Consider the following 192,983-nt stretch of genomic DNA (forward strand, 5'->3'; position numbering starts at 1 on the left):
ACGAGATCGTCGCGGCGTCGGGGCGAAGCCGGCACACGGTGAAAGCCCAGGTGGATTCGGCAAAACGGAAAATCGGCGCCGACCGTCAGCATGCACTGGCGCACCTGCTGACCAAGGCGGCGGCGATTGTCGGCGGGCTTCGGTCCGCAAAACACTGAGGAGTTGAGAATGACGAACCTTGCTTTCATTGAAGCCTATGACTTTTCCCACATTGTTTCCCGTCTCCAGGCCGCGGGAACCGAGGCCGGCCCCGCGTCGGCGGCCTGCGAACAACTGCGCCAGTTCCTGTCCCTGCGCGCCATGTACCCGGCCACGCCGCTGACCGCGTGGGAATCGATGGACAGCGCCTGGCATGCCTTCCTGGAGGACGATGGCGAATACGCGGCCTTCTGCGACGCGGCGTTCGGCGCGCCGGCCGTGCATGACGCCGACGTGTTCGGGACGGCCGATTTCTGGGTGGGCTGGACCAACAGCTGCGCCCTGATGATGAAGCATTTCGGCGTCGAGCTGGAGACGGACCGTTCGGCGGCGCGCCAGTCCTGGAACGCTGCGGCCGGCTGCATGCTTCAGCCGATCGCGGCCTGATCCGCGCACGCCCCGGCCGCGTCTCGCGGCTGGGGCGGCCTTCCGACACGACAGACGCCCGGCTGCGCTAACAGCCGGGCGTCCCGTCGGCGGTACGGAAGACCGGGCCGCGAACATGATCCCCACGGAGCCTTGGAAGAAGCCATGAAGACCGTTGATGAAAATACGCCCTATCCCTTGGAGCGCAAGCCATTGCGCGAGGCGTTCGCGCCATTTCGCGGCCTTCCGCCGGGACGTGCCCGCCGCGCCGGGGACGGAGGCCGGATGGCATGAGCCCAGTCTGTCTTCCCATCCGTGACCGGAGGGCTCAGAGCCCGACCTTTCCGGTGATCGAGATCACGCATCTGACGCTGGCCGACGCGGCGGACTGGCAGGTCGCCGTCGTGACCGAATGCCGCCGGCGGAAGGCGCTGACGCCGGCCCTGGCCAACTGGCTGGAACGCGTCGGCCTGTTGTCCCGTTGCAGTTTCCTGTCCAGCTCCGGGCCGGGCGAGCCGCTGTCCCTGTTCCGCCCCGGCCGGTCGGCCTCGCCGGTTTCCGGCAGGCCGTGGGGGGAGGGGGGCCTGGAGCCGGACGGAGCGGAGACGGCCGCCGTCACGCCGGATCCGCTCGTCGCGTTCGCCCGGGATGTCGGCGCGGAATACGCCGAGAGCGTCGGCCCTGGTGAAACCGCTTTCAGCCGGGTGATCGTGTCCGGCGTCGGCCGCCCTTTCGTCTACACGCACGCCCTCTACGGCTGGGAGGATCGCGGCCGCCGCATGGTCCTGTCCGCCGTCGACATCCAGACCCTGCATTGAAGGAGGTCGCGGTGACGACACCCGTCGACACGCCTCCGATGGGAGATGCCTTCGTGGTTTCCGATGCCGGCCGGGAGGAGGCCGCCCATCTGCCCCAGATCGATCATCTGTCCATTGCCCAGCTTCGCCAGCGCGCGGCGGGCAACCGCGACGATGCCCGGCGGATGAAGGGACGGGGCTTTGCCGGCTGCGTCGCGATGCTGCTCGCCGATGCCGAGCGGTGCGAAGCCCGGATTCGGGAGTTGGAGGCGATGTGCGGGCGCATAGGCTCCGGCAGCGCCCGCCGCGCCATCGCCGCCGCGGCCCGCTCGATATCCTGAGCCTGCCCGCGGCGTCGGTCGGGACGGGGACTCGCTTCCAGCCTCGGAGCGGCGCCCGGTCCGGGGCCGCTCCGAGGCCGGGGCGACGGAAAAGCCGTTACTGCGGGGCCATGCGGATGGCGCCGTCCAGGCGGATGACGTCGCCGTTGAGCATCTCGTTTTCCACGATGTGCTGGACGAGACGGGCGTACTCCTCCGGCTTGCCGAAGCGCTTGGGGAAGGGGACCGTCGCGGCGAGGCTGTCCTGGACCTCCTGCGGCATGTTCAGCAGCATCGGCGTGCCGATCAGGCCGGGCGCCACCGTCATCACGCGGATGGCGTTGCGGGCGAGGTCGCGGGCGGCGCAGATGGTCAGCGCGACGATGCCGCCCTTCGAGGCGGCGTAGGCGGCCTGCCCGACCTGCCCCTCGTAGGCGGCGACCGAGGCGGTGTTGACGATCACGCCGCGCTCGCCGGAGTCGAGAGGCTCCAGCTTCGCCATGTCGGCCGCGGCCAGACGCAGGACGTTGAAGCTGCCGATCAGGTTGACCTCGATCACCGCGCGGAAGGATTCCAGCGGCATCGGGCCGTCGCGGCCGACGATGCGCTGGGCCGGGGCGATGCCGGCGCAGTTCACCGCGATGCGGGCCGGGCCGTGCGCCGAGCGGGCCTGGTCGAAGGCGCGCTCGGCCGAGCCGCTGTCGGTCACGTCGCAGACCAGACCCAGACCGCCGATCTCGTGCGCGGTCTTCAGGACCGCGTCCTCGTTGACGTCGAGCACCGTCACCTTGGCGCCCAGGCTGGCGAGATGACGGGCGGTCGCCGCCCCCATGCCCGAGCCGCCGCCGGTCACGATGGCGGACAAACCTGCGATGTTCATGGCGTCTCCTCCTTAATTGCGGCTGGCGGACCGTTGCGCCGGCCTTGCGGGTGTCGCTGCGCGATCGCACCTGTATAACGGATGTGCGCGATCACCACACCCTACCGTATGGTCAAGCCCACCGGGAGAGTCCATGCCGACCGGCACCGATCTGGTTCTCTACGACCCCGTCCGCGTGGAACGCGAGGAGCGCTTCGTCCGTCGCAACTTCTGGCGGAAGCTGCGCGCCAACCTGCATCGGATTCCGTTCCTGGAGGAGTTGCTGGCGGCCTATTTCTGCGCGACCGATTCGGGGACCCCGTTCAAAGTGAAGGCGATCCTGCTGGGCGCGCTGGCCTATTTCGTTCTGCCGGTGGACGCCTTGCCGGACTGGCTGCTGGTCGCCGGCTTCACCGACGACGCGGCGGTGCTGGCGGCCGCCATCCAGGCGGTGCGCACCAACCTGATGCCGGACCATTGGCTGCGGGCACAAGAGGCGCTGCGCGTGGAAACGGCCGGCCTGGACAAGGCTGGGATGGGGGACGGACCCCAGCCGGCCGGCTGATTGGCCGGCGGCCAGTCACTCACCTGCTCCGCCGGCCCTGGGTGGCGTCGCGGTGCATGGTGTAGACCGCCGAGCCGGCGATGATCGCGGCGCCGGTCCACCCCCACACATCCATCGTCTCGCTGAAGGCGAGCCACGCGATCACCGCGCTGAAGGGGAGCCGCGCGTAATCGTAAGGCATCATCGTCGAGGCTTCGGCGAGCGCCATCGCGCGGGTCATGGCAAGCTGGCCCAGCGTCAGAAGCGCGCCCAGCGCCGCCAGCCAGCCGAGCATCGTCCAACTCGGCCAGACCCAGACGAACAGGGCCGGAACCAGCGCCATCGGCGTGACGAACAGGCTGAGATAGGTGACCACCACGGCGGTGCCGTCCGTCCTGGCCTGCGTCCGCATTTGCAGAATAGTGGCGGCGGCGGTCATGCAGTGCAGCAGCAGCATGGAGAGGGCGAGAAGCGCCCCTTCCCCGGCGGCGTCCCCGCCATTGGGCCGCAGCACGATCAGCACCCCGGCGAAGCCGACGCCGATGGCGCCCCAGCGGCGCATCCGGACCGATTCCCCCAGGAACAGGGCGGCGCCGATGGCGACGAACAGCGGGGTGGCGAAGCTGACCGCCGTCGCGGTGGCGAGCGGAATGTGGGCGACGCCGTAGAACCACGCCATCATCGCGACGAGGCTGGTCAGCGACCGCGACACGTACAGCCCCATCCGCCCGCCCGACGCCACCGCGCGGAAGGTGGCGGCGCCGCTGGTCAGCGCCCAGGGCAGCATGATCATCAGGCTGAACAGATTGCGGAAGAACACCACCTGGAAGGGATGAAGCTCCAGGGTGACGTGCCGGATCGCCGCGTTGCCGGCGGCGAAGACCAGGGCTGAGCCGAGCATCCAGAACACCGCCTCGACCATGCGGCTGGAGGTCGAGGGGAGGATGGCCAGGCTTGGGGCTGGTGCTGACACGATCGCGTGGTCCGGCATCGGTGCGGGGAGATGCGAAGGGCGGTGTGTTTCCCATCCGGGAAAACAACCCCGCTGACGTCCATCTTCCACCTTGCCCGCGGGTTCCGCAAGGGATACCGCATCCTTATGATTGTCTCTTTCGGCGATCATATCCCGGTATGAGTGTGTCTCCGACCGCCACCACCGCTCCTTGCGGGCGTGCGGCGCGTCGGTGCGGAGACGCGAACATGGGGGGCCCGCCCTTCAGGCCGGGCGCGCGGCGGGCATGCGGACGGTGAAGCGGGTGCCGGGGGCGATCGGTTCGACCGCCAGCGTCGCGCCGAGCTGGCCCGACAGCGTGTGGATCAGGCGCATGCCCAGGCTGCGGCTGCGGCGCCAGTCGAACCCGGCCGGCAGCCCGACGCCATGGTCGGACACCGTCAGGCGGATCGCGCCCGACGGCTCGCGCGCCAGCCCGACGGCGATCGGGTGCGGCGGCCCGTTGGCGCGGCGGTCCGGGTAGGCGTGCTTGATCGCGTTCATCACCAGCTCGTTGGCGATCAGCCCGAGGGGGACGGCCTGGTCGGTCGGCACCTCGACCGGCTCCACCGCCAGTTCCAGCCGCCAGCCGCCGCCCTCCGACAGGGCCGAGCGTTCGAGGTCGCGGCACAGCGCGGTCAGGTAATCGTGGAAGGGGATGAAGCGAACGTCGTCGATCCGGTAGAGGAGGCGGTGGATGTCGCTGATCGCCTGCACCCGCCGCCCGGCCTCGTCGAGCTGGGCGCGCAGCCGCAGGTCGCCGGCCGACTGCGCCTGAAGGCTCAGCAGGCTGGAGACGACCTGCAGGCTGTTCTTGATGCGGTGGTTGACCTCGCGCATCAGCAGGTCCTTTTCCGCCAGCGCGCTGTCGCGCTCGCCGACCGCCTGCTCCAGCGAGGCGGTGCGGTCGCGCACCCGCGCCTCCAGCTCGCTCTGCACCAGCCGGGCGGCCCGCGCCTGCCGGAAACCGAAGAGCGACAGGGCGAGCAGCGCCAGGGCGGCGGCGGCGGCCAGCCCGACATAGGGCGCGATGGCGCGGCTCCAGGCGTCGAGCACCGGGGCGACGTCGTGCTGGACGACGACGTGGACCGGCCAGTTCTCCACCTGGCGGTGGGCGAAGATGATCGACTCGTCGCTGACGATGCCGCCGGCGGGGGTGGCGCGGATGGCGCGGCGCCCGGTTTCGGACAGGGGGGTGGGAGCACCGGCCGAACGGTCCGGTTCGCGGACCAGCACGCTCAGGTCCTGGTCGCGGACCATCGCCGTCACCGGCTCGTAGGACAACTCCAGCTCCTTGTAGAAGCCGGACAGATAGGCGGGATCGATGGTGACGGAGGCCATGCCGCGGAAGGCGCCGTCCGGGGCGGACAGGCGGCGGCTCAGCAGGAAGGACGCCTTGTTGGTGATCCGCCCGACAATGCGCTCGCTGATGTAGGGGCGGTCCGGGTTGCTCCGGTGGAAATGGAACATCTCGCGGTCGGAGGCGTCCGACGGCGGCGACGGGAAGGCGACGGTGGTCAGGCGCAGCTGCCCCGTCCGGTCGTTCAGCCAGACGGCGTCGAGAAAGGGCAGGCGGGTGCGCTGGCTGTTCAGCCGTTCCCACAGGGTCCGGGAGCCGGCGATGCCGTCCCAGTCCAGCCCGGTCGTCTCCTGCGCCGCGTATTCGACCAGCAGGTCGGCGGCGTCGAACAGGCGGGCGGCGTGTTCCGCCAGCACGCGGACGGCGGCCTGGGCGCGGTCCTGGGCGTTGGCCAGGGCGCGCTCGCGCGACTGCACGCCGACGATGAGGGTGACGCTGGCGAGGAAGACCAGACCGCAGGCCGCGAGCCAGCCGATGGCCGCCTCCAGGCGCGGCTTCCGGAACGAGGCGGGGGCTCCCGTCGAAGGCGCGGCGGCCGGTGGCTGGGGCAGGTCCATGCGGTCGGTCGTCTGACGATCCCTTCGGTCCGGGTCAGGATGGTGGCACGGCAACGCAACATCGTAACCCTGCCTTTCGGCGGTGTCACGCGGCTGTCGATCGACCGAAGGCCGGAGCGTCAGACGAGCCGGACGGCGATCACGGCGAGCAGCGCGGCGATGACCCACAGGGCGGCGCGCTCGCCGCGCCGGCGGCGGTTCCAGCCCTGGAGCATCTGGCGCACCGTCGCCGGATGCAGGCGTAGTCCGCCGTCGGCCATGTCGGCGACCACCCGCTCGGCCTCGCGGACCAGGGCGGGGACGCGGCGGATCGTGGAGAGCGCGGCCCCGGCGTCCTCCAGGAACTGGGCCTCCGGTCCGCGGTTCTCGCGCATCCACTCCTCGATCAGCGGCCGCGCCAGCTCCCACATGTTGATGTTCGGGTTCAGCAGGCGCCCGACCCCCTCGGCCGTCAGCATGCTCTTCTGGAGCAGCAGGAGCTGCGGCTGGGTCTCCATCTCGAACTGCTCGGTGACGGCGAAGAGCTGGGCGAGCAGCCGGCCGACCGAAATCTCGTTCAGCGGCTTGTTCTGCAACGGCTCGCCGATGGCGCGGCAGGCCTGGGTGAAGACCTCGATCGACTGGTGGCGGGGGACGTAGCCGGCCTCGAAATGCACGACGGCGACGCGGCGGTAGTCGCCGGTCAGGAAGCCGATCAGCATGTCGGCGAGGTAGGTGCGCGTCGCCCGGTCGAGCCGGCCCATGATGCCGAAATCGACCGCGGTGATGGTGCCCTGCTCGTTGATGAACAGGTTGCCGGGGTGCAGGTCGGCGTGGAAGAAGCCGTCGCGGAACACCTGGTTGAAGAAGCTGGCGGACGCCATCGCCAGGATCTCGTCGCGGTCGAAGCCGGCGTCCTCGATGCGCGCCGCCTCGTCCACCTTGAAGCCGCGGATGCGCTCCAGCGTCAGCACGCGGCCGCCGGTGCGCTCCCAGTCGATGCGGGGGACGTTGAAGGTCGGGTCGTTGGTGAAGTTGCCGCCCAGCTCCGACGCGGCGGCCGCCTCCATCCGCAGATCCATCTCCAGCCGCGAGGTGCGGGCGAAGGTGTCGACCACCTCGCGCAGGCGCAGGCGGCGCAGCTTGGGCAGGACGAACTCGGCGAGCGCGGCCAGCCAGTAGAACAGGTCGATGTCGCGCTCGAAGGCGGCTTCGATGCCGGGGCGCAGCACCTTGACCGCGACCTCCTCGCCGTCGGCCGTCACCGCGAAATGCACCTGCGCGATGGAGGCGGCGGCGACCGGCCGGTCCTCGAAGCTCCGGAACAGCGCCTGGACCGGCTGGCCGAACTCGGCCTCGACGATGGCGCGGGCCTGGGCGCCGGGGAAAGGCGGCAGCTTGTCCTGCAACTCGGCCAGATCGACCGCCATCCGCTCGCCGACGAGGTCGGAGCGGGTGGAGAGAAGCTGCCCGAGCTTGATGTAGGTCGGCCCCAGCTCGGCCAGCGCGCGGGCCAGCCGCTCGCCGTCGCGGCCGGGCACGTTGCGGCGGGCGACGCGGCGCCACAGCCACAGCAGGCCGGGCGCCGTGCCGAGCAGGGTCGCGGGCAGCGCGTCGTGGCGGGCGGCCGTGCGGCCGATGACCGCGAGGCGGACGAGGTTGCGCAGGATGCGGATCACGGGAAAGGGTCGCCTCTAGATGCGCCAGCCGGAATGGATGGCGGCGATCCCGCCCGTCAGGTTGCGCACCCGCACCGACGCGAAGCCGGCGGCCTCGATCCGCCTGGCGAGATCCGCCTGGGGCGGGAAGCGGCGGATGCTCTCGGCGAGGTAGCGGTAGCTGTCCTCGTCCTTGGCGACGATCCGGCCGATCTTCGGCAGCACCTGGAAGGAGTAGAGGTCGTACAGCTCGCGCAGCACCGGCAGCACGACGTGGCTGAACTCCAGGCAGTAGAATTTGCCGCCGGGCTTCAGGACGCGGTGCGCCTCCTTGATGGCCTCGTCGATGCGGGTGACGTTGCGCAGGCCGAAGGCGATGGTGTAGGCGTCGACCGAGCGCGGGGCGACCGGCAGCCTCTCGGCGTCGCCGACGGTCCAGTGCACGCCGGACAGGATGTTGCGGTCGATGGCGCGGTCGCGGCCGACGCGGACCATCGCCTCGGTGATGTCGCAGACCACCGCCGCCCCGCCGCCGCCGTTCAGGAAGCGGAAGGCGATGTCGCCGGTGCCGCCGGCGACGTCGAGCAGCGTCATGTCCGGCTTCGGCGCCACCATCGCCATCAGCGTGTCCTTCCACAGCCGATGGATGCCGCCCGACATCAGGTCGTTCATCAGGTCGTAGTTGGTCGCCACGCTGCCGAAGACGGCGCGGACGAGCCCCGACTTGGCGTCGGGATCGACGGGCGTGAAGCCGAACCAGTTGCCTTCGGAACCGGAGACGGGGCCGGAGGCCGGCTTGCTCTGACGGGGGGGCGTGTCGCTCATGGCCGGGAACATAGCGCGGCGCGGGGGGCGACGCCAGCGGGGGCTTGGGCGGGGGATGCGGCGATTTGCGTGTCCGCCCCCCTCCCACGCCCGCTTCTGTCAGGAATGGACGGGCAGCATCGTCCGGAGGGTGACCATGATCTCCTCGACGCGGACGGGCTTGCTCATGACCTGGATCGGCGCCTGGAAGCTGGCCTTCAGCCGCTCGGCCAGATCGGGGGTGGCGTAGCCGCTGACGACGACGACGGGCAGGTCGGGGGCCTCGCCGCGCAGGTTCCGGATCAGCTCGTCCCCCGCCATCACCGGCATGCGCAGGTCGGTGACCACGGCGTCGAAGCGGCCGCCGCGCCAGCGCTCCAGCGCCATCTTGCCGTTGAAGGCGGTCGTGACGCGGAAGCCCTCCTCGACGAGCCCCTGCTCCAGCGCCATGATGGCGAGCACCTCGTCGTCGACCAGCAGGATGTGGGGGCTTTCGGACATGGCTGCTCTTCCATGACGGTGGGACACGCGTCGGGGCGCACGCGCCGCGCGGAACCGATTTTTGCATCGAACCGGTCCGGCATCCTAGCCCGACGGGAAGGGGTAGGGCGATAGGGAAAAGCCCTGAACAACCTTTGGTGCGGCGCGCCCGGACTTTGTGGTGGCGCACCCGGCCCTCGCCGTCCCCCGCGCTTTCAGGCTATGATGCCCGGAGCTGGGCGTCCGGCCTGTGACCGGAGCCCGTGCACGGACGAGGGGCGTGCGATCGTGAGGGCAGGGCTGAGGACGGTGCTCGCGGCGTGCCTGGGAGGGGTCGGGCTGGCCTTCACCATCGGCACGGCGGCCTTGCTCCAGGCGGAGGCCGGCGGCCGGATCCGGCAGATGATCGGCGTCCAGCTCCACGGTTACGCTGGGCAGGTCGCCGACAAGCTGGACCGCGGCATGTTCGAGCGCTACCGCGACCTGCTGGTGGTGACGAGCCTGGAGGCGATCCGCTCGGCCGAGGCGACCCGCGAGTCCCGGCGCGCGGTGCTCCAGAAGCTTCAGGACACCTATCCGGACTACGCCTGGATCGGCTTCATCGAACCGCGCGGCATCCTCCAGGCCGCGACCGGCCGCGTCAACGAGGGGCGCGACGTCAACGGGCGGGACTGGTGGCGGCAGGCGCTGGAGCGTCCCTACGTCGGCGACGTCCACGACGCGGCCGTCCTCGCCAAGCTGCTCTACGCCGACCGCCCGGAGGTTCCCCGCTTCGTCGATCTCGCCGCCCCGGTCCGCGACGAGGGCGGCGCCGGCCTTGGCGTGGTGGCGGCGCATCTGAGCTGGGACTGGGCGTCGGAGGTCGAGCGCTCTGTGCTGGGCGAGGTCGTGGAGGGGCGCCGGCTGGAGGCCATGATCCTCGCCGCCGACGACACCGTCCTTCTCGGGCCGAGGCCGCTGGTCGGGCAGCGCCTCGCCGACCTGCCGGCGCCGTCGGCGGAGGCGGGCCTGCGTGTCTGGCCGGACGGCACCGCCTACATGACCGGGCTGGCCGTGACGAAGGGATACCGCGACTATCCGGGCCTCGGCTGGAAGGTGGTGCTGCGCGAGCCGGCCGCGCTGGCCATGGCCCCCGTGACGGCGCTGCGCGACCGCGTGATCGCCTGGGGCGTGGCGGGCAGCCTGCTCGCGGTGGTCGTCGGGTATCTTCTGGCGACCTGGATCGCCGCCCCGCTCCGCGCCATGGCCGGGGCCGTGGGGGCGGCTCCGGAGGGGGCGTTGCCGACCCTGCCGGCGGCGAGCCGCTATGCCGAGGTCGCCACCCTGTCCGCCGCCATCCGGAGCTATGTCGGGAAGCTGTGGCGCGCGGAACAGAGTCTCAAGGAGTCGCTGGAGGAGAAGACCACCCTGCTCCACGAGGTCCACCACCGCGTGAAGAACAACCTCCAGGTCGTCTACGGCCTGATGATGATGGAGATGCGCAAGCTCCCCAAGGGCGATCCCGGCCGCGACCGGCTGGAGGCGCTGTCGCGGCGGATCACCGCGATGGGGCGCCTGCACGAGCAGCTCTGCCTGTCCGACGACCTCGCCCGGCTCGATTTCGCCGACCATCTGCGGCGGCTCTGCGACGCGCTGTCGGGCTTGCGGCCGCATGAGGCGGTCGCGATCCACGTCGAGGCGGAACCGACCATCTGCTCGCTGGAGGCGGCGACCCCGCTCGGCCTGATCGCCAACGAACTGGTCAGCAACGCGCTCAAGCACGGGTTCCCGGCCGGCCGGCCGGGCTGCGTCTCGGTCACGCTCGCCCATGACGCCGCCGGGCTGCGGCTGGTGGTGGCCGACGACGGGGCCGGCTGCGCCGGCGGGCTGCCGTCGGGCGGCGTCGGAACCGCGCTGGTCAACGCGCTGGTCGTCCAGATCGGGGGAAGGCTGACCTTCGACATGCGGGACGGCTGCCGGGCCACCCTGACGGTGCCGGCCGCCGCGCGGAACGGCGTGCGGGAGGCGCCGCAGCCGGCCGTGGCCGTGTGACGGCCGCAGCCGGCTGCGTGGCTGCGTGACGGCTGCCGCCGTCACCGTGGTCGTGTGACGGCTGCCGCCGTCGGCGCGGCCGTCCCCTCTTGCGTTCCGGTCCCGTTCACCCCACCCTCTGCCCCATGCCCGAGCTTCCCGAAGTCGAAACCGTGTGCCGGGGCCTCGCCCCGCACCTCGAAGGCCGCGTCCTGGTCCGAGTCGATCAGCGCCGCCCCAACCTGCGCATGCCCTTCCCCCCCGGCTTCGTCGAGCGGCTGACCGGCCGCCGCGTCGAGTCGGTGCGGCGGCGCGCCAAATACATCCTGGTGCATCTCGACGACGGGGCGGTGCTGATCGCCCATCTCGGCATGTCCGGCCGGATGGTCATCACGCCCGAGCGGCCCGACAGCCCCGGCAAGCACGATCATGTGGTGTTCGAGACCGACGCCGGCACCATCGTCACCTTCAACGACGCCCGCCGCTTCGGCTTCATGGATCTGGCGAGCGCCGACGCGCTGGGCGACCACCCGATGCTGCGCACGCTGGGGCCGGAGCCGCTCGGCAACGCCTTCTCCGGCCCGGTGCTGGCCGAGCGGCTGGCGGGAAAGATGACGCCGATCAAGGCGGCGCTGCTCGACCAGACGGTCGTCGCCGGGCTCGGCAACATCTATGTGTCGGAGGCGCTGTTCCAGTCGCGCCTCAGCCCGACCCGCATCGCCTCCACCGTCAGCGGCGCCAAGGCCGACCGGCTGGCCGCCGCGATCCGCGAGGTGCTGGGCCGCGCCATCGAGGCCGGCGGCTCGTCGCTGCGCGACTATCGGCAGGCGTCGGGGGAGCTGGGTTATTTCCAGCACCAGTTCGCCGTCTACGATCGCGCGGGCGAGCCGTGCCCCGGCTGCTCCTGCGACGTGGCCGCGACCGGCGGCGTGCGGCGCATTGTACAGTCCGGGCGCTCGACTTTCTATTGTGCGGCGCGCCAACGCTGATATACCTGGATCCATGACGGCTTTTCCGGCCACGCCTCGGGCGGCGCTCGTCGCCGCACTCCTCCTTGCCGGCCCCGCGGTCGCGGGCCTGGGGAGCCTCGCTTTTTCCTCCATTCCGGCCGAGGCGGCGGACCCTGCGCCTTCCGCTTCCGGGTCCTTCGTTCCCGGCCCCTTCGTTCCAGGACTGCCCGACATTCCGGCCATGCCCGGATTGAGTGCGGCGGAGGCCGAGCCGCTGGTCTTCGACAAGCCGGGCGGGCGCATCGTCCAGGCGGTGCTGTCGGGGGCGGTGCCGCGCAACGCGGTGCTGGCCTTCTACGACCAGACCCTGCCGCAGCTCGGCTGGCGGCGAACCGCCGAGCGGGTCTTCGTCCGCGAGGGCGAGGAATTGAGGCTGGAATTCACCGGAACGGTGAAGTCCGCCGCGGCGAGGGCCGAACCGACGACCATCCGCTTCACGCTGAACCCGCGCTGAGGCGGCCGTCGCCAGACAACCATAACACGCGAAACGCGAAACCAACCGGGGTGCCGCAACGCCGGCCTCCGCCAGATCGGGAGAGTGCTGCAACCATGTCGTACGAAACCATCCTCGTCGAGACCCGCGGCCCCGTCGGGCTGATCACGCTGAACCGTCCGAAGGCGCTGAACGCGCTGTGCGACCAGCTGGTGACCGAGCTGGGCCAGGCGCTCGACGCCTTCGAGGCCGATTCCGCCATCGGCGCCATCGTCATCACCGGGTCGGAGCGCGCCTTCGCCGCCGGCGCCGACATCAAGGAGATGGCCGGCTTCTCCTACATGGACGTCTATAACTCCAACTTCATCACCGCGAAGTGGGAGCGTCTGGCCAAGACCCGCAAGCCGACCATCGCCGCGGTGGCGGGCTTCGCGCTCGGCGGCGGCTGCGAGCTGGCGATGATGGCCGACTTCATCCTGGCGGCCGACACCGCCAAGTTCGGCCAGCCGGAGATCACCATCGGCACCATCCCCGGCGCCGGCGGCACCCAGCGCCTGACCCGCTTCGTCGGCAAGTCCAAGGCGATGGAGATGGTGCTGACCGGCCGCATGATCGACGCCGCCGAGGCCGAGCGCTGCGGCCTCGTCAGCCGCGTCGTCCCGGCCGCCGAGCTGGTCGAGGAGGCGGTGAAGGTCGCCACCAAGATCGCCTCGCTGTCGCAGCCGGTCGTCGCCATGGCCAAGGAGGCGGTCAACGCCGCCTACGAGACCACGCTGGCCGAGGGCGTGCGCTTCGAGCGCCGCCTGTTCCACTCGACTTTCGCCACCGAGGACCAGAAGGAAGGCATGGCCGCCTTCGCCGAGAAGCGCCAGCCGACCTGGAAGAATCGCTGATTCCACAGCGGATCCCTCCCCCGCATCTGGTGGGGGAGGGACAGATCCGGTCAAGATGTCGTCGCGCCGCCGAAAGAACAGACGGACGGCGGCGGGCGCCTTGACTCGGATGTCCTCGGCGCGTATAAGGCGCGCTCGCATCACGACAGCCGTGTCGTTCGGAGTAGGGTTTCCATGGCCAATCATAAGTCCGCTGAAAAGCGCATTCGTCAGACCGAGCGTCGCACGGAAGTCAACCGTGCCCGCGTCAGCCGCATCCGTTCCTTCGTGAAGAAGGTCGAGAGCGCCATCGAGGCCGGCGACAAGGCCGTCGCCGCCGAGGCCTTCAAGTCCGCCCAGCCGGAAATGATGCGCGGCGTCTCGAAGGGCGTGCTGCACCAGAACACGGTGTCGCGCAAGCTGTCGCGCCTTTCGGCCCGCATCAAGGCTCTGTGATCTAGAGTCTTCACGCTGGTTTCAAAAAGCCGCGCCCGTGACTCGGGGCGCGGCTTTTTGCGTTTAAAGTGAAGATCTGCAAGTTCGCTCGCTGTCCTGGATTTTCGATAATTTGGCCTATGGATTCTGTTATCGGTCTTTTGCCTGGCACGAACGATTTCGTCTTTTTGGCCCGTTCGCCATCTGTCCCATTGCCAGACATCTTGGCTGGGATTAAAGTTTTCTTCCGTTCGGGAGTGCGAAACGATGTGTTCGCCACGTTACGCCCCGCTCGGGAACATGACAAGAAAGCGGAGGTCTTGGACCAGCCGGTGATGAGGGAGTCACGGCGGGGAGCGGGATCTTCTTTTCCTTAAAACACGTTGCGTTCGTGGCGGGATTTACAATTTCGCCTTTTGTGTCGTTGGGCCGATCCGATCGTGGGCATCCATCCTGGGAGTCTTCCGGGGGGGGACAAGCCGGCGGTCGAACAGCCATGTGTATGGAACGGCCGTGGAATCGAACGGCCACGGGAACAAGCGCCGGCCGGTTCCGGTGGCGGGATGATCCCGGCCTCCCGTGGCGTGTGCGTCCGGGGCGGGGAGCAGGGGCAGGGGGAGCATGTCGGTCGGCGTGTCGTTGGATCAGCAGTGGGCGCGCATTCGCGGGCGCCTGAAGGATGAGGTGGGCGAGATCGCCTACCGCAGCTGGCTTCAGCCGCTGTCCGTCGCCAGCATGACCGGCGGCGAGGTGTGCATCGTCGTGCCGACGCGCTTCATGCGCGACTGGGTGCTGACCCATTACGCCGACCGCATCCGCGCCCTGTGGAACGGGGAGAATCCCGAGGTCCATTCCATCGACGTCATCGTCGCCTCGACCAGCGCGCCCGCCGCCCTCGTCGCCGACAACGACGACCGCGACGACCCGGCGCCCGGTCGTCCGGCCGAGCGGTTCGAGTCCCGCGCCTCCTTCGCTTCCCCGCCGGCCGAACGCCGTCCGGCACCGGGCGGCGATACGGCTCCGGCCGCCTCCTACACCTCCGCCTCCTACGGCGGGGGGGCGTCGGACGAGTCGCCGAACGCCGTGCCGGCGATCCTGGAGGACCGTTCCGACCTGTCCGCCGCGCTCGACCCGCGCTTCACCTTCGAGAATTTCGTCGTCGGCAAGCCGAACGAGCTGGCCCACGCCGCCGCCCGCCGGGTCGCCGACGCCACCGCCGTCACCTTCAATCCGCTGTTCCTCTATGGCGGCGTCGGGCTGGGCAAGACCCACCTGATGCACGCGCTGGCCTGGCAGATCCGCAAGAACGACCCGAACCGCAAGGTGCTCTACCTGTCGGCCGAGAAGTTCATGTACCAGTTCATCCGCGCGCTGCGCTTCAAGGACACGATGGCCTTCAAGCAGCAGTTCCGCTCGGTGGACGTGCTGATGATCGACGACGTGCAGTTCATCAGCGGCAAGGACTCCACCCAGGAGGAGTTCTTCCACACCTTCAACGCGCTGGTCGACCAGAACCGGCAGGTCATCATCTCCGCCGACAAGAGCCCGTCCGACCTGGAGGGCATGGAGGAGCGGCTGCGCTCCCGTCTCGGTTGGGGGCTGGTCGCCGACATCCACCCGACCACCTACGAGCTGCGGCTCGGCATCCTCCAGGCCAAGGCGGACGCGCTTCAGGCGACCATCCCGCTGAAAGTGTTGGAGTTCCTCGCCCACAAGATCACGTCGAACGTGCGCGAGCTGGAAGGGGCGCTGAATCGCATCGTCGCCCACGCCGAGCTGGTCGGCCGCTCCATCTCGCTGGAGACGACGCAGGAGGTGCTGCACGACCTGCTGCGCGCCAACGACCGCCGCGTCACCATCGACGAGATCCAGAAGCGCGTCGCCGAGCACTACAACATCCGCGTCGCCGACATGCATTCGGCCCGCCGCGCCCGCGCCGTGGCGCGCCCGCGCCAGATCGCCATGTACCTCGCCAAGCAGCTCACCGCCCGTTCGCTGCCGGAGATCGGCCGCAAGTTCGGCGGGCGCGACCACACCACCGTGATGCACGCGGTCAAGAAGGTGGACGAGCTGCGCGCCACCGACCCATCCTTCGCCGAGGACGTCGAGCTGCTGCGCCGCATGCTGGAAAGCTGAGCGGTTCCAGTCCCGTTCGCGTATGACGAACGCATGAAGTTTGGCGGGGCCCCCGTGTGGAACATGGACGGCCCCCGGTTCTCTCGGGCACACTCGCGGACTTGAGCGGGACGGCACCCAGACCGTCGCCGCGTGGAACGCGACAACGCCCAAGAACAGGGAGAACGGCGCCATGCCGAAGATCGACACGAAGATCGGCCCGACCAGCCTCGCCACCATGACCGAGGCCCAGCGGTCGAGCGCGGAGACCCAGCGCGCCGCCAAGAGCTTCTCCCGCCGCCTGCTGCTCAAGAGTGCGGCCGCCGTCGCCGGCGTCGCCTCGGTCGGGCCGTTCGTGCTGCGGGAGGGCCGCGCCGCCTCCGGTTCGGTGAAGATCTTCTCCTGGGCCGGCTACATCAGCCCGGACATGCTCGCCGACTTCGAGAAGAAGACCGGCGTCAAGGCGACCCTGACCGAATACGGCACCAACGACGAGTTGCTGAACCAGCTCAAGGCGACCGGCGGCGCCGGTTTCGACATCATCCACCCGACGGTGGACCGCGTGCCGAACTACGTCGAGTTCGACCTCGTCCAGCCGCTCGACGAATCGAAGGTCAAGTGGGACGGCTGCCTGAAGTCGTCGGTCGAGGGCTCCGCCGGCATGGGCGGCGTGGTCGGCGGCAAGCGCTTCCTCGCTCCGGCCGATTGGGGCACCGAGGGGCTGGCCTACGACCCGAAGGCCGCCCCTCTGGCCTACGGCAGCGCCAGCTACGGCGACCTGTGGGCGCCGGCCAACGCCGGCAAGGTGACGGTGCGCGGCCATTCCTCGCTGATCGGCATCGGGCTGTGGCTGGAGAGCCAGGGCAAGCTGCCGCACCCGATCCGCGACCAGTTCAAGGACGAGGCCAAGGCCCGCGCCAACTTCGACGCGATCCTCAAGGTCGCCGCCGCCAACAAGAAGTCGGTCGCCCAGTTCTGGACCAACGAGAACGAGGCCCAGGGCGCCTTCCGCACCAACGGCTGCGTCATCGGCCAGACCTGGGACTCGACCGCCGTCGCGCTGCGCAAGGAGGGGCTGCCGGTCCGCTTCGTCGCCCCCAAGGAGGGCGCGCTCGCCTGGATGGAAGGCTTCGCCATTCCGAAGAAGGCCGAGAACCTGGAGAACGCCTACGCCTGGATCAACTGGTTCTACACGCCGGAGGCGGGCGCGCTCTACACCAACTTCTCGGGCATCTCCAGCACCGCGGTCGGCGCCGAGGCGCATCTGACCGACCTGAACAAGCAGTTCTTCGCCGACGCCTATCCGGGCGACGCGTTGCAGAAGCTGTGGTGGTGGCCGATCCAGGAAGCCTGGTACGTTTCGATCCGCAACGAGTACCAGGACCGCTTCCTGGCGGCGTGAGGTCCGTGTTTCCAGGACACGGATGAACGGGCTCAAGCATCCCTGTTCATCCGTGTCCATCCGTGTTCATCTGTGTCTCAATTCACAGGCCGGTCAGTTTGGTCTTTGACACTGATGAACACGGATAAACACGGATGACTTTGAACAATCCCTGCCGGATCACCGTTCATCCATGAGCCAGGACGTCCAACTCGATTCCGTCACCATGCGGTTCGGCGAGACCGTCGCCGTCCGCGACGTCTCGCTGACCATCCGGGCCGGGGAGTTCTTCAGCTTCCTCGGGCCGTCGGGCTGCGGGAAGACCACCATCCTGCGGATGATTTCCGGCTTCATGGAGCCGACGGGCGGCGCCATCCGCATCGGCGGCAAGGACATGCGCGGCATCGGTCCGAACAAGCGGCCGACCGCGCTGATCTTCCAGAATCTGGCGCTCTTTCCGCTGATGACGGTGGCCGACAACATCGGCTTCGGGCTGGAGGTGCGCGGCGTGCCGTCGGCCGACCGCAAGCGGCGGGTGCGCGAGCTGCTGGAGCTGGTGGCGCTGCCCGACACAGCCGAGAAGCGGGTGACCGACCTGTCCGGCGGCCAGCGCCAGCGCATCGCCATCGCCCGCGCCCTGGCGGTGGAGCCGGCGGTGCTGCTGCTCGACGAGCCGCTGTCGGCGCTCGACCTCAAGCTGCGCCAGCACATGCGGGGGGAACTGCGCGAGCTGCAACGCCGCACCGGCGTGACCTTCATCTACATCACCCACGACCAGGGCGAGGCGCTGACCATGTCCGACCGCATCGGCGTGATGTCGCGCGGCGTGCTGGAACAGGTTGGCGACGGGCCGAGCGTCTATGACCGGCCGGAGACCGCCTTCGTCGCCTCCTTCGTCGGCGAGACCAACCGCTTCGCCGGCACGGTCGCCGAGACCGGTGAGGGCTGGGCGGTGCTCGACACCGGCTTTGGGCGCTTGCGCGGGCGCAACCCGCGCCACCTCGCGGCGGGCGACCGCGCCACCCTGTTCGTCCGGCCGGAGCGGCTGGCGCTGGGGCGCGACGAGAACGCGCTGGAGGCCCGCGTCACCCACAGCGATTTCGAGGGCGCCTTCGTCAACGCCTTCCTGGAGGGCGGGCTGACCGTGCAGGTGCCGCATCTCGGGCAGGAACCGGCCTTCGTCCCCGGCCAGCCGGCCCGTCTCGGCTTCCGGGCGGAGGACGCGGTGGCGCTGCCGGCCGCGTCCTGACCGGCTCTACTTGTCCACCGGGAGCGTGGAGCGGAAGATCGCCTTCTCGAAATCGTCGATCAGGGCGTCGATCCGCAACTCCCAGCGCCCATCCACCGGCAGCGCCAGCCCGTCCAGCCGGTAGGCTCCGGGACCGTCGCGGACCGGCTTGCGGGCGAGCGGCTCAATTCCGGCAGCGGGTTGCGTCAACTCCATCGTCAGCTCCTTCGGGTCGAAGGGCGTGCCGTCGGCCTGCGCGAGGTGCAGGGTCAGGCGGTTCGCTCCCGTCCGCGCCGGATCCAGCTCGATGACGGCCTGACGCCCCTTCGCCGTCGCCACGCTGCTGTAGCCGGCCGCCTCGGCGACGGGCTGGGCCAGGGCGCGCGGCGGCGGGGTGGTGCCGAGTCCGGCGGTCAGCAGCAGCACGACCGCCATCAGCGCCATCTCCGACGCGACGCTGAGCATCAGCAGCCGCTGCGCCCGGTCGCGCTCGGAACGGCTGCCGTCCCGCAGCGCCGGGGTCAGCCGCAGCCGGTTGACCGAGGCCAGCCCCAGCAGCAGCGCCACCCCGACCATCTTCGCCAGCCAGAGCTGGCCGTACACGGTGGTTCCGATGGCGGCCGGGCTTGTGATCTGGAGCAGGCTCAGGCCCGCCCCGGCGACGAGGAGCACGGCGACGGCGGCGAGGGCGCCAAGGGAAAAGCGCCGGACCAGCCGCGCCGATTCCGCGCTTGGCGCGTGGCGCAGCACCGCCCGCAGCGGCATCAGCGAGCCCAGCCAATAGGCGGCGGCCAGCCCATGCAGCGCCACCAGCGGGGCGGCCAGCCCGCGCGGCGGCGCGGTCGCGGCGTGCCCGGTGGCGGCCAGGGCGCCGACCGCGACCAGCGCGCCGGCCAGCGTCACGGCGCGCCAACCGCCCCGCAGCCCGGCCGCCAGCAGGGTCAGGCCGGCGAGCGCGATGCCGGCGCTGGGGCCGCCGGTGCTGGCCAGGGCGGCGCGCCAGCTCTCCGCATCGAACAGGGCCGTCGGCGGCCCGCCGGTCAGCACCACCCCGGCCAGACCGAGGTTGAGCAGCACGGCGGCCGCCGCGATTCCGACCTGGGCGGGCAGCCGGATCCGGCGAACCAGCGGCACCCGCGACCGCCCGGCGGGCAGAATCAGGCCGGGCGCCACCAGGGTGACGAACAGGGCGCCCCCGGCGGCGGCGAGCAGGCTGCCGTAATGCAGCGCGCGGGCCAGCGCGGCGACGAGCAGCGCGGCGTCGCGTTTGCGCTCCCCCGCCTGTTCGGGACGCTCGGGGGTCACGCCCACGCCGAACAGCAGCGATCCGGCCACCGGGTGCCCGTCGCCGGAGGTCACCCGGTAACTGACCGTGTAGGTTCCCCGCGCGGGGGAAACCGCCGGCATGGGAATGCGCAGCTCGTCGTTCTCCACCGTGGTCGGGCCGGGCAGGGCCAGTTCGCCCGCCGGTCCAAAGGCGCGGACGGTGACCGGCGACACCGCCTCGTTGAAGCGCAGCCGGATTTCGGCCGGCGGGCGCTCCATCCGCACCCCGTCGGCCGGGCTGGAGTCCAGCAGCACGGCGTGGGCCCAGGCCATGGAGGGAAGGAAGAGGGCCGGAAGAATGACCGCCAGCCGCAGAAGCCCCTTCCTCCCGGCGCCGTTCCCCCCCACCCCGACCCTCTCCCCAGGGGGGAGAGGGAAATTGGCAGGTGCCTCAGCCTTCACGGCTTGGCCGTCAGCGTGACGGTCGGCGCCGGCTCCTTGTAGTCGTCGGCGCTTCTGCCCGGTTCGGGGATCTCGATCCAGCGGTGCACGCCCTTCTCGCACTCCTGGACGATGGGGAAATGCAGGACGGTGCCGGCGGCCTTCTCCGGCAGCTTGGCCCGGAAGACGAACTCGTCGTACCAGGCGTCGGGCAGGCTGCCGCCGGTCCACGCCACCTCGGTGACGCCCTTGGTGATGGTCTGGCCATGGCTCTCATAGGGGGTGGCGTAGGTCCCCTCGACGGTGGACAGGGTCCAGCCGGTCTTGGGCATCGGCTTCACCGCGACGACGCCCTCGGGAACGCGGACGCGGACGGTCGTGGTCGGGCTGCCGTCGCAGCCGTGGCCGATGCGGATCACCGCCTTGTAATAGCTGCCGCTCGGCGCCTGCGCGGTTTCCAGCGTGGCATGGGCGAGGGCGGCGGCGGGCAGGGCGAGCAGGAAGGCGGCCGCAAGGGCGGCGCGGGTCGTGCCGGTCATGGCGGGAGACTCCGGAAAAACGGTCTGACGATGGGGGTGGAAAAGGGTCAGACCGCGGCCGGAGGCGCGCGGGCGGAGAAGCCGGCGGCGGTGCCCGCAAGATGGGACGGCGCCGCGGCCGGCCATGCGGCGGCCACGCCGGTCCGGTCCGGCGGCGGGACCGCCGGTCCGGTGACCGGGCCGAGCAGCTTGCCCCCATCCACCGACAGGCAGGTCGGGCAATGGGCGAGATGGTCGGAGGGCGAGGACGGCGTGTCCGGCGCGTCGTGTCCCGCCGGGTCGGCGTGGCAGATGCCGGAGGCGAAGGCGCCCTGGAGGCCGCCGTCGAGCGCGGCGAGCACCCGCAGCGACGGCGGCACATGCCAGCCCATGACCAGCGCGTGGGCGAGCAGAACCGCCACGGCGACCAGCGCCGCGACCGGATTCGGCCCCTTCGTCCACCCGTGCGTTCCCATGCCGGTGACTATGGCGGGCAACCCTGCGCCTGCAAAGGAGGAAATGCGCGGCCCGCGCCGCGCCGTGCCGCGCGACCGTCACACGGCCGCGCTTGCGCCGCGCGAAAGCCCCATGATAGGCGTCGGACGAGCGCTCTCCAAGGCCATCCCGCCCACCAAGCCCGCTCCAGGAGGCACGCGTCGCCGATGACGGAGGTTCTTCGCCGCTACGGCCCGGTCCTGACCGGGGTGATCCTGCTGGCGGTGGCGCTGTGGCTGGCGCTGCTGGTCGTGCTGCCGCAGTTCATGATGGTCGATTTCTCCTTCCGGCCGTCGCTGCCGCCGGCCAGGCTCGGCGGACCGGAGGACGTCTACACGCTCCGCAACTACACGACGCTGTGGACCAACCAGATCCATCTGGCGATCTTCCTCAAGACGATCTGGGCCAGCGCGCTGGTCACCGCCGTGACGCTGGCGGTCTGCTACCCGGTGGCCTTCTATCTCGCCCAGGTGGCGCCGAGGCGCCGGCTGCCGCTGCTGCTCCTGATGCTGGTGGTGCCCTTCTGGATCAACGAGCTGCTGCGCACCTTCGCCTGGTACATCATCCTCGCCTTCAACGGGCCGCTGAACGCCCTGCTGCTGGGGCTGGGGATCATCGACCAGCCGCAGCGCTTCCTCGGCGGCGACGCCGGGGTGATCCTCGGCATGGTCTACGTCTACATCCTGTTCATGGTGTTTCCGCTCTACAACGCCATCGAATCGCTCGACCGCAACCAGATCGAGGCGGCGCGCGACCTCGGCGCCGGCTGGCTGCGCATCCACTGGCGGGTGGTGCTGCCCCACGCCAAGCCGGGCATCGCGGTCGGCTGCATCATGACCTTCATGCTGGCGGCCGGCAGCTACGCCGTGCCGGCGCTGCTCGGCGGGCCGCAGAGCCGCTGGTTCACCGAGGTCATCTACAACTGGTTCTTCGAGGGCGGGAACTGGAACCAGGGGGCGGCCTACGCCTTCATCCTGCTGGTCCTGTGCATCGGCTTCATCCTGGCGGCGCTGCGGCTGTTCCGCGTCGGCCTCGCCGACATCGCAAAATAGACCGGCCTCGCCGACATCGCAAAATAGGTCGGCCTTGCCGACATCGCCAAGTGACGCAAGGATGGACCGATGAGCGCCGACCGTTTCCGCCGCATCCTGACCGGCTTCTACCTTGTGGTCTTCTTCGGCTACCTGTTCCTGCCTCTGGCGGTGATGGCGGCGGCGACCTTCAACACCAGCCGCTTCCCGACCGTGACCCCCTGGCTGGGCTTCACGCTCTCCTGGTTCTCGGCCCTGTGGGCGGACCAGCGGATGTGGTCGGCGCTGGGCACCAGCCTGATCGTCGGGGCGGGGGTCATCGCGCTGGCGGTGCCGCTGGGGCTGGCGGCGGCGCTGCTGCTCGACCGGCTGCACAGCCGGTCCAGGACCTTCCTCTACGCCGTGATGGTGTCGCCGCTGCTGACGCCGGGGGTGATCGTCGGCATCTCGACGCTGGTGTTCTGGCGGGAATGGTTCGGCGTGACGGGGGGGATTTTCCTGACCGTGGTCGCGCAGTCCAGCTACATCGCGGCCTACGCGATGCTGCTGTTCTCGGCGCGGCTGCAACGGTTCGACACGGCGCTGGAGGAGGCGGCGCTCGACCTCGGCGCCACGCACGGGCAGGTGTTCCGGCGCATCACGCTGCCCTACCTGACCCCGGCGATCCTGTCGGCGGCCCTGCTGGCCTTCCTCCAGAGCTTCGAGAACTACAACACGACCTTGTTCGTGCGCGGGCTGGACACCACGCTGACGGTCTACATCGCGTCCAAGGTGCGCACCGGCCTGACGCCCGCGGTCAACGCGCTGTCGCTGATCCTGATCGGGCTGACCATTCTGGGGGCGGTCGCCTACGAAATCCTGCGCCGGCGCGAGGCGCGCCGGCAGGCAGGGTCCGCAAGCCTGGCCGCCTGAGCGATGGCCGCTTGAGCGACGCGGAGGTTAGTCCTCGTCGGCCTCGTCGGCGTCCGACTCGATCTGCGAGGCGAGGTCGCGCAGCATGTCGATGACGTCCTGGTGGCTCGTCTCGTCGACGGCGGCGTTGACGGCGGCCTCGATCATGGCGACGGCGATGTAGGGGCCGAGCGGGCCGCCTTCCTTGATCGCCTCGTCCAGATGCTTCTCGGCGATCGACAGCGCCTTCTCGAACAGCGCTTCGGCCGTCTGGTTGGTGTCCTTGCTCATCTTGCGGTCCGTTGCGAAGGGTTGGTCGGACTCCAATAACACGCCCCCGCGCGGCTTGGCGCGGGAATTCGCGGGCGTGGACGCAAATACAGGCGAGCCTTGCGCATCCCCTTGCGCGGCCCGGTCCGCTCGGTCACAGTTCCCCCGATTGACCTTAACGGCATGTGACGGACATGAGCGAGCTTCCCGACCTGACCCGCCCCGACCCCTACCGCTTCTGGTGGGAGGAGCGCGTGCGCTTCAGCGATCTGGACGCGCTCGGCCATGTCAACAACAACGCGATCGGGGTCTATTTCGAGCAGGCCCGCATCGCGATGGTGATCGAGGGCGGCGGCTTCCGCGAGGGGAACGACTGGACGGTCGTGCTGGCCCGCAGCGTGATCGAGTACAAGGCGGAGCTGCTCTTCCCCAACAGCATCCGGGTCGGCGTCCGGCCCTTGCGGGTGGGCAACAGCTCGCTGACCATCGGGGCCGGCATCTTCCTCGGCGACCGCTGCATCGCGACCCAGGAGGCGGTCTGCGTCACCGTCGACAAGGCGGCCCACCGGCCGACCCCGATTCCGGAATCGTTGCGCGCGGCGCTGGCGAGGGCGTAAAGGGGGCCGGTCGGTCCCTCTTCTTCTGATTCCAGGTCCTGTCCCATGAAGCGTCCCGCCCCCAAACGGCGCCCGGCCCCCGCGACGCGCGCCGAGCCGCGCGTCCTCGATGTCACCATCGCGGAGGTCGGCGCGCGGGGCGACGGCATCGCCGCAGCGGAGGGGCTCCGGCTGTTCGTGCCGCTGACCGTGCCCGGCGACCGGGCGCGCGTGCGCGTCGCCGATCCCGCCGGACAGGGGACCGGAAAAGGGGAGGGCGTGCGCGCCGAGCTGCTGGAACTGCTGGAGGCCGGACCCGGCCGCGGCGATCCGGCCTGCCGCCATTTCGGGCGCTGCGGCGGCTGCACGCTCCAGCATATGGACGACAACGCGTACGCCGCCTGGAACGTCGCGTTGGTGCAGGGCGCGCTGGCGCGGGTCGGGCTGGGCGACACGCCGTTGGAACCGCTGTCGCGGACGCCGCCCGCCGCCCGCCGCCGTGCCCGCTTCGCGGCGCTGAAGCGCGGCAAGCGTGTGTGGTTCGGTTTCAACGAGCGGCAGAGCCACCGGCTGGCCGATCTGGAGGAATGCCCGGTGCTGGCGCCGCGCCTGCTCGCGCTCGTCGGGCCGTTGCGCGCCCTGCTGGCCGACATCCTGCCCGAGGGTGGGGAGTGCGACGTCGTGACGACCGACCTGGAGGGCGGCGTCGACCTGCTGCTGGTCGGCCCGCGCAGCCTCGGCCGCGACGCGCGGGAGAGGCTGGTGGCCTTCGAACCCGAGGCGGTCGCCCGCATCGCCTGGCAGGCCGACGAGCGCGGCGCGTCGGAGCCGGTGGCGAACCGGCGCCCGGCGGCCGTGCGTTTCGCCGGCGTTCCCATCGTGCCGCCGCCCGGCGCCTTCCTCCAGGCGAGCGCCGAGGGCGAGGCGGCGCTGGTCGAAGCGGTCGCCGGGGCGGTGGGGGACGCGGCGCGGATCGCGGATCTGTTCGCCGGACTCGGCACCTTCTCCTTCCCGCTGGCGCGGAAGGCGGCGGTCCATGCGGTGGAGGGCGACGCGGCGGCGGTGGCGGCGGTCGGCCGGGCGGTGCAGGGGCTGCGCCTGACGGCGGAGCGGCGCGACCTGTTCGAGCAGCCGCTGACCGCGAAGGAGCTGAACCGCTTCGACGCCGTGGTGTTCGATCCGCCGCGCGCGGGGGCCTCGGCCCAGGCCGGGGCGCTGGCGGCGAGCAAGGTGCCGCTGGTGGTCGGCGTGTCCTGCAACCCGGCCACCTTCGCGCGGGACGCGCGGATCCTGGTGGACGGCGGCTACCGGCTGGCACGGGTGCATCCGGTGGACCAGTTCCTCTGGTCCGCCCATGTGGAGCTGGTCGGCGTGTTCGAGCGGGGGTAGGCGCGAGCCCCGTGCCCCCACCCCGGCCCTCCCCCGCCGGGCGGGGGAGGGGGCTGGCTCAGTCCAGTTGCAGGACGATGGCCTTGAGGTAGGCCGACTCCGGCAGGTTCGGGTGCACCGGGTGGTCCGGCCCGGCCCCGGCGCTGCGCAGGATGCGGCCGGTCCGCCCGGCGTCGGTCAGTCCGCGCGCCACCTGTTCCGCGAAGGTCGGCGGATCGACGTTGTGGCTGCACGACCCGCACAGCAGATAGCCGCCCGGCGCCGTGATGCGCGCGGCCAGCTTGGCCATCTTGCGGTAGGCGCGGCAGCCGACCGCCAGATCCTTCTTGGCCTTCACGAAGGCCGGCGGGTCGGCGACCACCACCTGGAAGGTCTCGCCCGCCGCGCCCAGCCGCTCCATCTCGTGGAAGGCGTCGGCGCGGCGCGCCTCGAAGCGGTCGGCGACCCCGTTGGCCTCGGCGGCGCGAGCCGCGTTCTCCAGCGCCAGCGCCGAGCGGTCGACCGACACCACCGACGTCGCCCCGGCCACCGCGCACTGGATGCCGAAGCCGCCGTTGTAGCTGAAGAAGTCGATGGCCTTCCCGCCCTTCGCCAGCGTGGCGATGAAGGCGCGGTTGTCGCGCTGGTCGTAGAACCAGCCGGTCTTCTGGCCGTCGAGCGGGTTGGCGAAGAAGACCGCGCCGTTCTCCTCCAGCCGGATCGGGCCGTCGATCTCGCCCTTGACCAGCCGGGTCTCCTCCGGCAGCCCCTCCAGCGCGCGCTGGGTGCTGTCGTTGCGCAGGATCACCGCGCGCGGGGCCAGAACCTCGTCGATGGCGGCGAGGATGGCGTCGATCCGCCGGTCCATGAAGACCGAGTTGGCCTGCACCGTCACCACGTCGCCGAAACGGTCGACGATCAGACCCGGCAGCCCGTCGGCCTCGGCGTGGACGACCCGGTAGTAGGGCCGGTCGAACAGCCGGTCGCGCAGTTCGACCGCGCGCCTCAGGCGGCCTGTGACAAAGTTGTGGTCGACCACCGTCGCCGGGTCGTTCGACAGCATGCGCGCGGCGATCAGCGTGTGCGGATTGAAGGTGGCGATGCCCAGCGGCGTGCCGCCGGCGTCCACCAGCCGCACCGGGCTGCCCGGAGGCACCGCCTTGGCGGCGGTGTCCATCTGGACCTCGTTGGAATAGACCCAGGGGTGGCCTTGCAGGACGCGCCGCTGGCGGCTGGCCTGAAGATGGATCGTCGGGTATTTGACGGGCTTGGAGACGGTGTCGGTCATGGCGCCGCATCCTAGCGGCAAATCGGCGCCGCGCAACGGTTCTGCGCGTGACCGGCCGGGCGCCGGCGCCCGCTCATTCGGCGTCGCGCAGCCCGGTCGCCGGGACGCGGTTGTCGTTCACGCCGTCGACCGCCTTGCACAGCCGGATGGTCTCGTGCCGGTGTCCCTGGACGAGGAAGCTCTCCGTGATCGGGTTGTTCGTTGTGCCAGCGGATGAATAGCGCTCGGGCAGGGTGGTGTGGATGGCGGTGCAGCCCAGCCCGCGCGCCAGGCCGTCCATCGCCCGCAGCAGGGTGGCCGCCACCCCGGCGACGTCGAACAGATCGAGCACGACAAAGTTCTCGACCGACATAACGCGACCGTGGCGGAGGTCGTCGTCGATGGCGTATGAGAACAGCCCGTGGAGGTAGCCGTGCGCGTTCTGGACCGTCATGATGCCGGTCCGCGACACGGGGCTGCCGCCCGCGGCGTCGTTGGTCCCGCCATTGGCTCCCCCATTGGTCAGGCCATTGGCGTCCAGGACCGCTGCGGCAAATGCGCGCCATTGCTCCACGGCGAGACCGGGGGCGATCACGCAGACCAGCGGGTAAGCCTGGTCAATCTGACGTCGACCAAGGGGTTTCGCGATGAAACTGTCGTCCATTTCCGTCCGGCCGATTGCAAGGACACTGAACGATGGCAGCCGCCGGGCGGAAGGGTCGTTGACATGGATCAATGTTGCTGCGGCCACCCCTACACATAGTGGGAATATTGGAGGCAGGCGCGCTCGGCGTCGGTCTACGCGCACGCCTGCGTAACCTGCCCCCCTCCTTAACAGTACGTACCCAGCGGTGGTGCAACCCAGAAGGCGCGGTTTCCGGCCGCCCGGGGCAAACGGGAGAGATTGTATGACATCAGCGACTCTGACTTCAGGGGCCACCCTGGGCAGCCAGCGGGTGTCGGAAGACGTGCGTTACCACGAGGACGCCATCCGACTCTTCGTGATCGCTGCGACGTTCTGGGGCGTGGTCGGCTTCCTGGCCGGCACCTTCATCGCGCTTCAGCTCGCGTTTCCGGCACTTAATCTCGGGCTGGAGTGGACCAGCTTCGGCCGCCTGCGGCCGGTCCACACCTCGGCCGTGATCTTCGCGTTCGGCGGCAACGTTCTGTTCGCCACCTCGCTCTATTCGGTGCAGCGCACCTGCCGCCAGTTCCTCTTCGGGGGCGAAGGGCTGGCCAAGTTCATCTTCTGGAACTACAACGTCTTCATCGTGCTCGCGGCGCTGAGCTACGTCCTGGGCTACACCCAGGGCAAGGAATACGCCGAGCCGGAGTGGATCCTCGACCTCTACCTGACGGTCATCTGGGTGCTCTACGCCATCCAGTTCGTCGGCACCGTGATGACGCGGCGCGAGTCGCACATCTATGTGGCGAACTGGTTCTTCCTGGCCTTCATCCTGACCGTCGCGGTCCTGCACATCGGCAACAACGTCAACGTGCCGGTGTCGCTGACGGGCATGAAGTCCTACCCGTTCGTCTCGGGCGTCCAGAGCGCCATGGTCCAGTGGTGGTACGGCCACAACGCCGTCGGCTTCTTCCTGACCGCCGGCTTCCTCGGGATCATGTACTACTTCGTCCCGAAGCGCGCCGAGCGTCCGGTCTACTCGTACCGCCTGTCGATCGTGCACTTCTGGACCCTGATCTTCCTCTACATCTGGGCCGGTCCGCACCACCTGCACTACACCTCGCTGCCGGACTGGGCGCAGACGCTGGGCATGACCTTCTCGGTCATGCTGTGGATGCCGTCCTGGGGCGGCATGATCAACGGCATCATGACCCTGTCGGGCGCCTGGGATAAGCTGCGCACCGACCCGGTCCTGCGTTTCCTCGTGACGTCGGTGGCCTTCTACGGCATGTCGACCTTCGAGGGCCCGCTGATGTCGGTGAAGCCGGTCAACGCCCTGTCGCACTACACCGACTGGACGGTCGGCCACGTGCACTCCGGCGCGCTCGGCTGGGTCGCCTTCATCTCCTTCGGCGCCATCTACTTCCTGGTTCCGGTCCTGTGGAAGCGCTCGCAGCTCTACAGCCTGCGTCTGGTCAGCTACCATTTCTGGACCGCCACCATCGGCATCGTGCTGTACATCACCGCCATGTGGGTGTCGGGCATCATGCAGGGCCTGATGTGGCGCGCCTACGACAACCTGGGCTTCCTCCAGTACTCCTTCGTCGAGACCGTCGCGGCCATGCATCCGTTCTACGTGATCCGCGCGATGGGCGGTGTCCTGTTCGTCGCCGGCGCCCTGATCATGGTCTACAACCTGTGGCGCACGGCGAAGGGTGATGTCCGCATCGAGAAGCCCTACGCCTCCACCCCGCACAAGGCGGCGGTCGGCGCGGCCTAAAGCCCAGGAAGGATGCGAGAGAAATGGCTCAGGAAAAAAAGGGCTTCAGCCACGACCTGATCGAGCGGAACACGCTTCTGCTCATCGTGTTGACGCTGATCACCATCTCGATCGGCGGTCTGGTGCAGATCGTCCCGCTGTTCACGATCGAATCGACCATCGAGAAGGTGGATGGGGTGCGTCCCTATTCGCCGCTCGAGGTGGCCGGTCAGTCGATCTACATCCGTGAAGGCTGCTACAACTGCCACAGCCAGCAGATCCGTCCGTTCCGCGACGAGGTCGAGCGCTATGGCCACTACTCGCTGGCGGCGGAGTCGATGTACGACCACCCGTTCCAGTGGGGCTCCAAGCGCACCGGCCCGGATCTGGCCCGCGTCGGCGGCAAGTACTCCAACGACTGGCAGGTCGCCCATCTGGTCGATCCGCGCGCCGTCGTGCCGGAATCCATCATGCCGGGCTACGCCTGGATGAAGGAGCGTCCGCTGCAGTACACCGACATCGGCGACGTCCTGAAGACGCTGCGGATCGTCGGCGTCCCCTACACGGACGAGCAGATCGCCAACGCCAAGGCCGACCTCGAGGCGCAGAAGAACCCGGACGCCGACACGGCGGGCCTGGCCAAGCGCTACCCGAAGGCCGTCGTGGCGAACTTCACCGGCAACAAGACCGTCACCGAAATGGACGCTCTCGTGGCCTACCTGCAGGTGCTGGGCACCCTGGTGGACTTCACCAAGTACCAGTCTCCGAAGCAGCTCCAGCAGTAATCGGGGGAGGAATCCATGGACTTGGATTCAATCACGGTGATGCTTCGGTCGTTCTGGACGGTGTGGTTGATGCTGCTGCTGACGGGCATCCTGGTTTACGCCATGTGGCCCGGCAACCGCCGCTCCTTCGACGACGCCTCCCGGATCCCGCTCAAGGATGATGGTCAGGAGTTTTAGGCCATGGCACAGAAAATCAAGGACGAACTGTCCGGCGTCGAGACCACCGGCCACGAGTGGGACGGGCTTCGCGAGCTGAACAACCCGCTGCCCAAGTGGTGGCTGTACATCTTCTACGTCTGCATCGCCTGGTCGCTGGTGTATTACGTCCTCTACCCGGCGTGGCCGCTGGGCAAGACCTACACCAAGGGTCTGCTGGGCTATTCGCAGCGCGAGGAGCTCGTCACCAAGCTGGCCGACGCCAAGGCCGGTCAGGCCAAGTACCTGACCGCCATCGCGGCCAAGTCGGTCGACGAGATCCAGAAGGACAAGGATCTGCTGAGCTTCGCCATGGCGGGCGGCCGGTCCTACTTCAACGAGAACTGCGCGGCCTGCCACGGCGCCGGCGGCCAGGGGGCCAAGGGCTTCCCGACGCTGGCGGACGACGTCTGGCTGTGGGGCGGCACCACCGCCGACATCTACCAGACCATCCAGCACGGCATCCGCTCGGACGACGGCGCCACCCGTGGCGTGCCGGGCACCGGCATGACCGCCTTCGGCAAGGACGGCATCCTGAACCGCGAGCAGATCGATCAGGTGACGGACTACATCCTGTCGGTGAACGGGAAGCAGGCCGACGCCGGCAAGGCCGACAAGGGCAAGACCGTCTATGACGAGAATTGCGCGGCGTGCCACGGCGATCAGGCCCAGGGCTCGGTCGCGGCCGGTCTCGACGGTGTCGGCGCTCCGCCGCTGAAGCAGGCCAACTGGCTGTTCGGCGGCGACAAGGCCACGCTGGTGGAGACGGTCACCAACGGCCGCGCCGGTGTGATGCCGGCCTGGTCGAAGCGTCTGGACGACGCGACAATCAAGTCGCTGGCCGTCTACGTCCACAACCTGGGCGGCGGCAAGTAAGCCGATCCAGGATTTTGGATGATCGTGAAAGCGCCGGGGAGGAAACTCCCCGGCGTTTTTCTTTGGCCGGCAAAAGCACTCCTTCCGGCCATCGAATCGCGGGCCGGGGGGGCGGGTTGATCCAGCGCAATGCTCCTGCGGCATTCCGCCGCCATAGTGGCCCCACGCGCCCCTCCCATGTTGCTGCGGGCGTCTGCGCCCAACCGGCCCCCAACCGGCCGCCGCAGGTACCCGACGGGAAGGCGAGGGAATGAGCACGGTCACGGAAACGCCGAAGGTCAAGAAGCGCACCGCGCAGTCGCTGTTTCTCAAGCAGTCCAAGGTCTACCCGAAATCCGTCCACGGCCGCTTCCGCCGGATCAAGTGGGCGGCGCTGGCCGCCATGCTGGCGCTCTACTACATCCTGCCCTGGATCCGTTGGGACCGCGGGCCGGGCGCGCCCGACCAGGCGGTGCTGCTCGACATCGAGCACCGGCGCTTCTACCTGTTCTTCATCGAGCTGTGGCCGCAGCAGATCTACTACCTGACCGGCGCCCTGATCCTGGCGGCGCTGGCCCTGTTCCTGGCGACCTCGCTGGCCGGGCGGGTGTGGTGCGGCTACGCCTGCCCGCAGACCGTCTGGACCGATCTGTTCGTCTGGGTCGAGCATCTGGTGGAGGGGGAGCGCGGCGAGCGCATCCGGCTCGACCAGGGCAAATGGACGGCGCGGAAGCTGGGCCGCAAGCTGGCGAAGAACGCCATCTGGCTCGGCATCGCGCTGGCCACCGGCGGCGCCTGGATCTTCTACTTCACCGACGCGCCGACGCTGCTCGGCCAGCTGGCCCGTTTCGAGGCGTCCTCGACCGCCGTCGGCTTCATCGCGCTGTTCACCGGCACCACCTGGCTGCTGGCCGGCTTCGCGCGCGAGCAGGTCTGCACCTACATGTGCCCGTGGCCGCGCTTCCAGTCGGCGATGATCGACGAGGACAGCCTGATCGTCACCTACCAGGAATGGCGCGGCGAGGGCCGCGCGCCGCTGCGCAAGTCGCAGGGCTGGGAGGAACGCGAGGCCGCCGGCCTGGGCGACTGCATCGACTGCTTCAACTGCGTCCAGGTCTGCCCGGCGGGGATCGACATCCGCGACGGGTTGCAGATGCAGTGCATCGGCTGCGGGCTGTGCGTCGACGCCTGCGACGAGATCATGACGAAGATCGGCCGCCCGACCGGGCTGGTCACCTTCGACACCCAGACCCGGCAGAGCGCGCTGACCGCCGGCGACACGCCGCCGGCCCACCGGCTGCTGCGCCCGCGGGTGATCGTCTACGCGCTCGGCATGCTGGTGGTGGGCGGCGCCATCGTCGTCGGGCTGGCCCTGAAGCCGGGGCTGGACATCAGCGTCCTGCGCGACCGCGCGCCGCTTTATGTCGCGCTGGCCGACGGGTCGGTGCGCAACGCCTACACCTTCAAGATCGCCAACATGACCCGCGACCCGCGCGACTACGCGCTGACCGTGGAGGGGCTGGCCGGCGCCACCCTCGCCGTCGCCGGAGAGGGGCAGGAGGAGCGGGCCGTCAGCCGGCGGCTGAGCGCCGCCCCCGACCTGGTCGCCACCTATCGCATTTTCGTGACAGCGCCGCGCACCGCCTTGCAGGCGCCGTCGCAGCCGCTCACCCTCACCCTCACCTCGGCCAACGGGGAGACCGCGTCCTACCGGACGGTCTTCATGGGGCCGACCAACTGACCGATTCGTGATACGGTCCCGCGCACCGAAGGCCCAAGCGAGCATGACCATGACCTCGACCACCGGAAACCGCCCCACCCGCATGCCCCGCCAGCCGGGCTGGTACATCCCCTGGCTCTTCGTCGCCTTCTTCGGGGTGGTGATCGCGGTGAACGGCGTGATGCTGCATTTCGCCTTCTCCTCCTGGACCGGGGTGGAGACCGAGGGCCACTTCATGAAGGGCCTGAACTACAACGACGATCTGGCCGGCGCCCGCGCCCAGGCGGAGCGCGGCTGGAAGGTCGACACCGAGTTCACCAGCACCGAGCCGCGCAAGGCGCTGGTCGCCCTGACCCTGCACGACAAGTTCGGCAACCTGCTGAAGGACGCCACGGTCACCATCTCGCTGATCCGCCCGACCAGCCAGGGGCACGACCTATCCATGGAACTGCCCTATCTGGGCGAGGGCCGCTACGCGGCGCCGGTCGAGGTCGCGCTGGAGGGGCAGTGGGATCTGCGGGTGGTGATCCAGCACGCGACCGGCGACTACCAGAGCCAGAAGCGCGTCTGGGTGCAGTGACCCGGCCGCCGATCTCCGCGCTCTGCGATTCTATTGGCGCTGCTTTTCCGGGCGCTGTTTTTTCCGGGTGATGTGACATGACCGTCTGCCTCCATTGCGGGCAGGAGCACGCCGAGGCCGCGGGCACCACCGCGTCCGACGGCGCCGGCCCTTTCTGCTGCACCGGCTGCGCCGCCGCCTACGACCTCGTGCGCGGGCTCGGGCTGGAGCGCTACTACGACCGCCGCAGCGTCGATCCCGCCGCGCGGCCGCTGCGCCCCGACGACGACGCCCCGTCCATCGACTACACCCAGCACGCGCGCGAGGCGGAGAACGGCAGCCGCAGCCTGCATCTGATGATCGATGGGCTGCAATGCGCGGCCTGCGTCTGGCTGATCGAGACGGCGCTCGGCCGCCAGCCCGGCGTGGCGCAGGCGCGGCTGAACATGACGACGCGGCGCCTGACCGTCCGCTGGAACCCGGACGAGACCGACGCCAACGCCGTGGTCGGCACGGTGAGCCGGCTCGGCTATCGCGCGGTGCCCTTCGACCCCGAACGGCTCGGCACCGCCCAGCAGAAGACCGAGAAGGAGCTGCTGCGTTCGATGGCGGTGGCCGGCTTCGCCATGGGCAACGTCATGCTGCTGTCGGTGTCGGTGTGGGCCGGGCACAGCCAGGGCATGGGCACCGCCACCCGCGACCTGATGCACTGGATCTCGGCGCTGATCTGCATGCCGGCCATCGCCTACGCCCTGCGGCCCTTCGCGCGCTCGGCCTTCGCGGCGCTGCGGCGCGGACGCACCAACATGGACGTGCCGATCACCATCGGCGTCATCATGACGACGGGCATGAGCCTGTTCGAGACGATCAACAGCGGGCCGCACGCCTATTTCGACGGCTCGGTGATGCTGCTGTTCTTCCTGCTGATCGGACGCTACCTCGACCAGCGCGCGCGCGGCCGGGCACGCTCGGCGGGGGAACAGCTGCTGGGGCTGCGCGCCAACGCGGTCACCGTGCTGCGCGCCGACGGCACCAGCGCCGTGGTGACGCCCGAGCAGGTGGCGCCCGGCAGCGTCATCCTGGTCGCGGTCGGCGAGCGCATCCCGGTGGACGGCCGGGTGGTGGAGGGCGTGTCCGACCTCGACACCGGCCTGATCACCGGCGAGACGGTGCCCGGCACCGCGCGGCCCGGCGACCAGGTCTTCGCCGGCATGCTGAACCTGACCGCACCGCTGCGGCTGACCGTCTCGGCGGTCGGCGAGGGCACGCTGCTGGCCGAGATCGTCCGCCTGATGGAGGTGGCCGAGCAGGGCCGCGCCAAATACGTCGCCATCGCCGACCGGGTGTCGCGCCACTACGCCCCGGTGGTGCATGTGACGGCGCTCGGCACCTTCATCGGCTGGACCCTGCTGATGGACGCGCCCTGGCAGGTCGCGATGATGAACGCGGTCGCCGTGCTGATCATCACCTGCCCCTGCGCGCTGGCGCTGGCGGTGCCGGTGGTGCAGGTGATCGCCAGCGGCCGGCTGATGCGGCAGGGCACCCTGCTGAAAAGCGCCACCGCGCTTGAGCGGCTGGCCACGATCGACACCGTGGTGTTCGACAAGACCGGCACCCTGACCGAGGGGCGGCCGGTGCCGCAGCTCGACGGCATCCCCGAGCCGGAGCTGCGTCTGGCCGCCGCGCTGGCCGGGGCCAGCCGCCACCCGCTGGCGCGCGCGCTGGCCGCGGCGGTGCCGGGCGTGCCGGTCGCGGCGGGGGTGCGCGAGATTCCCGGCGCCGGTCTGGCCTGCGACACCACCGATGGCGAGGTGCGGCTGGGCAGCCGCCGCTTCACCGGCGCTCCGCTCGACGCCGAGGACGGGGCCGGGCCGGAGATGTGGCTGGCGCGCCCCGGCGCCGAGCCGCGGCGCTTCGTCTTCCTCGACGCTCCGCGTCCGGACGCGGCGGCGGTGGTCGCGGCGCTGAAGGCGCGCGGGCTGGAGATCCGGCTGCTGTCGGGCGACCGGCGCGGCGCGGTGGCCTCGGTCGCCGAGCGGCTCGGCATCGCCGACTGGCGGGCGGAGCAGACCCCGGCCGACAAGACCGCCGTCCTGGCCGAGCTGGCCGGGCAGGGGCGCACCGTGCTGATGGTCGGCGACGGGCTGAACGACGCCCCGGCGCTGGCGGCGGCGGCGGTGTCGATGTCGCCTTCGACCGCGGTGGACGTCAGCCAGACCGCCGCCGACGTGGTGTTCCAGGGCCGGCGACTGCGGCCGATCGTGGAATCGGTCGAGGTGGCACGGCGCTCTGGCCGGCTGGTGCGGCAGAATTTCGCCATCGCCCTGGTCTACAACCTGTTCGCGGTGCCGCTGGCGGTGGCCGGCCTGCTGACTCCCCTCCTGGCGGCCTTGGCGATGTCGTCGTCGTCGCTTATCGTCATTCTCAACGCGCTGCGGCTGGCCCGCGGCGCCGTGGTCAAGGATTTGGGTGATGGACGAGCTTCTCTATCTGATCGGGATCGCGGTCAGTCTGGGCGGTCTGGGTCTGGCGGCGTTTCTGTGGGCGCTGAAGTCCGGCCAGTTTGAGGATCTCGACGGGGCGGCCCACCGCGCCCTGTTCGACGACGACGCGGCGGCCCCGACGTCCAAGAGCACGCCCGAGCGTCAATAAGCCTTTCGTCCGTATGGGCAAAGGAAGGGCCGGATCGAACGAAGGTTGCGATTCCGTACGATTGCACCCAATATGACCTCCATGCACGATGAGAGGCTGGGTGCATCCATGCCACCGTTCGATATGGGCCGCGCCCGGGACAAGGGCGCCGCGACGGAAATGAACCCCTGCGGGGCCTGTCCCGTGCGCAGCCTGACCGTCTGCGCCGCGCTGGACCCCGAGGAACTGCGCCGTCTGGCCGACATTCTCCAGACGGTGCGTCACGACGCCGGCCACACGCTGTTCAGCGAGGGCGACGGCGCCGACGCGCTCTACAACGTCACGTCGGGCACGGTGAAGCTCTACAAGCTGCTGCCCGACGGGCGCCGCCAGATCACCGGCTTCCTCGTCACCGGGGATTTCCTCGGGCTGGCGGTCAACGACAGCTACGCCTACACCGCCGAAACCGTCACCAGCTCGTCGCTCTGCCGCTTTCCGCGCAAGAAGATCGACGCGCTGATGGACGAGTTCCCCAAGATGCAGCGCCGCCTGTTCTCCATGGCGTCGAACGAGCTGGCGGCGGCGCAGGACCAGATGCTGCTGCTCGGCCGCAAGACGGCGAAGGAGAAGATCTGCTCCTTCCTGCTGATGCTGTCGCAGCGCGCGGCGCGGCGCGGCCACAAGGAGAACCCGGTGTTCGTGCCGATGAGCCGGGCCGACATCGCCGATTACCTGGGGCTGACGACCGAGACGGTCAGCCGCACCTTCACCCAGCTGAAGACCGCTGGCGTCATCTCGCTCCAGGAAGGCAACAAGGTGCTGATCGCCGACCTCGACGCCATGTACGATCTGGCCGAGGGAAGCTGAGGTCATCCGGAAGAGGCGTCCGGCTGGGTGCCTGCTTTTTGAGATATTCGTCATGACCGGCCTTGGCCCGGTCATCCACGAGCAACCACTTCTGCACGATTTGCGGCCGTGGATGCCCGGCGCAAGGCCGGGCATGACGCGTGAGCGGCTGTGTGTGGTTGTCTTTGCGCGCGCCCCTACCGCCGCACGGGGCGCAGTTCGTGCAGCAGCCACACCAGCGTCGAGACGACCAGGATCGCGCCGGCCTGATGGGCGGCGGCGACCGGAATCCACACCACCGTCAGCAGGGTCGCGATGCCGAGCCCGATCTGCACGAGAACCATCGCGCCGGCCGCCAGAGCCGCCGCACCGGCGCGGCCGGGCAGGCGGGCGAGCAGCACGCGGGCCGCCAGCAGCAGCACGGCCAGCCCGCCCAGCAGCGCCAGCGTCCGGTGGATGAGCTGGATCGCCGCGGTGTTCTCGAACGGGTTGTGCCACCAGGGCGTCAGCGTGCCGATCTCCGGCGGGATGAGGTGCCCCTCCATCAGCGGAAAGCTGTTGTAGGCGTAGCCGGCGCGCGAGCCGGCGACGAAGGCGCCCCAGACGATGGTGACGGCGACCAGCCCCAGCGCCCAGCGGGCATGGCGGCGCAAGCCGGCCGCCTCGGGGCGCCAGCCGGCCAGCGGCAGCGGGTCGAACAGCCCGAGCGCCGTGCGCAGCAGCAGCCCATAGATCAGGATCGCCATGCCGAGATGCAGCGCCAGCCGGTAATGGCTGACGTTGGGCTGGTCGACCAGCCCGCTCTTGACCATGAACCAGCCGATCACCCCCTGGAGACCGCCCAGCAGGAACAGTCCGGCCAGCTTCGGCCACAGGTCGGGGGCGATGCGGCCCTGGATCCAGAAGCGCAGGAAGGGGATCAGGAAGACGAAGCCGATCAGCTGCCCCCACAGCCGGTGGAACCACTCCCACCAGAAGATCTCCTGGAAGCCGGCCAGATCCATGCGGTTGTTGAAGATGCGGAATTCCGGCGTGCCCTTGTACAGGTCGAACACGCGGTTCCATTCCGCTTCCGACAGCGGCGGCAGAATGCCGATCAGCGGCTTCCATTCGACCATCGACAGGCCGGATTCGGTCAGCCGGGTGATGGCGCCGATCACCGCCATCGCCAGCACCATGGCGGCGCAGACGACGAGCCACCAGGCGATGGGGCGGTCGGAGGGCGGGGAATGGGCCGGGGTGCGGGCGAGGTCGGAGGCGAACGCGGTCAAGGCGGCAATCCGGAGCGCAGCGGTGGGGCGTTCGCCACTGTGGGGCCAAGCGGCGCCCGCGTCAAATCCCCGCATCGCATCCGGATCGCCCTGCCCTCCGGTCTACAGTGACGGACCGGGGCCTCGTTCAGGCGGAGCCGTCCTCGGTGGTGACGCCGCCGCGGGCCTGCGGATCGACCTGCCCTTGGAACAGCGCCGATTCGGCGGCGCGACGGGCGACGAGGCCGGGCAGCTTGGTGTGCACGCCGTTGACGGTGGCGTAGACCCAGCGGCCGAACTGGCCGGCGGCTCCGTCATAGTCGCCTGTGTTCAGCAGCTTGAGCAGGGTGGAGGAGGCCAGACTGCCGCTGCCGAGGTTGAACACGAAGGAGGCGAGCGCGCCGCGCTGGTCGGGAGTCAGGGCCACCCTGACCAGCCCGTCCACCTGACCGGCGGCGGCGGTGAGGTCGGCGGACAGGAAGGCCTCCGCCTGGGCGGGGGTGATGGTCTCGCCCATGACGACGCCGGCGGTGTGGCCGTAACCGATGGTCGCCACCCCGGCCGGGCAGCGGTAGGCGGACAAGTAGAGCCCTTCGAAATGCTTCACCAGATCGACGGCGGCTTGGCACGCGGGCGTGATGGTCATGTTCCGGCCTCCCAATGGTTCTTGCGGGAGGGGCATTGCCGCACACCCGCTTTAGGAGTCGATCATACGATGGTGCGTCGGGATTCGAGAGAATTTCTGCCGAAAACCATTCAATGAAGCGAGTGCCGTCCGTCGATGGAGCGCGGTCCTACCGGGGTGGGTCCTGGATTATCCCGAACAGGAGGAACAGGGCGAAGAGCAGCGCGACCAACCCGGCGATGGTGGTGAATTCCAGCAACGCCTCGGTCAGCCACAGCGCGCGCTCCTGGGGATCGGTTTGGTCGTTGCTCATCGATGGCGCCTCCACGCCGTAACGTCGTTTGAATGATAAAATTTTAGGAAATTGCGGATCATTTGGCTGTGATGGCGGTCACAGGGGGTGGTCACAGGGGGGGCGCGCAGGGGCGGCTGCCCGTCGAAGGCCGGCCCATCCGCCGGCCCGAGGGGCGGGAGACTGTGATTCTTTTCAGAAGCCCGGTCATCGGCAGCCACCGCAGCCGGCTGGAAATGCCAAGGGGCGCAAGGGCTTGGCCGGGAGATGAGGAGATGTTTTCCGGCATTCGCGTCAAAATTCGAAACGAGCCTCTTGAATCCAAAACGGGGTTCTATTAGCTGTCTGGCACTCGCCGAGGGGGAGTGCTAACACAATCCCGCCGGCCAACCGTTCCCAAGACCAAGCCTTGATTCAAGGAGCCATCCCATGAAGTTCCGCCCGCTGCACGACCGTGTCGTCGTCAAGCGTCTGGAGTCCGACACCAAGACCAAGGGTGGGATCATCATCCCCGACACGGCCAAGGAAAAGCCGCAGGAAGGCGAGATCATCGCCGTCGGTCCGGGTGCCCGTGACGAGGCCGGCAAGGTCGTGGCGCTGGACGTCAAGGCCGGCGACCGCATCCTGTTCGGCAAGTGGTCCGGCACCGAAGTGAAGATCGAAGGCGTCGATTACCTGATCATGAAGGAATCCGACATCATGGGCGTCATCGAGGCCTGAAGACCTCCGCCCATCCTTCTCTTCGACATTCGACATTCAGAGGAATCGAGACATGGCTGCCAAAGACGTTAAGTTCGGCCCCTCCGCGCGCGAAAAGCTGCTGCGTGGCGTCGACATCCTGGCCGACGCGGTGAAGGTCACGCTCGGCCCGAAGGGCCGCAACGTCGTGATCGAGAAGTCCTTCGGCGCCCCGCGCATCACCAAGGACGGCGTGTCGGTCGCCAAGGAAATCGAGCTGGCCGACAAGTTCGAGAACATGGGCGCCCAGATGGTCCGCGAGGTCGCCTCGAAGACCAACGATCTGGCCGGTGACGGCACCACCACCGCCACCGTGCTGGCTCAGGCCATCGTCCGCGAAGGCGTGACCAAGGTCGCCGCCGGCCTGAACCCGATGGACCTGAAGCGCGGCATCGACATCGCCGTCGCCACCGTCGTCGCCGACATCCAGGCCCGCGCCAAGAAGGTCACGACCAACGACGAGATCGCCCAGGTCGGCACCATTTCCGCCAACGGCGAGGCCGAGATCGGCAAGATGATCGCCCAGGCGATGGAGCGCGTCGGCAACGAGGGCGTCATCACGGTGGAAGAGGCCAAGAGCCTGGACACCGAGCTGGACGTCGTCGAGGGCATGCAGTTCGACCGCGGCTACCTGTCGCCGTACTTCATCACCAACGCCGACAAGATGATCGCGGATCTCGAGAATCCGTACATCCTGCTGCACGAGAAGAAGCTGTCGGGCCTGCAGCCGCTGCTGCCGGTTCTGGAGGCCGTCGTCCAGTCCTCGCGTCCGCTGCTGATCATCGCCGAGGACATCGAGGGCGAGGCGCTGGCCACGCTGGTGGTCAACAAGCTGCGCGGCGGCCTGAAGATCGCCGCCGTCAAGGCTCCGGGCTTCGGTGATCGCCGCAAGGCGATGCTGGAGGACATGGCCATCCTCACCGGCGGCCAGGTCATCTCGGAAGACCTCGGCATCAAGCTCGAGAACGTCACGCTCGACATGCTGGGCACCGCCAAGAAGGTCGTGATCTCCAAGGAGAACACCACCATCGTCGACGGCGCCGGCCAGAAGGCCGACATCGAGGCCCGTTGCGGCCAGATCCGCGCCCAGGTCGAGGAGACCACCTCGGACTACGACCGCGAGAAGCTCCAGGAGCGTCTGGCCAAGCTGGCCGGCGGCGTCGCGGTCATCCGCGTCGGCGGCGCGACCGAGGTCGAGGTGAAGGAGCGCAAGGACCGCGTTGACGACGCCATGCACGCCACCCGCGCCGCGGTGGAAGAGGGCGTGGTCGCCGGTGGCGGTTCGGCCCTGCTGTACGCCGGCAAGGCGCTGGACAAGCTGGTCCCGGTCAACGACGAGCAGCGCGTCGGCATCGACATCATCCGCCGCGCCCTCCAGGCGCCGGTCCGTCAGATCGCCTACAACGCCGGCACCGACGGTTCGATCGTCGTCGGCAAGCTGCTCGAGCAGGCCGACACCAACTACGGCTACGACGCCCAGAAGGGTGAGTTCACCGATCTGGTCGCCGCCGGCATCATCGATCCGGTGAAGGTGGTCCGCACCGCCCTTCAGGACGCGGCCTCGATCGCCGGCCTGCTGATCACCACCGAGGCGATGATCGCCGAGAAGCCGGAGAAGAAGGCTGCTCCGGCCGGCATGCCGGGCGGCATGGGCGGCATGGACGACATGGGCTTCTAATAGGAAGTCCACGGCGTTCCGACGCTTTGGTTCGGAAGGGGGCGCCCTCGCGAGGGGGCGCCCCTTTTCCATGCCGGACCGCGGTTTCACGGCTGGCTTTCCCAGCCGCCTTTCCCGAAAGTCAAGCCGAACTCCGGCTTGCTTTGACGGGGGCGCCTCCCAATAATCCCGCCTCCACGCCGGGTCCCAGATCGGGGCCGCGGTCGCTAGACTGTTTTTTACGAGGGCCTTTTCATGCGCTCCTTCGAGGGCCAGCATTCCGACAACGTCGCCATCAAGCGCACCCGCGAGGAGAAGCAGCGCCAGCTGGCGCAGCTCAAGGAGCAGCTTGCGACGCTGAAGTCCCACGCGGCCCCCGCCATCCGCGAAGCGCTGGTGAAGCGCGTCGCCGAACTCGACGCCGAACTGCGCCAGCCCCCCAAGCCGCCGCGCGAAAGCCGCGAGGACAGCCCGCGCCCCCGCCGCGAGACGCGCGCCAGCGTGTACCGCAGCGACGACACCGGGCCGGGAGCGCAGTCGAGTGGCCCCACCGCCGCCTCCGTCTTCGCCTCGCCGCGCCGCCGCAGCTGACCCTGCCATGAGCACCGACCGCGCCGTCCCGCCGACCGCCGCACGCCGCCTGATCGACCAGGCCTGGCTGCTGATGATGCTGCCGCCCCTGTTCTGGGCGAGCAACGCGGTCATGGGGCGGGCGGTCGCCGGCGCCGTTCCTCCGATCGGTCTGGCCTTCTGGCGCTGGGTGCTCGGCACGCTGATCGTGCTGCCCTTCGCCTGGCCGCATCTGCGCCGGGACGCGGCGGCGCTGCGGGCGCGCTGGCCGGCCGTGCTGCTGCTGGGCACGCTCGGCATCGGCATGTTCAACACCTTCCAGTACATCGCGCTGAACTCGACGACGGCGCTCAACGCCGTGATGCTCCAGTCCTCGATGCCGGTGATGATCGTGCTGATGAGCTTCCTCCTGTTCCGCGACCGCGTGCGGCCGGCGCAGGGGGTTGGCATCGTCGTCTCGCTGGCCGGCGCCCTGACGCTGATCTCCCACGGCGACCCGGCCGCTCTGCTGGGCTTGAGCCTGAACGCCGGCGACCTGTGGATGCTGACCGCCATCGCCGTCTACGCCGCCTACACCACGCTGCTGCGCCGCAAGCCGGTGGTGCACGGCTTCAGCTTCATTCTGGTCACCTTCGCCATCGGCGCGGTGGAACTGCTGCCCTTCTACATCTGGGAAAGCCTGACCCAGCGCCCGGTGGAGGCGACGGCGACCACCTTCCTGGCGGTCGGCTACGTCGCGCTGTTCCCGTCCATCGTCGCCTATCTCTGCTTCAACCGCGTGGTCGAGCTGGTCGGCGCCAACAGCGCCGGCCTGACCATTCATCTGGTGCCGGTCTTCGGCAGTCTGCTGGCGGTGCTGTTCCTCGGCGAACAGCCGCATCTTTATCACGGGATCGGCATCGCGCTGATCGCCACCGGCATCGCGCTCGCCACCCGGCGCCGTGCTTGAGACTTTCCTTTCCTTCCAGATATTTGTGCTTGCCGGACGACATTTTGTAATCGCGATGCGGTCCGACCCTTGCGCCGGATCGGCAAGTTCAGACATGGATTTGCCAACCTTCTCCCTTGATAACCACCATTTATCTTCTGGTCTTTTCTTCGTATTTCGTTAAGGATGCAGGAACAGTTTGGTTGGCCGTCGGGTGGTGACTTGGCCGTTTCGTGACGCGCGTACTATCGAACGAGGATCTTGGATCACCACCCTCACGGATATTATCCCCGATATCCCATTTGCCACCCGCGCTATCCCTCCTTCAGGAAGCCAAGACACGGGCAACGCCACTAGACTGTGGGCATGACGGTGGTTCGATGAACCGGAGAACCACCAAGACCTCAACCCGGCCCCGCGCCGGATGCCCCTTGTGTGGTGGAGGGCCGTTCTGATGCTCACGCAAACCGCTTGCCTCGTTCACATCGTCGACGGCGATCTCCCGACCCGCAGCACCCTGGCGCGGGCGCTGGGTGCCGCCGGCATCGCCTGCCGGGTCCACAGCACGGGCGCCGACGCGCTGACGGTGCTGGGCACCGCCTCCGCCTGCCTGGTCATCCGCAGCAGCCTGCCCGACATGACCGCGCGGGAACTGATGGCCGAAGCCGCCTTGCAGGGCCACGACCTGCCGGTGCTGGTCGTCACCGACCAGGGCGACGTCGAGGCGGCGGTCGGCGCGATGAAGGCCGGCGCCCTCGACTGCCTCGCCCACCCCTTCACCACGGGCACCTTCCTGGAGCGGGTGCGCGCCTGCCTCGCCAGCGAGAACCCGCAGGCCCAGCAGCGCGACCGCGGCCGCGACGCCTCGCGCCGGCTGGGCCTGCTGAGCCGCCGGGAGTCCGAGGTGCTGCGCCTGATCGTCGAGGGCAAGCAGAGCAAGACCATCGCCTGGGAGCTCGGCATCAGCATCAAGACCGTCGAGGTCCACCGCGCCCGCATCATGGAGAAGACCGGCTGCCGGTCGATCGTCGGGCTGGGGCGGCTCTGGGAGGCGGCGGAGATGCTGCGCGCCCGCAACCTTCCCTGGCCGGTTCCGTCCAGCCTGCCGTCGATGGCCGCCATGGTCGAGATGGGTGCCCCCTGAGTTGCGGCCCTTCCCGCGCCCGGCGTTTCCGGCCGGGCGGGCGGGAAGGACATCAGGCCGCCTGCGGCTTTGCCGCATCCGGGAGCCGGCTATCGCTTGGGTTCGGACGGCGGGTGGACGTACACTCCCTTCCCGTTGACCCACGCCGCGTCTCCAGGAGCGTTCTTTCGATGCTGCCCGACCATTGCCATCATCGAATCGACGTCGCCTCGGCCGCTGATGCCGTGGCGGCGCGGGATCTCGCCGCGGCGCTGGCCGAGAACGTGCTGTCGGCGGCGGAGGCGGAACGTCTCGACGCCGTGGTCGGCGCGCTGGCCGGCCATGTCCTGGCGCGGTCCGGCGGGATGCTGCTGCTGCGCCGTTGGGGCCGGCGGGAGGGGGTGGAATGCCTCGCCTGCGACCGCGACACCGGGGCGGACGCCTCCCCCGACAGCGACGGCGTGACGCTGGCCCGCGCGCGCGCCGACCGTTTCGCCGCCCACGCCACGCCCGGCGTCGGCCTGACCATTCTGGCGCGGGTGCTGCGGCCGGGCTGCTCCGACGAGCCGGCCGTCGGCGCTCCGGCCATCGCCGGGGTCGCGATGCTGCCGAAGCCGGGTGCCGCGGCCTGCGCCGATGGCTGGGTCCTGCGCAGCACGGCTGGCGCGGATGGAACTGGCAGCGGGGTCGCCCTGCTGGTGGACGGCGCGGAAGGGGCCGGCGCCCTGGCCCGCCGCGCCGAGGCGGTGGTCGCCGCGACGGCGCCCGGCCTGTCGCCGCAGATGGTGATCGGCGCCATCCGGCGGGACGCCGGCGAGGGCGCGGACGTGACGGCGGCGGTCCTGCGGTTCGACGCCGATTCGGTGGATTACACCGCGCTCGGCACGGTGGCCGGCGCGGTGGTGCGGCGGCACCATGTCACCTCGCTGGCGGCGCGCTGGGCGATGGTGGGCTACAACCCCCAAATGCCGGCCAGCGTGCATCTGCTGTGGCAACCGGGCGACCATGTCGTCCTGCACAGCGACGGCTGCGCCCGCCTGCCGGTCCTGTTCATCGAGCGCGGCCTGCACGACGTCGATCCAACCCTGGCGGCGGCCGTCCTGCTGCGCGACGGCGCGACGCAGGACGACGACCGCACCGTCATTGTCCTGCGCAACATCGCCGGAGCCGTCCAGCGGGATTGAGCGGCGGGCCGGGCGGCGGGCTGGACGGGCGGGGTTGGGCGCTTCCGGGCCTCAGTCGGACCGGGCGTTCAGACCCGGCGCAACGTTGGTCCAGCCCCCCGGCGCCGCCGGCGTGACCGTGGCCATCGGCCCGGCGAGCGCGCCGCCGCCCAGACCCAGCAGCCGTTCGGCCGCCTGGGCGCATTGGCTGCGCAGTTCCGGCACCGCCGTCATTTCCCAGAAGGGCGCCTTGCTGACCGGCCCGAGCGCGAAGAGCCGCGGGACGGCCTGCCCGTCGGCGCCGATCACCGCCCCGTCCATCGTCACGTCGAGCCCCAGACGCAGCGGATCCGGCCGCGCCAGCCCATGGTCGAGCAGCGCCCGCACCAGCGGGTGGCGGATTCGGCCGTAATCGCAGTTGGTGCCGGTGGCGTTGATCAGCGCCGCCGCCGGCAGATGGTGCGGCGTCTCGCCGCCGCGCGCCGCCACCTGGATGTTCAGACCCTGTTGGTCGTCGGTCAGCGCGACGTCGCGCAGGCGGCCGGCCAGGATGCGCAGGCGGCCGTCGGCCCGCGCGGCGTCGATGCGGTCGGCCACCTCCGGCGCCATGCGGTGGCGGTGGACCTCCCAGAAGGGGCGGGCGTGCCGCAGGAAGCGGCGGCGCTCCTCCATCGGCAGATGCGCCCAGATGCGGTGATGGTGCGGGCGCAGCGCGTCGAAGGCCGCGCGCCAGTCGAAACCGGCCGCCTCGGCGCGCCGGGCGTCGCCCTTCAGCGCGATCAGCACGTCGAGCACGGTGCTCGGCAGCACGTCGGGGTGGAGGAAGGACTTGTAGGGCCGCGCCTCCTGGTGGCGGTGCGGCAGCAGGCCGCGGCGCGACACCGCGGTGATCGGTCCGCGATGCTCCTGGTCGAGCAGGGTCGACACCGTGTCGACCATGGTCAGGCCGGTGCCCAGGATGACCACCGGGGCGTCGCGGTCGATGCGGGCGATGGCGCCGAGATCCCAGGGGTCGCCGATGAAGCGCTCCGACGCGAAGGCGGCGCCGGCGGTCTCCGATTCGAGGAACGGTGGCGAGGGCGGGAAATTGCCGATGCACAGCACCGCGTCGTCGACCGTCAGCCGGCGGCCGTCGCCGAGCTGGACATGGACGCGCCCGCCGTCGGGCCGCAGATCCACCGCCTCGCCGCGGATCAGGCGCAGCCGGGCCTGGGGGGAGGCGTTCGCCTCGGCCTCGGCCAGCACGTCCTTGATGTAGGCGCCGTACAGCGCGCGCGAGACGAAGGCGTGCCCGCTCGGCGGGACATGGCCGTCGCCCTCGCGGCTCCACAGCCAGCGCAGGAAATGGCGCGGGTCGTCGGGGTAGGCGCTCATGTTGTAGGCGCGCACGTTCAACAGGTGCGTGCTGTTGGAGGTCGAATAGGCGAGGCCGGTGCCGTGGCAGCCGCCGCACTCGATCAGATGGACGGCGGTCGGCGCTTCGGCGTTGCGCAGCAGATGGGCGGCCAGAACGCTGCCGGTGAAGCCGGCGCCGATGATCGCGATGCTGCGTTCGGCTGGCGCTGCGAGGGGATGGGCACGGTGGGGCTGTGCAGGCATCACGGTCATCCGTCCTTCCACGAGGGTTTGGCCAAAGGCTTGGCCAAGAGGGTTCGGGAAAAAGACCGGCCGTTGGCGTCCCGCTGGCGTCGAGAGGGGCGCGTCGGCCGCGTGTCTGCTCGTTCCGCTTGTTAAGCGGATCTTTACCACAGGCGTGGAGCGCGCGCCAACTGTGGAGCGTCCGGACGGAAAACGCAAGATGCTGTGCGGAATTGTTTCCGCACAGTCTTGTAGGTTTGTAGATTTATGGCGCCCCGAGCGTCGGGCGGAGCGTCAGCGCCAGCGTCCGCCGTGGCCTCCGTGCGGTCCGCCCCAGCCATGCCGGTGTCCATAGCCGTAGCCGCGGCCGTATCCGGGGCCGCCATAGCCGTAATGGCCGCGGAAGACCACGGTCGGCGGCGGCGCGTACAGCGGCGGAGCGACCACGACCGGCGCGCTGTAGGTCGGGTAGGCGGGATAGGCCGCGTAGGGATCGTAGGCGACGCAGCCGGTCAGGGACAGCAGCAGGGAGGACAGGAGGGCGACGCGGACGGTGCTCATGGTCGTGGACCTTGAAAGGGCGGAAGCGCCATGCAGGAGACAACACGTCCGCCGCCCCGCTTATTCCACGCCTCTTCCCGAACGGATCGATCGCTGAATCGGATCGATGAAACAAGAACTATGAATTTCCGATATCCGGCGGAGCGGTCCATCCTGCGGATCGGCACGTCCCGTTCAACAGAAGGAAGGTTCCGTTCCATGAAGGCCATCGGATACCACCGGCCCCTGCCCATCGCCGAGGCCGATTCCCTGATCGACACCGTTATCGACACGCCGACCCCGACCGGCCGCGACTTGCTGGTGCGGGTGGAGGCGGTGTCGGTCAATCCGGTGGACGTCAAGCTGCGCGGCGGCGTCGCCCCCGCCGACGGTGCCCTGCGGGTGCTCGGCTTCGACGCCGCCGGCACGATCGAGGCGGTCGGGCCGGAGGTCACCGGCTTCCGGCCGGGCGACACGGTGTTCTACGCCGGCGCCATCGACCGGCCCGGCACCAACAGCGAGTTCCATCTGGTCGACGAGCGCATCGTCGGCCCGAAGCCGAAGAGCCTGGGCTTCGCCGAGGCCGCCGCCCTGCCGCTGACCGCCATCACCGCCTGGGAAATGCTGTTCGACCGGCTGGGTCTGGTGCGCGGCGGCGAGGCGGGGCGGTCGCTGCTGATCGTCGGCGGGGCCGGCGGCGTCGGCTCGATGGCGATCCAGCTCGCGCGAAAACTGACCGGCATCCGCGTCATCGCCACCGCGTCGCGTCCGGAGACGGCGGCCTGGGTGCGCGGGCTGGGCGCGCACGACGTGATCGACCACAACGGCTCGATGCCCGAGCAGATCCGCGCCCTGGGCTTGAGCGGCGTCGAGGCGGTCTTCTCGACCAACGCGACCGACCGGCATTTCCCCGCCCTGGTCGAGATCGTGGCGCCGCAGGGCCGCATCGGCCTGATCGACGACCCGGCCCCCATCGACGTCCGGCTGCTGAAGCGCAAGAGTGTTTCGCTGCATTGGGAGCTGATGTTCACCCGCTCGCTGTTCCAGACCGCCGACATCGCCGAGCAGCGCGCGCTGCTGGCCGAGGTGTCGCGGCTGGTCGATGACGGGACGCTGCGCACGACGCTGACCGAGACGCTCGGCCGGATCGACGCGGCGACCCTGCGCCGGGCGCACGCGCTGATCGAGAGCGGCACGGCGCGCGGCAAGATCGTCCTCGCCGGCTTCTGAGCCCGGAGATCCGCGCTCAGGCTGCTTCCTGGGACGACACGACCAGCGTCGGGCCCTGGGAAGGGCCCTGGGAGGAGCGGGGCAGTTTCATCGCCGACAGGCTGTCGGTGATGAAGCCGACCAGCGGTTCGGCCAGCCGGCGGTTGCGGGGGGTCTCGCCGAAGATGGCCATCTCGACCTCGCCCAGTTCGGGCAGGCCATCCTCGGGGCCGAGCCGGCGTGCGTCCTCGGGCACCGAGGATTCGCTCAGCACCGCCACCCCCAGCCCGGCGCGGACGGCGGCCTGCACCCCCATGACGCTGGCGCTGGTGTAGACCACCCGCCAGGGCCGCCCGGCCTCGCCGAGCGCCGCCAGCCCACGGTTGCGGAAGACGCAGGGCGCCGGCAGGGCGCAGAAGGGCAGCGGCGCGTCGGGGGACAGCTCCAGCGTCGGGGCGGCGACCCACCGCAGCGGTTCCCGCCAGATCGCCCGGCCGCGCGTCTCGCCGGCGTCGCGGCGCGAGATCACGAGGTCGAGGTCGCCGGACTCCAGCCCCTCGACCAGATCGCCGCACAGCCCGACGCGCACGTCGATGTGCAGGCGCGGGTGGATTTTGGTGAACTGGCGCAGCACGCGCGGCAGATGGTCCGACAGGAAATATTCGGCGACGCCCAGCCGGAGTTCGCCCTCCGCCGCCGGTTCGGTGAAGCGGCGCACCGTTTCGTCGTTCAGCTCCAGCATCCGGCGGGCGTAGCCCAGCAGCAGCTCCCCGTCATGGGTGATGGCGAGCGAGCGGCTGGTGCGGTCGAAGACCCGGCGGCCCAGCATGTCCTCAAGCTTCTTGATCTTGACGCTGACCGCCGACTGGGTGCGGCCCAGCCGGTCGGCCGCCGCCGTGAAGCCGCCGGCCTCGGCCACCGTCACGAAGGCCCGCAGCGCGTCGATGTCGAGATCGGGAAGCGGCATCGTCAACCATTCCATGCCTGAATTGATAATGGGCAGTCTATCCGGAGTTCGCATGGATGGCGAGCGGTCCGACCGGTGTTGGTGGACGTTACGGTATCGACAGGGAGCGTCACGCTCCCCAAGACAAGCACCGGCACATCGGTTCGGGAGGTTCCACCATGACCCACAGCGTGACCCACAGACTGTTCCTCGCCTCCGCTCTGGCCGCCGCCGCCCTGCTGGCCGGCTGTCAGTTTCCCGGCGTCGAGAGCCCGCGCCAGACCGCCGCGCTGACTCCGCCCCCGGCCCCGCGCCCGCCGCCGGAGGAGCGCGGCATCTGGATCGTCGGCAGCCCGGCCCTGCGCGGCCCGGTCCAGGACGCGGCGGCGAAGTTCGGCGGCGGGCCGGACACGCGGCCCCGGTTGGTGGCGGGCGGCACGGCAGCGGGTTTCCGCGCCTTCTGCGCCGGGGTCGGGCTGGAGCATCCCGACATGGTGGCGGCGGACCGTCCGGCGACGGCGGCGGAGATCAAGCGCTGCCGCGCCAAGGGCATCACCTTCAGCGAGTACGACCTGGGGCCGAAGCGGTTCCTCTATGTGAAGGACGCCCATCTCGGCGCCGTGCCGGGCGTGCGGGACTTCGTCGGAAGCTGGGGCGTGCCGGGCAAGCCGGTGAGCGACCCGACCACGGGAAGCTGAGCGCCCGTCACGGGTCGCGCCGGACGATGGCGACGACGTAGCGGCAGGGGCCGGGGCCGGGGTTGGCGAAGACGCAGTCCTCGGGCGGCCCCAGCCGCAGGCAGTCCCCGGCGGCCATCGCGTAGAGCGCCGTTCCCTGATGGAAGTGCAGCGTCCCTTCGACGACCAGGATCTGCTGGTCGCCGATCATGCGGTAGGCCGCCGCCGGATAGGCGACCTCGGCCCCCGCCGGCAGGTCGCCCCAGACCAGTTCCAGCGGTCCGCCGCCGGGAGCCGGCGGGGTCAGGGCGCGCCGCTGGAAGCCGGTCGCCGGGTCGATCCAACGCTCCTGCTCCGCCAGCCGCGCGAGTTGCCCCCCGCCCCCTTCGGCGCTGGCCAGCAGTTGCGACAGGGTGACGCCGAACGCGGCGGAGAGGCGGCCGAGCAGGGCGGCCGTCGGGCTGCTCTCCTCCCGCTCGATCTTGCTGATCATGGCGCGCGAGACCCCCGACCGTGTGGACAGGTCGGCGAGCGACCAGCCGCGCCTTTCCCGCTCGATCCGGATCCGCTCCGCCAGACGCCGTTCGAGTTCGTCAAATTCAGTGGACATTCATCCACTATAGTGGATTCATGGGGCGAACGCCATCCCTTCCCCGTTTCCGGAAGTCCGCATCATGAGCATCCGCATCCGTCCCGCCGAAGAGGCCGATCTCCCGACCATCCTCGCCATCACCAACGACGCCATCCTCAACACCACCGCCGTGTGGAGCCTGACGCCCGCCACCCTGGAGACGCGCCGGGCCTGGCTGGAGGAACGGCGCTCGAAGAACTTTCCCGTCCTCGTCGCCGAAGGAGGTGGCGCGGTTCTCGGTTTCGCCTCCTTCGGTGATTTCCGGCCCTGGGAGGGCTATCGGCACAGCGTCGAGAACTCGATCTACATCGCCGCCGGGCAGCGCGGGCGCGGCCTTGGCCGGACGCTGCTGGGCGCCCTGCTGGACGAGGCGGCGCGCCAGGGCAAGCATGTGATGGTCGCCGGAATCGAGGCGGGGAACGAGGCGTCGATCTGCCTGCACGCCGCCTTCGGCTTCGTCGAGACCGGGCGGCTGCGGCAGGTCGGGCGGAAGTTCGACCGCTGGCTCGACCTCGTGTTCATGCAGCGGACGCTGGGGGCGTGACAAGGTCGGCCGGAATTCAGCCGGCGGCGAACAGGTCGCCTTCGGACGGGCCGCCGGTCGCGTCGCCTCCATTGGAGTTGGCGTGGGGATCGGCGTTGGGATCGCCCAGCGCGGTTTCCCAGCCCAGCGCCGGCAGGCCGATGGCGCGGGTGTTGCCCAGCCCGCTGCGCGTCGCGATGAAACCGCGCTGCTCCATGTAGGTCAGCAGCCGGCGCCCGCGCCCCTTCGATCGGCTGCCGCAGGCCCGCGCCACCTCGGCGTCGGACGGGCAGGGCGTGTGGTCGAGCGCGGCGCGGGCCAGCAGCAGGAAGACCGGCTGGATGTCCTCGGTCAGGGTGGCGGCGACGGCCAGCGCCCGGCCCCAGGCGGGATCGTCGCCCGCGCCGTCCGCCGCCCCGGCGCGCGCGGCGGTCAGCTTGCGGCGGAAGGCAGGCAGGGCCAGACGGTCGCCGTCCACCCCGCGTCCCCGGCAGCGCACCAGGAAATCCTGGTACAGCACGGCGATCGGGCGGTAGGGCGCTTCCGGATCGGCCAGCACCTCGCGCAGCACCTCCTCGTACCGGGCCTCGCGCTCGGCCGCCTGCTCGGCCGTCTCCTCCGGTTCGGGCAGCGGCAGCGGGGTTTCCTCCTCCACGGCGGCGGGCGGCGGAGCGGCGGCCCGGCCGCGCGCGAGCTGCGCCATCAGGTCGGCGCTGGCCGAGGTCGAGGGGCGGCGCACCGGGTAGCGGGCCGGCTCGTCGTCGGTGGCGGTGAAGATCAGGTCGCGCGCGTTCTCGGTCGGGGTGGCGGGCGGCGGGATCAGGGTCGGGCTGCCGGTGCGGCCCTGGGTCTCGACGGTGCCGATGCGCAGCGGCAGCGGACGCCGCGACAGGGCGGGGCCGAGCGCGATGAAATGGCCGCGCTCCAGGTCGCGGAACATCTCGGCCTGCCGGCGTTCCATGCCCAGCAGGTCGGCGGCGCGCGCCATGTCGATGTCGAGGAAGGTGCGGCCCATCAGGAAGTTGGAGGCCTCCGCCGCGACGTTCTTCGCCAGCTTGGCGAGGCGCTGGGTGGCGATCACCCCGGCCAGCCCGCGCTTGCGGCCCCGGCACATCAGGTTGGTCATGGCGCCGAGCGAGACCTTGCGCGCCTCGTCCGACACCTCGCCGGCCGCCGAGGGGGCGAAGAGCTGCGCCTCGTCCACCACCACCAGCATCGGGTACCAGCAGTCGCGGTCGGCGTCGAACAGCCCGCCCAGGAAGGCGGCGGCGGCCCGCATCTGCATCTCGGAATCCAGCCCCTCCAGGTTCAGGACGACGGAGACGCGGTGCTGGCGCACGCGGGCGGCGACGGCCTGCAAGGCGGCCTCGCTGTGCTCGTCGGCCTCGACCACGACATGGCCGAAGCGCTCGGCCAGCGTGACGAAGTCGCCCTCGGGGTCGATGATCGCCTGCTGGACCCACTGGGCGCTCTGCTCGATCAGGCGGCGCAGCAGGTGCGACTTGCCGGAGCCGGAATTGCCCTGCACCAGCAGGCGGGTCGCCAGCAGCTCCTCCAGGTCGAGCGTCGCGGCCCCGCCCGCGTTCGTCCGCCCCATGTCGATGCCGACCTTCATACCGCTCGCCTCCCGCAGACCCGAACCACCCGGTGAAGCGCCCTCCTATAGCGCAGCCGGCCCCGCCGATACGAGGATGCGATTCGCGGGTCTGCCTTTTGCCCGCCTCTGTTGCCACCGGAGAGCGAGGAAGGGGGCGGGCGGCGCTTGCGCGGCGTGGGATCTGTCCCATATCCTGTGGGGACCAAGGGGGCGCAGCTTGCGACCGCGCCCCCAGGTCCGGTCCTTACGGCATCAGATCGAGGATTTCCTTGATCAGCTGCACGATGAGGACCAGGAGTTTGAGGATCTTGCTCATCCTCGCTCTCCCTTGTCAGTGGAACGCGGGCGGTGGCCAGTCCGCCGCCCGGTTTCCACACTCCAGACGCATAGAGGCGAGTGGGCGGTTGGGCAACGGAACTTCCACTTTTCGGCGTGCTTTCCCATCCTTCGTCAATCCTTGCTGGCTCCTTCGGATGGACGCTCGCCTGCAATGATGCTGGTGAAAAACCCAGCGCGGGAGTCACGAAATTGCAAAGATCATTTGATACGAATGTTCGCTGAACCTGTGGTTCCGGCGCGTGACGCGCACGCACGACACGAGCGGGTGGCGGTCTTGCGATGACCTTGCTTTCCATGGATGCGGCGAAGAACGGGCGTCCGGCGGGGCCGGGCGGTTCGGCCGACTCGTCATCCAAGCCCCGCTTCGACTGGCCGGCGGCGGTCGCCGCCCTGGGCTACGCCTTCCAGCCCATCGTCCAGCTGCGCAGCGGGCGCTGCCACGGCTATGAGGCGCTGCTGCGCGGCTTCGACCGCACGCCCTTCGCCGACGCGGCGGAGCTGCTCGACGCCGCCGACGCGGCGGGCGCGCTGGCCGAGGTGGAGACCGCGCTGCACGCCAAGGCGGTCGCCGCTTACCGCGGGCTGGCCGGCTGGGCCGAGGCCAAGCTGTTCCTCAACCTCGACGCCCGTCTGGTCGGCCGGCCCGGCTCGCCCTGGCTGGCCCATGAGCCGGGCGGGCGGCGGCACAGCGGCATCACGCTGGAGATTTCCGAACGGCGCCCGATCCCGGCCGAGGTCGCGGTGGAAACCGCCGTCGACCTCTACCGGCGCGGCGGGCTCGCCATCGCCATCGACGATTTCGGCGTCGGCCACGCCGGCCTGCGCCTGCTGTTCGAGGCGCGGCCGGACTATGTGAAGCTCGACCACTACTTCATCCACGGCATCGACCGCGACGCGCGCAAGCGGGCGCTGGTCGGGGCGGTGGTCGGCCACGCCCACGCGCTCGGCATCCAGATCGTCGCCGAGGGGATCGAGACGGCCGGCGAGTTCTACGTCTGCCGCGACCTCGGCTGCGACTTCGCGCAGGGCTTCCTGATCGCCCGCCCGAGCGCCGACATCGCGGGCGTCTCCACCCGCTACGGCATCGTCGAGGAGCTGAACCGGCGCGACCGCCGCCAGCCCAGCGAGGCACACCGCCGGCTGTCCGAGGTCATCGAACGGCTGCCGCCGCTGCGCGTCGAGTCGCGCAAGACCGAGCTGCTCGACTATTTCAAGGGTGACGGCAGCGCCTCCATCGCGCCCATCGTCGACGAGCACGACCGCCCGCTCGGCCTGATCCGCGAGCGCGACCTGAAGCGCTTCGTCTATTCCCGTTTCGGCGGCGAGCTGCTGCGCAACCGCGGCCTGGGCGATCGGCTGGATGATCTGGTGATCAAGACGCCGGTCTGCGACATCTCGACCCCGCTCGACCAGGTGATCGAAGCCTTCTCGGCCGAGTCGGCCAGCGACGGCATCATCATCGTCGAGGGCGGCGCCTACGCCGGGGTGCTGTCCAGCGGTGCCCTGCTGCGGCTGGTGCACGAGCGCAACCTCGCCATGGCGACCGACCAGAACCCTCTGACCCGGCTGCCCGGCAACGCCGCCATCGTCCGCCACATCGAGGGCGCCCTGGCCGACCCGTCGCGCGGCCATGTGCTGGCCTATCTGGATTTCGACAACTTCAAGCCGTTCAACGACAATTTCGGCTTCCGCCAGGGCGACCGCGCCATCCTGATGTTCAGCGAGCGGATGAAGGCCTGGGCCGCCGCCGCCTCCCCGGCCGATGCGGGCGACTGCTTTGCCGGGCACATCGGCGGCGACGACTTCTTCCTGGGCGTCAGCGGCGGCGACGAGGCCGAGGTGCTGGCCCGGCTCGCCGATCTGGTGGCGCGGTTCCGCTCCGACGCGGAAAGCCTCTACGACGCGCAGACCCGCGAGGCCGGCGGCTTCCTGGCCAAGGACCGCTACGGCGCCCTGCGCAGCTTTCCGCTGCTGTCGGCCAGCGGCGTGGTGGTGGTCCTGCGTCCCGGCCCGCATGGGTTGACGCCGGACGCCGTCAACGCGGCCATCGCCGACAACAAGGCCCACGCCAAGGGTGCCGCCGACAAGCTGTGCGTCGTCAGGCTGCCGGCGGACCCGGCTCCGCGCTGAGGCGGCGGGCGACGGCGAGGACCGTCTCGCGCAGGAAACGGTGAGCCGGGTCGCCGTCCTGGCGCGGGTGCCACGCCTGCGCCACGGCGACCAACGGCGTCTCCACCGGCAGGGCGAAGAAAGTCACCGGCATCCCCAGTGCCATCGCGTGCCGCGCCGCGCCCTGCGGCACGGTGGCGACGAGGTCGGACTGCACGGCGGCGGACAGCGCGGCCGGCACGTCCGGCGTCACCAGATCGACACGGCGTTCCAGCCCGAGCGCCGCCAGCGCCTCGTCGACCGGCCCGCGCTCCTTGCCGCGGCGCGAGGCGCCGGCATGGCCGCAGGCGGCGAAGCGTTCCGCCGTGACCGGCCCGGCCAGCAGCGGGTGGCCGGCACGGACCACCCCGACGAAGCGCTCGCGGTAGAGGGTCTGCACCCGCACCTCCGGCCCCATCGGACCGATGACACCGATGTCGAGGTCGATGTGGTTGTCGCGCAGCGCGTCCACCGTCTCGCTCCCCTCGCCGACGAAGCGCAACGCGACGCGCGGCGCCCGCGCCCGCAACTCGGCGAGCAGCGGCGCCGCGAGAAAGCCGGCGGAACCGGAGCGCACGGTGAAGCGCCGCTCCAGCGCCGGCAGGTCGACATGGTCGGGGCGCAGCAGGGTCTGCGCCTCCGCCACCAGGGAACGGACGCGCTCGCGCATCGCCTCGGCGCGCGGGGTCGGGACCATGCCGCGCCCGGCGCGCACCAGGATCGGGTCGCCGACCGCCTCGCGGATGCGGGCCAGGGTGCGGCTCATCGCCGGCGGGCTGAGATTCATCCGCTCGGCCGCCTTGGTGACGCTGCCCTCGGTCAGCAGGGCGTCAAGCGCGAGCAGCAGGCCGAGGTCCATTGGCGGTCCCTCCATGGATTGCGTTTCTTGCACTTATAAGTTCGGATCGTTGCACTGTAAATCATGGCTGGACGGGGCAAAGGATGGGGCGTGATCCATTCCTGGAGTGAGAGTTCGATGAGCGACACGCTCGCGCCGCCCAGTCCCACCGTCCCGCCCGCCGCCCTGCCCGCCGGGGCGCCCGTCCTGCCCCGGCTTCTCCCCTTCGTCCTGACCGTCTTCCTCGGCTTCCTCGCCATCGGCCTGCCGCTGTCGGTGCTGCCGCTGCACGTCCACGGCGCGCTTGGCTATGGCGCCGTGCTGGTCGGCGCGGTGGTCGGTCTGCAATCGGTGGCGACCGTTCTGACCCGCCGCCACGCCGGCATCCTGTCCGACACGCGCGGGCCGAAGCGCGCGGTGCTCACCGGGCTGGCGGCCTCGGCGCTGGCCGGGGTCTGCTATGGCCTGTCGCTGCTGGCGCCGGACAGCGGCGGGGCGCTGGCCGCGATCCTCTGCGGCCGGGTCGTGCTCGGCTTCGGCGAGAGCCTGTTCATGACCGGGGCGCTGTCCTGGGCGATCGCCGTCGCCGGCCCGCACAACGCCGGCAAGGTGATGTCGTGGAACGGCATCGCCATGTACAGCGCCATCGCCGTCGGGGCGCCGGCCGGGCTGGCGATCCTGGAGGCCGGCGGCTTCGCGGCGCTGGCGCTGGCGGCGGCCCTCGCCCCGCTGGCCGGGCTGGCGGTGGCCGCCGGCGTGCCGGCGGTGCCGGTGCCGGGCGGCGTGCGCATGCCCTTCACCGCGGTGATCGGCCGGGTGCTGCGGCCGGGGCTGGGGCTCGCTCTCGGGACGGTCGGCTTCGCGGTGCTGGCCTCCTTCGCGCCGCTGCTGTTCGCCGCGCGCGGCTGGGACGGCGCCGGCTTCGCGTTGACGGCCTTTGGCGGTTGCTACATCGCGCTGCGGCTGGTGGCCGGCGGCCTGCCTGACCGGCTGGGCGGGCGCCGGGTCGCGGCGGTGTCGCTGCTGGTCGAGGCGGTCGGGCAGGCGATGGTCTGGGGTGCCGGCTCGCCGTGGGGCGCGGTGGCGGGGGCGGCGGTGACCGGGCTCGGCTTCTCGCTGGTGCTGCCGTCGCTGGGGGTGGAGGCGGTCAAGCGCGTGCCGCCGCACAACCGTGGCGTGGCGCTGGCCGCCTTCGTCGCCTTCTTCGACCTGTCCATCGCCTTCGCCGCCCCGGTCGCCGGGGCGCTGGTCGGGAGCTGGGGCTACCCGGCGGTCTTCCTGGCCGGGGCGGCGGCGGCCCTGCTGTCGGCGCTGGTGACGGTCACGGAGCGACGCGCGTGACCCGCAGCCCGTCAGGCGAAGTCGCGGAAGCTCTCCGCCGCCGCGCGGTCGTAGCCCTGGCTGGCGCGCAGGAGCTGGCGGGTGTAGGGCTGCGCCGCCTCGCCCCGGCGCAGATCCTCCACGGTCATCTCCTCGACGATCCGGCCACGGTTCATCACCGCCAGCCGGTCGCACAGGTTGGCGACGACGGCGAGGTTGTGGCTGACCAGCACCAGGGTCAGCCCGCGCTCGGCGCGCAGGCGGCGCAGCAGGTTCAGGATCTCCGCCTGCACCGAGACGTCGAGCGCCGAGGTCGGCTCGTCGAGCAGCAGCAGGCGCGGCTCCAGCACCAGGGCGCGGGCGATGGCGACGCGCTGGCGCTGGCCGCCGGAGAGCTGGTGCGGGTAGCGGAAGCGGAAGGACGGCCCCAGCCCGACCTCGCGCAGCACCCGGTCGATCCGCCCGTCGGCGTCGCCCAGCCCGTGGATGGCGATCGGCTCGGCGAGGATGCGGTCCACCGGATGGCGCGGGTGCAGCGACCCGTAGGGGTCCTGGAACACCATCTGGCAGGTCTTGAAGAAGCCCTTGGCGCGCTTGCGCGACTGTTCCATCCCGGCGACCGCCACCCGGCCGCTCCAGTCGTGGTTCAGCCCGCTGACCGCGCGCAGCACGGTGGATTTGCCGGAGCCCGACTCGCCGACGAGGCCGAAGCTCTCGCCGTCCCGCACCGACAGCGAGACGCCGTCCACCGCGACGACCGAATCCGCGCCCTGCCCGAAGGCGACCCGGAGGTTCTCGATCCCGATCATCCCTTGTTCCGTCATTGGCCGTCCTCCGTCAGCCAGGCCGGGTCGCGGGTCAGCACCGGCAGCTCGGCGCGCGGGTCGTCGAGCCGTGGCAGGCTGTCGAGGAGGCCGCGCGTGTAGGGATGCGTCGCGTTGTGCAGCTCCGACGCCCGGCAGCTCTCGACCACCCGGCCGGCGTACATGATGAGAATGCGGTCGCAGAAGGAGGCCACGAGGTTCAAATCGTGGCTGATGAAGATCATGCCCATGCCGCGCCGCCCGCACAGATCGTCGAGGATCGCCAGCACCTGCATCTGCACGGTGACGTCGAGCGCCGAGGTCGGCTCGTCGGCGATCAGCAGCTCGGGCTCGGGGATCAGCATCGTGGCGATCATGATGCGCTGGCCCATGCCGCCCGACACCTCGTGCGGGTAGCGGCCGTAGACCCGCTCCGGGTCGCGGATGCGCACGGCCTCCAGCATCTCCAGGGCGCGGCGCCTCGCCTCGGCCGGGCCGGCGTCGCTGTGGACGCGGTAGGCCTCGGCGATCTGCCGGCCGACCGTCATCACCGGGTTCAGCGAGAATTTCGGGTCCTGCATCACCATGGCGATGCGCCGGCCGCGGATGGCGCGCAGCCGCTTGTCCGACGCGCCCAGCAGATCCTCGCCCCGGAAGGCCAGCCGGTCGGCGCCGACCACGCCGGGCGCCGGCACGAGCCGCAGGACCGAGCGGCCGGTCATCGACTTGCCCGACCCCGATTCGCCGACGATGCCGAGCTTTTCCCGCCCGACGGTGAAGGAGACGCCCCGCACCGCCTCGGTCACGCCCTGGCGGGTGGGGAAGGAGACGCGGAGGTTCGACACCTCCAGCAGGGGAGAGTCGCTCATCGCCTCAGTCGCCTTTCGGGTCGAGCACGTCGCGCAGGCCGTCGCCCAACAGGTTGAAGCCCAGGCTGACGACGAAGATGGCGAGGCCGGGCATGGCGGCGACCCACCATTGCTCCAGCACGTTCTGCCGGCCGGCGGCGATCATGGCGCCCCATTCCGGCAGCGGCGGCTGCGCGCCGAGCCCGAGGAAGCCCAGCCCGGCGGCGGTCAGGATGACGCCGGCCATGTCCAGCGTCACCCGCACGATCAGCGAGGCGACGCAGAGCGGCACAATGTGGCCGAGGATGATGCGCGCGCTCGACGCCCCCTGCAACCGGGCGGCGCTGATGAAGTCGGCGCGGCGGATGGTCAGCGTCTCGGCCCGCGCGATGCGGGCGTAGGGCGGCCAGGAGGTGATGGCGATGGCGATCACCGCGTTCTCGATGCCGGGGCCGAGCGCCGCGACGAAGGCCAGCGCCAGGATCAGCTTGGGGAAGGCCAGGAAGATGTCGGTGACCCGCATCAGCACCGCGTCGACCCAGCCGCCGAGATAACCGGCGACCGTGCCGATCAGCAGCCCGACCGCCGGCGCCGTCGCGGCCACCAGCGCCACGATCATCAGCGTCAGCCGCGCGCCATGGATCAGCCGGGACAGGATGTCGCGCCCGAAGCTGTCGGTGCCCAGCCAATGCGGGGCGCCCGGCGGTTGCAGCCGGTTGGCGAGATCCTGCTCGTAGGGATGATAGGGCGCCAGCAGCGGGGCGAGTGCCGCGACGACGACCAGCCCCAGCACGATCAGCAGCCCGGCCATCGCCAGCCGGTTGCGCCGGAAGGTCAGCCAGCCGGACCACGCCCGCCCCAGCCGGGCCTGCATGCGCGACTGCGGCGTGTCGGTGGACAGCCACGCGCGCCATGTCGATCCGCCGCTCATCGCGCGCCCGTTCATCGTGCCCTCGGATCGAGCAGACGGTAGAGCAGGTCGGACAGCAGGTTCAGCCCGATGAAGACGGTGCCGACGACCAGCGTCCCGCCCAGCACCGCGTTCATGTCGGCGCTGAGCAGCGAGTTGGTGATGTAGAGTCCCAGCCCCGGCCAGGCGAACACCGTCTCGGTCAGCACCGACCCCTCCAGCAGACCGGCGTAGGACAGGGCGATGACGGTGATCAGCGGCACCGCGATGTTGCCCAGCGCGTGGCGCCAGACGACGCGGGCCTCCGACAGGCCCTTCACGCGGGCGGTGACGATGTATTCCTGGCGGAGCTGGTCGAGCATGAAGCTGCGCGTCATCCGCGCGATGTAGGCGACGCTGTAGAGCCCGAGGATGGCGGCGGGCAGCACCAGATGGTGCAGCGCGTTCCAGAAGATGTCGGGCTCGCCGGCCAGCAGCGCGTCGATGGTGACGATGCCGGTCCGCGCCTCGACCATGCCCTCGTAGAAGATGTCGACCCGGCCCGGCCCCGGCACCCAGTCGAGCCGGGCGTAGAACAGCAGCAGCCCCATCAGCCCGAGCCAGAAGATCGGCAGCGAATGGCCGACCAGCCCGAGCAGCCGGATGGCGTGGTCGGGCCAGCGCCCGCGGTGGGTGGCGGCCAGCACCCCGGCCGGCACGCCCAGCGCGGCGCCGATGAGGACGGCGACGGTCGCCAGTTCCAGCGTCGCCGGGAAGACGCGCAGCACGTCCTCCAGCACCGGGCGGGAGGTCAGCACCGAGTCGCCGAGATCGCCCTGGAGCACCGCGCCGAGGTAGCGCAGGAATTGCTGCCACAGCGGCAGATCCAGCCCCAGCTCGGCCCGCATCCGGGCGTAGGCGTCGGCGCCGGCGCGGTCGCCGATGGCGGCCAGCACCGGGTCGATGGGCACGACGCGGCCGATCAGGAAGGTGACCAGCAGCAGGCCGAACAGGGTGAAGGCGACCGAGGCGATCAGGCCGAGACAGCGTTTCAGCGTGCGCAAGGAGGCTCCGGGGCGGACCGTTCCGGACGGAACAGGGGGGAGGTCAGAGGGAATCACACTCCATGCGCCGTGCAAAGCCTGCTGTTCGCCGTTTCCGTTCCCCTGACGCCGCCTGCTCCTACGCTGCCTGCCCCTACGCTGCCTGCTTGGTCCGCCGCGCCGGCTGGGTCGGGATGGTCAGGGTGAAGATGGTGCCGCCCTGCCGCTCGATGGCGAGCGTGGCGCCGGCCTGGTGGGACAGCGCCTGGACCAGCCCGAGCCCCAGCCCGCTGCGGGCGCCGCCGCTGCTGGCCGCCGTCCGCCGGCTCGGCGCCGGCATGTCGGCGGGCAGGCCGCAGCCGTCGTCGCGGACGATCAGGCGCATGTGGCCGTCCACCGGCTCCAGGATGACGCGGACGGTGCCGGGATGGCCGTCGGGGAAGGCGTGGAGCAGGGCGTTGGACACCAGCTCGCTGGTGGCGATGGCCAGCGGGGTGGCGCGGTCGGCGTCGAGAATCCAGTCCTGCGCCTCCACCTCCAGCCGGGCGGCGGTCGGGTTGTCGGAGCGCACCAGCCCGTCGCACATCTGCCGCAGCGCGTCGGCGAAGTTCAGGTGCGCCGGTTCGGCCGAGCGGTGCAGCAGCTCGTGCAGCAGGCTCATGGTCTGGATGCGGCGCAGGCTCTCGTCGAAGCCGCGGCGCGCCCGGTCGTCGATGCGGGCGGCCTGGAGCCGCAGCAGGCTGCAAATGACCTGGAGGTTGTTCTTCACCCGGTGCTGGACCTCCTTCAGCAGCACCTCCTTGTCGGTGAGCGCGCCTTCCAGCCGGGCGTTGGCGGTTTCCAGCTGGGCGGTGCGCTGGTGGACATGCTCCTCCAGCGTGTCGTAGGCGTGCTGGAGCGCGTCCTCGGCCTCGCGCTCGCGCCGCGCCCGCTCGATGGCGAGCGCGCCGATCCCGCCGACCGTCGCGCAGGCGGCAAGCGCGAAGGCGGCGTAGGTCCAGAGCTGGTCGCGCCAGCGCTTCAGCACGCTGCCGGTGGCGATGGTGACCTCGGCGCTGAGGCCGGTGTCGCCGACCGGGCGGGTCGCGGCGATGTCGTCGGCGCTGGCCGGGTTGCCGCCGGTGCCTTTGCCCTCCGGCTCGCGCAGCAGGGTGGCGCCGTCGGCGGCCTTCAGCGCGATGCTGTGCCCATAGCCGACGTCGAGCGCGCCGTAGACCGCGTGCAGCGACCGGGCGTCGATGCCGGCGACGGCGTAGCCGCGCGGCTGCCCGCCGGGGCCGGCGATCGGACGCGTTAACCGCAGCACCGGCCGCCCGCTCATGGAGCCGTCGGCGATGACGCGCCCGGCCGGGTCGAGCCGGCCCGCATTTTCCTCAGGGGCGCCCCCGGCGAGACTCGACAGCAGCGGCGCGCCGGCCGGGTCGCGGATCTCCAGCGCCACCACATGCGGCGCGCTCTCGACCAGCATCGACAGCCGCTCGCGGGCGGCCTCGCCGGCCGGCAGCGGCTGGTCGGGCGGGCCGGCCAGCGCCGCGATCTGGGTCAGCAGCAGGTCGCCCGACTCGATCACCCGCGCCGTGTGCTCCGCCACCAGCAGCCCGACATTGCCGGCGACCCCGGCCGCCTGCCGCACCGCCTCGTTGCGGTCGCGCCACGCGAACACGCCGGACAGGCCGACCGTCAGCAGGACCGCCGCCACGCAGGCGATCAGGACCAGCGCCGTGCCGGGCAGCCGGTACAGGGGGGAGGGGTGGGAGCGCAGGGCACGCAGCGGCATCGTCTGGACAACCATGGAGGGGTACGGCCATTCGGGCTTAGGCCGGAAACGGTAACACCGGCCGGGGGTGGCTGTTCCAGGCGACGCTACCCGCGTTGAAGCGGCTCCGGCCACCGCCTATTGTGGGGTGCCGATTCCGGCATCGGGTGTTTGGGGGGAGGGTTCTATGCGCATCGACGGCAGGGCTTACCGGACCATCTGGCAGACGGAAGATGGGGCGGAAGACGGCGCGGTCGCGATCATCGACCAGACCCGCCTGCCGCACGACTTCGCGGTTGCCCGGCTGACGACCCTGGAGGACGCGGCGCACGCCATCCGTGCCATGCTGGTGCGCGGCGCCCCGCTGATCGGCGCCACCGCCGCCTGGGGCGTCGCCCTGGCGATGCGCGCCGACCCGAGCGATTCCGGTCTGGAGCGCGCCTGCGCCACCCTGCTGGCGACCCGGCCGACGGCGGTCAACCTGCGCTGGGCGCTGGACCGGCTGCGGGCCCGGCTGGCCGGGCTGCCCGAATCGGAGCGCGCCGCCGCGGCGGCCGGCGAGGCGGCCGCCGTCGCCGACGAGGACGTCGCCATCAACCGCGCCATCGGCGGCCATGGCGCCGCCCTGATCCGCGCGGCCTTCGAAAGGAAGGGCGGCGGCGGGCCGGTCAACATCCTGACCCACTGCAACGCCGGCTGGCTCGCCACCGTCGATTGGGGCACCGCGCTGGCCCCGGTCTATGTGGCCGTCGAGGAGGGCATTCCCCTGCATGTCTGGGTGGACGAGACCCGGCCGCGTAACCAGGGCGCCAGCCTGACCGCCTGGGAACTGAACCGCCACGGCGTGCCGCACACGATCATCGCCGACAATGTCGGCGGCCATCTGATGCAGCACGGCAAGGTCGATCTCTGCATCGTCGGCACCGACCGGACGACGGCGACCGGCGACGTCTGCAACAAGATCGGCACCTACCTGAAGGCGCTGGCCGCCCACGACAACGGCGTGCCCTTCTATGTCGGGCTGCCCTCGCCGACCATCGACTGGGGGATGAGCGACGGCGTGCGCGAAATCCCGATCGAGGAGCGCGACGGCCGCGAGGTCACCGACCTGACCGGGCGGACCGCCGACGGCCGGATCGAGACGGTCCGCCTGACGCCCGACGGCAGCCCGGTCGCCAATTTCGGCTTCGACGTGACGCCGGCCCGCCTCGTCACCGGCCTGATCACCGAACGCGGCGTCTGCCCGGCGAGCCGCGCCGGTCTGCTCGGCCTGTTCCCGGAACGGGGGTGAAGGGAAGCGGGGTGAAGGGAAGCGTCAGGGGGAGGTGCGGCGCCGGCCCAGGCGGCGCCACAGCGGCGTGGAGGCGTCCTCGGCCTCCTGGGCGGCCAGCCATTGGTCGGCCAGTTCCCGCACCTGCCAGCCGCCCAGAAAACGCTCGCAGTCGATGGCGGCGTAGAGACGCACGCGCTTCTTTCCCAGCCGTTCGAAATACGCCAGCGTTCTTTGGCGGTCGATGTCTTCCATGGCCCGCGCGGTGTCGGTGGGACGCCGTGCTCCGGCCCCTCATGGGGCGGGCAACCGCGACTCGCACCGGAGGTTGATCCAGCACCGATGATAGTGAGTGAGCGGGGTGTGCCGCGCAACAACTCCTTCGTCGGGGGCCTACGCCGTACCGCGGAAGGTCACGCCTTTCAGAACAGCGCCCCGGTGTGGATCGGCAGGTCGGACATGGGAATGCCGGCCTTGTCGGCGGCCGCGACCAGCGCCTCCCGGCTGCACCAGTGGTCGCGTCCGCCGATGCCGATCAGCGCGCCGCCCCGCTTTACCACCCACAGTCCGGTCGCCGCCAGCTCGATGGGCTGGGCCAGGGGAAGGACGGCGACGGGAGCCGGCCGGTGGCTGGCCGCCGGATGCGGGGCCGCCGGATCCCGTTCGAAGAACGGAACATGGCCGAGGGTCGCGCTTGGGGATTGCGGGCTGCGGTCGCGCCGTTCGCTCGGCCCGCAAGGGGCAGGCGAGAGCAGAGGAGGCGGGCGTAGCGAGAAGGACATGGCTGGCTTCCTGCGTCTCGACTTTCCGCACGCCTGGGCAGGGCCAAAACGTTCGAAAACGTTCGATTCTTACAAAATTGTCACAAGACTTGTACCGGAGCCGCGCAGGATAATTCCATTCCGTTCGTCAATCATATTATGCATGCCAGTCATTCCATGCAACCCGGCGGGGAGACGCTGTTTGTCTGCGTGCCCTTTAGTAAACATTAAACATTGTGTGGGTTAAGGCGGCGGCTGTGATGGAAACTTTGGCGCCGCGGCGCGGTTGACGGAATGCCGGGCGCGGGCCCGGCGGCAATCGCTGTCACAGAACCGGAGGACGCCATGATCGCCGACACCCCGAAACCGGCTTCCCAGAACGAAGGCGAGGGCAACCGCACCGCCGACGCCCAATACCGGCGCGGCGTCGAGGAGCATGTCCGCCACCACGATGTCCAGGGTGACGCCGACCGCGCCCGCAGGGCGGTGGACGGCCCGGAGGGCGACGAACTGCGTCGCGCCGAGGCGGAGGGCAAGCGCCACGCCAAGGGGGAGGACCCCGGCCTGAAGAAGGGCTGAGGCGCCGGGGTCCTCCCCATCCGAAGGGGTGCTTTACCCCGAAATCGTCACAGCAGCCGCAGCCGACTCTTCCCAATCATAAGCGTGGCCGTTCGACAAACCCGGACGGCCACGCCTACGACGTGAGGGAAGACGACCATGATCAAGACGATGCGGAAGACGGCGGGCCGGAAGAAGGTGGCGCTTGTCGCCCTGGTGATCGGGGCGGGTGCGCTGGCCGGCTGCTCCAACCTGAACCATCGCGAGAACCGCGCCCTGACCGGCGGCGCCATCGGCGCCGCGGGCGGCGCCGCGATCGGCGCCGTCACCGGCGGCAGCGCCGTCTATGGCGGCCTGCTGGGCGGTGCGGCGGGTGCCGCGGTGGGGGCGCTCACCGCCGACGACCATGGCGGCAAGCGCCGGCGCTAATCCTCCCCATCCTCCTCGAACTGGTCGAGGCTGAGCGACCGGACCTCCGGCGGCGGCCTCGGCGGTTCGACCGGAAGGGCCTGCGGGCGGCCGGTCCGCCGCCCCGGCGGTAGCCCCGCCCCCGGTCCCTTCAGCGGGCTGTTCACCGTGCCCTTCGGCCCGATGCTGGGCTCCTCGCCGAAATCGGGCAGCGGCGGGATGCGGTCCATCACCGAGCGGATCCGCGCCACGACGCGGTCGGCCTCGGCGCGCAGGGCCAGCCCGCGCTCCCCCTCGTAGAGCGGGTCGTCGAGGAACTTGCGGATCTCCAGCACGCCGCGCAGTTCCACCCCGCACATCTCGTGGGTGCCGATGGGCAGCGCCTTGACCCGCGCGAAGCTGGCGAAGAAGGCGGCGCTGCCCTCGACGAACAGCACCACCATGCGGGTGTGCAGGCGCTCCAGCGCGGTGGTCAGCGGACCAATCAGGTCCTCCAGCTCCTCGGGCGCGGCGTCGAGCCGCTCCTGGGCCAGCGCCGCCAGCGCGAAGAAGTCGCGCACCCGCCGGCTGAAGCGCCGGTAGCGGGTCAGCCCGCCGACCGACACCCGCTCGCGCGCCGCCACCGCCAGCTCGCCCGTCTGCTTCAGCATGGCGTCGAGGCGCATCAGCAGCGTGGCGATCTCGCGCTGGCGCTGGGCCGGGCTTTTCGCGGGCGCCGGGGCTGGGCGGCGGGGAGTGCCGGGACGGGCCATGGAGACGGCTCGGGCCCCTTACTTGGCGGTGCGGACGGTCAGCGACCTCTGCCCGCCGTTGCGCACGACGGTCACCTGCACCGGCGTGCCGACGCGCAGCAGGCCGATGCGGTTGCGGAAGTCGGTGGCGCTGCGCACCGGCCGGCCGTCCACCGCGACCACCACGTCGCCGCTGCGCAGGCCGGCGCCGTCGGCCGGCGAGCCGGATTCGATCTTGGCGATCAGCGCGCCCTCGTCGCCGCTCAGGTTCAGGCTCTCGGCGAGGTCGGGCGTCAGATCCTGGATGGCGACGCCGAGCCGGCCGCGCCGCACCTCGCCGAACTCGCCCAATTGCTCGATCACCGAGCGGACGATGCCGACCGGCACCGCGAAGCCGATGCCGACCGAGCCGCCGGCCGGGCCGATGATGGCGGTGTTGATGCCGATCAGCTCGCCGTTGAAGTTGACCAGCGCGCCGCCGGAGTTGCCGGGGTTGATCGAGGCGTCGGTCTGGATGAAGTCCTCGTAGCCCTCGATCTTCAGCCCGCTGCGCCCGAGCGCCGAGATGATGCCCGACGTCACCGTCTGCCCCAGCCCGAACGGGTTGCCGATGGCGACGACGAAGTCGCCGACCTTCAGCCGGTCCGAATCGCCCATCGGCAGGGCGGTCAGCCCCTTCGCCTCGATCTTCAGCAGGGCGATGTCGGTGGCGGCGTCGCGCCCGACCAGCTTGGCGCGCAGGCGGCGGCGGTCCTTCAGGGTGACGGCGATCTCCTGCGCGTTCTCCACCACATGGTTGTTGGTGATGACGTAGCCGCGCGCGGCGTCGACGATCACCCCCGACCCGGCGCTGACCTGGGGCCTGGCCTGCGGCTGCTGGTCGGGGATGTTGAAGAAGCGGCGGAAGAAGGGGTCGCGCAGCAGGGGGTTCTCCGCCTGCGGCGCCCGCGACAGCACGGCGATGTTGACCACCGCCGGGGTCACCTGCTCCAGCATCGGGGCGATGGTGGTGACGCCGGTCGCTCCCGCCGGCAGGGCGGCCACCGCCGGAGTCGCGGCGGGACCGAAGGCCGGGCCGAACAGGGCGCCCGCCGCCAGCGCCGCCACCACACCAACCGCCGCCACGCGCGCAACCGCCTTCATGAATGTGTCCTCTCCGTTGTGGGCCGGGCTGATCTGGGAGAAAAACAGAAGCCGTTCAAGCCCGTTGGCCGCGATCATAACCGACCGCCGCCACCGCTGCGAAGGGCGGAAACGCGATGCGTGGAAAGGTCCGGTCAACCATTTCGCGGCATGATGGCGGCTCGCGATGGTCGGTGCTATGACCTTCGGCCGGGATTGAGCTGGGCGGGTTGACGGTGATGAGCGGCGGGTCACTGCTCGAATTGACCGAGCACGAGTATCTGCAAATGGAGGAGGCGCTGTCGCAGTCGGCGCGCGGCCGCGCCTTCCTGCGCATGCGCGACAGGCGCTGCCGGGTCGTCGCGTCGGACGATTTCCAGCGCCTGGTCGAGCAGCTCGAACGGCAGGTCGACCGGCTGGGCGGGGCGGCACCCATGGCGCCGTCCGCCTTCGGCGGCGACTCGCGCTTCCAGCAGGAGCTGACCGCCATCACCCAGGTGGTGCAGGAGGCGCGCAGCGACATCGCCGCCTTGAAGGCGACCGACACCGGGTCGAACCGCATCGAGGCCGCCACCGGTGAACTGGACGAGATCGTCGCGGCGACCGAGCGGGCCACCACCGACATCCTGAACGCGACGGAGAAGATTCAGGAAATCACCATGTCGATGCCGCGCACCGATCCCGATCTGGCCGAGCAGATCGACGCGATCGAGGCGTGGTGCATCGAGGTGATGACCGCCTGCTCCTTCCAGGACATCACCGGTCAGCGGACCACCAAGGTCGTGAACACGCTGCGCTACATCGAGGAGCGCGTGAACACGATGATCGAGATCTGGGGCGTCGAGCGGCTCGCCGCCAGCGGGGCGGGGGACGGCGTCACCTCGCACCGCAAGAGCGGCGACACCCGTCCCGACGCGCATCTGTTGAACGGGCCGCAGCTCGGCGGGCCGGAGGTCAGCCAGGACGCCATCGACGCGCTGTTCGACAGCGTTCCCGACGTGCTGGAGCGGGCGGAGCCGGCCTTCGCCGCCCCGGCGCCTGCGCCGCCTCCACCCCCGCCGCCGCCCGCGAAGACGCCTGTGAAGGCGCCGCCTCCGCCACCCCCTCCGCCGGAGCCGTCGGACGGCGGCGGACAGATCTCGCAATCCGACATCGACGCCCTGTTCGCGTGACGGCCGATGGCGCAAGACGGCAAATCCCGTGTCCGCTTGAATCAGGAACAGCTCGACCGCGTGTGCGAGCGGCACGTCCGCTTCACCGAGGGGCGGCCGAACGGCGCCCGCGCCAACCTGCCCTTCTTCGACCTGTCCGGCCTCAGCCTGGCGGGGCGTGACCTGACCGGCGCGCACCTGTCGGGCGCCATCCTGCGCGACGCCAACCTGATGGGCACCATCCTCGACCATGCCGACCTCTACGGCGCCGACCTGCGCGGGGCCGACCTGTCGGGGGCGCGGCTGTTCCGCACCGACCTGCGCGGCGCCAACGTGCGCGGCGCCACGCTGGACGGCGCCGCCATGGTCGAGGTCGACCTGCGCGACGGCAGCATGGTCAATCGCAGCAGCGACGGCGAGCTGAAGGTCGTCGGCTTCGAGCCCGGCCCGGCCGACATGGCGTCGGCCCGGCTGACCAACGCCGACATGGCGCGGGCCAAGCTGTCGGGCAGCTTCGCGAAATCGGCCGACTTCACCAACACCAGGCTGTCGGGCGCCCGGCTCGACCGCACCGACCTGCGCGGCGCCAACTTCTCCGGCGCCGACCTGCGCGGGGCCGACCTGAACGGGTCGGACCTGCGCGGCGCCAAGCTGGAGGGCGCGCAGGTCGAGGCGGAGGCCCTGGAGCAGGCCATCCGCACCGACGCGGACGCCGCCCGCGCCGCCGTCCAGCCGCCGCCCCCGCCGCCACCGCCGGCACCGGAGGAGGAGGAACCGGCCGCCGTCGAGATGCCGGCGCTGCCCGCCGAACAGCTCGCCATCATGCTGAAGCAGCACATGCTCTGGCTCGGCACCGGCGGCAAGCAAGGCAGCCAGCTCGACCTGACCGGGCTGAACCTGGAGGGGGCCGATCTGTCGGGGAAGGTCCTGACGCTGGCCAAGGGCTCCAACGCCCGGCTGCGCAACGCCCGCCTCGGCGGCGCCCAGCTCCAGGCGGCGCAGTTCGACGGGGCCGACCTGCGCAGCGCCGACCTGCGCAGCGCCGACCTGCGCGGCGTCAAGCTCGACCGGGCGATCCTGATCGACTGCCAGCTCGACGGCGCCAACCTGGGGATGCTGCTGATCAGCGCCGGAGCCAAGATGATGCGCGCCTCGCTGGTGCGGGCGCGGCTGGCCGGGGCGTCGCTGCTGCGCACGAACATGGCGGGCAGCGACCTGACCATGGCCGACCTGACCGGCTGCGACCGCTCCACCGCGGTGCTGGACGACGCCATTCTGGAGGGGACCCGGCTGGGCGCCGCGTAGAGCCGCGCCCGACGGTCCTTTTCGGTTTTCCTTTGCGGCAATCCAGCGATTGCTTTCAAGAATCCGTTGATATTCATGGCGGAAATTGCGGACACTGGCCCGCGTCGCGGGCGTGACGCGGCGGGGGCCTTCCGTCCCGACCCTTGCCGCGTCGTGGAATAAATGTTTTACCATAACGGCTTAGCTTGACGGTTCGGGGGCGTGGTGGCACGCTTGACCGCAAGCGGCGCATCGGCAATCAACGCGTCCGCAAGCAAGGGGAAACGTCGACGGCCATGACCAAGTCGGAATTGATCCAACGGCTGGCGGAACGGAATCCGCACCTCTACCAGCGCGACATCGAGAAGATCGTCGGCACCATCTTCGACGAGATCACCGAGGCGCTTGCCCGCGGCGACCGGGTGGAGCTGCGGGGATTCGGCGCCTTCTCGATCAAGCGGCGCGACGCGCGCACCGGCCGCAACCCCCGCACCGGGGAATCGGTTGACGTGGGCGAGAAATGCATCCCTTTCTTCAAGACCGGCAAGCAACTCCGGGAACGGTTGAACACGGACTGAGCGCCAGCCTCCCCATGGCCGCCGCTCCGCCCGCCCTTGTTGAGGAATCGTCGCTTTGCGTTACCTGTCCTGGATCGTCACCCTGCCCATCGCCCTGGTCGCGGTTCTCTTCGCGGTGTCCAACCGCGACGTCGTGACCTGGGCGCTGTGGCCGTTGCCCTTCACGCTGGAGGCCCCCCTCTATCTGGCGGCCCTGCTGGCGCTGCTGGCCGGCTTCCTGGCCGGCGGCTTCGTCGTGTGGAACGCCCAGCGCCGCCACCGTCGCCGCGCGCGGCGCGAGGGCAACCGCGTCCTGTTCCTGGAGCGCGAGGTGAAGGAGGCGCAGGCCCGCGCCGCCGCCGCCGAGAAGCGTCTGGCCGAGCTGTCGCGTCCGGTTTCCGGCCCCGCCGTTGGCGGCGGTGCCGGACTGCCGGTTCCGGCCGCCGCCACGGGGAGCGCGCCCACCGTTCATTGACCGCCGTGCATTGACCGGTCTCCCACCGCCGCCCAGACGCGGGCGGCGGTGCCCACCGTCGGGAGGCGCCCATGCGCACCATCACCGGTGCCGAGTTGAGGTCCGTTCTCCACCACCGCATGCTGATCGAGCGCATGCGGCAGACCTTCCGGGCCGGGGTGGAGGTGCCGATGCGCCACCATCACACGGTCGAGACCTACGGTCAGCACGACGCCACCTTGCTGCTGATGCCGGCGTGGCAGGTCAACCAGTCGATCGGCGTCAAGATCGTCACCGTCTTCCCCGACAACGGCGCGCAGGACCTGCCGGCGGTGCAGGGCGTCTATCTGCTGATGGACGGCAAGACCGGCATCCCGCAGGCGCTGCTCGACGGCTCGGCCCTGACCAAGCGGCGCACGGCGGCGGCCTCGGCGCTGGCGGCCTCCTACCTCGCCCAGCCCGACGCCTCGCGCCTGCTGGTCGTCGGCACCGGGGCGCTCGCCCCGGAGCTGATCGAGGCCTATGTCGCGGTGCGGCCGATCAAGCAGGTGCTGGTCTGGGGGCGCAGCCTGGAGAAGGCGAAGAAAATCGTCTCCCGCTTCCACCGGCCGAAGTTCAAGATCGAGGCGACCGACGATCTGCAGGGCGCGGTCGGCGGCGCCCACATCATCACCTGCGCGACGCTGGCCAAGGACCCGATCATCAAGGGCGAATGGCTGCAACCCGGCCAGCATCTCGACCTGATCGGCGGCTTCACGCCGGAGATGCGCGAGGCCGACGACGAGTGCATCCGCCGCTCCCGCGTCTTCGTCGACACCCGCGAGGGCGCCTGCAAGGAGGCCGGCGACATCGTGCAGCCGATGCGGGCGGGCATCCTCAGCGAGGACGACATCGCCGGCGACCTCTACGACCTGACGCGCGGCGAACGGGCGGGGCGGCGCTATTACGACCAGATCACGCTGTTCAAGTCGGTCGGCACCGCGCTGGAAGATCTCTGCGCCGCGCAGCTGGCGGTGGAAATGGTGCTGCACAACGACTCGATCCGGTAGTCGCGATGATTTTAATTTTTGACACAGATGAACACAGATAGACACAGATGAACTAAGATGGGTTGTTCTTGCCGATCAAGTGCAAGCAACGGGAAGGCGCTGTTGTAATCTTTGGATTCATCATTTTCATCTGTGTCTATCTGTGTTCATCTGTGTCAAAAAAATCTTGGTCACCAGCCGCCGCTGATGGGAAAGCGAAAACCGGGTCAGCGCTCTGGTGAAACGATCCTCCCCTTGCTAGGGTGCCGGACCGTGATATTTCAGGGTTTGGAGACCGCAGCCCCATGACGTCGCCCGCCTCGCGCATCTTCTGCGCCGTGGACACCACCGAGATCGACAGCGCCCGCCGGATCGCCGCGCAGGTGAACGGCTCTGTCGGCGGCATCAAGCTGGGGCTCGAATTCTTCATCGCCCAGGGGCCCGCCGGGGTCCGCGCCGTGATCGGGGAGGACGGGCCGCCCCTGTTCCTCGACCTCAAGCTGCACGACATCCCCAACACGGTGGCGTCGGGCATCCGCTCGGCGCTGCCGCTGAAGCCGGCCTTCATGACCATCCACACGTCGGGCGGCGGCGCCATGATGCGCGCGGCGGCCGAGGCGGCGGCGACCGGCGGGGCGCAGCGCCCGAAAATCCTCGCCGTCACCGTGCTGACCAGCCTCGACGAGGGCGACCTGGAGACGGTGGGGCAGGCGACCCCGGTCACCGATCAGGTGAAGCGGCTGGCCCTGCTGGCCAAGGAGTCGGGCATCGACGGCGTCGTCTGCTCGCCCGCCGAGGTGGCGTTGCTGCGCGCGGCCTGCGGGCCGGACTTCATCCTGATGGTGCCGGGCATCCGCCCGGTCTGGGCCGCCAGCAACGACCAGAAGCGCTTCATGACCCCGGCCGAGGCGGTCGCCGCCGGCGCCGACCATCTGGTCATCGGCCGCCCGATCACCGGCGACGCCGACCCTGCCGCCGCCGCCCGCCGCATCGTGTCCGAAATTGAAGGGGCTGGGATCGAGGGAGCCGCATGACCGTCCTCACCAAGATTTGCGGGCTCAGCGAGCCGGAAAGCCTGCGCGCCGCCGTCACCGGCGGGGCGCGCTACGTCGGTTTCGTCTTCTACCCGCCGAGCCCGCGCGCGGTGGCGCCGTCGCTGGCGGCGGAACTGGCGCGGCTGGTGCCGACCGGCGTGCGCTCGGTCGGGTTGTTCGTCGATCCCGACGACGAGTTCCTGGAGCATGTCGTCTCCCAGGTGCCGCTCGACCTGATCCAGCTTCACGGCAAGGAGACTCCCCGCCGCATCGCCGAGGTGAAGGCCCGTTACCAAATCCCGGTGATGAAGGCGGTCAAGGTCGGCGGGCCGGAGGATCTGACGGCCGCGCTGGACATCGCCGAGGTCGCCGACCGCCTGCTGTTCGACGCCAAGCCGCCGGCCAAGGTGTCGGCGCTGCCCGGCGGCAACGGCATCGCCTTCGACTGGACGCTGCTGGCCGGGCGGTCGTGGCCCAAGCCCTGGATGCTGTCGGGCGGGCTGACGCCGGAGAATGTGGCGGAGGCGGTGCGCGTCACCGGCGCCACCGAACTCGACGTCTCCTCCGGGGTCGAGGACCGGCCGGGCCACAAGGATCCGGCGCTGGTCCGCGCCTTCCTGAGCGCGGCCGCCGCGCTGTGACGCCGCTGCGGCTGGCCCGCCTGTCGCTGGTCGCCGCGGTGGCGCTGTTCTTCACGCTGGTGGCGTGGGGCAACATCGCCGATTACGGAGCGAACTTCGCCTTCGTCCAGCATGTCCTGACCATGGACACGACCTTCAGGAGCCCGGCCCTGATGGGCCGCGCCATCGAGTCGCCGGACCTGCACCACGCCGCCTACGCGCTGATCATCGGCTGGCAGATGCTGACGGCGGCGCTGTGCTGGGGCGGGGTGTGGCGGCTGGGACGGGCGCTGCGCGACACCGGCCTCGCCCAGGATCGCGCCAAGGGGCTCGCCATCCTCGGTCTGACGGCGGGCTTCCTGCTCTACACGGTCGGTTTCGTGACGATCGGCGGCGAATGGTTCGCCATGTGGCAGTCCGCCACCTGGAACGGACAGCGCAGCGCCCACATCTTCTTTACCTTCATCGGCATCGTCCTGCTGGTCCTGATCCAGCCGGAACGCGAGACGATGTAGGATTTGAGGCGAATTGTTTGGCTTATCTTGGTTGCATGGTCTTGACCCGCCGCGTCGGCTAGGATGGCGTCCATGAGCGAAACGACCTCTTCCCCGCCCGCGACCGAGATGCTGGGCGTCATCCTCGACGAGCATCTGCGCTGGATCGGCCAGTGGCACCGCGCCGCCTTCTACCGCGACGGCCAGGGCGGCGACCGGGCGTCGGCCCCGGCCTCCTTCGCCGCCTGGTGCGCGGCGGCCAGCCGCGACGATCTGGTCCACCAGCCGGCGGTGCAGAAGCTGGCCACCCTGCACGAGCAGATGCACCGGCAGGCCCGGCTGGTGCTGCTGAAGGCCGGCAACGGCGACACCCCGACCGAGGCGGAGTACGAGGCGGTGGTCGGCCGCTTCGAGGAGTTCGTCCTGCATCTGCGCCGGATGGAGCGCGCCTTCGGGGCCGCCGCCTCCGGGCTCGACCCGCTGACCGGCCTGCGCACCCGGCGCGGCATGCTGGAGGCGCTGGAGCGCGAGCATGGCCGCTACCGCCGCACCGGGCAGAGCTTCTGCCTCGCGCTGGCCGACATCGACAAGTTCAAGGGCGTCAACGACACCTACGGCCACGACATCGGCGACCGCGTGCTGGCCGCCACCGCCGCCGTCATCAGCCGGGGCGTGCGCAGCTTCGACGAGGCCTTCCGCATGGGCGGCGAGGAGTTCCTGGTCTGCCTGAAGGAAACCGAGATGGCGGAGGGCTTCGCCGTCATCGAGCGGCTGCGGATCGACCTGATGGAATCGCCGGTTCTGCTGCCGGACGGACGGGTGATCCCGGTCACCGCCTCCTTCGGGCTGGTCGAGGCGCAGCCGGACCTGTCGGTGGACGAGCTGATCGTCTGCGCCGACCGCGCGCTCTACCAGGCGAAGAACGCCGGGCGCAACCGGGTGATCCGCCACGGCGTCGACCGCCCGCCTGCCGCCGCGAATCCCGCTCCGCCGAAGCCGGCGCGGCCGCGGGCGTAAGCGCGCCTCGGATTCCTCATCTTGGATTCCAGGGCGGTGGGCGGTTAGGATCGGGTCCAACCTCCCGCCAGCCGGAAGCCGGATTTCATGCGCACCCAGCCCGAATACCCCAACCTGTTCATCCTCGATCACCCGCTGATCCAGCACAAGCTGACCCACATGCGGGACAAGAAGCGCTCGACCGGCGGCTTCCGCACCCTGCTGCGCGAGATTTCGCTGCTGATGGGCTATGAGCTGACCCGCGACATCCCGCTGACCACCGAGCGGATCGACACGCCGTTGCAGCCGATGGACGCGCCGGTGATCCTGGGCAAGAAGCTGGCGGTGGTGCCGGTGCTGCGCGCCGGGCTCGGCATGTCGGCCGGGTTGCTGGAGCTGGTGCCGTCGGCCCGCGAGGGGCACATCGGTCTCTACCGCGACCACGACACCAAGCAGCCGCACGAGTATCTGGTGAAGCTGCCGCCGGCCGATGGCCGCCTGTTCATCGTGGTCGACCCGATGCTGGCGACCGGCAACTCGGCCGCCCACGCCTGCGACGTTCTGAACCGGCACGGGGTGGAGGACGAGAACATCCGCTTCATGGCGCTGGTCGCGGCACCGGAGGGCGTCCGCCGCTTCCACGAGGCGCATCCGGACGTGAAGGTCTTCACCGCCGCCCTCGACAGCCATCTGGACGAGAACGCCTACATCGTGCCGGGCCTGGGCGACGCCGGCGACCGGATGTTCGGCACCAAGTAAGCAAAAAGGCGGCGCGCCGGGCATCCCCGGCGCGCCGCCCGTTCCTTCGTCCGCCTTTTTGAGCGCTTACACCGCGCGGCTGTGGCGCCCGGCGCCGCTGGCGAGGTGGGTGTCGAAGCGGGCGGCGACGATCCGCATCAGCGGGCGGGCAGCCTCGGGAACCGACACCCGCCGTCCCTCGATCGCGGCGACCCCGTCGGCCACCAGATCGTCCATCGCCGCGAGGTCGGCGTCGAAGACCTCCGCATCCAGCCCGTGCGCCTCGGCGACCGCGCCGGCGTCGACCGACAGGTCGCACATCAGCCGCATGATCAGGTCGCGACGCAGCCGGTCGTCGTCGGTCAGGGCGATGCCCTTGGCGGTCGGCAGGCGGCCCTCGTCGATGGCGGTGGCGTACTGGTCGAAGGGCACGGCGTTCTGGATGTAGCCCTGCGGCAGCGCCCCGATGGACGAGGCGCCGAAGCCGATCAGCGCGTCGGCGTCGTCGGTGGTGTAGCCCTGGAAGTTGCGGCCGAGCCGCCCCTCCTCCTGCTGGACCGCCAGCTCGTCGCCGGGGCGGGCGAAATGGTCGAGCCCGATGGCGCGGTAGCCGGCCTCGGCCAGCGTGTCGGCGATGGCGGCGAACTGCTCCCAGCGGCCGAGCGTGCCGGCCAGGACGGACTCGTCGATCTTCTTCTGGTGGGTCTTCATCCACGGCACATGGGCGTAGCCGAAGACCGACAGCCGGTCGGGCGCCATCTCCAGCGCGATTTTGGCGGAGCGGGCGACGCTCTCCACCGACTGGTGGGGCAGGCCGTACATCAGGTCGAGGTTGACGTTGGCGATGCCGGCCTCGCGCAGCCAGGCCAGCGTGCGCTCCGTGGTCTCGCGCGGCTGGATGCGGTTGATCGCGGCCTGGACGGTCGGGTCGAAATCCTGCACGCCGAGCGAGGCGCGGTTGACGCCGGAGCGGCCGAGCGCCGCCGCCATCTCCGCCGTCAGGGTGCGCGGGTCGATCTCGATGGCGAGCTCGGCGTCGGCGGCGACGTCGAAGCGCTCGCGCAGCAGGGCGATCAGCGCCTCGAAATCGTCGGGCGCCATCATGGTCGGGGTGCCGCCGCCGAAATGGATGTGGCGCACCGTCAGCCGGCCGGGGATGCGGTCGGCGACCATGGCGATCTCGCGGCGCAGATGGCCGAGATACTCGGAGATCGGCGCGTAGCGCGCGACGATCTTGGTGTGGCAGCCGCAGTACCAGCACATCTGGTGGCAGAAGGGGACGTGAAGGTAGAGCGAGCCGGAGCGGGTGAGGTCCATCGCCTCCAGCCAGCCGCCATAGACCGACGCGTTCACCGCGGGGGTGAAGTGCGGCGCCGTCGGGTAGCTGGTGTAGCGGGGGACCCGCAGCCCGTCATACTTGGCGAGCAGCGCGGGATCGACGGTCCCCGTGTAAGACGACGGGGCGGTGGAGGCGGGGGAGAGGGTCGGTGCGTCCATGGGCGACAGAGTGCCGCAGGGGCCTCCGCCGTGCCTTGATCCACGTCAAGCTCCGGGAGGGCCGCTTCTTGTCACCACCCAGCCGCCTGTCTGCCCGCCGCCTGTCTGGCCAGCCGCTGCTCCAGATGCTCGTGCAGCAGGTCGACGTTCATCCGGTTGGCCTTGAAGGCGACGTCGAAGATCGTCCCCACCACCGGCACGGAGCCGAACAGCCAGTCGACCCCGACGTTCAGCGCCATCCGCGCCAGCAGTGACTTCGGCAGGTCGAAGCGCGCCGCCTCCAGGATGATGTAGGCCGAGACGATGGCGGTCGCCGTGTCGCCGGCGACGGGCAGCAGGCTGGCGATGCCGTCCAGCCCGATGGGGATGCGGGTTCCGGGAATGCGCCAGCGCGTGTCCATCAGGCGCGACAGCCGGCGCAGCCGCTCCAGCCGCTGGAAGTCGATGGAGAGGGGAGTGTCCGCGCTGGCGGGCTGCGGGTCGGCGGCGAAGGCGCGGCGGCGGGTGCGGGTGTCGTCCATTGTCGGTGTCCCCCCATGGATGCGGCGCGTGTCCCGCCGGTTCTTGCCGTCGGGGGAACGGTCCCGCGACAGGAACAACCCGCGGGGCGGCCGGGGGTTCCCCGCCGCCGCGTCCGGTTTTCACGAAAAGGCCGCGCGAGGCGGCGCGCCGCTGCTGTCCGTCCGGGGCTGGACCATCCGGGTCTGCCTGTCCGGACCTGTCCTTGCGGGGCTGTTTCTCCGGCCGATGGGCAGGCACCGAAGGATGTAGGGGCGTCCGGCCCTCGTTCAAAGGCCGAGGCGCCGCGCGCAGCGGCGAATTGACGCGTCGCTTGCGGCAAGCGGTTGCTTTCGTGACACTTTCGTCCGGATCGACGGCAGGCTGGGCAAGGGCCGGGCAAGGGGTATGTCTTTTGTTGTCTGGCAAGATCAAGGGAGTCCGGCAAGAATGCCCGTCAAACCCAAGAAGAACGCGGCGGCGATTGTTGGACGGACGCGTTCTGAGCAACTGCGGCAAACAGTTGCCTTGCCGGGGAGGACCCTAATGCCAAAGCTTTACTGCGCCTGCTGTGGGCGCCCCTTCGCACGTGCGTCATCGCGGGGGCCGGTTCCGCTCTATTGTTCGCGGGATTGCCGCGTGCAGATGGCGACGCGCCGCCGGGCCTGGACCCTGGTGGAGCGGGACGGCGCCCTGTGGGACCGGATGCGCAGCGAATGGACCCGGACCGACGCGGGAGCGTCCCGGTCGGCCGGCCTGTCCGGTCTTCGCTGAGCCGGTTGGCGTGACGGATTGCGGGCGGTTCCGTGTTTTTTCAAAAAACTGGTTGGGCCCCCTCTACAACCGGGCAGCCCGTACCCCCATGTGGTGAGGCTCCCTAGGATCTGACGGCTGATGGCGATCATGAACGAGAACACCCGACCTACCACCGTGCCGGCGAAAAGCACCACCCGCACCGTGACCGCCGTGGCGGTCGCCCTGATGATGGCCCTCTCCGCTGGCACCGCCGACGCCCGTGCCGGCAAGAGCGGTTCGTCGGGCAGCCGTGGTGCCCGCACCACCGAGGCCCCCGCCGCGACCTCCACCGCGCCGAACACGGCCGCGCCGATGGAACGGTCGGCGGCTCCGTCCCCCGGCATGCAGCGCCCGGCCGCCGCGGCCCCGGCGCAGTCCGGCGGCTTCTTCCGTGGCGGCGGCTTCATGTCCGGCCTGATGGGCGGCCTGATCGGCGCCGGCATCGGCGCCATGCTGTTCGGCGGCGGCTTCTTCGAGGGGCTGGGCAGCTTCGCGGGCATCCTGGGCTTCATCCTCCAGATCCTGCTGGTCGTCTTCCTGGTCCGTCTGGCGATGCGCTTCTTCCGCAACCGCTCGCAGCAGCAGCCGGCCACGGCCCGCATGAGCTCGCCGCTCGGCGGCGGGGCGAACCCGGCTTACGCCGGCGGTCCGCTGAACCGCGAGGCGGCCGACGCCGGCCACAACCCGATGGGTGGTCCCGGCGGCGGTCTGGGCGGCGGTTCGGGTCTGGGCGGCCTGATGGGCGGCGCCAAGCGCCGGCAGCAGCCCGATGAGATCGGCGTCCAGCCGGCCGACTACCAGTCGTTCGAGCGCTTGCTCGTCACCGTCCAGACCGCTTACGGTCGTGAGGACATCGACACGCTGCGCGGCGTGACGACGCCCGAGATGCTGTCCTACTTCACCAGCGACCTGTCGGAGAACAGCAGCCGCGGCGTGGTGAACAAGGTGAGCGACGTCACCCTGCTGCAAGGCGACCTGTCGGAGGCGTGGCGCGAGGGCAACGCCGAATACGCGACCGTCGCGATGCGCTTCTCGCTGATCGACACGACGGTGGAGCGTGCCAGCGGCCGTGTCGTGGACGGCAACCCCGGCACCCCGGTCGAGGCGACCGAGCTGTGGACCTTCGTCCGCCAGCGCGGCGGCCAGTGGCAGTTGTCGGCGATCCAGCAGGCCCGCTGACCGTTCCGCCGATCCTGATCGGCTTGATCCCCGACCGGCCTGATCCCCGACGGGTTTGAGCAGCGAGCGCCCCGGCCCTGTGCCGGGGCGTTTTCGTTTGGACCGCTCTGCCTCGACTCTCCCCTTGGCGATGCGCCATGATGGAACATATAAGGAACAAATGCCTGTTGAGCGGAGTGAAGTCATGCCTCGGTCTGCGCTGCCCTCATCCTCCGCCTGCTTGAGCGGTGAGCGTCCAGGCGGTGAGCGGGCGGCAACGCTGGCGGCGTTGCGCCTGCGCATCCGCCGCATCGAGGGGATCGGCGGGGATGGTACGCGGGTGATGCCTTTCGGGGTGGCGGCCATCGACGCGGCGCTGCCGGAGGGCGGCCTGCCCCTGGGGTGCCTGCACGCGCTGGCAGGGGAGGGAAGCGGGACGGGGACCGCCTTCGCGGCGGCCCTGCTGGCGCGTCTGTCGACGGCGCGGACGCCGGCCCTGTGGATCGTGCGTGGGCGCGACCTGCACGCGGCCGGGCTGGCGGCCTACGGCCTGACGCCGGACCGGCTGATCGCCGTGCGCGCGGTGGAGCGCAAGGACGCCCTGTGGGCGATGGAGGAGGCGCTGCGCTGCTCCGCCCTGTCGGCGGTGCTGGGGGAGGTCGGTGGGCTGGATCTTACCGAAAGCCGGCGGCTTCAACTCGCCGCCGAATCCTCGGGGGTCACCGCCGTCCTGCTGGACGGGTCGAGCCGGAAAGCGCGGCGGGGGGAGGCGGCGAGCGCGGCGGTCACGCGCTGGCGTTTGGAGCCGGCCTTGAGCCGTCCCGGCGATGAGCCGGGTGTCGGCGCGCCGCGTTGGCGTGTCGAACTGGAACGCTGCCGGGGCGGGCGTCCCGGGGCCTGGATCCTGGAATGGACCGATGGAGGATGGGTGGAGAGTGCGGGGGAGGAAACCAGATCCGCAACCCCGCCGGCGCTGGAGCGTGCCATGGAGTGCGCGGTGAATCCGCTGGTGGCGTGAAACCCGCCCTTGCCCGTCGATGACGGAGGGTGGCGGTCACGAGCGGTGCCGGTTGCCCCCGGCCTGCCGGCCGCTGTCGGGAACAGGACAACGGGCGTGCCGACAACGGCTGTGTCACAAAGTCGGTGCCGGCGGCGGTTCTGCCGGTGTCCGTGTCGGCTTTCGTTCAGCCGGCGGCGATCAGTAGTTGGACATCCAGTCGGGTTCCCGGCTGCCTTCCGGCGCCTCGTCCGGATCCGTCATCCAGCGGGGATCGTCCACATGCAGCGGCAGTTGGCGGGCGAATTCCGCGCTTTCCGCGTCGCGGCGCTGCTTGAGCAAGCGGTCGGCCAAATGTGCGGGCAGCATGGCAGGTCTCCTTCTGAGCACCGGAGGAAGTCGGGAACGGCCCTTTGGCCATCCTTGGCTTTCTCCGTCCTGATTGCCTGGACCCTATCACGCAAGTTCCAGGCCAGCCGTGAGATGCGTCACATTCCGGTCCATCTCACACGATGAACCTCTACAAAAGGTTTATGCGGACGAGGGGGCACCCCCGCGGCCATCAGGGCCGGATCCTTCCCCGACCCGGCTCTGACGAGATATGTTCCCTTCCGCGCCGTTCCAACCCATATTCGCGGTTATCTCCGTTCAAGGATTGCGTACCTCCCATGCACAGCGCCACCGCCCCCGAGACCTGCCCCACCTGCCTGAAACCCAGTCACCTGTGCATTTGCGAGGCAGTGGAGCCGGTCGAGAACGGCGTCTTCCTGCTCATCCTCCAGCATCCGCAGGAGAAGCGCGAAAATCTGGGAACCGCGCAGATCGCCCATCTTCAGTTCGCCAACTCGGCGCTGAAGGTCGGGCTGAGCTGGCCGAACCTGAAGCGCATCCTGGGCCGCGAGGTCGATTACAAGCGTTGGGGCGTTCTGTATCTCGGCCCGGTCAAGCCCGACAACCCCGCCGCCAGGAGCGAGATTGCGGTGGTCGACCGGAACGGCGTCCCCCAGAAGGACAGCGAGCTGGTGCTGGGCGACCTGGAGGGCATCATCGTGCTGGACGGCACCTGGAGCCAGGCCAAGACCCTGTGGTGGCGCAACGCGTGGCTGCTGAAATGCCGGCGCATCGTGCTGCACCCGAATTTCCGCTCGCTCTATGGGCAGGCGCGCAAGGAGCCCCGGCGCGAGAGCGTCTCGACCCTGGAGGCCGGCGCCTTCGTGCTGTCGCGGCTGGAGGGCGAGCCGGCCATCCTGGACCGCGCGCTGAAGCCCTTCTCGCTGCTGCTGAAGAAGATCCGCGCGCCGCGCCCGCGCCCGGTCCTGCCGCCCCGGACGGCCGAGGACGGGAACGGGATGGACGAGGAACGCGACGAGGGCTGAGGCGCATCCTGCGCGCTACCCCTTCCGATCTCCCCCGGATCGGGAAACGCCGTGCAACCAACCGGCACCGGCGCCGTTGTTTTGGGTGAGAGTGGCCGGCGCAACCCGCCGGCCGGTCGCCAACGCAACGGAGGACCATGTCATGAAGGGCATTCTGCTGTGGCTCGTCGGCCTGCCGATTCCGATCATCATCCTGCTGTATCTGTTCAACGTGCTCTGACCGCCGTGAGCCGGTCATTGTGAGCCGGGCTGACATTTCGCTCACGAATGGTTGACGGGGACGGGGCGCGGCGTGCCAAATGCGCCGGCCGGAGCGCGTCCGCGCTCCGAACCGGCCTTTGGGCCGATCCTTGGAAAGAGGGCATCATGGCCAGCGATTTCGTCCCCTTCGGCCTGACCGTCTGCGGCATCGAGGAGCTGTGCGAGTTCGGCGGCGGGCGCGTCAGCCACGTCCTCTCGATCCTCGACCCCGACCATCCCGAGCCGACCGCCTTCGGCGACTACGGCGAGCATGAGCGGCTCGAGCTGCGCTTCCACGACGTCATTGAGCCGACGCGCGGCCAGATCGCCCCGCAGAAGGCCGACGTCGAGCGCATCCTCGCCTTCGGCCGCGACCTGCTGGCCGAGCCGGTGGAGTGCCGGCATCTGCTGGTGCATTGCCACGCCGGGATTTCGCGCTCCACCGCCGCCCTGACCATGATCCTGGCCCAGGCCCGGCCCCGGCGCCCGGCCGCCGAGGCGATGGCCGCCGTCGCGGCCATCCGGGCCAAGGCGTGGCCCAACCTGCGCATGATCGAATTCGCCGACGAGCTTCTCGGCCGCAACGGCGATCTGGTCGCGGCGGCGCGCCAGCGTCACCACACGCTGGGCAAGCAGCGGCCGGAACTGGTCCAGTTCATGATCGACAACGGCCGCATCCGCGAGGTCGAGGACCTCATCGATTGAGGGCGAGGCCGGGCCTTCAGCGCTCGGTGAGCGCCAGACGAAGCCCGAGTCCGACCAGCAGCGCGCCCAGCGTACGGTCCAGCCACAGGCCCAACCGGCGGCTGGAGCGCAGGCGGCGGGTCAGCCGGTCGCCGAGAAGAACCAGCGGAGGCTCGACCACCGCCGCCACGGCGATGATCAACACCCCGTGGACCAGCAGCTGGAGCCACACCGGCCCGGCGCCTTCGGCCACGAACTGCGGCAGGAAGGCGAGAAAGAAAACCGCGACCTTCGGGTTGAGCAGGTCGATCAGCACGCCTTGCCGGTACACCGCCCAAGCCCCGCCGCTGGATGGCGCGCCGTCTTCCGGCAGGAAGGCGCCGCCCCGCGAGCGCAGCGCCTGGGCGCCGATCCACAGCAGATAGGCGACCCCTGCCCATTTGACCGCGGAGAAGGCGAGGGCGGAGGAGGCGACGACGGCCGACAGCCCGAGCGCCGCCAGCAGGACATGGCCGAAAGCGCCGGTCCAGATGCCGAGCATCGCCGCCGTTCCCGCCCGCACCCCGCCCTTGACGGTGTGCCCGAGGATGAATGCCATGTCCGGCCCCGGAGACAGGTTGAGCAGCACCGCCGCCGCCAGGAAGGCGGACCAGTGGGCGGCGTCGTAGGCGAGCATGGCCGGCGGCTTCCCGGAAGGGCGGTCAGCGAATCGGGGCGGTGACGACGTCGGCGGTGGTCTCGACCGCCGTGCCTGCCAGGCTCACCGCCGTGCCGGCGACGCTGGCGGCGCCGCTGACCACGCCGCAGCCGGCCAGCAGGGCGGAGACGCACACAAGCAGGACCCAACGCGTCATCATGGCGACTCCCCAAGCAGGATGAAGGCTCAAACGAAAACGGTGGCGATTGGACCACGCCAATCGCCACCGTTTCGTTAATGGCCGCTTCCGGGGAGGGCGGCGCTCAGAATTCCTTCCAATCGTCGTCGTCGTTGACGCTGTGCTTCAGCACGCTGGCCGGCGCGGCGGTCTGGACCGGCGGACGGGAGGCCGTCACCGGGCGCAGGGCCGGCTTCGCGGCGGGCTTGGCCGCCGCCTTGGCCGGAGCCGGGCGGGTCGGGGCGACGGCGCGGCGGAACTGGCTGGCCGACGCGGCCGACGCGTGGGCGGCCTGGGCCGCGACCGGGCGGTACTCGCCGCCCTGCTCCAGCTTGAAGAAGCCGATCAGCCCCTTCAGGTCGCCGGCCTGACCGCTCATCGCCTGGGCGGCGGCGGTGGTCTCCTCGACCAGGGCGGCGTTCTTCTGGGTCATCTCGTCCATGCTGGCGACGGTCGAGTTGATCTCGTCCAGCGCGGTCGCCTGCTCGGCCGAGGCGGAAGCCATCTCGGCGATCAGCGAGGCGACCTGATGGACGCCCGACACGATGCCCTCCAGGGCGCTGCCGGCCTTGCGGACCAGATCGACGCCGTCCTTCACCTGGGCGTCGCTGTCGAGGATCAGGCCCTTGATCTCCTTGGACGCCTGGGCGGAGCGCTGGGCGAGCTGGCGGACCTCCTGGGCGACCACCGCGAAGCCGCGACCGGCGTCGCCGGCCCGCGCCGCCTCGACCGCCGCGTTCAGCGCCAGCAGGTTGGTCTGGAAGGCGATCTCGTCGATCACCCCGATGATGTCGGTGATCTTGCGGCTGGACTCCTCGATCCGCCGCATCGCGTCGATCGCCGAGCCGGTGACGCCGTTGCCCGATTCGGCGGCGGTGCGGGCCTCGGCCGCCATGACGTTGGCGCGCTGGGCGTTGTCGGCGTTGGAGCGGACGGTGGCGCCCAGCTCCTCCATGCTGGCGGCGGTCTCCTCCAGCGAGGAGGCCTGCTGCTCGGTGCGGTCGGCGAGGTCGCTCGACCCCAGCGAGACCTCGGCCGCGGCCGAGGCGATGGTGTCGGCGGCCTGGGTGATCTGGCCGACGATCTCCGCCAGCTTGACCGAGGTGGCGTTGACGTCGGTCTTCACCTGCTGGAAGGCGCCCTGGTAGTCGCGGGTGACGCGGCGGTTCAGGTCGCCCTGGGCCAGCGCGCTCAGCACCTCGCCGAGGTCGGCGATGACGCTCTCCACCGTGTCGGTCAGGCGGTTGATGCCCTCCGACATGGTCTTGTAGAAGCCGTCCTTGCCGGCCAGGTCGATGCGGCGCTCCAGGTCGCCCTTCGACACGGCGTCGATCAGGTTGGCGATCTCCTCGCCGATGGCGTGCTCGCGGGCGCGCTGGGCCTCGGCGGCGCGGCGCTCGGTCTCCAGCCGCTCGCGCTCCGCCTCGTCCATCCGCTTCTTCTCGACGGCGTTGTCCTTGAAGACCTGGACCGCCTTGGCCATCTCGCCGATCTCGTCCTGGTTGGCCAGGGCGGGGACGATCACGGTCAGGTTGCCGGCGGCGAGGTCGGTCATGGTGTGGGTCATGCCGACCACCGGCTTCACGATCGAGCGGGCGGTGAAGTAGGCGATCAGAAGGCCGATCACGAAGGCGCCGACCGCCAGCCCGGTGAGCAGCGTCACCGTGTCGGCGGTGTCCGCCTTCATGGTGTTCTGGACCTGGAGCCGCGCCTCGTTCTGCGAGGCGACGGTGCGGTTGACCAGCTCGGCGAACTGCTCCGCCTCGTTGACCATGGTGGTGAAGGCGAGGAACTGCGACTCGGTGACCACGGCCGCCAGGCCGTTGACGGTGTCGAGGTAGCGCACGCCGAGCTGCGCCGTTTCCTCCGCCAGCCGCTTGCGGGCCGGGTTGGTCTGGCGGTCGGCGAAGGCGGCGATCGCGCTGCGGAAGTCGGCGTTGCGGGTCTTGACGTCGTCCAGCGCCTTGTCCGACGGGTTGGAGACGAAATGCAGGGCGCTGATGCGCGAGACCATCAGCTTTTCCATCACGACGCCGGCGGTCGCGGCCGACTCGAGGTCGCCGTCGGCGATGCCGGCGGCGATGATCTGGCTGATGTTCTCGCGCGCCTTGTTGCCGATGGGCAGGAGATCCTGGTCGTACAGCCGGTCGCGGCGTTCGCGCATCTCGGTCAGCTTGAGGAAGTTGGCCATGTAGCTGTCGAAGAGCTGGAGCATCCGGTCGAGGTTGGCGCGGCGGCCCGGATCCTGGATCATGTCGCGGACGGCGCGCAGGGTCTGCGCCAGCTTGGCCTGCTGGGTGCGGACCGTCTCGATCAGCGCGTTGTTGCCGGAGAAGGAGTAGTTCACGACGTTGCGGCGCATGTCCGACACGTCGCCGTCCAGCTCGCTGATGCTCAGGGAGCTGTCGGAAATCGAGGCGTAGCGGTTGAAGCCGGTCTCGACCCCGGTCAGCGCGCGGACCCCGAAGACCGCGACCAGCCCGAGGAGGGCGAGGATCAGCAGGAAGCCGAAATGGATGCGGGTGCCCACTTTGAAGCGGCCGGCGAAACTGGCGTTCTGCATGGTCGAAAAGCCTTGATCTGCGGTTCGGGTCGCGCTGCGACGCGCGGGCAGAATAGGCCGATATGGTTTCCATTCCGTTGCCAAATCGCGCGGAAAAATCGGGATCCCGGCGGTGCGGCGCGACGCCGCGATGATTTTTTCAGGGCAAGAATGAAGACGATTTGATGGCCCGCCCTTTGACGGACGCCCTGCGGCGCCTAGGTTACGCCTTCTCGTGCCTGCGTTTCCCCTTCCGCATCCAAGCCGCGATTGTCCCCAGCCATGCGCCGATCCCTTCCCCCCTCCGCCGGCGACGGCCCGTTCCAGCCCCGGCCCGGCGGCGATCTCGCGGCGATCCGCTCGCTGCTTCCCTATGTCTGGCCGCGCGACTCGCTGGAAACGCGGGTGCGCGTGGTCGTCGCCATGCTGCTGCTGGTCGGGGCCAAGGTCGCCAACGTCTATGTGCCGATCTTCTACAAGCACGCCATCGACGCGCTGACGCCGATCGCCTCGGGGGGCGCCTTGGGGGGCGGTGCGTCCGGAGCCGCGGCGACGATCCCGCTCGGGCTGATCATCGCCTACGGCCTCGCCCGCGTCACCTCGCTGGTCTTCGCCGAACTGCGCGACGCGGTCTTCGCCACGGTGGCGCAGCGCACCATCCGCCGGGTCGCCCTGTCGGTGTTCCGCCATCTCCACGCGCTGTCGCTGCGCTTCCATCTGGAGCGCCAGACCGGCGGGCTGACCCGCTCGCTGGAGCGCGGCACCCGCGCCATCGAGGCGCTGCTGCGCTACGCCCTGTTCTCCATCGTGCCGACGCTGGTCGAGATCGCGCTGGTCTGTGGCGTGCTGTGGGCGCTGTTCGACGGCTGGTTCGCGCTGGCCACCTTCGTCACGGTGGCGGGCTACATCCTCTACACCTTCTTCGTGTCGGAATGGCGCATCCAGTTCCGCCGGGTGATGAACGACACCGACAGCGTCGCCAACACCAAGGCGATCGACAGCCTGCTGAACTACGAGACCGTCAAGTATTTCGGCAACGAGGAGCATGAGGCCCGGCGTTACGACGGCGCGCTGCAATCCTATGAAAAGGCGGCCGTGCGCAGCCAGCAGAGCCTGTCGCTGCTCAACGTCGGCCAGTCGGCGATCATCTCGCTCGGGCTGGCGGTCGTGATGGGCATGGCCGCCAACGGCATCGTGCGGGGAACCATGTCACTCGGCGATTTCGTGCTGGTGAACACCTATCTGTTGCAGCTCTACCAGCCGCTGAACTTCTTCGGGGTGGTCTACCGCGAGATCAAGCAGTCGCTGACCGATCTGGAATCGATGGTCAAGCTGCTGGCGGTCGACCGCGAGGTCGCCGACCGGCCGGGCGCCGCGCCGCTGGCCGTCGCCGGGGCGGAGCTGCGCTTCGAGGGGGTGGAGTTCGGCTACGACCCGCGCCGGCCGATCCTGAAGGGGGTCGACTTCACCGTGCCGGCCGGCAGGACGGTCGCCATCGTCGGGCCGTCGGGGGCGGGGAAATCCACCATCAGCCGGCTGCTGTTCCGCTTCTACGACATCAGCGCCGGGCGGGTGCTGATCGATGGGCAGGACATCCGCGACGTGACGCAGGCGTCGCTGCGCGCCTCCATCGGCATCGTCCCGCAGGACACGGTGCTGTTCAACGACACCGTCTTCTACAACATCGCCTACGGGCGCGCCGGCGCCAGCCCGGCGGAGGTCGAGCGGGCGGCGCGGCTCGCCCACATCCACGACTTCATCATGGCGCTGCCCGACGGCTACCAGACCATGGTGGGGGAGCGCGGGCTGAAGCTGTCGGGCGGCGAGAAGCAGCGGGTCGCCATCGCCCGCACCATCCTGAAGGATCCGGCGATCCTGCTGTTCGACGAGGCGACCAGCGCGCTCGACACCCACACCGAGCGGGAAATCCAGGCCAACCTGCGCGAGGTCAGCCGCGGCCGCACCACGCTGGTGATCGCCCACCGGCTGTCCACCGTGATCGACGCCGACGAGATCCTGGTGCTGGAGGCCGGGCGGGTGATCGAGCGCGGGCGGCATCTGGAGTTGCTGGCGGCCGGCGGCGCCTACGCGGCGCTGTGGTCGCGCCAGCAGGAATCCGGCCAGGGGCTCGGCCAGGGGCCCGATCCGGGGCCGGCGCCGATCCCCGGCGTCCTCGCCCCCACCTGACGATATCCGAGGAGTTTTCCGCATGGGGCCGGCACGGCAGGCGTTGCGCGAATCGACGAAGGACATCCATGATCGGCTCGACCGGGCGGCGATCCTCCAGCCGCTGCTGCGGCCGGACATCACGGCGGCGCAGTACCGCGCGGCGCTGGGCGCCCTCTACGGTTTCCACGCCCCGGTGGAGCGCGCGCTCGGCGACGGCGATGGCAACGGTGGCGACGGCGCGGCGCGGCTGGAACGGCTGCGCGACGATCTGGCGGTGCTGGGCGCCGACCCGGACGCGCTGCCGCTGATGACGGGCCTGCCGCCGCTCGACGGCGCCCCGGCGCGGCTGGCCGCGCGCTATGTGCTGGACGGCTCGGTCCATGGCGGGCGGGCGATGCTGCCGGGGATCACCCGCGCGCTGGGGTACGATGCCGGGCGTGGCGCGCGCTTCCTCGCCTCCGACGGGCTGGACATGGCGGGCGCCTGGAAGGCGCTGCTGGTCCGGCTGGAGGAGGAGCTGGCGGACCCGGCGGCGCTCCGTGTCGCCTGCGGCACGGCGGCGGCCCTGTTCGCCGCGCTGGAGCGCTGGACGGCGGCTGCCGCGCACGGGCTTTCCCCGGACGCCTCTCCGGGGCTTTCTCCAAAGCCGGCGCGCGGGTAGGGTGACGGTCCCGACGATGACGACGATGACCGCCGCGACCATGCCAAACCTCACCCAACCCACGGCGGCCCAGCTCGCCGCCGCGGTGCGCGCCGGGGACCGCCGCGCGCTGGCCCGCGCCATCACGCTGATCGAATCGACCCGCCCCGACCACCGGGACACCGCCGACGCCCTGCTGGCGGAGCTGCTGCCGCACACCGGCCATTCGGTGCGGCTCGGCATTTCCGGCGTGCCGGGGGTGGGGAAGTCCACCTTCATCGAGGCGTTCGGGCTGCACGTCATCGGGCTGGGCCACAAGGTCGCGGTGCTGGCGGTCGATCCGTCGTCGCAGCGCACCGGCGGCTCGATCCTCGGCGACAAGACGCGGATGGTCGATCTGTCGCGCGATCCCGATGCCTTCATCCGCCCCTCGCCGGCCGGTTCCACCCTGGGCGGGGTGGCGCGCCGCACCCGCGAGGCGATGCTGATCTGCGAGGCCGCCGGCTTCGACGTCATCATCGTCGAGACGGTGGGGGTCGGGCAGTCGGAGACCGCCGTCGCCGACATGGTCGACCTGTTCATGCTGCTGCTGCTGCCGGCGGGCGGCGACGAGTTGCAGGGCATCAAGAAGGGCATCGTCGAGCTGGCCGACCTCGTCGTCGTCAACAAGGCCGACGGCGACCTTGCCGCCACGGCGCGGCATACGGTCGCGGACTACCGCCACGCCCTGACCCTGCTGCGCCACGGCGACTGGCGGGTGCCGGTGCTGAGCTGCTCGGCGGTCAACAAGGTCGGCATCGATTCGATCTGGAACACCATCGGCGAGCACAAGGCGGTCACCGAGACCAACGGCCAGCGCGCCGGCCGCCGCGCCGAACAGGCCCGCGCCTGGCTGTGGAGCGAGATCCGCGAGACGCTGATCGACCGCTTCCGCGCCCACCCGGCGGTGCGCGCCGACCTCGCCCGCATCGAGGCCGGCGTGACCGGCGGCGACGCCATCCCGACCACGGCGGCGCGTGCCCTGCTGGCGCGCTTTCTCGGCGAATCGGCGAACGGGACTCTAACCGACTAGACCGTAACGCTTATGCTGCACCGCAACAATTCGGTTGCCTTGCAGCACTCGCATGGGTAGTCTGTCATGGGCGGGAAAGGAGCGTCTGCGAAGACGCTTGGGCGACGGTTGCCCGCGGTCTCCTGGGGTTCGCCGGAGCGGCCTTTCCGTTTCCGCCAAGCCTGTGTCCGTCTACGGGAGACAAAACGCCATGACCGTCAATTTCCTCGACCTCTTCGCGCAAGCCGGCAGCCTCGCCAAGTCCAACGCCGAGACCGGCGCCGCCAAGTCCGCCCGCGTCGCCGGGCTGGTGCAGGACGGCTACCGCCGCTGGTTCGACGGCGTCACCGCCTCGGTGAGCGACGCCGGCCGTCTGGCCGCCGAGTTCGGCAAGGTCCGTTCGCCGGCCGACCTCGCCGCCCTGCAGCGCGAGTGGCTGAGCGCCACCCAGGCCCGCGTCACCGAGGGCGTCCAGGGCTTCCTGGATGTCTCCACCAAGATCGCCGCCGAGGTGTCGGCGGTTCCGCTGCCGGCCAAGCCCGCCGCCGCGCCGGTCCCGGCCCCCGTGGCCGCTCCCGTGGCGGCCCCCGCGCCGGTCGAGGCGAAGGTCGAGGCTCCGGCTCCGGCTCCCGCCCCGGTCGAGGCCCCGGCTCCCGTCGTGGCGCCGACTCCGGAAGCCGTTCCGGCTCCGGTGGCCGAAGCCGCCCCGGTCGTCGAGGCGAAGCCGGCGGCCGAAGCCGCCGCTCCGGAGGCCGCCGTCATCGCGGCCGTCGTCGAGGAGCTGGCGCCGGCCCCCGTCGCCGAGGCGGCACCGGCCGTGGTGAAGCCGCCCGAGGCGGTGGTGGCGCCGGCGGCCAAGGCCCCGCTGCGTCGCGGTCCCAAGACGGCGGCGTCCAAGTCCGCGATCAAGGCCGCCTCGACCGTCGAGTGAGACTCGAGCCGGCGCGCCGTCTCCTTTCGCAGGAGAGAGACGGCGCCCGGCTCGACTCCGCGGGGACTCCGGTTCTCGTGGATTGTTCTCGCGGATCCGTCCTTGACGGCTCCTCTTTTGTTCGACTATATAGCGGCCTCCTTCGGGCGGCTCTCCGTCCGTTACCGGGTTTCATTTGCTCTAAAGTAAAGGATTAGTCCGATGGCACGTCGGTGCTCCGTGACTGGCAAAGGCACGCAGTTTGGCAACAACGTCAGCCATGCCAACAACAAGAATCGTCGCCGCTTCCAGCCGAACCTCCAGGACACCTCGCTGCTGAGCGACGCGCTGGGTTCGCTGGTGCGTCTGCGCCTCTCGGTGCACGCGATCCGCTCGATCGAGCACAAGGGCGGCCTCGACGCCTTCCTGCTCGACGCCAAGGACGCGGTGCTGAGCGATGACGCCCGCCGCGTGAAGCGCCGCATCGCCAAGGCCACGGAGAAGGCCCAGGCCGCCGCGGCCTGATCTCTCCACGTTCGGTGTGCTGAAAAAGGCGGAACGCATCGCCGTTCCGCCGGTAAGATTTCGCAAGATCTCAGGACGCCTGCACGACGAATCCGACTCCCGGTAGAGAGCGGCGCGCGATATCCGAAAGGGCATCGCGCGTTTCGTCGTGTCCGGGGGAAGGATTTTAAACCCTTCTCCCCCTGCGGGAAAAGGGGAGAGGGGCTTTTCGAAGCTTCGTCACTTCACTCCTCCAGCACATCCTCCGGCGATTCGGCGTCCACCACCCGGCGGGCGATCTCATAGCCGAATCCGGCGCGGCCCAGCGCCGCCATGTCCTTCTCCCGGTGCGCGGCCCGCGCCTCCGGCAGCCGGTAGACCCCGAGTCGCCGCCGCCTGGCCAGCGCCAGCGCCGCCGTCAGGTCCAAGTCCGGCCCGACATCCTCGCGCAGAGTCTCCAATGCCTTGTCCGCCTCGTCGCGGCCGATCCCCTTGACCGCCAGCTTCTGGGCGATGGCGCGGGTCGAGGCGCCGCGCCGGTGCAGGCTCTCCGTGCGCATCCGCGCGTAGGTCTCGTCGTTCAGCAGGCCGCTGCGGACGTAGCGGGCCAGCAGATCCTCGACCCAGCCGGCGCCCTCCTCGGGGTCGGTGCCGTGGGCCTGGGCGGAGCGCCGGACCTTGCGCATCAGAACGGCGCGCAGGTTGGCGGTGGAGCTGGCGAAGCGCTCCAGGTAATGCAGCGCCGCGTTCTCCAGATACTGCGGGGTCACGCGCTTGACCGGCTTGGCTGCCGGCTTGGCGTCCCGCGGCGAGGCCGGGCGGCCGGGCGGGGTGTCGCGTGTCATGGCTGTCCTCGTGGCGGCGGTGGTTGCCGGGTCGGTCGGTGGGCCGTACAGTCCGTCGCCTTTCCCTTGTGTGAAATCGTGACGCGATGACCCATCCCCTTCCTCCCATGCCGCGCGCCATCGGGTCCGTCAACTGGATCGGCCTGTGGACGCTCTACGCCCGCGAGGTGCGTCGCTTCGTCAAGGTCCACCAGCAGACCGTCTGGGCGCCGGTGGTGACGACGATGCTGTATTACGCGGTCTTCGCGCTGTCGCTGGGCTCGGCCGTGCGGATGATCGGACCGACGCCCTACCTGGAGTTCCTGGCCCCCGGCCTGATGATGATGGCGATGGTGCAGAACGCCTTCGCCAACACATCCTCCTCCGTGGTGATCGCCAAGGTCCAGGGCAACATCGTCGACATCCTGATGCCGCCGCTGTCGCCGATGGAGCTGGTCAGCGGTTTCGTGCTGGGCGGCGTCACGCGCGGTGTCGTGGTCGGGCTGGTCACCGGGTTGGCGATCTGGGCCTTCGTGCCGCTGCACATGCCGCACCCCGGCTTCGTGCTGTTCCACGCGGTGATGGCCTCGATGCTGCTGTCGCTGGTCGGGCTGATCGGCGGCGTGTGGTCGGAGAAGTTCGACAACATCGCCGCCGTCACCAACTTCGTGGTGACGCCGCTGTCCTTCCTGTCGGGTACCTTCTATTCGCTGGACACGCTGCCGACGGTCTTCTGGTGGATCGCCCATTTCGACCCCTTCTTCTACATGATCGACGGCTTCCGCTACGGCTTCATCGGCCACTCGGACGGGTCGCTGTGGCTGGGTGTCGCGGTGATGCTGGGGGTGAACGCCGCGCTGTGGTGGCTGGCGTGGCGCATGTTCAAGACCGGTTACAAGCTGAAGGCGTGAAACCACTGGAATCCGCGAGGATTCCGGCCGCAATCCGTTGACAGAACCTATCGATCTCCGGATATTTGCCGCTTCCCGGCGGGCAGGGATGTCCGCCGGGCTTTTCCGTTTTGGGAGGCCCAAGCCGTGATCCCCGTCGTTATGCCCACATACGCCCGCGCCGATGTCGTTTTCGAGCGGGGCGAAGGTCCGTACCTCTACGCGACCGACGGGCGACGATTCCTCGACTTCGCCGCCGGCGTCGCGGTGAACGCCCTGGGTCACGCGCATCCTTATCTCATCAAGGCGCTGACCGAGCAGGCGAACAAGGTCTGGCACACCTCCAACCTGTTCCGCGTCGCCGGGCAGGAGAGCCTCGCCAAGCGCCTGACCGAGGTGACCTTCGCCGACACCGTGTTCTTCACGAACTCGGGCGCCGAGGCGTGGGAGTGCGGCGCCAAGACGATCCGCAAGTATCATTACGAGAACGGCAACCCGCAGAAGACCCGCATCATCACCTTCGAGCAGGCCTTCCATGGCCGCACCATTGCGTCGATCTCCGCCGCCAAGCAGGAGAAGCTGGTTAAGGGCTTCGGCCCGCTGCTCGACGGCTTCGACCAGGTCGCCTTCGGGAACCTGAACGAGCTGCGCAACGCCATCACCCCGGAGACCGGCGGCATCTGCGTCGAGCCGATCCAGGGCGAGGGCGGCATCCGCACCGGCTCGGTCGAGTTCCTGCGCGGCCTGCGCGAGGTCTGCGACGAGTTCGGCCTGCTGCTGTTCTTCGACGAGATCCAGACCGGCGTCGGCCGCACCGGCAAGCTGTTCGCCCATGAGTGGGCCGGCATCACGCCGGACGTCATGGCCATCGCCAAGGGCATCGGCGGCGGCTTCCCGCTCGGCGCCTGCCTCGCCACCGAGCGCGCGGCGTCCGGCATGACCGCCGGCACCCACGGCTCGACCTATGGCGGCAACCCGCTGGCGACCGCCGTCGGCAACGCCGTGCTCGACGTCGTGCTGGAGCCGGGCTTCCTCGACGGCGTGCAACGCATCGCGGAGGTTCTCCAGGGCCGCCTGACGGATCTGATCGCCAAGCACCCGGCCTTCTTCCTGGAGCTGCGCGGCCAGGGCCTGCTGCTCGGGCTGAAGCTCGGCCAGCCGGTCGGCGACGTGGTGGCGAAGCTGCGCGCCAACGGCCTGCTGTCGGTCCCGGCCGGCGACAACGTCGTCCGTCTGCTGCCGCCGCTGATCATCACCGAACAGCAGGTGGAGGAGGCCGTCGCCATCCTCGACCAGACCGCGCGGGAGTGGACGGCATGAGCAATGTCCGGCATTTCCTCGACGTCGACCGGCTCGATTCGCAGACGCTCCGCCGCATCCTCGACCGCGCCGTCGCCATCAAGGCCGCGTTCAAGAAGGACCGCAACGCCCACGCCGACCTGCTGGCCGGGCAGACGCTGGCGCTGATCTTCGAGAAGCCCTCGACCCGCACCCGCGTGTCGTTCGAGGTCGGCATGCGCCAGCTCGGCGGCAACGTCGTCGTGCTGAAGCCCGACGACATGCAGCTCGGACGTGGCGAGACCATCGGCGACACCGCGCGCGTGCTGTCGCGCTTCGTCGACGCGGTGATGGTGCGGACGACCGGCGAGGAGCGGGTGCACGAGCTGGCCGCCCACGCCAGCATCCCGATCATCAACGGCCTCACCGACCAGACCCACCCCTGCCAGATCATGGCCGACGTGATGACCTTCGAGGAGCATCGCGGCCCGATCAACGGGCGGGTGGTGGCCTGGACCGGCGACTGCAACAACGTGGCGGTGAGCTGGGCGCACGCCGCCGTGCGCTTCGACTTCGAGTTCCGTCTGGCCTGCCCAGCGCGGTACGGCGTGCCGCAGGCGCTGCTGGACTGGGCGAAGGCGGAGGGCACCGGCCGTCTCGTCGTCACCGACAGGCCGGAGGAGGCGGTGCGCGGCGCCGAGTGCGTCATCACCGACGCCTGGGCCTCGATGCACAACACCGACGTGGACGAGCGCGCGGCGATCCTCACCCCCTATCAGGTGAACGAGGCGCTGATGGATCGCGCCCACCCCGACGCGCTGTTCATGCACTGCCTGCCCGCCCATCGCGGGGAGGAGGTGACGGACGGCGTGATCGACGGCCGCCATTCGGTGGTCTGGGACGAGGCGGAGAACCGCCTGCACGCCCAGAAGGCGATCCTGGCCTGGTGCATGGGCGCCAAGGCGTAACGACCGCTGCCTCGTCCGGCTTCATGACCCCTCTTCCCCTGTGGAAGAGGGGTTTTGCATGGGTGCCCTGCCCAACCCGACTCCACCCCACCTTGATTCGGCCCATGGCCGCGCCGATCTTGGTCCTTTCGCCCTTCGTTCCGGTCTTTTGCCAAGGAATCCGTTCATGGACGATCCTTCCGTCCGTCCTCTCGCCGACGATCTGGTGCTGCCCTTTCAGATCGAGGCGTCCCGGCTGCGCGGCCGCATGGTCAAGCTCGGCCCGGCCATCGACGAGATTCTGACGCGCCACGACTACCCGCCGACCATCGCCCGCTTCCTGGCGGAGACGGCCGCACTCGCCGTGCTGCTCGCCAGCATGCTGAAGTATGAGGGGATCTTCACGCTCCAGACCAAGGGCGAGGGCGCCGTCAAGATGATGGTGGCCGACGTGACCTCGGTCGGCGACGTGCGCGCCTACGCCCAGTTCGACGCGGCGGAACTCGCCAAGGCCGAGCGGGACGTCGACATCGCCCCGGCGGCGGCGCTGCTCGGCAAGGGCTACATCGCCTTCACGGTCGACCAGGGTCCGGACACCGACCGCTACCAGGGCATCGTCGAGCTGTACGGCAAGACTCTGACCGACTGCGTCCAGCATTATTTCCGCCAGTCGGAGCAGATCGACACCGGCCTGACGGTGGCGGTGGACCGCGCGACCAACCCGGACGGCACGCCGGGCGGCTGGCGGGCCGGCGGCATCATGGTGCAGCGCCTGCCGCAGGAGCAGGGCGTCCTCGCGTCGGACGACGAGGACGACTGGCGCCGCGCCATGGCGCTGATGGCGAGCGTGACCGGCGAGGAGTTGCTGGACCGCGACCTGCCGGCGGCCGACCTGCTGTACCGCCTGTTCCACGAGGACGGCGTGCGCACCTACGCCGAGCACGGCCTGCGTTTCGGCTGCCGCTGCTCGCGCGAGCGGGTGGAGACGATGTTGCAGAGCCTGCCGCGCGAGGAAGTGCAGGAGCTGAAGATCGACGACGGCCGGGTCGAGGTGACCTGCCAGTTCTGCTCGACCGACTACCACTTCACCGACGCGGATCTCGACCGCGTGTACGGCGCCGGGGCTTAAAGCCCCAGGCGTCCGGCCGAAAAGGCCGCCTTCCCGATCTCCCTTCGGACGGCCTTTTCGGCGTTCCACTTTTGCGCACTGCCCCTCCGCTGGCCGTTCGTGCGTCCTGGTTGTTGGACGTTCGACCGAATTAAGCTCCGCCGGGGGGATGCCGCCGCCATGAACACGCTGGATCGCCATGACGGTGCGCTGCGCTTCTCCTACGTGGCCGAAGACGGCCGCCGCGTTCACGGCCAGCACGACCCGGCCGAGGGGGTGCTGGCGCTGCGCGTCACCGGCCCCGGCGGGCGGCTGCTTCATGAGGACAACCTGCCCTGCGACGACGCCGACCGGCTGGTGAGCGCGCTCGCCGCCTGGGGCGGGATGCCGGACGCCGTGCGCGACGCCCTGCCGAGCCTCGGCGGCAACGCCATCCTGCTCGACACCCTGCTGGGCAACGGGGCACCGGGCGGCGCGGTGCGGGCGTCGGTGCGGCGGCACGGGCTGAAGGTTGCCGTCGTGTTTCTCGACCGCGCCGGCGGACGGGTCGCCGAATTGCGGGCGGGCAGCCTGGAGGCGCTGGAGCGCAAGGCTGGGCGGGTCCTGTGCCTGTCGCGGGCGACGCGGCGGGTGCTGGGCGGCTGGCTGTCGGGCGAGCCGCTGTGGTTGGGGGCGGTGCTGGTCGGCGGACCGTTCCTCGGCTCGCTGCTGGCCAGCGTCCAGGCCGGGTTGCCGCCGGAGCGGCTGCTGCTGACGGCCTATGCCGGAGCGGTCGGGCTGGTCGCGGCGTTCGAGCTGCTGCGCGCCCAGTACGCCGCCTGGGTGCAGGCGCCGTCGGAGAGGGTTCCGCCGGGGTAGGGGCGTTCAGACGCCGAGGTAGCGCTCCTTCAGGCCGGGATCGGCCAGCAGGGCCGCCGAGTCGCCGCTCCAGGCCAGACGGCCCTTCTCGATGACGTGGTGCCGGTCGGCGAGGCGGGCCAGCGCCGCCACCGTCTTGTCGACCACCAGGATCGCCTGACCCTCCGCCTTCAACTGGGCGAGGCAGGTCCAGATCTCGGCGCGGACCAGCGGCGCCAGCCCCTCGGTCGCCTCGTCGAGGATCAGCAGCTTCGGGTTGGTCATCAGGGCGCGGCCGATGGCGAGCATCTGCTGTTCGCCGCCCGACAGGTTGCGGGCGAGGTTGCCGGCGCGTTCGGCCAGACGCGGGAACAGGGCGTGGACGCGCTCGACCGTCCAGGGATTGGGACGGTTATGCCGGTTGGCGGCGGTGGCGATCAGATTCTCGCGCACGGTCAGGGTGGGGAAGACCTGCCGGCCTTCCGGCACCAGCGCGATGCCGGCCCGCGCGATGCGGTGCGGCGGCTGGCCGGACAGCTCCGCGCCCTCGAAGCGCAGGCTGCCGCCGGTCGGGCGCATCAGGCCGAGGATCGAGCGGATCGTCGTCGTCTTGCCCATGCCGTTGCGGCCCATCAGGGTGGCGACCTCGCCGGCCCCGACCGACAGAGACATGCCGAACAGGACCTGGCTTTGGCCGTAGGCGGCGGTCAGCCCGTCGATGTGCAGCAGGGGGGACTCCATCACACCGCCTCCCGCTCGTCGCCGAGATAGGCCTCGCGCACCGCGGCGTCGGCGCGGATCGCGGCCGGTGCGCCGGTCGCCAGAGCCGCCCCGCGCACCAGCACGGTGATGCGGTCGGCCAGCGCGAACACCGCGTCCATGTCGTGCTCGACCAGCAGGATGGTGACGCCGCCCTTCAGCTCGGCGAGCAGCCGCACCATGCGGGCGGATTCCTCCGGCCCCATGCCGGCCATCGGCTCGTCGAGCAGCAGCAGCTTCGGGCCGGTGGCAAGCGCCATCGCCAGTTCCAGTTGCCGCTTTTCGCCATGGGCCAGCGCCGAGGCCGGGGTGTTCCCGCGCGGGCCGAGCCCGACCCGTTCCAGCACCGCGCGGGCGGGGTCGCTCAGGCGGCGGTCGCGGGCGGCGTCGCGCCAGAAGCGGAAGCTGTGGCCGGCGTGGGCCTGCACCGCCAGCGCCACGTTGTCGAGCGCCGTGAAGCTGGGGAAGACCGAGGTGATCTGGAAGCTGCGGGCGAGGCCGCGCTGGGCGCGCTTGTGGACGGGCAGGGCGGTGACGTCGCGGCCGTCGAACAGGATGCGGCCCTCGTCGGGTTTCAGCTCGCCGGAAAGCTGGCCGATCAGGGTGGTCTTGCCGGCGCCGTTGGGACCGATCAGGGCGTGGAGTTCGCCCTTTGCCACGCTCAGCGACAGGCGGTCGGTGGCGTTCAGGCCGCCGAAGCGCTTCACCAGCGCGCGGGCTTCCAGAAGCGGGACGGTCATGGCGTGCGGCTCCCGGCGATGACGCCCCACAGGCCCTTGCGGGCGAACAGCACCAGCCCGAGCAGGATGGGGCCGAGCACGATCTTCCAATGTTCGCCGAGCCCGGCGTGGGCGAGGTTCATCAGCTCGGGGACGTATTCCTCCAGCAGCAGCAGGGCGGCCGCACCCAGCACCGGGCCGATCAGCGTGCCGATGCCGCCCAGCACGACCATCACGATCAGGTCGCCGGATCGGCTCCAATGCAGATATTGCGGGCCGACGAACATCGTGGCGTTGGCGAGCAGGGCGCCGGCCAGCCCGGCGAGGGCCCCCGCGATGACGAAGGCGGCCAGCTTGTAGCGGGTGACCGGGTAGCCGAGCGCCCGCATCCGCCGCTCGTTGTCCTTGGCGCCGCGGAGGACGCGGCCGAAGCGCGAGTTCACCAGACGCCAGCCGAGCAGCAGCGCTGCCAGCAGCAGGCCGAGCGCCACATAGTAGAAGGTGGCGTGATCGGCGATGTTGGGGCCGTCGGGAAAGGTCGAGCGGCTCCACAGCGCGACGCCGTCGTCGCCGCCATAGGCCTTCAGCCCGGTCATCAGGTAGAACAGCATCTGCGCGAAGGCGAGCGTGATCATGATGAAGGGCACGCCGGTCGTGCGCAGCGAGATCGCCCCGATCGGCAGCGCCGCCAGCGCCCCGGCCAGCATGGCGAGCGGCCAGACGATGAAGCCGTTGGTCGTGCCGGGCCAGCCGAACAGGGTGGAGCCCTCGGCCTGGTGGGCGAAGAGGATGCCGACGGCGTAGCCGCCGATCCCGACGAAGGCGGCGTGCCCGAAACTGACCATCCCGCCGAAGCCGAGGATCAGGTCGAGGCTGACGGCGGCCAGCGCGAAGACGAGGATGCGGGCGCCGAGCCGCAGATAGAAGGGCTCGTCCATCCAGGCCGCGACGCTCGGCAGGGCGAGGGCGGCGATCAGCAGAACGGCCAGGGCGATGCGGGAGCGGGTCAGGGCGGGCATGTCGGCTGTTTTCTGACACAGATGAACACAGATAAACACAGATGAACGGTGATGCGTGGGCGGTTTTCCGTTACAGCACCACTCGTTTGAAGCCCAATCGGGAAGAGCCGAAGTTCAGGATGAGCCCCTTCTGCAAGCCGCTGGCGCGCAGATAATTCAACGTCTGGCCGACATGGGCGGGGATGATGGCATCCGCCGCCTTGATTTCGATGATGATGCTCTCGGCGACGATCATGTCGGCGACATAGCGTCCGACATGGACACCCTTGTAATCGATCTTGAATTCGATCTCTTCGCGCACCGGAAGCCCACGGGATCGGAGTTCGTGCGCCAACGCCTTGCGATAGACCGCCTCCAGAAAGCCGCGCCCCAGGATGTTCGCGACCTCGAACGCGGCGCCAATCACCGCTTGTGTCAGCGGATCCTTGTCGGCGGGGATTTCCGCATCCGTGTTCATCTGTGTCTATCTGTGTTCATCTGTGTCAAAACCCCTGCCTTCCTCAGATGGAATGTTCGGGACAGCAAGAGCAAGTATGCCGGCTCTCCGGATTTGGCGAAAGGACAAGCGTGATGACAACCAGGGATGCGGTGGTTCTGGTCAGTGGCGGGCTCGATTCGACGACGGTGCTCGCCATCGCCAGGCATGAGGGCTACCGGGTCAACGCGCTGAGCTTCCGCTACGGACAGCGCCATTCGGTGGAACTCGACGCCGCCCGCCGGGTGGTCGCCGCCATGGGCGTCGAGCGGCACGTCGTCGCCGACATCGATCTGCGCGCCTTCGGCGGTTCGGCCCTGACCGACTCCATCGACGTACCCAAGCACGAGACCGCCGCCGACCTCGGCGCCGACATCCCCGTCACCTATGTGCCGGCGCGCAACACGGTGTTCCTGTCCTTCGCGCTGGCCTGGGCCGAGACGCTCGGCGCGCAGGACCTCTTCATCGGCGTCAACGCGTTGGACTATTCGGGCTATCCCGACTGCCGGCCCGAATACATCGCCGCCTTCGAGACTCTCGCCAACCTCGCCACCAAGGCCGGGGTGGAGGGCACCAGCCGCTTCAAGATCCACGCGCCGCTGATGACGCTGGACAAGGCGGCGATCGTCCGGCGCGGGCTGGAACTGGGCGTCGACTACAGCCTGACCCACTCCTGCTACGACCCGGCGCCGGACGGGACCTCCTGCGGCACCTGCGACAGCTGCCTGTTGCGGTTGAAGGGCTTTTCCGAGGCCGGAATGACCGACCCGATCCGTTACGCCGCCGGAAATAGCCCCTTGGGGCGGACGGCCAGCACCAGCGCCATCAGCACGTAGATCGCCATCGACGCCGCCGCCGCACCCGCTGCGTTGGCGCTGGCGGCGTCCATCACCAGCCGGAAGCTGGCGGGCAGCAGGGCGCGGCCCAGCGTGTCGACCACGCCCACCAGCAGCGCCCCGGCGAAGGCGCCGCGGATCGAGCCGATGCCGCCGATCACGATCACGACGAAGGTCAGGATCAGGATCTGCTCGCCCATGCCGACCTGCACCGCCAGCACCGGCCCGGCCATCGCTCCGGCCAGCCCGGCCAGCCCGCAGCCGAGCGCGAAGACCAGACCGAACAGCAGCCGCACGTCGACGCCCAGCGCCATCACCATCTCGCGGTTGGTGGCGCCGGCGCGGATCAGCATGCCGACCCGCGTCTTGGCGATCAGCAGCCACAGACCCAGCGCCACCGCCAGCCCGGTCCCGAGGATCGCCAACCGGAAGGCCGGGTATGTCAGCCCCCACAGATCGACCGTGCCGGCCAGCGCCGCCGGCGGGTTGAGGAAGATCGGCACCGGGCCGAACAGGATGCGGATCAGCTCGTTGAAGAACAGGATCAGCCCGAAGGTCGCCAGCACCTGATCCAGATGGTCGCGGCGGTAGAGCGTGCGCAGCGCCACCGCCTCCACCGCCAGCCCGAGCAGCGCCGTCAGCAGGACAGCGACCGCCAGCGCCGGCAGGAAGCCGCCGAGCACCGGCACCAGCGCCGCCGTCAGATAGGCGCCGACCATGTAGAAGGAGCCGTGGGCGAGGTTGATCAGATCCATGATGCCGAACACGAGCGTCAGCCCGGCCGCCATCAGGAACAGCATCACCCCCAGTTGTAGCCCGTTCAGCCCCTGTTCGGCGAGAAGCAGGAGGTCCATGACGGCGCCGTCCTCACTTCATCGCGCAGTCCTTGGCGTAGGAATCGGCGTGGTCGGTGAAGACGGTGCCGGCCAGCTTGTTGGTGATGGCGCCGTCGGCCCCCTTCACCACCTCGCGCAGATAGACGTTCTGGATCGGGAACTGGTTGTTGTTCAGCCGGAACGATCCGCGCAGGCCGTCGAACTTGGCGGCCTTCATCGCGGCGCGCAGCTTGTCCTTGTCCTTCAGGTCGCCGCCGACGCCCTTGACCGCCGCGTCGATCAGCAGCGCCGCGTCGTAGCCCTGGGCCGCGTACATCGAGGGGATGCGGTTGAACTTGGCCTTGAAGTCCTTGACGAACGTCGCGTTGGCCGGGGTGTCGAGGTCGGGGCTCCACTGCGCCGAGTTCTTGGCGCCGAGCGCCGCCTCGCCGACCGCCGCCAGGATGTCCTGGTCGAAGGAGAAGCCGGGGCCGAACAGCGGCGTGGCGCCCTTCAGCCCGGCCTGCTCGAACTGCTTGATGAAGTTGATGCCCATGCCGCCGGGGTAGAAGGCGAAGACCGCGTCGGGCGCCGCCGCCTTCAACTGCGCCAGCTCGGCGGCGTAGTCGAGCTGGCCGACCTGGGTGTAGACCTCGCCGGCCACGGTGCCCTTGTAGTAGCGCTTGAAGCCGGCCAGCGAATCCTTGCCCGCCGGGTAGTTCGGCGCCAGCAGATAGACCTTCTTGAAGCCGGCGTCCTGGACATGCTTGCCCATCGCCTCGTGGATGGTGTCGTTCTGATAGGCGACGTTGAAGAAATACGGGTTGCACTGGCTGCCGGCGAGCTGCGACGGGCCGGCGTTGGGGCTGACGAACAGGGTCTTTCCAGCGGCCAGCGTCGGCATCATGGCGAGCGCCAGGTTGGACCAGACGATGCCGGTGACGACGTTGACCCGGTCGCGCTCGACCATGCGGTTGGCCAGGCCAACGGCGACGTCCGGCTTCTGCTGGTCGTCGGCCTCGACGATCTGCGTGTCCTGCCCGCCCAGCTTGCCCCCGAGATGCTCGGTCGCCAGCGCGAAGCCGTCGCGGATGTCGATGCCCAGCCCGGCGCCCGGCCCCGACAGGGTGGTGATCATGCCGACCTTCAGCGGGTCGGCGAGCACGGGCGAGGCGGCCAGCAGGGCGACAGAGGTCAGGGCGAGAAGCGAGCGGGTCATCGGCGGTCCAGCCTCCACGGGGGTCGTCAGGGGGAGGAGCGGCGGGACCCGCCGCCCCGGCGGTTGGAAAGGGCGGTCAGGAAAGGCGGGTCATGCGGCGCGGCGTCCGGTCTCGCGCCCGGTCTCCAGGCGGCGGGCCTCCGGCGAGCCGGACCGCCGCGCGTCGGCCCAGGGGCGCGCGGTGGTCGGGCGGCCGTCGGCGTCGATCAGGCCGCGCGCGAACAGCTCCTCGGCGTGGCGGATGAAGAAGGCGGCGGTGCTCGGCCGCTCCCAATGCTCCATCCAGTTCTGCTCCAGGAAGGCCAGGATGCCGGGCTGGCCCAGCTCGACCTCCCACAGCACGCCGAGCAGCGAGGTCTGCTGCTCCTCGTGCATGCAGTCCTCGAAGCACAGGCGCTTGTCGGCGCGCGCCTCCTTGCGGGCGGTGGTCTCCGGACCGGGGCCGAGGCCGTAGTCGATCAGCGTGCGCCGCTCCGGCGCCGCGCACAGCCAGTGGGTCACCTCGTGCACGATGACGGTCGCCTCGACGTCGGTGCGGATCACCTTGCCATCCCACATGAAGGAGCGGCTCGGCTGTTCGTCCAGCGTGTCGATGCCGTGGGCGTGGGCCAGCCGCACCGCCTCGGCTCGGTGCTCCGGCGTGTCGACGCCGCCGCCCGGCTCTCCGGCCGGACGGACCGGCCAGGTTCCGGCGATCCGCCGGAAGGCGGCCAGCGCTTGCGCGTGGCCGTCCAGATGGGCTTCGAAGGCGGCGATGGCCTTCGGCATGTCGTCGATGGCGATGGGGGTGAGGATCATGACGACTATGTGCGCGAAGGGCGGAACCGCGCGCAAGCGGAATATGGGCGGTCCGGGCGTCGCTGCGGTTGCGAAAGGGCCCCCGGGGGGCCGCATCCTGGTTCCCCCCGGCTTTCGCGGAGCGGAATAAAGGGCGATGCTGGATGTTGATCGGTGCGGAGCCGGATCGGGGCGGCGCCGGTGCCGGCCCCAAGGGGGGCGCCGGGCCGTTTTTTGTGCCGTTTCCGGTCACAAGAGAGGCGTTTTGAACATTCCCATGGATCATGATATACGCCGAAGGGCGAAGCGGCCGGCCGGGGCCGTCGCCGACGTCCCGCATTCCCGGCTTCCGACGCACGGACCCTGACGGCTGGCCATGTCCCTTTCCGACGCGCCCACCCCGGCCGCACCGGCCGTTCGCGGCGACGCCGCCCAACGGGTGAACCGGCCGCACCGCACCCGCCTCTCGGTGGTGATCCCCTTCTTCAACGAAGGCGCCAACATCGCCGCCCTGTTCGACCGCCTGACCCCGGCGCTGGACGGGTTGAACGTCGATTGGGAGGTCGTCTGCGTCAATGACGGCAGCCGCGACGACACGCTCGACCGGCTGCTCGACGCGCACGACCGCGACAACCGGATCAAGGTGGTCGACCTGTCGCGCAACTTCGGCAAGGAGCTGGCGCTGTCGGCCGGTCTGGCGCGGACCACCGGCGACGCCGTGGTGCCGATGGATGCCGACCTCCAGCACCCGCCCGAACTGCTGCCCGCCTTCCTGGAGAAGTGGCGCGAGGGCTACGACGTGGTCGTCGCCGTGCGCCACGCGCGGGTCGGGCAGAGCCTGAAGCACCGCCTGTTCGCCCGGATGTTCTACTGGATCTTCGACCATCTGTCGGAGATCAAGCTGCCGCGCGAGGTCGGCGACTTCCGCCTGATGGACCGCAAGGTGGTGGAGGTCATCAACCGGATGCCGGAGCGCACGCGCTTCATGAAGGGCATCTTCGCCTGGGTCGGCTTCCGCCAGGCCGCCATCCCCTACGAGCAGGGGGAGCGCGCCGGCGGCGACACCAAATGGGGCTTCCTGAAGCTGCTGCGCCTGTCGTTCGACGGTCTGACCGCCTTTTCCACCTTCCCCTTGCGGGTGTGGAGTCTCGTCGGGATGGCGCTGTCGGGCGTCGCCTTCGTCTACATCCTGATCCGTCTGGTGCGCACGCTGTTCCACGGCATCGACGTGCCCGGCTACGAATCGCTCCTGGTCGCGGTGCTGTTCCTGGGCGGCATCCAGCTCATCACGCTGGGGATCATCGGCGACTATCTGGGCCGCGTCTTCGCCGAGGTGAAGGGACGGCCGCTGTTCATCGTCCGCTCCGCCCACGGTTTCGAGGACGAGGATGATCGGGACGATCATCCGGGCGGCTTCAACAGGGATTTCGGCGGGAACCGGCGGCGATGAACCACCAGTCGAAGCGCTCTCCGACCGCGGGCGTTGCCATGGCGAGCCCGGCGGAGCCGCGGCCGCGCCGCGAGGGCGCGCTGTGGGACGACCTGACCCGCGCGCTGCTGCTGGGTCTGCTGATCCTCGCCGCGCTGACCTTCCTCAGCTACGGCATCAGCACCGACGAGGAGGTCCAGCACATCTACGGCAAGAAGCTGCTCTCCTACTACATGAGCGGCTTCCAGGACCGGTCGGCCTTCCATTTCAAGGATCTCTACCTTTATGGCGGGCTGTTCGACCTGGTGACGGCGGTGCTCGTCCCGATCTCCCCCTTCGAGGAGTACGAGACGCGGCATCTGCTCTGCGCGCTGGTCGGCGTGCTGGGCATCGCCGGGACGTGGCGCTACACCCGGCTGCTGGCCGGTCCGCGCGCGGGCTTCGTCGCGGCGGCGCTGCTGGCGCTGAGCGGCGTCTATTACGGCGCGATGTTCAACAACACCAAGGACGTGCCGTTCGCCGCCGGCATGGTGTGGACGCTCTATTTCGCCACCCGCATCCTCAATCAGCTTCCCAAGCCGAGCCCGAGCGCGGTGCTGAAGTTCGGGCTGGTGCTCGGGCTGACCCTGTCGATCCGCATCGGCGGGGTGCTGGCCGGCTTCTACCTCGCGGTCGCCATGCTGCTGCATTTCGCGCTGGTCGCCCGGCATGAGGGGCTGCGCTGGGTGCTGCACGACGCCAGGCTCGCCTTCGTCAAGCTGTTGCCGGCGATCCCGGTCGCCTATGCCATCATGGCCTTCTTCTGGCCCTGGGCGGTGCAGAAGCCGCTCAACCCGCTGGAGGCGCTGCGCGTCGTCTCGCATTTCCCGATCGACATCCAGACCCTGTTCATGGGCCAGATGGTCCATTCGAACGACCCGCCCGCCCTGTATCTGCCGGTCTATCTGGCGGTGAAGGTGCCGGAGGCGGTGCTGGTCGGCGTCGCCGCCGCGATCGTCATGGCGGCGGTCTGGCTGGCGCGCGGCGGCCTGCGGCGGATGGGCGCCTTCACGGCGGTGCGCTACACGCCGCTGGTGCTGGCCGGCTTCCTGCCGATCCTGCTGTTCATCCTGATGCGGCCGTCGGTCTACAACGGCATCCGCCATTTCCTGTTCCTGGTGCCGCCGATGGTGGTGATGGCGGCCATCGCCGCCGACCGGCTGTGGACGTTGGCGGAGCGCGGCGGCCGGGCGCTGGGGCAGGGCTTCGCGTCGGCCTTGACGGTGGTGGCTGTGGTGTACGCGTGGCAGCTCGGCACGATGCACCCCAACCAGTACGTCTACTACAACCAGCTCGTCGGCGGCGTACGCGGCGCCGACGGGCAGTACGAGCTGGACTACTGGGGCAACTCCCTGCACGAGGCGCTCCAGGAACTCATCGAGTATGTCGAGCGCGAGAACGACGGCCACCCGCCGCCGCGCCAATACACGCTGACCGTCTGCGGCAACACGCTGGCGGTGCGCTTCGAGCTGCCGCCCTGGCTGCGGCTGGTCAACGGCATCGAGCCGGACTGGCGCAAGGCCGACTTCTTCCTGGCCTTCACCCAGGCCAAGCGCTGCCCGTCTCTGCTCGACGGCCATCCGATCTTCGAGATCGCCGCCGACGACGTGCCGCTGTCGATCGTCAAGGACCGCCGCCCGCCCCCGGCGGAGATTCCGACGGAATAGCCACCCCTACGGTGTCCGCGCGCGGCATCGGGCTACCCCGGCGCGCCGCGGCGGCGCCTTAGCCTGATCCCCGTACGCGGGGATACCGGGACCGCCGCCGCCTTCCCACTCTCCGAACTCGGTCTTCCGGGACGGAGGCGGGGATGCGGCGGTTGTGGATCGGGATCCCGTGGGTTCTGGCGCTGTGGAGCGTTCCGCTGGCGCCGACCGAGGCGGTCGGCTACGACACGCTGCGCGAGACGGTGACCCGCCTGGTCGACGACCGGCTGGCGCTGGCCGGTCCGGGCAGTCTGGTGGTCGGGGTGATCCATGACGGCCGCAGCCTCGTCGTCGGACGCGGCGACAGCGGCCGGCCGGACGGCGGCCCGCCGGACGGGCGCACCGTCTTCCAGATCGCCTCGCTGACCAAGCCCTTCACCGGCACCATCATGGCCGAGCTGATGCGCAGCGGCCGCCTCGACGCCTCCGATCCGCTGGAGCGCCACCTGACGCGGGTGCCGCATGTTCCCGATTACGACGGACGGCCGATCCGCCTGCGCGATCTGGCGACCCACACCGCCGGCCTGCCCAACGTGCCGGAGACGCCGCGCTTCTCCTGGAGCCGGCTGGACGATCCGCGCAACCCCTACAAGCCGCTGACCCGCGACGAGGTGGCGACCTGGCTGTCCGGCTACAGTCTGCCGGTGCCGCCCGGCAGCCGTTTCCGCTACTCCAACGTCGGCATGGCGGTGCTGGGGGAGGCGCTGACGGCGGCGTCCGGCGTGTCCTACGAAACGCTGCTGAAGCGGGTGGTGACGGATCGTTTCGGGATGAGGGACACCTCGCTTCGCCTGACCGCCGAGCAGCGCGCCCGCAAGGCGGTCGGCCACGCGCGCGGGCGGGCGGTTCCCGATTGGGAGGCGCCGGCGATGCAATCCTCCTTCGGGCTCTATTCGACCGCCGACGATCTGCTGCGCTGGCTGCACGCCAATCTCGGCGATTGTCCGAACGCGGGGGAAATCAATATGGGAAAGGGTGGTTGCGAAGCCGGAACGGCGGCGACGCTGGCGCTCGCCCAGTCGGTGCAGGTGGACGGCCGCCGTCTGGCCGATCCGGGCGCGCTGGGGGCGGGGGCGATGGCGCTGGGCTGGTTCGTCGCCTGGGCCGCCGATGGCACCCCGATCCTCTGGCACTCGGGATCGACCGGCGGCTTCAACGCCTACATCGCCTTCTCGCGGGCCCACCGCTGGGCGGTCGTGGCGCTGACCAACAGCGATCCCGACCGCGTCACCGCCGACAGCGTCGTCGCCGACATCGTCCGCCGCTTCGAGGCGCGGCCGGAGGTCGCGGCGGTGGTTCAGTGAGGATCAGTGCAGGCGGCGCGGCGGCGGGGCGGGGCGCTCGACGTCGGCGCGGGTCTGGGCGATGGGGCCGGACTGGTGATGGGCGAGGCGCCAGACGCCATCCTCGCGCGCGAACAGGTTGGTCGCCGCCAGCACGGCGCCGCCCAGCATCTCCTCGCACACCACCAGCGCCGTGTCGCCGTGCAGCATCACCCGCTCGTTGCGGGCATGGACGGTGACGCCGGTTGGCGCCCGCAGCACGTCGCGCCAGCTCGCCAGCACGGCGTCGCGGCCGAACAGGGCGGCCCAGCCGGGATGGATGCACGAGACCGGCAGCCGCTCCGCCCACAGCGCCTCCATGGCGGGCATGTCGTGGTTGGAGAAGGCCCGGTAGAAGGCTTGGTTCAAGGCCAGCAGGGTGTCGCGGTCGGTCATGACGTGTCTCGTGGAGCGGGTGGCCCTTCGCGCGCCCGCCGGAGCGCCGCCTTCCGCTTTTAGACAAGACCGCCGGTCGCCGCAAGCGCCGGTCCGGCCCCCGCCGGCCGGCCCTCGCGACAAAAATCAGGCGGTGATGTTCACGCTTTGCGGCTTGGCGTCGGCGGCGCCGGCCGTGGTCGTGGCGGGGGTGCCGCTGCTCAGCCCCTCGACCGGAACCGACAGGTCGAGCTTCAGATGGGTGATGCCGTCCTTGCCGGTGGTCGGCTTCAGCACCGCCAGACCCTTCATCCCGTCGCCGCCGGCCTTGGAGGCCATGTCGTTCAGCTTGCCGAGGATGTTCTTGATCTCGTCCTCGCTGAAGCCCTCGCCGCGAACGATGATGCCGGTCGACTTGCCGGTCGCCGTGGTGGTGCTGAAGCCGGCCGCCATTCCGCCGCCGCCCGCCTGGAGCCGCGCCTCGTCCTTGCGGAAGTCCAGCGTCGACTTGGCGAAGGAGATCTGCACCTTGCGGTCGCCGTCCTGGATGCTCAACTCCATCCCGTGCGATTCGATCGACCATTGCGAGCGGGCGGCCTGCATGTCCACCGCCATCTTGCTGAAATCCAGGTCGGCCAGCTTGGATTTCATCGCGTCGCCGAAACCGGCGGTGGCGTCGGCGACGCCATCCGACGACATGCCGAGGGCGCCGAGGATGTCGCCCAGCCCCTGCTTCATCGTGTCGATGGCCTTGTCGAACGTGCCGGCGAGGCCCTTGCCGTGGTCCAGCGCGCTCTGCATCAGCCCCTGCGCCTGCTTGGCGCGGTCGAGGTTCTTGGAGCTGGTGTCGGCGCCGGCGCTCTTCGCCGCGTCCTTCGCCCCCTGGCCCGAAATGCTGTCGAGCAGCGATTCCATCGATTCGCTGATCGTGTAGGCCGGCGAGCCGGACGCGCCGCCGCTCTTGGCGTCGGCGGCCTTCGCGTCGCCTTTCGATTCGGTGGTCTTCTTGGCCGCGCCGGTTCCGCTCGTGGTGGTGGACAGCAGCGATGGTGTGCCGCTTGGGCCGGTGAGTTCCGCGTAATACATGGCAAGCCCCCGCATGAGAAAATATCCCGCGCCCGTCAGAGTGGCGCCGATAGCCTTTACCAGACGTTAATTCCGGAAAATATCTCGCAATCCCCGGTAGAAGTTCGTTTTCATACGAATGATGGCGCAGAGCCTCCGGTCCCAATCCTTCTTCCGGGGGATGCCGCTGCGGCGTGGCGCGGCTTCCGCCGCCTTTTCGCGGCTGTTAGGGTGTCGGAAAAAGCCGCCGCCCGCAACGCATCCGCCGGACCTTCGCCTCATGACCGACCGCCTGTCCATCGCGCTTGCCCAGACGAACCCGACTGTCGGCAACATCGACGCGAACGCCGACCGCATCCGCGCCGCGCGGGCCGAGGCCGCCGCGCGCGGGGCCGATCTCGTGGTGTTTCCCGAATTGTCGGTTTCCGGCTACCCGCCGGAGGATCTGGTGTTGAAGCCCTTCTTCCTCGACCGGATCGAGGCGGCGGTCCGCGCGCTGGCGGAGGAGACGGCGGACGGCGGCCCGGCCCTGCTGGTCGGCGCGCCGTGGCGCGAGGGAGGCCGGCTGTACAACACGGTTCTGCTGCTGGACAGGGGCGGCATCGCGGCGACGCGCTTCAAGGTCGATCTGTCCGATTGCGGCGTCTTCGACGAGACGCGCCTGTTCGCGGCCGGTCCGCCGCCCGGCCCGGTGAATCTGCGCGGCGTGCGGCTGGGCATTCCGGTGTGCGAGGACATCCGGACGCCCGACGTGGTCGAGACGCTGGCGGAGAGCGGCGCGGAGCTGATCGTCGTCCCGAACGGCAGTTCCTTCGAGACCGGCAAGCAGGACGAGCGCATCCAGATCGCCGTCCATCGCGTCATCGAATCCGGCCTGCCGCTGCTCTACGTCAACCAGGTGGGCGGACAGGACGAGCTGGTCTTCGACGGCGGCAGCTTCGCGCTGGCCGCCGACGGCGCGCTGGTGGCGCAGGCGCCCTCCTTCGCCGAGCATCTGCTGGTGACCCGCTGGGAGCGCGGGGCCGACGAAGCCTGGGCGTGCCGCGAGGCCGAGACCATCGCGCCGGCCGAGGGGCTGGAGGCCGTCTACGCGGCGCTGGTGCTGGGCGTCCGCGATTGCGTGAACAAGAATCATGCCCCCGGCGTGCTGATCGGCCTGTCGGGCGGGCTGGATTCGGCGCTGACCGCCGCCATCGCGGTCGACGCGCTGGGCGCCGATCGGGTCCATGCGGTGACGATGCCCTCGCCGCACACCGTGAAGGGCAGCCTGGAGGACGCCGCAGAGACGGCGGAACTGCTGGGCTGCCGGCTCGACCGCATTCCCATCGCGCCGGTCGTCAAGGCGTTCGATTCGATGCTGGCTCCGGCCTTGGCCGGGCGCGAGCCGGGCGTCGCCGCCGAAACTCTGCAAGCCCGCGCGCGCGACGTGACGCTGATGGCGCTGTCCGACCAGTTCGGCGCGCTGGTGCTGGCCACCGGCGACAAGTCGGAGATGTTGCTCGGCCGCGCGACGCCTTGCGGCGGCTACGCGGTGCTGAAGGACGTCTACCGGACGACGGCCTGCGCGCTGGCGCGCTGGCGCAACGCCCATGTTCCGGCCGGCGCGCGCGGCCCCGCCGGGCGGGTGGTCCCGGAACGGGTGCTGGCCAAGGCGTCGACGGCGGAACTCGGACCCGGCCAGACCGAGCGGGACGCGCTGCCGCCCTACGAGCGGCTGGACGATCTGCTGGAGGGGCTGGTCGAACGGGATCTGGGGCTGGCGGATTTGGCCGGACGCGGCCACGACGCGGAGCTGGTGGCGCGGGTGTGGCGGATGCTGCACGCGGCGGAGGGCAAGCGCCGCCAGGGCCCGCCGGGTCCGAGGATCGCGCGCCGCCCTCTGAACCGCGAGCGGCGGCATCCGATCACCAGCGGCTTCACCGACCTCGCCTGATCCGCGTCGGTGCGAAGGGGACGCCCCCTCCGCACGGCGGTGGGTTCATCCACGCGTCAGGTGGATGATGATCCCCAGCATGGTGAAGGCCCCGAGCACGGCCGGCAGGACGATCCAAGTCGGGTGGAAGAGGATCGCCAGCGGCATGATCAGGACGAGGATCATCGCCGGAAACACGAAATACGGGGAATTCCCCCAGTTGTTCAGCAAGTCGGCGGGGTTCTCGTTCTCGCCAAGGTAAGCATCGGCACAGACAGCTTGGTCCGTCATCTCTACACCCAAAGAAATTGTGGTTATTCCCTGTTCCCGCTCTGCGGCGGGATGCGGGTTGCATACCCCACATTTCCTTGGAAGACCAGTCCATGCCCGCCGCCGGTCCTTGCGACCTTCGACGGATGCGGCGTGGATCACGCCGCTTCGGTCAGGGCCAGATGCGGGCGGCGGACCGCCGATTGGATGGTGAAGGGGGCGCGGACGCCGCCGTTGAACAGTTCGGCGCATTCCAGCGCCTTCAGCAGGCGCTCCTCGGGCGCCAGCCCGGCCGTCGAGGCGAGCGAGCCCAGCGCGTAGTCGGAGCCGCAGCCGATGGCGTGATAGCCGCGCACCGCCTCGCCGACCTGATAGTCGGACTGCACGGTGAACAGCCGGCCCTCGCAGCCGACCATGAAGGTGCCGCCGGTCTCGACCTCGTTGGAGCGGTGGGCGTAGCCGCCGTCCTTCAGGCAGCCGCGCACGGCGTCGACGAAATCCACCACCATGTAGCGGAACAGGTCGGCGTCGGGCTCGCGCGGCGGCGGCTCCAGCCGGTAATGCAGGAGTTGGCCCATGCGGAAGGAACTGGTGAAACCGATCAGGCAATCGCCGTTGCGGAAGACCTTGGTGTCGGCGCGGACCGTGATGTCCAGCCCGTTCACCCCGGCGCTGTCGCCGCCCATCCACACCCGATCGCCGTCCACCAAGCCCACAATGCAGGTCATCGCCACCCTCGTCGCAAGAAAGTCCGGAAACTGGGGTCAGGGTGGGCGATTGTGGTTAACGAACTCTTGCCGAGGCCTTGGGCAAGACGGGGTAGGGGCGCCCCTTTCGGCGCGGACACGCAATGGTCACGGGCGGATGGGCGGTCGGGGCGTGAGCCCGTCGTCGGAAAGCTGCCGCAGCGGGCGCCGCGGCAGCCCGCCCGATCATTTCTCGGCCGTGGCCAGGGTGTTGATCGCCTGTGCCCACAGGACGAACTTGTTGGTCGCGAGGTCGCGGATCGTCTTGATGCCGAAGGCGGCCTTCAGCGCCTCGGCGTCCTTGTCGGACACTCCCTGCAAGGCGGCCGGCGACAGTTCGGCCAGTTCCTTCAGCGACTTCTTCTCATGCGCCTTGTCGAGAACATGTTCCAGGCTCTGGTTCATCGTCTTCCCCATGGTGGGCGTGATGCCGTCCGGAACTAAATCCGGGCAACAATCCCTTGTCCAGATGAGCTGTCCGGATGAATCCGCCCGGACGGAGGGGGCGGAGCCCCCCGTTTCAGCCTGGCATCCGGCCCACGGCTTGCGGGACTGTGGCGCGCATGATCTCGATGAAGCGGCGCAGCCGCGCCGGCTGGAAGCGGGTCGGCGGGTAGACCAGATGGACCGGCACCGGAGGGGCCTGCCAGTGTGGCGCCAGATGCAGAAGCCGGCCCTCGGCCAGATCCTCGACGAGTGCCCAGCCCGACGCGATCCCGACGCCGAGCCCCATCACGGCGGCGCCGCGCAGCGCGTGGAGGCTGTCGGTGGACAGGCGCGGCCGGATGGGAAAACTTTCGGTCTCGCCGGTCGCCGCGTGGGTCAGCTCCACCATGTCGCGGTAGAAGATGTTCAGCGCCAGCCACGGCAATCCGGCCAGCTCGGCCGGCCGCTCCGGCAGCGGGGCTCCGCCCAGCAGCGACGGGGCGGCGACCACGATGCGCGGCACCTCGCCCAGCCGCAGCGCCACGACCGACGGGTCGTGGACGTCGCCCACCCGGATGGCGCAATCGACCCCCTCGGCGACGAAGTCGGGCATGCGGTCGTGCAGCAGCCATTCCACCGCCATCCCCGGATAGCGCCGCAGATACTCCGCCAGCGGACCGACCAGCTGCTGCTGGCCGAAGGCGTGCGGCGCCACCACCCGAAGCAGGCCGGTCGGCTCGTCGCTGGCGCCGCGCACGTCGCTTTCCAGGATCTGCCAACCGGCGATCAGCTCCTTGCCGCGCTCGTAGCAGCGGGCGCCGTCCTCGGTCAGCTTCATCGCGTGGGTGGAGCGTTGCAGCAGGCGGACGCCCAGCGAGCGTTCCAGAATCTGCAACCGCCGGCTCACCGTCGGCTGGGTGCTGCCCATCTGCGCGGCGGCGGCCGACAGGCTGCCGGCCTCGACGATGCGCACGAAGGTCTCAAGCAGCGCGAGCCGGTCGGTGCCGGTGGTCAGGAGATCGATCTTCATACGCTGGACGTATAGCAAATCTACGCGCCTTGCGGCTACCGATGGCGGCGGCCGGCGATCATAGTCCGGTTCGTCCACATCTTCCGGGGCTCTCCATCATGTCCTCCATTCCTTTGGCGCATGCAGAGGCGAAGGCCGGCCAGAACCAGTCCCTGGGCCAGCCTCTGGTCCTGCTGCTGGCGGCCGGCGCCGGCCTCGCCGTGGCGTCGCTCTATTACAGCCAGCCCATGCTCGGCGTGCTGGGCGCCAGCATCCAGGCCGACGACCGCAGCGTCGGCTGGGTGCCGACCCTGACGCAGCTCGGCTACGCGATCGGCATCCTGCTGCTGGCGCCGCTGGGCGACCGCTACGACCGGCGCCGCATCATCCTGGCGAAGGCCGGGGTGCTGTGCGCCGCCCTGCTGCTGGCCGGGGTGGCGCCGTCGATCGGCGTGCTGCTGGCCGCCAGCCTCGCGCTCGGGCTTTCCGCGACGCTGGCGCAGGACATCGTTCCCGCCGCCGCGACGCTGGCGCCGGCCGAGCATCGCGGCAAGGTGGTGGGCACGGTGATGACCGGCCTGCTGCTCGGCATCCTGCTGTCACGGGTGGCGAGCGGGTTCGTGGCCGAGAATTTCGGCTGGCGCGCCGTGTTCGTGGCGGCGGCGGCGAGCATCGCCCTGCTGATGGCGGCGCTGTGGCGCGGGCTGCCGCGCTTCCGGCCGACGACGGGGCTGAGCTACGGCGCCCTGCTGGGGTCGCTGGTCACGCTGTGGGGCCGTCACCCCGCCCTGCGCCGCGCGGCGATCGCCCAAGGGCTGCTGTCGCTGGGCTTCAGCGCCTTCTGGTCGACCCTGGCGGTCATGCTGCATGGCGAGCCCTTCCATCTCGGGGCGGCGGCGGCCGGCGCCTTCGGTCTGGCGGGGGCGGCGGGCGCCCTGGCGGCGCCGGTCGCCGGCCGCATCGCCGACCGCCGGGGGCCGGAGCTGATCACCCGTCTGGGCGCCGGGCTGGCCGCCCTGTCCTTCGCGGCGATGGCGCTGGCGCCCTGGATGCCGGCCTCGGGCCAGCTGTGGCTGATCGTCGGCAGCGCCATCGGTTTCGACCTCGGCATCCAGGCCTCGCTGATCGCGCACCAGACGATCGTCTACGGCATCGACCCGGCCGCGCGCAGCCGCCTGAACGCCGTGCTGATGGTGGGCATGTTCATCGGCATGGCGGCCGGCGCGACGCTGGGCAGCCAGGCGTTGGCCACCTGGGGCTGGGGCGGCGTGGTCGCGGTGGCCACCGTGGCGGCGCTGGCGGCCCTGCTGCTGCGCCTGTGGCCGGGGATCGTGCGCCCACGCTGAGCACGGCAACGGCCGGAGCACCAAGCCGCCGCGCGTCCCCCTGCCGGGACGCGCGGCGGCGGCCGTTTTGGGACAGGGCGGGCTACCGGACGCAGTTGCCGACGATCGGGTAACAGAGCGTGGGATCGCGGTCCTGGTTGTAGCGCATCTCGGCGATCCGCCCCTGGCGAAGCGTGATGCTGGCCTCGCAACGGTAGGTGCGGACGAAGCTGGTCACGTCGGGGCGCCAGAGCCCCACCCCGGCCGACCCGAGCCAGGGATCGGGTTCCCAGTCGACATCGCGGTCGACCAGCGTCTGCTGCCGCAGATAGGTCAATTGTTCGGTGTCGCCGTTCGCGATCGAGCGGTCCGGCACGCCGGCGCAGGCCAGAAGATCGCCTTTGCTCATGCCGATCATGGCGGTGGGCGCGCGCAGCGCCAGCTCCGCCTGCGGGTTGGCGCATGAACTGGTCAACAGGACGGCCGCCAGGAGGGCGCCAAGCCCGCCGGCGGTGCGGTGGTCGGGTTTTGTGTTTCTGCGCACGGGGCGGCCTCTTCGGCAATCGCTTTGGGCAACGGCGCGGAGACGGTTTTGTTTCCCGCCGCTATCCGTAAGCGATCCACAGAAGAACGCGCAGTCCGAGCACGAGGACGCCACTGGCGAGGATTCCCAACAACGCGTCCGCAGCGTCCATCTCGCTGCCGGACCAAGCCATCCAGCCGACCAGCACCAACCCGGTCAGCAGGCCGATGAAGAACCAGCGGATGAAGCGGTTCTCGATCAGCAGATCCCACAGAGTCTCGATCAGATCGGCCATGCTTCTCACCCGGATTGCCACCCGGTTCCCCGCCTCTTCGCCCCGTTGTCCGAGCGTAGCCGACAGGAAGGGGCCGGTCAAAGCGGCCGCTCGAAGCCGATGGCGTGGGCCGATGCGTCGCCCATTGTCCAAGATCTTGCGCGGGGAGGCTGAGGCCATCGCCTGCCCAAAAAAAACCGCCGCTAACCCGTTGGATTAGCGGCGAGTTGAACAGGGAGGCTTCACGTCTGGGAGACGCTGGGTCCGGAGACCCAACCCCGGAGGGGATGCCCCCGGGACGAAACATCGAATGCTGCGTCGCAACATCCAACGATCAAAATTTGACCATTCTGGTGCCAAGTTTCCAGGCACAATAAAATAAATCTACCATGCGCGCCTTGCATGGCTTCGATCACCCTGAAAACGCTAATAAAAATGCCGAAATCGATCAGGTTCCCTTTGAAAGGAAAGAAACCTGGACGATTTCGGCAATGCTGTTGCAAAGAGGACCAAGCGATCAAAAAACAGGCGAACGCCTTAGAAGGGCGTCTCTGCCACTTTTTTGACCAGGAAGTCGCGGAACACCGCGATGCGCTTGGAATGGCGCAGTTCCTCGGCGTAAACGAAATAGGCGTCCACCTTCGGGCCGTCGATGTCGGGCAGGACCCGCACCAGATCCTTGGCGTGTCCGTCCACCAGGAAATCGGGCAGGGCGGCGATGCCGAGGCCGCTCTCCACCGCGCGGTAGATGGCGTAGACGCTGTTCACCTGGAGGATCGCGCGGCGGTTGGGCGAGGGCTCGCCCACGTCCATGATCCAGTTCACGTTGGGAATCGGCGCCCGCACGTCGGGCGGGTAGGTGATGAGGTCGTGGCTGTCGAGGTCGTTCGCCGTCTTCGGCGCGCCGCGCTTCTTCACGTAGCCCTGGCTGGCATACAGGTGGAAGCGGATCGACATCAGGTGGCGCTGGATGAGGTCGGGCTGGCGCGGCGTGTTCATGCGGATGGCGATGTCCGCCTCGCGCATCGCCAGATCCAGTTCGTCGTCATCGATCAGCAGCGTCAACTGGATGTCGGGATAGATCGACATGAACTCGTTGATGCGCGGGGTCAGCCAGGTCGAGCCGAAGGCGACCGTCGTCGTGACGCGCAGAGGCCCCTTGGGATGCTCCCGGCTTTCGGTCAGCATCGCCTCGGTCATCGACAGCTTGGCGAAGACGTCGCGGGCGGTGCGGTGAAGCAACTCGCCCTGCTCGGTGAGGATCAGGCCGCGGGCATGCCGGTGGAACAGAGGAACGCCCAGGCTTTCCTCAAGGGCGCTGATCTGCCGGCTGACGGCCGACTGGCTGAGGTTCAGGGTCTCGCCGGCGTGCGTGAAGCTGCCGGCTTCGGCCACCGCGTGGAAAACCCGAAGCTTGTCCCAATCCATCATACTGTCCCGCCCTCGCGCGCGGTGGCGGAGAGCCTCCCATCATTCTTGAAGGCGGCGCATAGCCGCCATGCATCTTTATAACGGGAACGCGCCCCGAACGCACGCTCTGTCGCAGGCGGTTCGCACGAAAATTAATCATGATCGCCGGAGTTATTCTCATCCGAACGATCAGCGGTCGGTGGCCTGCCGGGGGTTGGATCGCTGTCGCCGATTGCGCGTCGCCGCTGCTTGCGCCCGGAAAAACCGGCTCAGTCCGCCGCGTCGGTCAGCGGCGCGCGGGTGGCGCTGCCCTGGCGGAGGCGGTGGCCGCTGATCTCGGCGCCCGCATCGGCCGGCAGGCGCAGGAAGAACAGGCCCGACGCGCAGGCCATCAGCCCGACCGTCAGGAAGGCGGGCGCGAAATCGGACGCCGTCAGCGCGGCGCCGGTCCATTGCGTGGTGAGATGGAGGGCGGTGGCCCCGACCGCGACGCCCAGGCTCAGCGAGAGCTGCTGCATGACGTTGGCCAGCGTGTTGGCGCGGCTGGTCATCGCCTGCGGCACCTCGGCGTAGGCGAGGCTGTTCAGCCCGGTGAATTGCAGCGAGCGGAAGAAGCCGCCGAGCAGCAGCGCCCCCAGGATCAGCGCGTGCGGCGTGTCGGGCCGGAAAGCGCCGTAGCCGGCCAGCACCGCACCGCTGACCAGCGCGTTGACCAGCAGCACGCGGCGGAAGCCGGCGCGGCGCAGGATGGGGCCGGCCAGCGCCTTCATGGTCAGGGCCCCGGCAGCCCCGGCGAAGGTCAGGGCGCCGGATTCGAAGGCGGACAGACCGAAGCCGATCTGGAGCATCACCGGCATCAGGAAGGGCACGGCGCCGATGCCGATGCGGAACAGCGTGCCGCCGGCGACCGAGGCCCGGTAGGTCGGCAGCCGGAACAGGGACGGGTCGAGCACCGGACGCGCCACCCGCCGGGCGTGGCGCAGATAGAGCAGGGTCATCACCAGCGCCGCCGCCAGCAGCGCGGCGACGGCCACGGGCGGCAGCAGGTCGCGCCCGACATTCTCGAAGCCGAACATGAAGGCGGCGAGCGCCAGGGCGCTCAGCAGGAAGCCGGTGCCGTCGAACGGGTCGCGCTGCTCGTCCTTCAGGTTGGGGATCAGCTTCAGCACCAGCGCGATGCCGATCAGACCGATCGGCAGGTTGATGACGAAGATCCAGCGCCACGACACGTAGGTGGTGATCGCCCCGCCGACCAGCGGCCCCAGAGCCGGGCCGATCAGCGCCGGCAGGGTCATCCGCGCCATCGCGGTGACGAGCTGGTCCTTGGGCACGGTGCGCAGCAGGATCAGCCGGCCGACCGGCACCATCATCGAGCCGCCGATGCCCTGGACGATGCGGGCGGCGACCAGCTCGGCCAAGCCGTTGGCCATGCCGCAGAACAGCGACCCGGCGGTGAAGACCGCGATGGCCGAGGCGAAGACCGTGCGCGCGCCGAAACGGTCCGCCATCCAGCCGCTGACCGGCAGGAACACCGCCAGCGCCAGCATGTAGGAGGTCATGGCGAGGCTGAGCCGCAGCGGATCCTCGCCCAGCGAGCGGGCGATGCTCGGCAGGGCGGTGGCGACCACCGTCGCGTCCAGATTCTCCATGAACAGGGCGCAGGCGATGATGAGCGGAACGACGCGGGGCATGGCGCGGGACATGGGCGACCGGCGGTGGCGGCGGGAATCAACCGAATGTGAGGCCGTCCGCCGCGTTGACCACCGCCGATCCGATAACCCTGTCATGCATCGGCGCGGCAGGGAACGGGGGCCGCTCAGGCGCCGGCGTCGGTCTCCGCGGTGGCGAAGGCCACGGCGGCGGCGACGTGCAGGCCGGTGGTGTCGAAGACCGGGAAGTCCGGCCGGTCATCCTGGCCGATCAGCAGGAAGATCTCGGTGCAGCCGAGGATGACGCCCTGGGCGCCCCGCCCGCGCAGGCCGTCGACGATCCGCAGATACTCCGCCTTCGACTCCGGGCGCAGGTCGCGGCGGACCAGCTCGTCGAAGATGATGCGGTCGACGATGACCTGATCCGCCTCGTCCGGGGTCAGCAGGGTGATGCCGAAGCGGTCCTGGAAGCGCCGGCGCAGCGTCTCCGACCGCATGGTCGCCAGCGTGCCGAGCAGGGCAACGTGCGTCAGGCCGGCGGCGCGGATCGCCTCGCCGGTCGGGTCGGCGATGTGGATGAAGGGGGTGGAGCGCGCTGCCATGATCGGCTCGACCACGCGGTGCATGGTGTTCGACATGCACAGGATCACGTCGGCGCCGGCGCGCTCCAGCGCGTCGACCTTGCCGGAGAGGTAGCGCTCCGCGCTCTCCCAATCGCCCTGACGGACGAAATGCTGGATGTTGCCGAAATTGACGCTGACGATGACGATTTCGCCGTTGTCCCAGCCGCCGTAGCGGGCGTTCAGCCCCTCGTTCAGCAGGCGGTAGTACTCGGCGGTCGCCTGGTCGCTCATGCCGCCGAGGATGCCGATGATCTTCTGGGGCAGGGGGCGCGGCCGGGATTGGTCGGGCGTCGTCATGGTCGGTGGGCCTCGAGGTCGGGTTTGCGCTTTTCCAGAGTCGAGCCCCCGCCTGACCTCTCCGCCCGGCGGGGGAGGTCAGGCGGGGGCAGGACTCACGCCGCCGACGGCTTCGCCAGCGCTGCCGGCGGGCCGCCCGGCTCCATCAGGGAGGTCGCCAGGGTCGGCGCCTTCCAGTCCAGGCTGTCGAACGCTCCGCAATGGCCGCACAGCCCGCCCCAGGCGTGGCTGACGGCGTTGCAGGGGTCGCAGGTCCAGGCCGGGTCGGCGGGAGCGGCGGCGGCCTTGGCCATCCAATCGCGGGCCGCCGACTCGTCCTGGCGCTCGCTGCGCTCCAACTCGGCGAACAGGCGGTAGAGCCGGCGCGACGGCTCGATCGCCAGCGCGCGGTTCAGATGGTCGCGCGCCTCGCCCCAGAGTTGGGCTTCCAGCGCGATGCGGGCGAGCGCGATGTGCGACTCGACGTGCTTGGGCGCCTGGTTCAGCAGCTTCTCGAACAGCTTGACGCGGGTCAGCGGGTCGTAGCCGTTCAGCACCTCGCGGTAGGCGTCGGCCAGATCGGGGTGCGGCGACAGGCGCCATGTCCGCTCCACCACCTTGGCGGCGGCCTTCGGCTTGCCGGCGGCGACCTGGAGGCGGGCCAGACGGGCGGCCGCCGGGACGAAGCCGGGCATCAGGTCGTGCGCCGACTGGGCGTGCGAGAGGGCGGAGTCGCTGCGGCCGCGCCGCTCCGACTCGAAGCTGCGCTCCAGCAGCAGGACGGCGCGGTGCCGGCGGCCGTCCTCGGTCGGGATGGCCCCGGCCTGGATCGCCTGCTGCAACGTGCCTTCCGCCGCCGCCCAGTCGCCCGAGCGGGCCTCCAGGTCATAGAGCGTGCCGAGCAGCCAGGGGGTGTTGGGCTGCAACGCCCGCGCCTTGCGGGCCAGTTGCAGCGCCTCGACCCGGTCGCCCGCCTTGATCGCCTGGGTCAGCAGGCCGCGCAGGCCGAGGAAGGCCGTCTCCGGCCGCTCCAGCATCGCCGTGAAATACTCCTTGGCGGCGCGCTCGTCGCCCTGGAGCTGGGCGGCCTGGGCCGACAGCAGCATGGTCAGCGGCGGCTCGTTCAGCAGGCCGTCGGCCTTGCGCGCCATCTTGCGCGCGGTCGGCGCGTCGCCGGCCGCCACCGCCACCATGCCCTGGGTCAGGGCGCGGTAGCCGCGCTCCCGCTTGCGGGCGCGGCTGTGGCGGCGGACGCGGGTCGGGGTGCGCAGGATGGCGCGGACCAGCCGATACCCCAGCGCCGCGATCCCCAGCGCCACCAGCCCGATCAGCAGGGCGACGGTGAAGGAGGTCTCGATGGCGTAGCCCAGCCAGTTCACGCTGACGGTGCCGGGCCGCTCGATCAGCCAGATGGCGATCGCGATGACGACCGCCAGCTTGAGGATGAACCAGAGGGCGCGGATCATTGGGCCGCTCCTTTCCCGCCGGCCGCACCACCCGCTGCCGTGTTGAGCAGGGCGATGGCGCGCTCGGTGAGCTGGCGTCCGGCCTGGTCGGCGGCGAGGCGGGCCTTGGCGTCGGCCAGCCAGGGCGCCGCGGTGGCGGCCCCGGCGCCCTGGAGCGCCGACAGCTCCTCCACCGCCTTGGCGAGGTTGTTCTCGTTCACCGCGGCTTCGGCGCGGGCGACGATGGCGTCGGGGCTGGTGCCGACCACGCCGCCGCCCTGGCGGCGGACGGTGACCAGCGTCGCCAGCTTGCCGGTGACCTGATCGATCCAGGTGGAGCCGTCGCCGCGCTCGGCGGCGCGGACGATCTCGCTGGCCAGCGGACGGAAGCGGTCGGTGAGCTGCGCCTGGGTCGGGATGCCCTTGGCGGCGAAGGGGGCCACCGTGTCGAGCGGCTGCGTCACTCCGGCGTCGGCGATGCCCAGCGCGCGGACGCCCTGGAGATCCTGCTGGAAGGGCTGGCCGGCGGCGAGCGAGGAGCGGAGCTGCCCGGCGGCGAGCACCAGCGCCTGGGCGGCGGTGGCGGCGTCGCGGCGGGTTTCGACCGTCTGGTTGACGGTGGCGATCTGCTGCTTCACGGCGTCGAGGTCGCGGCGCAGGTCCTGGGCGGCCTGGCTGTTGCCGGCGACGGCGGTCAGGCGCTGCTCGATGGCGCCGAAGCGCTCGGTGAGCTGGCCGACGCGCGGGTCGGGCTCGGCCGGCTCGGCCGGGGCGGCGACGGGGCGCTTCTCAAGCCCGTCGATGCGCTCGGCGAGCTGGCGGAGCGACGCCTCCAGCCCGGAGGTGTCGGCGGGGGCCGCCGTGGCGGCACCGTCGCCGGCCGGGGCGGCCGGGCGCTGCTCCAGCTTGCCGAGGCGGTCGGCGAGCTGCTGGACCTGGGCGCGCAGGGCGGGGTCGGCGGGAGGAGCGACGGCCGCCGGGGTGGCCGGGGCGGCGGCGGTGGCCGGCCAGCCGGGCAGGCGCGGACCCCACCAGGGCTCGGCCAGCGCGGCGGCGCCGACCAGCAGGGCGACGATCGACAGCGCGGTCGCGAAGCCGCCGCCGGAGCGCGGTTCATCCAGGTAAGCGGAGGGGGCCGGGGTTGCCGTCGCGATGCGTGGCGGTCCGACGTCTTCGGGCTTCGTGTAGCTGGTGGCCTTCGGGATGTCCGGCTTCGCCTCATCCGTCTTGGCGCCGTCCAGCTTGGCGCCGTCCAGCTTGGGGGCATCCGGGTCCAGCGTCGGGGTGATCGGCTCGACGATCGGGCCGACGGCCGGGCCGGCCGGGGTGTCTGCCTTCGCGTTTTCCGCCTTCAGGCTGTCGGTTGCCGTCTCGCCCGCGACCGGGGTGTCGGCGCCGGCCGCCGGAATGGTGTCGGCCGGCTGGGCCGGGGGGATCGCGACGTCGGGGGCGGTCTCCGGCGCGGTGGTCGCGCCGGGCAGCGTGTCGTCGCCGACGGCGGTGGGAGCGGGCGGGACGATGATGACGTCCGTCGGGGACGCGCTCGGCCCCGTGGCCGCGATGGCGCCCTCGGCGGCCGTGCGGTCCTCGCTGGGGGTGGCGGCGTCCAGGTCGGCGTCGCTCAGCTTGATCCGGTGCTTGGCGGCGGCGGCGCGCAGGTCGGCGTGGCGGGCCAGCGGGATCGCCCCGCGCTTCTTCCAGCCCTGCACCGTGGTGACGGGGATGTCCACCTTGTGGGCCATCGGGCGGATGCCGCCGAAACGCTCGACGATGCGGTCGACCGCGCTGGAGCCGGCGTTGGGGGCGGCGGCGCTGGTCGGGGTTCCGGATGACGCGGCGTTCGCGTCGCCGTCCTGTTCGGGGGTCGGACGGTCCGAGCCTGGACGAGAGGTCATGGGGTGTACCTTCGGTTCGCTGTTGTTCGTCTTAACGCCACAACCCCCAAAGCGGCTCCCCCGGCCTCCCTCAGCCGCGCGCGGGCGGCAACAGGTCCAGCAAGGCGTCCTGCTCCGGCCGCGACGCCACCCGTACGCTTCGCCACGGCGTCACTCCCTGGTCGCCGTACGCACGGGCAGCCTCCGCGACCGCGGGGCTGAGGCAGAACGCATCGACCGTACGACACTGGTCGACCAGTCCGGCCTCGGCCAGCAACCTAACAAAGGACAGCACGGTACGGGGAGAGAAAAACAGCACGCCGTCCAGGTCGGACGTACGGAAAATCGCCGCAGTCCCCTCCGACAGCCGATCGGCCGGCACGGCGTCGTACAGCACGCTGCGGTGCAGCGTGAAACCGGCCCCGCCAAGCAGACCGGCGAGGTCGCCGGCGACCTTGCTGCCCGCGACGTGCAGCAGCGTGCCGTGCTTCGGATCGAGCCGCGCGCGCACCAGCCCGGCCAGCGCGTACACGTCGCCCGAGGCGCTTTCCACGGCGGCGAATCCGGCGGCGCGGGCGGCGGTGGCGGTCGCGTCGCCGACGGCGTAGACCGGACGGTCGCGCCGCGTCGTACGTCTGGTGTAGGCGCGTACGCCGTTCGCGCTGGTGAACAGCAACGCTTGTACGTCCGCGAGGTCGAGTTCCGGCCCGTCGAGCCAGACGAGCGACAGCATGGGCTCCACCGAGCAGGCGAAGCCCAGCCCGTCGAGCCGGCGGACGAGCGGCTCAGCATCCTCCATCGGGCGGGTCACGAGAAGGCGCGGCCGCCGGATTTCGGGGGCGTTTTTCACGGGGTGAAAAAGTCCGGCGGAAGCTGGGCCTTGATCTCGGCCCCGGCGTCGGCGCCGAGCGCCACGGCCTCGGCCGCGCTGCCCCGGCGCTCGGCGCGGAAGACGCGCTGGCCGTCGTTCGACAGCACCTTGACCCGCAGGTGCAGGGCGTCGCCGTCGAGCAGGGCCAGCGCCGCGATCGGCGTGCGGCAGGATCCGTCCAGCGCCGCCAGCAGGGAGCGCTCGGCGGTGACGCGGATTGCCGTCTCCGGGCAGTTCAGCGGGGCGATCAAGGCGCGGGTGGCGTCGTCGCCCGAGCGGATCTCGATGCCGATGGCGCCCTGGGCGACCGCCGGCAGCATGGTTTCCGGCTCCAGCACGGCGGTGATCCGCCCGGTCAGGCCGAGTCGGCGCAGGCCGGCCAGCGCCAGCAGGGTGGCGTCCACCTCCCCGGCGTCGAGCTTCGACAGGCGGGTCTGCACGTTGCCGCGCAGCGGGAAGATCGTCAGGTCGGGGCGCAGCTCCAGCACCTGGGCCTGGCGCCGCAGGCCGGCGGTGCCGACCACGGCGCCGGCCGGCAGGTCGGCCAGACCGCCGCCGGAGCGCGAGAAGAAGGCGTCGCGCGGATCCTCGCGCGGGAGGAAGGCGGCGATCTCCAGCCCGTCGGGAAGCTGGGTCGGCACGTCCTTCATCGAATGGACGGCGAGGTCGGCGCGGCCGTCGAACAGCGCCTCCTCCAGCTCCTTGGTGAACAGGCCCTTGCCGCCGGCCTCGGCCAGCGTGCGGTCGAGGATGCGGTCGCCGGTGGTCTTGAGGACGACGATCTCGATGGCGCCGGGGGCGGCGAGATGGGGATGGGCGGCGATCAGGCGATCGCGCGTCTCATGGGCCTGCGCCAGCGCCAACGGGCTGCCGCGCGTGCCGATGCGGAGCGGAAGGGTCGTCATGCCCCGAGTTCTAGGCCATCCGGGCCGCTTTGCAAAGCGTCGCCGGGGACCGCCGCCGGGGCGTCGGGCTTGCGCCGGCCGGTGACGACGATGCGTCGGCTGTCCTCGCTCCAGGGGGCGCCGTCAAAATCGCCGGTCAGCCGCTCGATGGCGAAGCCGGCTTCGTCGAGCAGGGCGGCGAGCGCCGCGCGGCCGATCATCCGCCAGTCGAAGGCGAAGCGGGCCGAGCGGATGGCGCCATCCGGCAGCAGCTCGTCGTACCAGCCGGAGATGCGCTGGACCCCGCGCGCGTCCACCGCCGACGCCTGGGCGTGGCGGACATAGGGGTTGCCGGTCAACGGGTTGCGCCGTGGCCTGGAGGGGACGGGGGCGGGATCGGCCTGCCAGGGCAGGGTGGCCGGGTTCATGACGTCCAGCGCGAAGAGCCCGCCGGGGGCGAGATGGCGGGCGGCGGCGCGCAGGGCATGGCGCGTCTCCTCCGCGTCGGGGATCAGCATCAGCACGTTGAAGGGCAGGATTGCCAGCTTTGCCGCGCAGTCCGGCAGGTCGAGCGTCGAGGCGTTTTGCCGCACCACATGGACACGCGCCCGGACCTCCGGAGCCTCGCGCGCCAGCCGGTCGCGCAGCCGGGCGAGCATGGCCTCGGAGACGTCGACCGCCCGGACCTCGACTCCGGCGCGGGCCAGCGGGATGGTCAGGCGCCCGGTGCCGCAGCCGATCTCCAGCACCGGGCCACCGCTCGCCAGTGCCTGTTCGGTGTAGAAGGCGACGTCGCCGAGCAGGCCGATGCGGGCGAGCGCCGCCGCGTCCTCGCCGCGCGCCGGCCCGATCTCCAGCGACGGGTAGTCGGCGTCGTAATAGAGGATGCTGGCGTCGTCGCCGGGCGTGTCGGGATTCATGGATTGCCGTGGAGTGTTTGAAGAATCTGGAGACACGGATGAACACGGATTTTATCGGATGAACACGGATACGACCGACCAGGGGCCATCCGTGGGCGGGCGAAGCCCGCATCCGTGTTCATCCGTGTCCAGGACCGCTTCGCCGGGGGCAGCGCGCTTCCAACCCCCAAAACCCTATACCCGCGCGGGCAAGGCGGCTAGTTTGGCGGGCATGATCGTTCTTGGAATCGAGACAAGCTGCGACGAGACGGCCGCCGCCGTGGTCACCGACGCGCGCGAGATCCGCGCCGACGTGGTCCTGTCGCAACTGGACGACCACACGCCCTATGGCGGGGTGGTTCCGGAAATCGCCGCCCGCGCCCATCTGGAGCATCTCGACGGGCTGGTCCGCCGCGCCATGGCCGAGGCCGGGGTCGGCTTCGGCGACCTCGACGCGGTGGCGGCCACCGGCGGGCCGGGGCTGATCGGTGGCGTGATCGTCGGGGTGATGACCGCCAAGGCCATCGCGGCTGCGCGCAATCTGCCCTTCGTCGCGGTCAACCATCTGGAGGGCCACGCGCTGACCGCGCGGCTGACCGACGACGTCGCCTTTCCCTACTTGCTGCTGCTGGTGTCGGGCGGTCATTGCCAGTTGCTGGTGGTCGAGGGGGTGGGGCGCTACCGCCGGCTCGGCACCACCATCGACGACGCGGTGGGCGAGGCCTTCGACAAGACGGCCAAGCTGCTCGGGCTCGGCTATCCCGGCGGGCCGCTGGTCGAGAAGGCGGCGGCGCGGGCGAGCAACCCCGGACGCTTCGAGCTGCCGCGTCCGCTGGTCGGGCGGCCCGGCTGCGATTTCTCCTTCTCGGGTTTGAAGACGGCGGTGCGGCGCCACGCCGAGGAGCTGGGCTCGCCGCTGTCCGACGCCGACCGCGACGATCTGGCGGCGGCCTTCCAGACGACGGTGGCCGAGGTGATGGCCGACCGCTGCGCCCGCGCCATCCGCCGCTTCAAGCAGGAGCACCCGCAGGGCGGCGCCCTGGTGGTGGCCGGCGGGGTGGCGGCGAACAGGACGCTGCGCGCCCGGCTGTCGACGCTGGCGGCGGCGGAGGGCATGCCCTTCGTGGCGCCGCCGCTGCGGCTGTGCACCGACAACGCCGCGATGATCGCCTGGGCCGGGATCGAGCGTTTCCGGCTGGGCGAGAGCGATCCGCTGAGCTTCGCCCCGCGCCCGCGCTGGCCGCTGGATCCGACCGCCGCCCCCGCCATCGGGCGGGCCGGTGTCGGATCGGGCGTAAAGGCGTGAGAGCCTCCAACCCCGGTTTTTGAGCAGGAGAACCGTCATGCCCGTGCCTGGCACGGGCATGACAAAGGACGACGGAGTCGGGGCCGTCAGGCGGCGCTGGTCTTCTTCTTCAGCGGGGTCTCGCCGCCGGCCGGCCGGGTTGCCGCGGCGTGCGGCTGCGGGCGGCGGTCGTGGCGGTTCTGCTGGGCGCCGGGCTTCGGCGTCTTGCTGGCCTGCGGATGTGCGGCCGGCTTGCCGCCCTGCGGGGGCCGGGACTGGGCGGGCTTCGGCTGGGCCGGCTTGGCCTGGGCGGGCTTCGCCTGTGCCTGAACCGGCTTGGCGGCCTGCTGCTGGTTGCGCCCGCCGCCCTGGTTGCGGTTGCTGCCGGGAGCCTTCGGGCGGGGCGGCGGCTTGGAGGAGGCGTGAATCTGCGCCACCTCGACCGCGTGGTAGGGATGGTCGTGGTCGGCCGGGATCGGCTGGCGGATCGTCTTCTCGATGTCCTTCAGATAGCCGACCTCTTCATGGTCGCAGAAGGACACGGCGCTGCCGTTGGTGCCGGCGCGCGCGGTGCGGCCGATGCGGTGGACGTAGCTTTCCGGCTCGTTCGGCAGGTCGAAGTTGATGACGTGGCTGATGCCGTCGACGTCGATGCCGCGCGCCGCGATGTCGGTCGCCACCAGCGCCCGCAGGTCGCCGCTGCGGAAGGATTCCAGCGCGCGGACGCGGGCCGACTGCGACTTGTCGCCGTGGATGGCGTCGGCGGCGATGCCGGCCTTCTTCAGATGCTCGGCGACGCGGTCGGCGCCGTGCTTGGTGCGGGCGAAGACGATGGTCCGCTCCACCGTGCTGTCGAGCAGCAGATCGGCCAGAAGCCGGCGCTTGTCGGCGCGGTCGACGAACAGGACGCGCTGGTTGATGCGCTCCACCGTGGTCGATTGCGGCGTGACCTCGATGCGCTGGGCGTCGGTCAGGATGCTGTTGGCCAGCTCCGTCACCGCGTCGGGCATGGTCGCCGAGAAGAGCAGGGTCTGGCGCTGCTTGGGCAGGACCGCGACCACCTTGCGGACGTCGCGGATGAAGCCCATGTCGAGCATCCGGTCGGCCTCGTCGAGCACGAAGACCTCGACCGCGTCGAGCTTGCAGTGGTTCTGCGCCATCAGGTCGAGCAGGCGGCCCGGCGTGGCGATCAGCACCTCGACGCCGCGGGCGAGCGCCGCGATCTGCGGGCTCTGCCCGACGCCGCCGTGGATCACCGTGCGGCGGATCGGCAGATGGCGGCCGTAGGTGGTGAAGCTGTCGCCGATCTGGAGCGCCAGTTCGCGCGTCGGGGTCAGGATCAGCGTGCGCGGCGACTTGGCGGCGACGCGCTTCTTGCTCTCGAACAGGCGCTGGAGGATCGGCAGGGTGAAGGCGGCGGTCTTGCCGGTGCCGGTCTGGGCGAGGCCGAGCACGTCGCGCCCCTGCAACAGAACGGGAATGGCGCCGGCCTGGATCGGCGTGGCCGTGGAGTAACCCTCCTCCGCGACGGCGCGCTGAAGAGGCTCGATCAGGCCGAGGCCGGAAAATTCAGTCATGGAACGGATGGTCCTGGTCACCGAAATGGGGGCCGCGCCATGGGGGAGCGGCCGGGCTTGCGCGCTCCGCGGCGGGATGGCGCGGAGCCGTCGGCGGCGGGAACGCGCAAGCTCTGCGCGGCCATGGTGCCGTCCAACCCCGCACACATAGGGCGGGTGGCTTGATTTGGCAAGAAAACTCGGCGATGGGCGGGGTATGGCAGGGGTGCGGCGGCGGCGTCCGGGCGCCGCGCCGATTTGCCGCACCCCTTCAATGTCTCAGTTTTTGCCGATGACGCCGCAGCCGATGCGGTCGCCGGAGTTGCCGGCGGGCTGGCTCAGATAATCGTCGGGCTTGGCGTGGACGACGAAGGCGGTGCCGCCCGGCTTGAACAGCCCGTCGGCGCCGTCGGACAGCGTGACCATGTGGGTGATCGCCTCGAACCCGGCCTTGCCGGCCTCGTTGGCCCAGATGTTGGGCAGCTCGCCGAAATGGATCTTCTCGGCTTCCAGCCCGTGCTTGGAGCCCGCCGCGCCGAAATGGCCGCCCGCCGCCGCGAAATTGGGGGTGCAGGCGCCGTTTTCATGGATGTGGATGCCGTGCCAGCCCGGCGTCAGCCCTTCGAGCATCCCGTGGATGACGATCCCGTGCGGAAATTTGGTGAAGGTCACGGTGCCGAGCGGCTTGCCCTGCGGATCGGCGATGGCGGCCTGCGCGGCGGGCGCCGGGGCCGGGGCGGCGGCGGGGGCCGCCCCGGGCGCGGCCGGCTGCTGGGCGGCGGCGGGCAGGGCCGCCAGGGCGGCGAGGGCGAAGAGGGCCGCGGGGGTGAGCCTGCGCGTCATGATCGTGAATCCTCCATGTTTGGTTTCGCCGTGTCGATTTCGCCGTGCCGGTCCCGCGACGTCGCGCCGCGATAACACCGCGCTGGGATCGCGAACGGTTTTCAGTATGATGGGGGCTACGAGCTCAAAGACCAAGGTATCGTTCCGATGACGTCACGGCTGGAAGCGTTGTGTCTGGAGAAGGGGTTGAAGATGACCGGGCAGCGCCGGGTCATCTCGCAGGTTCTGTCGGAGGCCGACGACCATCCCGACGTGGAGGAGGTCCATCGCCGCGCCGTGCGGATCGACCCGCGCATTTCCATCGCCACGGTCTACCGGACCATGCGGCTGCTGGAGGATGCGCAGGTGATCGAGCGCGTCGATCTCGGCGACGGGCGCGCCCGCTACGAGGAGGCGTCGGCCGACCATCACCACCACCTGATCGACACCCGCACCGGCCGCATCATCGAGTTCGCCAGCCCGGAGCTGGAGGCGATGAAGGAGCGCATCGCCCGCGAGCTGGGCTACAAGATCGTCGGACACCGGCTGGAAATCTACGGCGTGCCCCTGGACGAGGAGGATGAGCGTCAATGACCGATCCCCGCACCCTCGGCCCCCACCAGCCCGGCGACGATCCGCCGCCATCCGACGCGCCGGCCTGCCGCGACGCCGTCCAGCGCTGCTACAGCGGCCTGTGCCGCTGCGGCCAGCCGGAACGCTACGCGCTGGAGGCGGCGGTCACCGTCTACCGCTACCACCATCCGGAAAGCTCGCCGGTCCAGGCCGAGACCATCGTCAGCCACTGGGTCGCGGGTCCGGTCCGGCACTGACGGCCGGATGAGCCGAAATGTGAAGATAGTCCTTGATCGTTCGGGAATGATGTCCTAAAACAGTTCCTGTCAAGGCGACGGGTCCGCCCCCCCCCTCCGGGCCGGTCGCCGCGACGCTTCCAAACTCCCCCACGCCTGTCCTGGAAAGGGCTGGCCGGACAACCGAAAGGCCCGGCCAGCCCTTTTCTTTTTCGCGTTCCGCCCGCGGCCGGCCCCTGGCTTGCGCCCGTGCCCCGCGCCCGCGCGCGCCGCCGACAACCGGGTGGCGGAACGACCTTTCCCCGGACGGGATCCGCAGGAACGCGAAAGGAACATCCTCCCATGTCCACCACGATCGCCGAGGCGTTCGTCAAGCAGTTCGAGCGCGAGGTCCACGACGCCTACCAGCGCATGGGCTCCAAGCTGCGCAACACCGTGCGCACCAAGGGCAACGTGCAGGGCGCCTCCACCGTCTTCCAGAAGGTCGGCAAGGGCGTCGCCTCCACCAAGTCGCGCCACGGCGCCGTCCCGGTGATGAACCTGGACCACACGCCGGTCGAGTGCCCGCTCTACGATTTCTACGCCGGCGACTGGGTCGACCGGCTCGACGAGCTGAAGACCAACATCGACGAACGCCAGATCATCGCCAACGCCGGCGCCTACGCGCTGGGCCGCAAGACCGACGAGCTGCTGCTGGCCGAGCTGAACACATCGGTCAACTACGCCGGCGGCGACACCGACGGGCTGACCAAGGCCAAGGTGCTGGAAGCCTTCGAGATGCTGGGCGCGTCGGACGTGCCCGACGACGGCCAGCGCTTCGCGGTGGTCGGCTGGAAGCAGTGGAGCCAGCTTCTCGGCATCGAGGAGTTCGCCAGCACCGACTATGTCGGGCCGGACGAGCTGCCCTGGCGCGGCACCCAGGCCAAGCGCTGGCTCGGCACCCTGTGGATCCCGCATTCCGGCCTGAAGGCGACCGGCAACGTGCGCCTGTGCCACTGGTACCACAAGACGGCGGTCGGCCACGCGGCGGGCGCCGACGTGAAGACCGACATCAGCTGGCACGGCGACCGCGCCGCCCATTTCGTCAACAACATGATGAGCCAGGGCGCCGCGCTCATCGACGCGACCGGGGTCGTCACGCTGCGCTGCCTGGAGAGCTGAGCCGTCCGCGGCTTCCCTTCCGGCGCCGTTCCGCGGCGTGACCGACGGCGGGGCGCTTCCGGCCCGGACGGCACGGGCCGTTCCATCCCTCCGGCCCGGACCGCGGCCGGGAGCGCCCCCGACAGGACCCGATCCCTTCATCCGGAGACTTCATCCATGGCCTACGCGTCCAAGGATTTGAGCGTGCTCGCCTACGCCAACGGCTTCACGCTCTGGCACTACACCACGGCCGATCTCGCGGCCGACGTCGACACCACCGGCTATTTCAACGGCGCCGCCGACCTGCTGCGGGTCGGCGACATGGTGCTGGCCAACTGCGCGGCCGGCGGCGGCCCGTCGGGCGGCGTGCTGGTCGTCGCCACCAACGCGGCGGGGGTGGTGGACGTCACCAACCTGACCCCGTTCGGCGCGGCCAACAGCGACTGAGGAGCCGGCCCATGAGCGTGCTCACCAGCGGATGCCGGGACAGCCACGCCGCCGACGGCCTGCGGGCCGCCTTCGCCTACGGCTTCCGCATCCTTGACGCCGCCCACCTGACGGTGACGCTGCGCTCGGCGGTGACCGGGGCGGAGGTGGCCCAGGTCCTCAACACCCACTACACCGTCACCGGGGTGGGCGCGCCGGGCGGCGGCACCGTCGTCTTTCCGGCCCCGCCGCCGGCGGGCTGGACCGTGGTGGTCGCCCGAACCATGCCGGCGGGCGACCATGGCTATCCGGGGGTGACGGCCGACCAGGCCTTCGACCGGATGGCGCTGCTGGCCCAGCAGGCGCAGGACGCCGCCAACCGGTCGGTGCGCTTTCCCGAGGGCGACAGCCCGTCGCTGTCGGCGCGGCTGCCGAGCAGCCCGGAGCGCGCCGGCAAGGCCCTGGCCTTCGACGCCAACGGCAACGTTGCGCTGGTCTCGCTGGCCTCGCCGACCTTCGACAGCGGCTTCGTGGAATGGGCGGAGATCCGCAACACGCCGCGCACGCTGGCCGGATTCGGCATCCTCGACGCGGTGCCGCTGGCCCATGCCGGGGCCGGCGGCCCGGCCCACGCGGTGGCGACCGCCGAGGCCGCCGGCTTCATGAGCGCCGCCGACAAGGCCAAGCTCGACCGCTTCGGCGCGGCGGGACCGCTGCGCGGCTGCCTGCTGACGCTGGCCGAGCCGCAACTGTTCGGCCCCGGCGTCGGCGGCCGGGTGATCTGGAGCACGGTGGTGTGGGACAGCGACGGCTGCTTCGCGCCGGCGACGCCGACGCGGGTCGTCACCCCCGGCTGGGCGCGCTTCGTCCGGCTGTCGGTGCAGCTGGAGGTCGATCCGGCGATGAACAGCCACCGCACGCTGACCATCCGCCGCAACGGCAGTCCCGACTATCCGGGCCGCACGGTCATGCGTGGCCATGGCAACGGCGGCGACTGGAACGTCCCGCCCAACGCGGCCACGCCCTGGCTGCCGGTGTCGGCGGGCGACTGGTTCGACGTGCATCTCGACCAGACCTCCAGCGTCGCCTTCACGCTGCTGGCGTCGGGCGGCACCTGGGCGCAGGCCGAGTTCGTCTGACTTCCCCTCCCGTCGGGGGGCATCCTTCCACATCCCCGGAGATCCCCGCCATGGCCCTCACCGCCATCGGTCTGTGCGGCCGCGCGCTCATCAAGATCGGCGCGACGGCCATCGCCACCTTCGACGACGGCTCGGCCGAGGCGGAAGTCGCCGCGGCGCTCTACGCCCCGACGCGCGACGCTCTGCTGTCGGCCAACGCCTGGAGCTTCGCCACCGTGCAGGCGACGCTGCCGCGCCTCGCGGCGGAGCCGGTCGCCGACTACGCCAACAGCTTCCAGCTGCCCGCCGACTTCCTGCGGGCGCTGGGGGCGGGCGGGGGCGGGCGGGGGCGCGGCGTCGGCTACCGCATCGCCGGGCGGACGCTGCACTGCGATTCCGACCGCGTCACCCTGACCTACATCGGCCGCCCGGCGGAGGAGGAGTTTCCCGCCTTCTTCGACCAGGCGCTGATCGCCCGGCTGGCCGCCGAGTTCTGCATCCCGCTGACCGAAAGCAGCAGCCGGGCCGAACTGCTCGCCTCGCTGGCCGAGGCCGAGTTCCGCCGCGCCCGCCAGATCGACGCCCAGCAGGACAACCAGCCGGGCTTCGAGGACTTCACCCTGATCGACGCGAGGGCGTGATGGGACGCCTGCAACAGGTCAAGACCAACTTCACGGCCGGCGAGATCTCGCGGCGGCTGCTCGGGCGCGGCGATCTCCGGGCCTACGACAACGGGGCGCTGGCGCTGCGCAACCTGTTCATCGACCCGACCGGCGGGGTGACGCGGCGCTCCGGCCTCGCCTTCGCCGGGCTGGCGCGCGGCGACGGGCGGCTGGTCGCCTTCGAGTTCAACACCGAGCAGACCTATCTGCTGGCCTTCTCCGACGGCATGATCGACATCCACCGCGGCGGCGCGCTGCTCGCCAGCGTGGCGGCGCCCTGGAGCGCGGCGCAGCTTCTCCAGATCACCTGGACGCAGAGCGCCGACACGCTGCTGGTCTGCCACCCGGACGTGCCGCCGCGCGCCCTGACGCGCGGCGCCGGCGGCGCCTGGACCCTGTCGGAGTGGGCCTACGCCGTGCAGGACGGTCTGGTGCGGCTGCCCTTCTACCGCTTCGGCGATCCGGCGCTGACGCTCACGCCGTCGGGCACTGGCGGCGCCGTCACCGTCACCGCGTCGGCCCCGGTGTTCGACCAGCGCCATGACGGCACCCGCATCCGCATCAAGGACAAGCAGCTGCGGATCACCGGCGTCGTCTCCGCCACCCAGGTCAACGCCACGGCGATGGAAACGCTGGCCGACACGGCGGCCACCACCGACTGGGAGGAGCAGGCCTTCTCGCCGGTGCGCGGCTGGCCGGTGTCGGCGGCCTTCCACCAGGACCGGCTGGTCATCGGCGGCTCGCGCGACCTGCCCAACCGGCTGTGGCTGTCGCGTTCCGCCGACCTCTGGAACTTCGACCTGGGCACCGGGCTGGACGACGAGGCGATCGAGTTCGGCATCCTGTCCGACCAGGTGAACGCCGTGCGCGCGGTGTTCTCCGGCCGGCATCTCCAGGTCTTCACCTCGGGCGCCGAATACACGGTGACCGGCGACCCGCTGACTCCGCAGAACATCCAGGTCAACCGCCAGACCCGCATCGGCTCGCCGGTCGACCGCAACATCCCGCCGCGCGACGTCGACGGCGCCACGCTGTTCGTGCCGCGCAACCGGCGGGAAATCCGCGAGTTCCTCTACACCGACACCGAGGCCGCCTATCAGGCCAACGATCTGGCGCTGCTCGCCCGCCATCTGGTGGTGAACCCGCGCGACCAGGATTACGACCAGACACGCCGGCTGCTGTTCGTGGCGATGGAGGACGGCTCGCTCTGCACCCTGACCGTCTACCGCACCGAGGACGTCACCGCCTGGACCCGGCTGGAGACCGAGGGGGCGGTGCGCTCGGTCGCGGTGGTCGGCGACGAGGTCTGCCTGCTGGTCGACCGCGCCGGGATCTGGTGCATCGAGCGCTTCGACGATTCGCTGAACCTGGATTCGGCGGTGGTCGGCGAGCGGGGCGAGGCGGCCGCCGTGTGGACGGGCTTCGACCATCTGGAGGGGCGCCCCCTCGCCGTGCTCGCCGACGGGGTGGTGCGGCCGGCCGCCACCGTGCAGGCCGGCCGCATCGTCCTGTCGCCGCCGGCCCGCCGCGTCGAGGCCGGGCTGCCCTACAGCCACCGCATCGTGCCGCTGCCCGCCAACCTGATCGGTCAGGCGGCCGGCGCCGATCTGGTGCGGCTGGTCGCCGTGACCTTCCGGCTGGAGGAGACGGCGGCGCTGCGCGTCGATCTCGGGCGCGGGCTCCAGGATCTGCCGCTGCACCGGCTGGGGCCGCAACCGGCGGACGGGGTGCCGCCGCGCGTGTCGGGCGACCGGCGGCTGCGGGCGCTCGGCTGGCGGCGCGACATCGACGTGCCGCTGTGGCGCATCGAGCAGGACGCGCCGCTGCCCTTCACGCTGCTTTCCGTGACCATGGACATGAAGGTGAACGACTGATGGGTGGAATCACGCCCCTGGTGACGACGGCCCTGCCGCTGGCGGGGTCGGTCATCAACACCGTGCACAGCGCCCAGGCGGGCTCCGGCAGCGCGGCGGCGCAGCAGCAGGCGGCGGCCCAGGCCGCCGCACAGGCCGCCGCCGAACTGGAGTACAAGCGCCAGCAGGACGCCCTGAAGGCCCAGCAGGAGGCCGCGGCGCTGGAGTACCAGAAGCAGCAGGAGGCCGTGGCGCTGGAGTACAGGCGCCAGCAGGACGCCGCCGCCGCCGCCGCCGCGCAGGCGGCGCTCGACCGCAAGTACCAGGAGGAGGCCAGCGCGGCCCAGCGCGGCGCGGCGGCGGCCGAGGCGGCGCGCCAGCAGCAGGCGCAGATCGCGGCCGAGGCCGAGGCCCGCGAATGGGCGCGCCAGGATCTGCTGCGCCAGCAGGAGCAGGAGCTTCAGCGCCAGAGGGACGAGGCCGCCCGCATCGCCGCCGAGCAGGCCCGCGCCCGCGAGATGGACGCCTACCGCGCCAGCCAGGAGCAGACCCTGGCGCAGCTGCGGGCGAGCCAGGACGCCGCCTACCAGACGCAGGAGACGGACGCCCGGACGCAGCTCGCGCAGCTCACGGCGGCGGCCGACGCGGCGGAGAAGCGGCGGGTCGAGGCGCTGCGCCAGTCGGTCGCCAAGTCGCGGGCCAGCCTGGGCGCGCGCGGCGTCAAGGCCGGCGACGGCTCGGGCGAGGCGATCCTGCTGGGCCTGACCAAGGAGACCGATGGCGAGCGCAAGGACGCCCAGGCCGTCGACCAGCTCAAGCAGCAGGCGATCCAGCAGAACCTCGACGCGGTGAAGCGGCGCAACCTGCTGGAGCAGGCGCAGCTCGCCGACCGGCAGAAGCTGGAGTTCATGAGCAAATTCTTCTGATGCCCTCCGCCGGGGCGGGAGAGGGAAACCAGACCGCCTTGACGGCGCCGGCAACGCGGAGCCACCGATGAGCAGTTCCCTTCACATCCCGCGCGGCGTGCCGCGCGTGCAGTATGTCGCCGACGGGGCGCAGCGGGTCTTCACCTACCCGTTCCCGATCTTCGCCGCCGACGACCTCCAGGTGTTCCTCGGCGCCGCCTTGCAGAGCACCGGCTACGCGGTGGCGGGGGCCGGGACCACGGCGGGCGGATCCGTCACCTTCGCGGCGGCGCCCGAGGCCGGTCTGGCGGTGCTGCTGCGCCGCCGGCTGCCGATCGAGCGGACCAGCGACTTCCTCGACAGCGGACCGCTGCCGGCCTCGGCCCTGAACGGCGAGTTCGACCGGCTGACCGCCTCGCTCCAGCAGGTGGCCGGCGACCAGGATCTGATGCTGCGCTACGCCGACACCGACCTGCCGGCCTCGCCGCTGCTGCCGGGGCGCGATGCCCGCCAGGGCAAGCTGTTCTGCTTCGACGGCGCCGGCAACCCGACCGTCCGCCCGCCGGTCGACGAGGAGGCGCTGTCCACCTACCTGCCGCCGGGGGCGGGCGCCGTCAGCCGTCCGGTGCGCGACAAGCTGTCGGACGCCGTGTCGGTCAAGGATTTCGGCGCGGTCGGCGACGGCATGGTGGACGACACCGTGGCGATCCAGGCGGCGCTGACCTCGGCCAAGGCGGTGACGGTGCCGCCCGGCACCTATCGGATCACCAACACGCTGACGCTCGCCCATGGCCGGACGCTGAGTGGAGCCGGGCAGAGTTCGGTCATCGCCGGGGCGTCGAACGCCTTCGACCTGATCCACATCCCGGACGGCTACGCCACCCTGTCCGGCCTGCGGCTGGAGAAGGGCAAGGCCGGGGTGCGGCTGTTCGGGCGCGACGGCGCCTGCGTGCAGAACAGTCTGGCCGACCTGACCCTGTGGGATCCGCAGGTCGGGCTGGTCCTCGACGGCTGCAACGACCCGAACCTTCCCTGCTACTGGAACAGCGTGTCGCGCGTGCTGGTGGCGCGGCCGTCGCTGCACGGCGTCTGGCTGACGCGGACGGGGGCGGGCGACACGCCCAACGCCAACCGCTTCCAGAACGTCCGCGTCTATTCGCTGTCGGCGCCGATCACCGGCTGCGGCTTCTTCGTCGAGGAGGGGCGCTACAACAACGCCTTCGTCGATTGCGAGGCCAACCTGTCGACGATGGCCGAGGCCTGCTTCCGCGTCGGCCCGGTCACCGACAAGACGCTGATCCTGAACTTCTACGGCGAATCGCTGGGCGGCGTGCCCAACATCCAGCTCGACGCCGGGTCGGTGGAGACGGCGATCCTCAACCTGTTCTCCGCCTCGGCCGGGCCGGCGATCCTCGACCGCTCGGGCGGGCGCTACACCGCGCTGAACGCCGGCTATCCGGAGAAGAACCGCCTCCAGCACAGCCGGGTGACGCAACTGACCGTCGAGGCGCTGCGCTACGACACCGACTACATCGAGCCGGAGCAAGGCGGGCTGGTCGAGCTGGACCTGACCAGCTCGGTCTGTCTGGTCAGCGCCTATGGGGGGGCGGTGGAGGCGCGGCTTCCCCACGCCGGCGCGGCCAACGGGCATTCGGTGACGATCAAGAAGACCGACGCCTCGGCCAACATCCTCACCATCACCGAGAGCGGCGGGCCGGGGCCGGACGGGCGGAGCCTGGCGCTCGGCAACCGCTACGACTTCGTGACGCTGGTGTCGAACGGGGCGAACTGGTGGATCGTCGCCGGCAACCGCCATCGCGAGAATGTCGGCTTCCACGAGGGCGCCCCCCTGTTCGAGCCGGACCTCAACCAGTCGCTCTATCTGGTCAGCGCCTGGAGCGGCGCCGTCGAGGTCCGCCTGCCGGCCCCCGGCGCGCCGCACGCGGTCGGCCGCACGGTGACCGTCAAGAAGTCGGACACCGGCGGCCACCGCGTCACCGTCACCGCGCGGGGCGTCGGCGGTCCCGACAGCGAGGCGATCGCGCTGACCGGCCAGGGCCACGCGGTGACCGCGATGTCGAACGGCGCCGGCTGGCACATACTGGGGCGGAATCCGTGATGGAGGAGCCGGTCGCCGACAAAGCCTTCGCCGAGTTCGTCCATGATTGGAACAGCCTGTCCGACCTGAAGACCCCCGCCCACCACCGCGAGATGGCCGGCTGGCTGGAACGCGAGAGCGGCGGCGGCAACCGCCGCATGCTGCTGATGGCCTTCCGCGGCTCGGGCAAGTCGACGCTGGTCGGGCTGTTCGCCGCGTGGCTGCTCCACCGCGATCCCAACCGGCGGCTGCTGGTGCTCGCCGCCGACCTGAAGCTGGCCAAGAAGATGGTGCGCAACGTCAAGCGGGTGCTGGAGCGCCACCCCGCCACCCGCCACCTGAAGCCGCCGGCCAAGGACCGCGACCAATGGGCCGCCGACCAGTTCACGGTGGTGCGCCCGATGGAACTGCGCGACCCGTCGATGGCCGCCGCCGGCATCGGCGGCAACATCACCGGCAGCCGCGCCGACGTGGTGATCTGCGACGACGTCGAGGTGCCGCGTAACTCCGACACCGCCAACAAGCGGGCCGACCTGCGCAACCGCCTGTCGGAGCTGGAGTATGTGCTGGTGCCGGGCGGCGCCCAGCTCTATGTCGGCACGCCGCACAGCTACTACACCATCTACGCCGACGAGGCGCGGCCGGAGGCCGGGGAGACCCAGCCCTTCCTCGACGGCTTCGCCCGGCTGCTGCTGCCGGTCTACACGGAGGAGCCCGGCGGCCGGCGGCGCTACGCCTGGAAGGAGCGGTTCGGCGAAGCCCACGTCAACCGCATCCGCAAGACCACCGGCCCGAACAAGTTCACCAGCCAGATGCTGCTGCGCCCGGTCAACACCGCCGACGGCTTCCTCGACGTCGAGCGGCTCGGCCGCTACGACGCCGAGCTGGAGTACCGCGAGGCGCTGGGCCGCGCCGTCCTGACCCTGGACGGGGTGCGGATGGTGTCGGCGAGCTGCTGGTGGGATCCGGCCTTCGCCCGGCCCGTGGCGGAGGGCGCGCCGCCCGGCGACGGCAGCGTGGTCGCCGCGCTGTTCGGCGGCGAGGACGGGCGCTTCTACCTGCACCGGGTGCTCTATCTGCGGGTCGATCCCGGTGCCGGCGGGACCGAGGCCGACCAGCAGTGCGGGCAGGTCGCGCGCTTCCTCGCCGACCACCATCTGCCGGCGATCCATGTCGAGATCAACGGCATCGGCCGTTTCCTGCCCGGCCTTCTGCGCGAGCGGCTGCGCAAGGAGAGGCTGGTCGCCGCGGTGATCGAGCAGTCGAGCCGCACCGCCAAGGCGACGCGGATCCGCGAGGCCTTCGACGCGCTGCTGGCCGACCGTCGGCTGTCGGCCCACCGGCTGGTCTGGGACACGCCGCTGATCCGCGAGATGCGCGAGTGGCGCCCGGACGGCCGTTACACCGGTCCCGACGACGGGCTGGACGCGGTCGCCGGCTGCCTGTCGGCCGAGCCGCACCGCTTCGACCGCGCCACGGCGGCGCCCGAACGCCGCGCCGACTGGCGGGGCGGCGGCGGTGCCGTGGTGGCGCCATCCGATTGGGAGTTCTGAAAGCCGGCCTTTTTCCCGGACGCCGACGCGCGTCCGCTGCCTCAACCCTGGAGACCCCGATGCACGAAAACCTGGATCTCGCCTGGTGGATCACCGCGGTGGAACTGCCGGTGATGGGCGGGCTGTTCTGGCTGATCGCCCGGCTGCGCCGGGACGCCGAATCCGCCCTGGAGACTCTGCGGGCCCGCGCCGAATCGGCGCAGGCGCAGGTGCGCGAGAGCCTCGCCGCCTACAAGCTGGAGGTCGCCAAGACCTACGTGTCCTTCGCGACCCTGAAGGATGTCGAGCAGCGTCTGACCGACCATCTGCTGCGAATCGAGAACAAGCTGGAATCCGCCTCCCCCTTCATGGAGGGAGGGCGCCGCTGACCTTCCGCCCGCGCCGCCGCTCAGTCGGCGTGGTGGATCATCGCCTGGTAGATCTTCCAGGCGACCTCGACCGACACGCCGCCGGCCCGCGCGCCCGACGCCAGCATGGTGGCGCTCGGCTTCAGCGGCACGACGGTGTGGCCGGGCTCGCACAGCGCGCCCATCGCGGTGACGGACGCGTTGAGCGCGCCATCCAGCGGCTGGTCGTTCTTCAGCGTGCTCATGGAAATCGCGTTCATGGCGGGTCCTCCGTTGCGTTGAACCCATCACAGCAAAAGCAATGCCAACGGGCGCAGTGGCGGCGATTCCGCGATTTCCCGCGATTGCGGGTGGGATGGGTGGCCTTCCGCCCCTTTTTCGCGGCGGGGAAAAACGAAAATAACCGCAAAATGCCAGCTAATTTCGTTTCGCCTTTGCAAAATGCAAAGCAGGCGTCCCGTTTCGTTGCAATCGGAGAGTCGCATTCGGCGAAGCGCTGGCCGGTGGCGCGCGCTTCGGCTAGTGTCCGCGCACCATGAACGACCGAATCATCCATCACATGTGCCGCGCGGACGAGTGGGACGCCGCCCGCGCGGCCGGCTCCCATTCCGGTTCGTCGCAGGATGCGAAGGACGGCTTCATCCATTTCTCGACGGCCGCCCAGATCCGGGAAAGCGCCGCCAAGCACCGCGCCGGCCAGGATGGGCTGGTGCTGCTGACGGTGGACGCCGGCCGGCTGGGGGACGCCCTGAAATGGGAGCCGTCGCGCGGCGGCCAGCTCTTTCCCCATCTCCACGCCGCCCTGCCGGTGACGGCCGTGCTGCGCGCCGATCCGCTGCCGCTCGGCCCCGGTGGGCTCCATGTCTTCCCGCCGGGCTTCCCCTTCGCCATCGAGGATCTCGCGCCGTGATCGACCTGTTTCCCATCGCCGGCCCGCTGCTGCACCGCTTCGACCCGGAGACCGCGCATGGGCTGACCATCAAGGCGCTGAAGTCGGGTCTCGTGCCGGCGGTGCGCGGCCGCGACGAGCCGGTTCTGCGCACCCGCGTCTGGGGGCTGGAGTTCGCCAACCCGGTCGGGCTCGCCGCCGGTTTCGACAAGAACGCCGAGGTGGTGGACGCCATGCTGCGGCTCGGCTTCGGCTTCGCCGAGGCGGGCAGCGTCACGCCGCGCCCGCAGCCGGGCAACCCGCGCCCGCGCCTGTTCCGGCTGGCCGAGCAGGGCGCCGTCATCAACCGCATGGGCTTCAACAACGAGGGGCTGGAGGCCTTCGCCGCGCGGCTGGAGCGCCGCCGCGACGACCCGCGCCGGGCGTCCGGCCCGGTCGGCGCCAACCTCGGCAAGAACAAGGACACGGCGGACGCCGCCGACGATTACGTGATCGGCGTGCGCCGGCTGGCGCCGCTGGCCGATTACCTCGTCGTCAACGTTTCCTCGCCCAACACGCCGGGCCTGCGGGCGTTGCAGGGGCGCGAGCCGCTGCGGGAGCTGCTCGGCCGGGCGCTCGACGCGCGGGCGGCCTGCAAGCTTACCCGCGACCCGCCGCTGCTGCTGAAGATCGCCCCCGACCTGACGGCCGAGGACAAGAGCGACATCGCCGCCGTCGCGCTGGAGAGCGGCATCGACGGGCTGATCGTCTCGAACACCACCATCGCGCGGCCGGACGACATTCCCCAGCCGCTGCGCGCCGAGGCCGGCGGCCTGTCGGGTCGCCCGCTGTTCGGGCCGTCGACGGCGGTGCTGAAGGAGATGCACGGGCTGACCGGCGGCAAGCTGCCGCTGGTCGGGGCCGGCGGCATCGCGTCCGGCGCCGACGCCTACGCCAAGATCCGGGCCGGCGCCTCGCTGGTGCAGTTCTACTCGGCAATGGTCTATGGCGGGCCGGCGCTGGTCCACCGCATCCGCGATGAGCTGGCGGCTCTGCTGCGCCGCGACGGTTTCGCCACCGTGGCCGACGCGGTCGGGGCGGACCACCGCTGACGGGCGCACGAGCGGAGGTCCGCAGGGCGGGCCGTTGCTCCCGCGTAAAATTAACGGATCGTCAAGCGGGGCCGCCGATCCTCGATCGCGCGCCCCCTTGCCCGCAAGGTCGTGGAAAGCCCGGAACGCCCATGTCGGTTCTCCCATGTCCGTCCTGACGCACATCGTCTACGCGCTGGCCTATCTGGTGGCCGGCGGCGCCGTCGCCGTCGTGCTGCCGGAGATGCGGCCGGACGCCGACCCGCTGCTCGGCTGGCTGGCGGGCGGGGCGGTGGTGCTGGCCGGCGCGCTGGTCCACGACGTCGTCACCCGGCTGGAGCGCGAGCGGATCGCGTCGCGTCGCATCCATCGTCTGCACGATACCGTCGAGGCGCTGGCCGAGGAGGTCGCCCGGCTGCGCGCCGCGGTCGCCGAGGAGAGCGCCCGTCCCCACGCCGGTCCGGCCGGCTACGACGCGGTGATGCAGGAGGTGAAGCTCCTCCAGTCGCTGGTCACCCGTCTGGCCGAGCGCCGGGCTCCGCGCCCGCCCGCTTCCGCCGCTCCGGCGGTGGAGCGGCGCGCGTCGGTCGCCGCCGGGGAGGCGCCGACCGCCGTCCCGGCGCAGGCTCCCGCCGCCCCGATGCCCGCCGCCCCGATGCCCGCCGGTCCGATGCCCGCCGGTCCGATGGACGACGCCTCGGTCCTGGAGGCGGTGCGCGAGGCGCTGGAGGCCGACCGCATCGACATCTACCTCCAGCCCATCGTCAGCCTGCCGCAGCGCAAGCACCGCTTCTACGAGGTGTTCTCGCGCGTGCGCTCGGGCGACGGGCAGCAGATCATGCCCGACCGCTATCTGGAGATCGCCGAGCGCGAGGGGCTGATCGCCACCATCGACAACCTGCTGCTGGTCCGCTGCATCCAGCTGATCCGCGAGACCGAGCGGCGCCAGCATTCGATCGGCTTCTTCTCCAACATCTCGGCGGCGACGCTGAGCGACACCGACTTCATGCGCCGCTTCCTGGAGCTGATGACGCGGAACCAGGCGCTGGTCCCGAAGCTGGTGTTCGAGCTGAGTCAGGCCGACCTGCGGGCCGGCGGGGCGGTGACGCTCGGCATCCTGTCGCAGCTCTCGCGCCTGGGCTTCCGCTTCTCGATGGATCAGGTGAGCAACCTGGATTTCGACGTCGAGACGCTGCTGCGCCACGAGTTCCGCTACGTCAAGCTCGACCGCGCGCTGGTGCTCGACCCCGCCCGCGCGGCGCGGGTGGCGGAGCTGCGCCGCCGCTTCGCCGACGAGGGCATCGACCTGATCGTCGAGAAGATCGAGACGGAAGGCCAGCTCGTCGAGATCCTCGACACCGGCTTCGACTTCGGCCAGGGCTACCTGTTCGGCGAGCCGCGCCCCAGCCGCAAGCCGGGGTGAAGCCGGGCCGACGGGGCGGCGGCATCCCCGTGCGCGACGGTTGCGAAAGGCTTGCATTCCGCCGCCATGCTTGACAGCCGCCCGTGTCCCATTGGAAGTTTCGCGTTCCCGGTTCGCGCCGGGTGCAACGCAACACTTAAGATACGGTGACTTCGGTGACGTCCAACATCGCCATCACGCTTCCCGATGGCAGCGTGCGGGAGTTCGACCGGCCGGTGACGGGGGCGGAAATCGCCGCCTCCATCGGGCCGCGCCTTGCAAAAGATGCTCTTGCCGTCAAGATCGACGGCGAGGTGAAGGACCTCACCACCACCGTCACCACCAACACCAAGATCGAGATCGTCACGCGCAGCCACCCGGACGCGCTTGAGGTCATCCGCCACGACGCCGCGCACGTTCTGGCCGACGCCGTGCAGAAGCTGTATCCCGGCACGCAGGTCACCATCGGCCCGTCGATCGCCACCGGCTTCTATTACGACTTCGCGCGCGACGAGCCCTTCACGCCCGACGATCTGAAGAAGATCGAGGCGAAGATGCGCGAGATCGTCGCCGCCGACGTGCCGCTGGTGCGCGAGGTGTGGAGCCGCGACGACGCGGTCGCCTACTTCAAGAATCTCGGCGAGCACTACAAGGCCGAGCTGATCGAGGCGATCCCGCAGGGCGAGCCGGTGTCGATCTACCGCCAGGGCGACTGGCTGGATCTGTGCCGTGGGCCGCACGCGCCCACCACCGGCAAGGTCGGCCAGGGCTTCAAGCTGATGAAGGTGGCCGGCGCCTACTGGCGCGGCGACAGCCGCAACCCGATGCTCCAGCGCATCTACGGCACGGCGTGGCGCGACGAGAAGGAGCTGAAGGCCTACCTGCACCAGATCGAGGAGGCCGAGAAGCGCGACCACCGCAAGCTCGGCAAGGAACTCGACCTGTTCCACGTGCAGGAGGAGGCGGTCGGCTCGGTCTTCTGGCACCCGAAGGGCTGGACGCTCTACCGGACGCTGGAGACCTACATCCGCACCAAGCTCCAGGCCGCCGGCTATGTCGAGGTGAAGACCCCGCAGCTCATCGACAGCTCGCTGTTCAAGGCGTCGGGCCACTGGGACATGTACGGCGACAACATGTTCAAGGTCGAGGCCGACGGCGGCGAGAAGATCCTCGGCGTCAAGCCGATGAACTGCCCCGGCCATGTGCAGATCTTCCGGCACGGCCTGCGCTCCTACCGCGACCTGCCGATCCGCATGGCCGAGTTCGGCGCCTGCCACCGCAACGAGCCGTCGGGCGCGCTGCACGGCATCATGCGGGTGCGCGCCTTCACCCAGGACGACGCGCACATCTTCTGCCGCGAGGATCAGGTGGCGAGCGAGTCGGCGGAGTATTTCAAGCTCCAGCTCGGCGTTTACAAGGATCTCGGCTTCGACAAGATCTCGGTCAAGCTGGCGCTGCGTCCCGACGTGCGCACCGGCTCGGACGAGCTGTGGGACCGCGCCGAGGGGGCCTTGGCCCAGGCGCTGCGCGAGGCCGGTCTGGAGTATGAGGAACTGCCGGGCGAGGGTGCCTTCTACGGCCCCAAGGTCGAGTTCCACCTGACCGACGCCATCGGCCGCACCTGGCAGTGCGGCACCTTGCAGTACGACCCCAACCTGCCGGAGCGTCTCGACGCCAGCTACATCGGCGAGGATGGCGCCCGCCACCGGCCGGTCATGCTGCACCGGGCGATCCTCGGCTCGCTGGAACGCTTCATCGGCATGCTGATCGAGCATTACGCCGGCAAGTTCCCGCTGTGGCTGGCCCCGGTCCAGGCGGTGGTGACCACCATCACCAGCGAGGCCGACGGCTACGCCCAGGAGGTTGCGACCTTGCTGAAGCGCCAGGGCGTCCGGGTCGAGCTGGACACCCGCAACGAGAAGATCAACCTGAAGGTCCGCGAGCACAGCCTGAAGAAGGTGCCGCTGATGCTGGTGGTCGGCAAGCGCGAGGCGGAGGAACGCACGGTGGCGCTTCGCGTTCTGGGCGGCAAGGACCAGGAGGTTCTTTCCCTCGACGCCGCCATCGGCAAGCTGGTGGCCGAAAGCCGGTCGCCGGCCGGCGAGGCGGTCAACGATTCGCCGTTCTGATCGCCCCGACACCGCGTGACGACGAAAAGGCCCGCCGGAAACGGCGGGCCTTTGTTGTTGGGCCTCCGTGCTGATCGCGGAAGGGGCCTAGAGTCTGTCTGATTTAAGTAGGATCGTATCCTGCATGTCGGATATATGCGGCGCACTCGTGAGGCTGGAAGTGCTCCAGCAGGTTTCCGATGCGCCGCCATACGGCTTCGATCGTCCTTTCCTCGGCTTTCCGGACCAAGGTTTTGAGCTTTGCGAACATCATCTCGATGGGATTGAGATCAGGACTGTAGGGCGGCAGGAAGAGCAGATGGGCGCCGACATTCCGTATGGCGTTGCGCGCCGCGGCTCCTTTGTGACTGCCCAGGTTGTCGAGAACGACGACATCGCCCGGTGCCAGGGTGGGCACCAGGAATTGCTCGACCCAGGCCGTAAACATGGTCCCGTTGATCGGCCCATCCAGGACCAGAGGAGCCACGATCCTGTCGTGACGCAGGCCTGCCAGGAAAGTCAGCGTCTTCCAATGGCCGTGGGGAACTTTGGCGAGGTAAGGCTGGCCCTGCGCACACCAACCCCGGGTGCGGGTCATGTTGGTCTTCACCCAGGTCTCGTCGATGAAGACCAGGCGCTTGGGATCGATCTTATGCTGGTGGGCTTTCCAGCGCGCTCGGAAGCGAGCCAGCTTCGTCCCATCCTGCTCCTTGGCCAGCAGCGTTTTTTTTGAAGCTGAGGCCCAACCGGCGCACGCATCGCCAGACGGTGTCCGGCGTCACCACTGTGCCGCGTTCCGCCAACTCCGCCGTCAGCGCCCGGATCGTCAGGTCGCCCTTCTCAGCCAGCCGCTCGCGCAGCCAATCCACCGCCTCCGGCCCCAGCACGAAGGGACGATGACCGCCCATCTTGCCCGGCTCAAGCCCTTGTCCGGCACGTTGCTTCTGACCGATCCGCACTGCCGTCGCAACTGAGACGCTGAACTGCTGCGCCACCGCGCGGGTCGTCAGGCCACTCGCCAACGCCGCCGCAATCCGCTCACGAAGATCCAGAGACAACGGACGTGCCATCAGGGTTGATCTCCCAAATCAGTCAACCCGTTGAATCACACATCCGCTCCCTCGGGAATCCCCATCTCCGATTCAGACACAAACAGACAGACTCTAGCGGACGGGCGTGTCGTTGACGGCGGCGATGCGGCAGGCCTTCCGCGTGTGCTTACGGCAATTCTCCAAAGCTCCCTCGCGGGCGTCGCTTTCGCTGCGCTGTCCCGATTTCCAGCCATAGCCGCCGTCGGGCGACACGGCGAACGCCTTGTTGCCGGCGGCGGCGAGGTAGTCGCGGAAGCCGGCGCGGTTGCGTTCCGAAAGCTCCGGGGGCGGCGCCAGGGTCGCGGCCGGCAGCGCGATGAGGGTGGGTCGGAGGGTGAGCCCGTGGGCGGCCAGGAAGCGGTCGACCATCGGCGTCCACAGCGGGACGGCGGCGGAGAACAGGAAATGCCCGTCCTTGCCGTTGGCCGGCGCCTGCACGAACTCCGCCCGGCCTCCGGCCTGGGTGAAGGCGCCGAGAAGGCGGCGGGCCAGCGCCGGGCCGAAGAACAGGTCGTTCTCCGCGTAGATCCACAGGGTCGGCACCCGCGAGGTCCGCCCGAAGCTTCCGAAGGCCTCGACCAGCCGGTCGGGGCTGCACACGTCGTCGTCGGCGCGCGACCCGCGCCCACCGGCGAAGCTGATGGCGGCGGCCAGACCCGGCGGCGGGGCGGCGGCCAGCGCCAGGCTGGCGAAGCCGCCGGCCGACACGCCGACGCTGATGACGCGCGAGGCGTCGGCGAAGGGCTGGCGCGCCATGAAGCGGATGGCCTGCCGGAGGTCGTCGGCGCCGCGCTCGCCCGATTGCCGGTAGTCCGGGTTGTTGCAGGCGCCGCTGCCCTCGGCGAAGGGGCCGTCCGAGCCGCCGTAGCCGCGCCGCATCACCACCAGCGTCGCCCAGCCCCGCCGGGCGAACTCCCGCGCCTGGGGCGCCAGCCGCAGCGGCGTCATCCTCGCCCGTTCCGCCGCGTCGCGCGGCGAACCGTGGGTCATGACGGCGATGGGGAAGGGGCCGGGGCCGGCCGGGCGGATCAGCAGCCCCTCCAGCGTCAGCGCCTCCCCCGTGCCGTAGGTCGCGGGAATCCGCAGCTCCGTCTGGGTCAGGTCTTCGGCGTGCGCCGAAACCACGGCCCAGAGGAGAAGCGCGAAAGCGGCGAGAACGCGCAGGATCATGGCGAGCCTTCCCCGGAACGGCGAGCGGGTCGCCTTTTCTACGCCATCGGCGCGCGCCTGTCGCGTGGCCTCAGCGGCTTTTCGCCGCGCCGAGCAGCGCCGCGCCGACATAGCCGAGCGTGCGCCCCTTGCGCCCGACCCGGTACCAGGATCCGGTGACCTCCAGCACGGTGACGCGCTCCCCGCTCTCCAGCACATCCTCGACCCTGGCGTCGCAGGCCGGCGCCACCCGCAGGTTGGCGTCGGCCAGCACGCGGGCGACGCTGCCGGCGGGCAACGGCGCCCGGCGCCTGGCCGTCGGGATGTCGTCGGGCAGCGCGCAGCCCTTGTCCTCGCGCGACGCCTTGGCGTAGCGGCCGAGAGCGGGCTTGGCCTCCGTGGGTTTGGCGGCGTCCGCCAGATAGTCGGCGGCGACGTAGCCGAGCGAGCGGCCGTTGCGGCCGACCGGAACCCAGCCGTTCACCGCCGGGCCGAGCGCTTCCAGCCGGTCGCCGCGCTCGAACTGGTCGAGCGCCCGCGCGTCGGGCCTGGGGGCGGCGCGCAGCTTGACGGCGGCGGTGGCGACGACGGCGCGCCGCGCGGCGGAAACCGCGGCGGGCGGCTTGTCCGGCACGGGCGGGGCCGGCGGTCCGGCCGGCGCCGCGGCGACCTTGGGCGGGAGGGCTGGAGGCTGGGTGGGGTGGGGCGGCTTGGCGGGGCCCGGCGCGGCGGGTGACGCGGACGGGCGGGGGGTGACGGGGGGCGGTCCCGGCACCTGGATCGGCGACAGGGGCGGGGCCGGCACCGGGGCCGGCTGCAACACGGTACCGGGCGTCAGGCCGGTGGCCTGCGCGCTGCCCGACGGCGTCAGGCGCGGCATCGCCACGGTCGGGGCGGGGGCGGCGGGGGTGAAGCGTTCCTCCGGCGGCCGTGCGGCGGCCCCGGCCCCGGCCCCGGTGGCCGGCAGCGCCAGCAGGGCGAGCAGCGCCACCCGTGCGAGGCGCGCCCGCGCGCCAGCGGTGCCCGCCGCGCTTCCGGTGCCCGCCGCGCCCGACGGCACCCCGCTGTCGCGCCGCCCCGCCATCAGTCGAGGGTGATCCGGGCGATCAGCGTCGGCAGGGTCTGGCAGCGCAGCAGCCCGTCCAGCGTCCGGTGCTCGGTCAGGCGCACGCTCAGCGCGCAGCCGTAGGAGTTCAGCGTCAGCTCCGTCTGGGCCAGCGTCCCGATGATGCTGGAGGGCTTGGCGATGCTGTAGCCGGGGGCGCCGAGGCGTCCGGCGACGGCGCCGTTGATCGGGCTGAAGCCCTCGATCTCCAGCGTCATCGGCCCCAGATTCTGCACCACCGTCTCGGAGCTGGGATCCTCCTTGGTGGCGAAGAGCTGCACCGGCACGGCGCGGCGCCGGGCGATCCAATCCTTCAGCGCCAGATTGGCCAGCACCGGGTCGCGGCTCTGCAACGCCGCCTCGACCGCCAGCTGCCGCAGCGCCGGGTCGTTGCCGCCGAGCGCCGCCTCGTAGGCGGCGATCTTGGCCGGCCGGTCCTGGCCCAGCAGCTTGCCGCGCAGCTCGGTGATCTGGGAGACGCGCGCCTCGACGGCGCGGCGCTCCCGGTCGGCGCGCTCGCTCTCCGCCGCGTTGGCGGCGTTCTGCCGGGCCAGCAGCTCCTCCTCGCGCTTGAGCCGCGCAGTTTCGTCGGTCAGGCGCTGCCGGGCGTCGCGGTCGAGCTGCTCGCGCAGGGTGCGCGCCTCCTCGCTGCCGACCACCACGGTGCGGCCGGGAAGCTCGGTGGCCGGCCTGCCGATGCCGTCGAGCACGTCGGCGTTCTGCGGCTCCACCTTCAGCGTCCAGGCTCCGGCGGCGTTGCGGGTGGCGCGCGCGGTGGCGGTCAGCACCTTCTCCAGCCCGCTGTCGGCGGCCGGGCGCAGGAAGGTGACCGGCCCGTCGCGGCTGTCGACGACGTAGGTGGGGGTGGTCAGCGTCACCCGCGCCGCGATCCGCGCGGCGGCGCGCTGGTCCGAACCCTTGCCGGAGGTCGTTCCCGGAAGCTCGGCCGGCTCCACCGTCAGCGAGTCGATGTGCCAGGGAGCGGGCACATGGCGGGCGATCTCGGCGCGGACCGCCTCCTCGGGAAAGGGTTCCGACGCGGTGGCGGTGCCGACCGGGGTGGCCGCCGCGATGCCCGTCGCCAGCGCCGCCGCGAATCGCACTGTCGCCGGTCGCCTCATCGCCGCTCCCTTTCCCCCTCCGGATTCCGCCGGAAACCCCGTTCGACCCATGCGGGCACTGGTATAGCGAAGCGTCCGGGAAAGGAAGCGGGTTTTGTCCGCACGCCGCCGGCACACGGCCGTTCGGCTTTCCCGAATGCGCCCTTTTGTCGCGAGGTCTCGCGACCACTGGTCGAAATTGACTTGGAGGGCACACGCTTCTTGCAATATTCTCATACAAGTGGATGTATGGCCGCCACCGAGGGGTTGGCGGATTCGCAACGGACGGGGATCAGGACGTCACATGGCGGGCACTGGCGGGGGCAAGGAAGGGCCGGTCCTGGTCTGTCGGAACGTGAAGGTGAATGGTCGGCGCACCAGCTTGCGCATGGAGCCGTACATCTGGGATTCGCTGAAGGAAATCTGCGAGCGTGAGCGGCTGGGGCTGAACGAGATCTGCACGCAGATCGACCAGCGCCGCCAGGAGGGCAACCTGACCGCGTCGATCCGGGTCTTCATCGTCAGCTATTACCGGACCGCCATCGGCAACCGTGGTTTTTCCGAGGACGGGCCCTCGCTGATCCTGCGCAAGGCGCTGGACGACGCCGTGCCGCTGGAGGATTGAGCGGCCGACCGGGCGTGAGCCCAAAATTTCGGCAGCCGCCGCCGGACGATTGGGCGGCGCGCGTGAGCGGCGCGCGTGGACGAACCGTTGCGGGATGGTGCCGAACCCGCTGAAACCCAGCCCTCCGCCCGTTGGCATGATGCCTGCTTCGGCGGGTGCGTCCGGTGCCGCGCCGACGATGGCCCGGCTTTTCGGATGAGGGCGTCCGAGCCGAGGCGGCGGGACTTCCCGCCGCCTGGACGCCTCTTCATGCCCGAAAAGGGGAAACCGCATGCCCACCCCGTCGCCGTCCTCTTCCCCGGCCCGCCGCGCCGCTCCGCCACCCGGCGGCGAAGTCCTGGAGAAGACCGCGCTGACCCTCGGCTTCGTGCCGCTGACCGATTGCGCGCCGCTGGTCGTCGGGGTGGAGAAGGGGTTCTTCGCGCGCCAGGGGCTGGAGGTGACGCTGTCGCGCGAGCCGTCCTGGTCGAACATCCGCGACAAGCTGATGGTCGGGCTGCTCGACGGCGCCCACATGCTGACCGGCCTGATTCTGGCGATGACGGCGGGAGTCGGCACCTTTCCGACGCCGACCCGCGCCGCCCACGCGCTGGGGCTGAACGGCAACGCCATCACCGTCTCGACCGAACTGCACGCCGGCATGGCCGCCGCCGATCCCGAGGCGATGGCGCAACGCCCGCTGACGGCCCGCGCGCTGAAGCGGGTGATCGAGGCCAACCGCGCCGCCGGCCTGCCGCCCCTGGCCTTCGGCGTGGTCTTCTCGGTCGCCAACCACGCCTATCAACTGCGCTACTGGCTGGCCTCGGCCGGCATCGACCCCGACCGCGACGTCCGCATCGTCACCGTGCCGCCGCCGCGCATGGTGGCGAGCCTGAAGGCCGGCGACATCGTCGGCTTCTGCGTCGGCGAGCCGTGGAACAGCCTCGCCGTCTCCGAGGGCGTCGGGCGGGTGCTGATCGCCGGCTGCGAGTTCTGGAACAACGGGCCGGAAAAGGTGCTGGGCGTGCTGGCCTCCTGGGCGGACGCCCACCCCAACAGCCACCGCGCGCTGGTCCGCGCGCTGATCGAGGCGCAGGCCTGGCTCGACGAGCCGGCCAACCGGGTGGAGGCGGCGGCGATCCTGTCGCAGCCGCGCCACCTCGGCGTGCCTCGGGCGGTGGTCGAGCGGTCGCTGACCGGCGCCTTCATTTCCGGGCCGGGCGAGGCGCCTGTGGCGATGCCCGACTTCCACGTCTTCCACCGTTACGCCGCGACCTTTCCCTGGCGCTCCCACGCCTTGTGGCTGCTCGCGCAGATGGTGCGCTGGGGGCAGCTCGACGCCTCGGCCGACCTCCACGCGCTGGCCGCCGGGGTCTATGACGCCGAGCTTCACCGGCAGGCCCAGCGCGATCTCGGCGGTGCCGTGCCGCTGATCGACACCAAGCTGGAAGGCGCCCACGCGGGCCCCTGGCTGCTGGAGGAGGCGACCGCGCCGATCCCGATGGGGCCGGACCTGTTCTTCGACCGGGCGATCTTCGACCCCACCGGCGCCCTGCCGGCCGCCCGCCACGCGGCGCAGCCCGCAAGCCCGGCGACCGCCGTGGATCGGGATGGAGCGCGGGCCGCGCGGGAGCGCTGATCCCGCGCGGCGGCCCCGGCGCTCCGTGCCCGGCGCTCCATATCCGGTGATGCAGTCTTGAAACCAAACCCGCCCTTGCGTATTGCGGCGACCCGATTGCGTCTTCATCCCTGGTCCATCAACGAGGGGGTGACGCGATGGATTGGTACGCCCACACACCGAAAATCCCCGGCGCTCCCTGGGAACCGTTGCGCGAGCATTTGCTCCGGGTCGCCGCGAGGGCGGAGGGGTTCGCGTCGGTCCTGTTCCCGGAAAGCCGGTGGGCCGGGGCCTGGGCGCGGGCGCTGGGGCTGCTGCACGACGCCGGCAAATACGCGGACGCCTTTCAAAGTCTGCTGAAGGACGGCAAGGGCAGGGTCGACCATTCCACGGTCGGCGCGGTCTTCGCCTTGGAGCGTTACGGCGACAGGAGCGCCGCCGGCTGGCTGCTGGCCTATGCGGTGGCCGGCCACCACGCCGGGCTGCCGGATGGCGGGGGAAGCGGGGACGGCAGCCTGACCGTTCGCCTGCGCAAGGCCCGCATCCCCGATTCGGTCCGCGCCGACTTCCTGCGCGAGGTCGGGCCGCTGCTCCCGGCCGAACTGCCGCTGCCGCCCTTCGCGGATCCGTTCGCCGTGGCGCTCTTCGCCCGCATGATCTTCTCCTGCCTGACCGACGCCGACGCCCTGGCGACGGAGGGCTACAGCGACCCCGAAACGGCGGCGCTGCGCGGCGGGCAGCCCGATCTGCCCACCCTGGCCGCCGCCCTGCGGATGCATCTGGCGGGCAAGGCGGCCGGGGCCGACCATTCCGACGTCAACCGGATCCGGGTCGAGGTGCTGGAGCGCTGCCGGGACGCCGCCGCGCTGCCGCCCGGCCTGTTCTCGCTGGCGGTGCCCACGGGTGGCGGCAAGACCCTGTCGTCGCTCTCCTTCGCGCTGGAACACGCGCTGCGCCACGGTCTGCGCCGCGTCATTTACGTGATTCCCTACCTGTCGATCATCGAGCAGACCGCCGAGGTCTTCCGCCACGCCGCCTTCGCCGGCCTGCCCGGCGCCGTGCTGGAGCATCACTCCGCCTACGGCCCGCCCGGCGGCTTCAAGGATGGGGACGAGGAGGGCGTCGGCCCCGACCGGCACAAGCTGGCGTCGGAGAACTGGGATTCCCCGGTGACGGTCACCACCGCCGTGCAATTCTTCGAATCCTTCTTCGCCGCCCGTCCCTCGCGCTGCCGCAAGCTGCGCAACGTCGCCGGCTCGGTCATCGTGCTGGACGAGGCGCAGCTCCTGCCCCTGCCTCATCTGCGCCCCTGCCTCGTCCTGCTGGAAGCGCTGGCGCGCGACTATGGCTGCACCGTGCTGCTGAGCACCGCCACCCAGCCGGCGCTGGGCCGGGACCAGCCGCTGCCCTTCGGCCTGGAGGGCATCCGCCCGATCATGCCGGGGGACGGCGCGCCGGCCCTGCACAGGGCGATGGAGCGCGTGCGGGTCGAACACGCCGGCCGGCTCGACGACGAGGCGCTGGCCGGCCTGCTGGCCGATGACGGCAACCCACAGGCGCTGTGCGTGCTCGACACGCGCGGCCACGCCGCCGACCTCCACCGGATGCTGACGGAGCGCAAGGTGGACGGGGTGCGTCACCTGTCCGCCGCCATGTGCGCCGAGCACCGCTCCGCCGTGCTGGCCGCGATCCGGGCGGATCTGGACGCGAAGCGTCCCTGCCGCGTCGTCAGCACCCAACTGGTGGAGGCCGGCGTCGATCTGGACTTCCCCCTCGTTCTGCGGGCGATGGCCGGCCTCGATTCGATCGCCCAGAGCGCCGGCCGTTGCAACCGCGAAGGCCGTCTCGACGGGGTGGGGCGCGTCGTCGTCTTCGACACCGAGCGGCGCAACGGCCTGTCCGACCTCAACCGCCGACGCGACATCACGAAGGAGCTGATGGCCGCCCGCCCCTGGGAGGAGGCGCTTCGTCCCGACGCGCTGTCCACCTATTTCCACCGGCTCTACGGCGCCAGCCTGAAGAAGAGGACGTTCGACGGCGGCGATCCCTACGACGTGGCCAGGGCCTGGGAGAGGCTCGCCACCACCGGTCGTCCCGACGCGTTCCCCTTCCGCGCGGTGGCCGCCGATTTCCACCTGATCGACAACGAGCAGGTGGCGGTGATCACCCCCTATACCGACGAGGCGAAGCGCTGGGCCGTTGCCTTGCGGGCCAGCGAGCGCCCCGGTCCGCTGGCCCGCAAGCTCCAGCGTTTCACCGTCACCATTCCGCGCGGCCAGCTCGCCCGCCTGATGGCCGCCGGGATCGTCGAAGCCATCGGCGAGCACGGGCAGTTCCTGCTGCTGACGGATTGCGACGGGCACTACGATGCCGCGTTGGGCCTGACGGCCCGCGACCCGAGGGAGCGGACGGAGCTGGAGAATGTGGTTTAATCTGGTCGCCAAAACGCATCTTCCGGCTGTTCTCAAAAATTATTAATCTCAAAAATTTGCATGATTTTTGAATTTCGTTATTATCAATTGCATAGAAAGAGGTCGGGAGGCGTCGCATGTCCCAAGGCATTTCCCTGCGCGTCCATGGCAGCCGCGCGCTCTTTTCCCGTCCGGAGATGAAGGCCGAACGGGTCTCCTACGACGTCATCACGCCGTCGGCGGCGCGCGGCATCCTCGAAGCGATCCATTGGAAACCGGCGATCCGCTGGGAGATCGACCGGATCACCGTCCTCAAGCCGATCCGTTTCGACACGATCCGCCGCAACGAGGTGGCGTCGAAGGCCTCCTACAGCCTCGCGCGGCAGGCGATGGCCGGCGGCGGCGCGGTCGTCCTGCACCCGGAGGAGGATCGGCAGCAACGCGCCAGCGTCATCCTCCGCGACGTGGACTACATCATCGACGCCCATTTCGAGATGACCGACCGGGCCGGGCCGCAGGACAGTCCGGGCAAGCACGCCGAGATGGCGCGCCGCCGCATCACCAAGGGTCAATGCGTCTGGCAACCCTGCTTCGGCTGCCGCGAGTTCCCCGCCTATTTCGAACCGCCGCCGGACGAATTGCCGCTGCCGCCGGAGGATCTGCGCGGCACGCGCGACCTCGGCTGGATGCTGCACGACATCGACTTCGCCGACGGCATGACCCCGCGCTTCTTCCGGGCCGAACTGGTGGACGGGGTGCTGGACGTGCGGGCCTGCCTGCGGCGGAGCGGCCTATGATCGTCACCGAACTTCATCGCCTCTACGAGCGCCTGCGCGACGTCGGCGACCTGCCGCCCTACGGCTATTCCTACGAGAAGGTGACGGGCTGCGTCGTGCTGCATCCGGACGGCCGCGTCTTCGCCGTCCAGGACCAACGGTCCGACGAGCCGGCCGGCAAGAAGGGCAAGACCGTCAAGCGCCCGTCCCTCCAGCCCGTGCCGCAGCCGCCGCGCCGAGCCTACGGCATCAGCCCTGGATTTCTATGTGATAATGCGTCTTACTTTTTTGGTTATAACGAAAGCGCGAAGCCTGAGCGGATTGCACAGCAGTTTGCCGCTGCCCGTGCCCGGCACGAGGCCGTCCTGGCGGAGGTTGCCCACCCTTGGGCACAGGCGGTGTTGGCTTTTTTCCGGAGTTGGACAGCAGGAGCAGCGCCGGATGTGGACGATCTGGAGATCTTGTCAGGCTGGCTCGTCTTCCGCGTCATCAACGAGAACGACTGCGTCCACAGCGCGCCGGAAATCCGTACGGCCTGGGAACACGCCATGGCGGCCGAGGCGGTGGAGGCCGTCACCGGCCAGTGCCTCGCCACCGGCGAAGCTGACCAACCCATTATCCCAACCCACCCAGCCATCAAGAATGTTCCAGGTGCACAGCCGTCGGGGGCGGCGCTGGTGTCCTTCAACGCGCCGGCCTATGAATCCTACGGCAAGAGCCAGAATTTCAACGCGCCGGTGTCGGCCCGCGTCGCGCACGGCTACACGGCGGCGCTGAACCATCTGCTGGCCAGGCGCGGCGAGCGGCATCTCGTGATCGGCGAGGTGTCGGTGGTGTTCTGGACCGACCGGCCGACGCGCTTCGAATCCGAGTTCGGCTTCGTCGTCACCCGCCCCGACATCCCGGCCGAGGACGAAACCCGCGCCCGCGAGGTGCGGGACGCCCTGGAGCGTCTCGCCAAGGGCCGCGACGCGCTGGAGCCGGGGGAGGCCGGGGCGCGCTTCTTCGTGCTGGGCCTGTCGCCGAACGCGGCGCGTCTGGCGGTGCGCTTCTGGAGCTGCGACAGCCTCGGCGTCGTGGCCGACCGGGTGGCGTGGCACCTGCGCGACACCGAGCTGGTCCGGCAATGGGACACGCAGCCGAAGCACCCGTCGCTCTGGGCGCTGGCGATGGAAACCCGGACCAAGTACCGCGGCGACGGCGACGCCGCCAAGCCCGACCCGAACGACAAGGGGCTGAACAAGCTGCACGGCGACCTGCTGCGCGCGGTGTTCGGCGGCGGTCCCTACCCGGCCAGCCTGCTGGCCGTGCTGCTCGACCGCATCCGCGCCGACCATGTCGTGAACCACCCGCGCGTCGCGCTGATCAAGGCGGTGCTGGTGCGCCGCGCCCGGCTGGCCGGGACCATCCAGCAAGAGGAGAACACGCTCGTGGGTCTCGATGAATCCCGCCTGGAGCCGGGCTATCTGCTCGGCCGCCAGTTCGCCGTGCTGGAGCGCATCCAGCAGGAGGCCGCCGACGGTCGGGAGCTGAACGCCACCATCCGCGACAAATACATCGGCAGCGCGTCCTCGACGCCCAAGCTGATCTTCCATTTCCTCAACAAGCTCGCCCAGCAGCACCTGAAGAAGCTGCGCCGCGACGCCCCCGGAAGCTTCCGGTTTCTCGAGAACCGGCTGGAATCCATCGCCCAGAGCCTCCACGACTACGACGACTCGCTGAGCGTGGACGACCGTGGCCTCTTCTTCATCGGCTACTACCACGAGCGGCATTGGCTGTGGCTTCCCAAGGCCGAGCGCGATGCCCTGAAAGCCGCCCGGCCGGGCGACCTGAACACCGATCCGGAGTGAAACGCATGGGCATCCACGAATCCCGCATCGAGTTCGTCTATCTGTTCGACGTCCGCAACGGCAACCCGAACGGCGATCCGGACGCCGGCAACATGCCGCGGATCGACCCGGAGACGGGCCATGGTCTGGTCACCGACGTCTCGCTGAAGCGCAAGATCCGCAACTACGTCCAACTGACCCAGGAGGGCCGTCCGGGCTACGAGATCTACGTCCGCGAGAAGGCGATCCTGAACGACCAGCACGCCCGCGCCTACGAGGCCAACGGCATCGAGCTGGACAAGGGCAAGGGCAAGGCGAAGGGCGAGGCCGACGCCCGCAAGGTGGCGCAGTGGATGTGCGACACCTTCTTCGACGTGCGGACCTTCGGGGCGGTGATGACCACGGGCGTGAATTGCGGGCAGGTGCGCGGCCCGGTCCAGCTCACCTTCGCGGAAAGCCTGCACCCGATCGTTCCGGCGGAACTGTCGGTCACCCGCATGGCGGTGACCACCCAGGCCGAGGCCGACAAGCAGAGCGGCGACAACCGCACCATGGGCCGCAAGCACATCGTGCCCTACGGGCTGTACCGCGCCCACGGCTTCCTCTCGCCGCATCTGGCTCGCCAGACCGGCTTTTCCGACACCGACCTGGAGCTGTTCCTCAAGGCGCTGGAGAACATGTTCGAACAGGACCGCTCCGCCGCGCGCGGCGAGATGGCGGCGCGCAAGCTGATCGTCTTCCGCCACCGCTCGGCGCTGGGCGAGGCGCCGGCGCAGAAGCTGTTCAAGCTCGTCACCGCCAGGCTCAATGACGGCGTGACGGCGCCGCGCGATTTCGACCGCGACTTCACCGTCGCCATCGACCGCGCCGGCCTGCCCGACGGGGTGGAGATCGAGGAGCGGCTGTAGGCGGATGGAGGCGGACGACTCCGCCCTCGCCCCGCTGTCGGCCCTCCAGCACCTTGCCTTCTGCGCCCGGCAATGCGCGCTGATCCATCTGGAGGACGCCTGGGCGGAGAACGCGCTGACCGCCGAGGGCCGGGTGCTGCACGAGCGGGTGGACAACGCCCCCGGCGAAACCCGGCGCGGGGTCCGCATCGCGCGCGGCGTGCCCCTGCTCAACCGGCGGCTCGGGCTGGTCGGGCGGGCCGACGTGGTGGAGTTCCACGCCCGGCGCGGTTTGCCGCCTTTGCCCTGCCCGGTGGAGTACAAGCGCGGCAAGGCGAAGCCCCACGACGCCGACCGCGTCCAGCTCTGCGCCCAGGGCCTGTGCCTGGAGGAAATGCTGGGGCTGGAGGTGCCGGGCGGCGCCCTCTTCTACGGGGAGACCCGGCGCCGGCAGGAGGTGGCCTTCGACGCCGCCCTGCGGGCGCGGACCGAGGCGCTGGCCGGCGAACTCCACGCGATGCTGGCCGCCCGCGTCACCCCGCCGCCGGAGCCGGCGCCCAAATGCCGGTCCTGCTCGCTGGAGCCCTTCTGTCTGCCGACGCTGTCGGGCGCCAAGTCCGCCGCCGCCTGGCTGGACCGCATGCTGCGCGCCGACGCCCAGGGAACCGCCGAGGAAAACGCACCGTGAAGAGGCTGCTGAACACGCTCTACGTCACCACCCCCGGCAGCTACCTGTCGCGCGAAGGCGAGGCGGTTGAGGTGCGGCGCGAGGACGGCACGCGCACGCTGGTGCCGCTGATCGCGCTGGAGGGGCTGGTCGCCTTCGGCAGCGTCGGCGCCAGCCCGCATGTGCTGGGCCATTGCGCCGAGCAGGGCATCAGCGTCGGCTTCCTGTCCGACAACGGCCGCTTCCTGATGCGGGTGGAAGGGCCGGTGTCGGGCAATGTCCTGCTGCGGCGCGCGCAGTACCGGGCGGCGGACGATCCGGCGCGGGCGGCTCTGGTGACGCGCGGCGTGCTGGCCGGCAAGCTCGCCAACCAGCGCACGGTGCTGCGCCGCCACCGGCGCGACCACACCGACCCGACCGGCGCGCTGGCGCGGGCCGAGGATGCGATCGGCCGCGCCCTGACCCAGCTCGACCGGCCGCTCGGCGTCGACCAGCTGCGCGGGGTGGAGGGCGACGCGGCGGCCTGCTACTTCGGTGCCTTCGCCGCGATGATCCGGCGCGACGAGCCGGAATGGCGGATCGCCGGACGGTCCCGCCGCCCACCGCTGGACCGGGTCAACGCGCTGCTCTCCTTCCTCTACACGCTGCTGACCCACGACGTGCGCGGGGCGCTGGAGGCGGTGGGGCTGGATCCCCAGGTGGGGTTCCTGCACACCGACCGTCCGGGCCGCCCGTCGCTGGCGCTCGACCTGCTGGAGGAGTTCCGGGCGCCCTTCGCCGACCGGCTGGCGCTGACGCTGATCAACCGGCAGGAACTGTGCCCCGACGATTTCGAGACCGGCGAGACCGGCGCCGTGTCCCTCACGCCCGACGCCCGCAAGACCGTGCTGGTCGCCTACCAGAAGCGCAAGAAGGAGGAATTGAACCACCCCTTCCTGAACGAGAAGCTGCCCTTCGGCCTGATGTGGCATGCCCAGGCCCGCCTGCTGGCCCGGCATCTGCGCGGCGACCTGGACGCCTATCCGCCCTTCCTGTGGCGCTGACGCCATGCTGGTGCTGGTCTGCTACGACGTCTTCACCGACACCCCGGCCGGCCGCCGCCGCTTGCGCCGCGTGGCGCGAACCTGCCAGGATCATGGGGTGCGTGTGCAGTATTCGGTGTTCGAATGCACCGTCGATCCGGCCCAATGGACCGTGCTGCGTGCGTCCCTGATCGGTCTGATCGAACCGCGGACCGACAGCCTGCGTTTCTATCTTCTGGGTTCGCAGGCCCGTCACAAGGTGGAGCACATTGGCGTCCGGACGCCGACGGATCTCGACGAGCCGTTGATCCTGTAGGTGGAGACTTGCGCGAACCCCAAGCTCCCATGACTTCCCCTGGAGGGTTCGCGTCTCGCGCACATCGAGCGTTTTGAAGGGGTTGATGCTTGCCCCGGAGGCGGCGGGCCGCCAGCGCGCTGTTTTCCCGCCTCGTTCGCGGATTGGTTATGGTTTCTCGTTCACCGCCAATGGGTTATTCTGCGGGTGTCGCCTCCCGCGCGGAGGCGTGGATTGAAACGTCACAGCGAAGAGGATTGCCCAACATGCAATGGCTCGTCGCCTCCCGCGCGGAGGCGTGGATTGAAACGTCACAGTGTCGGTCAGTGTGCCGTTCAGGCCGGTCGCCTCCCGCGCGGAGGCGTGGATTGAAACGAGATACGCCGTGATGTACACTGCGGGGGAAGCGGTCGCCTCCCGCGCGGAGGCGTGGATTGAAACGATCCACATCCGCGACCATGTGACCGACGCAAGCCGTCGCCTCCCGCGCGGAGGCGTGGATTGAAACCTGGCAATCGTCCAGACGGAAAGCAGCGGGTGGCCTGTCGCCTCCCGCGCGGAGGCGTGGATTGAAACTTTGTCCGGCCTATCCCCTTCCCCAACCGACCGGGTCGCCTCCCGCGCGGAGGCGTGGATTGAAACGCTAAGGAGGGGTTGCCATGGCGAAGGCGCAAGGGTCGCCTCCCGCGCGGAGGCGTGGATTGAAACACGCTTCCGGCTGACCGCCGGTCACTCGCGACGGTGGTCGCCTCCCGCGCGGAGGCGTGGATTGAAACCTGGCAATCGTCCAGACGGAAAGCAGCGGGTGGCCTGTCGCCTCCCGCGCGGAGGCGTGGATTGAAACTTTGTCCGGCCTATCCCCTTCCCCAACCGACCGGGTCGCCTCCCGCGCGGAGGCGTGGATTGAAACGCTAAGGAGGGGTTGCCATGGCGAAGGCGCAAGGGTCGCCTCCCGCGCGGAGGCGTGGATTGAAACACGCTTCCGGCTGACCGCCGGTCACTCGCGACGGTGGTCGCCTCCCGCGCGGAGGCGTGGATTGAAACCAGGTAGTATTGCTCCCGGTAGCAGAAGATGACGACGTCGCCTCCCGCGCGGAGGCGTGGATTGAAACAGCAAGCTGGAAGATGGCGTCAAGGATGCGCTCGTCGCCTCCCGCGCGGAGGCGTGGATTGAAACACGCCGTCGACGATGTCTCTGGCCAGCGTCGGGTGGTCGCCTCCCGCGCGGAGGCGTGGATTGAAACTCGTACTCGTGGATCTTGCGGTCGAAGTCGGTGAGTCGCCTCCCGCGCGGAGGCGTGGATTGAAACCGTGTCATCGGCGCGGAATTGAAAGCTCTTAAAGCGTCGCCTCCCGCGCGGAGGCGTGGATTGAAACCGGGTCATGGGGCTTGGGCGGCCGGCGCAGTCTGGTCGCCTCCCGCGCGGAGGCGTGGATTGAAACTTCTGGCTGCCCGACCCAACCAGCACGACAAACGTCGCCTCCCGCGCGGAGGCGTGGATTGAAACGTGCAGCCGGTCGCCTACACCGCCGCCCGTGCCGCCGTCGCCTCCCGCGCGGAGGCGTGGATTGAAACGCCGTTGGGGAGCAGCCGCTCGGCCACTTCCTGTCGCCTCCCGCGCGGAGGCGTGGATTGAAACGACGCCTCCTATGCCATCGCCCCGACGAAGGACGGTCGCCTCCCGCGCGGAGGCGTGGATTGAAACGTCTTGGTGCGCACCGTTTCCAGTGTGGTCAGGTCGCCTCCCGCGCGGAGGCGTGGATTGAAACAGCCGCCCTTCACCCCGGAGCGCTACACGGCAGCGTCGCCTCCCGCGCGGAGGCGTGGATTGAAACAAGTTCGGTCATGGTGCGCTCCTCAGTTCACCGGCCAGTCGCCTCCCGCGCGGAGGCGTGGATTGAAACGTCGTGGATGAGAAGGCCGAGTGCGTGACCTGCAGTCGCCTCCCGCGCGGAGGCGTGGATTGAAACCAGGCCATCCATGCAATCGCCGTCAAGGATCATGTCGCCTCCCGCGCGGAGGCGTGGATTGAAACATGATCCGCTTTCCCCAGCCGGGAAGTATTGCGTCGCCTCCCGCGCGGAGGCGTGGATTGAAACATGCTCTCTCCATGAGGTCTTGAGTTGCTGACGCTGTCGCCTCCCGCGCGGAGGCGTGGATTGAAACAGCCAGCCACTCGCCGCAGTTGCGCGGAAGTGGAAGTCGCCTCCCGCGCGGAGGCGTGGATTGAAACAAGGCCTGGGAAATACGACGAGCAAGTCCGCGCTCGTCGCCTCCCGCGCGGAGGCGTGGATTGAAACTCGAAGGCGGCGATGGCGGCCGGCTGAAACTCGGGTCGCCTCCCGCGCGGAGGCGTGGATTGAAACGGCGTGGAGCGCACAACCATCTGGCGATGGTCGTCGCCTCCCGCGCGGAGGCGTGGATTGAAACGATTGACGCCGCCCTCCATCGGGCCCGGCGCTTGTCGCCTCCCGCGCGGAGGCGTGGATTGAAACGACCTTGATCCGGCCAGCCCCGGATCCGCCTGCCCGTCGCCTCCCGCGCGGAGGCGTGGATTGAAACTCGCCCCGGGCTTCCAGGGCCAGGACCGCGCCGGTCGCCTCCCGCGCGGAGGCGTGGATTGAAACACCTTGCCGATGACGAGCGTGGTCCACTCCAAGAGTCGCCTCCCGCGCGGAGGCGTGGATTGAAACTGGCTGTCGGTGATCCCGGCCGGCCAGACGAGCTGTCGCCTCCCGTGCGGAGGTGTGGATTGAAACACCAGCTCGTGCGCCTGGTGCACGCCGTCGACGCCGTGTCGCCTCCCACGCGGGGGCTGAGAGGTCGTCGCTCCGCTCCACGAATGTCCGCAACCGAGGCGTCAATCCACCGCAAAGATCGGGGCCTGTTCGGGAAATGAAAAAGCCCAAGCAAACCAGTTGCTTGGGCTGAATTCAGTGGCGGAGGGAGAGGGACCCTCTGCCATGTTCGCCCTAACGCGTCGCGCCCGTTGGCTTTTCCAGCGACCGCCACGCCCGGAGTCCCGGACTGGTACACAGCGCTGGTCACACGCCTGCAAGCAAGGGGCGAGTGACGGCGGCGCCAGGACGGGGCCATTCGATCATGCGTGTGCCGTACGTTATGAGAATCGGAAAAAAGTTCCAGATACGAATTCGGGTCCCGCGTGACGTTCGCGAGCGCCTCGGTCGGACAGAGCTCAAGCGCAGCTTGGGCACCACCGACGAGGCGATCGCCCGGCGCCGGAGCCTGCGACTGGTTCAGATGGCCCTGTCGCTGTTCGACACGATCCGACAGGACCCGATGCTGGGACGGGACGACATCGAGGCGATGGCACGCGCGTTCTACGCGCTGCGACTGGAGGAGGACCGCGACGCGCGGTTCGCCTTCGGCCGTGCTCATGCCGTCGACGATGCCCCCGCCTACCCGATCAATCATGCAGCTCGTCTCGATCGCACGCGCCGCCAACTCGCCTACGGCGACCACCGCGACATTCTGCCGCGGGCCAAGACCATCCTTGCCGATCTCGGCGGCGCCACGGAGGACGGCTCGCGGCAGCTCGCCGTCCTTTGCGAGCATCTGCTTCGCGCGGAGGTCGAGGCGCTGCAGCGCGCGGTCGAACGCGACCAGGGTGTCTACTGGGGCGAGCCCAACGATCCGATCGTGCCCCGGGGTGTGGTGTCTGAGGAGGCTTCGTGTTCCTCGGCGCGCTGAGGCTGCCGGTTTACTCCGCTGAGATGACAAGCGGGTCGCCCGCAGGGTTGCACAGCACGGCCAAGCTTTCCATGGTCATGTAGCGTCGGCATACAGCCCACTCGTCGTGTTGCTCCAGCAGCAGGGCGCCGACCAGTCGGGTGACGGCGGCTTCGCATGGGAAGATGCCGACGACATTGGTGCGCCGCTTGATCTCGCCGTTCAGGCGTTCCAAGGGGTTGGTGGAGTGCAGCTTGGTGCGCAGGTCCTTGGGATAGGCCATGTAGGCCAGCACGTCGAACTCGGCCTCGTCCATCAAGGCGGCCAGTTTGGAGAAGCGCGGCCGCAGGCTGTCGGCGACGTGTCGCCACTGCTCGTGGGCGGCCTGGGCGGTCTCCTGGGCAAAGGCGGTGCGGATGGTGGCGGCGACCATCGTCTGGTGCGCCTTGCCGACGCAGGCCAGGAGGTTCCTCATGCAATGAACACGACACCGTTGGAGTGTCGCGCCCAGCACCTTGGAAGCGGCGGCCTTCAGCCCGAGATGAGCATCGGCGATCACCAGTTTCACTCCGCGCAGCCCCCGGCGCGTCAAGGAGCGCAGGAACTCGCTCCAGAAGATTTCGGCTTCCGACAGCCCGAGACCGAGCCCCAGCACCTCGCGCCGGCCATCGGTGGTGACGCCGATGGCGAGTATGGCGGCAACCGAGACGATGCGGCCGTCCTGGCGCACTTTGACATAGGTGGCGTCCAGCCACACAAAGGGCCAGTCACCCTCCAGCGGCCGGTTCAAAAACGCCTGGACGCGCTCGTCGATGTCCTGGCACAGGCGGCTGACCTGGCTCTTCGAGATGCCGGTCATGCCCATCGCCTTGACCAAGTCATCGACGTTGCGCGTCGAGATGCCCTGCACGTAGGCCTCCTGGATCACCGCGACCAGCGCCTTCTCCGCCGTGCGCCGTGGCTCCAGGAAGGCCGGGAAGTAGGAGCCGCGCCGAAGCTTGGGGATCCGAAGGTCGATGGCCCCGGCGCGGGTTTCCCAGCTCCGCTCGCGATACCCGTTGCGCTTGGTCTGCCGCTCGTCCGTGCGCTCGCCGTAACCGGCGCCGCACAAGGTTTCGACCTCCAGTTCCATCAGCCGCTGGGCGGCGAAACCGACCATCTCGCGCAGGAAGTCAGCGTCGGCGCTCTTCCCAATCAGGTCCTGAAGAGCGATCCTGTCCTCGGTCATCGTGGTCTCCGTCACAGTTGATGGTCGTCAAGCAACCTCAACTTACCGAAGACACACGGTGACCGCCTGCTTCCGAACGGCTGGCCCGCCTGCGCCAGCTAGGGGGGAGCGCTCCGGCGGGCCAGCCTCACGTTCGGACACCACTCACCGGGACGCGACCAAGAACACGCTGCGACGCAGCGAGCTACGAGACGATCAACAGAACCTGCTGATGGGACATGAAGACAGCACTGTTGCTGGGATTTATGGATCGCGGGAAATGTACGTGGGGCTCGTACGAGCGGTCATTGGGCTTGATCTTGATGGCATCACTTTGGACCACATCCAGCCGAGGTGCGCGGTTCAGTATAGGACCTACCGAGTCGGGTCGATGACCGTTCACGTGGGCGACCGAGTGTGGATCGAGGAGGAGACGTCCAGCGCTGTTCGTCACGAGCGCGCCAGTAACGCGCCTGCCCCCAGCTACCATAGGCAGGCGCAGCAGTTGCTGGAGCCGTCTCCCTCCTGAATCGGCATAGACGCGCTCCTTCAGCGATCTGGATGGGTAGTCACCGTTGGCGCGGCCTTAAAGCGGGCGAAGCCGCAAAGGCAGACCTCCTCGCCGGCGCCGTACTGGTCGGTCTTCGCGGGACGGAGGGGCAGCAGCCCCCCTCTCGCCATTGATGAAGGCGACCATCTCGCTGCGCTGGCGTGTGAGCCAAGACCGGACGCCAGCGGCCTTGGCTCACAGGGCGCCGAGCAGGCCCTGCAGATCCCTATGGTGGGGGAAATCGTCGAGCCCGGCGCGGATAAGCGCGTCCGCCGAGATGCGCGCGCCGCCGCCGCCCTGGCGCAGGGTCCGGAGCGCGGCGAACCAGTCTACCCGGCCCCGGCCGGTCAGGCACAGGCGCGATACCTCGCCTCCGGCGCGCGCTCAGATCTCCTGGTCCTGCGGACTGGCCGGATAGAGGTCGACCAGGATGTCCTCAATCCGCTTCCAGTCGTCGGCAGGTGCGTGCGGCGCCGGAGCGGGCGTGGCGGACTTCGCCCCGCCGCGGTCGAGGGCGACGGGGAAGTTGTCCTCCATATGGCTCGGCTTGACCGGGTGCTGACGGCCGTTGGAGTCGCTGCCGACCTTCGGACCGACGTGGCTGAAGACGTCGAAAACGCGGATCACCCCGTCGCCCTGCGTGCGCGCCGCGCCACGCAGAACGTCGACGAGATGCTGGGTGAACAGGCTGTTCTTGGCCCCTGGGAACACGAGGGAAGCCGCGTCCACGCGCGACGAGGCGATGATGACCCGACCCGTACCCGTCGCCAAGCGGCTGAGCGCCTTCTCGGTGTAACCCGGGACGAGACCGTCGTTAGGTCCCTTGAGGCTCCCGCGCCGCCGGAGTGGCAGGCGTCGAGGAGGACCACCAGCCGCTGGGCGCGGACCCTATTCCGCACGCCAACCCGTCTTGATGGGCACCCGAACACACCACCACCGTAGCTAGTGGTTCTGCGGATGGTGGTGCACCTCTGGCGCAATATTAAGTCACCGTTTCAACAGGCTCTCCCGCAAGCCCCCCCGCGCCCCGCGGGAAGAACCCATACCGGTCCACCGAGGTCTTGGTGAAGATCTCACTGGTCATGTGCGCGCGCAGTTCCGCCGCCGGATCGACGTTCTCAATGATGATGACCTGCCGATCAGCCGGCAGTGTAGCCAAACTCGCATAAAACAGCTGCTTGACCTCTTCGCCCAGGGGCTCCGCGCCGGTGTCTGATTCCTCCACCTCGCCCGCTTTCGGCGGCCGGAAGTTCAGGAGCGGCGAATCCAAGATGACGAAGCCCGGGTGCGGATGGCCAGCCGCCAGACAAGTGTTCATCAGCCCCAACGTGAAAGCGCTGTGGGATAGGGCGCGCAGGCCCTTTCCCTGGCTACCGCGCCGACGGTTGCCGATCACCAGATCCTGCTCGCGCTCGTCGAACCACACCGGGTCCGCATCGGGAAAACGCCACGCCTCGAGAAGCGTCTTCACATGACCGGCGAAGGCCGACAGCGCCGCGGGCGGCATCTCCGGCCGGACGTCGGCGGTGGCGCCGACGTCGCCGCGCGCCTCCTCAATGCTCAGCCGCCGCTGACGAAGACCGACAAGCCGTTCATGCAGGCTGATCGCTTCCTTCACGTCGCTCCGGCGCTCCATCAGAGCGCGGTGGGACACCTGTGCCTGCGCCACCGCCGGCGCCAAGGACTCGGCGAGCTCCGCCTCCGCCTTCGCGTACTCCGCGCGCAGTTCCTGGACGGCCTCCGCGAGTGACCGCCGCTCGTCTTGCAGGTCGCCAACGGTGGCGATCAGCTCGCCACGCAAGAGCTCGATCTTCGCCGCCTCCTTGCGGCAGGCGGCCGCAAGGGTCACGACGTCGGCGTCGGCGGGGACGCCGTCATGGGTGTGCTCTCCCGCCGCCGCTCCACACAGGGGGCAACGATCGGTCTCCAGCAGCAGGAAGGCCCCTCCGGCTTCCGCGACGGCCTCGAGGCGATCGAGATCGGTCCGGTACTGCGCGTCGAGCACCTCGAAACGCTCCAGCAGCGCCTCGACTTCGGCCTGCCGTCCGGTTGCCTGGCTCAGGCGGGTCCAGACTTCGCGGCGCCTCTCGTCCTGTTCGACGTAGTCGCGCCTCAGCGAATGCAACGCCTCCTCCCCCTCGGCCACCGCGCGGTCCAGTCGGTCCAGTTGCTCGCCCAGGTCCTCCGGCCGGTCGGTCAGGCGGGCCAAGTCCGCCTCAAATTCGCCGATGAGCTGCTCAAGCAGCGCGTCCTGCGCGTCCAACTCCGCGCGCGCGATGACCGGCTTCTTACTCTCCACCAGCCCGCTGTCGTCGTGTCCGGTGAGCAGCAGGCGGAACACACTGGCCTCTGCCGTCTTCTGGGTGGATTCACCGCTGTGCAGAGGCGATCCCTTGCGGATGATCGCCTCCTCATCGACCAGAAGCAGATGGACGAGGTTGCGGAAGCTGAGGCTCTGCGTCTTGTTCAGAGCGTTCTTGCGCACGCGTCGTCCGGACAGCCCGGACAGCCGCAGAAGGAACCCCGACACGGTGTCCTCGCCGTCGGCATGACGCGCGCCCAGCGCCAAGCCCTCGTCGCCCCGGCTGAGATCGAACAGGCGCAGATCGCCGCCGGCGAGCGGCCGCTCGATCCGGTAGCGCGTGCCGTCGGCGGCCTCGATCGTCACGCTGACCCGGTCGTAGCCCTGGCTCTCGGGCACCGGCCGCGGCGGATGCTTGCCGCCCAGCACGAAGTTGAAGCAATCGACCGCGTAGGATTTGCCGGTGTCCGACGCGCCCGACAACACGTTGAGACCAGGGCCGAAGGGAAGCGTGGCGGGCTCCACGCCGGGCCCCTCGACGCGCAACTCGCGGAACTGGAAACCATGGTGGCCACTCACGGCACGCCCCCCGGGGTCTGGACGGATTGGAACTCGCGCGTCCAGCGTTCGAAGTTGGCATCGAAGAACCGCTTCAAGGACGCGTCGTTATGATCCGCGAAGCGCGTGATGACCCACGCCGCGCGTTCGCGAAGCCGCCGCGTGTAGGGCGCCCGCAGCTGGTCCAGATACGGCTCGGCGCCTTCCGCAGCCACGTAGCCGATGCCGCTGTCGGCCGCCAGCCGATCGACGAGGCGGCGGCTCACCATCAGGAGAACGCCACGCTCGACCAGATGGCGGCGGACCAGCAGCTCCCCGTTGCGCAGCGGCAGATCGGGATGCAGGCTCTCGGGGCCTTCGGCGTCGCCCGTGTGCACCACCAGATAGTCGAACATCAGCAAGCGCTGCAGATCGACGACCCGCGGGTATGCTTCGGCCAGAAGCACCAAGGCCCGCACTCCGGTTTCCAGCGCGCTGTTGAACGGGCTGAGCGCCTTGGCGTCACTCATCGTCGCCCACCCATGTCATCCGGTCCTCGTTGGCGAGCTGATGGCAGATGCCATGCAGATCGATCGGCTCCGTGCGCCCGAGCAGAGGCGAACTCGTCAGCTGCAGCGTCGTCGCGTGGCGCACCGTTTCGCGCAAACGGGCCAAGCCGTTCGGGTGGGGCGCCTCATGCGTTTCGATGACGCCGGTGTAGACTTGATTTTGCAGGCGCTCAAACGCACCCTCGGGTAGGGTGTCGCGTGAGAACGCGCGCAACGACTCGGCGCAGTAGAACGCTTGGCGTTGCCGGCGGAAGTGCGCGGCGTGGCGGTCGACCAGCCCGGAGACGTCGCCGACCGGCCGCCCCTGGTTCTCGGCATAGGCGTCGAAGAGCTTGCGCACGTAGCGGCTCTCCGCGTCGGCGATGGCCGGCGGCGGCGTCTCGGCGTCCGGACGGGGCGGGAGTCCGCCCCCGAAGCGAACGAGGTGGTGCGGCGAGCGGCTGTGCTGTTCGATCACCTGCAGCGGCGGCACGTGGCCGACGATGGAGAAGTCGAACGCCTCGACGTGCGCCCGTAGGGCGCCGACCAAAGGAATGGCCACGCCGTCGGAGATGCCATGCTCGCACTTCGCGGGCCACACCTCAATGAGCTGGCGCTTCAGCTCATCCGGTTGTCGGAGCAGGCGATTGAGCTTCGTGCCGACGCCGCGCGGCGCCACGAACCGGTACCGCCGCGGTATGGAGATGCTGCCGGTGTGGGTGTAGTGGCAGAGCTTTCCGAGCTCGACCCAGATGTCGCTGGGCACCAGCGGATGGTCGTAGTGCTTGCACTGGAAGTTGTCCCACACCGCGTCGGGCCGGTCGGCGTCGACCGAGGCGATCACGTCGCAGCCCATGTCGCCGGCGCCGCCGCACCGGGTCACCAAGCTGTAGTCGGACTTCAAGGTCCAGGCCCACTCGGCGATGAGCTCCTCCCACTCCTCGGGTGAGAAGATCTGGATGAGCCGAATCGGCGGAATGGCACGGCCAGACCGGAGTTCGAGAGGGTCGGCCAGGAACGGCGGCCTCGGCAGGGTCAACTCGGCGCTTGGCGGGCGTGTCATTCGGGTCGGCATGGCTGACGGCGCGGCGCGACCGTGAGGAACACCACCAGGAGCGGTCCCAACACGCGCGCGATTCTATTGCCATGGGCACAGCCACGGATGGAAGAGGGAAATTGCCACACCCACTGTCCGAGCCGCGCTGTCCCTACATCTGCGGAACCGTCCGTGCTTCCGTCATGGTGCAACGGACGTGACGGCGCGGTCACGCGGCGCCGTGCATCTGCCATCATCCGTTCACCGTCTTGGCGGCGCCGGCAACGGACGTTGCATCCGTCCACATTTCCCAGAATTCAATGGTGCCGCTGGTAGGTGTACAGGATGGATTGGAAATGAAGATGTGGCTTGAAGGGAGGATGGAGGATACCGGCACCAATGCCTCAGCAGCGTCTGACTAGGCAGACGCCCCCTTTGGTCGCCGACGAGTCGACGGGATGGCCGCCGCTTCCGGTGCGGCGGCAGCTGTCCCATTCGAAGTATTAGCTGCTATACTGCTGGAAGAGTTCTCGGCATCAGGCGTCCGCAAAAATCCGACAAGATCTTCCAGTTTTGCAAGCATTTCATCGAATGTGATAACCAAAACTGATTTCAGGCCATGCCGAAACAGCTCTAGGGATTTCTTCTGATCACGATCATTTGGTGCTCTACCAATAATCACGATCCCCTGCACGGCGTAGCTCTCCACGTCATGGATACCGGAGCTGTGCTTCAAAACTGTCAAATGCGTCTGAAGCTGCAAACGCTGATCAAGGATTTGGTTTACAGATCCAGAAAGATGGCGACTTGGCGCATAGACCCCACCACGATATGGATCATTGTCAAACAACGGAGTCTCTGCAGTTTTTATCTCGACCAACAAGAGGTTTCCAGTCGCGGCAGCCTTCAAAGCAAAATCCGATATTTTCTCACCAGTCTTGTTGAATTTACCACCACCAACAGAAACCTGCTCCTGCATTTGCACAACCGGAAATCCAAAAGCTAGACGCAGCACAAAAGGATTGTTCTCGAAGAATTTTTGCCAGCCATTTTCCTTCGTCTTTTTTTCAATGAGCTTTTTCAGCCTCTCGATCAACCCCTCGAGGGTAACCACCTCGATTTCCCGGCTCAACTGAAGCAAAGCTTGCGACTCTCTCTTGGCGGCTGGCTTCGCTGCAGAGCGCGCTGCGGCGATGACAGTGCGTTGGTCCGCCTCCGACAAACTGTCGCCCGATCGAGAAGCGATCACCGCGGTTACGCCATCCTTACGGTAAATCGGGGGGTGCTCGGGATGGCCAACCGGATCAACAACAGACAGCAAATGATTGTGCGAAATGCGATATTTTTCTTCCCCCGCTTGGTCTAGTGCTTTCTCGTGGACGCGCCGGATCGCCCGCCGAAGTTCGTCGAACTGCACCTTTGCCAGTATGTAGCTGCGGCCCTCCACTTTGGGCAGACCCTTTCGATGACCAGATCGCACGACAATCCTGTCGACGTCTAAGCCACCTAAAGTATCCGTGATTGCACTCAATTCGTAGTCAATGCCCATTCCATACTGAGGCGAACGCACAAATCCCATGGGTAGCCCGTTGAGTTCTCTCAACGCACCCTCAATGTCTTCCACTCTAAACAGATTCAATCCTTCAAAACGAATCGACTTTACATTCTTGTACTTTGGATCGAACAGTCCATGGCTGCCGCTTGTGGTATTCACAGGAAAGACATCAAGTATCTTTGCATCAACATCTGCAGAGACCAGCAGGATTGGTCCAACGGATGGCGTGGCCACATCATGACGTGACGAAGATGGCACCCCAACAACGCTCCCTTGGCGCGGAGAATTGACAGCGCCTAGCAAGTCATCAGCAATATCACTAAAGTCATTTGAAGTGCGCTGATATGACGCCACCTCGAGACCGCGCTGATTGGGCTGAAAGCTGATCGTCCACTTCTTTTTACCAGCTCCTTTGAAAATGAGATCGCCATAATCGGCAGCCTCAGCGCGCTTGGTACTACGGTATGGATTTAATGCCATTTTTGGTTGTCCAAACTACCAGAGTCCAGGGGCTGGAGCGACGCTCCACCGCGCCCAGCGTCGGTCTCGGACCGCGCTGGACGGGATGGGTCACGCCGCAGCGCCTTGTGTCTGCCGCCGCCATCCGCTGACCGCCTCGGCGGCGGCGCCCACTGGCGTTGCATCCGCCCATTTGTCCCAGAAGTCGATTGTACCGCTGTTGGGCGTGTGGGACGGCTTGGCGATGCGGATACGGCTCGGCAGGAGGCTGGCATCGCCGACCACCAGCGCCTCACCGGTGTCCAAGATCGGCAACAGATCGCCGAAGCTACCTAGGCTGTCCGGCAACAGGCGCTTGATCACGCTCTGGTCCTCACCGTTGGTCAGACGCATGGCCACCACGTTGTTGCACTGACTGAGCACCGTCCGGTTGACCTCCGACGGCCGCTGGCTGATCACCACCAGCCCCACCCCGTACTTACGGCCCTCCTTAGCGATCCGCTCGAAGATCCCCACGGAGATGTCGTCCGCCGCCCCGGCGCCCGCGCGCTCGGGAATGTAGAGATGCGCCTCGTCGCAGAGTAGGGCGATCGGATGCCGACGCCCGGGCGTGGTCCACTGCTGCACGGAGAAGGCGAGCTTGGCAACAAGGCTCACGATGAGCGGCAGGATGTCGGAGGGCACCTCGGAGAAGTCGATGATCTTCAAGCCGCCCTTGCCGTCCGGTTGGTCCTGGCTGCCCGCAAGCAGCGTCGATACCAGCCGCTCCAACCAATCAAATGCCATCGTGTCGGCGCCTGGGCGGAACAGGAAGCCAAGGCGCCGATCCGACCGCTTGTTCTCTAGGCGGGCGATGAGGCGGCTCAACTTGCCGTGGTAGTCCCCCTGCTTCTCCTGCTTGGCACCAGGGACCATCTCGGTGTTGAGCTTGTTCAGATCGCCAAAGACTTCCTCCAGGTCGAACGGAACCGGACTGTCGATGGTGAAGTTGTCGAGGACGTCCTGGTGCCCGCCGCGTTCCAAGTAGGCGCGCTTGGCACCAGTGATGGCGCGCTGCATGACCATGGTCTGGTTCGGCGCGTTCTGGTCGCTACGGTCGACGAACATGGTGACCAGCGCCTCGTAGCCGAGCAGCCAGTACGGGAGGTAGAGGACGCCTTCCGCCAGCGACGCTGCTTGGTCGAGATCGCCCGGCCCGGCGATCCGGAAATGCCGAATGCCTTCGGCCTGCAGCGTCTGGTACTCGCCGTGAATGTCGAACACGATGGCGTTCGCGTTGGGCAGCGCCGCCACCTGCTCGAGCATACGCGCCGTCGTCCAAGACTTGCCCGAGCCCGTGCTGCCGACAATGACGGCGTGCCGTTGGAAGAACTTGTTACCATTCAGGAAGGCTTCCGCGCGGTCGTCAAGGGTGTAGCAACCCAGTGACAGGCGCTGGCCATCGCTGGCGATGCTGGCAATCACCCGCATGAAGTTGGTCAGGCGTTCGCCTTCAACGGCGTAACAGTTCGCGTCGATTTCAGGGACGGTCTCCAGAGTGCGCAAGAACACGTTGCGTTGCTCGCCAAGCCGGTCGACCAAAGTGCCGATCAGCGCAATGCGCACAAGGTTCAGCTCCGGCGCAGCCTCGTCCTCTTCGGCGCCGACGCCGACCTCGCCTTCGCTCTGGGTGCGCGGCGCGGCGGCGCTGCGCGTGATCTTCTGGATGATGCCCACCAGGTGCTGTCCGGGCCGTGTGCTCTCCAGTACGGCCAAGCGGTTCACCTGCAATTGCCGAAGGCGGTCGATGTCGGCGACCCTGACGACCACAACAGTCGTGTCCACTGACAGCACGCTGCCGAGAGCGTCGGAGTCTCTGAAGTCGAAGATGCTCACAATGCTCTCCCTACATCACCATCCCAAGAAACTCGTCCAGGCGCCAGACCGGGCGATCCGGAATGTCGACGCCGTTGGGGTACTCCGCGCTGTAGAGGCGCGAACCAGTGCCACTCTCCTCCAGCGCCATGAAGCGCCGGCATCCTCCCTTGAGCAGGAAGTCCTTGGCCGTGGGCGACACGGCCTTGGTGATCAGTACCAAGGGCACCGGCTGGGCCCGGCAGCGCTCCACCAGCTTCGGCTGGATGTGCGTGTCGTTGAACCCGTAGCCGATGCAAAGGTACGCCTGCGCCGTCGCGAGTGCGGTGTCCGCACCCGCCAGGATGGTGCGGAACGGCTCATCGTGCGTGATCCGGTACTTTTCGACACCGGGCGTCACGATGACCGGCGTCATGCCGGCTGGCCGGCTCGGCAGGATCGGCAATCCAACGGTGGTGCCTTGAGGGTCACGGAACCAGTCGAGTGACCCATGTACCTTCCACACGTTGACGGTGCGCACCGGGCGATTGTTCTGCTTGAATTTCAGTGGGTGGTCCGTTTGGCGCAGCCGCAGGTATCCGTGACCGAAACCAGTGTGATGACATAGGGCGCCAGCGTCGGCGGCGTACTCGGCGAGCCGGTCGTAGTTGGGTGTGACCACGTTGATTTCGTTGTGGGTGCTCTTCAGAAGGTGCTGGAACAGCCGCGTCAGCGGCAAATGGTGACGGTTGCGCACCACTTGGTCGAACACCGCCATGTCCGCCGGCGCCAGCAGATCCCAGGTCGCGGCGACAACGTGGGCGGTGAGCGTTTCCGTCAGCGCCACTGCAGTCAGCGCCTCCTCAAGATCGAGGGTCGCCGCTGCATTTAGAAAATCCTGCCAGAGATCGCGTTCGCGCGCTTCAAGACCGACCGGCAACGTACTGGCCACGAGATGGTCACGCAGCTGGGGCATGCCTGGGAGGCGGTGCGCAGCCGACGCGCCGCTGCCGAGCACGATCACGGGCGCGCGTTGCACGCACTCCTGAGCGATCTCCAATGCAAGCTTGAATGCCGTCACCGCGACGCCTCCAATCTCCACGCCATAGAGGCGATGGCATCATCGAATTCTTAACAATTTATTCCAAATCTGCCACCAACCGGTGCCGAACACCGTTGCCGCGACAACCACCATACGAGGGTATGCGAGTTGGCTCTTTGTTCCCCACGGATGTCATCGGCGGGCACCGCTGGCTAATTGTGGCCGATGATCGGCTTCTCCGTTCCCGGCGAATCGGGATGCGGTGGCGCCGCATCGCTTGACGGGCCGCCACAGGAAGGCGCTGTGATACCGTCCATGCGCATCCGACGCAGACGACACGGGCATCAACGGACAACTGGACCGTCGAACCACACCCAAACGGTCCCCGGCGGTGCCCTGAAGCGGATCGTCATGCGTCATCCGACGATGGACATCCGTCTCCTCCCGCAAGCCTACCAAGCAATTGCGCCCGCGCCGCCGCGCAAGGAGCCGGCTTTTCCGTTCGCACTGTCGAACCGCAGCACACCCCAGCGGTACACACTGCCGTGTATCAGGCCCATGGAGGCCCTGTCACCGTCGGCGGACTCTGGACGTCAGTCGGGTTGCTGAGCAGTGACGGCCAGCGCCGCGCGCTCGTGCGCGCTCAGATCGCCCTCGGCCGCCCGTGCGAGGACGGCAGCGGCTGCGGCAGCGCGCGCCGCCGCCCGGGAGTTCTCCATCCCATCAGCCGGGAGCCTCCTGGGGGCCGACACACGCCATCCCCAGCCCCGCCATGACTGCCAAAGGCAGAGCGTCCATGGGCCGGTTTGCGCGCTCTCGCCGGGAAACAGGCCACCGCAACTGCTGGTCTCGGTCCAGATCATGCTGACATGCCCTTATGCTCAGAACCAAGCCACGGTGGCGGTCTTGGGCTGGAGCGCCAAGCGCAGCACCGGCCGATCGCAACCGGGCAGCAGAGCCAATCCGTCCCGCTGCGCCGCGTCCAGATCGCGCACGATGTCGAAAATGTCCGTGACCCCAATGGTCACCTGCAGGTTCATCGAACCCAACACCAAGATCAGATCCTCGATCTGCTGGCGCGCGGCGGGCGATCGATCGCCCTGCGACCAAGCGTGCACCGCGTCGCGCAACTCCCGGCATAGGCGGCTTGTCAAGTACGCGGTGTCCGGCTGCAGCACCGTGATCACCGCGTCATCCTCGATTAGACCGATCAGTTGCTGGGCACTGCGTACAATCTGAATCATGGGGGTTTTGTCCTCTGTCGTGCCGCCGCCCGGTGCGGTGGCCCGCAGGGCCAGCCGCCGCACCGGGCGGCGGCTGGGTACGGCACACCGCTGGCGCCACACGGCCCACCCCATTGAGGACCATCAGCGGCAGGCCTTCCGACAGCGCGGCTGCGCGCCCGTCAGCTCGTTCCGCCAGCGCGCCTGTTGCTCCCAACGGTCACTTGGACAACCGGAGCCGGCGGCTCGCCCTCGCCCGACCAAGCAACCGTGGTGGCGGAGATCGCCGTGACCTTGCCAGACCGGTAATGACGCAGGTGTCCGCGGCGCCAGTGGGGCTTCGACGCCGCTCTACCCCCGCATCACGGACCCCAGGTCGTGCCCCACGGTTCAACGCGCGCCGAAGCGTGACGAACCCGTCGGCGTCTCTGCGTTGACACTCTCAGCGTCTCGGGATTCCAAGGGACGTAGGGAGTGCGCTCAGCTTCACGGTGACGGTCCCAACCGGCACGACGGGCGGCGCGTTCTCCAACCCTGCATCGGCCGGTATCGAGCGGATTAGGGTCGGTGAAACCGCACCGCTGCGTATTAAGGCACAGCTCAAGCCTTCCCCGACTGGAGGCGAGGTCCAGATATTGGGCCACATTCTCCAGCGGAGTTTACGAATGACGAAGGCACCCAATCGCTTTGCACGTGTTCCGGCCTGGGTCGCCACATTGAAGCTCACGGCCACCGCTTGGCGGTTGCTGATCGAGATCTGCGCCCATCTCAATCGGGACGAGCAGGCATGGCCATCGCTCGGCCGCATGGCGCGGGATTGGGGCATCGACCGCTCGAACCTCACGCGCGCACTCCACGAGCTCGAAGCAGCGGGCGTGCTCGTCTCTAAGCGGCAGACGCACAAGAAAAACATCGGCGAAGACCGCAGGCTCTACAGGGTGAACTTCAATCCAGATCAGCGCGAGCGCTTCCAAGCCGAAGCGCAGAGAATCCGGAGCGTTGAGGGGGCAACGCGAGAAGCCGCACGGAGCACGGCGGCCGCGACTGCCGCCGTCAACGATGAGGACGTCGCGGCTTAGGCGACTCCGGTTGTCTCGCGCGACACCCCCCTCTTGCCTGGGCAAACAAGCCCGCCATAGTGCCGCAGACACGGGGGCCTTGGCGGACACGCCATCCGAAAGACATATCAGGACAAGAACCCACTGAACAGAACGCAACAGGTAATGCGCGCGCCCATCGGGCGCGCGGTCGGGTTGAAGGAGCATGACGCCCGCGATCTCGGTCCAATGGCGATGTTCTGGGGTGCAATCCGCCGCTTGGCACCAGTCGCGGCAAGGCCGGTGACGGGGCGGCATTCCGTAGCCTATGCCGCTGGCTGGTTGGAGAGCAGGCCACTCGCCCCCGAGCCCCGAGGACCACAGGGTCTACGCGGCTTGCCCAGTTCTCGATACGGTAGCCTCCCGTCGTTGCTGCGCTGGCTGTCGGTCAGCGGGCCACGATGATGTCCGGCAGCCCCATCGGCCGGTCGCGGTACGCCCGCTCGGCCCGCGCCGCCGCCAAGTCGGCGTGCTTGCTGACGCCGCCGCCGCGGCCGTACTCGACGGCGTGCTTGGCGATCGATCCGTGCTGCTTGACGTGGCGATGCACCCACAGCTCGGCCTCCTCAATGGACCCGAACACCTCGCCTTTGTTCGCGAAGCGCAGGATCACCGTCTCTGGCACGCGAGGCGGCATCTTCGCCGCGGCCTCCAGGCGGCGCTCTTCCGCGTCGAGCGGAACGACGTTGATTGGGGCGGGGGCCAGCTTCGGCCGGGGTGCCGGCGGAGTTGGCTGCTCGGTGCGCGCCTCCTCCGCAGCGCCCTCCTGGGCGAGCAGCTTCCGCAGCTTCTGAACGCCATCTTCGACATTCGGGCGGATCGCCTTGGGCTCCTGCGGCAGGATCTTGCCGACAAGCGTCAGGATTCCGCCCTTCACCATCGCCTCGACACGCTCGGCCAGGGCGAGCGCCACGCGCCGCGCCAGATCCCAACTGCGCCGCAGCAGGGCCTCGGTCGCGTCCGCCCGCTTCTTCTCGCCGTCGGCGCGCTTCGACTCCTTCTCCGCCAGATCCTGGGCTGCGGTCAGCGCCGTGGTCAGCCGGTCGATCTCCTTCCGCGCGTCCTCGGCGTCCTCCCGGCGCCGGCGCTCGGCCGCCTCGCGCAGCGTCTCGACACGTTTGGCCACCGGCAGGTCCGGGCCCAGCTCGACCTCCAGGTAGCGCTCGATGTCCGTAACGGCGCGCTCCAGATCGTCGGCCCGGCGCTTGGTCGGCTCCAGCGCCGCATCAGCGGCGTTGGCCCGGGCGGTCGCGTCGAGCGCAGACTGCTGGTAGCCGGCGATCGCCTTTTCGGCCATCGCCGCGCGAGCCTTCGCCAGGTCGCGTTCGGTAGCCATGCGCTCCATCGCGACGTCGTTCTCCTTGATGTCGCGCTGCAGCTGTGTGCGGTCGATCTCCAACGCCCGCTGCAGGTCGCGGTTCTCGCCCTCAAGGCGGGCCACCTCCGTCATCAGGTGGTCGACCTCCTCGGCCCGCTCGTTGATCCGGCGTATACGCTCGTTGACGCGCTCGGGCGGCGGCTTGCCCTTGCCCTTGTACGGCCGGCCCGCCGCCGCAGCCTGCGCCCGCCCCGGCCCCTCGTGCGCCGTCGCCTCGCGCTCGATGCCCAGCGACCGGAAGGAGTCCACCTCCAGCCGCACCAGCGCACCGACCGTCTCCAGGTAGCCATTGGCCAGGTCGCGCCAGTGCCGCCGCACGGCGCGCTTGCCCTCTCGCGCTGTGAAGATCTGCATCACGTACTCACGCCTTGCCCGGGTCTTCTTGCCGGTTTCCCTGGCCCGCTCGGCGGCGCGCTTCTTCGCCGAGTGCTCGGTTTCCTGCCGGTCGATCAAGAGGATGTGGGCGTGCGGATTGCCCAACCCGTCCTTTGCAGCGCTGTCGCGGTGGATGCCGGCGATGGCGCGGGCGCGCCCCTTCGTAAGGTCGCCGATGTAGCGCCGCACGAGTTCACGCTGCTGCTCCTCGGAGATGTCCCGGGGCAGCGCGATGATCAGCTGGCGGACTAGGCCGCGTCGCTCCTCCTCGTCCTTTGCGTCGAGCGGGGCGAACTCGTCGCGGATCGCCTTCCGCGCGGTCGCCAGCACCGTCTCGCGCGGCGCCTCGGCGGGCACGTCGAACCCGACGTGCATCAGGTCGGCGCCCTGCACGGCGTCAGCGCGGGTGTTGTATTTGAGGTGCTCGAGCGCCTGTGGGGCGCCGTCGAACGCGCTGATCTTGAAGCTCAGCCAGAGGGTGCGCGGGGGGCTCATCTGGGTCTCCTTCCCGAACGGGACAAGGCTCGTCGGTCGCCGATAAGAGTGGCCCGGAGGGCCACGTCCCCCCGCAAGCGGGGGGCTTATCGGCTAAGTGCGCAACCCCAAGTAACAACATGTCGATAGGGTGCGCTCACAAAGAGGAGACTGTTCGCAATCAGAGGTTATAACAAGGGGTCAGCCAACAGATCACGGCGGGAAAGTTTTCAGGAGAGGGGTGGATCGGAGAGCGCCGCAGGCCCGCATCAAGAACAGACTCGGGGATCACACCCCAGGCTCCGGCGCCGGAACAGCGCGCCGCCCTCCCTCCGGTCGGCCGACTATCACGCTCCCGATTGGCGCGGTCGGTGCCCTGCCGCGGCCGTTCGGCTCCCCGCCCTGCGGGTCGAGTGTCTTCCTTGCCCCTCTTGATGCAACGTTCCGGGGGATGCTCCGCATCCCCTCAACGCTACGATCCGGCGCAGCTTCGCCGCGCAACTGGCTCGGGCGCGGCGGCCCCCATAGCGCCCGAACATCCGCTTCGGTGAGTTCCCGTGCAGGCGAAGACCCTCACTAAGATCCGCTGACCGGCCGCTGGTCGCGTGAATCGGTCGATCGGATCACTTCCGTATCACAACCCTTGAGCGCCATGCGTACCGCGCGGGCGCACACGGCATCCTCTTGCCCGCAGCCGGCTGGGTCCACTACGGAGGCGCTGCCCAGGACATCGGTGCGGCGGGCCGCCGTCGGCTCACGCCATAAGGATTCGCGCGCGATCACACCGGCACGTCACTTGTGGCGCCGCAAGTCGACCATTGGACCTGTCATCTTGGCGCTGACGCTCCGGGCACGCCGTCGCCCGGCTGCACCCGCCAGCGGACGACCACGAGGTCTCCGGCCATCGCCATCTCACACGGCCTGCTGCAGATTTTGTCAGAGTTGTCCGGAAGTGGACCATATAGACGGGGAGGCCACACACCCGGAGGACATAATGGCAGGTAGGCAGTCAGAGAATATTTTCGAACGCGCCATCGAAGGATCCGTCGACCACCCTGAGAGCGCTCATTCGCTCGGCGTGATGAAGATGATCGACGACATCCTGCGCATCAATGACGACGTCGTCGCTGGTGTCATCGACGCCTTTGTCCATCAGATCGATCATCCCGACGCACCGGACGCTCAGACGCGCCTGGATGCGGCTGTCAAAACGTGGGAGCATGCCTGCCATGCGTCCATGACGCCCGACATCCTCGACGACCTGCATCAGGACGCCGTCGCCCTGATCGAGGAGCGTAAGCGCTGGCCCCCGCAGCTCGACGAGATCCTGGACGGCTGGAACGCATCGCAGCGCGACCTCGGCTATGAAATCGCCGGCCTTCTCGACGGCCCGCGCGGCACGCTGCACCGGCTCTGGGCAGCGCTCTCCTCCGACAAGGCCTTGGCGGACGCCGGTATTCCCGTGTCTGCGTCCGTCGTGCCGAACATCCATAAGCAGCTCGAACGCTTGATCGGCCGGCCGCTGACGGCTGTCGAGTGGCAGCGCCTGGAGAGGCACGCTCACCGTCACGCACGCGACGTTATGGGGCCGCTCATGGGGTCGCTGTTGCGCGACATGAACGATTGAAGCTGACGCGCCGGCCGACTTGCGGCGCCGCAAATCGGCCGTCAAAACATTCGTCCTCGGGGCTCTGGTCGGAGCGGACCCGGTGGATCGTTTCACCGTGGTAAGCGTTGGTCGCCGACCACCTCGGGCGCCTGCAAAGCGGGGTGTACACAGGACCGAGCAGCCGCGATCGTCGGCCGGTACTGAATCCGTGCTGAGTGCAAATGAGAGCCGGCGCGCCGGGGCGCCACGCGCGGCATGTGGTCACCCTTCGCTCTGACGTCCCGCTTGGCGACGCCCCCGCGATTGGCAAGGGATCGGCGTGGACCAGCACCTTACGATGCCGGCGACATCAAGCCACTAACGAATAGCGAGAATGCTTCGGAAGAGCGGTGGACTGCTCTGCAACTGAACCGCGACAAACGCCCGTCATGACTTGGGCTTGCGCCGGCACACAGATCCAGTACACACTGGCTTCGGACACTGTTCCCGCCGCCGGCAGAAGGGGCCAGATAGCTGGCCCTAAGATATATGGCGGAGGGAGAGGGATTCGAACCCTCGATACGCTTTTGACGTATACACACTTTCCAGGCGTGCGCCTTCAACCACTCGGCCACCCCTCCCCGGAGGACGGCGTTATAGCCACCCCGGACGCGCCATGCAAGCCTCCGATCATCGGATCGCGCAATTTTTTGCGATCCGCTCTCTCAGCCGATCTCGCGCACCAGATCGCCGACGGTGCGGCACAGCAGGGCGATGTCCTGCGGGCGCGACAGGCGGTGGTCGCCGTCCTTCACCAGGGTCACCCGCACATCGTCGCCCGTCAGAGTCTCGGCCAGCCTCAGGCTGACCTGCCAGGGCACGTCGGGGTCGCGCTGGCCGTGCAGCAGGCGCACCGGACCGGCGAAGGCGATGGGGCCGCGCAGCAGCAGGTGGTTGCGACCGTCCTCGATCAGGGCGCGGGTGATCGGCTGCGGCTCCGGCCCATACTCCGACGGGCGGTTCCACACGCCCTCCTCCGTGATGGCTCGGCGGACCTCCGCGTCGAACAGGTCCCACATCAGATCCTCGGTGAAGTCGGGGGCCGGCGCGATGCCGACCAGCCCGGCCACCCGTTCGGGCCGGCGCAGCGCGGTCAGCAGCATCGTCCAGCCGCCCATCGACGATCCCACCAGGATCTGCGGGCCGGAGGTCACGGCATCCAGAACGGCCAGCGCGTCGTCGGCCCACAGGCCGATCGTCCCATCGGCGAAACGGCCGCTGGAGGCGCCGTGCCCCTGATAGTCGAAGCGGGTGAAGGACAGCCCCTCCGACACCGCCCAGGCTTCCAGCGACGTCGCCTTGCTGCCGGTCATGTCCGACATGAAGCCGCCGAGGAACATCACGCCGGGCTTGCCGGCGCCCGCAGGCGCGGCCGGGGTGTGATGATAGGCTATGGTCGCCGCACCGCGCGTTAGGCTATGGTGCGCGCCGCCGGCGGCGGCTGCGGTTTCGCTCATATGGTCACCTATGGACGGACTGGCTTGGACGCGCCGGGCGGTCCCATCCGAACAGCCGGCGCCATGAATCCCGACCCCCACCTTACCATCGACGACACCACGCGCAACGCCGCCGCCTCCGATCCGGTCGGCCGCTGGCCGGGCGGGCGGGCGCCGACCGTGCTCCAGGTGGTGCCGACCCTCGTCACCGGCGGGGCGGAGCGCGGCTGCATCGACATGGCGCTGGCGCTCGCCGAGGCCGGCGGCACGCCGCTCGTCGCCTCGCAGGGCGGGCCGATGGTCCGTGAACTGGACCGCGCCGGCATCGCGCACCTGACGCTGCCGCTGGCCTCCAAGAATCCGCTGACCATCCGCAAGAACGCCCGCAAGCTGGCGCGGATCATCCGCGAGCGGCGGGTCGACATCGTCCACGCCCGATCCCGCGCGCCGGCCTGGAGCGCCTGGCTGGCCTGCCGGGAAACCGGCGCCCGCTACATGACCACCTTCCACGCCCCCTACAATTTCGGCAACGGGCTGAAGCGCTGGTACAATTCGGTGATGGCGCGGGGCGAGCGGATCATCGCCATCTCCGACTTCATCCGCCGCCACATCCTGGACAGCTACGACGTCGACCCCGCCCGCATCCGCACCATCCACCGCGGCATCGACCGCTCGGTCTTCGCGCCGGACCGTGTCGGCTCGGCCCGGCTGGTCCAGCTCGCCCGGCAGTGGCGGCTGCCCGACGACCGGCCGGTGATCCTGCTGCCCGGCCGGCTGACCCGCTGGAAGGGCCAGACGGTGATGGTCGAGGCGCTGGAGAAGCTGGGCCGCAAGGACGTGGTCTGTCTCCTGGTCGGCTCCGACCAGGGCCGTTCCGCCTACCGGCAGGAGCTGGAGGCGCGGGTCGAGCGCGCCGGACTCGGCGGCGTCGTGGTGATGACCGACCATTGCAGCGACATGGCGGCGGCCTATCTGCTGTCCACCGTGGTCGTCTCCGCCTCGCGCGAGCCGGAGGCGTTCGGCCGGGTGATCGTCGAGGCGCAGGCGATGGGCAAGCCGGTGATCGTCTCGGCCATCGGCGCCTATCAGGAAACCGTCGTGCCCGGCGAGACCGCCTGGGTGGTGCCGCCGGCCGACCCGGACGCGCTGGCCCACGCGCTGCGCGAGGCGCTGTCGCTGACGCCCGAGCAGCGCGCGGCGATCGGCGCCCGCGCCATGGCCTTCGTCGCCGACCGCTACACCAAGGAGCGCATGTGCGCCGACACGCTCGGCGTCTACGCCGAGCTGATGGCGGAGCGCTGAGCCCTCAGTCCGGTCCCTTGCCCCTCCCTCGCATCATCCCCCTCGCATCACCGCGGACATCATGGCCGACATCCAACAGCTTTCCGGCATCGCCTCCGTCATCGACCGCTACGACGGGTTCATCCTCGATCTGTGGGGAGTCCTGCACGATGGCGAGCGCGCCTATCCCGGCGTGCCCGACTGCCTCGACCGCATGAAGGCGGCCGGCAAGATCCTCTGCCTGCTGTCCAACGCGCCGCGCCGCACCGCCGGTGTGATCGCCAAGCTGGACGGCATGGGGCTGGGGCGCGACCGCTACCACCATGTCATGACCTCGGGCGAGGCGGCCTATGAGGCGCTGCGCGACCGCGACGATCCCTGGCACGCGGCGCTCGGCCGGCGGCTCTACCACATCGGGCCGGAGCGCGACACCGACGTGTTCGAGGGGCTCGGCTACAGCGTCGCGGCGACGCCGGACGAGGCCGACTTCGTCATGAACACCGGCATCGTCGTCTTCGGCGAAACGCTGGCGGACTACCAGCCGCAGCTCGACGCCTGCCGCCGGGCCAACCTGCCGATGATCTGCGCCAACCCGGACCTGATCGTCATGGTCGGCCCGCAGATGGTCATCTGCGCCGGGACGCTGGCGGCGCGCTACGAGGAGATGGGCGGCGAGGTGCGCCAGCACGGCAAGCCGCACGCCCCCGTCTACGACCGCTGCCTGAAGCTGATGGGGCTGGGCGACAAGCGCCGCATCCTGGCGGTCGGCGACAGCCTGCGCACCGACGTGGCCGGCGCCAACGCCGCCGGGCTGGACGTGGCGCTGGTCACCGCCGGCATCCACCAGGAGGAGCTGGGCGGGGCCGCCTGGGGCGAGGCCGTCGATCCGGTGACTCTGCGGGCCATCGCCGACGCCTCGGGGCATGTGCCGACCTACGCGATTCCCAGCCTGCGCTGGTGACGGGCGGCGCCTTCGCCGACGGTCCGGCGATCGGGAAAGGCGTAATGCCGCAGCGCGGCGAAGGATGCTGCGCCGCAGCTTGATCCGGGCGCCGGGCTGGCGCAGGGTGTCGCGCACTGCAACCCTCTGCGGAGAGCGCCCCGTGACCGCCACGTTCGAACCCCGTGATCCCGATTGGAAGGCGCGCTGCCTCGCATCCTTCGAGCGGCAGCCGATCTGCCGGACGCTCGGAATCGAGCTGACGGCGGTCGAGCCGGGCTTCTGCGAGATGCGGATGCCGTTCCGCGAGGAGCTGACGCAGCAGCATGGCTATTTCCACGCCGGCATGGTGTCGACGCTGGCCGACAACGCCGGCGGCTACGCCGCCGCCACGCTGATGCCGGCCGGGTCCGAGGTGCTGGCGGTGGAGTTCAAGATCAACCTGATGTCGCCGGCCAAGGGCGACGTGATGATCGCCCGCGCCCGCGTGGTAAAGCCGGGCCGCACCCTGGTGATCACCCAGGTCGAGGTGTCCATGCTGGAGGGCGGCGTGGAGAAGGATTGCGCCCTGATGCAGCAGACGGCCTACTGTCAGATGCCGCGCTGAGCGGCCCGAACGCGCACGAGAGAATCCATGCGAGGGAAGGGAGCCATCATGCCGACCGTCCGTCTGTCCGTTGCCGGGTTTGTTGTTGCCGTTGCCGCCGTCTGTGCCGTCGCCGCGCCGGCCCAGGCGAAGGAGCCGCCGGCCTGCGCCGCCGTCTCCTTCCGCGCCATCGTCCCCGGCGGACCGGACGGCGAGCAGGACGCCGGGCTCTACAAGTCCCGCTTCGGCAAGATCGAGATCAAGGCCGACGTCAGGGGCGGGGAGGGCACCAACTACGTCATGGTGCTGAACGGCAAGAGGATCGAGGGGCCGGCCAACCCACCCAAGCTCTCCGAATCCTGCCTGAAGTCCAAACACGTCAAGCTGCCCTTCGCCAGGCAGCCGGCCGGGAGCTGCACGGGCGGCCGGTTCCGCGTCGTCATCGACCGCTCCGGCGGCAAGGCGGTCGCCGCCTTGTTCGGGCTGAAGGGCGACGACTGGGCCTATTGCAGCGCCACCACCCTCTGACGCGTGCTGCCCGGATGGCCGCGCCGGCCATCCGGGGCACACGCCCTGGCCGCCGGCCGTTCTACAGCGCCAAGCCGCGGATTCCGTCGCGCAGGCTCTGCCGGGCCGCCTCGGCTTCGGCACGGGCGGCGGTGAGGTCGCGGGCCAGCGCGTCCAGCCGGTTCTCGGCCTCGCCCATCTTGGCGAGCGTCCGCTTGTGCAGGTCGCTGCCGGGCGGCAGGGCGGTCAGATTCTCGCGCAGGCGCTCCTGATCCTTGATCCGCTCGGTCTGCTCGCGCTCGACGTCGGCGATGCGGCGCTCCTTCCCGGCGACGGCGGAGCGCAGGGCGGCGAGCTTGGTCAGCGCGTCGCGCAGGGCCTGCGGCAGCTCGGTGGCGGCCGCCTGGACGGCGAGCTGGTCGGCGGTCAGGTCGGAGAGGACGATGCGCTCGGCGCGCGGACGCTCCAGCGCCGCCGTCAGCGTCACCGTCTTGCCGGCGGGAACCGCCAGAGGCAGCCGGTAGGCGCCGGCGGTGGCGTCGGTTCCGGCCCCGGTTCCCGCATTGCCTGCGGCGGCGGCCGGTTCGGCCAGATCCCAGCCGGGGCGGCGCGGGTGCTCGATCACCAGCGCGCGGTCGCCGTCGGCGGCTCCCGCCACCGTGTAGGTGGTGGTCTGCCGATCGACGACGGAGAGGGTCAGCACCCCGTCCGCGACGCTGGCGCGGGCGATGCGGCTGCTCGGCTGCTCGGCGCGGTCGACGGTGACGGCCTGATCGACGGCGAAGGAGAGCAGCCGGCTTTCCCCGGCCGGCAGGGTCGCCATGCGGGCGTCGCCGACATAGGCGGGGGCGCCCTCCACCGTCTCGTAGAAGGTCAGCAGGCCGGGCGGCAGCGCCGCGCCCGAATCGTTGCGCAGCCGCAGGGACGCCAGCGGGTGGCGCGGCTGGGTGCCCGGCTGATAGAGCGCGACACGCTCGGCCGGCAGGCTGCGGGCGGCGATCGGCATCATCAGCGTGCCGCCGTTGGGAACGGTAACCGGCTGCGGGTAGCGGAACAGGACCTGCGCGCTTTCCGCCGCGCTGGCTTCGGCGCTTTGCAGCGCGGCGGGCGGCGGCGGGGCGTAGGGGGCGGCCTTCGCCAGCGCCCCGGCCGCCATCGGGGCCGCCCCTGGGGCCGCCATCGGCGCGGGTGCGGCCATCGCGCGCGGCGCGGCGGCCTCGGCCTGGCTCTCCTGGAGACGGGCGGCGCGCTGGTGGTCGAGCGTGACCGCGCCCTCGTCGGCGGTCGGCAGCACGCGGCCCAGCACCTCGACCGGCACCTCCGGGCGCTCGACGAAATAGGGGGTGTAGAGCGCTTGGCGCAGCGTTACCGGATTGCCCGACACCACGGTCAGCTCGACGTCGCGCCAGTCCTCGCCGCTCAGATTCTCCAGCACCGCCCAGCCTTGCAGGGCGCCGGTGGTGGCGCCCCTGGCCGGGGCGCTCAGCCGGTAGGTCGCCTTCCACAACGGTGTCGCGGCGACGTAGGCGACGCGCACCACGCGCTCGCCGGCGGTGTCGCTGGCCGAGCTGCGCACGGTCAGCCGCCGCCGCTCGCGCCGCCCGTCGTCGGCGACCGCCGCCAGCGCGGCGTCGAGCTGGGCCTGCACGCGCGCGTCGGTGAAGCGCAGCGCGTCGGACTCCTCCAGCACCAGTTGACGCAAGCCCTCGGCGGTCATCAGGCTGACGCGGTGACGGGTCGTCGTGCCGCCGCCGTTCGGAAGCTGGACGGTTTCCTCCGTCACCGACAGCAGGCGCCCGGTCAGCTGCCGCGCGCCGCCGGTGGTGACCTCCGCCCCCTTCAGCGCGTTCAGCAGGGCGGCGGGGGAGGCGAGGTCGCCGGGGGAGAAGGGCAGCTCGCGGAAGGCGGTGTCCAGCGGCTCGGCTCCCGGCAGCCCGATGGTGCCGACGCCGCCGCGCTCATCATAGACGACGACGCTCTTCAGCACGTCGTCCATCTGGTCGCGCCGCACCTCCAGCGACAGGGTGGCGTCGCCGGTCACCCGCGCCTCGTATTCGAAATAGCCGACCCCGCCGGTCGACAGCAGCACCCGCTTCAGCACCAGGGCCTGGTCGGCCAGGGCCGGCGCGCTGGTCAGCAGCAGGGCGGTTGAGGCGAGCAGGGCGGCGCGGATCATGATGGGGTCTCCGTTCTGTTGAACCGTTCCCCGACCGATACGCCGGGATTGGGGCGGGATTGGGGAGGACGACGCCGGCCAGGAGGCCAGGACGCCTCCATCGAACGGATTACCCTTTTCGGACGGGCTTGCGGCCCCGTTTGAGTGGCCTGGACGAAAGGGAGACTTTCCCGACGAATTCCTCCCAATTTCGGCTTATGCGATTGTCTTGCTCCGCCTGCTCCTAATCTATCCGAACGGAGCCGGTTGGGTGCGGTGCGGCATGGAAGAGGGAGCGCTCGGCGAGCTTTTCCATTCACACGCCCATGGTGCGATCATTTGCGGAGCGTGCTTAGAATGACTGCGTTTGACAATCTTCCCATCGCGCGGAAACTGCTTCTCGCCTTCGCCGCTCTCATCGCGATCATCGCCATCGTCAGCGGCGTCACGGTGCAGACCCTGACCACCATCCGGGCCGGCGACCACGCGACCATCCGCAGCCACGCGGTGATCGAGGCCGGGCGCAACACGCTGGCCGCCATGGTCGATCAGGAAACCGGCCTGCGCGGCTATCTGATTTCCGGCGACAAGAGCTTTCTCGGCCCCTTCACCCGTGGCCAGGAGCGTTTCGCCCGCAGCTTCGACGAGGTGAGGCGCCTGACCGCCGACAACCCGGAGCAGCAGCAGCGCCTCGACGAGATCAAGCGCCACGCCGACTCCTGGCGGGTCAAAGTCGCCGAGGAGGAGATCGCGCTGATGGAGCGGCCCGAGACCCGCGCCGCCGCCGGCGAGATGGAGGCCAAGGGGGCCGGCAAGGAGGCGATGGACAACATCCGCCGTCTGGTCGCCGAGTTCCAGCGGGCCGAGGCCGTCACGCTGGAGCGGCGCAGCGCCGCGCAGGAGACCGCCTTCGCCACCGGCTATTGGGTCGTCGGCATCGGCGCCGTTCTGTCGGTGCTGGTCGCGCTCGGCGCCGGGCTGCTGCTGTCACGTTCCATCGCCGCGCCGATCCGCGCGATGACCGACTGCATGAAGCGGCTGGCCGGCGGCGACCGCGCCGTGACGATCCCCGGCCTGGGGCGGCGCGACGAGGTCGGCTCGATGGCCGAGGCCGTGGAGTTCTTCAAGCGCAACGCCATCGAGGCCGACCGGCTGGCCGAGCTCCAGCGCGCCGAGGACGCCGCCAAGGCCGAGCGCGCCCGCCGTCTCGACGCGATCGTCGCCGCCTTCGAGGGCAAGATCACCGGGGTCGTCCGCAATCTGGCCGGCGCCGCGCGGGAGGTGCAGTCCGCTTCCGGATCGCTGAACGCGACGGCCGACATGACCAGCCGCCAGAGCACCGCGGTGGCGTCCGCCTCCGAACAGGCGTCGGCCAACGTCCAGACGGTGGCGGCGGCGGCCGAGGAACTGGCGGCTTCCGTCGTCGAGATCGGCCATCAGGTGCAGCAGTCGACCCGCATTGCCGAACAGGCGGTCGCCGCCGCCGGGCGGGCGGGCGGCACGGTGCGCGGCCTGTCCGACGCCGCCAACCGCATCGGCGAGGTCGTCGACCTCATCAACTCCATCGCCGGCCAGACCAACCTTCTGGCGTTGAACGCGACGATCGAGGCGGCGCGCGCCGGGGAGGCCGGGAAGGGCTTCGCGGTGGTCGCCAGCGAGGTGAAGAGCCTCGCCAACCAGACCGCCAAGGCCACCGACGACATCTCCGCCCAGATCGCCTCGGTCCAGGGCGCCACGAAGGAGGCGGTGGCGGCCATCGTCGAGATCGATCGGGTGATCACCGAGATGAGCGAGATCGCCGCCGCCATCGCCTCGGCGGTCGAGGAGCAAGGGGCCGCGACCGCCGAGATCTCCCGCAACGTGCAGGAGGCGGCGCGCGGCACCCAGGAGGTCAACAGCACGATCTCCGACGTCACCCGCGCGGCGGTGGAGACGGGTGGCGCCGCCTCGCAGCTCCGGCAGACGGCCGACGCCCTGGGCGGTGAATCGAGCCGGCTGAACCAGGAGGTCGACGGTTTCCTGGCGGAGGTGAAGGCGGCGTGAGCCTGCGCGGGGGTCTCCAAGCATTGCCATGCCCCCGGTGCCTGGAGGACCCCTGATGCATGATTGGCCGGATCCGGTCCGGCCGCGATGACAGGCAAAGGGCAGTGGAGGACCGGAAAATCCCCGCCGGCTTCCGGCCTAACGGTCCCGATCCGGAAGCCAGCGCCCCATCATCTCGCGCCACAGGCTGGGCGGATGCGGGGCAGGGGCAGGGGCGACGGCCGGGCGGGCGGCGTGGTGGAACGGTCCCGCCGGCCGGTGGTGGACGCAGCGTTCCTGCACCGGCCGGCGTCCGCCGTCGGCGGCGCGGTGGCAGCGGTCCGGCCTTGCGGCTTCGCAGGGCGCGCGGCGGAGCAGGGGAAGCGGGTGGGGCATGGTGGCCGGCGGGTCAGCCGCTGCGGCCGACCGAGCGGGCCGAGTCGAGATGGCGGCGCGCCTCACCCAGCAGCAGACGGTGCTGCGCCAGCGTTTCCCTCATCGATCCGTGATGGCCGTAGACCCGCACCTCGTTCAGCAGACGGTCGGCCCGGTCGAGCAGCGCCAGTCGTTCCAGGCAGTGATCGATGTTCGACATGACTCCCGCGCCTCTCCTGTTGACGGAAGACCGGGGACCGGCCCGGATGGCCGGCCTTCCGATCCGGTGTGGGAATTTAAGCCGTCACGCATGTCCGGTTCATGTCAGGGAAAGGATTTTTTGGTTTCGTCGGCGGGTCGGATGGTTTCAGACGATTCACGCGGGAACCCGCCGGAGGTCCGCTGTTACCGGGTTGTAACGCATTGCGTGCCGCTCGCGCGTGGGCTAAGAAGGAAGCGGGAGGTATCAGGCATGCACATTCTCGCGGTCGATGATGACGAGCCGGTACGGGAGCTGTTGGCGTCCTATCTGACGGCCGAAGGCTACCGCGTCACCACGGCGCCCGACACGGCCGCGGCCAAGCAGGCGCTGGACGGCGATGCCATCGATCTCGTGGTGTGCGACCTGCGGTTGCCGGACGGCGACGGGCTCGGCCTCGTCCGCCAGATCCGCACCGAATCCCAGATTCCCGTCATCATCCTCTCCTCCAAGGATCAGGACGTGGACCGCATCGTCGGGCTCGAGCTGGGCGCCGACGATTATCTGACCAAGCCCTTCAACCCGCGCGAGCTTCTGGCCCGCATCAAGGCGGTGCTGCGCCGAGTCTCCGGCGAGGGGCGTCCGCCGCGCAGCGCCGACGACCTGCGCGCGGTGGTGCAGTTCGCCAACTGGGAACTCGACCTCACCGCCCAGCGCCTGCGCGGACAGGAGGGGCGCGAGGTCGAACTGACCAAGGCCGAGTTCGGCCTGCTCGCCGCCTTCGTCAAGCGGCCTCAGCGGGTGCTGACCCGTGACCAGCTCCTTGACCTGACCCGCGCCGACGGGGCCGAGGTGTTCGACCGCTCGATCGACGTGCTGATTTTGCGCCTGCGCCGCAAGATCGAGGCGAATCCGAAGGAGCCGCGGATCATCAAGACCGAACGTGGCGCCGGCTACGTCTTCGACGCGAAGGTGCGGGCGATCTGAGGAAGGACCAAAGACACGGATGCAGGTTTCGCCCGCGCACGGATGAACGCGGGGAAAAGGCCACCCGCGTCCTTATTCCCCCATTGTTCCAGTGCCTTTCCGGTCCTTGCCCCGTGCCCGCGCTGGACGCCCCTCCGCCGTCGCGCTAGCCTTTCCGGAAGACCAACCGGGAGGAATGCGCGTGCCGGATCCGATCGATTTCTATTTCGACTTCGCGTCGCCCTACGGCTATTTCGCCAGCCTGCGCATCGACGCGCTGGCTGCGGCGCATGGTCGCACCGTCACCTGGCGTCCGATCCTGCTGGGCGCCATCTTCAAGGTGACGGGAATGAAACCGAATCTCGAGCAGCCCTTGCGCGGCGAATATCTGACCCTCGACGCCGGGCGGATCGCGCGGCTG

The 192,983-nt window shown here is 69.9% G+C and carries 189 protein-coding genes, 1 tRNA gene and 1 CRISPR repeat array (2 of these 191 cut by a window edge); of the genes, 108 read left to right on the top strand and 82 right to left on the bottom strand.

Going from position 1 to position 192,983, the window contains the following annotated elements:
• From JN22_RS20835 to JN22_RS20850, 4 genes are all read left to right on the top strand, one after another.
• On the top strand, positions 1-158 hold the final stretch of the coding sequence (locus tag JN22_RS20835) for a helix-turn-helix transcriptional regulator (RefSeq protein ID WP_085555753.1). Its footprint begins 898 nt before the window's first position; 158 of the gene's 1,056 nt are visible here — the last part of the coding sequence; its start codon lies off the left edge, out of view; the stop codon is at positions 156-158.
• A 10-nt stretch (positions 159-168) separates the two neighbouring features.
• Positions 169-585, top strand: coding sequence for a glycine-rich domain-containing protein (locus JN22_RS20840; RefSeq protein WP_085555754.1), 417 nt, complete (start codon positions 169-171; stop codon positions 583-585).
• Positions 586-911: 326 nt separating this feature from the next.
• Positions 912-1,382, top strand: a complete 471-nt coding sequence (locus JN22_RS20845) for a hypothetical protein (RefSeq protein ID WP_085555755.1) — start codon at positions 912-914, stop codon at positions 1,380-1,382.
• Positions 1,383-1,393: 11 nt separating this feature from the next.
• Complete coding sequence (locus JN22_RS20850; RefSeq protein WP_143268371.1) at positions 1,394-1,702, top strand: hypothetical protein; 309 nt, start codon at positions 1,394-1,396, stop codon at positions 1,700-1,702.
• A 97-nt stretch (positions 1,703-1,799) separates the two neighbouring features.
• Here JN22_RS20850 and JN22_RS20855 read toward each other — a convergent pair whose 3' ends face one another.
• Positions 1,800-2,561 carry an SDR family NAD(P)-dependent oxidoreductase gene (locus tag JN22_RS20855; RefSeq protein ID WP_085555757.1) on the bottom strand — a complete coding sequence of 254 codons (762 nt, stop codon included), beginning with the start codon at positions 2,559-2,561 and terminating at the stop codon, positions 1,800-1,802.
• 133 nt (positions 2,562-2,694) lie between these two features.
• Here JN22_RS20855 and JN22_RS20860 point away from each other — a divergent pair, with 133 nt between their 5' ends.
• Complete coding sequence (locus JN22_RS20860) at positions 2,695-3,105, top strand: YkvA family protein (protein WP_085555758.1); 411 nt, start codon at positions 2,695-2,697, stop codon at positions 3,103-3,105.
• Between the two features lie 19 nt (positions 3,106-3,124).
• Here the strand turns inward: JN22_RS20860 and JN22_RS20865 are convergent, their stop codons facing one another.
• From JN22_RS20865 to JN22_RS20885, 5 genes are all read right to left on the bottom strand, one after another.
• Positions 3,125-4,057: a DMT family transporter gene (locus tag JN22_RS20865; RefSeq protein WP_223677818.1), complete on the bottom strand. Its 933-nt coding sequence runs from the start codon at positions 4,055-4,057 to the stop codon at positions 3,125-3,127.
• A gap of 243 nt (positions 4,058-4,300) precedes the next feature.
• Complete coding sequence (locus tag JN22_RS20870; RefSeq protein WP_085555759.1) at positions 4,301-5,992, bottom strand: sensor histidine kinase; 1,692 nt, start codon at positions 5,990-5,992, stop codon at positions 4,301-4,303.
• Positions 5,993-6,111: 119 nt separating this feature from the next.
• Positions 6,112-7,650: a 2-polyprenylphenol 6-hydroxylase gene (ubiB, locus tag JN22_RS20875; protein WP_085555760.1), complete on the bottom strand. Its 1,539-nt coding sequence runs from the start codon at positions 7,648-7,650 to the stop codon at positions 6,112-6,114.
• A gap of 15 nt (positions 7,651-7,665) precedes the next feature.
• Complete coding sequence (locus JN22_RS20880; protein ID WP_223677819.1) at positions 7,666-8,454, bottom strand: class I SAM-dependent methyltransferase; 789 nt, start codon at positions 8,452-8,454, stop codon at positions 7,666-7,668.
• Between the two features lie 99 nt (positions 8,455-8,553).
• On the bottom strand, positions 8,554-8,934 hold the full coding sequence (locus JN22_RS20885) for a response regulator (RefSeq protein WP_085555762.1): 381 nt from the start codon (positions 8,932-8,934) through the stop codon (positions 8,554-8,556).
• Between the two features lie 267 nt (positions 8,935-9,201).
• Between JN22_RS20885 and JN22_RS20890 the strand changes: the two genes are divergently transcribed.
• The 8 genes from JN22_RS20890 to JN22_RS20925 all read left to right on the top strand — a co-directional run bounded on the left by JN22_RS20890 (position 9,202) and on the right by JN22_RS20925 (position 18,418).
• Positions 9,202-10,944 (top strand): sensor histidine kinase, encoded by a 1,743-nt coding sequence (locus JN22_RS20890; protein ID WP_223677820.1) that lies wholly within the window; start codon positions 9,202-9,204, stop codon positions 10,942-10,944.
• A gap of 125 nt (positions 10,945-11,069) precedes the next feature.
• On the top strand, positions 11,070-11,912 hold the full coding sequence (gene mutM, locus JN22_RS20895) for a bifunctional DNA-formamidopyrimidine glycosylase/DNA-(apurinic or apyrimidinic site) lyase (RefSeq protein ID WP_085555763.1): 843 nt from the start codon (positions 11,070-11,072) through the stop codon (positions 11,910-11,912).
• Positions 11,913-12,114: 202 nt separating this feature from the next.
• The gene (locus tag JN22_RS20900; protein ID WP_223677821.1) at positions 12,115-12,387 is read left to right on the top strand and encodes a hypothetical protein; all 273 of its coding nucleotides are present in this window, start codon (positions 12,115-12,117) and stop codon (positions 12,385-12,387) included.
• A gap of 95 nt (positions 12,388-12,482) precedes the next feature.
• On the top strand, positions 12,483-13,259 hold the full coding sequence (locus tag JN22_RS20905; RefSeq protein WP_085555765.1) for an enoyl-CoA hydratase: 777 nt from the start codon (positions 12,483-12,485) through the stop codon (positions 13,257-13,259).
• Positions 13,260-13,433: 174 nt separating this feature from the next.
• Positions 13,434-13,694, top strand: coding sequence for a 30S ribosomal protein S20 (gene rpsT, locus JN22_RS20910; RefSeq protein WP_085555766.1), 261 nt, complete (start codon positions 13,434-13,436; stop codon positions 13,692-13,694).
• A 600-nt stretch (positions 13,695-14,294) separates the two neighbouring features.
• Positions 14,295-15,809, top strand: a complete 1,515-nt coding sequence (gene dnaA, locus JN22_RS20915) for a chromosomal replication initiator protein DnaA (RefSeq protein WP_085555767.1) — start codon at positions 14,295-14,297, stop codon at positions 15,807-15,809.
• Between the two features lie 172 nt (positions 15,810-15,981).
• Positions 15,982-17,190, top strand: coding sequence for an extracellular solute-binding protein (locus tag JN22_RS20920; RefSeq protein WP_223677822.1), 1,209 nt, complete (start codon positions 15,982-15,984; stop codon positions 17,188-17,190).
• Positions 17,191-17,362: 172 nt separating this feature from the next.
• A complete protein-coding gene (locus tag JN22_RS20925; protein WP_085555768.1) occupies positions 17,363-18,418 on the top strand; it encodes an ABC transporter ATP-binding protein in 1,056 nt (351 codons plus the stop codon).
• Positions 18,419-18,424: 6 nt separating this feature from the next.
• Here the strand turns inward: JN22_RS20925 and JN22_RS20930 are convergent, their stop codons facing one another.
• Genes JN22_RS20930 through JN22_RS20940 form a run of 3 tightly spaced genes read right to left on the bottom strand, consistent with a single transcriptional unit; the run spans position 18,425 to position 21,119 of the window.
• Positions 18,425-20,071, bottom strand: coding sequence for a copper resistance CopC/CopD family protein (locus JN22_RS20930; RefSeq protein ID WP_085555769.1), 1,647 nt, complete (start codon positions 20,069-20,071; stop codon positions 18,425-18,427).
• 50 nt (positions 20,072-20,121) lie between these two features.
• Positions 20,122-20,643 carry a YcnI family copper-binding membrane protein gene (locus tag JN22_RS20935; protein WP_085555770.1) on the bottom strand — a complete coding sequence of 174 codons (522 nt, stop codon included), beginning with the start codon at positions 20,641-20,643 and terminating at the stop codon, positions 20,122-20,124.
• A 47-nt stretch (positions 20,644-20,690) separates the two neighbouring features.
• Positions 20,691-21,119: a DUF2946 family protein gene (locus JN22_RS20940; protein WP_211099678.1), complete on the bottom strand. Its 429-nt coding sequence runs from the start codon at positions 21,117-21,119 to the stop codon at positions 20,691-20,693.
• 165 nt (positions 21,120-21,284) lie between these two features.
• Between JN22_RS20940 and JN22_RS20945 the strand changes: the two genes are divergently transcribed.
• Together JN22_RS20945 and JN22_RS20950 are read left to right on the top strand one after the other, a co-directional pair.
• Positions 21,285-22,169 carry an ABC transporter permease gene (locus JN22_RS20945; RefSeq protein WP_085555772.1) on the top strand — a complete coding sequence of 295 codons (885 nt, stop codon included), beginning with the start codon at positions 21,285-21,287 and terminating at the stop codon, positions 22,167-22,169.
• Positions 22,170-22,238: 69 nt separating this feature from the next.
• Entirely contained in the window at positions 22,239-23,060 is an 822-nt protein-coding gene (locus tag JN22_RS20950) for an ABC transporter permease (RefSeq protein WP_085555773.1), read from the top strand.
• A gap of 27 nt (positions 23,061-23,087) precedes the next feature.
• Here JN22_RS20950 and JN22_RS20955 read toward each other — a convergent pair whose 3' ends face one another.
• Positions 23,088-23,330: a hypothetical protein gene (locus JN22_RS20955; protein ID WP_085555774.1), complete on the bottom strand. Its 243-nt coding sequence runs from the start codon at positions 23,328-23,330 to the stop codon at positions 23,088-23,090.
• A 173-nt stretch (positions 23,331-23,503) separates the two neighbouring features.
• Here JN22_RS20955 and JN22_RS20960 point away from each other — a divergent pair, with 173 nt between their 5' ends.
• Both JN22_RS20960 and JN22_RS34985 read left to right on the top strand, forming a co-directional pair.
• The gene (locus tag JN22_RS20960) at positions 23,504-23,926 is read left to right on the top strand and encodes an acyl-CoA thioesterase (protein ID WP_085555775.1); all 423 of its coding nucleotides are present in this window, start codon (positions 23,504-23,506) and stop codon (positions 23,924-23,926) included.
• A 45-nt stretch (positions 23,927-23,971) separates the two neighbouring features.
• Positions 23,972-25,294 carry a class I SAM-dependent RNA methyltransferase gene (locus JN22_RS34985; protein WP_085555776.1) on the top strand — a complete coding sequence of 441 codons (1,323 nt, stop codon included), beginning with the start codon at positions 23,972-23,974 and terminating at the stop codon, positions 25,292-25,294.
• A gap of 58 nt (positions 25,295-25,352) precedes the next feature.
• On the opposite strand, the gene JN22_RS20975 is transcribed toward JN22_RS34985, so the two are convergent.
• Together JN22_RS20975 and JN22_RS20980 are read right to left on the bottom strand one after the other, a co-directional pair.
• Positions 25,353-26,561, bottom strand: a complete 1,209-nt coding sequence (locus JN22_RS20975; RefSeq protein WP_085555777.1) for a class I SAM-dependent rRNA methyltransferase — start codon at positions 26,559-26,561, stop codon at positions 25,353-25,355.
• A 73-nt stretch (positions 26,562-26,634) separates the two neighbouring features.
• Complete coding sequence (locus JN22_RS20980; protein ID WP_085555778.1) at positions 26,635-27,204, bottom strand: hypothetical protein; 570 nt, start codon at positions 27,202-27,204, stop codon at positions 26,635-26,637.
• A gap of 244 nt (positions 27,205-27,448) precedes the next feature.
• Between JN22_RS20980 and ccoN the strand changes: the two genes are divergently transcribed.
• The 9 genes from ccoN to JN22_RS21025 all read left to right on the top strand — a co-directional run bounded on the left by ccoN (position 27,449) and on the right by JN22_RS21025 (position 36,536).
• Positions 27,449-28,945, top strand: coding sequence for a cytochrome-c oxidase, cbb3-type subunit I (ccoN, locus tag JN22_RS20985; protein WP_085555779.1), 1,497 nt, complete (start codon positions 27,449-27,451; stop codon positions 28,943-28,945).
• Positions 28,946-28,968: 23 nt separating this feature from the next.
• Positions 28,969-29,709: a cytochrome-c oxidase, cbb3-type subunit II gene (ccoO, locus tag JN22_RS20990; RefSeq protein ID WP_085555780.1), complete on the top strand. Its 741-nt coding sequence runs from the start codon at positions 28,969-28,971 to the stop codon at positions 29,707-29,709.
• Between the two features lie 15 nt (positions 29,710-29,724).
• Positions 29,725-29,886 (top strand): cbb3-type cytochrome c oxidase subunit 3, encoded by a 162-nt coding sequence (locus JN22_RS20995; protein ID WP_085555781.1) that lies wholly within the window; start codon positions 29,725-29,727, stop codon positions 29,884-29,886.
• A 3-nt stretch (positions 29,887-29,889) separates the two neighbouring features.
• The gene (gene ccoP, locus JN22_RS21000; protein WP_085555782.1) at positions 29,890-30,780 is read left to right on the top strand and encodes a cytochrome-c oxidase, cbb3-type subunit III; all 891 of its coding nucleotides are present in this window, start codon (positions 29,890-29,892) and stop codon (positions 30,778-30,780) included.
• Positions 30,781-31,030: 250 nt separating this feature from the next.
• On the top strand, positions 31,031-32,500 hold the full coding sequence (gene ccoG, locus JN22_RS21005; protein WP_085555783.1) for a cytochrome c oxidase accessory protein CcoG: 1,470 nt from the start codon (positions 31,031-31,033) through the stop codon (positions 32,498-32,500).
• A gap of 49 nt (positions 32,501-32,549) precedes the next feature.
• Positions 32,550-33,059 (top strand): FixH family protein, encoded by a 510-nt coding sequence (locus JN22_RS21010; protein WP_223677823.1) that lies wholly within the window; start codon positions 32,550-32,552, stop codon positions 33,057-33,059.
• A gap of 77 nt (positions 33,060-33,136) precedes the next feature.
• Positions 33,137-35,605 (top strand): heavy metal translocating P-type ATPase, encoded by a 2,469-nt coding sequence (locus JN22_RS21015; RefSeq protein WP_085555785.1) that lies wholly within the window; start codon positions 33,137-33,139, stop codon positions 35,603-35,605.
• The gene (gene ccoS / locus JN22_RS21020; RefSeq protein WP_396022006.1) at positions 35,565-35,690 is read left to right on the top strand and encodes a cbb3-type cytochrome oxidase assembly protein CcoS; all 126 of its coding nucleotides are present in this window, start codon (positions 35,565-35,567) and stop codon (positions 35,688-35,690) included. Before JN22_RS21015 ends, ccoS begins: the two co-directional genes overlap by 41 nt.
• 183 nt (positions 35,691-35,873) lie before the next feature.
• Positions 35,874-36,536: a Crp/Fnr family transcriptional regulator gene (locus JN22_RS21025; protein ID WP_223677824.1), complete on the top strand. Its 663-nt coding sequence runs from the start codon at positions 35,874-35,876 to the stop codon at positions 36,534-36,536.
• Between the two features lie 176 nt (positions 36,537-36,712).
• On the opposite strand, the gene JN22_RS21030 is transcribed toward JN22_RS21025, so the two are convergent.
• The 3 genes from JN22_RS21030 to JN22_RS21040 form a co-directional block, all read right to left on the bottom strand.
• Positions 36,713-37,786 carry a COX15/CtaA family protein gene (locus JN22_RS21030; protein ID WP_085555787.1) on the bottom strand — a complete coding sequence of 358 codons (1,074 nt, stop codon included), beginning with the start codon at positions 37,784-37,786 and terminating at the stop codon, positions 36,713-36,715.
• Between the two features lie 127 nt (positions 37,787-37,913).
• Complete coding sequence (locus JN22_RS21035; RefSeq protein WP_085555788.1) at positions 37,914-38,411, bottom strand: lysozyme; 498 nt, start codon at positions 38,409-38,411, stop codon at positions 37,914-37,916.
• 148 nt (positions 38,412-38,559) lie between these two features.
• On the bottom strand, positions 38,560-38,703 hold the full coding sequence (locus JN22_RS21040) for a hypothetical protein (RefSeq protein WP_179166199.1): 144 nt from the start codon (positions 38,701-38,703) through the stop codon (positions 38,560-38,562).
• Positions 38,704-39,111: 408 nt separating this feature from the next.
• On the opposite strand from JN22_RS21040, the gene groES reads away from it, so the two are divergent.
• The 6 genes from groES (at position 39,112) to JN22_RS21070 (ending at position 44,882) form a co-directional block, all read left to right on the top strand.
• Positions 39,112-39,402: a co-chaperone GroES gene (groES, locus tag JN22_RS21045; RefSeq protein ID WP_014248860.1), complete on the top strand. Its 291-nt coding sequence runs from the start codon at positions 39,112-39,114 to the stop codon at positions 39,400-39,402.
• A 52-nt stretch (positions 39,403-39,454) separates the two neighbouring features.
• Positions 39,455-41,098 (top strand): chaperonin GroEL, encoded by a 1,644-nt coding sequence (gene groL / locus JN22_RS21050; RefSeq protein ID WP_085555789.1) that lies wholly within the window; start codon positions 39,455-39,457, stop codon positions 41,096-41,098.
• A gap of 234 nt (positions 41,099-41,332) precedes the next feature.
• Entirely contained in the window at positions 41,333-41,668 is a 336-nt protein-coding gene (locus JN22_RS21055; protein ID WP_085555790.1) for a hypothetical protein, read from the top strand.
• 7 nt (positions 41,669-41,675) lie between these two features.
• Complete coding sequence (locus tag JN22_RS21060; protein ID WP_085555791.1) at positions 41,676-42,596, top strand: DMT family transporter; 921 nt, start codon at positions 41,676-41,678, stop codon at positions 42,594-42,596.
• A 433-nt stretch (positions 42,597-43,029) separates the two neighbouring features.
• Positions 43,030-43,719, top strand: coding sequence for a response regulator transcription factor (locus tag JN22_RS21065; RefSeq protein WP_223677825.1), 690 nt, complete (start codon positions 43,030-43,032; stop codon positions 43,717-43,719).
• 170 nt (positions 43,720-43,889) lie between these two features.
• Complete coding sequence (locus JN22_RS21070; protein ID WP_085555793.1) at positions 43,890-44,882, top strand: hypothetical protein; 993 nt, start codon at positions 43,890-43,892, stop codon at positions 44,880-44,882.
• Positions 44,883-44,933: 51 nt separating this feature from the next.
• On the opposite strand, the gene JN22_RS21075 is transcribed toward JN22_RS21070, so the two are convergent.
• The gene (locus JN22_RS21075; RefSeq protein WP_085557274.1) at positions 44,934-46,460 is read right to left on the bottom strand and encodes an FAD/NAD(P)-binding protein; all 1,527 of its coding nucleotides are present in this window, start codon (positions 46,458-46,460) and stop codon (positions 44,934-44,936) included.
• A 273-nt stretch (positions 46,461-46,733) separates the two neighbouring features.
• A complete protein-coding gene (locus tag JN22_RS21080; protein WP_085555794.1) occupies positions 46,734-47,000 on the bottom strand; it encodes a hypothetical protein in 267 nt (88 codons plus the stop codon).
• Between the two features lie 198 nt (positions 47,001-47,198).
• On the opposite strand from JN22_RS21080, the gene JN22_RS21085 reads away from it, so the two are divergent.
• On the top strand, positions 47,199-48,209 hold the full coding sequence (locus JN22_RS21085; RefSeq protein ID WP_085555795.1) for a zinc-binding alcohol dehydrogenase family protein: 1,011 nt from the start codon (positions 47,199-47,201) through the stop codon (positions 48,207-48,209).
• Between the two features lie 16 nt (positions 48,210-48,225).
• On the opposite strand, the gene JN22_RS21090 is transcribed toward JN22_RS21085, so the two are convergent.
• Positions 48,226-49,155: a LysR substrate-binding domain-containing protein gene (locus tag JN22_RS21090; RefSeq protein WP_085557275.1), complete on the bottom strand. Its 930-nt coding sequence runs from the start codon at positions 49,153-49,155 to the stop codon at positions 48,226-48,228.
• 158 nt (positions 49,156-49,313) lie between these two features.
• Between JN22_RS21090 and JN22_RS21095 the strand changes: the two genes are divergently transcribed.
• The gene (locus JN22_RS21095) at positions 49,314-49,832 is read left to right on the top strand and encodes a substrate-binding domain-containing protein (RefSeq protein WP_085555796.1); all 519 of its coding nucleotides are present in this window, start codon (positions 49,314-49,316) and stop codon (positions 49,830-49,832) included.
• A 7-nt stretch (positions 49,833-49,839) separates the two neighbouring features.
• Here the strand turns inward: JN22_RS21095 and JN22_RS21100 are convergent, their stop codons facing one another.
• Positions 49,840-50,421 carry a helix-turn-helix domain-containing protein gene (locus tag JN22_RS21100; protein ID WP_085555797.1) on the bottom strand — a complete coding sequence of 194 codons (582 nt, stop codon included), beginning with the start codon at positions 50,419-50,421 and terminating at the stop codon, positions 49,840-49,842.
• A gap of 64 nt (positions 50,422-50,485) precedes the next feature.
• On the opposite strand from JN22_RS21100, the gene JN22_RS21105 reads away from it, so the two are divergent.
• Positions 50,486-50,986 (top strand): GNAT family N-acetyltransferase, encoded by a 501-nt coding sequence (locus JN22_RS21105; protein WP_085555798.1) that lies wholly within the window; start codon positions 50,486-50,488, stop codon positions 50,984-50,986.
• A 16-nt stretch (positions 50,987-51,002) separates the two neighbouring features.
• Here JN22_RS21105 and JN22_RS21110 read toward each other — a convergent pair whose 3' ends face one another.
• A complete protein-coding gene (locus JN22_RS21110) occupies positions 51,003-52,580 on the bottom strand; it encodes an ATP-binding protein (RefSeq protein ID WP_085555799.1) in 1,578 nt (525 codons plus the stop codon).
• Positions 52,581-53,180: 600 nt separating this feature from the next.
• Between JN22_RS21110 and JN22_RS21115 the strand changes: the two genes are divergently transcribed.
• On the top strand, positions 53,181-55,031 hold the full coding sequence (locus JN22_RS21115; RefSeq protein ID WP_085555800.1) for a GGDEF domain-containing protein: 1,851 nt from the start codon (positions 53,181-53,183) through the stop codon (positions 55,029-55,031).
• Here the strand turns inward: JN22_RS21115 and JN22_RS21120 are convergent.
• Positions 55,000-55,923: a LysR family transcriptional regulator gene (locus JN22_RS21120; protein WP_085555801.1), complete on the bottom strand. Its 924-nt coding sequence runs from the start codon at positions 55,921-55,923 to the stop codon at positions 55,000-55,002. The two genes, JN22_RS21115 and JN22_RS21120, sit on opposite strands and share 32 nt — an antisense overlap.
• A 102-nt stretch (positions 55,924-56,025) precedes the next feature.
• Here JN22_RS21120 and JN22_RS21125 point away from each other — a divergent pair, with 102 nt between their 5' ends.
• Entirely contained in the window at positions 56,026-57,228 is a 1,203-nt protein-coding gene (locus tag JN22_RS21125) for an MFS transporter (protein WP_085555802.1), read from the top strand.
• A gap of 11 nt (positions 57,229-57,239) precedes the next feature.
• Here JN22_RS21125 and JN22_RS21130 read toward each other — a convergent pair whose 3' ends face one another.
• From JN22_RS21130 to JN22_RS21150, 5 genes are all read right to left on the bottom strand, one after another.
• Positions 57,240-58,016 carry an ABC transporter ATP-binding protein gene (locus JN22_RS21130; protein ID WP_085555803.1) on the bottom strand — a complete coding sequence of 259 codons (777 nt, stop codon included), beginning with the start codon at positions 58,014-58,016 and terminating at the stop codon, positions 57,240-57,242.
• A gap of 11 nt (positions 58,017-58,027) precedes the next feature.
• On the bottom strand, positions 58,028-58,879 hold the full coding sequence (locus JN22_RS21135) for an ABC transporter ATP-binding protein (RefSeq protein WP_085555804.1): 852 nt from the start codon (positions 58,877-58,879) through the stop codon (positions 58,028-58,030).
• Between the two features lie 4 nt (positions 58,880-58,883).
• On the bottom strand, positions 58,884-59,804 hold the full coding sequence (gene nikC, locus JN22_RS21140; protein WP_085555805.1) for a nickel transporter permease: 921 nt from the start codon (positions 59,802-59,804) through the stop codon (positions 58,884-58,886).
• Positions 59,801-60,811 (bottom strand): ABC transporter permease, encoded by a 1,011-nt coding sequence (locus JN22_RS21145; RefSeq protein ID WP_085555806.1) that lies wholly within the window; start codon positions 60,809-60,811, stop codon positions 59,801-59,803. The genes nikC and JN22_RS21145 overlap by 4 nt, the downstream gene beginning before the upstream one ends.
• Positions 60,812-60,944: 133 nt before the next feature.
• Positions 60,945-62,567: a sensor histidine kinase gene (locus tag JN22_RS21150; protein WP_223677826.1), complete on the bottom strand. Its 1,623-nt coding sequence runs from the start codon at positions 62,565-62,567 to the stop codon at positions 60,945-60,947.
• Positions 62,568-62,733: 166 nt separating this feature from the next.
• On the opposite strand from JN22_RS21150, the gene mtnA reads away from it, so the two are divergent.
• Positions 62,734-63,837 carry an S-methyl-5-thioribose-1-phosphate isomerase gene (mtnA, locus tag JN22_RS21155; protein ID WP_085555808.1) on the top strand — a complete coding sequence of 368 codons (1,104 nt, stop codon included), beginning with the start codon at positions 62,734-62,736 and terminating at the stop codon, positions 63,835-63,837.
• A gap of 24 nt (positions 63,838-63,861) precedes the next feature.
• Here mtnA and JN22_RS21160 read toward each other — a convergent pair whose 3' ends face one another.
• Together JN22_RS21160 and JN22_RS21165 are read right to left on the bottom strand one after the other, a co-directional pair.
• On the bottom strand, positions 63,862-64,071 hold the full coding sequence (locus JN22_RS21160) for a hypothetical protein (protein WP_085555809.1): 210 nt from the start codon (positions 64,069-64,071) through the stop codon (positions 63,862-63,864).
• Positions 64,072-64,238: 167 nt separating this feature from the next.
• On the bottom strand, positions 64,239-64,598 hold the full coding sequence (locus tag JN22_RS21165) for a hypothetical protein (protein WP_085555810.1): 360 nt from the start codon (positions 64,596-64,598) through the stop codon (positions 64,239-64,241).
• A 324-nt stretch (positions 64,599-64,922) separates the two neighbouring features.
• Here JN22_RS21165 and JN22_RS21170 point away from each other — a divergent pair, with 324 nt between their 5' ends.
• Both JN22_RS21170 and JN22_RS21175 read left to right on the top strand, forming a co-directional pair.
• Complete coding sequence (locus tag JN22_RS21170; RefSeq protein ID WP_085555811.1) at positions 64,923-65,156, top strand: hypothetical protein; 234 nt, start codon at positions 64,923-64,925, stop codon at positions 65,154-65,156.
• 138 nt (positions 65,157-65,294) lie between these two features.
• The gene (locus tag JN22_RS21175) at positions 65,295-65,564 is read left to right on the top strand and encodes a hypothetical protein (protein WP_223677827.1); all 270 of its coding nucleotides are present in this window, start codon (positions 65,295-65,297) and stop codon (positions 65,562-65,564) included.
• On the opposite strand, the gene JN22_RS21180 is transcribed toward JN22_RS21175, so the two are convergent.
• Together JN22_RS21180 and JN22_RS21185 are read right to left on the bottom strand one after the other, a co-directional pair.
• Positions 65,561-66,295: a hypothetical protein gene (locus JN22_RS21180; protein ID WP_085555812.1), complete on the bottom strand. Its 735-nt coding sequence runs from the start codon at positions 66,293-66,295 to the stop codon at positions 65,561-65,563. The genes JN22_RS21175 and JN22_RS21180 overlap by 4 nt on opposite strands.
• An 18-nt stretch (positions 66,296-66,313) precedes the next feature.
• Entirely contained in the window at positions 66,314-67,417 is a 1,104-nt protein-coding gene (locus JN22_RS21185; RefSeq protein WP_085557277.1) for a Do family serine endopeptidase, read from the bottom strand.
• 218 nt (positions 67,418-67,635) lie between these two features.
• Between JN22_RS21185 and JN22_RS21190 the strand changes: the two genes are divergently transcribed.
• The 10 genes from JN22_RS21190 to upp all read left to right on the top strand — a co-directional run bounded on the left by JN22_RS21190 (position 67,636) and on the right by upp (position 75,773).
• The gene (locus tag JN22_RS21190; RefSeq protein ID WP_085555813.1) at positions 67,636-68,568 is read left to right on the top strand and encodes a hypothetical protein; all 933 of its coding nucleotides are present in this window, start codon (positions 67,636-67,638) and stop codon (positions 68,566-68,568) included.
• A 36-nt stretch (positions 68,569-68,604) separates the two neighbouring features.
• On the top strand, positions 68,605-69,852 hold the full coding sequence (locus tag JN22_RS21195; RefSeq protein WP_223677828.1) for a pentapeptide repeat-containing protein: 1,248 nt from the start codon (positions 68,605-68,607) through the stop codon (positions 69,850-69,852).
• 230 nt (positions 69,853-70,082) lie between these two features.
• Complete coding sequence (gene ihfB, locus JN22_RS21200) at positions 70,083-70,409, top strand: integration host factor subunit beta (protein ID WP_282183177.1); 327 nt, start codon at positions 70,083-70,085, stop codon at positions 70,407-70,409.
• Between the two features lie 55 nt (positions 70,410-70,464).
• Positions 70,465-70,863 (top strand): lipopolysaccharide assembly protein LapA domain-containing protein, encoded by a 399-nt coding sequence (locus tag JN22_RS21205; RefSeq protein ID WP_085555816.1) that lies wholly within the window; start codon positions 70,465-70,467, stop codon positions 70,861-70,863.
• A 71-nt stretch (positions 70,864-70,934) separates the two neighbouring features.
• Positions 70,935-71,891: an ornithine cyclodeaminase family protein gene (locus JN22_RS21210; protein ID WP_085555817.1), complete on the top strand. Its 957-nt coding sequence runs from the start codon at positions 70,935-70,937 to the stop codon at positions 71,889-71,891.
• 284 nt (positions 71,892-72,175) lie between these two features.
• Positions 72,176-72,904 (top strand): orotidine-5'-phosphate decarboxylase, encoded by a 729-nt coding sequence (gene pyrF, locus JN22_RS21215; RefSeq protein ID WP_085555818.1) that lies wholly within the window; start codon positions 72,176-72,178, stop codon positions 72,902-72,904.
• Positions 72,901-73,545: a phosphoribosylanthranilate isomerase gene (locus JN22_RS21220; RefSeq protein WP_085555819.1), complete on the top strand. Its 645-nt coding sequence runs from the start codon at positions 72,901-72,903 to the stop codon at positions 73,543-73,545. The genes pyrF and JN22_RS21220 overlap by 4 nt, the downstream gene beginning before the upstream one ends.
• Entirely contained in the window at positions 73,542-74,039 is a 498-nt protein-coding gene (locus JN22_RS21225; RefSeq protein WP_085555820.1) for a DUF2165 family protein, read from the top strand. Before JN22_RS21220 ends, JN22_RS21225 begins: the two co-directional genes overlap by 4 nt.
• Before the next feature lie 72 nt (positions 74,040-74,111).
• On the top strand, positions 74,112-75,035 hold the full coding sequence (locus tag JN22_RS21230) for a diguanylate cyclase (RefSeq protein ID WP_085555821.1): 924 nt from the start codon (positions 74,112-74,114) through the stop codon (positions 75,033-75,035).
• A gap of 87 nt (positions 75,036-75,122) precedes the next feature.
• Positions 75,123-75,773: a uracil phosphoribosyltransferase gene (upp, locus tag JN22_RS21235; protein WP_085555822.1), complete on the top strand. Its 651-nt coding sequence runs from the start codon at positions 75,123-75,125 to the stop codon at positions 75,771-75,773.
• A 66-nt stretch (positions 75,774-75,839) separates the two neighbouring features.
• On the opposite strand, the gene hemN is transcribed toward upp, so the two are convergent.
• Together hemN and JN22_RS21245 are read right to left on the bottom strand one after the other, a co-directional pair.
• Complete coding sequence (hemN, locus tag JN22_RS21240; RefSeq protein WP_085555823.1) at positions 75,840-77,249, bottom strand: oxygen-independent coproporphyrinogen III oxidase; 1,410 nt, start codon at positions 77,247-77,249, stop codon at positions 75,840-75,842.
• 71 nt (positions 77,250-77,320) lie between these two features.
• The gene (locus JN22_RS21245) at positions 77,321-77,770 is read right to left on the bottom strand and encodes a DUF4112 domain-containing protein (protein ID WP_085555824.1); all 450 of its coding nucleotides are present in this window, start codon (positions 77,768-77,770) and stop codon (positions 77,321-77,323) included.
• Between the two features lie 622 nt (positions 77,771-78,392).
• On the opposite strand from JN22_RS21245, the gene JN22_RS34990 reads away from it, so the two are divergent.
• The 3 genes from JN22_RS34990 (at position 78,393) to JN22_RS21255 (ending at position 80,718) form a co-directional block, all read left to right on the top strand.
• Positions 78,393-78,521, top strand: a complete 129-nt coding sequence (locus JN22_RS34990; RefSeq protein ID WP_263300968.1) for a hypothetical protein — start codon at positions 78,393-78,395, stop codon at positions 78,519-78,521.
• Between the two features lie 120 nt (positions 78,522-78,641).
• Positions 78,642-79,721 carry a Tim44 domain-containing protein gene (locus JN22_RS21250; protein ID WP_223677830.1) on the top strand — a complete coding sequence of 360 codons (1,080 nt, stop codon included), beginning with the start codon at positions 78,642-78,644 and terminating at the stop codon, positions 79,719-79,721.
• Positions 79,722-79,905: 184 nt separating this feature from the next.
• Complete coding sequence (locus JN22_RS21255; protein ID WP_223677831.1) at positions 79,906-80,718, top strand: ImuA family protein; 813 nt, start codon at positions 79,906-79,908, stop codon at positions 80,716-80,718.
• 180 nt (positions 80,719-80,898) lie between these two features.
• On the opposite strand, the gene JN22_RS21260 is transcribed toward JN22_RS21255, so the two are convergent.
• Positions 80,899-81,066, bottom strand: coding sequence for a hypothetical protein (locus JN22_RS21260; protein WP_179166200.1), 168 nt, complete (start codon positions 81,064-81,066; stop codon positions 80,899-80,901).
• A 299-nt stretch (positions 81,067-81,365) separates the two neighbouring features.
• On the opposite strand from JN22_RS21260, the gene JN22_RS21265 reads away from it, so the two are divergent.
• From JN22_RS21265 to JN22_RS21270, 3 genes are all read left to right on the top strand, one after another.
• Complete coding sequence (locus JN22_RS21265) at positions 81,366-82,073, top strand: tRNA-uridine aminocarboxypropyltransferase (RefSeq protein ID WP_085555826.1); 708 nt, start codon at positions 81,366-81,368, stop codon at positions 82,071-82,073.
• A gap of 91 nt (positions 82,074-82,164) precedes the next feature.
• Complete coding sequence (locus JN22_RS34995; RefSeq protein WP_263300969.1) at positions 82,165-82,293, top strand: hypothetical protein; 129 nt, start codon at positions 82,165-82,167, stop codon at positions 82,291-82,293.
• Between the two features lie 146 nt (positions 82,294-82,439).
• Positions 82,440-83,018 carry a tyrosine phosphatase family protein gene (locus JN22_RS21270; RefSeq protein WP_085555827.1) on the top strand — a complete coding sequence of 193 codons (579 nt, stop codon included), beginning with the start codon at positions 82,440-82,442 and terminating at the stop codon, positions 83,016-83,018.
• A 16-nt stretch (positions 83,019-83,034) separates the two neighbouring features.
• On the opposite strand, the gene JN22_RS21275 is transcribed toward JN22_RS21270, so the two are convergent.
• The 3 genes from JN22_RS21275 to JN22_RS21285 all read right to left on the bottom strand — a co-directional run bounded on the left by JN22_RS21275 (position 83,035) and on the right by JN22_RS21285 (position 86,435).
• Entirely contained in the window at positions 83,035-83,673 is a 639-nt protein-coding gene (locus JN22_RS21275) for a LysE family translocator (RefSeq protein WP_085555828.1), read from the bottom strand.
• A gap of 25 nt (positions 83,674-83,698) precedes the next feature.
• Positions 83,699-83,854, bottom strand: a complete 156-nt coding sequence (locus JN22_RS21280) for a hypothetical protein (RefSeq protein WP_179166201.1) — start codon at positions 83,852-83,854, stop codon at positions 83,699-83,701.
• A gap of 103 nt (positions 83,855-83,957) precedes the next feature.
• Positions 83,958-86,435 carry a methyl-accepting chemotaxis protein gene (locus tag JN22_RS21285; protein ID WP_085555829.1) on the bottom strand — a complete coding sequence of 826 codons (2,478 nt, stop codon included), beginning with the start codon at positions 86,433-86,435 and terminating at the stop codon, positions 83,958-83,960.
• 261 nt (positions 86,436-86,696) lie between these two features.
• Between JN22_RS21285 and JN22_RS21290 the strand changes: the two genes are divergently transcribed.
• The 5 genes from JN22_RS21290 to rpmB all read left to right on the top strand — a co-directional run bounded on the left by JN22_RS21290 (position 86,697) and on the right by rpmB (position 91,709).
• Entirely contained in the window at positions 86,697-88,601 is a 1,905-nt protein-coding gene (locus tag JN22_RS21290) for an ABCB family ABC transporter ATP-binding protein/permease (RefSeq protein WP_085555830.1), read from the top strand.
• A 22-nt stretch (positions 88,602-88,623) separates the two neighbouring features.
• Positions 88,624-89,244 carry a biliverdin-producing heme oxygenase gene (locus JN22_RS35000; RefSeq protein WP_085555831.1) on the top strand — a complete coding sequence of 207 codons (621 nt, stop codon included), beginning with the start codon at positions 88,624-88,626 and terminating at the stop codon, positions 89,242-89,244.
• A 25-nt stretch (positions 89,245-89,269) separates the two neighbouring features.
• On the top strand, positions 89,270-90,295 hold the full coding sequence (gene meaB, locus JN22_RS21300) for a methylmalonyl Co-A mutase-associated GTPase MeaB (protein ID WP_223677832.1): 1,026 nt from the start codon (positions 89,270-89,272) through the stop codon (positions 90,293-90,295).
• Positions 90,296-90,485: 190 nt separating this feature from the next.
• Positions 90,486-91,205: a hypothetical protein gene (locus JN22_RS21305; protein WP_085555832.1), complete on the top strand. Its 720-nt coding sequence runs from the start codon at positions 90,486-90,488 to the stop codon at positions 91,203-91,205.
• Positions 91,206-91,406: 201 nt separating this feature from the next.
• On the top strand, positions 91,407-91,709 hold the full coding sequence (rpmB, locus tag JN22_RS21310) for a 50S ribosomal protein L28 (RefSeq protein ID WP_085555833.1): 303 nt from the start codon (positions 91,407-91,409) through the stop codon (positions 91,707-91,709).
• A gap of 224 nt (positions 91,710-91,933) precedes the next feature.
• Here the strand turns inward: rpmB and JN22_RS21315 are convergent, their stop codons facing one another.
• Complete coding sequence (locus tag JN22_RS21315; RefSeq protein ID WP_085555834.1) at positions 91,934-92,533, bottom strand: regulatory protein RecX; 600 nt, start codon at positions 92,531-92,533, stop codon at positions 91,934-91,936.
• 86 nt (positions 92,534-92,619) lie between these two features.
• Here JN22_RS21315 and JN22_RS21320 point away from each other — a divergent pair, with 86 nt between their 5' ends.
• From JN22_RS21320 to JN22_RS21340, 5 genes are all read left to right on the top strand, one after another.
• Positions 92,620-93,423 carry an ABC transporter permease gene (locus JN22_RS21320; protein ID WP_085555835.1) on the top strand — a complete coding sequence of 268 codons (804 nt, stop codon included), beginning with the start codon at positions 92,620-92,622 and terminating at the stop codon, positions 93,421-93,423.
• A gap of 126 nt (positions 93,424-93,549) precedes the next feature.
• Entirely contained in the window at positions 93,550-94,722 is a 1,173-nt protein-coding gene (locus tag JN22_RS21325; RefSeq protein WP_223677833.1) for an aspartate aminotransferase family protein, read from the top strand.
• Positions 94,719-95,648, top strand: coding sequence for an ornithine carbamoyltransferase (gene argF, locus JN22_RS21330; RefSeq protein ID WP_085557280.1), 930 nt, complete (start codon positions 94,719-94,721; stop codon positions 95,646-95,648). Before JN22_RS21325 ends, argF begins: the two co-directional genes overlap by 4 nt.
• 166 nt (positions 95,649-95,814) lie before the next feature.
• The gene (locus JN22_RS21335) at positions 95,815-96,756 is read left to right on the top strand and encodes an Hsp33 family molecular chaperone (RefSeq protein ID WP_085555837.1); all 942 of its coding nucleotides are present in this window, start codon (positions 95,815-95,817) and stop codon (positions 96,754-96,756) included.
• 159 nt (positions 96,757-96,915) lie between these two features.
• Positions 96,916-97,593 (top strand): hypothetical protein, encoded by a 678-nt coding sequence (locus JN22_RS21340; protein ID WP_085555838.1) that lies wholly within the window; start codon positions 96,916-96,918, stop codon positions 97,591-97,593.
• A gap of 6 nt (positions 97,594-97,599) precedes the next feature.
• On the opposite strand, the gene JN22_RS21345 is transcribed toward JN22_RS21340, so the two are convergent.
• The 4 genes from JN22_RS21345 to JN22_RS21360 form a co-directional block, all read right to left on the bottom strand.
• Complete coding sequence (locus tag JN22_RS21345) at positions 97,600-98,313, bottom strand: ABC transporter ATP-binding protein (RefSeq protein WP_085555839.1); 714 nt, start codon at positions 98,311-98,313, stop codon at positions 97,600-97,602.
• On the bottom strand, positions 98,313-99,071 hold the full coding sequence (locus JN22_RS21350; RefSeq protein ID WP_085555840.1) for an ABC transporter ATP-binding protein: 759 nt from the start codon (positions 99,069-99,071) through the stop codon (positions 98,313-98,315). The genes JN22_RS21345 and JN22_RS21350 overlap by 1 nt, the downstream gene beginning before the upstream one ends.
• Entirely contained in the window at positions 99,068-100,069 is a 1,002-nt protein-coding gene (locus tag JN22_RS21355) for a branched-chain amino acid ABC transporter permease (protein ID WP_085555841.1), read from the bottom strand. The genes JN22_RS21350 and JN22_RS21355 overlap by 4 nt, the downstream gene beginning before the upstream one ends.
• Before the next feature lie 70 nt (positions 100,070-100,139).
• Positions 100,140-100,526, bottom strand: coding sequence for a GxxExxY protein (locus JN22_RS21360; RefSeq protein WP_085555842.1), 387 nt, complete (start codon positions 100,524-100,526; stop codon positions 100,140-100,142).
• Between the two features lie 113 nt (positions 100,527-100,639).
• Here JN22_RS21360 and queC point away from each other — a divergent pair, with 113 nt between their 5' ends.
• Positions 100,640-101,380, top strand: a complete 741-nt coding sequence (gene queC / locus JN22_RS21365) for a 7-cyano-7-deazaguanine synthase QueC (protein WP_085555843.1) — start codon at positions 100,640-100,642, stop codon at positions 101,378-101,380.
• On the opposite strand, the gene JN22_RS21370 is transcribed toward queC, so the two are convergent.
• The 3 genes from JN22_RS21370 to JN22_RS21380 form a co-directional block, all read right to left on the bottom strand.
• The gene (locus tag JN22_RS21370; protein WP_085555844.1) at positions 101,320-102,234 is read right to left on the bottom strand and encodes a branched-chain amino acid ABC transporter permease; all 915 of its coding nucleotides are present in this window, start codon (positions 102,232-102,234) and stop codon (positions 101,320-101,322) included. The genes queC and JN22_RS21370 overlap by 61 nt on opposite strands.
• A gap of 13 nt (positions 102,235-102,247) precedes the next feature.
• The gene (locus JN22_RS21375; protein ID WP_085555845.1) at positions 102,248-103,414 is read right to left on the bottom strand and encodes an ABC transporter substrate-binding protein; all 1,167 of its coding nucleotides are present in this window, start codon (positions 103,412-103,414) and stop codon (positions 102,248-102,250) included.
• A gap of 90 nt (positions 103,415-103,504) precedes the next feature.
• Positions 103,505-104,212, bottom strand: a complete 708-nt coding sequence (locus JN22_RS21380) for an elongation factor P hydroxylase (protein ID WP_223677834.1) — start codon at positions 104,210-104,212, stop codon at positions 103,505-103,507.
• Positions 104,213-104,567: 355 nt separating this feature from the next.
• On the opposite strand from JN22_RS21380, the gene JN22_RS21385 reads away from it, so the two are divergent.
• The 3 genes from JN22_RS21385 to JN22_RS21395 all read left to right on the top strand — a co-directional run bounded on the left by JN22_RS21385 (position 104,568) and on the right by JN22_RS21395 (position 108,669).
• Positions 104,568-105,641, top strand: coding sequence for a glycosyltransferase family 2 protein (locus JN22_RS21385; RefSeq protein ID WP_085555846.1), 1,074 nt, complete (start codon positions 104,568-104,570; stop codon positions 105,639-105,641).
• 38 nt (positions 105,642-105,679) lie between these two features.
• Positions 105,680-107,326, top strand: coding sequence for a glycosyltransferase family 39 protein (locus JN22_RS21390; protein WP_223677835.1), 1,647 nt, complete (start codon positions 105,680-105,682; stop codon positions 107,324-107,326).
• A gap of 143 nt (positions 107,327-107,469) precedes the next feature.
• The gene (locus JN22_RS21395) at positions 107,470-108,669 is read left to right on the top strand and encodes a serine hydrolase domain-containing protein (protein ID WP_085555848.1); all 1,200 of its coding nucleotides are present in this window, start codon (positions 107,470-107,472) and stop codon (positions 108,667-108,669) included.
• A gap of 3 nt (positions 108,670-108,672) precedes the next feature.
• Here JN22_RS21395 and JN22_RS21400 read toward each other — a convergent pair whose 3' ends face one another.
• Positions 108,673-109,083 (bottom strand): nuclear transport factor 2 family protein, encoded by a 411-nt coding sequence (locus JN22_RS21400; RefSeq protein ID WP_085555849.1) that lies wholly within the window; start codon positions 109,081-109,083, stop codon positions 108,673-108,675.
• A 126-nt stretch (positions 109,084-109,209) separates the two neighbouring features.
• A complete protein-coding gene (locus JN22_RS21405) occupies positions 109,210-110,163 on the bottom strand; it encodes a hypothetical protein (RefSeq protein WP_223677836.1) in 954 nt (317 codons plus the stop codon).
• A 244-nt stretch (positions 110,164-110,407) separates the two neighbouring features.
• Here JN22_RS21405 and JN22_RS21410 point away from each other — a divergent pair, with 244 nt between their 5' ends.
• Positions 110,408-112,060, top strand: coding sequence for an NAD+ synthase (locus JN22_RS21410; protein WP_085555851.1), 1,653 nt, complete (start codon positions 110,408-110,410; stop codon positions 112,058-112,060).
• Between the two features lie 45 nt (positions 112,061-112,105).
• On the opposite strand, the gene JN22_RS21415 is transcribed toward JN22_RS21410, so the two are convergent.
• The 4 genes from JN22_RS21415 to JN22_RS21430 all read right to left on the bottom strand — a co-directional run bounded on the left by JN22_RS21415 (position 112,106) and on the right by JN22_RS21430 (position 114,511).
• Complete coding sequence (locus JN22_RS21415; RefSeq protein WP_085555852.1) at positions 112,106-112,330, bottom strand: hypothetical protein; 225 nt, start codon at positions 112,328-112,330, stop codon at positions 112,106-112,108.
• A gap of 137 nt (positions 112,331-112,467) precedes the next feature.
• The gene (locus JN22_RS21420) at positions 112,468-113,037 is read right to left on the bottom strand and encodes a hypothetical protein (protein ID WP_085555853.1); all 570 of its coding nucleotides are present in this window, start codon (positions 113,035-113,037) and stop codon (positions 112,468-112,470) included.
• Positions 113,038-113,241: 204 nt separating this feature from the next.
• Positions 113,242-113,460 carry a hypothetical protein gene (locus JN22_RS21425; RefSeq protein ID WP_085555854.1) on the bottom strand — a complete coding sequence of 73 codons (219 nt, stop codon included), beginning with the start codon at positions 113,458-113,460 and terminating at the stop codon, positions 113,242-113,244.
• A gap of 115 nt (positions 113,461-113,575) precedes the next feature.
• Entirely contained in the window at positions 113,576-114,511 is a 936-nt protein-coding gene (locus JN22_RS21430) for a LysR family transcriptional regulator (RefSeq protein WP_085555855.1), read from the bottom strand.
• 98 nt (positions 114,512-114,609) lie between these two features.
• On the opposite strand from JN22_RS21430, the gene JN22_RS21435 reads away from it, so the two are divergent.
• Positions 114,610-115,836, top strand: coding sequence for an MFS transporter (locus JN22_RS21435; protein WP_085555856.1), 1,227 nt, complete (start codon positions 114,610-114,612; stop codon positions 115,834-115,836).
• A gap of 82 nt (positions 115,837-115,918) precedes the next feature.
• Here JN22_RS21435 and JN22_RS21440 read toward each other — a convergent pair whose 3' ends face one another.
• Both JN22_RS21440 and JN22_RS21445 read right to left on the bottom strand, forming a co-directional pair.
• Complete coding sequence (locus tag JN22_RS21440) at positions 115,919-116,359, bottom strand: hypothetical protein (protein ID WP_085555857.1); 441 nt, start codon at positions 116,357-116,359, stop codon at positions 115,919-115,921.
• A 61-nt stretch (positions 116,360-116,420) separates the two neighbouring features.
• Positions 116,421-116,633: a hypothetical protein gene (locus tag JN22_RS21445; protein ID WP_085555858.1), complete on the bottom strand. Its 213-nt coding sequence runs from the start codon at positions 116,631-116,633 to the stop codon at positions 116,421-116,423.
• 368 nt (positions 116,634-117,001) lie between these two features.
• On the opposite strand from JN22_RS21445, the gene JN22_RS21450 reads away from it, so the two are divergent.
• Positions 117,002-117,178 carry a hypothetical protein gene (locus tag JN22_RS21450; protein WP_179166202.1) on the top strand — a complete coding sequence of 59 codons (177 nt, stop codon included), beginning with the start codon at positions 117,002-117,004 and terminating at the stop codon, positions 117,176-117,178.
• Here JN22_RS21450 and JN22_RS21455 read toward each other — a convergent pair.
• The 8 genes from JN22_RS21455 to JN22_RS21490 form a co-directional block, all read right to left on the bottom strand.
• Entirely contained in the window at positions 117,150-118,040 is an 891-nt protein-coding gene (locus JN22_RS21455; protein ID WP_085557281.1) for a LysR family transcriptional regulator, read from the bottom strand. The two genes, JN22_RS21450 and JN22_RS21455, sit on opposite strands and share 29 nt — an antisense overlap.
• 251 nt (positions 118,041-118,291) lie before the next feature.
• On the bottom strand, positions 118,292-119,713 hold the full coding sequence (locus tag JN22_RS21460; protein ID WP_085557282.1) for a DHA2 family efflux MFS transporter permease subunit: 1,422 nt from the start codon (positions 119,711-119,713) through the stop codon (positions 118,292-118,294).
• A 125-nt stretch (positions 119,714-119,838) separates the two neighbouring features.
• The gene (locus JN22_RS21465) at positions 119,839-120,591 is read right to left on the bottom strand and encodes an aspartate/glutamate racemase family protein (RefSeq protein ID WP_085555859.1); all 753 of its coding nucleotides are present in this window, start codon (positions 120,589-120,591) and stop codon (positions 119,839-119,841) included.
• A gap of 95 nt (positions 120,592-120,686) precedes the next feature.
• Positions 120,687-122,036, bottom strand: coding sequence for a heme biosynthesis protein HemY (locus JN22_RS21470; protein WP_085555860.1), 1,350 nt, complete (start codon positions 122,034-122,036; stop codon positions 120,687-120,689).
• Positions 122,033-123,910: a carph-isopro domain-containing protein gene (locus JN22_RS21475; RefSeq protein ID WP_085555861.1), complete on the bottom strand. Its 1,878-nt coding sequence runs from the start codon at positions 123,908-123,910 to the stop codon at positions 122,033-122,035. Before JN22_RS21475 ends, JN22_RS21470 begins: the two co-directional genes overlap by 4 nt.
• A gap of 70 nt (positions 123,911-123,980) precedes the next feature.
• Entirely contained in the window at positions 123,981-124,739 is a 759-nt protein-coding gene (locus JN22_RS21480) for a uroporphyrinogen-III synthase (protein WP_223677837.1), read from the bottom strand.
• The gene (gene hemC / locus JN22_RS21485) at positions 124,736-125,665 is read right to left on the bottom strand and encodes a hydroxymethylbilane synthase (RefSeq protein ID WP_085555862.1); all 930 of its coding nucleotides are present in this window, start codon (positions 125,663-125,665) and stop codon (positions 124,736-124,738) included. The genes JN22_RS21480 and hemC overlap by 4 nt, the downstream gene beginning before the upstream one ends.
• Positions 125,662-126,564: a class I SAM-dependent methyltransferase gene (locus JN22_RS21490; protein WP_085555863.1), complete on the bottom strand. Its 903-nt coding sequence runs from the start codon at positions 126,562-126,564 to the stop codon at positions 125,662-125,664. Before JN22_RS21490 ends, hemC begins: the two co-directional genes overlap by 4 nt.
• Positions 126,565-126,775: 211 nt before the next feature.
• Here JN22_RS21490 and tsaD point away from each other — a divergent pair, with 211 nt between their 5' ends.
• Positions 126,776-127,849: a tRNA (adenosine(37)-N6)-threonylcarbamoyltransferase complex transferase subunit TsaD gene (gene tsaD / locus JN22_RS21495; RefSeq protein ID WP_085555864.1), complete on the top strand. Its 1,074-nt coding sequence runs from the start codon at positions 126,776-126,778 to the stop codon at positions 127,847-127,849.
• An 86-nt stretch (positions 127,850-127,935) separates the two neighbouring features.
• On the opposite strand, the gene JN22_RS21500 is transcribed toward tsaD, so the two are convergent.
• Together JN22_RS21500 and JN22_RS21505 are read right to left on the bottom strand one after the other, a co-directional pair.
• Positions 127,936-129,405 (bottom strand): DEAD/DEAH box helicase, encoded by a 1,470-nt coding sequence (locus JN22_RS21500; RefSeq protein ID WP_143268374.1) that lies wholly within the window; start codon positions 129,403-129,405, stop codon positions 127,936-127,938.
• A gap of 258 nt (positions 129,406-129,663) precedes the next feature.
• Complete coding sequence (locus JN22_RS21505) at positions 129,664-130,227, bottom strand: superoxide dismutase family protein (RefSeq protein WP_085555865.1); 564 nt, start codon at positions 130,225-130,227, stop codon at positions 129,664-129,666.
• Positions 130,228-130,374: 147 nt separating this feature from the next.
• Between JN22_RS21505 and JN22_RS21510 the strand changes: the two genes are divergently transcribed.
• From JN22_RS21510 to JN22_RS21560, 11 genes are all read left to right on the top strand, one after another.
• Positions 130,375-130,800 (top strand): Fur family transcriptional regulator, encoded by a 426-nt coding sequence (locus JN22_RS21510; protein WP_085555866.1) that lies wholly within the window; start codon positions 130,375-130,377, stop codon positions 130,798-130,800.
• The gene (locus JN22_RS21515) at positions 130,797-131,036 is read left to right on the top strand and encodes a hypothetical protein (RefSeq protein ID WP_085555867.1); all 240 of its coding nucleotides are present in this window, start codon (positions 130,797-130,799) and stop codon (positions 131,034-131,036) included. The genes JN22_RS21510 and JN22_RS21515 overlap by 4 nt, the downstream gene beginning before the upstream one ends.
• Before the next feature lie 321 nt (positions 131,037-131,357).
• Entirely contained in the window at positions 131,358-132,176 is an 819-nt protein-coding gene (locus tag JN22_RS21520) for a phage capsid protein (protein ID WP_085555868.1), read from the top strand.
• Positions 132,177-132,332: 156 nt separating this feature from the next.
• Positions 132,333-132,602, top strand: coding sequence for a hypothetical protein (locus JN22_RS21525; protein ID WP_085555869.1), 270 nt, complete (start codon positions 132,333-132,335; stop codon positions 132,600-132,602).
• 11 nt (positions 132,603-132,613) lie between these two features.
• Positions 132,614-133,720, top strand: a complete 1,107-nt coding sequence (locus JN22_RS21530; RefSeq protein ID WP_085555870.1) for a hypothetical protein — start codon at positions 132,614-132,616, stop codon at positions 133,718-133,720.
• A gap of 50 nt (positions 133,721-133,770) precedes the next feature.
• The gene (locus tag JN22_RS21535; RefSeq protein WP_085555871.1) at positions 133,771-134,340 is read left to right on the top strand and encodes a hypothetical protein; all 570 of its coding nucleotides are present in this window, start codon (positions 133,771-133,773) and stop codon (positions 134,338-134,340) included.
• On the top strand, positions 134,340-136,235 hold the full coding sequence (locus tag JN22_RS21540; protein WP_085555872.1) for a hypothetical protein: 1,896 nt from the start codon (positions 134,340-134,342) through the stop codon (positions 136,233-136,235). Before JN22_RS21535 ends, JN22_RS21540 begins: the two co-directional genes overlap by 1 nt.
• Positions 136,235-137,140: a coiled-coil domain-containing protein gene (locus JN22_RS21545; protein ID WP_085555873.1), complete on the top strand. Its 906-nt coding sequence runs from the start codon at positions 136,235-136,237 to the stop codon at positions 137,138-137,140. The genes JN22_RS21540 and JN22_RS21545 overlap by 1 nt, the downstream gene beginning before the upstream one ends.
• Before the next feature lie 67 nt (positions 137,141-137,207).
• Positions 137,208-139,238, top strand: a complete 2,031-nt coding sequence (locus tag JN22_RS21550; protein WP_085555874.1) for a glycosyl hydrolase family 28-related protein — start codon at positions 137,208-137,210, stop codon at positions 139,236-139,238.
• Positions 139,238-140,770 (top strand): phage terminase large subunit, encoded by a 1,533-nt coding sequence (terL, locus tag JN22_RS21555; protein ID WP_085555875.1) that lies wholly within the window; start codon positions 139,238-139,240, stop codon positions 140,768-140,770. The genes JN22_RS21550 and terL overlap by 1 nt, the downstream gene beginning before the upstream one ends.
• Before the next feature lie 59 nt (positions 140,771-140,829).
• The gene (locus JN22_RS21560; protein WP_085555876.1) at positions 140,830-141,138 is read left to right on the top strand and encodes a hypothetical protein; all 309 of its coding nucleotides are present in this window, start codon (positions 140,830-140,832) and stop codon (positions 141,136-141,138) included.
• Between the two features lie 20 nt (positions 141,139-141,158).
• Here JN22_RS21560 and JN22_RS21565 read toward each other — a convergent pair whose 3' ends face one another.
• Positions 141,159-141,377 carry a hypothetical protein gene (locus JN22_RS21565; protein WP_085555877.1) on the bottom strand — a complete coding sequence of 73 codons (219 nt, stop codon included), beginning with the start codon at positions 141,375-141,377 and terminating at the stop codon, positions 141,159-141,161.
• 275 nt (positions 141,378-141,652) lie between these two features.
• Between JN22_RS21565 and JN22_RS21570 the strand changes: the two genes are divergently transcribed.
• The 4 genes from JN22_RS21570 to thrS all read left to right on the top strand — a co-directional run bounded on the left by JN22_RS21570 (position 141,653) and on the right by thrS (position 146,607).
• Positions 141,653-142,027: a DUF952 domain-containing protein gene (locus JN22_RS21570; protein ID WP_085555878.1), complete on the top strand. Its 375-nt coding sequence runs from the start codon at positions 141,653-141,655 to the stop codon at positions 142,025-142,027.
• Positions 142,024-143,097 (top strand): quinone-dependent dihydroorotate dehydrogenase, encoded by a 1,074-nt coding sequence (locus tag JN22_RS21575; RefSeq protein WP_085555879.1) that lies wholly within the window; start codon positions 142,024-142,026, stop codon positions 143,095-143,097. The genes JN22_RS21570 and JN22_RS21575 overlap by 4 nt, the downstream gene beginning before the upstream one ends.
• A 145-nt stretch (positions 143,098-143,242) precedes the next feature.
• Entirely contained in the window at positions 143,243-144,499 is a 1,257-nt protein-coding gene (locus tag JN22_RS21580) for an EAL domain-containing protein (protein WP_085555880.1), read from the top strand.
• A gap of 155 nt (positions 144,500-144,654) precedes the next feature.
• Entirely contained in the window at positions 144,655-146,607 is a 1,953-nt protein-coding gene (gene thrS / locus JN22_RS21585; RefSeq protein ID WP_179166203.1) for a threonine--tRNA ligase, read from the top strand.
• A 103-nt stretch (positions 146,608-146,710) separates the two neighbouring features.
• On the opposite strand, the gene JN22_RS21590 is transcribed toward thrS, so the two are convergent.
• The 4 genes from JN22_RS21590 to JN22_RS21605 form a co-directional block, all read right to left on the bottom strand.
• Positions 146,711-147,656, bottom strand: a protein-coding gene (locus JN22_RS21590; protein WP_143268068.1) for an IS630 family transposase whose coding sequence is annotated in 2 segments (ribosomal slippage) — positions 146,711-147,316 and positions 147,318-147,656 — 945 coding nt in all. Because the reading frame shifts where the segments join, the coding sequence is not laid out codon by codon here.
• 93 nt (positions 147,657-147,749) lie between these two features.
• Positions 147,750-148,847 (bottom strand): CocE/NonD family hydrolase, encoded by a 1,098-nt coding sequence (locus JN22_RS21595; RefSeq protein WP_085555882.1) that lies wholly within the window; start codon positions 148,845-148,847, stop codon positions 147,750-147,752.
• A 70-nt stretch (positions 148,848-148,917) separates the two neighbouring features.
• Complete coding sequence (locus JN22_RS35005; protein WP_085555883.1) at positions 148,918-149,910, bottom strand: SH3 domain-containing protein; 993 nt, start codon at positions 149,908-149,910, stop codon at positions 148,918-148,920.
• Positions 149,910-151,052, bottom strand: a complete 1,143-nt coding sequence (locus JN22_RS21605; protein WP_085555884.1) for a coiled-coil domain-containing protein — start codon at positions 151,050-151,052, stop codon at positions 149,910-149,912. The genes JN22_RS35005 and JN22_RS21605 overlap by 1 nt, the downstream gene beginning before the upstream one ends.
• A 283-nt stretch (positions 151,053-151,335) precedes the next feature.
• Between JN22_RS21605 and JN22_RS21610 the strand changes: the two genes are divergently transcribed.
• The 10 genes from JN22_RS21610 (at position 151,336) to JN22_RS21655 (ending at position 164,852) form a co-directional block, all read left to right on the top strand.
• Positions 151,336-151,656: a ribbon-helix-helix domain-containing protein gene (locus JN22_RS21610; protein WP_085555885.1), complete on the top strand. Its 321-nt coding sequence runs from the start codon at positions 151,336-151,338 to the stop codon at positions 151,654-151,656.
• A gap of 271 nt (positions 151,657-151,927) precedes the next feature.
• Complete coding sequence (locus JN22_RS21615) at positions 151,928-153,274, top strand: CmpA/NrtA family ABC transporter substrate-binding protein (RefSeq protein WP_085555886.1); 1,347 nt, start codon at positions 151,928-151,930, stop codon at positions 153,272-153,274.
• Between the two features lie 137 nt (positions 153,275-153,411).
• Positions 153,412-155,685 (top strand): CRISPR-associated endonuclease Cas3'', encoded by a 2,274-nt coding sequence (locus tag JN22_RS21620; protein ID WP_085555887.1) that lies wholly within the window; start codon positions 153,412-153,414, stop codon positions 155,683-155,685.
• Between the two features lie 116 nt (positions 155,686-155,801).
• Positions 155,802-156,461 (top strand): type I-C CRISPR-associated protein Cas5c, encoded by a 660-nt coding sequence (gene cas5c / locus JN22_RS21625; RefSeq protein WP_085555888.1) that lies wholly within the window; start codon positions 155,802-155,804, stop codon positions 156,459-156,461.
• Entirely contained in the window at positions 156,458-158,290 is a 1,833-nt protein-coding gene (gene cas8c, locus JN22_RS21630; protein ID WP_085555889.1) for a type I-C CRISPR-associated protein Cas8c/Csd1, read from the top strand. The genes cas5c and cas8c overlap by 4 nt, the downstream gene beginning before the upstream one ends.
• 5 nt (positions 158,291-158,295) lie before the next feature.
• Positions 158,296-159,177, top strand: a complete 882-nt coding sequence (gene cas7c / locus JN22_RS21635) for a type I-C CRISPR-associated protein Cas7/Csd2 (RefSeq protein ID WP_085555890.1) — start codon at positions 158,296-158,298, stop codon at positions 159,175-159,177.
• A 4-nt stretch (positions 159,178-159,181) separates the two neighbouring features.
• Complete coding sequence (gene cas4 / locus JN22_RS21640; protein WP_085555891.1) at positions 159,182-159,844, top strand: CRISPR-associated protein Cas4; 663 nt, start codon at positions 159,182-159,184, stop codon at positions 159,842-159,844.
• Positions 159,841-160,866 carry a type I-C CRISPR-associated endonuclease Cas1c gene (gene cas1c / locus JN22_RS21645; protein WP_085555892.1) on the top strand — a complete coding sequence of 342 codons (1,026 nt, stop codon included), beginning with the start codon at positions 159,841-159,843 and terminating at the stop codon, positions 160,864-160,866. Before cas4 ends, cas1c begins: the two co-directional genes overlap by 4 nt.
• Positions 160,867-160,870: 4 nt before the next feature.
• The gene (gene cas2 / locus JN22_RS21650; RefSeq protein WP_085555893.1) at positions 160,871-161,161 is read left to right on the top strand and encodes a CRISPR-associated endonuclease Cas2; all 291 of its coding nucleotides are present in this window, start codon (positions 160,871-160,873) and stop codon (positions 161,159-161,161) included.
• A gap of 188 nt (positions 161,162-161,349) precedes the next feature.
• Positions 161,350-163,900: a CRISPR direct-repeat array (repeat unit 32 nt; unit sequence GTCGCCTCCCGCGCGGAGGCGTGGATTGAAAC).
• A gap of 361 nt (positions 163,901-164,261) precedes the next feature.
• Positions 164,262-164,852, top strand: a complete 591-nt coding sequence (locus JN22_RS21655; RefSeq protein WP_317852939.1) for a DUF6538 domain-containing protein — start codon at positions 164,262-164,264, stop codon at positions 164,850-164,852.
• Between the two features lie 10 nt (positions 164,853-164,862).
• Here the strand turns inward: JN22_RS21655 and JN22_RS21660 are convergent, their stop codons facing one another.
• The 9 genes from JN22_RS21660 to JN22_RS21700 form a co-directional block, all read right to left on the bottom strand.
• On the bottom strand, positions 164,863-166,059 hold the full coding sequence (locus tag JN22_RS21660; protein ID WP_085552005.1) for an IS256 family transposase: 1,197 nt from the start codon (positions 166,057-166,059) through the stop codon (positions 164,863-164,865).
• A 913-nt stretch (positions 166,060-166,972) separates the two neighbouring features.
• Entirely contained in the window at positions 166,973-167,359 is a 387-nt protein-coding gene (locus tag JN22_RS21665; protein WP_085555896.1) for a hypothetical protein, read from the bottom strand.
• A gap of 211 nt (positions 167,360-167,570) precedes the next feature.
• Positions 167,571-169,469: an AAA family ATPase gene (locus JN22_RS21670; RefSeq protein ID WP_085555897.1), complete on the bottom strand. Its 1,899-nt coding sequence runs from the start codon at positions 169,467-169,469 to the stop codon at positions 167,571-167,573.
• A complete protein-coding gene (locus JN22_RS21675) occupies positions 169,466-169,957 on the bottom strand; it encodes an ABC-three component system middle component 2 (protein WP_085555898.1) in 492 nt (163 codons plus the stop codon). The genes JN22_RS21670 and JN22_RS21675 overlap by 4 nt, the downstream gene beginning before the upstream one ends.
• Positions 169,950-171,014 (bottom strand): ABC-three component system protein, encoded by a 1,065-nt coding sequence (locus tag JN22_RS21680; protein WP_085555899.1) that lies wholly within the window; start codon positions 171,012-171,014, stop codon positions 169,950-169,952. The genes JN22_RS21675 and JN22_RS21680 overlap by 8 nt, the downstream gene beginning before the upstream one ends.
• A 415-nt stretch (positions 171,015-171,429) precedes the next feature.
• Positions 171,430-173,046 (bottom strand): Shedu immune nuclease family protein, encoded by a 1,617-nt coding sequence (locus JN22_RS21685; RefSeq protein ID WP_085555900.1) that lies wholly within the window; start codon positions 173,044-173,046, stop codon positions 171,430-171,432.
• Positions 173,047-173,136: 90 nt separating this feature from the next.
• Complete coding sequence (locus tag JN22_RS21690; protein ID WP_085555901.1) at positions 173,137-174,900, bottom strand: ATP-binding protein; 1,764 nt, start codon at positions 174,898-174,900, stop codon at positions 173,137-173,139.
• 10 nt (positions 174,901-174,910) lie between these two features.
• The gene (locus JN22_RS21695) at positions 174,911-175,939 is read right to left on the bottom strand and encodes an SIR2 family protein (protein WP_211099679.1); all 1,029 of its coding nucleotides are present in this window, start codon (positions 175,937-175,939) and stop codon (positions 174,911-174,913) included.
• An 842-nt stretch (positions 175,940-176,781) separates the two neighbouring features.
• The gene (locus tag JN22_RS21700) at positions 176,782-177,144 is read right to left on the bottom strand and encodes a hypothetical protein (RefSeq protein ID WP_085555902.1); all 363 of its coding nucleotides are present in this window, start codon (positions 177,142-177,144) and stop codon (positions 176,782-176,784) included.
• A gap of 644 nt (positions 177,145-177,788) precedes the next feature.
• Here JN22_RS21700 and JN22_RS21705 point away from each other — a divergent pair.
• Positions 177,789-178,202, top strand: a complete 414-nt coding sequence (locus JN22_RS21705; protein WP_085555903.1) for a helix-turn-helix domain-containing protein — start codon at positions 177,789-177,791, stop codon at positions 178,200-178,202.
• A 406-nt stretch (positions 178,203-178,608) separates the two neighbouring features.
• On the opposite strand, the gene JN22_RS35010 is transcribed toward JN22_RS21705, so the two are convergent.
• Positions 178,609-180,468 carry a MobA/MobL family protein gene (locus tag JN22_RS35010; protein WP_085555904.1) on the bottom strand — a complete coding sequence of 620 codons (1,860 nt, stop codon included), beginning with the start codon at positions 180,466-180,468 and terminating at the stop codon, positions 178,609-178,611.
• Between the two features lie 1,066 nt (positions 180,469-181,534).
• On the opposite strand from JN22_RS35010, the gene JN22_RS21715 reads away from it, so the two are divergent.
• The gene (locus JN22_RS21715) at positions 181,535-182,074 is read left to right on the top strand and encodes a hypothetical protein (protein WP_143268375.1); all 540 of its coding nucleotides are present in this window, start codon (positions 181,535-181,537) and stop codon (positions 182,072-182,074) included.
• Positions 182,075-182,585: 511 nt separating this feature from the next.
• Here the strand turns inward: JN22_RS21715 and JN22_RS21720 are convergent.
• Both JN22_RS21720 and JN22_RS21725 read right to left on the bottom strand, forming a co-directional pair.
• A tRNA-Ser gene (locus JN22_RS21720) sits at positions 182,586-182,676 on the bottom strand.
• An 84-nt stretch (positions 182,677-182,760) separates the two neighbouring features.
• Positions 182,761-183,552, bottom strand: a complete 792-nt coding sequence (locus JN22_RS21725; RefSeq protein WP_085555906.1) for an alpha/beta fold hydrolase — start codon at positions 183,550-183,552, stop codon at positions 182,761-182,763.
• Positions 183,553-183,615: 63 nt separating this feature from the next.
• Here JN22_RS21725 and JN22_RS21730 point away from each other — a divergent pair, with 63 nt between their 5' ends.
• The 4 genes from JN22_RS21730 (at position 183,616) to JN22_RS21745 (ending at position 186,866) form a co-directional block, all read left to right on the top strand.
• Entirely contained in the window at positions 183,616-184,833 is a 1,218-nt protein-coding gene (locus tag JN22_RS21730) for a glycosyltransferase family 4 protein (protein WP_085555907.1), read from the top strand.
• Positions 184,834-184,894: 61 nt separating this feature from the next.
• The gene (locus tag JN22_RS21735) at positions 184,895-185,773 is read left to right on the top strand and encodes a TIGR01459 family HAD-type hydrolase (RefSeq protein WP_085555908.1); all 879 of its coding nucleotides are present in this window, start codon (positions 184,895-184,897) and stop codon (positions 185,771-185,773) included.
• A gap of 142 nt (positions 185,774-185,915) precedes the next feature.
• A complete protein-coding gene (locus JN22_RS21740; protein WP_085555909.1) occupies positions 185,916-186,359 on the top strand; it encodes a PaaI family thioesterase in 444 nt (147 codons plus the stop codon).
• A gap of 48 nt (positions 186,360-186,407) precedes the next feature.
• Positions 186,408-186,866 carry a hypothetical protein gene (locus tag JN22_RS21745; RefSeq protein WP_085555910.1) on the top strand — a complete coding sequence of 153 codons (459 nt, stop codon included), beginning with the start codon at positions 186,408-186,410 and terminating at the stop codon, positions 186,864-186,866.
• 61 nt (positions 186,867-186,927) lie between these two features.
• Here the strand turns inward: JN22_RS21745 and JN22_RS21750 are convergent, their stop codons facing one another.
• On the bottom strand, positions 186,928-189,021 hold the full coding sequence (locus JN22_RS21750; protein WP_085555911.1) for a DUF4139 domain-containing protein: 2,094 nt from the start codon (positions 189,019-189,021) through the stop codon (positions 186,928-186,930).
• A gap of 336 nt (positions 189,022-189,357) precedes the next feature.
• Between JN22_RS21750 and JN22_RS21755 the strand changes: the two genes are divergently transcribed.
• Positions 189,358-191,043 (top strand): CHASE3 domain-containing protein, encoded by a 1,686-nt coding sequence (locus JN22_RS21755; protein WP_085555912.1) that lies wholly within the window; start codon positions 189,358-189,360, stop codon positions 191,041-191,043.
• Between the two features lie 138 nt (positions 191,044-191,181).
• Here the strand turns inward: JN22_RS21755 and JN22_RS21760 are convergent, their stop codons facing one another.
• Positions 191,182-191,418, bottom strand: coding sequence for a hypothetical protein (locus JN22_RS21760; protein WP_143268377.1), 237 nt, complete (start codon positions 191,416-191,418; stop codon positions 191,182-191,184).
• Between the two features lie 13 nt (positions 191,419-191,431).
• Positions 191,432-191,617: a hypothetical protein gene (locus JN22_RS21765; RefSeq protein WP_085555913.1), complete on the bottom strand. Its 186-nt coding sequence runs from the start codon at positions 191,615-191,617 to the stop codon at positions 191,432-191,434.
• Positions 191,618-191,869: 252 nt separating this feature from the next.
• On the opposite strand from JN22_RS21765, the gene JN22_RS21770 reads away from it, so the two are divergent.
• Both JN22_RS21770 and JN22_RS21775 read left to right on the top strand, forming a co-directional pair.
• Positions 191,870-192,583 carry a response regulator gene (locus JN22_RS21770; RefSeq protein ID WP_085555914.1) on the top strand — a complete coding sequence of 238 codons (714 nt, stop codon included), beginning with the start codon at positions 191,870-191,872 and terminating at the stop codon, positions 192,581-192,583.
• A 181-nt stretch (positions 192,584-192,764) separates the two neighbouring features.
• Positions 192,765-192,983, top strand: the beginning of a protein-coding gene (locus JN22_RS21775; protein ID WP_085557285.1) for a 2-hydroxychromene-2-carboxylate isomerase. Its footprint extends 396 nt past the window's final position; 219 of the gene's 615 nt are visible here — the first part of the coding sequence; it begins with the start codon at positions 192,765-192,767; its stop codon lies off the right edge, out of view.

The sequence above is a fragment of the Azospirillum agricola genome (assembly GCF_020005195.1).
Taxonomy (GTDB): Bacteria; Pseudomonadota; Alphaproteobacteria; order Azospirillales; family Azospirillaceae; genus Azospirillum; species Azospirillum agricola.

What these genes read in the sequence shown, in the direction of transcription:
- JN22_RS20840 (WP_085555754.1), top strand. Translation starts at nt 169, where the DNA reads ATGACGAACCTTGCTTTCATTGAAGCCTATGACTTTTCCCACATTGTT.
- JN22_RS20855 (WP_085555757.1), bottom strand. Translation starts at nt 2,561, where the DNA reads ATGAACATCGCAGGTTTGTCCGCCATCGTGACCGGCGGCGGCTCGGGC.
- JN22_RS20860 (WP_085555758.1), top strand. Translation starts at nt 2,695, where the DNA reads ATGCCGACCGGCACCGATCTGGTTCTCTACGACCCCGTCCGCGTGGAA.
- JN22_RS20870 (WP_085555759.1), bottom strand. Translation starts at nt 5,992, where the DNA reads ATGGACCTGCCCCAGCCACCGGCCGCCGCGCCTTCGACGGGAGCCCCC.
- JN22_RS20880 (WP_223677819.1), bottom strand. Translation starts at nt 8,454, where the DNA reads ATGAGCGACACGCCCCCCCGTCAGAGCAAGCCGGCCTCCGGCCCCGTC.
- JN22_RS20885 (WP_085555762.1), bottom strand. Translation starts at nt 8,934, where the DNA reads ATGTCCGAAAGCCCCCACATCCTGCTGGTCGACGACGAGGTGCTCGCC.
- mutM (WP_085555763.1), top strand. Translation starts at nt 11,070, where the DNA reads ATGCCCGAGCTTCCCGAAGTCGAAACCGTGTGCCGGGGCCTCGCCCCG.
- JN22_RS20900 (WP_223677821.1), top strand. Translation starts at nt 12,115, where the DNA reads ATGCCCGGATTGAGTGCGGCGGAGGCCGAGCCGCTGGTCTTCGACAAG.
- JN22_RS20905 (WP_085555765.1), top strand. Translation starts at nt 12,483, where the DNA reads ATGTCGTACGAAACCATCCTCGTCGAGACCCGCGGCCCCGTCGGGCTG.
- rpsT (WP_085555766.1), top strand. Translation starts at nt 13,434, where the DNA reads ATGGCCAATCATAAGTCCGCTGAAAAGCGCATTCGTCAGACCGAGCGT.
- dnaA (WP_085555767.1), top strand. Translation starts at nt 14,295, where the DNA reads ATGTCGGTCGGCGTGTCGTTGGATCAGCAGTGGGCGCGCATTCGCGGG.
- JN22_RS20920 (WP_223677822.1), top strand. Translation starts at nt 15,982, where the DNA reads ATGCCGAAGATCGACACGAAGATCGGCCCGACCAGCCTCGCCACCATG.
- JN22_RS20925 (WP_085555768.1), top strand. Translation starts at nt 17,363, where the DNA reads ATGAGCCAGGACGTCCAACTCGATTCCGTCACCATGCGGTTCGGCGAG.
- JN22_RS20935 (WP_085555770.1), bottom strand. Translation starts at nt 20,643, where the DNA reads ATGACCGGCACGACCCGCGCCGCCCTTGCGGCCGCCTTCCTGCTCGCC.
- JN22_RS20945 (WP_085555772.1), top strand. Translation starts at nt 21,285, where the DNA reads ATGACGGAGGTTCTTCGCCGCTACGGCCCGGTCCTGACCGGGGTGATC.
- JN22_RS20950 (WP_085555773.1), top strand. Translation starts at nt 22,239, where the DNA reads ATGAGCGCCGACCGTTTCCGCCGCATCCTGACCGGCTTCTACCTTGTG.
- JN22_RS20955 (WP_085555774.1), bottom strand. Translation starts at nt 23,330, where the DNA reads ATGAGCAAGGACACCAACCAGACGGCCGAAGCGCTGTTCGAGAAGGCG.
- JN22_RS20960 (WP_085555775.1), top strand. Translation starts at nt 23,504, where the DNA reads ATGAGCGAGCTTCCCGACCTGACCCGCCCCGACCCCTACCGCTTCTGG.
- JN22_RS34985 (WP_085555776.1), top strand. Translation starts at nt 23,972, where the DNA reads ATGAAGCGTCCCGCCCCCAAACGGCGCCCGGCCCCCGCGACGCGCGCC.
- JN22_RS20975 (WP_085555777.1), bottom strand. Translation starts at nt 26,561, where the DNA reads ATGACCGACACCGTCTCCAAGCCCGTCAAATACCCGACGATCCATCTT.
- JN22_RS20980 (WP_085555778.1), bottom strand. Translation starts at nt 27,204, where the DNA reads ATGGACGACAGTTTCATCGCGAAACCCCTTGGTCGACGTCAGATTGAC.
- ccoN (WP_085555779.1), top strand. Translation starts at nt 27,449, where the DNA reads ATGACATCAGCGACTCTGACTTCAGGGGCCACCCTGGGCAGCCAGCGG.
- ccoO (WP_085555780.1), top strand. Translation starts at nt 28,969, where the DNA reads ATGGCTCAGGAAAAAAAGGGCTTCAGCCACGACCTGATCGAGCGGAAC.
- JN22_RS20995 (WP_085555781.1), top strand. Translation starts at nt 29,725, where the DNA reads ATGGACTTGGATTCAATCACGGTGATGCTTCGGTCGTTCTGGACGGTG.
- ccoP (WP_085555782.1), top strand. Translation starts at nt 29,890, where the DNA reads ATGGCACAGAAAATCAAGGACGAACTGTCCGGCGTCGAGACCACCGGC.
- ccoG (WP_085555783.1), top strand. Translation starts at nt 31,031, where the DNA reads ATGAGCACGGTCACGGAAACGCCGAAGGTCAAGAAGCGCACCGCGCAG.
- JN22_RS21010 (WP_223677823.1), top strand. Translation starts at nt 32,550, where the DNA reads ATGACCTCGACCACCGGAAACCGCCCCACCCGCATGCCCCGCCAGCCG.
- JN22_RS21015 (WP_085555785.1), top strand. Translation starts at nt 33,137, where the DNA reads ATGACCGTCTGCCTCCATTGCGGGCAGGAGCACGCCGAGGCCGCGGGC.
- JN22_RS21035 (WP_085555788.1), bottom strand. Translation starts at nt 38,411, where the DNA reads ATGACCATCACGCCCGCGTGCCAAGCCGCCGTCGATCTGGTGAAGCAT.
- JN22_RS21040 (WP_179166199.1), bottom strand. Translation starts at nt 38,703, where the DNA reads ATGAGCAACGACCAAACCGATCCCCAGGAGCGCGCGCTGTGGCTGACC.
- groES (WP_014248860.1), top strand. Translation starts at nt 39,112, where the DNA reads ATGAAGTTCCGCCCGCTGCACGACCGTGTCGTCGTCAAGCGTCTGGAG.
- groL (WP_085555789.1), top strand. Translation starts at nt 39,455, where the DNA reads ATGGCTGCCAAAGACGTTAAGTTCGGCCCCTCCGCGCGCGAAAAGCTG.
- JN22_RS21055 (WP_085555790.1), top strand. Translation starts at nt 41,333, where the DNA reads ATGCGCTCCTTCGAGGGCCAGCATTCCGACAACGTCGCCATCAAGCGC.
- JN22_RS21060 (WP_085555791.1), top strand. Translation starts at nt 41,676, where the DNA reads ATGAGCACCGACCGCGCCGTCCCGCCGACCGCCGCACGCCGCCTGATC.
- JN22_RS21065 (WP_223677825.1), top strand. Translation starts at nt 43,030, where the DNA reads ATGCTCACGCAAACCGCTTGCCTCGTTCACATCGTCGACGGCGATCTC.
- JN22_RS21070 (WP_085555793.1), top strand. Translation starts at nt 43,890, where the DNA reads ATGCTGCCCGACCATTGCCATCATCGAATCGACGTCGCCTCGGCCGCT.
- JN22_RS21075 (WP_085557274.1), bottom strand. Translation starts at nt 46,460, where the DNA reads ATGCCTGCACAGCCCCACCGTGCCCATCCCCTCGCAGCGCCAGCCGAA.
- JN22_RS21080 (WP_085555794.1), bottom strand. Translation starts at nt 47,000, where the DNA reads ATGAGCACCGTCCGCGTCGCCCTCCTGTCCTCCCTGCTGCTGTCCCTG.
- JN22_RS21085 (WP_085555795.1), top strand. Translation starts at nt 47,199, where the DNA reads ATGAAGGCCATCGGATACCACCGGCCCCTGCCCATCGCCGAGGCCGAT.
- JN22_RS21090 (WP_085557275.1), bottom strand. Translation starts at nt 49,155, where the DNA reads ATGCCGCTTCCCGATCTCGACATCGACGCGCTGCGGGCCTTCGTGACG.
- JN22_RS21095 (WP_085555796.1), top strand. Translation starts at nt 49,314, where the DNA reads ATGACCCACAGCGTGACCCACAGACTGTTCCTCGCCTCCGCTCTGGCC.
- JN22_RS21100 (WP_085555797.1), bottom strand. Translation starts at nt 50,421, where the DNA reads ATGTCCACTGAATTTGACGAACTCGAACGGCGTCTGGCGGAGCGGATC.
- JN22_RS21105 (WP_085555798.1), top strand. Translation starts at nt 50,486, where the DNA reads ATGAGCATCCGCATCCGTCCCGCCGAAGAGGCCGATCTCCCGACCATC.
- JN22_RS21110 (WP_085555799.1), bottom strand. Translation starts at nt 52,580, where the DNA reads ATGAAGGTCGGCATCGACATGGGGCGGACGAACGCGGGCGGGGCCGCG.
- JN22_RS21115 (WP_085555800.1), top strand. Translation starts at nt 53,181, where the DNA reads ATGACCTTGCTTTCCATGGATGCGGCGAAGAACGGGCGTCCGGCGGGG.
- JN22_RS21120 (WP_085555801.1), bottom strand. Translation starts at nt 55,923, where the DNA reads ATGGAGGGACCGCCAATGGACCTCGGCCTGCTGCTCGCGCTTGACGCC.
- JN22_RS21125 (WP_085555802.1), top strand. Translation starts at nt 56,026, where the DNA reads ATGAGCGACACGCTCGCGCCGCCCAGTCCCACCGTCCCGCCCGCCGCC.
- JN22_RS21130 (WP_085555803.1), bottom strand. Translation starts at nt 58,016, where the DNA reads ATGATCGGGATCGAGAACCTCCGGGTCGCCTTCGGGCAGGGCGCGGAT.
- JN22_RS21135 (WP_085555804.1), bottom strand. Translation starts at nt 58,879, where the DNA reads ATGAGCGACTCTCCCCTGCTGGAGGTGTCGAACCTCCGCGTCTCCTTC.
- nikC (WP_085555805.1), bottom strand. Translation starts at nt 59,804, where the DNA reads ATGAACGGGCGCGCGATGAGCGGCGGATCGACATGGCGCGCGTGGCTG.
- JN22_RS21150 (WP_223677826.1), bottom strand. Translation starts at nt 62,567, where the DNA reads ATGCCGCTGCGTGCCCTGCGCTCCCACCCCTCCCCCCTGTACCGGCTG.
- mtnA (WP_085555808.1), top strand. Translation starts at nt 62,734, where the DNA reads ATGCGCATCGACGGCAGGGCTTACCGGACCATCTGGCAGACGGAAGAT.
- JN22_RS21160 (WP_085555809.1), bottom strand. Translation starts at nt 64,071, where the DNA reads ATGGAAGACATCGACCGCCAAAGAACGCTGGCGTATTTCGAACGGCTG.
- JN22_RS21165 (WP_085555810.1), bottom strand. Translation starts at nt 64,598, where the DNA reads ATGTCCTTCTCGCTACGCCCGCCTCCTCTGCTCTCGCCTGCCCCTTGC.
- JN22_RS21170 (WP_085555811.1), top strand. Translation starts at nt 64,923, where the DNA reads ATGATCGCCGACACCCCGAAACCGGCTTCCCAGAACGAAGGCGAGGGC.
- JN22_RS21175 (WP_223677827.1), top strand. Translation starts at nt 65,295, where the DNA reads ATGATCAAGACGATGCGGAAGACGGCGGGCCGGAAGAAGGTGGCGCTT.
- JN22_RS21180 (WP_085555812.1), bottom strand. Translation starts at nt 66,295, where the DNA reads ATGGCCCGTCCCGGCACTCCCCGCCGCCCAGCCCCGGCGCCCGCGAAA.
- JN22_RS21185 (WP_085557277.1), bottom strand. Translation starts at nt 67,417, where the DNA reads ATGAAGGCGGTTGCGCGCGTGGCGGCGGTTGGTGTGGTGGCGGCGCTG.
- JN22_RS21190 (WP_085555813.1), top strand. Translation starts at nt 67,636, where the DNA reads ATGAGCGGCGGGTCACTGCTCGAATTGACCGAGCACGAGTATCTGCAA.
- JN22_RS21210 (WP_085555817.1), top strand. Translation starts at nt 70,935, where the DNA reads ATGCGCACCATCACCGGTGCCGAGTTGAGGTCCGTTCTCCACCACCGC.
- pyrF (WP_085555818.1), top strand. Translation starts at nt 72,176, where the DNA reads ATGACGTCGCCCGCCTCGCGCATCTTCTGCGCCGTGGACACCACCGAG.
- JN22_RS21220 (WP_085555819.1), top strand. Translation starts at nt 72,901, where the DNA reads ATGACCGTCCTCACCAAGATTTGCGGGCTCAGCGAGCCGGAAAGCCTG.
- JN22_RS21230 (WP_085555821.1), top strand. Translation starts at nt 74,112, where the DNA reads ATGAGCGAAACGACCTCTTCCCCGCCCGCGACCGAGATGCTGGGCGTC.
- upp (WP_085555822.1), top strand. Translation starts at nt 75,123, where the DNA reads ATGCGCACCCAGCCCGAATACCCCAACCTGTTCATCCTCGATCACCCG.
- hemN (WP_085555823.1), bottom strand. Translation starts at nt 77,249, where the DNA reads ATGGACGCACCGACCCTCTCCCCCGCCTCCACCGCCCCGTCGTCTTAC.
- JN22_RS21245 (WP_085555824.1), bottom strand. Translation starts at nt 77,770, where the DNA reads ATGGACGACACCCGCACCCGCCGCCGCGCCTTCGCCGCCGACCCGCAG.
- JN22_RS34990 (WP_263300968.1), top strand. Translation starts at nt 78,393, where the DNA reads ATGGCGACGCGCCGCCGGGCCTGGACCCTGGTGGAGCGGGACGGCGCC.
- JN22_RS21250 (WP_223677830.1), top strand. Translation starts at nt 78,642, where the DNA reads ATGGCGATCATGAACGAGAACACCCGACCTACCACCGTGCCGGCGAAA.
- JN22_RS21255 (WP_223677831.1), top strand. Translation starts at nt 79,906, where the DNA reads ATGCCTCGGTCTGCGCTGCCCTCATCCTCCGCCTGCTTGAGCGGTGAG.
- JN22_RS21260 (WP_179166200.1), bottom strand. Translation starts at nt 81,066, where the DNA reads ATGCTGCCCGCACATTTGGCCGACCGCTTGCTCAAGCAGCGCCGCGAC.
- JN22_RS21265 (WP_085555826.1), top strand. Translation starts at nt 81,366, where the DNA reads ATGCACAGCGCCACCGCCCCCGAGACCTGCCCCACCTGCCTGAAACCC.
- JN22_RS21270 (WP_085555827.1), top strand. Translation starts at nt 82,440, where the DNA reads ATGGCCAGCGATTTCGTCCCCTTCGGCCTGACCGTCTGCGGCATCGAG.
- JN22_RS21275 (WP_085555828.1), bottom strand. Translation starts at nt 83,673, where the DNA reads ATGCTCGCCTACGACGCCGCCCACTGGTCCGCCTTCCTGGCGGCGGCG.
- JN22_RS21280 (WP_179166201.1), bottom strand. Translation starts at nt 83,854, where the DNA reads ATGATGACGCGTTGGGTCCTGCTTGTGTGCGTCTCCGCCCTGCTGGCC.
- JN22_RS21285 (WP_085555829.1), bottom strand. Translation starts at nt 86,435, where the DNA reads ATGCAGAACGCCAGTTTCGCCGGCCGCTTCAAAGTGGGCACCCGCATC.
- JN22_RS21290 (WP_085555830.1), top strand. Translation starts at nt 86,697, where the DNA reads ATGCGCCGATCCCTTCCCCCCTCCGCCGGCGACGGCCCGTTCCAGCCC.
- JN22_RS35000 (WP_085555831.1), top strand. Translation starts at nt 88,624, where the DNA reads ATGGGGCCGGCACGGCAGGCGTTGCGCGAATCGACGAAGGACATCCAT.
- meaB (WP_223677832.1), top strand. Translation starts at nt 89,270, where the DNA reads ATGACCGCCGCGACCATGCCAAACCTCACCCAACCCACGGCGGCCCAG.
- JN22_RS21305 (WP_085555832.1), top strand. Translation starts at nt 90,486, where the DNA reads ATGACCGTCAATTTCCTCGACCTCTTCGCGCAAGCCGGCAGCCTCGCC.
- rpmB (WP_085555833.1), top strand. Translation starts at nt 91,407, where the DNA reads ATGGCACGTCGGTGCTCCGTGACTGGCAAAGGCACGCAGTTTGGCAAC.
- JN22_RS21315 (WP_085555834.1), bottom strand. Translation starts at nt 92,533, where the DNA reads ATGACACGCGACACCCCGCCCGGCCGCCCGGCCTCGCCGCGGGACGCC.
- JN22_RS21320 (WP_085555835.1), top strand. Translation starts at nt 92,620, where the DNA reads ATGACCCATCCCCTTCCTCCCATGCCGCGCGCCATCGGGTCCGTCAAC.
- argF (WP_085557280.1), top strand. Translation starts at nt 94,719, where the DNA reads ATGAGCAATGTCCGGCATTTCCTCGACGTCGACCGGCTCGATTCGCAG.
- JN22_RS21335 (WP_085555837.1), top strand. Translation starts at nt 95,815, where the DNA reads ATGGACGATCCTTCCGTCCGTCCTCTCGCCGACGATCTGGTGCTGCCC.
- JN22_RS21340 (WP_085555838.1), top strand. Translation starts at nt 96,916, where the DNA reads ATGAACACGCTGGATCGCCATGACGGTGCGCTGCGCTTCTCCTACGTG.
- JN22_RS21345 (WP_085555839.1), bottom strand. Translation starts at nt 98,313, where the DNA reads ATGGAGTCCCCCCTGCTGCACATCGACGGGCTGACCGCCGCCTACGGC.
- JN22_RS21350 (WP_085555840.1), bottom strand. Translation starts at nt 99,071, where the DNA reads ATGACCGTCCCGCTTCTGGAAGCCCGCGCGCTGGTGAAGCGCTTCGGC.
- JN22_RS21355 (WP_085555841.1), bottom strand. Translation starts at nt 100,069, where the DNA reads ATGCCCGCCCTGACCCGCTCCCGCATCGCCCTGGCCGTTCTGCTGATC.
- JN22_RS21360 (WP_085555842.1), bottom strand. Translation starts at nt 100,526, where the DNA reads ATGAACACGGATGCGGAAATCCCCGCCGACAAGGATCCGCTGACACAA.
- queC (WP_085555843.1), top strand. Translation starts at nt 100,640, where the DNA reads ATGACAACCAGGGATGCGGTGGTTCTGGTCAGTGGCGGGCTCGATTCG.
- JN22_RS21370 (WP_085555844.1), bottom strand. Translation starts at nt 102,234, where the DNA reads ATGGACCTCCTGCTTCTCGCCGAACAGGGGCTGAACGGGCTACAACTG.
- JN22_RS21375 (WP_085555845.1), bottom strand. Translation starts at nt 103,414, where the DNA reads ATGACCCGCTCGCTTCTCGCCCTGACCTCTGTCGCCCTGCTGGCCGCC.
- JN22_RS21380 (WP_223677834.1), bottom strand. Translation starts at nt 104,212, where the DNA reads ATGATCCTCACCCCCATCGCCATCGACGACATGCCGAAGGCCATCGCC.
- JN22_RS21385 (WP_085555846.1), top strand. Translation starts at nt 104,568, where the DNA reads ATGTCCCTTTCCGACGCGCCCACCCCGGCCGCACCGGCCGTTCGCGGC.
- JN22_RS21390 (WP_223677835.1), top strand. Translation starts at nt 105,680, where the DNA reads ATGGCGAGCCCGGCGGAGCCGCGGCCGCGCCGCGAGGGCGCGCTGTGG.
- JN22_RS21395 (WP_085555848.1), top strand. Translation starts at nt 107,470, where the DNA reads ATGCGGCGGTTGTGGATCGGGATCCCGTGGGTTCTGGCGCTGTGGAGC.
- JN22_RS21400 (WP_085555849.1), bottom strand. Translation starts at nt 109,083, where the DNA reads ATGACCGACCGCGACACCCTGCTGGCCTTGAACCAAGCCTTCTACCGG.
- JN22_RS21405 (WP_223677836.1), bottom strand. Translation starts at nt 110,163, where the DNA reads ATGCGGGGGCTTGCCATGTATTACGCGGAACTCACCGGCCCAAGCGGC.
- JN22_RS21410 (WP_085555851.1), top strand. Translation starts at nt 110,408, where the DNA reads ATGACCGACCGCCTGTCCATCGCGCTTGCCCAGACGAACCCGACTGTC.
- JN22_RS21415 (WP_085555852.1), bottom strand. Translation starts at nt 112,330, where the DNA reads ATGACGGACCAAGCTGTCTGTGCCGATGCTTACCTTGGCGAGAACGAG.
- JN22_RS21420 (WP_085555853.1), bottom strand. Translation starts at nt 113,037, where the DNA reads ATGACCTGCATTGTGGGCTTGGTGGACGGCGATCGGGTGTGGATGGGC.
- JN22_RS21425 (WP_085555854.1), bottom strand. Translation starts at nt 113,460, where the DNA reads ATGAACCAGAGCCTGGAACATGTTCTCGACAAGGCGCATGAGAAGAAG.
- JN22_RS21430 (WP_085555855.1), bottom strand. Translation starts at nt 114,511, where the DNA reads ATGAAGATCGATCTCCTGACCACCGGCACCGACCGGCTCGCGCTGCTT.
- JN22_RS21435 (WP_085555856.1), top strand. Translation starts at nt 114,610, where the DNA reads ATGTCCTCCATTCCTTTGGCGCATGCAGAGGCGAAGGCCGGCCAGAAC.
- JN22_RS21445 (WP_085555858.1), bottom strand. Translation starts at nt 116,633, where the DNA reads ATGGCCGATCTGATCGAGACTCTGTGGGATCTGCTGATCGAGAACCGC.
- JN22_RS21450 (WP_179166202.1), top strand. Translation starts at nt 117,002, where the DNA reads ATGCGCGCCTTGCATGGCTTCGATCACCCTGAAAACGCTAATAAAAAT.
- JN22_RS21455 (WP_085557281.1), bottom strand. Translation starts at nt 118,040, where the DNA reads ATGGATTGGGACAAGCTTCGGGTTTTCCACGCGGTGGCCGAAGCCGGC.
- JN22_RS21460 (WP_085557282.1), bottom strand. Translation starts at nt 119,713, where the DNA reads ATGCCCCGCGTCGTTCCGCTCATCATCGCCTGCGCCCTGTTCATGGAG.
- JN22_RS21465 (WP_085555859.1), bottom strand. Translation starts at nt 120,591, where the DNA reads ATGACGACGCCCGACCAATCCCGGCCGCGCCCCCTGCCCCAGAAGATC.
- JN22_RS21470 (WP_085555860.1), bottom strand. Translation starts at nt 122,036, where the DNA reads ATGATCCGCGCCCTCTGGTTCATCCTCAAGCTGGCGGTCGTCATCGCG.
- JN22_RS21475 (WP_085555861.1), bottom strand. Translation starts at nt 123,910, where the DNA reads ATGACCTCTCGTCCAGGCTCGGACCGTCCGACCCCCGAACAGGACGGC.
- hemC (WP_085555862.1), bottom strand. Translation starts at nt 125,665, where the DNA reads ATGACGACCCTTCCGCTCCGCATCGGCACGCGCGGCAGCCCGTTGGCG.
- JN22_RS21490 (WP_085555863.1), bottom strand. Translation starts at nt 126,564, where the DNA reads ATGAATCCCGACACGCCCGGCGACGACGCCAGCATCCTCTATTACGAC.
- tsaD (WP_085555864.1), top strand. Translation starts at nt 126,776, where the DNA reads ATGATCGTTCTTGGAATCGAGACAAGCTGCGACGAGACGGCCGCCGCC.
- JN22_RS21500 (WP_143268374.1), bottom strand. Translation starts at nt 129,405, where the DNA reads ATGACTGAATTTTCCGGCCTCGGCCTGATCGAGCCTCTTCAGCGCGCC.
- JN22_RS21505 (WP_085555865.1), bottom strand. Translation starts at nt 130,227, where the DNA reads ATGACGCGCAGGCTCACCCCCGCGGCCCTCTTCGCCCTCGCCGCCCTG.
- JN22_RS21510 (WP_085555866.1), top strand. Translation starts at nt 130,375, where the DNA reads ATGACGTCACGGCTGGAAGCGTTGTGTCTGGAGAAGGGGTTGAAGATG.
- JN22_RS21515 (WP_085555867.1), top strand. Translation starts at nt 130,797, where the DNA reads ATGACCGATCCCCGCACCCTCGGCCCCCACCAGCCCGGCGACGATCCG.
- JN22_RS21520 (WP_085555868.1), top strand. Translation starts at nt 131,358, where the DNA reads ATGTCCACCACGATCGCCGAGGCGTTCGTCAAGCAGTTCGAGCGCGAG.
- JN22_RS21525 (WP_085555869.1), top strand. Translation starts at nt 132,333, where the DNA reads ATGGCCTACGCGTCCAAGGATTTGAGCGTGCTCGCCTACGCCAACGGC.
- JN22_RS21530 (WP_085555870.1), top strand. Translation starts at nt 132,614, where the DNA reads ATGAGCGTGCTCACCAGCGGATGCCGGGACAGCCACGCCGCCGACGGC.
- JN22_RS21535 (WP_085555871.1), top strand. Translation starts at nt 133,771, where the DNA reads ATGGCCCTCACCGCCATCGGTCTGTGCGGCCGCGCGCTCATCAAGATC.
- JN22_RS21540 (WP_085555872.1), top strand. Translation starts at nt 134,340, where the DNA reads ATGGGACGCCTGCAACAGGTCAAGACCAACTTCACGGCCGGCGAGATC.
- JN22_RS21545 (WP_085555873.1), top strand. Translation starts at nt 136,235, where the DNA reads ATGGGTGGAATCACGCCCCTGGTGACGACGGCCCTGCCGCTGGCGGGG.
- JN22_RS21550 (WP_085555874.1), top strand. Translation starts at nt 137,208, where the DNA reads ATGAGCAGTTCCCTTCACATCCCGCGCGGCGTGCCGCGCGTGCAGTAT.
- terL (WP_085555875.1), top strand. Translation starts at nt 139,238, where the DNA reads ATGGAGGAGCCGGTCGCCGACAAAGCCTTCGCCGAGTTCGTCCATGAT.
- JN22_RS21560 (WP_085555876.1), top strand. Translation starts at nt 140,830, where the DNA reads ATGCACGAAAACCTGGATCTCGCCTGGTGGATCACCGCGGTGGAACTG.
- JN22_RS21565 (WP_085555877.1), bottom strand. Translation starts at nt 141,377, where the DNA reads ATGAACGCGATTTCCATGAGCACGCTGAAGAACGACCAGCCGCTGGAT.
- JN22_RS21570 (WP_085555878.1), top strand. Translation starts at nt 141,653, where the DNA reads ATGAACGACCGAATCATCCATCACATGTGCCGCGCGGACGAGTGGGAC.
- JN22_RS21580 (WP_085555880.1), top strand. Translation starts at nt 143,243, where the DNA reads ATGTCCGTCCTGACGCACATCGTCTACGCGCTGGCCTATCTGGTGGCC.
- JN22_RS21595 (WP_085555882.1), bottom strand. Translation starts at nt 148,847, where the DNA reads ATGATCCTGCGCGTTCTCGCCGCTTTCGCGCTTCTCCTCTGGGCCGTG.
- JN22_RS35005 (WP_085555883.1), bottom strand. Translation starts at nt 149,910, where the DNA reads ATGGCGGGGCGGCGCGACAGCGGGGTGCCGTCGGGCGCGGCGGGCACC.
- JN22_RS21605 (WP_085555884.1), bottom strand. Translation starts at nt 151,052, where the DNA reads ATGAGGCGACCGGCGACAGTGCGATTCGCGGCGGCGCTGGCGACGGGC.
- JN22_RS21610 (WP_085555885.1), top strand. Translation starts at nt 151,336, where the DNA reads ATGGCGGGCACTGGCGGGGGCAAGGAAGGGCCGGTCCTGGTCTGTCGG.
- JN22_RS21615 (WP_085555886.1), top strand. Translation starts at nt 151,928, where the DNA reads ATGCCCACCCCGTCGCCGTCCTCTTCCCCGGCCCGCCGCGCCGCTCCG.
- JN22_RS21620 (WP_085555887.1), top strand. Translation starts at nt 153,412, where the DNA reads ATGGATTGGTACGCCCACACACCGAAAATCCCCGGCGCTCCCTGGGAA.
- cas5c (WP_085555888.1), top strand. Translation starts at nt 155,802, where the DNA reads ATGTCCCAAGGCATTTCCCTGCGCGTCCATGGCAGCCGCGCGCTCTTT.
- cas8c (WP_085555889.1), top strand. Translation starts at nt 156,458, where the DNA reads ATGATCGTCACCGAACTTCATCGCCTCTACGAGCGCCTGCGCGACGTC.
- cas7c (WP_085555890.1), top strand. Translation starts at nt 158,296, where the DNA reads ATGGGCATCCACGAATCCCGCATCGAGTTCGTCTATCTGTTCGACGTC.
- cas4 (WP_085555891.1), top strand. Translation starts at nt 159,182, where the DNA reads ATGGAGGCGGACGACTCCGCCCTCGCCCCGCTGTCGGCCCTCCAGCAC.
- cas2 (WP_085555893.1), top strand. Translation starts at nt 160,871, where the DNA reads ATGCTGGTGCTGGTCTGCTACGACGTCTTCACCGACACCCCGGCCGGC.
- JN22_RS21655 (WP_317852939.1), top strand. Translation starts at nt 164,262, where the DNA reads ATGAGAATCGGAAAAAAGTTCCAGATACGAATTCGGGTCCCGCGTGAC.
- JN22_RS21660 (WP_085552005.1), bottom strand. Translation starts at nt 166,059, where the DNA reads ATGACCGAGGACAGGATCGCTCTTCAGGACCTGATTGGGAAGAGCGCC.
- JN22_RS21675 (WP_085555898.1), bottom strand. Translation starts at nt 169,957, where the DNA reads ATGAGTGACGCCAAGGCGCTCAGCCCGTTCAACAGCGCGCTGGAAACC.
- JN22_RS21685 (WP_085555900.1), bottom strand. Translation starts at nt 173,046, where the DNA reads ATGGCATTAAATCCATACCGTAGTACCAAGCGCGCTGAGGCTGCCGAT.
- JN22_RS21700 (WP_085555902.1), bottom strand. Translation starts at nt 177,144, where the DNA reads ATGATTCAGATTGTACGCAGTGCCCAGCAACTGATCGGTCTAATCGAG.
- JN22_RS21705 (WP_085555903.1), top strand. Translation starts at nt 177,789, where the DNA reads ATGACGAAGGCACCCAATCGCTTTGCACGTGTTCCGGCCTGGGTCGCC.
- JN22_RS35010 (WP_085555904.1), bottom strand. Translation starts at nt 180,468, where the DNA reads ATGAGCCCCCCGCGCACCCTCTGGCTGAGCTTCAAGATCAGCGCGTTC.
- JN22_RS21715 (WP_143268375.1), top strand. Translation starts at nt 181,535, where the DNA reads ATGATCGACGACATCCTGCGCATCAATGACGACGTCGTCGCTGGTGTC.
- JN22_RS21725 (WP_085555906.1), bottom strand. Translation starts at nt 183,552, where the DNA reads ATGAGCGAAACCGCAGCCGCCGCCGGCGGCGCGCACCATAGCCTAACG.
- JN22_RS21730 (WP_085555907.1), top strand. Translation starts at nt 183,616, where the DNA reads ATGAATCCCGACCCCCACCTTACCATCGACGACACCACGCGCAACGCC.
- JN22_RS21735 (WP_085555908.1), top strand. Translation starts at nt 184,895, where the DNA reads ATGGCCGACATCCAACAGCTTTCCGGCATCGCCTCCGTCATCGACCGC.
- JN22_RS21745 (WP_085555910.1), top strand. Translation starts at nt 186,408, where the DNA reads ATGCCGACCGTCCGTCTGTCCGTTGCCGGGTTTGTTGTTGCCGTTGCC.
- JN22_RS21750 (WP_085555911.1), bottom strand. Translation starts at nt 189,021, where the DNA reads ATGATCCGCGCCGCCCTGCTCGCCTCAACCGCCCTGCTGCTGACCAGC.
- JN22_RS21755 (WP_085555912.1), top strand. Translation starts at nt 189,358, where the DNA reads ATGACTGCGTTTGACAATCTTCCCATCGCGCGGAAACTGCTTCTCGCC.
- JN22_RS21760 (WP_143268377.1), bottom strand. Translation starts at nt 191,418, where the DNA reads ATGCCCCACCCGCTTCCCCTGCTCCGCCGCGCGCCCTGCGAAGCCGCA.
- JN22_RS21765 (WP_085555913.1), bottom strand. Translation starts at nt 191,617, where the DNA reads ATGTCGAACATCGATCACTGCCTGGAACGACTGGCGCTGCTCGACCGG.
- JN22_RS21770 (WP_085555914.1), top strand. Translation starts at nt 191,870, where the DNA reads ATGCACATTCTCGCGGTCGATGATGACGAGCCGGTACGGGAGCTGTTG.